This window comes from Cupriavidus sp. GW822-FHT02D05, assembly GCF_058802485.1.
In genome coordinates, this window is the sequence record NZ_JBXAOE010000019.1 from 1 (window position 1) to 184,331 (window position 184,331).

189 protein-coding genes and 5 tRNA genes are annotated in these 184,331 nt (G+C 64.7%); 139 read left to right on the top strand and 55 right to left on the bottom strand.

Annotation, left to right across the window (positions count from 1 at the left end):
• Positions 1-366 precede the first annotated feature (366 nt).
• The 19 genes from AC1RQK_RS24085 (at position 367) to rpsJ (ending at position 22,262) form a co-directional block, all read left to right on the top strand.
• Positions 367-452: transfer RNA gene (locus AC1RQK_RS24085), tRNA-Tyr, on the top strand.
• 63 nt (positions 453-515) lie between these two features.
• A tRNA-Gly gene (locus AC1RQK_RS24090) sits at positions 516-589 on the top strand.
• A gap of 45 nt (positions 590-634) precedes the next feature.
• Positions 635-709: transfer RNA gene (locus tag AC1RQK_RS24095), tRNA-Thr, on the top strand.
• A 43-nt stretch (positions 710-752) separates the two neighbouring features.
• Positions 753-1,943, top strand: coding sequence for an elongation factor Tu (gene tuf, locus AC1RQK_RS24100; protein ID WP_006164373.1), 1,191 nt, complete (start codon positions 753-755; stop codon positions 1,941-1,943).
• Between the two features lie 84 nt (positions 1,944-2,027).
• Positions 2,028-2,103, top strand: a tRNA-Trp gene (locus AC1RQK_RS24105).
• Positions 2,104-2,164: 61 nt separating this feature from the next.
• Entirely contained in the window at positions 2,165-2,545 is a 381-nt protein-coding gene (secE, locus tag AC1RQK_RS24110; RefSeq protein WP_006162342.1) for a preprotein translocase subunit SecE, read from the top strand.
• 10 nt (positions 2,546-2,555) lie between these two features.
• A complete protein-coding gene (gene nusG, locus AC1RQK_RS24115) occupies positions 2,556-3,137 on the top strand; it encodes a transcription termination/antitermination protein NusG (RefSeq protein ID WP_006162340.1) in 582 nt (193 codons plus the stop codon).
• A gap of 198 nt (positions 3,138-3,335) precedes the next feature.
• Positions 3,336-3,767 (top strand): 50S ribosomal protein L11, encoded by a 432-nt coding sequence (gene rplK, locus AC1RQK_RS24120; protein WP_006162338.1) that lies wholly within the window; start codon positions 3,336-3,338, stop codon positions 3,765-3,767.
• Positions 3,768-4,463: a 50S ribosomal protein L1 gene (gene rplA, locus AC1RQK_RS24125; protein WP_006162337.1), complete on the top strand. Its 696-nt coding sequence runs from the start codon at positions 3,768-3,770 to the stop codon at positions 4,461-4,463.
• A gap of 431 nt (positions 4,464-4,894) precedes the next feature.
• A complete protein-coding gene (gene rplJ / locus AC1RQK_RS24130) occupies positions 4,895-5,443 on the top strand; it encodes a 50S ribosomal protein L10 (protein WP_017224513.1) in 549 nt (182 codons plus the stop codon).
• Between the two features lie 77 nt (positions 5,444-5,520).
• On the top strand, positions 5,521-5,892 hold the full coding sequence (rplL, locus tag AC1RQK_RS24135; RefSeq protein ID WP_006162333.1) for a 50S ribosomal protein L7/L12: 372 nt from the start codon (positions 5,521-5,523) through the stop codon (positions 5,890-5,892).
• Positions 5,893-6,303: 411 nt separating this feature from the next.
• Positions 6,304-10,410 carry a DNA-directed RNA polymerase subunit beta gene (gene rpoB / locus AC1RQK_RS24140; RefSeq protein ID WP_043350384.1) on the top strand — a complete coding sequence of 1,369 codons (4,107 nt, stop codon included), beginning with the start codon at positions 6,304-6,306 and terminating at the stop codon, positions 10,408-10,410.
• Between the two features lie 133 nt (positions 10,411-10,543).
• Complete coding sequence (gene rpoC, locus AC1RQK_RS24145; RefSeq protein WP_043350381.1) at positions 10,544-14,788, top strand: DNA-directed RNA polymerase subunit beta'; 4,245 nt, start codon at positions 10,544-10,546, stop codon at positions 14,786-14,788.
• 284 nt (positions 14,789-15,072) lie between these two features.
• Positions 15,073-16,938: a DNA helicase RecQ gene (gene recQ, locus AC1RQK_RS24150; protein WP_492376384.1), complete on the top strand. Its 1,866-nt coding sequence runs from the start codon at positions 15,073-15,075 to the stop codon at positions 16,936-16,938.
• Between the two features lie 355 nt (positions 16,939-17,293).
• Positions 17,294-17,671, top strand: a complete 378-nt coding sequence (gene rpsL / locus AC1RQK_RS24155; protein WP_006162330.1) for a 30S ribosomal protein S12 — start codon at positions 17,294-17,296, stop codon at positions 17,669-17,671.
• 226 nt (positions 17,672-17,897) lie between these two features.
• Positions 17,898-18,368, top strand: a complete 471-nt coding sequence (gene rpsG, locus AC1RQK_RS24160) for a 30S ribosomal protein S7 (RefSeq protein WP_035876146.1) — start codon at positions 17,898-17,900, stop codon at positions 18,366-18,368.
• 119 nt (positions 18,369-18,487) lie between these two features.
• Positions 18,488-20,590, top strand: coding sequence for an elongation factor G (fusA, locus tag AC1RQK_RS24165; protein ID WP_492376383.1), 2,103 nt, complete (start codon positions 18,488-18,490; stop codon positions 20,588-20,590).
• A gap of 78 nt (positions 20,591-20,668) precedes the next feature.
• Entirely contained in the window at positions 20,669-21,859 is a 1,191-nt protein-coding gene (gene tuf, locus AC1RQK_RS24170) for an elongation factor Tu (RefSeq protein WP_006164373.1), read from the top strand.
• Positions 21,860-21,953: 94 nt separating this feature from the next.
• On the top strand, positions 21,954-22,262 hold the full coding sequence (gene rpsJ, locus AC1RQK_RS24175; protein WP_006160488.1) for a 30S ribosomal protein S10: 309 nt from the start codon (positions 21,954-21,956) through the stop codon (positions 22,260-22,262).
• A 102-nt stretch (positions 22,263-22,364) separates the two neighbouring features.
• Here rpsJ and AC1RQK_RS24180 read toward each other — a convergent pair whose 3' ends face one another.
• Positions 22,365-23,378: an AraC family transcriptional regulator gene (locus tag AC1RQK_RS24180; RefSeq protein ID WP_492376024.1), complete on the bottom strand. Its 1,014-nt coding sequence runs from the start codon at positions 23,376-23,378 to the stop codon at positions 22,365-22,367.
• Between the two features lie 239 nt (positions 23,379-23,617).
• On the opposite strand from AC1RQK_RS24180, the gene AC1RQK_RS24185 reads away from it, so the two are divergent.
• From AC1RQK_RS24185 to dsbD, 34 genes are all read left to right on the top strand, one after another.
• Positions 23,618-24,847 carry a dienelactone hydrolase family protein gene (locus AC1RQK_RS24185; protein WP_492376023.1) on the top strand — a complete coding sequence of 410 codons (1,230 nt, stop codon included), beginning with the start codon at positions 23,618-23,620 and terminating at the stop codon, positions 24,845-24,847.
• Positions 24,848-24,959: 112 nt separating this feature from the next.
• Positions 24,960-25,748: an SDR family oxidoreductase gene (locus AC1RQK_RS24190; RefSeq protein WP_458762293.1), complete on the top strand. Its 789-nt coding sequence runs from the start codon at positions 24,960-24,962 to the stop codon at positions 25,746-25,748.
• A gap of 69 nt (positions 25,749-25,817) precedes the next feature.
• Positions 25,818-27,059: a styrene monooxygenase/indole monooxygenase family protein gene (locus AC1RQK_RS24195; RefSeq protein ID WP_492376022.1), complete on the top strand. Its 1,242-nt coding sequence runs from the start codon at positions 25,818-25,820 to the stop codon at positions 27,057-27,059.
• 1 nt (position 27,060) lies between these two features.
• The gene (locus tag AC1RQK_RS24200) at positions 27,061-27,552 is read left to right on the top strand and encodes a flavin reductase family protein (RefSeq protein ID WP_492376021.1); all 492 of its coding nucleotides are present in this window, start codon (positions 27,061-27,063) and stop codon (positions 27,550-27,552) included.
• Between the two features lie 236 nt (positions 27,553-27,788).
• The gene (gene rplC / locus AC1RQK_RS24205; protein ID WP_035870770.1) at positions 27,789-28,439 is read left to right on the top strand and encodes a 50S ribosomal protein L3; all 651 of its coding nucleotides are present in this window, start codon (positions 27,789-27,791) and stop codon (positions 28,437-28,439) included.
• Positions 28,440-28,450: 11 nt separating this feature from the next.
• The gene (gene rplD / locus AC1RQK_RS24210; protein ID WP_006160474.1) at positions 28,451-29,071 is read left to right on the top strand and encodes a 50S ribosomal protein L4; all 621 of its coding nucleotides are present in this window, start codon (positions 28,451-28,453) and stop codon (positions 29,069-29,071) included.
• Positions 29,068-29,382 (top strand): 50S ribosomal protein L23, encoded by a 315-nt coding sequence (gene rplW / locus AC1RQK_RS24215; protein ID WP_006160473.1) that lies wholly within the window; start codon positions 29,068-29,070, stop codon positions 29,380-29,382. Before rplD ends, rplW begins: the two co-directional genes overlap by 4 nt.
• Positions 29,383-29,384: 2 nt before the next feature.
• Positions 29,385-30,215 carry a 50S ribosomal protein L2 gene (rplB, locus tag AC1RQK_RS24220; protein ID WP_043350353.1) on the top strand — a complete coding sequence of 277 codons (831 nt, stop codon included), beginning with the start codon at positions 29,385-29,387 and terminating at the stop codon, positions 30,213-30,215.
• Positions 30,216-30,236: 21 nt separating this feature from the next.
• Positions 30,237-30,512 (top strand): 30S ribosomal protein S19, encoded by a 276-nt coding sequence (rpsS, locus tag AC1RQK_RS24225; RefSeq protein ID WP_006160471.1) that lies wholly within the window; start codon positions 30,237-30,239, stop codon positions 30,510-30,512.
• Positions 30,513-30,521: 9 nt separating this feature from the next.
• On the top strand, positions 30,522-30,851 hold the full coding sequence (rplV, locus tag AC1RQK_RS24230) for a 50S ribosomal protein L22 (protein ID WP_006160469.1): 330 nt from the start codon (positions 30,522-30,524) through the stop codon (positions 30,849-30,851).
• Positions 30,852-30,860: 9 nt separating this feature from the next.
• The gene (gene rpsC, locus AC1RQK_RS24235) at positions 30,861-31,667 is read left to right on the top strand and encodes a 30S ribosomal protein S3 (RefSeq protein WP_006160467.1); all 807 of its coding nucleotides are present in this window, start codon (positions 30,861-30,863) and stop codon (positions 31,665-31,667) included.
• A 2-nt stretch (positions 31,668-31,669) separates the two neighbouring features.
• Positions 31,670-32,086: a 50S ribosomal protein L16 gene (rplP, locus tag AC1RQK_RS24240; RefSeq protein ID WP_006160465.1), complete on the top strand. Its 417-nt coding sequence runs from the start codon at positions 31,670-31,672 to the stop codon at positions 32,084-32,086.
• A gap of 11 nt (positions 32,087-32,097) precedes the next feature.
• Positions 32,098-32,292, top strand: coding sequence for a 50S ribosomal protein L29 (gene rpmC / locus AC1RQK_RS24245; RefSeq protein ID WP_006160464.1), 195 nt, complete (start codon positions 32,098-32,100; stop codon positions 32,290-32,292).
• Complete coding sequence (rpsQ, locus tag AC1RQK_RS24250) at positions 32,289-32,567, top strand: 30S ribosomal protein S17 (RefSeq protein WP_006160462.1); 279 nt, start codon at positions 32,289-32,291, stop codon at positions 32,565-32,567. The genes rpmC and rpsQ overlap by 4 nt, the downstream gene beginning before the upstream one ends.
• A gap of 276 nt (positions 32,568-32,843) precedes the next feature.
• Entirely contained in the window at positions 32,844-33,212 is a 369-nt protein-coding gene (rplN, locus tag AC1RQK_RS24255) for a 50S ribosomal protein L14 (RefSeq protein WP_017225233.1), read from the top strand.
• 9 nt (positions 33,213-33,221) lie between these two features.
• Entirely contained in the window at positions 33,222-33,530 is a 309-nt protein-coding gene (gene rplX, locus AC1RQK_RS24260) for a 50S ribosomal protein L24 (RefSeq protein ID WP_043350346.1), read from the top strand.
• Positions 33,531-33,555: 25 nt separating this feature from the next.
• Positions 33,556-34,098: a 50S ribosomal protein L5 gene (gene rplE / locus AC1RQK_RS24265; RefSeq protein WP_006160458.1), complete on the top strand. Its 543-nt coding sequence runs from the start codon at positions 33,556-33,558 to the stop codon at positions 34,096-34,098.
• 9 nt (positions 34,099-34,107) lie between these two features.
• Complete coding sequence (gene rpsN, locus AC1RQK_RS24270; protein ID WP_006160456.1) at positions 34,108-34,413, top strand: 30S ribosomal protein S14; 306 nt, start codon at positions 34,108-34,110, stop codon at positions 34,411-34,413.
• A gap of 27 nt (positions 34,414-34,440) precedes the next feature.
• The gene (gene rpsH / locus AC1RQK_RS24275; RefSeq protein ID WP_006160454.1) at positions 34,441-34,836 is read left to right on the top strand and encodes a 30S ribosomal protein S8; all 396 of its coding nucleotides are present in this window, start codon (positions 34,441-34,443) and stop codon (positions 34,834-34,836) included.
• Between the two features lie 10 nt (positions 34,837-34,846).
• Positions 34,847-35,380, top strand: coding sequence for a 50S ribosomal protein L6 (gene rplF, locus AC1RQK_RS24280; protein ID WP_043350342.1), 534 nt, complete (start codon positions 34,847-34,849; stop codon positions 35,378-35,380).
• 11 nt (positions 35,381-35,391) lie between these two features.
• Positions 35,392-35,748, top strand: a complete 357-nt coding sequence (gene rplR / locus AC1RQK_RS24285; RefSeq protein WP_043350338.1) for a 50S ribosomal protein L18 — start codon at positions 35,392-35,394, stop codon at positions 35,746-35,748.
• 21 nt (positions 35,749-35,769) lie between these two features.
• The gene (rpsE, locus tag AC1RQK_RS24290; RefSeq protein ID WP_006160449.1) at positions 35,770-36,288 is read left to right on the top strand and encodes a 30S ribosomal protein S5; all 519 of its coding nucleotides are present in this window, start codon (positions 35,770-35,772) and stop codon (positions 36,286-36,288) included.
• A 13-nt stretch (positions 36,289-36,301) separates the two neighbouring features.
• On the top strand, positions 36,302-36,484 hold the full coding sequence (gene rpmD / locus AC1RQK_RS24295; RefSeq protein ID WP_006160440.1) for a 50S ribosomal protein L30: 183 nt from the start codon (positions 36,302-36,304) through the stop codon (positions 36,482-36,484).
• A gap of 22 nt (positions 36,485-36,506) precedes the next feature.
• Positions 36,507-36,941 carry a 50S ribosomal protein L15 gene (gene rplO, locus AC1RQK_RS24300; protein WP_006160439.1) on the top strand — a complete coding sequence of 145 codons (435 nt, stop codon included), beginning with the start codon at positions 36,507-36,509 and terminating at the stop codon, positions 36,939-36,941.
• A 48-nt stretch (positions 36,942-36,989) separates the two neighbouring features.
• On the top strand, positions 36,990-38,333 hold the full coding sequence (gene secY / locus AC1RQK_RS24305; protein ID WP_006160437.1) for a preprotein translocase subunit SecY: 1,344 nt from the start codon (positions 36,990-36,992) through the stop codon (positions 38,331-38,333).
• Between the two features lie 23 nt (positions 38,334-38,356).
• Positions 38,357-38,575: a translation initiation factor IF-1 gene (gene infA, locus AC1RQK_RS24310; RefSeq protein ID WP_006160436.1), complete on the top strand. Its 219-nt coding sequence runs from the start codon at positions 38,357-38,359 to the stop codon at positions 38,573-38,575.
• Between the two features lie 31 nt (positions 38,576-38,606).
• Positions 38,607-38,723, top strand: a complete 117-nt coding sequence (rpmJ, locus tag AC1RQK_RS24315; RefSeq protein WP_006160433.1) for a 50S ribosomal protein L36 — start codon at positions 38,607-38,609, stop codon at positions 38,721-38,723.
• Between the two features lie 19 nt (positions 38,724-38,742).
• A complete protein-coding gene (gene rpsM, locus AC1RQK_RS24320; protein WP_006160431.1) occupies positions 38,743-39,108 on the top strand; it encodes a 30S ribosomal protein S13 in 366 nt (121 codons plus the stop codon).
• A gap of 24 nt (positions 39,109-39,132) precedes the next feature.
• A complete protein-coding gene (gene rpsK, locus AC1RQK_RS24325; protein ID WP_006160430.1) occupies positions 39,133-39,534 on the top strand; it encodes a 30S ribosomal protein S11 in 402 nt (133 codons plus the stop codon).
• 308 nt (positions 39,535-39,842) lie between these two features.
• Complete coding sequence (gene rpsD / locus AC1RQK_RS24330; RefSeq protein WP_492376020.1) at positions 39,843-40,466, top strand: 30S ribosomal protein S4; 624 nt, start codon at positions 39,843-39,845, stop codon at positions 40,464-40,466.
• A 182-nt stretch (positions 40,467-40,648) separates the two neighbouring features.
• Positions 40,649-41,629, top strand: coding sequence for a DNA-directed RNA polymerase subunit alpha (locus AC1RQK_RS24335; RefSeq protein WP_006160428.1), 981 nt, complete (start codon positions 40,649-40,651; stop codon positions 41,627-41,629).
• A 161-nt stretch (positions 41,630-41,790) separates the two neighbouring features.
• Positions 41,791-42,186 (top strand): 50S ribosomal protein L17, encoded by a 396-nt coding sequence (gene rplQ, locus AC1RQK_RS24340; RefSeq protein WP_006160427.1) that lies wholly within the window; start codon positions 41,791-41,793, stop codon positions 42,184-42,186.
• A gap of 160 nt (positions 42,187-42,346) precedes the next feature.
• A complete protein-coding gene (gene cutA / locus AC1RQK_RS24345) occupies positions 42,347-42,691 on the top strand; it encodes a divalent-cation tolerance protein CutA (RefSeq protein WP_441637904.1) in 345 nt (114 codons plus the stop codon).
• A 118-nt stretch (positions 42,692-42,809) separates the two neighbouring features.
• Positions 42,810-44,753 carry a protein-disulfide reductase DsbD gene (gene dsbD / locus AC1RQK_RS24350; RefSeq protein ID WP_492811683.1) on the top strand — a complete coding sequence of 648 codons (1,944 nt, stop codon included), beginning with the start codon at positions 42,810-42,812 and terminating at the stop codon, positions 44,751-44,753.
• A 44-nt stretch (positions 44,754-44,797) separates the two neighbouring features.
• On the opposite strand, the gene AC1RQK_RS24355 is transcribed toward dsbD, so the two are convergent.
• From AC1RQK_RS24355 to yihA, 3 genes are all read right to left on the bottom strand, one after another.
• The gene (locus tag AC1RQK_RS24355; RefSeq protein WP_492811578.1) at positions 44,798-46,153 is read right to left on the bottom strand and encodes a magnesium transporter CorA family protein; all 1,356 of its coding nucleotides are present in this window, start codon (positions 46,151-46,153) and stop codon (positions 44,798-44,800) included.
• A gap of 10 nt (positions 46,154-46,163) precedes the next feature.
• Entirely contained in the window at positions 46,164-47,156 is a 993-nt protein-coding gene (gene hemB / locus AC1RQK_RS24360) for a porphobilinogen synthase (protein WP_492376018.1), read from the bottom strand.
• Positions 47,157-47,482: 326 nt separating this feature from the next.
• Positions 47,483-48,211, bottom strand: a complete 729-nt coding sequence (yihA, locus tag AC1RQK_RS24365; protein ID WP_492811580.1) for a ribosome biogenesis GTP-binding protein YihA/YsxC — start codon at positions 48,209-48,211, stop codon at positions 47,483-47,485.
• Positions 48,212-48,781: 570 nt separating this feature from the next.
• Between yihA and AC1RQK_RS24370 the strand changes: the two genes are divergently transcribed.
• The 8 genes from AC1RQK_RS24370 (at position 48,782) to msrQ (ending at position 56,938) form a co-directional block, all read left to right on the top strand.
• Positions 48,782-49,441, top strand: a complete 660-nt coding sequence (locus AC1RQK_RS24370; protein ID WP_492373440.1) for a c-type cytochrome — start codon at positions 48,782-48,784, stop codon at positions 49,439-49,441.
• Positions 49,442-49,599: 158 nt separating this feature from the next.
• Positions 49,600-51,795 (top strand): cytochrome c biogenesis protein ResB, encoded by a 2,196-nt coding sequence (locus AC1RQK_RS24375; protein ID WP_492373441.1) that lies wholly within the window; start codon positions 49,600-49,602, stop codon positions 51,793-51,795.
• A 45-nt stretch (positions 51,796-51,840) separates the two neighbouring features.
• On the top strand, positions 51,841-53,013 hold the full coding sequence (gene ccsB / locus AC1RQK_RS24380; protein ID WP_416050398.1) for a c-type cytochrome biogenesis protein CcsB: 1,173 nt from the start codon (positions 51,841-51,843) through the stop codon (positions 53,011-53,013).
• A 149-nt stretch (positions 53,014-53,162) separates the two neighbouring features.
• On the top strand, positions 53,163-53,615 hold the full coding sequence (locus AC1RQK_RS24385) for a COG4315 family predicted lipoprotein (protein ID WP_492811582.1): 453 nt from the start codon (positions 53,163-53,165) through the stop codon (positions 53,613-53,615).
• 24 nt (positions 53,616-53,639) lie between these two features.
• Positions 53,640-54,197: an RNA polymerase sigma factor gene (locus tag AC1RQK_RS24390; protein WP_253931130.1), complete on the top strand. Its 558-nt coding sequence runs from the start codon at positions 53,640-53,642 to the stop codon at positions 54,195-54,197.
• Positions 54,194-55,018, top strand: a complete 825-nt coding sequence (locus AC1RQK_RS24395; protein ID WP_492387274.1) for an anti-sigma factor family protein — start codon at positions 54,194-54,196, stop codon at positions 55,016-55,018. Before AC1RQK_RS24390 ends, AC1RQK_RS24395 begins: the two co-directional genes overlap by 4 nt.
• Positions 55,019-55,238: 220 nt before the next feature.
• A complete protein-coding gene (msrP, locus tag AC1RQK_RS24400; protein ID WP_492373443.1) occupies positions 55,239-56,240 on the top strand; it encodes a protein-methionine-sulfoxide reductase catalytic subunit MsrP in 1,002 nt (333 codons plus the stop codon).
• 14 nt (positions 56,241-56,254) lie between these two features.
• Entirely contained in the window at positions 56,255-56,938 is a 684-nt protein-coding gene (gene msrQ, locus AC1RQK_RS24405; RefSeq protein WP_492811584.1) for a protein-methionine-sulfoxide reductase heme-binding subunit MsrQ, read from the top strand.
• Between the two features lie 3 nt (positions 56,939-56,941).
• Here msrQ and AC1RQK_RS24410 read toward each other — a convergent pair whose 3' ends face one another.
• The 5 genes from AC1RQK_RS24410 to lptM are packed head-to-tail and all read right to left on the bottom strand — an operon-like array spanning position 56,942 to position 61,855.
• Complete coding sequence (locus AC1RQK_RS24410; RefSeq protein WP_492811586.1) at positions 56,942-57,997, bottom strand: Rieske 2Fe-2S domain-containing protein; 1,056 nt, start codon at positions 57,995-57,997, stop codon at positions 56,942-56,944.
• Positions 57,994-59,136, bottom strand: coding sequence for a GNAT family protein (locus AC1RQK_RS24415; protein WP_492373446.1), 1,143 nt, complete (start codon positions 59,134-59,136; stop codon positions 57,994-57,996). The genes AC1RQK_RS24410 and AC1RQK_RS24415 overlap by 4 nt, the downstream gene beginning before the upstream one ends.
• Positions 59,133-60,296 (bottom strand): ATP-grasp domain-containing protein, encoded by a 1,164-nt coding sequence (locus tag AC1RQK_RS24420; protein ID WP_492811589.1) that lies wholly within the window; start codon positions 60,294-60,296, stop codon positions 59,133-59,135. The genes AC1RQK_RS24415 and AC1RQK_RS24420 overlap by 4 nt, the downstream gene beginning before the upstream one ends.
• Before the next feature lie 36 nt (positions 60,297-60,332).
• A complete protein-coding gene (lysA, locus tag AC1RQK_RS24425) occupies positions 60,333-61,601 on the bottom strand; it encodes a diaminopimelate decarboxylase (protein WP_492373448.1) in 1,269 nt (422 codons plus the stop codon).
• Between the two features lie 2 nt (positions 61,602-61,603).
• On the bottom strand, positions 61,604-61,855 hold the full coding sequence (gene lptM / locus AC1RQK_RS24430) for an LPS translocon maturation chaperone LptM (RefSeq protein ID WP_492373449.1): 252 nt from the start codon (positions 61,853-61,855) through the stop codon (positions 61,604-61,606).
• Positions 61,856-62,020: 165 nt separating this feature from the next.
• Here lptM and cyaY point away from each other — a divergent pair, with 165 nt between their 5' ends.
• The gene (gene cyaY, locus AC1RQK_RS24435) at positions 62,021-62,356 is read left to right on the top strand and encodes an iron donor protein CyaY (RefSeq protein ID WP_043350301.1); all 336 of its coding nucleotides are present in this window, start codon (positions 62,021-62,023) and stop codon (positions 62,354-62,356) included.
• Between the two features lie 77 nt (positions 62,357-62,433).
• On the opposite strand, the gene AC1RQK_RS24440 is transcribed toward cyaY, so the two are convergent.
• Positions 62,434-64,806 carry a penicillin-binding protein 1A gene (locus AC1RQK_RS24440; RefSeq protein WP_492373450.1) on the bottom strand — a complete coding sequence of 791 codons (2,373 nt, stop codon included), beginning with the start codon at positions 64,804-64,806 and terminating at the stop codon, positions 62,434-62,436.
• 371 nt (positions 64,807-65,177) lie between these two features.
• Between AC1RQK_RS24440 and pilM the strand changes: the two genes are divergently transcribed.
• The 11 genes from pilM to AC1RQK_RS24495 all read left to right on the top strand — a co-directional run bounded on the left by pilM (position 65,178) and on the right by AC1RQK_RS24495 (position 81,058).
• Complete coding sequence (gene pilM, locus AC1RQK_RS24445) at positions 65,178-66,248, top strand: type IV pilus assembly protein PilM (RefSeq protein ID WP_492373451.1); 1,071 nt, start codon at positions 65,178-65,180, stop codon at positions 66,246-66,248.
• 18 nt (positions 66,249-66,266) lie between these two features.
• Entirely contained in the window at positions 66,267-66,911 is a 645-nt protein-coding gene (locus AC1RQK_RS24450; RefSeq protein ID WP_492373452.1) for a PilN domain-containing protein, read from the top strand.
• A gap of 2 nt (positions 66,912-66,913) precedes the next feature.
• Complete coding sequence (locus tag AC1RQK_RS24455; RefSeq protein ID WP_492373453.1) at positions 66,914-67,594, top strand: type IV pilus inner membrane component PilO; 681 nt, start codon at positions 66,914-66,916, stop codon at positions 67,592-67,594.
• A complete protein-coding gene (locus AC1RQK_RS24460) occupies positions 67,594-68,124 on the top strand; it encodes a pilus assembly protein PilP (protein WP_236702062.1) in 531 nt (176 codons plus the stop codon). Before AC1RQK_RS24455 ends, AC1RQK_RS24460 begins: the two co-directional genes overlap by 1 nt.
• Positions 68,121-70,289: a type IV pilus secretin PilQ gene (locus tag AC1RQK_RS24465; RefSeq protein ID WP_492811593.1), complete on the top strand. Its 2,169-nt coding sequence runs from the start codon at positions 68,121-68,123 to the stop codon at positions 70,287-70,289. Before AC1RQK_RS24460 ends, AC1RQK_RS24465 begins: the two co-directional genes overlap by 4 nt.
• Positions 70,290-70,536: 247 nt before the next feature.
• The gene (locus AC1RQK_RS24470) at positions 70,537-71,151 is read left to right on the top strand and encodes a shikimate kinase (protein ID WP_043350282.1); all 615 of its coding nucleotides are present in this window, start codon (positions 70,537-70,539) and stop codon (positions 71,149-71,151) included.
• Positions 71,138-72,244, top strand: a complete 1,107-nt coding sequence (gene aroB, locus AC1RQK_RS24475; RefSeq protein ID WP_150985724.1) for a 3-dehydroquinate synthase — start codon at positions 71,138-71,140, stop codon at positions 72,242-72,244. Before AC1RQK_RS24470 ends, aroB begins: the two co-directional genes overlap by 14 nt.
• 75 nt (positions 72,245-72,319) lie before the next feature.
• On the top strand, positions 72,320-73,456 hold the full coding sequence (locus tag AC1RQK_RS24480) for a deoxyguanosinetriphosphate triphosphohydrolase (protein WP_492373455.1): 1,137 nt from the start codon (positions 72,320-72,322) through the stop codon (positions 73,454-73,456).
• 121 nt (positions 73,457-73,577) lie between these two features.
• Positions 73,578-74,300 (top strand): transposase, encoded by a 723-nt coding sequence (locus AC1RQK_RS24485; RefSeq protein ID WP_492373456.1) that lies wholly within the window; start codon positions 73,578-73,580, stop codon positions 74,298-74,300.
• Positions 74,301-74,679: 379 nt separating this feature from the next.
• Entirely contained in the window at positions 74,680-79,461 is a 4,782-nt protein-coding gene (locus AC1RQK_RS24490; protein ID WP_492811596.1) for a glutamate synthase-related protein, read from the top strand.
• 133 nt (positions 79,462-79,594) lie between these two features.
• The gene (locus AC1RQK_RS24495; protein WP_441637855.1) at positions 79,595-81,058 is read left to right on the top strand and encodes a glutamate synthase subunit beta; all 1,464 of its coding nucleotides are present in this window, start codon (positions 79,595-79,597) and stop codon (positions 81,056-81,058) included.
• A 91-nt stretch (positions 81,059-81,149) separates the two neighbouring features.
• Here the strand turns inward: AC1RQK_RS24495 and AC1RQK_RS24500 are convergent, their stop codons facing one another.
• On the bottom strand, positions 81,150-81,686 hold the full coding sequence (locus AC1RQK_RS24500; protein WP_492373458.1) for a GNAT family N-acetyltransferase: 537 nt from the start codon (positions 81,684-81,686) through the stop codon (positions 81,150-81,152).
• 295 nt (positions 81,687-81,981) lie between these two features.
• On the opposite strand from AC1RQK_RS24500, the gene AC1RQK_RS24505 reads away from it, so the two are divergent.
• The 27 genes from AC1RQK_RS24505 (at position 81,982) to AC1RQK_RS24635 (ending at position 103,180) form a co-directional block, all read left to right on the top strand.
• Entirely contained in the window at positions 81,982-83,022 is a 1,041-nt protein-coding gene (locus tag AC1RQK_RS24505; RefSeq protein WP_492373485.1) for a tripartite tricarboxylate transporter substrate binding protein, read from the top strand.
• Positions 83,023-83,173: 151 nt separating this feature from the next.
• On the top strand, positions 83,174-83,995 hold the full coding sequence (locus tag AC1RQK_RS24510) for an ABC transporter ATP-binding protein (protein WP_492373459.1): 822 nt from the start codon (positions 83,174-83,176) through the stop codon (positions 83,993-83,995).
• Entirely contained in the window at positions 83,992-84,768 is a 777-nt protein-coding gene (mlaE, locus tag AC1RQK_RS24515) for a lipid asymmetry maintenance ABC transporter permease subunit MlaE (protein ID WP_492373460.1), read from the top strand. Before AC1RQK_RS24510 ends, mlaE begins: the two co-directional genes overlap by 4 nt.
• Positions 84,769-84,817: 49 nt before the next feature.
• The gene (gene mlaD / locus AC1RQK_RS24520; protein ID WP_043352390.1) at positions 84,818-85,345 is read left to right on the top strand and encodes an outer membrane lipid asymmetry maintenance protein MlaD; all 528 of its coding nucleotides are present in this window, start codon (positions 84,818-84,820) and stop codon (positions 85,343-85,345) included.
• Positions 85,342-86,172: an MlaA family lipoprotein gene (locus AC1RQK_RS24525; RefSeq protein WP_492373461.1), complete on the top strand. Its 831-nt coding sequence runs from the start codon at positions 85,342-85,344 to the stop codon at positions 86,170-86,172. Before mlaD ends, AC1RQK_RS24525 begins: the two co-directional genes overlap by 4 nt.
• Positions 86,173-86,375: 203 nt before the next feature.
• Entirely contained in the window at positions 86,376-86,999 is a 624-nt protein-coding gene (locus AC1RQK_RS24530) for an MlaC/ttg2D family ABC transporter substrate-binding protein (RefSeq protein ID WP_150985713.1), read from the top strand.
• 55 nt (positions 87,000-87,054) lie between these two features.
• Positions 87,055-87,435, top strand: coding sequence for an STAS domain-containing protein (locus tag AC1RQK_RS24535; RefSeq protein WP_492811601.1), 381 nt, complete (start codon positions 87,055-87,057; stop codon positions 87,433-87,435).
• 247 nt (positions 87,436-87,682) lie between these two features.
• Positions 87,683-88,636, top strand: coding sequence for an ABC transporter ATP-binding protein (locus tag AC1RQK_RS24540; protein WP_150985711.1), 954 nt, complete (start codon positions 87,683-87,685; stop codon positions 88,634-88,636).
• Positions 88,637-88,692: 56 nt separating this feature from the next.
• On the top strand, positions 88,693-89,463 hold the full coding sequence (locus tag AC1RQK_RS24545) for an ABC transporter permease (protein WP_416050396.1): 771 nt from the start codon (positions 88,693-88,695) through the stop codon (positions 89,461-89,463).
• An 81-nt stretch (positions 89,464-89,544) separates the two neighbouring features.
• Positions 89,545-89,802, top strand: coding sequence for a BolA family protein (locus AC1RQK_RS24550; protein WP_043352389.1), 258 nt, complete (start codon positions 89,545-89,547; stop codon positions 89,800-89,802).
• Between the two features lie 210 nt (positions 89,803-90,012).
• Positions 90,013-91,263, top strand: a complete 1,251-nt coding sequence (gene murA, locus AC1RQK_RS24555) for a UDP-N-acetylglucosamine 1-carboxyvinyltransferase (protein ID WP_492373463.1) — start codon at positions 90,013-90,015, stop codon at positions 91,261-91,263.
• A gap of 26 nt (positions 91,264-91,289) precedes the next feature.
• Complete coding sequence (gene hisG, locus AC1RQK_RS24560; RefSeq protein ID WP_150985708.1) at positions 91,290-91,952, top strand: ATP phosphoribosyltransferase; 663 nt, start codon at positions 91,290-91,292, stop codon at positions 91,950-91,952.
• 33 nt (positions 91,953-91,985) lie between these two features.
• Positions 91,986-93,323 carry a histidinol dehydrogenase gene (gene hisD, locus AC1RQK_RS24565; protein ID WP_174424915.1) on the top strand — a complete coding sequence of 446 codons (1,338 nt, stop codon included), beginning with the start codon at positions 91,986-91,988 and terminating at the stop codon, positions 93,321-93,323.
• An 87-nt stretch (positions 93,324-93,410) separates the two neighbouring features.
• Complete coding sequence (gene hisC / locus AC1RQK_RS24570; protein WP_492373464.1) at positions 93,411-94,511, top strand: histidinol-phosphate transaminase; 1,101 nt, start codon at positions 93,411-93,413, stop codon at positions 94,509-94,511.
• A 4-nt stretch (positions 94,512-94,515) separates the two neighbouring features.
• Positions 94,516-95,109 carry an imidazoleglycerol-phosphate dehydratase HisB gene (gene hisB / locus AC1RQK_RS24575; RefSeq protein WP_006159655.1) on the top strand — a complete coding sequence of 198 codons (594 nt, stop codon included), beginning with the start codon at positions 94,516-94,518 and terminating at the stop codon, positions 95,107-95,109.
• A 122-nt stretch (positions 95,110-95,231) separates the two neighbouring features.
• A complete protein-coding gene (locus tag AC1RQK_RS24580; RefSeq protein ID WP_043350221.1) occupies positions 95,232-95,855 on the top strand; it encodes a YchE family NAAT transporter in 624 nt (207 codons plus the stop codon).
• A complete protein-coding gene (gene hisH / locus AC1RQK_RS24585; RefSeq protein ID WP_492373465.1) occupies positions 95,852-96,505 on the top strand; it encodes an imidazole glycerol phosphate synthase subunit HisH in 654 nt (217 codons plus the stop codon). Before AC1RQK_RS24580 ends, hisH begins: the two co-directional genes overlap by 4 nt.
• An 89-nt stretch (positions 96,506-96,594) precedes the next feature.
• Positions 96,595-97,341: a 1-(5-phosphoribosyl)-5-[(5-phosphoribosylamino)methylideneamino]imidazole-4-carboxamide isomerase gene (gene hisA, locus AC1RQK_RS24590; RefSeq protein WP_006159658.1), complete on the top strand. Its 747-nt coding sequence runs from the start codon at positions 96,595-96,597 to the stop codon at positions 97,339-97,341.
• Between the two features lie 78 nt (positions 97,342-97,419).
• Positions 97,420-98,190 (top strand): imidazole glycerol phosphate synthase subunit HisF, encoded by a 771-nt coding sequence (gene hisF, locus AC1RQK_RS24595; RefSeq protein WP_174424913.1) that lies wholly within the window; start codon positions 97,420-97,422, stop codon positions 98,188-98,190.
• 15 nt (positions 98,191-98,205) lie between these two features.
• On the top strand, positions 98,206-98,613 hold the full coding sequence (hisI, locus tag AC1RQK_RS24600; RefSeq protein WP_043350207.1) for a phosphoribosyl-AMP cyclohydrolase: 408 nt from the start codon (positions 98,206-98,208) through the stop codon (positions 98,611-98,613).
• Positions 98,610-98,990 (top strand): phosphoribosyl-ATP diphosphatase, encoded by a 381-nt coding sequence (locus AC1RQK_RS24605; RefSeq protein WP_492373466.1) that lies wholly within the window; start codon positions 98,610-98,612, stop codon positions 98,988-98,990. The genes hisI and AC1RQK_RS24605 overlap by 4 nt, the downstream gene beginning before the upstream one ends.
• A gap of 59 nt (positions 98,991-99,049) precedes the next feature.
• Positions 99,050-99,424, top strand: a complete 375-nt coding sequence (locus tag AC1RQK_RS24610) for a DUF4870 family protein (protein ID WP_174424912.1) — start codon at positions 99,050-99,052, stop codon at positions 99,422-99,424.
• 71 nt (positions 99,425-99,495) lie between these two features.
• On the top strand, positions 99,496-99,852 hold the full coding sequence (locus AC1RQK_RS24615) for a histidine triad nucleotide-binding protein (protein WP_174424911.1): 357 nt from the start codon (positions 99,496-99,498) through the stop codon (positions 99,850-99,852).
• Between the two features lie 164 nt (positions 99,853-100,016).
• The gene (gene tatA, locus AC1RQK_RS24620) at positions 100,017-100,253 is read left to right on the top strand and encodes a Sec-independent protein translocase subunit TatA (protein WP_043350196.1); all 237 of its coding nucleotides are present in this window, start codon (positions 100,017-100,019) and stop codon (positions 100,251-100,253) included.
• Between the two features lie 151 nt (positions 100,254-100,404).
• Positions 100,405-100,914, top strand: coding sequence for a Sec-independent protein translocase protein TatB (gene tatB, locus AC1RQK_RS24625; RefSeq protein ID WP_253931150.1), 510 nt, complete (start codon positions 100,405-100,407; stop codon positions 100,912-100,914).
• 130 nt (positions 100,915-101,044) lie between these two features.
• Positions 101,045-101,842 (top strand): twin-arginine translocase subunit TatC, encoded by a 798-nt coding sequence (tatC, locus tag AC1RQK_RS24630; protein WP_492373468.1) that lies wholly within the window; start codon positions 101,045-101,047, stop codon positions 101,840-101,842.
• A gap of 246 nt (positions 101,843-102,088) precedes the next feature.
• Positions 102,089-103,180 carry a porin gene (locus AC1RQK_RS24635; protein WP_492373469.1) on the top strand — a complete coding sequence of 364 codons (1,092 nt, stop codon included), beginning with the start codon at positions 102,089-102,091 and terminating at the stop codon, positions 103,178-103,180.
• Between the two features lie 495 nt (positions 103,181-103,675).
• Here AC1RQK_RS24635 and AC1RQK_RS24640 read toward each other — a convergent pair whose 3' ends face one another.
• Entirely contained in the window at positions 103,676-104,869 is a 1,194-nt protein-coding gene (locus AC1RQK_RS24640; RefSeq protein WP_492373470.1) for a Do family serine endopeptidase, read from the bottom strand.
• Between the two features lie 19 nt (positions 104,870-104,888).
• On the opposite strand from AC1RQK_RS24640, the gene AC1RQK_RS24645 reads away from it, so the two are divergent.
• The gene (locus AC1RQK_RS24645) at positions 104,889-105,635 is read left to right on the top strand and encodes a Nif3-like dinuclear metal center hexameric protein (protein ID WP_492373471.1); all 747 of its coding nucleotides are present in this window, start codon (positions 104,889-104,891) and stop codon (positions 105,633-105,635) included.
• 53 nt (positions 105,636-105,688) lie between these two features.
• On the opposite strand, the gene mscL is transcribed toward AC1RQK_RS24645, so the two are convergent.
• On the bottom strand, positions 105,689-106,120 hold the full coding sequence (gene mscL / locus AC1RQK_RS24650; protein WP_441637936.1) for a large conductance mechanosensitive channel protein MscL: 432 nt from the start codon (positions 106,118-106,120) through the stop codon (positions 105,689-105,691).
• Positions 106,121-106,332: 212 nt separating this feature from the next.
• Between mscL and petA the strand changes: the two genes are divergently transcribed.
• The 8 genes from petA to AC1RQK_RS24690 all read left to right on the top strand — a co-directional run bounded on the left by petA (position 106,333) and on the right by AC1RQK_RS24690 (position 113,415).
• Positions 106,333-106,950, top strand: coding sequence for a ubiquinol-cytochrome c reductase iron-sulfur subunit (gene petA, locus AC1RQK_RS24655; RefSeq protein ID WP_267604528.1), 618 nt, complete (start codon positions 106,333-106,335; stop codon positions 106,948-106,950).
• A gap of 2 nt (positions 106,951-106,952) precedes the next feature.
• Entirely contained in the window at positions 106,953-108,356 is a 1,404-nt protein-coding gene (locus AC1RQK_RS24660) for a cytochrome b (RefSeq protein WP_441637817.1), read from the top strand.
• A gap of 37 nt (positions 108,357-108,393) precedes the next feature.
• Positions 108,394-109,137: a cytochrome c1 gene (locus AC1RQK_RS24665; protein WP_492373472.1), complete on the top strand. Its 744-nt coding sequence runs from the start codon at positions 108,394-108,396 to the stop codon at positions 109,135-109,137.
• A 257-nt stretch (positions 109,138-109,394) separates the two neighbouring features.
• The gene (locus AC1RQK_RS24670) at positions 109,395-110,006 is read left to right on the top strand and encodes a glutathione S-transferase N-terminal domain-containing protein (RefSeq protein WP_006159674.1); all 612 of its coding nucleotides are present in this window, start codon (positions 109,395-109,397) and stop codon (positions 110,004-110,006) included.
• A 63-nt stretch (positions 110,007-110,069) separates the two neighbouring features.
• On the top strand, positions 110,070-110,567 hold the full coding sequence (locus tag AC1RQK_RS24675; protein ID WP_150985693.1) for a ClpXP protease specificity-enhancing factor: 498 nt from the start codon (positions 110,070-110,072) through the stop codon (positions 110,565-110,567).
• A 61-nt stretch (positions 110,568-110,628) separates the two neighbouring features.
• Positions 110,629-110,704, top strand: a tRNA-Thr gene (locus tag AC1RQK_RS24680).
• A 283-nt stretch (positions 110,705-110,987) separates the two neighbouring features.
• Entirely contained in the window at positions 110,988-111,845 is an 858-nt protein-coding gene (locus tag AC1RQK_RS24685) for an endo alpha-1,4 polygalactosaminidase (protein ID WP_492811687.1), read from the top strand.
• Positions 111,846-112,092: 247 nt separating this feature from the next.
• On the top strand, positions 112,093-113,415 hold the full coding sequence (locus tag AC1RQK_RS24690) for a PQQ-dependent sugar dehydrogenase (protein WP_492373474.1): 1,323 nt from the start codon (positions 112,093-112,095) through the stop codon (positions 113,413-113,415).
• Between the two features lie 35 nt (positions 113,416-113,450).
• On the opposite strand, the gene AC1RQK_RS24695 is transcribed toward AC1RQK_RS24690, so the two are convergent.
• The 3 genes from AC1RQK_RS24695 to AC1RQK_RS24705 all read right to left on the bottom strand — a co-directional run bounded on the left by AC1RQK_RS24695 (position 113,451) and on the right by AC1RQK_RS24705 (position 116,158).
• Positions 113,451-113,999, bottom strand: coding sequence for an ester cyclase (locus AC1RQK_RS24695; protein WP_492811612.1), 549 nt, complete (start codon positions 113,997-113,999; stop codon positions 113,451-113,453).
• 44 nt (positions 114,000-114,043) lie between these two features.
• Positions 114,044-115,048, bottom strand: coding sequence for a polysaccharide deacetylase family protein (locus tag AC1RQK_RS24700; RefSeq protein WP_492373476.1), 1,005 nt, complete (start codon positions 115,046-115,048; stop codon positions 114,044-114,046).
• A gap of 150 nt (positions 115,049-115,198) precedes the next feature.
• Complete coding sequence (locus AC1RQK_RS24705; RefSeq protein WP_492811614.1) at positions 115,199-116,158, bottom strand: LysR substrate-binding domain-containing protein; 960 nt, start codon at positions 116,156-116,158, stop codon at positions 115,199-115,201.
• 98 nt (positions 116,159-116,256) lie between these two features.
• On the opposite strand from AC1RQK_RS24705, the gene AC1RQK_RS24710 reads away from it, so the two are divergent.
• Both AC1RQK_RS24710 and AC1RQK_RS24715 read left to right on the top strand, forming a co-directional pair.
• Complete coding sequence (locus tag AC1RQK_RS24710; protein ID WP_492373478.1) at positions 116,257-117,270, top strand: tripartite tricarboxylate transporter substrate binding protein; 1,014 nt, start codon at positions 116,257-116,259, stop codon at positions 117,268-117,270.
• Between the two features lie 2 nt (positions 117,271-117,272).
• A complete protein-coding gene (locus AC1RQK_RS24715; RefSeq protein ID WP_492373479.1) occupies positions 117,273-117,650 on the top strand; it encodes a hypothetical protein in 378 nt (125 codons plus the stop codon).
• Positions 117,651-117,669: 19 nt separating this feature from the next.
• On the opposite strand, the gene AC1RQK_RS24720 is transcribed toward AC1RQK_RS24715, so the two are convergent.
• The 7 genes from AC1RQK_RS24720 to AC1RQK_RS24750 all read right to left on the bottom strand — a co-directional run bounded on the left by AC1RQK_RS24720 (position 117,670) and on the right by AC1RQK_RS24750 (position 124,754).
• A complete protein-coding gene (locus AC1RQK_RS24720) occupies positions 117,670-118,164 on the bottom strand; it encodes a M48 metallopeptidase family protein (protein WP_150985760.1) in 495 nt (164 codons plus the stop codon).
• 59 nt (positions 118,165-118,223) lie between these two features.
• A complete protein-coding gene (locus AC1RQK_RS24725; RefSeq protein WP_043350086.1) occupies positions 118,224-118,448 on the bottom strand; it encodes a hypothetical protein in 225 nt (74 codons plus the stop codon).
• Positions 118,449-118,569: 121 nt separating this feature from the next.
• Positions 118,570-119,457: a carbohydrate ABC transporter permease gene (locus tag AC1RQK_RS24730; RefSeq protein ID WP_492373480.1), complete on the bottom strand. Its 888-nt coding sequence runs from the start codon at positions 119,455-119,457 to the stop codon at positions 118,570-118,572.
• Positions 119,454-120,353 carry a carbohydrate ABC transporter permease gene (locus AC1RQK_RS24735; protein ID WP_043350082.1) on the bottom strand — a complete coding sequence of 300 codons (900 nt, stop codon included), beginning with the start codon at positions 120,351-120,353 and terminating at the stop codon, positions 119,454-119,456. Before AC1RQK_RS24735 ends, AC1RQK_RS24730 begins: the two co-directional genes overlap by 4 nt.
• Before the next feature lie 77 nt (positions 120,354-120,430).
• Entirely contained in the window at positions 120,431-121,753 is a 1,323-nt protein-coding gene (locus AC1RQK_RS24740) for an ABC transporter substrate-binding protein (RefSeq protein ID WP_492811618.1), read from the bottom strand.
• Positions 121,750-122,922, bottom strand: coding sequence for an ABC transporter ATP-binding protein (locus tag AC1RQK_RS24745; protein ID WP_492811620.1), 1,173 nt, complete (start codon positions 122,920-122,922; stop codon positions 121,750-121,752). Before AC1RQK_RS24745 ends, AC1RQK_RS24740 begins: the two co-directional genes overlap by 4 nt.
• 98 nt (positions 122,923-123,020) lie before the next feature.
• The gene (locus AC1RQK_RS24750) at positions 123,021-124,754 is read right to left on the bottom strand and encodes an IlvD/Edd family dehydratase (RefSeq protein ID WP_492811622.1); all 1,734 of its coding nucleotides are present in this window, start codon (positions 124,752-124,754) and stop codon (positions 123,021-123,023) included.
• Positions 124,755-125,078: 324 nt separating this feature from the next.
• Between AC1RQK_RS24750 and AC1RQK_RS24755 the strand changes: the two genes are divergently transcribed.
• Positions 125,079-125,846, top strand: a complete 768-nt coding sequence (locus AC1RQK_RS24755) for a FadR/GntR family transcriptional regulator (RefSeq protein WP_492373484.1) — start codon at positions 125,079-125,081, stop codon at positions 125,844-125,846.
• A gap of 64 nt (positions 125,847-125,910) precedes the next feature.
• Complete coding sequence (gene ettA, locus AC1RQK_RS24760; RefSeq protein WP_006159698.1) at positions 125,911-127,578, top strand: energy-dependent translational throttle protein EttA; 1,668 nt, start codon at positions 125,911-125,913, stop codon at positions 127,576-127,578.
• 737 nt (positions 127,579-128,315) lie between these two features.
• On the opposite strand, the gene AC1RQK_RS24765 is transcribed toward ettA, so the two are convergent.
• A complete protein-coding gene (locus AC1RQK_RS24765; RefSeq protein ID WP_492811625.1) occupies positions 128,316-129,449 on the bottom strand; it encodes a metallophosphoesterase in 1,134 nt (377 codons plus the stop codon).
• Between the two features lie 514 nt (positions 129,450-129,963).
• On the opposite strand from AC1RQK_RS24765, the gene AC1RQK_RS24770 reads away from it, so the two are divergent.
• The gene (locus AC1RQK_RS24770; protein ID WP_492811627.1) at positions 129,964-130,185 is read left to right on the top strand and encodes a hypothetical protein; all 222 of its coding nucleotides are present in this window, start codon (positions 129,964-129,966) and stop codon (positions 130,183-130,185) included.
• A 28-nt stretch (positions 130,186-130,213) separates the two neighbouring features.
• Here AC1RQK_RS24770 and AC1RQK_RS24775 read toward each other — a convergent pair whose 3' ends face one another.
• The 3 genes from AC1RQK_RS24775 to AC1RQK_RS24785 all read right to left on the bottom strand — a co-directional run bounded on the left by AC1RQK_RS24775 (position 130,214) and on the right by AC1RQK_RS24785 (position 133,194).
• Positions 130,214-131,518, bottom strand: a complete 1,305-nt coding sequence (locus AC1RQK_RS24775; protein WP_492811689.1) for an MATE family efflux transporter — start codon at positions 131,516-131,518, stop codon at positions 130,214-130,216.
• A gap of 79 nt (positions 131,519-131,597) precedes the next feature.
• Entirely contained in the window at positions 131,598-132,134 is a 537-nt protein-coding gene (locus AC1RQK_RS24780) for a winged helix-turn-helix transcriptional regulator (protein ID WP_492811629.1), read from the bottom strand.
• A gap of 127 nt (positions 132,135-132,261) precedes the next feature.
• Positions 132,262-133,194 (bottom strand): LysR family transcriptional regulator, encoded by a 933-nt coding sequence (locus AC1RQK_RS24785; RefSeq protein ID WP_492375861.1) that lies wholly within the window; start codon positions 133,192-133,194, stop codon positions 132,262-132,264.
• Positions 133,195-133,355: 161 nt separating this feature from the next.
• Here AC1RQK_RS24785 and AC1RQK_RS24790 point away from each other — a divergent pair, with 161 nt between their 5' ends.
• The 6 genes from AC1RQK_RS24790 to AC1RQK_RS24815 all read left to right on the top strand — a co-directional run bounded on the left by AC1RQK_RS24790 (position 133,356) and on the right by AC1RQK_RS24815 (position 139,644).
• Positions 133,356-134,288 (top strand): SDR family oxidoreductase, encoded by a 933-nt coding sequence (locus AC1RQK_RS24790; protein WP_492375862.1) that lies wholly within the window; start codon positions 133,356-133,358, stop codon positions 134,286-134,288.
• Positions 134,288-135,793, top strand: a complete 1,506-nt coding sequence (locus AC1RQK_RS24795) for an acyl-CoA synthetase (protein WP_492375863.1) — start codon at positions 134,288-134,290, stop codon at positions 135,791-135,793. The genes AC1RQK_RS24790 and AC1RQK_RS24795 overlap by 1 nt, the downstream gene beginning before the upstream one ends.
• 81 nt (positions 135,794-135,874) lie before the next feature.
• Complete coding sequence (locus AC1RQK_RS24800) at positions 135,875-136,852, top strand: Bug family tripartite tricarboxylate transporter substrate binding protein (RefSeq protein WP_492375864.1); 978 nt, start codon at positions 135,875-135,877, stop codon at positions 136,850-136,852.
• 129 nt (positions 136,853-136,981) lie between these two features.
• Positions 136,982-138,454, top strand: coding sequence for a chloride channel protein (locus tag AC1RQK_RS24805; RefSeq protein WP_492375865.1), 1,473 nt, complete (start codon positions 136,982-136,984; stop codon positions 138,452-138,454).
• Positions 138,455-138,583: 129 nt separating this feature from the next.
• Positions 138,584-138,880: a hypothetical protein gene (locus AC1RQK_RS24810; protein WP_492375866.1), complete on the top strand. Its 297-nt coding sequence runs from the start codon at positions 138,584-138,586 to the stop codon at positions 138,878-138,880.
• A gap of 95 nt (positions 138,881-138,975) precedes the next feature.
• Positions 138,976-139,644, top strand: a complete 669-nt coding sequence (locus AC1RQK_RS24815; protein WP_492375867.1) for a hypothetical protein — start codon at positions 138,976-138,978, stop codon at positions 139,642-139,644.
• Positions 139,645-139,684: 40 nt separating this feature from the next.
• On the opposite strand, the gene dapB is transcribed toward AC1RQK_RS24815, so the two are convergent.
• Together dapB and AC1RQK_RS24825 are read right to left on the bottom strand one after the other, a co-directional pair.
• Positions 139,685-140,494, bottom strand: a complete 810-nt coding sequence (gene dapB, locus AC1RQK_RS24820; protein ID WP_492375868.1) for a 4-hydroxy-tetrahydrodipicolinate reductase — start codon at positions 140,492-140,494, stop codon at positions 139,685-139,687.
• A 100-nt stretch (positions 140,495-140,594) separates the two neighbouring features.
• Entirely contained in the window at positions 140,595-141,044 is a 450-nt protein-coding gene (locus AC1RQK_RS24825; RefSeq protein ID WP_174427647.1) for an Lrp/AsnC family transcriptional regulator, read from the bottom strand.
• A gap of 248 nt (positions 141,045-141,292) precedes the next feature.
• Between AC1RQK_RS24825 and AC1RQK_RS24830 the strand changes: the two genes are divergently transcribed.
• From AC1RQK_RS24830 to AC1RQK_RS24840, 3 genes are all read left to right on the top strand, one after another.
• Complete coding sequence (locus AC1RQK_RS24830) at positions 141,293-142,417, top strand: saccharopine dehydrogenase family protein (RefSeq protein WP_492375882.1); 1,125 nt, start codon at positions 141,293-141,295, stop codon at positions 142,415-142,417.
• A complete protein-coding gene (gene amaB / locus AC1RQK_RS24835) occupies positions 142,414-143,934 on the top strand; it encodes an L-piperidine-6-carboxylate dehydrogenase (RefSeq protein ID WP_492375869.1) in 1,521 nt (506 codons plus the stop codon). Before AC1RQK_RS24830 ends, amaB begins: the two co-directional genes overlap by 4 nt.
• A 144-nt stretch (positions 143,935-144,078) precedes the next feature.
• Complete coding sequence (locus tag AC1RQK_RS24840; protein WP_492375870.1) at positions 144,079-144,306, top strand: hypothetical protein; 228 nt, start codon at positions 144,079-144,081, stop codon at positions 144,304-144,306.
• 71 nt (positions 144,307-144,377) lie between these two features.
• Here the strand turns inward: AC1RQK_RS24840 and AC1RQK_RS24845 are convergent, their stop codons facing one another.
• From AC1RQK_RS24845 to hemA, 6 genes are all read right to left on the bottom strand, one after another.
• Complete coding sequence (locus AC1RQK_RS24845) at positions 144,378-144,998, bottom strand: UbiX family flavin prenyltransferase (protein WP_492375871.1); 621 nt, start codon at positions 144,996-144,998, stop codon at positions 144,378-144,380.
• 7 nt (positions 144,999-145,005) lie between these two features.
• Positions 145,006-145,317 (bottom strand): Grx4 family monothiol glutaredoxin, encoded by a 312-nt coding sequence (gene grxD / locus AC1RQK_RS24850; protein ID WP_150985669.1) that lies wholly within the window; start codon positions 145,315-145,317, stop codon positions 145,006-145,008.
• Positions 145,318-145,447: 130 nt separating this feature from the next.
• Positions 145,448-146,365, bottom strand: a complete 918-nt coding sequence (gene prmC / locus AC1RQK_RS24855; RefSeq protein WP_492375872.1) for a peptide chain release factor N(5)-glutamine methyltransferase — start codon at positions 146,363-146,365, stop codon at positions 145,448-145,450.
• A 123-nt stretch (positions 146,366-146,488) separates the two neighbouring features.
• A complete protein-coding gene (locus tag AC1RQK_RS24860; RefSeq protein WP_150985667.1) occupies positions 146,489-146,815 on the bottom strand; it encodes a hypothetical protein in 327 nt (108 codons plus the stop codon).
• A gap of 224 nt (positions 146,816-147,039) precedes the next feature.
• Positions 147,040-148,122 carry a peptide chain release factor 1 gene (prfA, locus tag AC1RQK_RS24865; protein WP_492375873.1) on the bottom strand — a complete coding sequence of 361 codons (1,083 nt, stop codon included), beginning with the start codon at positions 148,120-148,122 and terminating at the stop codon, positions 147,040-147,042.
• 134 nt (positions 148,123-148,256) lie between these two features.
• The gene (hemA, locus tag AC1RQK_RS24870) at positions 148,257-149,561 is read right to left on the bottom strand and encodes a glutamyl-tRNA reductase (RefSeq protein WP_174427671.1); all 1,305 of its coding nucleotides are present in this window, start codon (positions 149,559-149,561) and stop codon (positions 148,257-148,259) included.
• A 253-nt stretch (positions 149,562-149,814) separates the two neighbouring features.
• Here hemA and AC1RQK_RS24875 point away from each other — a divergent pair, with 253 nt between their 5' ends.
• Positions 149,815-150,051 carry a hypothetical protein gene (locus tag AC1RQK_RS24875; RefSeq protein WP_492375874.1) on the top strand — a complete coding sequence of 79 codons (237 nt, stop codon included), beginning with the start codon at positions 149,815-149,817 and terminating at the stop codon, positions 150,049-150,051.
• A 55-nt stretch (positions 150,052-150,106) separates the two neighbouring features.
• Here the strand turns inward: AC1RQK_RS24875 and AC1RQK_RS24880 are convergent, their stop codons facing one another.
• Entirely contained in the window at positions 150,107-150,874 is a 768-nt protein-coding gene (locus tag AC1RQK_RS24880; RefSeq protein ID WP_492811637.1) for a 5'-methylthioadenosine/adenosylhomocysteine nucleosidase, read from the bottom strand.
• Between the two features lie 157 nt (positions 150,875-151,031).
• Between AC1RQK_RS24880 and AC1RQK_RS24885 the strand changes: the two genes are divergently transcribed.
• Genes AC1RQK_RS24885 through AC1RQK_RS24895 form a run of 3 tightly spaced genes read left to right on the top strand, consistent with a single transcriptional unit; the run spans position 151,032 to position 153,702 of the window.
• Positions 151,032-152,087, top strand: a complete 1,056-nt coding sequence (locus AC1RQK_RS24885; protein WP_492811639.1) for a DUF2157 domain-containing protein — start codon at positions 151,032-151,034, stop codon at positions 152,085-152,087.
• Positions 152,084-153,205, top strand: coding sequence for a DUF4401 domain-containing protein (locus tag AC1RQK_RS24890; protein WP_492811641.1), 1,122 nt, complete (start codon positions 152,084-152,086; stop codon positions 153,203-153,205). The genes AC1RQK_RS24885 and AC1RQK_RS24890 overlap by 4 nt, the downstream gene beginning before the upstream one ends.
• Entirely contained in the window at positions 153,202-153,702 is a 501-nt protein-coding gene (locus AC1RQK_RS24895) for a GDYXXLXY domain-containing protein (RefSeq protein WP_492811643.1), read from the top strand. The genes AC1RQK_RS24890 and AC1RQK_RS24895 overlap by 4 nt, the downstream gene beginning before the upstream one ends.
• Before the next feature lie 233 nt (positions 153,703-153,935).
• On the opposite strand, the gene AC1RQK_RS24900 is transcribed toward AC1RQK_RS24895, so the two are convergent.
• On the bottom strand, positions 153,936-154,340 hold the full coding sequence (locus AC1RQK_RS24900; RefSeq protein ID WP_492811645.1) for a PIN-like domain-containing protein: 405 nt from the start codon (positions 154,338-154,340) through the stop codon (positions 153,936-153,938).
• Positions 154,337-155,026, bottom strand: coding sequence for a DUF433 domain-containing protein (locus AC1RQK_RS24905; protein WP_492811647.1), 690 nt, complete (start codon positions 155,024-155,026; stop codon positions 154,337-154,339). The genes AC1RQK_RS24900 and AC1RQK_RS24905 overlap by 4 nt, the downstream gene beginning before the upstream one ends.
• Before the next feature lie 435 nt (positions 155,027-155,461).
• Here AC1RQK_RS24905 and AC1RQK_RS24910 point away from each other — a divergent pair, with 435 nt between their 5' ends.
• On the top strand, positions 155,462-155,752 hold the full coding sequence (locus AC1RQK_RS24910; RefSeq protein WP_416049786.1) for a hypothetical protein: 291 nt from the start codon (positions 155,462-155,464) through the stop codon (positions 155,750-155,752).
• Positions 155,753-156,013: 261 nt separating this feature from the next.
• On the opposite strand, the gene AC1RQK_RS24915 is transcribed toward AC1RQK_RS24910, so the two are convergent.
• Together AC1RQK_RS24915 and AC1RQK_RS24920 are read right to left on the bottom strand one after the other, a co-directional pair.
• Positions 156,014-156,748: a hypothetical protein gene (locus AC1RQK_RS24915; RefSeq protein WP_492811649.1), complete on the bottom strand. Its 735-nt coding sequence runs from the start codon at positions 156,746-156,748 to the stop codon at positions 156,014-156,016.
• Positions 156,748-157,215 carry a hypothetical protein gene (locus AC1RQK_RS24920; protein ID WP_492811651.1) on the bottom strand — a complete coding sequence of 156 codons (468 nt, stop codon included), beginning with the start codon at positions 157,213-157,215 and terminating at the stop codon, positions 156,748-156,750. Before AC1RQK_RS24920 ends, AC1RQK_RS24915 begins: the two co-directional genes overlap by 1 nt.
• 44 nt (positions 157,216-157,259) lie before the next feature.
• Here AC1RQK_RS24920 and AC1RQK_RS24925 point away from each other — a divergent pair, with 44 nt between their 5' ends.
• Complete coding sequence (locus tag AC1RQK_RS24925; RefSeq protein ID WP_492811653.1) at positions 157,260-157,565, top strand: type II toxin-antitoxin system RelE/ParE family toxin; 306 nt, start codon at positions 157,260-157,262, stop codon at positions 157,563-157,565.
• Entirely contained in the window at positions 157,562-157,858 is a 297-nt protein-coding gene (locus tag AC1RQK_RS24930) for an addiction module antidote protein (RefSeq protein WP_045238852.1), read from the top strand. Before AC1RQK_RS24925 ends, AC1RQK_RS24930 begins: the two co-directional genes overlap by 4 nt.
• Positions 157,859-157,958: 100 nt before the next feature.
• Here the strand turns inward: AC1RQK_RS24930 and ychF are convergent, their stop codons facing one another.
• A complete protein-coding gene (gene ychF, locus AC1RQK_RS24935) occupies positions 157,959-159,050 on the bottom strand; it encodes a redox-regulated ATPase YchF (RefSeq protein WP_492375947.1) in 1,092 nt (363 codons plus the stop codon).
• A 333-nt stretch (positions 159,051-159,383) separates the two neighbouring features.
• On the opposite strand from ychF, the gene AC1RQK_RS24940 reads away from it, so the two are divergent.
• From AC1RQK_RS24940 to AC1RQK_RS24960, 5 genes are all read left to right on the top strand, one after another.
• The gene (locus tag AC1RQK_RS24940) at positions 159,384-160,655 is read left to right on the top strand and encodes a UbiH/UbiF family hydroxylase (protein WP_492811656.1); all 1,272 of its coding nucleotides are present in this window, start codon (positions 159,384-159,386) and stop codon (positions 160,653-160,655) included.
• Between the two features lie 71 nt (positions 160,656-160,726).
• Positions 160,727-161,476 carry a DsbC family protein gene (locus AC1RQK_RS24945; protein WP_492811658.1) on the top strand — a complete coding sequence of 250 codons (750 nt, stop codon included), beginning with the start codon at positions 160,727-160,729 and terminating at the stop codon, positions 161,474-161,476.
• Positions 161,477-161,565: 89 nt separating this feature from the next.
• On the top strand, positions 161,566-162,555 hold the full coding sequence (gene acuI / locus AC1RQK_RS24950; protein WP_492811659.1) for an acrylyl-CoA reductase (NADPH): 990 nt from the start codon (positions 161,566-161,568) through the stop codon (positions 162,553-162,555).
• 44 nt (positions 162,556-162,599) lie between these two features.
• Positions 162,600-164,405 (top strand): M61 family metallopeptidase, encoded by a 1,806-nt coding sequence (locus AC1RQK_RS24955; RefSeq protein ID WP_492811661.1) that lies wholly within the window; start codon positions 162,600-162,602, stop codon positions 164,403-164,405.
• 35 nt (positions 164,406-164,440) lie between these two features.
• The gene (locus AC1RQK_RS24960) at positions 164,441-166,951 is read left to right on the top strand and encodes an FUSC family protein (RefSeq protein ID WP_492811663.1); all 2,511 of its coding nucleotides are present in this window, start codon (positions 164,441-164,443) and stop codon (positions 166,949-166,951) included.
• Positions 166,952-167,056: 105 nt separating this feature from the next.
• Here AC1RQK_RS24960 and AC1RQK_RS24965 read toward each other — a convergent pair whose 3' ends face one another.
• Positions 167,057-168,403, bottom strand: a complete 1,347-nt coding sequence (locus tag AC1RQK_RS24965) for an ABC transporter ATP-binding protein (protein WP_492811665.1) — start codon at positions 168,401-168,403, stop codon at positions 167,057-167,059.
• 81 nt (positions 168,404-168,484) lie between these two features.
• Positions 168,485-170,239, bottom strand: coding sequence for an ABC transporter permease (locus AC1RQK_RS24970; RefSeq protein ID WP_492811667.1), 1,755 nt, complete (start codon positions 170,237-170,239; stop codon positions 168,485-168,487).
• A gap of 312 nt (positions 170,240-170,551) precedes the next feature.
• On the opposite strand from AC1RQK_RS24970, the gene AC1RQK_RS24975 reads away from it, so the two are divergent.
• The gene (locus AC1RQK_RS24975; RefSeq protein ID WP_174428369.1) at positions 170,552-170,824 is read left to right on the top strand and encodes an acylphosphatase; all 273 of its coding nucleotides are present in this window, start codon (positions 170,552-170,554) and stop codon (positions 170,822-170,824) included.
• 34 nt (positions 170,825-170,858) lie between these two features.
• Here the strand turns inward: AC1RQK_RS24975 and AC1RQK_RS24980 are convergent, their stop codons facing one another.
• From AC1RQK_RS24980 to rpe, 8 genes are all read right to left on the bottom strand, one after another.
• The gene (locus tag AC1RQK_RS24980; protein ID WP_492811670.1) at positions 170,859-171,662 is read right to left on the bottom strand and encodes a uracil-DNA glycosylase; all 804 of its coding nucleotides are present in this window, start codon (positions 171,660-171,662) and stop codon (positions 170,859-170,861) included.
• Between the two features lie 54 nt (positions 171,663-171,716).
• Positions 171,717-172,355, bottom strand: a complete 639-nt coding sequence (locus AC1RQK_RS24985; protein WP_492811672.1) for a CYTH domain-containing protein — start codon at positions 172,353-172,355, stop codon at positions 171,717-171,719.
• Positions 172,356-172,374: 19 nt separating this feature from the next.
• Positions 172,375-173,178: an indole-3-glycerol phosphate synthase TrpC gene (trpC, locus tag AC1RQK_RS24990; protein ID WP_492375957.1), complete on the bottom strand. Its 804-nt coding sequence runs from the start codon at positions 173,176-173,178 to the stop codon at positions 172,375-172,377.
• A gap of 35 nt (positions 173,179-173,213) precedes the next feature.
• Positions 173,214-174,242 carry an anthranilate phosphoribosyltransferase gene (gene trpD / locus AC1RQK_RS24995; RefSeq protein ID WP_006162588.1) on the bottom strand — a complete coding sequence of 343 codons (1,029 nt, stop codon included), beginning with the start codon at positions 174,240-174,242 and terminating at the stop codon, positions 173,214-173,216.
• Positions 174,243-174,310: 68 nt separating this feature from the next.
• On the bottom strand, positions 174,311-174,880 hold the full coding sequence (locus tag AC1RQK_RS25000; RefSeq protein WP_006162587.1) for an aminodeoxychorismate/anthranilate synthase component II: 570 nt from the start codon (positions 174,878-174,880) through the stop codon (positions 174,311-174,313).
• A 24-nt stretch (positions 174,881-174,904) separates the two neighbouring features.
• Entirely contained in the window at positions 174,905-176,422 is a 1,518-nt protein-coding gene (trpE, locus tag AC1RQK_RS25005) for an anthranilate synthase component I (RefSeq protein ID WP_492811674.1), read from the bottom strand.
• A 460-nt stretch (positions 176,423-176,882) separates the two neighbouring features.
• On the bottom strand, positions 176,883-177,614 hold the full coding sequence (gene gph, locus AC1RQK_RS25010) for a phosphoglycolate phosphatase (protein WP_492811676.1): 732 nt from the start codon (positions 177,612-177,614) through the stop codon (positions 176,883-176,885).
• Complete coding sequence (gene rpe / locus AC1RQK_RS25015; protein WP_492375959.1) at positions 177,611-178,321, bottom strand: ribulose-phosphate 3-epimerase; 711 nt, start codon at positions 178,319-178,321, stop codon at positions 177,611-177,613. Before rpe ends, gph begins: the two co-directional genes overlap by 4 nt.
• 166 nt (positions 178,322-178,487) lie before the next feature.
• Between rpe and apaG the strand changes: the two genes are divergently transcribed.
• Positions 178,488-178,862 carry a Co2+/Mg2+ efflux protein ApaG gene (apaG, locus tag AC1RQK_RS25020; RefSeq protein ID WP_006162582.1) on the top strand — a complete coding sequence of 125 codons (375 nt, stop codon included), beginning with the start codon at positions 178,488-178,490 and terminating at the stop codon, positions 178,860-178,862.
• Between the two features lie 25 nt (positions 178,863-178,887).
• Here apaG and AC1RQK_RS25025 read toward each other — a convergent pair whose 3' ends face one another.
• A complete protein-coding gene (locus tag AC1RQK_RS25025; RefSeq protein ID WP_043349921.1) occupies positions 178,888-179,115 on the bottom strand; it encodes a hypothetical protein in 228 nt (75 codons plus the stop codon).
• An 88-nt stretch (positions 179,116-179,203) separates the two neighbouring features.
• On the opposite strand from AC1RQK_RS25025, the gene mltA reads away from it, so the two are divergent.
• Entirely contained in the window at positions 179,204-180,373 is a 1,170-nt protein-coding gene (gene mltA, locus AC1RQK_RS25030; protein ID WP_492811679.1) for a murein transglycosylase A, read from the top strand.
• A 65-nt stretch (positions 180,374-180,438) separates the two neighbouring features.
• On the opposite strand, the gene paaK is transcribed toward mltA, so the two are convergent.
• Genes paaK through paaG form a run of 3 tightly spaced genes read right to left on the bottom strand, consistent with a single transcriptional unit; the run spans position 180,439 to position 183,109 of the window.
• Positions 180,439-181,740 (bottom strand): phenylacetate--CoA ligase PaaK, encoded by a 1,302-nt coding sequence (paaK, locus tag AC1RQK_RS25035; protein ID WP_492375961.1) that lies wholly within the window; start codon positions 181,738-181,740, stop codon positions 180,439-180,441.
• 57 nt (positions 181,741-181,797) lie between these two features.
• On the bottom strand, positions 181,798-182,244 hold the full coding sequence (paaI, locus tag AC1RQK_RS25040; RefSeq protein WP_416049769.1) for a hydroxyphenylacetyl-CoA thioesterase PaaI: 447 nt from the start codon (positions 182,242-182,244) through the stop codon (positions 181,798-181,800).
• Positions 182,245-182,296: 52 nt separating this feature from the next.
• Positions 182,297-183,109 (bottom strand): 2-(1,2-epoxy-1,2-dihydrophenyl)acetyl-CoA isomerase PaaG, encoded by an 813-nt coding sequence (gene paaG, locus AC1RQK_RS25045; RefSeq protein WP_477134854.1) that lies wholly within the window; start codon positions 183,107-183,109, stop codon positions 182,297-182,299.
• A 206-nt stretch (positions 183,110-183,315) separates the two neighbouring features.
• Between paaG and AC1RQK_RS25050 the strand changes: the two genes are divergently transcribed.
• Positions 183,316-184,092: an enoyl-CoA hydratase gene (locus tag AC1RQK_RS25050; RefSeq protein ID WP_492811681.1), complete on the top strand. Its 777-nt coding sequence runs from the start codon at positions 183,316-183,318 to the stop codon at positions 184,090-184,092.
• The last annotated feature ends 239 nt before the right edge of the window (positions 184,093-184,331 follow it).

Sequence of the window (184,331 nt, forward strand, 5' to 3'; positions counted from 1 at the left end):
AAAGTAGGTAATCGCCAGGCTCTCCCTTGAAACCCCCCAGTACGAAAGTACTGGGGGGTTTTGCTTTTGCGGCTGCGGTTTTGCGCGATCAGGCTCTAGCAGCGTCCAAGCCGCCAGCCTGGCGAGCCAGTTGGCCGAAATCGACATCAAAGCAAGGCCCGAGAGGCCGCCAGACGCCGTTTTAGAGCCTCTGGCGAGCCCCTATAGGGTGAAGGTGTTCTTTATTGAACGCCGACGATGATGGTGCGATCGGGCAGCTTAGCTGGTGCCAGGTCAACGCTCCGAAGTCTGTCCTTCCCTACTTTGCATAGTACGGAAAGTGCTTGACAGCCAAGGAAAGTTACACCATAATCAGAAGTTCACTGCGGAGAGGTGCCCGAGTGGCTAAAGGGGGCAGACTGTAAATCTGTTGGCTTACGCCTACGTTGGTTCGAATCCAACCCTCTCCACCAAGAATTGCAAAGCAGTAGTGAGTACCCGGCAGGTGTCGGTGAAGCAGAAAGCGTGGTAACCCGGCGGGTGTAGCTCAATGGTAGAGCAGAAGCCTTCCAAGCTTACGACGAGGGTTCGATTCCCTTCACCCGCTCCAGATTGCCCGGGTTCTTGCAGTTCTAAAAAGCAGCATTCAAGTTTCGCCCATGTGGCTCAGTGGTAGAGCACTCCCTTGGTAAGGGAGAGGTCGGCAGTTCGATCCTGCCCATGGGCACCAAATACCGCACTAGCAATATCGCTACCGACACAGGAGTCGCGAAATGGCAAAGGAAAAGTTCTCGCGGACTAAACCGCACGTGAACGTTGGTACGATCGGTCACGTTGACCATGGTAAGACCACCCTGACGGCAGCAATTGCTACGGTGCTGGCAGCCAAGTTTGGCGGTTCGGCCAAGAAGTACGACGAAATCGACGCAGCGCCGGAAGAAAAGGCACGCGGTATTACCATCAACACCGCCCACGTCGAGTACGAAACGGCTAACCGCCACTACGCACACGTTGACTGCCCGGGCCACGCTGACTATGTGAAGAACATGATCACGGGCGCCGCACAGATGGACGGCGCGATCCTGGTGTGCTCGGCCGCTGACGGCCCCATGCCCCAGACCCGCGAACACATCCTGCTGGCCCGCCAGGTTGGCGTGCCTTACATCATCGTGTTCCTGAACAAGTGCGACATGGTCGACGACGCCGAGCTGCTCGAGCTGGTCGAAATGGAAGTGCGCGAGCTCTTGTCCAAGTACGAATTCCCCGGCGACGACACCCCGATCATCAAGGGTTCGGCCAAGCTGGCACTGGAAGGCGACAAGGGCGAACTGGGCGAGCAAGCCATTCTGGCCCTGGCCGAACAGCTGGACAGCTACATCCCGACGCCGGAACGTGCCATCGACGGTACCTTCCTGATGCCGGTGGAAGACGTGTTCTCGATCTCGGGCCGTGGCACGGTTGTGACCGGTCGTATCGAGCGCGGCATCATCAAGGTTGGTGAAGAAATCGAAATCGTTGGTATCAAGCCGACGGTCAAGACCATCTGCACCGGCGTGGAAATGTTCCGCAAGCTGCTGGACCAAGGTCAAGCAGGCGACAACGTGGGTCTGCTGCTGCGCGGCACGAAGCGCGAAGACGTCGAGCGCGGCCAAGTGCTGTGCAAGCCGGGTTCGATCAAGCCGCACACGCACTTCACCGGCGAGGTCTACATCTTGTCGAAGGACGAAGGCGGCCGCCACACCCCGTTCTTCAACAACTACCGCCCGCAGTTCTACTTCCGTACGACCGACGTGACTGGCTCGATCGAGCTGCCGAAGGACAAGGAAATGGTCATGCCGGGTGACAACGTGTCGATCACGGTCAAGCTGATTGCCCCGATCGCCATGGAAGAAGGCCTGCGTTTCGCCATCCGTGAAGGCGGTCGTACCGTCGGCGCCGGCGTCGTGGCAAAGATCCTCGACTGATAAGGTCGAACAGCGAATACGGCACCAACCGGCCGTATTCGTTGCCAGAGGGGTTGGCCTAATCGCCGACCCCACAGTTGTTTTAGGGGTATAGCTCAACTGGCAGAGCGTCGGTCTCCAAAACCGAAGGTTGGGGGTTCGATTCCCTCTGCCCCTGCCAATTCAATCAGCCGCGTCGCGATAGAGAGTATCGTGACGCGGCTTAGTCTCGTTTGCGAAACATGGCCAATCCCAACGTCGAAACCGTCAACGCCGCCAGTGGTAAGTGGTTGCTTGGCGCCGCGGTGCTACTGGTGGTTGCCGGCGTCATCGGTTTCTATGCCCTGGCACAGCAACCGTCCTACGTGCGTGGCGCTGCGCTGTTCGGCGGCATTGCGCTGGGCGTGGTGGTCGCGCTGGTATCGGCGCCAGGCAAGGACTTCATCGGTTTCTCCAAGGAATCGTATCGCGAAGTCCGTAAGGTCGTTTGGCCCACCCGCAAGGAAGCCGGGCAGATGACGGGCCTGGTGTTTGTCTTTGTCGTGATCATGGCCGTGTTCCTGTGGTCTGCGGACAAGCTCATCGAGTGGGTCATCTTTTCGCTCGTGCTGGGCTGGAAATGAAGGATAGAACATGACGGATAACGCACAACAGGAAGTCCCCGCAGCTGAATCGCCTTCGTCGAAGAAGCGCTGGTATGTGGTGCACGCCTATTCCGGCATGGAAAAGAGTGTGCAGCGCGCGCTGCAGGAGCGCATTGAGCGCGCCGAAATGCAGGATAAGTTTGGCCGCATCCTGGTCCCGTCCGAAGAAGTCGTTGAAATCAAGGGTGGGCAGAAGTCTGTCACCGAACGTCGCTTCTTCCCGGGGTACGTGCTGGTCGAGATGGAAATGACCGACGAGACCTGGCACCTGGTGAAGAACACCAGCAAGGTCACTGGCTTCGTCGGCGGTGCGCGCAATCGCCCGAGCCCGATTTCCCAGAAGGAAGTCGACAAGATCATGACCCAGATGCAGGAAGGGGTCGAGAAGCCGCGTCCCAAGACGCTCTTCGAAGTGGGCGAAATGGTTCGCGTCAAGGACGGTCCTTTCACCGACTTCAACGGCAACGTCGAGGAAGTGAACTACGAGAAATCGCGCTTGCGAGTCTCGGTCACCATCTTCGGGCGCGCCACTCCGGTCGAGCTCGAGTTCGGCCAGGTCGAGAAGGTCTAAGTGGTTTAAGCGGTTCAGGTTTTCGCGTTTTATGCTGGTCGCAAGGCCAGCGAAAAATGCAGCGGCCAGTCTCGAAAGGGGCTGGCCACAAGAGGAGCGTGAGGCTGGCTGGGGTGGATGAACCATCCCTGCAGCGATAGCGCGCTACGACTCAACAGGATCGCATTCCGTCAGGAAGCGGTCCGGATTGGAGTAAATATGGCCAAGAAGATCATTGGCTTTATCAAGCTGCAAATTCCGGCTGGTAAGGCAAATCCCTCCCCGCCCGTGGGCCCCGCACTGGGTCAACGCGGTCTGAACATCATGGAGTTCTGCAAGGCGTTCAACGCGCAGACCCAAGGCATGGAACCCGGCCTGCCGGTGCCGGTGGTGATTACCGCCTTCGCCGACAAGAGCTTCACCTTCGTGATGAAGTCGCCCCCGGCGACCGTTCTGATCAAGAAGGCAGCTGGCCTGACCAAGGGTTCGGCCAAGCCGCACACCGACAAGGTTGGCAAGATCACGCGTGCCCAGGCTGAAGAAATCGCCAAGGCAAAGAACGCTGACCTGACCGCTGCCGATCTGGACGCTGCTGTCCGTACGATCGCCGGTTCGGCTCGCTCGATGGGCATCACCGTGGAGGGTCTGTAAATGGCTAAGGTTTCCAAGCGCACCGCCGCGAACAAGGCGAAGATCGAGCGCACCAAGTTCTACCCGATCGACGAGGCCCTGGGCCTGGTGAAGGGTTGCGCATCGGCCAAGTTCGACGAATCCATCGACGTTGCCGTGCAACTCGGCATCGATGCGAAGAAGTCGGACCAGGTGGTTCGTGGCTCCGTCGTGCTGCCTGCCGGTACCGGCAAGTCGGTTCGCGTGGCTGTGTTCGCCCAAGGCGAAAAGGCTGAAGCCGCGAAGGCAGCTGGCGCCGAAATCGTCGGTATGGAAGACCTGGCTGAACAAGTCAAGGCCGGCAACCTGAACTTCGACGTCGTGATCGCTTCGCCGGACACGATGCGTATCGTTGGTACGCTGGGCCAGATCCTGGGCCCGCGCGGCCTGATGCCGAACCCGAAGGTCGGTACGGTTACCCCCGACGTCGCCCAGGCTGTGAAGAACGCCAAGGCCGGTCAGGTGCAATACCGTGTCGACAAGGCCGGTATCATCCACGCCACCATTGGCCGCCGTTCGTTCCAGGACGCCGATCTGAAGCGCAACCTGAGCGCGCTGATCGAAGCCCTGGTGAAGTCGAAGCCGGCTACCAGCAAGGGCGTGTACCTGCGCAAGATCGCTGTTTCGTCCACCATGGGCGTTGGCGTTCGCGTGGAACAGGCTTCGCTGTCGGCCTAAGGCTGGCGGCAACCGCAGGGCGGACCCGATAACGTCGCCCAGCGTAAAGAATTGAGGATCCTGGCCCAGGCCGGGATCGTCTCCCGAGTCAGGCGGTGCCCGATAGGACACCGCAGGATGGAGGAGCAAGGCTTTGGGCAGTGGTGCCCGCCGGCGCGCAAGCGCGGAGCAGGCACCGCTGGTTATCAAAGACCGCTGGTGGCGGGTGCGGCCGTAGGTTGGCTGCCTCGCCTTAATCGGACGGAACGTACGCAGCGTGGCTTCGGCCTGCCGCGACGCCTCCCGGCCCACCAGCGCAGATGGCGCACCCGAGGGATTGAAGAATCCGGGCAATGACCCGGGTGATTCGGGCCAAATCGGACGCCGTTCGTTTGGACTGATGTGCGTGCCTCGGACGATCCGGGGGACAAGCATCGTTTTGGAGCTTAACCGTGCCACTTAATATTGAAGATAAGAAGGCCGTCGTTGCTGAGGTTTCGGCGCAAGTCGCTAAAGCCCAGACCATCGTCGTAGCCGAATATCGCGGCATTGCGGTTGGCGATCTGACCAAGCTGCGCGCCAAGGCCCGCGAGCAAGGCGTGTACCTGCGCGTTCTGAAGAACACGCTGGCGCGCCGCGCCGTGGAAGGCACGCCGTTTGCCGGCCTCGCAGAGCAAATGACCGGTCCGCTGATCTACGGTATTTCCGAAGATGCAGTGTCGTCGGCCAAGGTTCTGAACGACTTTGCCAAGACCAACGACAAGTTGGTTCTGCGCGCAGCGTCGTATGACGGCAATGTGCTCGATGCTGCTGCCGTCAAGGCACTGGCCTCGATCCCGAGCCGTGACGAACTGATTGCTCAGCTGCTTGGCGTGATGCAGGCACCGGTGTCGGGCTTCGCCCGTCTGCTGGCTGCACTGGCCGCCAAGAAGAGCGAAGGCGCCCCTGCCGAAGGCGAAGGCGCTGCTGCCGCCGCCGAGAGCGAAGGCGCAGCTGCTTAAGGCGTAAGCCTTTTCGCAGCCTGGCTCATCAAGATCGCATTACCGATACCGAATCACATTTAGCAGGAGTATTCCAAATGGCAATCAGCAAAGACGACATCCTCGAAGCCGTAGGCTCGATGTCCGTGATGGAACTGAACGACCTGGTCAAGGCGTTCGAAGAAAAGTTTGGCGTGTCCGCCGCTTCGATGGCCGTGGCTGCTGCCCCGGGCGCAGGCGCTGCTGCCGCTGAAGAGCAAACCGAGTTCAACGTTATCCTGTCGGAAATCGGCGCAAACAAGGTTGGCGTGATTAAGGCTGTTCGCGAAATCACCGGCCTGGGCCTGAAGGAAGCCAAGGATCTGGTTGACGGCGCACCGAAGGCTGTCAAGGAAGGCGTGGACAAGGCTGCTGCAGCCGACGCCAAGAAGAAGCTGGAAGACGCCGGCGCAAAGGTCGAAGTCAAGTAAGCTGTACTCGCGTGCCTTTTGGCACGCGAATGGGGCTGGCAAAGGGAGATTCCCGGCGCCAGCCTTTTTGCGCTTCTGCGATGTGTGTTTTACTGTGCACTCGGAAGCGTGAACAAATGGCGCAAGCGATGCTTGAGAGCTGGGCGTATGCCTAAGCTTGAGCAGAGGCCAAACATCAGTGGCACACTAGGTGGTTGCTGATGTTTGTCTTCTGAACCGACTGCAGAAGACAAGTTTGGTCGGGTGTCCCCCGGGCCGGTATGACGCATTGCGTCGTTTCTGCCGGCTCGCAGCGTGCGGACACCGTCAGCCAGAGGTTGGTAGCGGCCAACCGCCAAATCCCCTCCCAGTCGCTGAACACCTCAGGTGCTGCGCCAGGTCCAGCCAGCCCTGCGATGATTCGGAGATCCCATGGCGTACAGCTTCACCGAAAAGAAGCGCATTCGCAAAAGTTTTGCGAAGCGCGCGACGGTTCATCAGGTTCCTTTCCTGCTTGCCACCCAGATTGAATCCTACGCTCAGTTTCTGCAAGAGGGTGCGCCACCCTCACGTCGCAAAACCGAGGGCCTGCAAGCGGCTTTCAGTGCAATCTTCCCGATTGTGTCGCACAACGGGCTCGCCCGTATGGAGTTCGTCTCCTACCACCTCTCCAACCCGCCGTTCGACGTCAAGGAATGTCAACAGCGTGGCCTGACCTTCCACTCGGCTCTGCGTGCCAAGGTACGCCTGATCATCAACGATCGGGAAAATCCGGGCAAGGTCAAGGAAGTCAAGGAACAGGAAGTCTACATGGGCGAAATTCCGCTCATGACGTCGACCGGCTCCTTCGTCATCAACGGTACCGAGCGTGTGATTGTTTCGCAGCTCCACCGTTCGCCTGGCGTGTTCTTCGAACACGACAAGGGCAAGACCCACAGCTCGGGCAAGCTGCTGTTCTCGGCACGGATTATTCCTTACCGCGGCTCGTGGCTCGACTTCGAGTTCGACCCGAAGGACATCCTGTACTTCCGCGTTGACCGTCGCCGCAAGATGCCGGTCACGATCCTGCTGAAGTCGATCGGCCTGACGCCTGAGCAAATCCTCGCGCACTTCTTCGTGTTTGACAATTTCACCCTGCAGTCGGAAGGCGCGCAGATGGAATTCGTGCCCGAACGTCTGCGTGGTGAAGTCGCGCGCTTCGACATCGCCGACAAGGACGGCCGTGTCGTCGTGGAGAAGGACAAGCGGATCAACGCAAAGCATATCCGCGACCTGGATTCCGCCGGTACCAAGCTGATCAGCGTGCCGGAAGACTACCTGCTCGGCCGCGTGCTGGCGAAGAACATCATCGACCCGGATACCGGTGAGGTGATTGCCAACGCTAACGACGAGCTGACTGAAACCGTGCTGGAAAATCTGCGCGAAGCCGGTGTCAAGCAGATCCAGACCCTGTACACCAACGATCTGGACCAAGGTCCGTACATGTCGCAGACGCTGCGCGTGGACGACACCGCCGACCAGACCGCTGCGCGTATCGCGATCTACCGCATGATGCGTCCCGGCGAGCCGCCGACTGAAGACGCGGTGGAGGCACTGTTCCAGCGCCTGTTCTACAGCGAAGAGTCGTACGACCTGTCGCGCGTTGGCCGCATGAAGGTCAACAGCCGCCTGGGCCGCCCGAGCGGTGAAGGCAGCATGGTGCTGCAGGACGAGGACATCCTCGAGACCATCAAGATCCTGGTCAACCTGCGCAACGGCAAGGGTGAGGTCGATGACATCGATCACCTGGGCAATCGTCGCGTTCGCTGCGTTGGCGAACTGGCCGAAAACCAGTTCCGTGCCGGCTTGTCGCGCGTCGAGCGCGCCGTGAAGGAACGTCTGGGCCAGGCCGAGACCGAAAACCTGATGCCGCATGACCTGATCAACTCGAAGCCGATTTCGTCGGCCATCCGCGAGTTCTTCGGTTCGTCGCAGCTGTCGCAGTTCATGGACCAGACCAACCCGCTGTCCGAGATCACGCACAAGCGTCGTGTCTCCGCACTGGGCCCGGGCGGTTTGACCCGTGAGCGCGCAGGCTTTGAAGTGCGCGACGTGCACCCGACCCACTACGGCCGCGTGTGCCCGATCGAAACGCCGGAAGGCCCGAACATTGGCCTGATCAACTCGCTGGCACTGTATGCACGCCTGAACGAGTACGGCTTCCTGGAAACGCCGTACCGCAAGGTGGTCGACAGCAAGCTGACCGACCAGGTCGACTACCTGTCCGCCATTGAAGAAGGCAAGTACGTGGTGGCGCAGGCCAACGCGACGGTTGACGCCGACGGTACCCTGATCGACGAACTGGTGTCGTCGCGTGAAGGTAGCGAGCGGGAAACCCGTATGGTCACGCCGGACCGCGTCCAGTACATCGACGTGGCGCCTTCGCAGATCGTCTCGGCCGCGGCATCGCTGGTGCCGTTCCTCGAGCACGATGATGCGAACCGTGCACTGATGGGCGCCAACATGCAGCGTCAGGCCGTGCCTTGCCTGCGTCCGGACAAGCCGCTGGTGGGTACCGGCATCGAGCGTACCGTTGCGGTCGACTCGGGTACTGCCGTCCAGGCAACCCGTGGCGGCGTGGTGGACTACGTCGACGCCATGCGTATCGTGATTCGCGTGAACGATGAGGAAGCTGTCGCCGGTGAAGTCGGCGTCGACATCTACAACCTGATCAAGTACACCCGCTCGAACCAGAACACCAACATCAACCAGCGTCCGATGGTCAAGGTTGGGGATTTCGTCGCCCGTGGCGACGTGATCGCCGACGGCGCATCGACCGACCTGGGCGAGCTCGCGCTTGGCCAGAACATGCTGGTGGCGTTCATGCCGTGGAACGGCTACAACTTCGAAGATTCGATCCTGATCTCCGAACGTGTGGTTGCCGAAGACCGCTACACCTCGATCCACATCGAGGAACTGTCGGTCGTCGCGCGTGACACCAAGCTGGGACCGGAAGAAATCACCCGCGACATTTCCAACCTCGCCGAAGCGCAGCTCGCGCGTCTGGACGAGTCCGGCATCACCTACATCGGTGCCGAAGTGGAAGCCGGTGACGTGCTGGTCGGCAAGGTCACGCCCAAGGGCGAGACCCAGCTGACCCCGGAAGAAAAGCTGCTGCGCGCGATCTTCGGTGAGAAGGCTTCGGACGTGAAGGACACCTCGCTGCGCGTCCCCTCGGGGATGAGCGGTATCGTGATCGACGTTCAGGTCTTTACCCGCGAAGGCGTGACCCGCGACAAGCGTGCCCAGTCCATCATCGACGATGAACTCAAGCGCTACCGCCTGGACCTGAACGACCAGCTGCGTATCGTGGAAGGCGATGCCTTCCAGCGTCTGGAACGCCTGCTGCTCGACAAGACCGTCAATGGCGGTCCGAAGAAGCTGTCCAAGGGCGCCAAGCTGACCCGCGAGTACCTGGCCGATCTGGACAAGTACCACTGGTTCGACATCCGCCCGGCCGACGAAGAAGTGGCTGCCCAGCTGGAAGCCGTCAAGGAAGCCATCGAGCAGAAGCGTCACGAGTTCGACCTGGCCTTTGAAGAAAAGCGCAAGAAGCTCACGCAAGGCGACGAACTGCCGCCGGGCGTGATCAAGATGGTCAAGGTGTACCTGGCGGTCAAGCGCCGCCTGCAGCCTGGCGACAAGATGGCAGGCCGTCACGGCAACAAGGGTGTTGTGTCCAAGATCGTCCCGATCGAAGACATGCCCTACATGGCCGACGGCACGCCCGCCGACATCGTGCTGAACCCGCTCGGCGTGCCGTCGCGGATGAACGTGGGCCAGATTCTGGAAACCCACCTGGGCTGGGCCGCGCGCGGCCTGGGCCAGCGTATCGGCTCCATGCTCAAGGCACAGGCGAAGGCGCAGGAACTGCGTCCGCTGCTTGCCCAGATCTACAACGAGAGCGGCAAGCCGGAAGACCTCGACAGCCTGTCGGACGCTGAAGTGCTGGAACTGGCGACCAACCTGAAGAAGGGTGTCCCGTTCGCCACGCCGGTGTTCGACGGTGCGCATGAAGACGAGATCCGCCGCATGCTGGACCTGGCGTACCCGGAAGAGATCGCCCGCGACATGGGCCTGACCGCCTCCAAGCAACAGGTCACGCTGCACGACGGCCGCACCGGCGAAGCGTTCGAGCGTCCGGTTACGCTGGGCGTGATGCACATGCTGAAGCTGCACCACTTGGTCGACGACAAGATGCACGCGCGTTCGACCGGCCCGTACTCGCTGGTGACCCAGCAGCCGCTGGGTGGTAAGGCGCAGTTCGGTGGCCAGCGTTTCGGTGAAATGGAAGTGTGGGCGCTGGAAGCATATGGCGCCTCCTACGTGCTGCAGGAAATGCTGACGGTCAAGTCCGATGACGTGAACGGCCGGACCAAGGTCTACGAGAACATCGTCAAGGGCGAGCACTCGATCGATGCCGGCATGCCGGAATCGTTCAACGTGCTGGTGAAGGAAATCCGTTCGCTGGGTATCGACATCGACCTCGATCGCTATTGATTTGGATCGAGAGTGCGCGGTAGGCCGGCCGTGAATGGCCCGCCTACCGCCGAATGCCCGCTACGGTTTTCCCACAGGATGAATGCCGCGGGCCCGACATGCTGTCGGGCTGGCGGCGAAACAAGGAGTTGCAATGAAAGCATTGCTCGATCTCTTTAAGCAGGTTCAGCAGGAAGAGCAGTTCGACGCGATCAAGATCGGCCTGGCATCGCCAGAGAAGATCCGTTCGTGGTCGTACGGTGAAGTGAAGAAGCCGGAAACCATCAACTATCGGACGTTCAAGCCCGAGCGCGATGGTCTGTTCTGCGCCAAGATCTTTGGCCCGATCAAGGACTACGAGTGCCTGTGCGGCAAGTACAAGCGCCTGAAGCATCGTGGCGTGATCTGCGAGAAGTGCGGCGTTGAAGTGACGCTGGCCAAGGTGCGCCGCGAGCGCATGGGCCACATCGAACTGGCTGCGCCGACCGCGCACATCTGGTTCCTGAAGTCGCTGCCGTCGCGTCTGGGCATGGTGCTCGACATGACGCTGCGCGATATCGAACGCGTCCTGTACTTCGAAGCATTCGTGGTGCTCGAACCCGGCATGACCCCGCTCAAGAAGAGCCAGATCATGTCCGAGGACGACTACATCGCCAAGTGCGAAGAGTATGGCGAAGGCGAATTCGTGGCCATGATGGGTGCCGAAGGCATCCGTGAATTGCTGCGCGGCATCGACATCGAAAAGCAGATCGAAACGATCCGCGCCGAGCTGCAGACCACCGGCTCCGAAGCCAAGATCAAGAAGTTCGCCAAGCGCCTGAAGGTGCTCGAGGCGTTCCAGCGTTCGGGCATCAAGCCGGAATGGATGATCCTGGAAGTGCTGCCGGTGCTGCCGCCCGAACTGCGTCCGCTGGTTCCGCTGGATGGTGGCCGTTTCGCCACTTCGGACCTGAACGACCTGTATCGCCGCGTCATCAACCGTAACAACCGCCTGAAGCGCCTGCTCGAACTGAAGGCGCCTGAAATCATCGTGCGCAACGAAAAGCGCATGCTGCAGGAAGCGGTTGACTCGCTGCTGGACAACGGTCGTCGCGGCAAGGCCATGACGGGCGCCAACAAGCGTCCGCTGAAGTCGCTGGCCGAAATGATCAAGGGCAAGGGCGGCCGTTTCCGTCAGAACTTGCTGGGCAAGCGCGTCGACTACTCCGGCCGTTCGGTCATTGTGGTGGGCCCGACCCTGAAGCTGCATCAGTGCGGCCTGCCCAAGCTGATGGCGCTCGAGCTGTTCAAGCCTTTCATTTTCCACAAGCTGGAAACGATGGGCATCGCCACCACCATCAAGGCGGCGAAGAAGGAAGTGGAAAGCCAGACCGCGGTGGTGTGGGACATCCTCGAAGAGGTGATCCGCGAGCATCCGGTCATGCTGAACCGCGCGCCGACGCTGCACCGCCTGGGTATCCAGGCGTTCGAGCCGGTGCTGATCGAAGGCAAGGCCATCCAGCTGCACCCGCTGGTCTGCGCGGCGTTCAACGCCGACTTCGACGGTGACCAGATGGCTGTTCACGTCCCGCTGTCGCTGGAAGCGCAGATGGAAGCCCGCACGCTGATGCTGGCCTCCAACAACGTGCTGTTCCCGGCCAACGGCGATCCGTCGATCGTCCCGTCGCAAGACGTGGTGCTGGGTCTGTACTACACGACCCGCGACAAGATCAACGGCAAGGGCGAAGGCCTGACGTTCGCTGACATCAGCGAAGTGATCCGCGCCTACGAGAACAAGGAAGTCGAACTGGCTTCGCGCGTGAACGTGCGTATCACCGAGTATGAACTGGTCGACAAGGATGCAGTGGGCGACGCCCGCTTCGCGCCCAAGATCACGCTGCAGGCCACCACGGTCGGCCGCGCGATCATGTCCGAGATCCTGCCGAAGGGCCTGCCTTTCTCGGTGCTGAACAAGCCGCTGAAGAAGAAGGAAATCTCGCGCCTGATCAACACCGCGTTCCGTAAGTGCGGCCTGCGCGAGACCGTGATCTTCGCTGACAAGCTGCTGCAGTCGGGCTTCCGCCTGGCAACGCGCGCTGGTATCTCGATCGCCATCGACGACATGCTGGTGCCGCCGCAAAAGGAAAAGATCATTTCCGACGCGGCTGCCAAGGTGAAGGAATACGACAAGCAGTACATGTCGGGCCTGGTGACCGACCAGGAACGCTACAACAACGTCGTGGACATCTGGGGTGCTGCCGGCGACCAGGTGGGCAAGGCGATGATGGAGCAGCTCCAGCACGAAGACGTGGTCGACCGTCACGGCAACACCGTGAAGCAAGACTCCTTCAACTCGATTTACATGATGGCCGACTCGGGCGCGCGCGGTTCCGCTGCGCAGATCCGTCAGCTGGCTGGCATGCGTGGCCTGATGGCCAAGCCGGATGGCTCGATCATTGAAACGCCGATTACGGCGAACTTCCGTGAAGGCCTGAACGTTCTGCAGTACTTCATCTCCACCCACGGCGCGCGTAAGGGCCTGGCGGATACGGCACTGAAGACCGCGAACTCGGGTTACCTGACCCGTCGTCTGGTCGACGTGACGCAGGATCTGGTGGTGGTGGAAGACGATTGCGGCACGACCAACGGCGTGGCCATGAAGGCCCTGGTCGAAGGCGGTGAAGTGATCGAAGCCCTGCGCGACCGGATTCTCGGCCGTGTGACGGTGTCCGACGTGGTGAACCCTGAGACCCAGGAAACCGCGATCGAGGCCGGCACCCTGCTGGACGAAGACCTGGTCGACATGATCGACGCCATCGGCGTGGACGAAGTGAAGGTGCGCACGCCGCTGTCGTGCGACACGCGCTACGGCCTGTGCGGCATGTGCTATGGCCGCGACCTCGGCCGCGGCGTGCTGGTGAACTCCGGCGAAGCGGTTGGCGTGATCGCCGCTCAGTCGATTGGCGAGCCGGGCACCCAGCTGACCATGCGTACGTTCCACATCGGCGGCGCGGCATCGCGTTCGGCCGTGGCATCGAGCGTGGAAGCGAAGGCAACCGGTACCGTGCGTTTCACGGCGACCATGCGTTACGTCACCAATGCGAAGGGCGAGCTGATCGTCATCTCGCGTTCGGGCGAAGCGCTGATCACCGACGACCACGGCCGCGAGCGCGAGCGCCACAAGATCCCGTACGGCGCCACGCTGCTGGTGCAGGACGGCCAGGCCATCAAGGCTGGCACGCAGCTGGCCACGTGGGACGCGCTGACGCGCCCGATCGTGTCGGAGTACACCGGCACGACCAAGTTCGAGAACGTCGAAGAGGGCGTGACCGTCGCCAAGCAGATGGACGAGGTCACCGGCCTGTCGACCCTCGTGGTGATTGATGCCAAGCGCCGTACGGCTGCCACCAAGGGCCTGCGCCCGCAGGTGAAGCTGCTCGACGCCAACGGCCAGGAAGTGAAGATCCCGGGCACGGACCACTCCGTGACCATCGGCTTCCAGGTCGGCGCGCTGATCACCGTGAAGGACGGCCAGCAGGTGCATGTGGGCGAAGTGCTTGCACGTATCCCGACCGAATCGCAAAAGACCCGCGACATTACCGGGGGTCTGCCGCGTGTGGCCGAGCTGTTCGAAGCGCGTTCGCCGAAGGATGCCGCCGTGCTGGCGGAAGTCACCGGCACCACGTCGTTCGGCAAGGACACCAAGGGCAAGCAACGCCTGGTGATTACGGACCTGGACGGCAACGCCCATGAGTTCCTGATCACCAAGGAAAAGCAAGTCCTGGTGCACGATGGCCAGGTGGTGAACAAGGGCGAAATGATCGTGGAAGGTCCGGCGGACCCGCACGACATCCTGCGCCTGAAGGGCATCGAGGAGCTGGCGCACTACATCGTCGACGAAGTGCAGGATGTGTACCGTCTGCAGGGCGTGAAGATCAACGACAAGCACATCGAAGTGATCGTGCGCCAGATGCTGCGCCGCGTGCAGATCGCGGATGTGGGCGACACCAAGTTCATCCCGGGTGAACAGGTGGAGCGTTCGGAACTGCTCGACGAGAACGATCGCGTGATCGCCGAAGGCAAGCGTCCGGCCACGTACGAAAACCTGCTGCTCGGTATCACCAAGGCGTCGCTGTCCACCGACAGCTTCATCTCGGCGGCATCGTTCCAGGAAACCACCCGCGTGCTGACGGAAGCCGCGATCATGGGCAAGACCGACGACCTGCGTGGTCTGAAGGAAAACGTGATCGTTGGCCGACTGATCCCCGCTGGTACGGGTCTGGCCTACCACCGTGCCCGCAAGGCGCGCGAGGCGGCCGAGCGCGAACGTGCCCAGGCGATCTCCGACGAAGAGCAGTCGCTCTTCATCGAGCCGCCTGTGGTGCCGGCGACGACCGAAGGCGAGGGCGACGCGGTCTAAGACTGCCAGCCTGAACCTGCAAGCAAGCTGCATGAAGAAGCCCGGCCCTGGTGGCCGGGTTTTTTTTGGCCTGTAGGTATATAGCCAGTTTTATTTCTTTAGGCCTCTTCGGTTATTTTTATTCGTCGTGCTTATGCTTTGCCGCAGGGGCACGGACCCGTGCTCCATGCGCCGCCAGACGAAAGAAATCCGGGAACATTCGTTACAGGCCGAAGTAGTTAGCCGCGCCCTTGGTGGTATGGTTACGCCTTTCGCGGTCCCACCCCTTTTTTTAAGCTGTTGCTATGTCGCGCGCCCTGGCGATTCTCAAGGATGTTTTTGGCTACCACGCCTTCCGCGGCCGGCAGGGGGAGATCATCGACCATGTGGCCGATGGTGGCGATTGCCTGGTCCTGATGCCAACCGGCGGCGGCAAGTCGCTGTGCTACCAGATCCCCGCGCTGCTGCGGCAGCGGGCCGGGCAGGGCACCGGCATCGTGGTGTCACCGCTGATCGCGCTGATGCAGGACCAGGTCGCGGCGCTGTCCGAGGCGGGCGTGCGCGCGGCAGTGCTGAACTCGACGCTCAGCGGGGCCGAGGCCTCCGCGGTGGAGCGCGATCTGCTCGCCGGCCGGCTGGAAATCCTTTATGTGGCACCCGAGCGGCTGATGACGCCGCGCTTCCAGGACCTGCTCCAGCGTACCCGTATCGGCGTGTTTGCCATCGACGAGGCGCACTGTGTATCGCAGTGGGGCCATGACTTCCGACCGGAATACATCCAGCTCTCGGTGCTGCACGAGCGCTTCCCGGACGTGCCGCGCATTGCCCTGACGGCCACCGCGGATTCCGTTACGCGCGAGGAAATCGTCGAGCGTCTCGCGCTGCACGACGCTCGCGTTTTCGTCTCCAGCTTCGACCGCCCCAATATCCGCTATCGCATCGTCGAGAAGGACAATGCGCGCCAGCAGTTGCTGGCCTTTATCAAGGCCGAGCATCTGGCCGCCGACGGCACGCACGACAGCGGTATCGTCTATTGCTTGTCGCGCAAGAAGGTGGAGGACACCGCCAGCTACCTCAGCGCCCAGGGCCTCAACGCGCTGGCGTACCACGCCGGTATGGATGCGGGCGTGCGCCAGCACCATCAGGCGCGTTTCCGCGAGGAAGAGGGCGTGATCATGGTGGCCACCATCGCTTTTGGCATGGGCATTGACAAGCCGGACGTGCGCTTTGTGGCGCACCTGGACTTGCCCAAGAGCATGGAGGGCTATTATCAGGAAACGGGCCGTGCCGGCCGCGACGGGCTGCCGGCCAACGCCTGGATGGCCTACGGCCTCGGCGACGTGGTTCAGCAAAAGCGCATGATCGACGAGTCCGAGGCAGACGATGCGCACAAGCGCGTCTCGTCCGCCAAGCTCGATGCCCTGCTCGGGCTGTGCGAGACAGCCGGCTGCCGCCGCGTGCGCATCCTTGGCTATTTCGATGAAGCCAGCGAGCCCTGCGGCAACTGCGACACCTGCCTGGAACCGCCCGCTACCTGGGACGGCACGCGTGAAGCGCAGATGGCGCTGTCCTGCGTCTACCGCACGGCACAGGCCAGCCGCGTTCATTTCGGCGCAACCCATATGGTCGATGTGCTGCGCGGCAACGCGTCGGAAAAAATCCGTCAATGGGGCCACGACAAGGTCTCCACGTTTGGCATCGGCGCGGACCGTTCGGTCTCCGAGTGGCACGCCATTTTCCGCCAGTTGATCGCTCACGGCCTGCTGGTGATCGACCATGGCGGTCACGGCGCCCTGCTGCTGGGCGACGCTGCCCGCGCGGTGCTCAAGGGCGAGACGTCGATCACCCTGCGCCGCCAGGTCAGCAAGCCAGCCAAGAGCGGCGAGCGTGGCGCGCGCGGCTCCGCCGGCACGCGCACCGACCATACCGCCGGCATGGACACCGAGGCATTGGCCAACTGGGAAGCGCTGCGCAAGTGGCGCACTGAGACGGCACGCGAGCACGGTGTGCCCGCCTATGTGATCTTCCATGACGCCACGCTGGCCGAACTGGCGCGCAGCGCGCCGGATTCGTTGACGGCAATGGCTGAAGTCCCCGGCATCGGCGCCGCCAAGCTGGAGCGCTACGGTGATGCCATCCTGGAAGCGCTGGGCGCCGTGGAGGACTTTTGAGGCCCTGCCCGGGCCTAAGCCGAGCAGCACGCTTCTGTCAGAAGCTGCTTGACGGTTTACGTAGTCGCTGCTAGCATGTCAGATTCGAGTTTTTGGCTTTGGATTTCGCTCGCCTGTCGTAATTGTGGCCCTCGGTTCGCAATCGGCAAGCCTGCCAGGGGATCGTGTGATGCTCTGGTGGTGTGGTCGCAGCGGGATCCCAGGCGAGCTCGCGCTCTTTGGCCAGTCTGTTCCTCCACAGGTCCGTCTCAAGAGCGCTCGCTCACTTTTCCCGCCCAAAACCCGTCGTTGCCTCTTCGGCCCATTGCTTGTGGCCCCAGGGGTGTTTTTCCGTAAAACCAAGCTGGATTGAACAATGCCAACTATCAACCAACTGGTTCGCAAGCCGCGTGTCTCTGAAGTCGTCAAGAGCAAGAGCCCGGCGCTTGAGAACTGCCCCCAGCGTCGCGGCGTGTGCACCCGTGTGTACACCACGACGCCGAAGAAGCCGAACTCGGCACTGCGTAAGGTCGCCAAGGTGCGCCTGACCAACGGTTTCGAGGTCATCTCGTACATCGGCGGTGAAGGCCACAACCTGCAAGAACACTCGGTCGTGCTGATCCGCGGCGGCCGTGTGAAGGACTTGCCGGGTGTGCGTTACCACATCGTCCGTGGCTCGCTGGACTTGCAAGGCGTGAAGGATCGTCGCCAGGCACGTTCGAAGTACGGCGCGAAGCGTCCGAAGGCTGCTTAAGGCTAACGCCAGGCAAGCTGGGCACAAAGCCCGAAGCAACAAACGATGGCCTGTGGCGGTTGCGTCATGGTGCTGTCACCAGGCGGCGGTACAACGGAGCGTTTATGCGCCGTGCCGTCGAGTAAGTGGTCACCCGGCGAATTTGCCTCGATGGAAGGCAAGCTAGTTGGTGGCCGGAGAGCGGGAAATCATTGCCGCGCTCTCAACTGAATCTAAAGGAAAGAAGATGCCACGTCGTCGTGAAGTCCCCAAGCGGGATATCCTGCCCGATCCGAAGTTCGGTAACGTTGAAGTTGCCAAGTTCATGAACGTCCTGATGCTGGACGGCAAGAAGTCGGTTGCCGAACGTATCGTTTATGGCGCGTTCGACCAGATCGAAAAGAAGGCAGGCAAGGCCCCCGTTGAAGTGTTTTCCGTTGCGATCAACAACGTGAAGCCGGTGGTCGAAGTGAAGAGCCGTCGCGTGGGCGGCGCCAACTATCAGGTTCCGGTCGAAGTCCGTCCGTCGCGTCGTTTGGCATTGGCGATGCGTTGGTTGCGCGAGGCCGCGAAAAAACGCAGCGAGAAGTCGATGGCGCTGCGCCTGGCAGGTGAGTTGCTGGAAGCTGCGGAAGGCCGCGGCGGCGCGATGAAGAAGCGCGACGAAGTGCACCGCATGGCCGAAGCCAACAAGGCGTTCTCGCACTTCCGCTTCTAAAGCGCGCGAGTTATACGCCGTTGGTTGCCGGGCGGGCTGTGTTTTCACACGCTCGCCCGTTTGTGTTACGGGCGTTGGCAATGAGATGCCGGCGTCTCACGGACGAATAGAGGATTAAAGTGGCTCGTAAGACTCCCATTGAGCGCTACCGCAATATCGGTATCTCGGCTCACATTGACGCGGGTAAAACCACCACGACCGAGCGTATCCTGTTCTACACCGGTGTGAACCACAAGATCGGTGAAGTGCATGATGGCGCCGCCACGATGGACTGGATGGAGCAGGAACAGGAGCGTGGCATCACGATCACCTCCGCTGCGACCACCGCCTTCTGGAAGGGCATGGCCGGCAATTACCCGGAACACCGCATCAACATCATCGACACCCCGGGCCACGTGGACTTCACCATCGAGGTGGAGCGCTCCATGCGCGTGCTGGACGGCGCATGCATGGTCTACTGCGCAGTGGGTGGCGTGCAGCCCCAGTCGGAAACCGTTTGGCGCCAGGCTAACAAGTACGGCGTGCCGCGCTTGGCCTTCGTCAACAAGATGGACCGTACCGGCGCGAATTTCTTCAAGGTCTACGACCAGCTGAAGACCCGCCTGAAGGCTAGCCCGGTTCCCGTCGTTGTGCCCATCGGCGCCGAAGACACCTTCAAGGGTGTGGTCGACCTCATCAAGATGAAAGCGATCATCTGGGACGAGGCCAGCCAAGGCACCAAGTTCGACTACGTGGACATCCCGGCTGAACTGGCCGACTCGTGCAACGAATGGCGCGAGAAGATGGTCGAGGCAGCTGCCGAGTCGAACGAAGAGCTGATGAACAAGTATCTGGAAGAGGGCGAACTGTCCGAAGCCGAGATCATCAAGGGCCTGCGCGACCGTACCATCGCCTGCGAAATCCAGCCGATGCTGTGCGGCACCGCGTTCAAGAACAAGGGCGTGCAGCGTATGCTGGACGCCGTGATCGACTTCCTGCCGTCGCCGGTCGACATCCCGCCGGTCACCGGCGTGGACGATGACGACAAGGAAGTGTCGCGCCGTGCTGCGGACGACGAAAAGTTCTCCGCTCTGGCGTTCAAGATCATGACCGACCCGTTCGTCGGCCAGCTGATCTTCTTCCGCGTCTATTCGGGCAAGGTCAATTCGGGCGACACCATCTACAACCCGGTCAAGAGCAAGAAGGAACGCCTGGGCCGGATTCTGCAGATGCACGCCAACCAGCGCGAAGAAATCAAGGAAGTGCTGGCAGGCGACATCGCCGCCGCGGTTGGCCTGAAAGAAGCCACCACGGGCGACACGCTGTGCGATCCGGACCACATCATCATCCTGGAACGCATGGTGTTCCCGGAGCCGGTGATTTCGCAGGCTGTCGAGCCGAAGACCAAGGCTGACCAGGAAAAGATGGGCATCGCCCTGAACCGCCTGGCACAGGAAGATCCGTCGTTCCGCGTGAAGACCGACGAAGAATCCGGCCAGACCATCATTTCGGGCATGGGCGAGCTCCACCTCGAAATTCTGGTTGACCGCATGAAGCGCGAGTTCGGCGTGGAAGCCACCGTGGGCAAGCCCCAGGTTGCGTACCGCGAAACCATCCGCAAGACCTGCGACGAAGTGGAAGGCAAGTTCGTCAAGCAGTCGGGCGGCCGTGGCCAGTACGGTCACGTGGTGCTGAAGCTCGAGCCGCAAGAACCGGGCAAGGGCTACGAATTCGTCGACGCCATCAAGGGCGGCGTGGTTCCGCGCGAGTACATCCCCGCAGTGGACAAGGGCATTCAGGACACCCTGAACTCCGGCGTCCTGGCAGGCTTCCCGGTGGTCGACGTCAAGGTCACGCTGTTCTTCGGTTCGTACCACGATGTGGACTCGAACGAAAACGCGTTCAAGATGGCCGGCTCCATGGGCTTCAAGGAAGGCATGCGTCGCGCAAGCCCCGTGCTGCTCGAGCCGATGATGGCCGTGGAAGTGGAAACGCCCGAAGACTTCATGGGTAACGTGATGGGCGATCTGTCGTCGCGTCGCGGCATTATCCAGGGCATGGACGACATGGTCGGCGGTGGCAAGATCCTGCGCGCGGAAGTTCCGCTGGCAGAGATGTTCGGCTACTCGACCTCGCTGCGTTCGGCCACGCAAGGCCGTGCTACGTACACGATGGAGTTCAAGCACTACGCTGAAGCTCCGAAGAACGTAGCCGACGCCGTGATCACGGCACGTGGCAAGTAAGTAAAAAAATCCGCCGCCGCGCGTTGTGCGCGGCGGCACTATGAACACGACATACTGGTTTCGATTAGGAGCTGAAAAATGGCAAAGGAAAAGTTCTCGCGGACTAAGCCGCACGTGAACGTTGGCACGATCGGTCACGTTGACCACGGCAAGACCACCCTGACGGCAGCAATTGCCACGGTGCTGGCAGCCAAGTTTGGCGGTTCGGCCAAGAAGTACGACGAAATCGACGCAGCGCCGGAAGAAAAGGCACGCGGTATTACCATCAACACCGCCCACGTCGAGTACGAAACGGCTAACCGCCACTACGCACACGTTGACTGCCCGGGCCACGCTGACTATGTGAAGAACATGATCACGGGCGCCGCACAGATGGACGGCGCGATCCTGGTGTGCTCGGCCGCTGACGGCCCCATGCCCCAGACCCGCGAACACATCCTGCTGGCCCGCCAGGTTGGCGTGCCTTACATCATCGTGTTCCTGAACAAGTGCGACATGGTCGACGACGCCGAGCTGCTCGAGCTGGTCGAAATGGAAGTGCGCGAGCTCTTGTCCAAGTACGAATTCCCCGGCGACGACACCCCGATCATCAAGGGTTCGGCCAAGCTGGCACTGGAAGGCGACAAGGGCGAACTGGGCGAGCAAGCCATTCTGGCCCTGGCCGAACAGCTGGACAGCTACATCCCGACGCCGGAACGTGCCATCGACGGTACCTTCCTGATGCCGGTGGAAGACGTGTTCTCGATCTCGGGCCGTGGCACGGTTGTGACCGGTCGTATCGAGCGCGGCATCATCAAGGTTGGTGAAGAAATCGAAATCGTTGGTATCAAGCCGACGGTCAAGACCATCTGCACCGGCGTGGAAATGTTCCGCAAGCTGCTGGACCAAGGTCAAGCAGGCGACAACGTGGGTCTGCTGCTGCGCGGCACGAAGCGCGAAGACGTCGAGCGCGGCCAAGTGCTGTGCAAGCCGGGTTCGATCAAGCCGCACACGCACTTCACCGGCGAGGTCTACATCTTGTCGAAGGACGAAGGCGGCCGCCACACCCCGTTCTTCAACAACTACCGCCCGCAGTTCTACTTCCGTACGACCGACGTGACTGGCTCGATCGAGCTGCCGAAGGACAAGGAAATGGTCATGCCGGGTGACAACGTGTCGATCACGGTCAAGCTGATTGCCCCGATCGCCATGGAAGAAGGCCTGCGTTTCGCCATCCGTGAAGGCGGTCGTACCGTCGGCGCCGGCGTCGTGGCAAAGATCCTCGACTAAGCAAACTTCCTGGAGCAGGCTGGCGGTACAATACCGTCGGCTTGTTCCCATGTTCCAGGGCGCACGCCGCCCATCGCTCTTTTAAGGAAATATCATGCAGAACCAGAAGATCCGTATCCGCCTGAAGGCTTTCGACTATCGCCTGATCGACCAGTCGGCAGCCGAAATCGTGGATACCGCCAAGCGCACCGGCGCGATCGTCAAGGGCCCGGTGCCCCTGCCGACCCGTATCCAGCGCTTCGACATCCTGCGTTCGCCGCACGTCAACAAGACGAGCCGTGATCAGTTCGAGATCCGTACTCACCAGCGCCTGATGGACATCGTCGATCCTACCGACAAGACCGTTGACGCACTGATGAAGCTCGACCTGCCGGCCGGCGTCGACGTCGAAATCAAGGTGTAAGGTATTCGGCACAAGACCGCCCCAAGCGGTTTTGCGCAAACAAAAACGGCGAACTTCGGTTCGCCGTTTTTGTTTTTGTGTTCCCACCTGAATGAATGCGGCCTAAGCGGGTCCGCGTCGGCGCAGTGTTTGCCCCGGCGGTTCGCCAAAACTTTTGCGGTATTCCACGCTGAAGCGCCCCAGATGGCTGAAGCCCCAGCGCAGGGCCGCAGCCGTGACCGAGTCGATCGCCGGGTCGTTCAGCAGGTCATGGCGAACACGCTCCAGTCGCACCGCGCGCAGGTAGGCCATCGGGCTGATGCCGCGGTGCTCCCGAAAGCCAGCATAGAGCCCGCGCAGGCTCACACCGGCGATTTCCGCCAGCAGGGCGGGGGTCAGCGGCGCCTGCGCGTGGGCATGGATGTACTCCTCAACCTGCTTCACGTGGCGCGGCGCCAGCGGTTTGCCCCGTGCCCGCATTGCCTCCGCCAGGCTGTGGGGCTGCACTGTCAACAACGTGCCGATCACCAACTGCTCCAGCTGGCAGGCGGTCAGCGGATGCCGCGCCGCGTCCGGCGCCAGCGCCAGCAGGTCGGCCACGTAGTGCATCAGCTGGTACCAGGCCGCCAGGCGGCGCCAACCCATCCCAAGCTCAAAGCGCAGCGGTGCCTGTGGCCGATGGCCGAGGTGCGCCGCACATACCCGCTCCAGCGCACCGCGCTCCACGCGCACGATCAACTGGTCGCTGTCGTGGCTCCAGCGCATCCGCACGGGGTCGCTCGGCGTGAGCACCGAGGCCATGTCGCGGTCGGAGAGGATCTGCTGCGGGCCGCAATGGATCTGGGCATGGCCCGCCAGCGGCATCTGCACCAGCAGGAAATCATCGAGCGGTCCCGGCTCGATCTGGGCCTCCGCGCCATAGGCCAGCCGGTTGAAGGACACGGCGCCAAGCGGCGCATGATGCATGCGGGCAGCCAGCGTCGTGCCACCGATGGTGAGCTTGTGCGGCTTGAAAACCGTACCCACCGCTGCGCGCGTCTGGGCCTGGTCGGTCGAGGCGAAGACCAGCCGGGTGGGGTCGGATAGCAGGGTGCGTGCCAGCGGCTCGGTGGCCGTGGCCGCGGGGGGCTGAGGCATTGTCTCGCTCCTCGGCGTCATTGGCGCGCCGCTTAGTACATTGGGCCCGGCCAGCCTGCGGGCGGATTCCTTCACACCACTATAGTGGATCGCTTCCCGGCGCCCCTTGCCCATGCCGGCATTTTCCTGCACTAATCGGATAGCCGCTGCAGCCCGCGGCTAGTTTGCTGCGGTGCGGATCGCCCATGATGGAATCCAGCACGGCAGCCCCAACCCCCAAAGACAAAGGAGCGCAGCCCATGGGCCAGACTATCCAGATCCACGCCGCCGACGGCGCATTCAACGCCTACCTTGCCACGCCCCCATCGGGCAAGGGACCCGGCATCGTGTTGTGCCAGGAAATCTTCGGCGTCAATGCCACCATGCGCGCGGTGGCGGACTACTACGCCGAGGAAGGCTACACGGTGCTGGTGCCGGACTTGTTCTGGCGTATCGCCCCCGGCATCGAACTGGGCGATCGCGGTGAGGACTTTCAGCGCGCCCTGGGCTTGTATCAGCGCTTCGATGAGGCACTCGGCGTCAAGGATGTCGGTGCGGCGCTGGATGCGCTGCGGGCCCGTCCTGAATGCGTGGGCCAGACCGGGGTGCTCGGTTTTTGCCTGGGCGGGAAGCTCGCCTATCTGGCTGCTTGCCGCCTGGATGGCGTGGCCTGCGCCGTGGCGTACTACGGCGTCGGCATCGAGCGCGCGCTGGACGAGGCGGTCAATATCCAGGGGCGGCTGGTGCTGCATGTGGCCGAGCATGACGGCTTCTGCCCACCGGAGGCGCAGGCGAAGATCCGCGCAGGCTTGGGCGGCAAGGACGGCATCGAGTTGTACGTTTATCCAGGTGTGGACCACGCGTTCGCGCGCACCGGCGGCGAGCATTTCGACCACCCATCGGCGCTGATGGCGCATCAGCGCTCGATAGCCGCGCTGCGCGCAGAGATGGGTCCGCACTACGATTTCTCAGCCCTGTGGGACAAGCACTGCGAATACGAGTTCGCCACCCGCGATGTCGACGCCACGATGGCGACGATGGTGTCGGAACCCTACGTGAACCATATCCCGACCATGACAGGCGGCGTCGGCCACCGGCAGCTCAAACGCTTCTACCAGAACCATTTCGTCAACAGCAATCCGCCCGATACCAGCCTGATTCCGCTGTCGCGCACCGTGGGTGCCAGCCAGATCGTCGACGAGATGCTGTTCTGCTTTACGCATACCTGCGAGGTCGACTGGATGCTGCCTGGCGTGGCGCCCACTGGCAAGCGGGTGGAGATTCCCCTCATCGCCATCGTCAAGTTCCGCGGCGATAAGCTCTACCACGAGCATATCTACTGGGACCAGGCGAGCGTGCTGGTGCAGATCGGCATGCTCGATCCGGCCGGCCTGCCCGTGGCAGGTGTGGAGACCGCGCGCAAGCTGCTCGACGAAACGCTGCCCTCCAACACGCTGATGGCGCGCTGGCAGGAGAGCGAAGGCAAGTAAGAGCCCATAAGGGCAAGTACCACGCATCACAGAAAAGCAAAAGGCCGCACCCGGCACGTGCTGTCGCAAGGCGGCAGCCGGGCAGCGTCCAAGACAACCAGGAGACAGCGTCATGAAAGGACTGCGGGACAAAGTGGCCATCATCAGCGGTGGTGCTACGTTGATCGGCGCGGGCGTGGCCAGCGCCTTCGTCGAGGCCGGCACGCGAGTGGCCATTCTCGACATCGATGCCAGCGGCGGCGAGCGGGCAGCTGCCGCGTTGGGCGAGCGGGCGTTGTTCGTCCACACGGACATCACCGACGATGCCCAGGTGGCCGCGGCGGTTGCCCGGGTGAGCCAGCACTTCGGTGGCGTTGACTACCTGGTCAACCTGGCGTGCACCTATCTGGACGACGGCTTCAAATCAGGACGGCGCGACTGGCTTGCGGCGCTGGACGTCAACGTGGTTTCCGGGGTGATGCTGGCGCAGGCCGTGCACCCGGCCATGCGGGCACGCGGCGGTGGCGCCATCGTCAACTTCACCAGTATTTCCGCCAATGTGGGGCAGACGGGCCGCTGGCTCTATCCGGCCTCCAAGGCTGCCATCCGGCAACTTACCCGCAGCATGGCGATGGATCTCGCGCCCGATGGCATCCGGGTCAACGCCGTATCTCCCGGCTGGACCTGGTGCCGGCTGATGGACGAGGTCAGCGGTGGCAACCGCGAGCGCACCGATCGCGTGGCGGCGGACTTCCACCTCCTTGGCCGCGTTGGCGAGCCCGACGAAGTGGCGCAGGTCGTGTTGTTCCTCTGTTCCGACCACGCCAGCTTTGTGACCGGCGCGGACTATGCGGTGGACGGCGGCTACTCGGCGATGGGGCCCGAGCAGAACGTGCCCGCCATTCCCAGGCTGGCCGATTGACGCCGGCATCGAGCATCCCCCAAATCCGGGGCTTCGATTTTCATCCTGAACATCCAGTAGGAGATTGCCATGAGCCAACGCATTGCCATCATCGGGGCAGGCCAGTCAGGCCTGCAGATGGCCCTCGGGCTGCAAGCCAAAGGCTATCAGGTCACACTGCTGACCAATCGAACGCCGGACCAGGTCAGGGCGGGCAAGGTCATGTCCAGCCAATGCATGTTCGATCGCGCGTTGCAGGCCGAGCGCGAGCTTGGGCTGAACTGGTGGGACGATAGCTGCCCCCCCGTAGAAGGCATTGGCCTGGCGATTCCGCATCCGGAGCAGGTTGGTGCCAGGCTGATCGACTGGGCCGCCCGGCTCGAGCGGCCGGCGCAGGCCGTGGACCAACGCGTCAAGATGCCAGCCTGGATGGAGGCCTTCGCAGAGCGTGGCGGCGACCTGCGCATCGCCGATGCCGGCATCGATGAGCTCGAGGCGCTGACACTTGAGCACGATCTGGTCCTGCTCGCCGCCGGCAAGGGCGAAATCGTCAGCCGCTTCGAGCGCGACGCCGCGCGCAGTCCCTTTAGCGCGCCGCAACGCGCGCTGGCCTTGACCTATGTGAACGGCATGACGCCGCGCACGCCGTATTCGCGGGTTTGCTTCAACCTGATTCCCGGCATCGGCGAGTACTTTGTGTTCCCCGCGCTGACCTTGAGCGGACCTTGCGAGATCATGGTGTTCGAGGGCATACCGGGCGGACCCATGGACCAATGGGCTGAGGCGCGTACGCCCGAGCAGCACCTTGCCGAAAGCCTGCGCATCCTTCGCACCTGGTTGCCATGGGAAGCGCAACGCTGTGAAAATGTCACGCTGACCGATGAGCAGGGCATCCTCGCCGGCCGGTTCACGCCAACCGTGCGCCACCCGGTCATGACGCTGCCGTCCGGCCGGCTGGTGTTCGGCATGGCGGACGCAGTGGTAGTCAACGACCCCATCACCGGACAGGGCTCGAACAACGCCGCCAAATGCTGCAAGGTGTATCTGGAGGCGATCGTCGCGCGCGGCGATCGTGCCTTCGACGCCGCCTGGATGACGCAGACCTTCGCCAGCTACTGGCATTACGCCGGTGACGTCGTGAACTGGACCAACTCGCTGCTCACGCCGCCGCCGCCGCACATCCTGGCATTGCTGGGCGCGGCCGGGCAGGCGCCGGCGCTGGCCGCACGCATCGCCAACGGCTTCGACAACCCGCCGGACTTCTTCCCCTGGTGGGCTGACCCTACCGCCTGCCAGCAACTGATCGACCGGCATTTGCCGCAGGCAGCCTGAGATGGACGCCGCCTGTGCTGTGCTCGACCCCAAGGCACTGCGTCAAGCTTGTGGCCGGTACGCCACCGGCGTGGCGGTCATCGGGGCCTGCGGTGCTGATGACCGCCCGATCGGCCTGACCATTAACTCTTTTGCCTCGCTGTCGCTGGCGCCGCCGCTGATCCTGTGGAGCCTCGCCTTGCATTCGCCGAACGCGGCGCGTTTCACGCCGGGGAACCCCTTCGGCGTCAGCATCCTGCGGGCGGGGCACGGCGAGCTCGCCCGGCGCTTTGCCAAGCCCGCAGACGACAAGTTTGCCGGAGTCGCCCATCGGCGATGCCAGCGTGGCGTGCCTTATCTCAATGATGCCCTGGCCACCCTGGCGTGCCGGGTGGAGCGCGCCGATGCCGTCGGGGATCACTTGCTGATCGTGGGCCAGGTGGAGGGGTTTGAGATAGGGGAGGGCGAGCCGCTGGTGTTCTTCGGCGGGGAATTTGTGCAGCTGGGGCGATAGGAGCACGCGAAAACGCTACAAAACAACACCGCCCCGTACGCTCCCGCATACTTGTCAATCCACGCTTGCTCTTTCCAAATCTACGCGATATAGTGTAAGGCTACCCGTTTGTCTATGGGTAGTGGGCTGGCCAGTTTGGCCGCGCGCAGTCTTCTTCAGCGCAAGCCCCGCACTGCAAACACTGTTTTCGTGTATTAATCAGCCCCGGCCAATCGCAGCTGGGAATGGAGCAAACCATGAGCCTTGGCCTTGTAGGTCGCAAGGTTGGCATGACCCGTATTTTCACGGACGACGGCGATTCAATTCCCGTTACCGTGGTCGAGGTCGGCGACAACCGCGTGACACAAATCAAGACGGACGAGACCGACGGTTATACCTCGGTTCAAGTCACTTTCGGCGCACGCCGCGCTAGCCGCGTCACCAAGCCCCTGGCAGGTCACCTTGCCAAAGCTGGTGTTGAAGCTGGTGAAATCATCCGCGAATTCCGCATCGATGCCGCTAAGGCTGGCGAACTGCAACCCGGCGGCACGCTGTCGGTTGACCTGTTCGAAGTCGGTCAAAAGATCGACGTCCAGGGCGTGACCATCGGTAAGGGCTACGCCGGTACCATCAAGCGTCACCATTTCGCATCGGGTCGTGCCACCCACGGTAACTCGCGTTCGCACAACGTGCCGGGTTCCATCGGTATGGCGCAGGATCCGGGCCGTGTGTTCCCCGGCAAGCGCATGACTGGCCATCTGGGTGACGTCACCCGCACCGTCCAGAACCTGGAAATCGCCAAGATCGACGCAGAGCGCAAGCTGCTGCTGGTCAAGGGCGCCATTCCCGGCTCCAAGGGCGGCAAGGTTATCGTTACCCCGGCCGTCAAGGCCAAAGCCAAAGCTTAAGGAGCGAATCAATGGAACTCAAGCTCCTCCAGGACAATGGCCAGATCGGCGCAGGCGTTGACGCCTCGCCCGAAGTCTTCGGCCGTGACTACAACGAAGCCCTCGTTCACCAGGTCGTCGTCGCTTACCAGGCTAACGCTCGCAGCGGTAACCGTAAGCAGAAGGACCGTGAAGAGGTCAAGCACACGACCAAGAAGCCTTGGCGCCAGAAGGGTACGGGTCGCGCCCGTGCCGGTATGTCTTCCTCGCCGCTGTGGCGCGGGGGCGGCCGTATCTTCCCGAATTCGCCGGAAGAGAACTTCACGCAGAAGGTCAACAAGAAGATGTTCCGTGCCGGCATGCGCTCGATTTACTCGCAGCTCGCACGTGAAGGTCGTATCAACGTGGTGGACGGTTTCACCGTCGATGCGCCCAAGACCAAGCTCTTGGCCGACAAGTTCAAGGCCATGGGCCTGGACTCGGTGCTGATCATCACCGACAGCCTCGACGAAAACCTCTACCTGGCTTCGCGCAATCTGCCGCACGTGGCGGTTGTCGAGCCGCGCCAGGCTGACCCGCTGTCGCTCGTGCACTACAAGAAGGTGCTGGTGACCAAGGCAGCCGTCGCGCAGATCGAGGAGTTGCTGAAATGACGCAAGTAGCCAAGAACGATCATCGTTTGATGCAGGTGCTGCTCGCGCCGGTGGTTTCCGAAAAGGCAACCCTGGTCGCCGACAAGAACGAACAAGTCGTGTTCGAAGTCGCTCGCGATGCCAACAAGGCAGACGTGAAGGCGGCAGTCGAACTGCTGTTCAAGGTCGAGGTGCAGTCCGTTCAGATCCTGAACCAAAAGGGCAAGCAAAAGCGTTTTGGCCGTTTCATGGGGCGTCGCAACCACGTGAAGAAGGCTTACGTTTCGCTCAAGCCGGGTCAGGAAATCAATTTTGAAGCGGAGGCCAAGTAATCATGGCACTCGTCAAGACCAAGCCGACGTCCCCGGGCCGTCGCTCCATGGTAAAGGTTGTTAACCACAACCTGCACAAGGGCGCGCCCCACGCTCCGCTGCTGGAAAAGCAATTCCAGAAGTCGGGCCGTAACAACAACGGTCACATCACCACCCGCCACAAGGGCGGTGGTCATAAGCACCATTACCGCGTGGTCGACTTCAAGCGCAACGACAAGGACGGCATCGCCGCCAAGGTCGAGCGCCTGGAATACGATCCGAACCGCAGCGCCAATATCGCGCTGGTGCTGTTCGCCGACGGCGAGCGCCGCTACATCATTGCCACCAAGGGCATGGTAGTTGGCCAAGCGTTGATGAACGGCTCGGAAGCTGCGATCAAGTCGGGTAACAACCTGCCGATCCGCAACATTCCGGTTGGTACCACCATCCACTGCGTGGAAATGCTGCCGGGCAAGGGCGCTCAGATCGCTCGCGCCGCTGGCGGCTCCGCTGTGCTGCTGGCTCGTGAAGGCATCTACGCTCAGGTTCGCCTGCGCTCCGGTGAAGTGCGTCGCGTTCACATCGAATGCCGCGCCACCATCGGTGAAGTCGGTAACGAAGAGCATAGCCTGCGCGTCATCGGCAAGGCCGGTGCAAATCGTTGGCGCGGTATCCGCCCGACGGTTCGCGGCGTTGTGATGAACCCGGTGGACCACCCGCACGGTGGTGGTGAAGGCAAGACCGCTGCTGGTCGTGACCCCGTTTCGCCGTGGGGTACCCCGGCTAAGGGTTACCGTACCCGCAGCAACAAGCGCACTGCCAGCATGATCGTGCAGCGCCGCCACAAGCGTTAATCGGTAGGTAGGAGCCTAGACATGACACGTTCCGCAAAAAAGGGTCCGTTCTGTGACGCCCACCTGCTGAAAAAGGTGGAAGCGGCCTCAGCCGGCAAGGACAAGAAGCCCATCAAGACTTGGTCGCGTCGCTCGACCATTCTGCCGGACTTCATCGGCCTGACGATCGCCGTACATAACGGCCGTCAACACGTGCCGGTGTATGTTTCGGAAAACATGGTTGGCCACAAGCTCGGTGAATTTGCGCTCACGCGTACGTTCAAGGGCCACGCGGCTGACAAGAAAGCGAAGAGGTAAGGTGCCATCATGGAAGTGAAAGCGATTCATCGCGGTGCCCGCATCTCCGCCCAGAAAACGCGCCTGGTCGCTGACCAGATCCGCGGTCTGCCGATTGAACGCGCGCTCAACGTCCTGACGTTCAGCCCGAAAAAGGCGGCCGTCATCGTGAAGAAGGTGGTCGAATCGGCCATCGCCAACGCCGAGCACAACGAAGGCGCCGACATCGACGAACTGAAGGTCAAGACCATCTTCGTCGACAAGGCAACCTCGCTCAAGCGTTTCACGGCACGAGCAAAGGGCCGCGGCAACCGCATCGAGAAACAAACTTGTCACATCACTGTGACGCTCGGCAACTAAGGAGTCACGATGGGACAGAAGATTCATCCGACTGGCTTCCGTCTGGCCGTCAGCCGTAACTGGGCTTCGCGTTGGTACGCCAACAACACGAAGTTCGCCGGCATGCTGAAGGAAGACATCGAAGTTCGCGAGTTTCTGAAGAAGAAGCTCAAGAACGCTTCGGTTGGCCGCGTCGTGATCGAGCGCCCCGCCCGTAATGCACGTCTCACCATTTATAGCTCGCGTCCGGGCGTGGTGATCGGCAAGAAGGGTGAGGACATCGAACTGCTCAAGGCCGAGCTGCAACGCCGCATGGGTGTGCCCGTGCACGTGAACATCGAGGAAATCCGCAAGCCGGAAACCGATGCGCAGCTGATCGCCGACTCGATCACCCAGCAGCTCGAGCGCCGTATCATGTTCCGCCGCGCAATGAAGCGCGCGATGCAGAACGCGATGCGCCTCGGTGCCCAGGGCATCAAGATCATGAGCGCCGGTCGTCTGAACGGCATCGAAATCGCTCGTACCGAGTGGTATCGCGAAGGTCGTGTGCCCCTGCACACCCTGCGCGCCGACATCGACTACGGCTTCTCCGAAGCAGAAACCACCTACGGCATCATCGGTGTCAAGGTGTGGGTCTACAAGGGTGATCACCTCGGCCGCAACGATGCGCCGGTGGTGGAAGAGCCGCAAGACGATCGTCGTCGTCGCCCGGGTGGTCGTCCTGATGGTCGTCGCCGTGAAGGCGAAGGCGGCCGTCCGGGTGGCAACCGCCGCGGTGGCGCGGGTGCCGGTGCAGGTCGCCGCGCTCCTGGCGCAGATGCGAAGAGTGGAGAATAACGATGCTGCAACCTAAGCGCAGAAAATACCGCAAGGAGCAGAAAGGCCGCAACACGGGTAAGGCTACCCGTGGCAACGCCGTGTCTTTCGGCGAATTCGGCCTGAAGGCGATGGGCCGTGGTCGTCTGACGGCTCGTCAGATCGAGTCGGCACGTCGTGCGATGACCCGTCACATCAAGCGTGGCGGCCGCATCTGGATCCGGATTTTCCCGGACAAGCCGATCTCGAAGAAGCCCGCCGAAGTCCGTATGGGTAACGGTAAGGGTAATCCGGAATACTACGTGGCAGAAATCCAGCCGGGCAAGATGCTGTACGAAATGGATGGCGTGACGGAAGAGCTGGCTCGTGAGGCGTTCCGCCTCGCCGCCGCCAAGCTGCCGATCGCTACCAATTTCGTGGTGCGCCAGGTCGGGACGTAAGGAGAGCAGGGATGAAAGCATCCGAACTTCGCGGCAAAGATGCCGCAGGGCTGAACCAGGAGCTCTCCGAGCTGCTGAAGGCCCAATTTAGCCTGCGCATGCAAAAGGCCACCCAACAGCTGCAGAACACCAGCCAGCTGAAGAAGGTGCGCAAGGACATCGCGCGGGTGCAAACCGTGCTGAACGAAAAGGCGACCTCGAAATGACTGAAACTGCACAAACGGAATCGTCGCTTCGCCGCACGCTGGTCGGTCGGGTAGTTAGCGACAAGATGGACAAGACCGTCACGGTCTTGATCGAAAACCGCGTCAAGCATCCTCTGTACGGCAAGTACGTGCTGCGTTCCAAGAAGTACCACGCACACGACGAAGCCAACCAGTACAAGGAAGGCGACAAGGTCGAGATCCAGGAAACGCGTCCGCTGTCGCGGACCAAGTCCTGGGTGGTTTCCCGTCTGGTCGAAGCTGCGCGCGTCATCTAAAAAACCACACGGTTTTCGGTTGACTTGCGAGTCCAGGGTTATGTGCTATAATCCTGGACTTCCGCTTTGTTGCATTCGCCTTAGTTGTATCACCCCGGCGAATCGGTGAAGCGAACCTAGCCGAGCGGCTCCTGATTAACCATGTTCAGGCCGCCTGGTAACTACCGACTTCAAAGTTGATCAACCCAAACGGTTGCTGGCGCAAAGCCAGGGGCTGACGGGACCAAGACTGACCGGCGGGCGTTGCCCGGTGGATTAAGTTGGGAAGATAACACCATGATTCAGACAGAAAGCCGGCTCGAAGTAGCCGATAACACTGGTGCGCGCGAAGTTCTGTGCATCAAAGTGCTGGGTGGGTCCAAGCGCCGCTATGCGAGCGTGGGCGACATCATCAAGGTGACCGTTAAGGACGCAGCGCCGCGCGGTCGCGTGAAGAAGGGCGATATTTACAACGCTGTCGTCGTGCGCACCGCCAAGGGCGTGCGTCGCGCTGATGGTTCGCTCGTCAAGTTCGACAGCAATGCCGCTGTCTTGCTGAACACCAAGCTCGAGCCGATCGGCACCCGTATTTTCGGGCCGGTGACTCGTGAACTCCGTACCGAGCGCTTCATGAAGATTGTGTCGCTCGCGCCGGAAGTGCTGTAAGGAGCCGCCATGAACAAGATTCGTAAAGGCGACGAAGTCATCGTCCTGACCGGAAAAGACAAGGGCAAGCGCGGCACCGTGCAAGCCATGCTCGGCGAGAAGGTTGTGGTGGAAGGCGTCAACGTTGCTAAGAAGCACGCACGTCCGAACCCCATGCTGGGCACCACCGGTGGCGTGGTCGACAAGGTCATGCCGCTGCATATTTCTAACGTTGCGCTCGTGGATGCCAATGGCAAGCCGTCGCGCGTCGGTATCAAGGTGGAAGACGGCAAGCGTGTACGCGTGCTGAAGACCACCGGTGCCGTCGTGGCAGCTTGATTCTGGGCACAGATAGGAGTTGAGCATGACTGCACGTCTGCAAGAGTTTTACAAAGAACAAGTAGTACCGAAGCTGATCGAGCAATTCGGCTTCAAGTCGGTCATGGAAGTGCCGCGCATCACCAAGATCACCCTGAACATGGGCCTTGGCGAAGCCATCAATGACAAGAAGGTCATTGAGCTGGCCGTGGGCGACCTGACCAAGATCGCCGGCCAAAAGCCGGTGGTGACCAAGGCCAAGAAGGCAATCGCCGGCTTCAAGATCCGCCAGGGTTATCCCATCGGCGCGATGGTGACGCTGCGCGGCGAACGCATGTTCGAATTCCTGGATCGTCTCGTGACCGTGGCCCTGCCGCGCGTGCGTGACTTCCGTGGTGTTTCGGGCCGCTCGTTCGATGGTCGTGGCAACTACAACATCGGTGTGAAAGAGCAGATCATTTTCCCCGAAATTGAGTACGACAAGATCGACGCACTGCGTGGTCTGAACATCAGCATCACGACGACGGCGAAGAATGACGAGGAAGCCAAGGCACTCCTCGCAGCATTCAAGTTCCCGTTCCGTAATTAAGGGGTAACCGTGGCTAAATTGGCTCTGATTGAACGTGAGAAGAAGCGCGCTAGGCTCGTGGCAAAGTATGCCGACAAGCGTGCGACCCTCAAGGCCATTATCGACGACCAAGAGAAGTCGGAAGAAGAGCGTTATAGCGCGCGTCTCGAGCTGCAGCAGCTCCCGCGCAACGCGAACCCGACTCGCCAGCGTAACCGCTGCGCGATCACCGGTCGTCCCCGCGGTACCTTCCGCAAGTTTGGCCTGGCGCGTAATAAGATCCGTGAAATCGCCTTCCGTGGCGAAATCCCGGGTCTGACGAAAGCCAGCTGGTAATTACGCACAGGCTACAGGAGAAACAGTATGAGCATGAGCGATCCTATCGCCGATATGCTGACGCGCATCCGCAACGCCCAAGGCGTGCAGAAAGTGTCGGTTGTCATGCCGTCGTCGAAGCTGAAAGTGGCAATCGCCAAGGTCCTTAAGGACGAAGGCTACATCGACGACTACGCCGTGAAAGAAGAAGGCGGCAAGGCACAACTGAGCATCGGTCTGAAGTACTACGCTGGCCGCCCGGTCATCGAGCGCATTGAACGCGTCTCGAAGCCTGGTCTGCGTGTGTACAAGGGCCGCAGCGACATCCCCCAAGTGATGAACGGCCTCGGCGTCGCAATCATCTCGACCCCCCAGGGTCTGATGACCGATCGCAAGGCACGTGCCACTGGCGTGGGCGGCGAAGTTCTTTGCTACGTCGCGTAAGGAGTAGACCATGTCCCGTGTAGGTAAGGCTCCCATCGCGCTGCCCAAAGGCGCAGAAGTCAATGTGGCGGCTGGCGTGCTCTCCGTTAAGGGCCCGCTCGGCACGCTGACGCAGCCGATTCACAGCCTGGTCAAGGTCAATGTCGAAAACGACACGCTGACCTTCGCTCCGGTTGATGAATCGCGCGAAGCAAACGCACTGCAGGGCACCATGCGCGCCCTGGTGGCCAATATGGTCAAGGGTGTAACCGCCGGTTTCGAGCGCAAGCTTAACCTGGTCGGCGTGGGCTATCGTGCCCAGCTGCAAGGTACTGCGCTGAAGCTCCAGCTTGGTTTCTCGCACGACGTGATCCATGCGATGCCGGAAGGCGTGACGGCGGCAACGCCCACGCAGACCGAGATCATCATCAAGGGTGCGGACAAGCAGAAAGTCGGTCAGGTGGCTGCGGAAGTCCGCGCGTACCGTCCGCCTGAGCCCTATAAGGGCAAGGGCGTTCGCTACTCGGACGAGCGCGTCATCCTGAAGGAAACCAAGAAGAAGTAAGGGGTGCAATCATGAACAAGAAAGACGCTCGTTTGCGCCGTGCACGTCAGACCCGCGCCAAAATCGCGGAGTTGAAGATCAACCGTCTGACCGTGTTCCGTACGAATTCGCATATTTACGCCCAGGTCTACTCGCCGTGCGGCACGCAAGTGCTGGCATCGGCTTCGACCGCCGAGGCAGAAGTGCGCAAGGAACTGACCGGCAGCGGTGCTACCGCAGCCGCCGCGACCCTGATTGGCAAGCGCATCGCCGAAAAGGCGAAGGCAGCTGGCGTGGAAACCGTTGCGTTCGATCGCGGCGGCTTCCGCTTCCATGGTCGCGTGAAGGCACTGGCTGACGCAGCACGCGAAGCCGGCCTTAAGTTCTAAGCGCACATAGAGAGATACGTCATGGCAAAAATGCAAGCAAAAGTCCAGCAGGACGAACGCGACGACGGCCTCCGCGAGAAGATGATCTCGGTCAACCGTGTCACCAAGGTGGTGAAGGGTGGCCGGATTCTCGGTTTCGCTGCGCTGACCGTGGTTGGTGACGGCGATGGCCGCATCGGCATGGGCAAGGGCAAGGCTAAGGAAGTGCCGGTTGCAGTTCAGAAGGCAATGGACGAAGCCCGTCGCAAGATGGTCAAGGTCTCGCTGAAGAACGGCACGCTGCAACACGAAGTCGTTGGCAAGCACGGCGCCGCCAAGGTGCTGATGATGCCGGCCAAGGAAGGTACCGGCGTGATCGCTGGTGGCCCGATGCGCGCGATTTTCGAGGTGATGGGCGTGACCAACGTCGTGACCAAGTCGCACGGCTCGACCAATCCGTACAACATGGTTCGCGCCACGCTGGACGGTCTTCAAAAGATGAGCACGCCGGGCGAGATCGCCGCAAAGCGTGGCAAGTCTGTTGAAGACATCCTCGGTTAAGGAGTCGGACGAAATGTCGCAACAAACCGTAAAAGTGCAACTCGTGCGCAGCCTGATCGGCACGCGTGAGGATCATCGCGCCACCGTCCGTGGCCTGGGCCTGCGCCGTATCAATTCGGTGTCGGAGCTGCAGGACACGCCCGCCGTGCGCGGCATGATCAACAAGGTCTCGTACCTGGTCAAGGTTCTGGCCTGAGTCCCGGGACACGGAGAGCAAGATGCAACTCAACAACCTGAAACCGGCTGACGGTTCGAAGCACGCCAAGCGTCGCGTCGGCCGCGGTATCGGCTCCGGCCTGGGCAAGACTGCCGGCCGTGGTCACAAGGGTCAGAAGTCGCGTTCGGGCGGCTTCCACAAGGTCGGCTTCGAAGGCGGTCAAATGCCGCTGTATCGTCGCCTGCCGAAGCGTGGCTTCACGTCGCTGACGAAGGCCTTCAACGCCGAAGTGACCCTGCGTGATATCGAGCGCCTGGAAGCCACCGAGGTGGACCTGCTGGTTCTGAAGCAAGCTGGCCTGGTGGCTGAGCTGGCCAAGAGCGCCAAGGTCATCAAGGCTGGTGAGCTGACCCGCAAGGTTACGATCAAGGGTCTGGGCGCCACCGCTGGTGCCAAGGCTGCGATCGAAGCCGCCGGCGGTCAGATCGCGGCGTAATTTAGCAGCAGATTTCGCAGCATAGGCGAGTCACAGTCGGAGCATCGTTTGGCCACGGCGAAACCCAATGCAAGCACGCAAGCCAAGAACACGGCGAAGTACGGCGACCTAAAGCGCCGGCTGATGTTCCTGGTGCTGGCCTTGATCGTGTACCGCATCGGAGCGCATATTCCGGTGCCGGGAATCGATCCGGAACAGCTTGCGAAGCTTTTCCAGAGTCAGTCAGGTGGCATCCTCGGGATGTTCAACCTGTTCTCGGGCGGTGCGCTGTCGCGCTTTACCGTCTTCGCGCTCGGCATCATGCCGTACATCTCGGCGTCGATCATCATGCAATTGCTGACGATCGTGCTGCCGCAGCTGGAGTCGTTGAAGAAGGAAGGGCAGGCGGGTCAACGCAAGATCACGCAGTACACGCGCTACGGCACGGTGGTTCTGGCCACTTTCCAGGCGCTGTCGATTGCGGTCGCGCTGGAATCTCAGCCTGGTCTGGTGATCGATCCGGGCCTGATGTTCCGGGCTACGGCAGTGATCACGCTGGTGACCGGTACGATGTTCCTGATGTGGCTGGGTGAGCAGATCACCGAGCGGGGTCTGGGCAACGGTATCTCGATCATCATCTTCGGCGGTATCGCAGCGGGCTTGCCCAACGCGATCGGCGGGCTCTTCGAACTGGTTCGCACTGGTTCCATGAGCATCATTGCTTCGATCCTGATCGTGGCAATCATCGCCGGTGTTACCTTCGCCGTGGTGTTTGTCGAGCGTGGCCAGCGCAAGATCCTGGTGAACTATGCCAAGCGTCAGGTCGGCAACAAGGTGTATGGCGGTCAATCGTCGCACCTGCCGCTGAAGCTGAACATGGCAGGGGTGATTCCGCCGATCTTCGCATCGTCGATCATCTTGTTCCCGGCGACCATCGCGGGCTGGTTCACGTCTGACTCGACGAGCGCTGCCGGCCGGTTCATCAAGGACCTGGCTGCGACGCTTTCGCCGGGACAGCCGGTCTACATCCTGCTGTACGCTGCTGCAATTATATTTTTCTGCTTCTTCTATACGGCTCTTGTGTACAACAGCCGGGAAGTCGCGGACAACCTGAAGAAAAGCGGTGCCTTCATTCCGGGCATTCGTCCGGGCGAGCAGACGACGCGCTACATCGACAAGATTCTTGTCCGTCTGACGCTGGCTGGTGCGATCTACATCACACTGGTCTGCCTGTTGCCGGAATTCCTGGTACTGCGCTGGAACGTTCCGTTCTATTTTGGCGGAACCTCGTTGCTGATCATCGTGGTCGTCACGATGGACTTCATGGCCCAGGTCCAGTCCTATGTCATGTCGCAGCAATATGAGTCCCTGCTGAAGAAAGCGAATTTCAAGGGTAATCTGACCTTGCGCTGAAGCCGGGTCGGTACAGGCTAGGTATGGCAAAAGACGACGTCATCCAGATGCAGGGGGAGGTCCTGGAAAACCTCCCCAACGCGACGTTCCGCGTCAAACTGGAAAACGGCCATGTGGTGCTGGGCCATATCTCCGGCAAGATGCGAATGAACTACATCCGGATTCTTCCGGGTGATCGGGTGACGGTTGAACTGACCCCATATGATCTGTCACGCGCGCGCATCGTCTTTCGGACGAAGTGAAGCGAACAGGAATTGAAGGAAGAGGAAAATCATGAAAGTGCTGGCTTCTGTTAAGCGCATTTGCCGCAACTGCAAAGTTATCAAGCGCAACGGTGTCGTGCGCGTGATCTGCTCGTCGGATCCCCGCCACAAGCAACGCCAAGGCTAATCGGAAAGAGGATTGACGAATGGCACGTATCGCAGGGGTTAACATCCCGAACCATAAGCATACCGAGATTGGCCTGACGGCTATTTACGGTATCGGCCGCTCGCGCGCCCGCAAGATTTGCGTGGCCACCGGCGTTCCCTTTGACAAGAAGGTCAAGGACCTGACCGACGGCGACCTGGAAAAGCTTCGTGACGAAGTAGCCAAGGCCACGGTTGAGGGTGACCTGCGTCGTGAAACCACGATGAACATCAAGCGTCTCATGGACCTTGGTTGCTATCGTGGCGTCCGTCACCGCAGGGGTCTCCCGATGCGCGGTCAGCGCACCCGCACCAACGCCCGTACCCGCAAGGGTCCGCGTAAGGCCGGCGTGGCTCTGAAGAAGTAAAGCCGAAGGCAGAGGAAGAAACTAATGGCAAAAGGTCCGAATAACGCCGCCCAGCGCGCGCGTAAGAAGGTCAAGAAGAACGTTGCCGACGGCATTGCGCACGTCCACGCTTCGTTCAACAACACCATCATCACGATCACCGACCGTCAGGGCAATGCCCTGGCATGGGCAACCTCGGGTGGCCAGGGCTTCAAGGGTTCGCGTAAGTCGACGCCCTTCGCAGCTCAGGTTGCTGCAGAGAACGCCGGCCGCGTGGCGCAAGACCAGGGTATCAAGAACCTGGACGTGCGCATCAAGGGCCCCGGCCCTGGCCGTGAATCGGCTGTGCGCGCGTTGAACGCGCTCGGCATCAAGATCTCGATTATCGAAGATGTGACGCCAGTGCCGCACAACGGCTGCCGTCCGCCCAAGCGTCGTCGGATCTAAGCGCCGGTGTGATACCCGGGCTGCGGGTGAGGTCTTCCTCGCCCTCTGCCCGGTGTGGTAGCATCGCACGTTGACCTGCTGCATATGCTTTGCGGCAGGTTTTCGTTTTGCGTTTTTGTGTCTGGTGATTGGCCTGCTGGTCTGTCGCCTGGTGCAAATAGCCAGTCATATGCTTTTGCGCGTGTCCTTTAGGGGAATGCGCTGGATAAGCCCACCGTCTGCCACTCACGCGTCCCTCAAACGGGCGGAGAAGGCGGACTCGCGGCGCGTCAAACAAGGCGCCGCGATCGATCAGGAAGGAAGATAAAGTGGCACGTTATATCGGCCCGAAGGCCAAACTCTCCCGCCGTGAAGGTACCGACCTGTTCCTGAAGAGCGCACGCCGCTCGCTTGCAGACAAGTGCAAGCTGGACAGCAAGCCGGGCCAGCATGGCCGCACCTCGGGTGCACGTACCTCCGACTACGGCAACCAACTGCGCGAAAAGCAGAAGGTCAAGCGTATCTATGGCGTGCTCGAGCGCCAGTTCCGCCGCTACTTCGCTGAAGCCGACCGCCGCAAGGGCAACACCGGCGAGAAGCTGCTGCAACTGCTGGAATCGCGCCTGGACAACGTCGTGTACCGCATGGGCTTTGGCTCGACCCGCGCTGAAGCGCGCCAGCTGGTGTCGCACAAGGCGATCCTGCTGAACGGTCAAGCCCTGAACGTGCCGTCGGCACAAGTCAAGGCTGGTGACATCATCACCATCCGCGAGCAGTCGAAGAAGCAAGTCCGTATCGCCGAAGCGCTGTCGCTGGCTGAGCAATCGGGTTTCCCGGCATGGGTTGCCGTGGACGCGAAGAAGTTCGAAGGCACATTCAAGCAAGTGCCGGATCGCGCCGATATCTCGGGTGACATCAACGAAAGCCTGATCGTCGAGTTGTATTCGCGTTAATCACTCGAATTCTGACCGACACCATCGAACGGCCAGGGGCTTGCGTTTCCCGCCAAGCTTCACATTCAGCCCGACGCGCTGCCGCGCGTCGGGCTTATTGCCCATCGTGCGATGGGATTTTCAGGTTCCAAACGTCAGCCTTATCGGTGTAACGAGCCGAGGGTATTGAAAAGGACAACCTAATGCAAACAGCACTACTCAAGCCTAAAATTATTGCCGTGGAGCCGCTCGGCGACCATCACGCGAAGGTCGTGATGGAGCCGTTCGAGCGTGGCTATGGCCATACGCTCGGTAACGCCCTGCGTCGCGTGCTGCTGTCGTCGATGGTCGGTTATGCCCCGACCGAAGTCACGATCGCTGGGGTGGTCCATGAGTACTCCACCATCGATGGCGTGCAGGAAGACGTAGTCAACCTGCTGCTGAATCTGAAGGGTGTGGTCTTCAAGCTGCACAACCGCGACGAAGTCACGGTCTCGCTGCGCAAGGAAGGCGAAGGCGTTGTGACGGCTGCCGATATCGAGCTGCCCCACGATGTCGAGATCATCAACCCCGGCCACGTGATCGCTCACCTGTCGGCCGGCGGCAAGCTCGATATGCAGATCAAGGTCGAACAAGGCCGTGGTTATGTGCCGGGCAACGTGCGCAAGTTCGGCGACGAAGCGGGCAAGGTCATTGGCCGCATCGTGCTGGACGCTTCGTTCTCGCCGGTGCGCCGCGTTTCGTACGCAGTCGAATCGGCTCGTGTGGAACAGCGTACCGACCTCGACAAGCTGGTGATGAACATCGAAACCGACGGCGTGATTTCGCCCGAAGAAGCGATTCGTCAATCGGCGCGCATCCTGGTCGACCAGTTGTCGGTGTTCGCCGCGCTGGAAGGCACCGAGTCGTCGGCGGAAGCCGCTTCGAGCCGCACGCCGCAGATCGATCCGATCCTGCTGCGCCCGGTCGATGACCTGGAGCTGACCGTGCGTTCGGCCAACTGCCTGAAGGCCGAAAACATCTACTACATCGGCGACCTGATCCAGCGCACCGAGAATGAGCTGCTCAAGACCCCGAACCTGGGTCGCAAGTCGCTCAACGAAATCAAGGAAGTGCTGGCTTCGCGCGGTCTGACCCTCGGCATGAAGCTCGAGAACTGGCCGCCCGCAGGGCTGGAGAAGTAATAGCCAGGCGCGGTGGCGGGCTTGCCCAGCCGCCGCGCCAGGTCATCGCGGCGACCGGCATGTGCCGGCTGCCTTAATAGACTACCGGCCCGCGCCGAACCGGAGATTGCTCCGGCCAAGCGATAGAAGAGCTGGTCAAACATTGCAATAAAGGAATCATCATGCGTCACCGTCATGGTTTGCGGAAACTGAACCGCACCTCGTCGCACCGCCTCGCGATGCTGCGCAACATGTCCAACTCGCTGTTCCAGCACGAGCTGATCAAGACCACCCTGCCCAAGGCCAAGGAACTGCGCAAGGTTGTCGAGCCCCTGATCACGCTGGCCAAGAAGGACACCGTTGCCAACCGCCGCCTGGCTTTCGCCCGTCTGCGCGACCGCGACATGGTCACCAAGCTGTTCAACGAACTCGGCCCGCGTTACAACGCGCGTCCGGGTGGCTACACCCGTATCCTGAAGTTCGGTTTCCGCCAGGGCGACAATGCGCCGATGGCGCTGGTCGAGCTGGTTGACCGCCCGGAAATCACCGAAGCGCCGGCTGAAGAAGCAGGCGAATAAGGTTGATTCCGTCCCGGCCCGCTTGCGACCGTTGGTCGCGGCGAGCCGCGCGGACACCGCTTACAATCGAGCCAGGCTACATGCCTGGCTCTTTTGTTTTCCGGGGCTGGCGCGCCAGGGTCTGGCCGCCGGGCCGGCTGTGGCCTGGGAGGACGATCTGATGAGCGAAGCAATCTTGGTGATGACATCGCTGCCGGACGCCGAGTCCGCGGGGCGTGTTGCAAGGGCCGTGCTGGAGTCGAGGTTGGCGGCATGCGTGAACCGGCTGGCGCCGTGCGAGTCCGAGTACTGGTGGCAAGGTGAGATCGAAAGCGCACGCGAGTGGCCGCTGATGATCAAAACCACCCAGGAGCGTTATGCCGCGCTGGAGGCAGCGATTCGGCTCGCGCACCCCTACGAGGTGCCTGAGATCGTGGCAATGCCGCTGGTCGCGGGATTCGCGCCTTATCTGGCCTGGGTGGCGCACGAGACCAGAACGGCCACAGACGAAGGCGACAGTGCGTAAGGATGGCGGTCGCTGCGCCGACTCACACTGATGCTGGCAATAAAGCACTGCGGCCGGTGACCGGCGCTATGATGCGAGCGCAATGCGGATACGACGAATGACATTTCAAAGGCAGGGCATGAGTTTCGGTGTGAGCGCGAACGCCTCGGGTGGTTCGGGGGCTGGGCAAGCCGTGCGGCATAGTGCCGCAGTGCGGCTGCTGATCATGCTGCTGGCCTCACTCTGGCTGTGCCTCGCCGGCGTGGCGCATGGCGCCGATGACGACTTCTTGCCGCCGGAACAGGCCTTCCGGTTTGCTGCCCATCAGGTCGATGCGAAGACGATCGAGGTTCGCTTCGACGTGGCGGATGGCTATTACCTCTACCGCGATCGCTTTGCCTTTGCGGCGCAGCCTGCATCCGTCAAGCTCGGTGCGCCGGTGTTCCCGCCCGGCAAGGTCAAGTTCGACGAGACATTTGGCAAAGAGATGGAAACCTATCACGGCGGGCTGACCATCCGCGTGCCGGTGGAGTCTGCACCGGCCGACGGCAAATGGTCGCTGGTGGTGACTTCCCAGGGCTGTGCCGACAAAGGCCTGTGCTATCCGCCGCAGGAAAGTGTGTTCAAGGTCGGCGGTGGTGTGCTTGACGGATTGTTCGGCAAACGGGCACCGGCGGATTCCAGCAGCATCGGCAACAACCCGGCCGCCGCAAGCGGCGACGCGGCCGGCCCCTCCCCCGCCCTGCTGGCCCCGACGGCCGACGAGAACGACCGCATCGCCGGCGCCCTGGCCAGCCGCAACCTCGGCGTGATCGCAGCGCTGTTCTTCGGCCTGGGCCTGCTGCTGACCTTCACGCCGTGCGTGTTGCCGATGGTGCCCATCCTGTCGTCGATCGTGGTGGGCGAGCACGTTACGCGCAAGCGTGCCTTGCTGGTATCGCTGTCCTATGTGCTCGGCATGGCAGTGGTCTACACGGGGATCGGCGTGGCGGCGGGCCTGCTGGGTGAGGGCCTCTCCGCGGCGCTGCAGGCGCCGTGGGTGCTGGCTGCCTTTGCGCTGCTGATGGTGGCGCTGTCGCTGTCCATGTTCGGTCTCTATGAGCTGCAGCTGCCGCAGCACTGGCAGACCCGGCTGACGGCATCGTCCAACCGCCGCCAGGGCGGGCAGCTTGCCGGTGCCGCAGCCATGGGCGCGATCTCCGCGCTGATCGTCGGGCCGTGCGTGACGGCGCCACTGGCCGGCGCGCTGGCCTATATCGCGCGCACTGGCGATGCTGTGGTCGGCGGCGGTGCGTTGTTTGCCATGGCGCTCGGCATGGGCGTGCCGCTGGTGCTGGTGGGCGTGGGAGCGGGCAACCTGCTGCCGCGCGCCGGACGCTGGATGGAGACGACCAAGCGCTTCTTCGGCTTCCTGCTGCTGGGTGTGGCGCTCTGGATGGTGAGCCCGGTGCTGCCCGCGTGGGCGCTGATGGCGGGCTGGGCTGCGCTGCTGCTGGTTGGTGCGGTCTTCCTGAGCGCCTTCGATTCACTCGGCCCAGATGCGCATGGCCTGGCCAGGGTAGGCAAGGGCCTGGGCCTGCTGGCGGCGCTGGCAGGCGCCATCCTCCTGGTCGGGCTGGCCTCCGGCGGCCGGGACCCCCTGCAGCCGCTGGCGCACCTGAGCGCCGCGCGCTCGGCGCCGGAAGCGGCGGCCGGCGGCGCGTCCGACGTACGGTTCGAGCGCGTCCGCTCAGTTGCGGAGCTCGATGCACGCGTGGCGCAGGCCGCTGCCGCCGGCAAGCCGGTGCTGCTCGATTTCTATGCGGACTGGTGCGTGAGCTGCAAGGAGATGGAACGCTTCACATTTACCGATGAGCGCGTGCGGGCGCGGCTGTCCGAGGTTGTGATGCTGCAGGCGGATGTCACCCGGAACAACGCCGATGACCGCGCGCTGCTCAAGCGCTTCGGCCTGTTCGGCCCCCCGGGCATCATCCTGTACGGCGCCGACGGGCGCGAGCGGCCGGTCCGCGCGATCGGCTACCAGCCGGCCACACGGTTTCTCGACACGTTGTCGCGCGCGCTCGATACCAAGGCTAGTACCTGAGACATACCTGAAATACCCGAGGCGCCAGCTTCGGCTGGCGTCGGCTAGCTTTGCTCCAGCCGGCGCCCTAGCGCCCATACCGCGGCCAGCACCACCACCACCGCCCCCATCAGCCCCAGCGACCACCAGAAGCCCTGGGGCTCGCGCAGCCACGGCATGCGGTCGAAGTTCATGCCGAAGATGCCGGTGATCAGCGTGAGCGGCATGAACAGCGCGGTGATCAGCGTCAGCGTGCGCATGGTGCGATTGGTGCGGTGCGCCACCGAAGAGAAGTGAATCTGCACCGCGGACTCGATCGAGTCCTCCAGCCGCCGCGCATGGGCGAGCACGCGCGAGACGTGCTCCATCACGTCGTTGATCCGCACCAGCAGCGCATCGTCGCGGCCCGCCGTGCTTGGCGTACCTGGAGTGCCTGTGGCGGGCCCTTCACTCGCGATGCTATAGCTGTTGTCGAGCAGGCTGTCGCGGAACTCTTGCAGCGCGTCGTGCTGCTCCTCGCACAGGTGCTCCAGCCGCCGCAGCTCGATGCGGGCATCGAGCAAGCCTTCCCAGCTGGAAAAGCTGCGCCGCGCGTTAAGCAGCGCGCGCTGCCACCGGTCGAGCTGGCGCGTCAGCGGCGCACGCAGGTCCAGGTAGCGGTCGACCATGGCGTTGAGCAGCCGCAGCATCAGGTCTTCCGGGCGCGTTGGCGGGCGGATGCCATGCACCAGCGCGGCGTGGCCGTTGGCCCGTGTCTTTGACGCCGCTTGCGGCCGCGGCGCCTGGCACAGTTCAAGCAGGCGCTGGCGCACCTGGTCCAGCGTGCGCGATTGCGCGGGCCGTACCGTCAGCAGCACGTTGTCAAAGACGAAGAACGTGACCGGCTGGGTATCGATCTTGGCTAGCGCGGGCAGGAAGCCCGGCGGGTAGCGGCGCGGCTTGGCTGAGGTACTGGGTTTTGCCGCGGATTGCGGGCCGGCTGTCGCGCAGGCCGTGGCCGAAGCCACGGGCTGGCCCGGCATCGTCGGCATGTCCATCGCGGCGGTGGCCGAGGCCGCCGCCGTTGCCGTCGTGCTCGTACTCGTTCCGGATGCCGCCGCCCCCTCTGCGCCAGCCTCGGCGATCAGCCGGCTGGTCTCGAAGGTAAGCTTGCGGAAGATCACCATGTCGTAGGCATGCGTCGTATCGAAATACGACGGATGCGACGGGTTGGTGGCATCGATGAGATGCAGGTCCAGCACCGGGGCGCCCGTCAGCGCCTGGACGCTGTCGCGCCAGGCCGTCGGCGCGGCGCTGATTTCCTCGATCGGCGTGTCGACCCAGACGAAACGGGCCGCTGCATTGCCGGCGAGGAAGTCGCGCGCCGCGTCGAGCGAGGCGAGCGGATGGACCTGGCTGGCGGAAAAGCCTAGCAGCTGCATCCGGGCCGGTTCAGCGCGTGAGCAGGCGAGCGGCGTCGCGTGCGAAATAGGTCAGGATGCCATCGGCGCCGGCGCGCCGGAAGGCCAGCAGCGATTCCATCATGACCTTGTCGTGATCCAGCCAGCCATTCTGGGCTGCGGCCTTGAGCATCGCGTACTCGCCGCTGACCTGGTAGACGTAGGTGGGGAAACGGAACTCGTCCTTCACGCGCCGCAGGATGTCGAGGTAAGGCATGCCGGGCTTGACCATCACCATGTCAGCGCCTTCCATGATGTCCTGCGCCACTTCGCGCAGGGCTTCGTCGGAGTTGGCCGGGTCCATCTGGTAGGTCATCTTGTTGCCCTTGCCCAGGTTGGCCGCCGAGCCCACCGCATCGCGGAACGGGCCGTAGAAGGCCGAGGCGAACTTGGCCGAGTACGCCATGATCCGGGTATGGATATACCCGCCGTCTTCCAGCGCCGCGCGCACGGCGCCGATGCGCCCATCCATCATGTCCGAGGGCGCCACGATATCCACGCCGGCCGCAGCCTGCGTCAGCGCCTGCTTGACCAGGATCTCCACGGTGACGTCGTTGATCACGTAGCCGTCGTCATCCAGCACGCCGTCCTGGCCGTGGCTGGTGTACGGATCCAGCGCCACGTCGGTCAGCACGCCCAGTTCCGGGAATCGGTCCTTGAGCGCGCGCACGGCGCGCGGGATCAGGCCTTCGGCGTTGGTCGCCTCGATGCCGTCGGGCGTTTTCAAGACCGGATCGATCACCGGGAACAGCGCGATGACCGGGATGCCGAGTTTCACGCAGTCTTCCGCCACCGGCAGCAACAGGTCAATCGACAGACGCTCCACGCCGGGCATGGACGCCACGCTCTCACGCTGGTTTTGGCCGTCGACGATGAATACCGGATAGATCAGGTTATCTGGCGACAAGCGGTTCTCGCGCATCAGCCTGCGTGAGAAATCATCACGGCGCATGCGGCGCGGACGGTACTCGGGAAAAGTGGACATGGCTTGAGAGGAGTCGGAAAAGAAGTGCGGGAGTCTGCCGGGCGGCTGGCGCGATGTGGCTGGCGAGTGCCTGACCAGGCCGCTTGCGAAAGAAAAACTAAACTTTTGATCTCGCCCGCTATCATACTCGCGGACACTCTGCGTTGCGCTTGCGTGATGCAGCGTCCCCCGCTACTCCTCCCTGAGCGGGTACCCGCCCTTAACCGGTGGGAAAGTTCGCCCCCGTTGCTTGCAACGGGGTTTTTTTTGCCCGCTCGTGTACCGGTGCAATTGCCGGTTCGGCAGGGGGCAGCGCAGGAGTGGGTACGCGCTGGGGGGGCGGAGGATCAGTTCGCGGGCGCTTCGGGGGGGATATCGCCAGCATCCGGTTCGGCTTGCGGCGTTGCCGCGGCCTTGCTGTCCGTGGCCACCGGGGGCAGGGCCTCGGGCAGGGACAGCCAGCCCGCCACCACGCGCTGGGCTTCCTCGATGCCGCGGCGCTTCAGGCTGGAGAACAGCTGCGCGGTCAGGGGGACGGGCGTGTCGAGCTGTTCCGCGTAGCCGGCCAGCACCTTGCGGGTTTCGCGCAGGGCCAGGGCGTTCTCGCTGTTGGTCAGCTTGTCAGCCTTGGTCAGCAACACGTGAATGGGCCGGCCCGTGGGCAGGAACCACTCGACCATCTGGCAATCCAGGTCGGTAAAGGGGCGGCGCGCGTCCATCATCAGCACCAGGCCGGACAGTTGCGAGCGGGTCTGCACGTAGTCGCTTAGCAACGCTTGCCAATGGAACTTGGCCGACCCCGAGACCTGCGCATAGCCGTAGCCCGGCAAGTCGACGAGGAAGGCGAGCGGGTCCGGCGCCTTGACCGGGGCCACGCCGAAGAAGTTGATGTGCTGGGTGCGGCCTGGCGTGCGCGACGAAAAAGCCAGCCGCTTCTGGTTGCACAAGATGTTGATGGCGGTGGATTTGCCGGCGTTGGAGCGGCCGGCGAACGCCACTTCCGGCACAGCCGTGGCAGGCAGGTCGCGCAGATGATTGACGGTAACGAAAAAGCGGGCCTGATGTAGGAGGGACATGCGCTTGGGCGATGGGGCGGGTGGGGGCGGGCTGCCGCCTGGATTCAGGCGGGTTCGCCGGCGTCACCGCGCCGATGTGAGTGAGGTGGGCGGCACATGCGGCCGCCTGGATGGCCGGGGCTGGCGTCTGGCCGCGTCGCGGCGCGCACATCCTCTATCCGGCACACGATTTATTGTACAATAACGCGGTTAACGGCCTCTCGATTAGGTGACGCGCGGCATCCTTGGTCGCGCATTTATCTGGCAGGGAAGTCTTGCGTGTCCGTTCCATCGTGGTAGCAAGCCTGTTGGTCTAGTCCCTGTTATGGCGCCGAAGCCTGGCGCCAGCGCAAGAGGGCCAACCGGGGGTCTGGGCCTGCTACCGGGATATTCGCACGGTCTGCCGCTCTCGTTCGCATGGGGGCGGTGCCATCCGGCTTTCGCCTGGGCGTTTTCTGGCTTCAGGCGAGCCGGCGGTCCGTCGTGATGAATTTCCGATGTCAAAGTGCCTGTCCATCGCGTCCTCACCGCGGGCAGTGTGCTGAACGGCGTGCCCCATGGAATTCAAAACAATTCAGACAAGGTGTGCGAATGAACCGCATTGCGAAACTTCTGGCTGTTGTGGCGCTGGCTCTGCCGGCAACTGCCATGACCGGTCTGGCATCTGCCGCAGAGCAGGCCGCCGCAAAGGCTGATCCGGCCAAGGGCGAAACCCTCTACACGCAAGGTGCTCCTGATCGCAATGTCCCGGCTTGCCTGAGCTGCCATGGCGCCAACGGCAACAGCGGCGGCGCCGCCAACCCGAAGCTGGCCGCCCAGCATCCGGAATACGTGCACAAGCAGCTCGACGACTTCAAAGCCAAGGCTCGCAACAACGCCATCATGTCGCCGTACGCGGCCGCCTTGTCCGAGCAGGAAATGAAGGACGTCGGCGCCTACCTGGCCAAGCAGACCCAGAAGCCTGCCACCGCCAAGAACAAGGACACCATCGAAGCCGGCCAGAAGATCTACCGCGGTGGCATCGCGGCCAAGGGCGTGCCGGCCTGCGCGGCTTGCCACGGCCCCACCGGCGCCGGCATTCCGGCCCAGTACCCGCGCATCGGCGGCCAATGGTCCGAGTACACTGAAGCGCAACTGGTTGCGTTCCGCCAGGGCACCCGCAAGAACAATCCCGTGATGACCACCATCGCCGCCAAGATGTCGGACGCCGAGATCAAGGCTGTGGCCGATTACGTCGCAGGGATTCGCTAAGTCGTTCCGCGCCGGGTAGCCGGAGCACTGCAGCGGGCCTCGTCACTCGCGAGGCACCACGCCCAGGTGCAACCAAGCAGCCCGGCAACAATCGAAGAGGGTGGCCTGCGCGAGCAAGTCCACCCTTTTTCATTTCAAGGCCGAGGGCCCCACTGCACATGTCCACCGCTTCCACGTCAGGACTGCACCTGAAGACTTCTCACCGCCTGCTACGCGACGCGGTTGAGCTGCTGTCCTCGATGCGTTTCGCTATCGCGCTGCTGACGGTGATTGCGATTGCCAGTGTGGTCGGCACCGTCCTCAAGCAGAACGAGCCCTATCCCAACTACGTGAACCAGTTCGGTCCTTTCTGGGCTGACCTGTTCCACGCGCTGTCGTTGCAAAAGGTTTACAGCTCCTGGTGGTTCCTGCTGATCCTGACCTTCCTGGTGATTTCCACCTCGCTGTGCCTGACCCGCAACGCGCCCAAGATGATCAAGGATATGCGCTCGTGGAAGGACCACGTGCGTGAGCGCAGCCTGCGGTCCTTCCACCATCATGCCGAGTTCGATTCGGGCCGCCCCCGCGCCGATGCGGTGACGCGCCTCACCGCGCTGCTGGCCAATCGCGGCTACCGCATCAAGAGCGTTGCGCATGAAGGCGCCACCTTGCTGGCCGCCAAGGCGGGCGCGGCCAACAAGCTCGGCTACATCCTCGCGCACACCGCTATCGTGGTGATCTGCGTCGGCGGCCTGCTCGATGGCGACATGCTGATCCGCGCGCAGATGTGGTTTGGCGGCAAGAGCCCGATCAGCGGCAACGCAGTGATCAACGACATCCCGCCTGAGCACCGTTTGTCGGTCAACAATCCGGGCTTTCGCGGCAACGCCTTCGTGCCGGAAGGCTCGACGGTGTCCACCGCTATCCTGAATATCTCGGACGGCGCGCTGGTGCAGGACCTGCCGTTCAATATCACGCTGAAGAAGTTCACCGTCGAACATTACTCGACCGGCATGCCCAAGCTGTTCGCCTCCGACGTGGTCATCACGGACCGCGCCACCGGCCGCAAGACCGAGGCCACCATCAAGGTCAACGAGCCGCTGGTGGTGGATGGCGTGGCCATCTACCAGTCCAGCTTCGAGGATGGTGGCTCCAAGCTGAAGTTCGTTGGCTACCCGATGCAGGGTATTGGCGACAAGACCTTTGCCTTTGCCGGCACCGTGGGCGCCAACGCGCCACTGACCGGCACGGGCAACGCGGCCGACGCCGAGGGGTTGACGGTCGAGTTTAGCGATTTCCGCCTGATGAATATCGAGAACGTCACCGATGCATCGGGCAAGCCGGACGCGCGTGGCGTTGCGCGCAAGTCGCTCAACGAGAAGCTCGAGTCTCACCTGGGCTCGGCGGTCAATCCTGACCGTGCGAAGGAGTTGCGCAACGTTGGCCCTTCGGTGCAGTACAAGTTGCGCGACCGCAACGGCCAGGCCCGCGAATTCAACAACTACATGGTGCCGGTGCAACTCGACGGCCAGTCGGTCTTCCTTGCCGGCATGCGGGATACGCCTAGCGAGCCGTTCCGCTACCTGCGCATCCCGGCTGACGAGCAAAACAGCGTGGCGGACTGGATGCGCCTGCGTGCCGCGCTCCAGGACCGCGCGATGCGCAGCGAAGCCGCGCGCCGCTTCGCACTTGCCTCGATGCCGGGCGATGGCCGCGAAGTTTTGCGCGGCCAGCTGGCCGAGAGCGCCCTGCGTGCGCTCGACCTGTTTGCAGGTGCCTCGCGCAGCAACCCGCAAGCCCCGCCGGGCGGCTTCACCGCGATTGCCGCCTTTCTGGAAAAGTCCGTGCCGCCGGCCGAGCAGCAGAAAGCCGCGGATGTGCTGCTGAAGATCCTCAATGGCTCGATGTGGGAACTCTGGCAGTTGGCGCGCGCGCAAGACAAGCTGCCGGTGGTGCCAAATAGTGCCCAGAGCGGCGCTTTCATGCAGCAAGCCATCAATGCGCTGTCCGACAGTTTCTTCTACACCGCGCCGGTTTTCCTGCAGCTCGACGACTTCACGGAAGTGAAGGCCAGCGTGTTCCAGATGACCCGTGCACCAGGGAAGAACATCGTGTATCTTGGCTGTCTGCTGTTGGTGCTGGGCGTGTTCTCGATGTTCTACATCCGCGAGCGCCGCGTCTGGCTCTGGGTGAAGGATCCCGCGGATCCCGCGGACCCCGCGGGAACCGCCGGCGGGCAGGGCGCCGCCAGCCATGTGCTGATGGCCATGTCCACGCAGCGCCGTACACTGGATTTCGAGAAAGAGTTTGTCGCGCTGCGCGACGATGTAGGCCGTGCCGCCGGCAGCATCGACACGGCCGGCGCCCGCAATTAAGCAGGAACCACTATGTCTTCGAATGTGAATCGGGCCCGGCCGGGCATGCACGAGAGTCCGGCGGGCGTTGCCGCGAGTGACGCCGAGCAGGCCTACCTGGAGCCGTCGTTCCTGCGCCGGCTGGGCTGGGTCGACTGGCTCTTTGCCTTGATGCTGGCAGTGGGCGCGGGCTTCGCGCTGGCGCGCTACGGCGAGTGGATGAATGTCTACGACAAGGGCGTGCTGATCGCCGCGGTGCCTACCTTCGCGCTGCTGGGATGGCACTGGAAGCCGGTGCGGCTGCTGATGGTGACGCTGACCGTGTTGTCGCTGTTCGCGATCCAGCTCTACCAGGGCCAGTTGCCGCGCGCCGAGCAGGCCTTCTTCCTCAAGTACTTCCTGTCGAGCCAGTCCGCCATCTTGTGGATGAGCGCCCTGGTGTTCCTGTCCACCCTGTTCTATTGGGGCGGCTTGCTGGCGCGCTCGGAGACCGGGCTGCAGATCGGCAGCAAGATGGTCTGGGCAGCGGTGGTGCTGGGCTTTACCGGCATGCTGGTGCGCTGGTACGAGTCCTACCTGATCGGCGCCGACATCGGCCACATCCCCATCTCCAATCTGTACGAAGTGTTCGTGCTGTTCACGCTGATCACCTCGTTGTTCCACCTGTATTACGAAGGCCGTTACAAGACCCGTGCGCTGGGGCCGTTCGTGATGCTGGTGGTATCGGCGGCGGTGGGTTTCCTGCTGTGGTATACGGTCAGCCGCGACGCGAGCGAAATCCAGCCGCTGGTGCCAGCGCTGCAGAGCTGGTGGATGAAGATCCACGTGCCGGCCAATTTCATCGGCTACGGCACCTTCGCCCTGGCCGCCATGGTGTCGGTGGCCTACCTGCTCAAGCAGCACGGCATTCTCGCCGAGCGTCTGCCCTCGCTCGAAGTGCTCGACGATGTGATGTACAAGTCGATCGCGGTGGGCTTTGCCTTCTTCACCATCGCCACCATCCTGGGCGCGCTGTGGGCGGCGGAGGCCTGGGGCGGCTACTGGAGCTGGGACCCCAAGGAAACCTGGGCGTTGATCGTCTGGTTGAACTACGCGGCCTGGCTGCATATGCGGCTGATGAAGGGCCTGCGCGGCACCATGGCGGCCTGGTGGGCGCTGGTGGGTTTGCTGGTCACGACCTTCGCCTTCCTGGGCGTCAACATGTTCCTTTCCGGCTTGCATAGCTACGGCGAACTCTGATCTGGGTATTGCGCCGCAACGAGAAAACCTGCCCATCGCCCCGATGCGGCAGGTTTTTTTTCGCCCGAATGGAATAAAGCCGTCACATCCGGTGTTTACTGAAGGGACGGCGCCGGCTGGCGGTGCCGCATCGCATGGAGATCGACATCATGGCCCTTTCCCGTCCCAACGCAGTAGTCGCTTCCCTCGCATCGTTGTCCCGTCCCGCCGTGCTCGCGCTCGCTTCCGCCGCGGTCCTGCTGTCCGCCTGTTCGGGCATGGGCAGCATGGGTGGCATGGGTGGCAGCGCCGGCAATATGCCGCCCACGGTGAAAGTTGCCGGTGGCACGTTGACCGATCCCCAGGGCCTGACGCTCTACACGTTCGATCGTGACACGGCCGGCAAGAGCGCTTGCAATGGCGGCTGCGCCACCAACTGGCCACCCCTGATGGCCGCGCCCGGCACCAGCGCCACGGGCGACTACAGCGTGATCACGCGCGACGATGGCGGCAAGCAATGGGCCTATCGCGGTAAGCCGCTCTACCGTTTCTCCAAGGATGCCAAGCCGGGCGACCGCGCGGGCGACAACTTCAACAACGCCTGGCACGCGGCAACGCCTTGATACGGGTGAGGGCGGCCTGACGGCATGGACGGCTTCGACCGCCAACTGGTGGCGCTGGCGCCGCGCTTGCGGCGCCACGCCCGGGGCCTGACCGGTGACGCGGCGTCCGCCGACGACCTGGTGCAGGACACGCTCGAGCGCGCGCTGCGCTACCGCTGGCGCTTTCGCCTGCGCGCGGGCGCCTGGTGGGGCGATGGCGCGGATGGACTGCTGTCTTGGCTGCTGACCATGATGCACCGGCTGCGTGTGAACGCGTACCGTCGCGCCGACCTGGTGACTTATACCGATACGCTGCCCGACGTACCCAGTGCTGCGCCTGAGCCCGGCCTGCGGCTGGACTTGGCGCGGGCGCTGGCCCGCTTGCCCGAGGCGCAGCGCGCGGTGATGCTGCTGGTCGGCCTGGAGCAGCTTAGCTACGCCGAGGCGGCGCAGGTGCTGGCGGTGCCGGTGGGCACCGTGATGTCGCGGCTGTCGCGGGCTCGGGAGCAGATGCGCATGCTGATGGACGGCGCGCCAGCCAAGGCGGCCGAGGCGAACCCGCAGGCCGCCGGCCGCGCGGCCGGACTGCAGCGAGTCAAATGATGTCCCCAGTCAACGAAGCCGATCTCCACGCCTATGCCGATGGCCAGCTCGATCCCGCCCGACGCGCCGAGGTGGAGGCGTACCTGGCCGCCCATCCCGAGGCCGGGGAGCGCGTGGGAGGCTGGCGGCGGCAGACGGAAGAATTGCACGCGGCATTCGACGGCGTGCTCAATGAATCCGTGCCGCTGGCGGCACTTCCATCAAGGCTGCGCGGCAGTCGCCGCGATGCGGCGCGGCGACCCAGTGGCTGGAGCATGGCGCTGGCCGGCAGCCTTGCCTCGCTGGCGGTAGGCGGCGCAATCGGGTGGATTGCGCACGATCGCGCGGACACGCTGGCGGCCGGGGCGCCGTCGGTGGAGCGCTTCGCGCGCGAAGCGCTGGCCAGCCATGTCGTCTATGCGCCGGAGGTGCGCCATCCGGTCGAGGTGGCGGCCACCGATGAAGCCCATCTTGTTGCCTGGCTGTCCAAGCGCCTGGGGGCACCGCTGCGGGTGCCGGACCTGCGCGCCCAGGGATTCCACCTGATCGGGGGCCGTCTCGGGGTGGCCGAGGGCGGCCCGTCGGCCATCCTGATGTACGAGGCCGACGACGGCACCCGGCTGTCGCTGCAACTGCGGCACATGGCGCGCGACACGCCCGATACGGGCTTCCGGCTGGAGCGCATGGGCCCGGGGCCAAGCGAGCGTCCCGCCGCTGCGGCGCGTACCATGGCCTTTTACTGGGTAGACCGGGATCTTGGCTTCGCGCTGGCCGGGCCGCTGGAACGTGCACCCTTGCTGGCACTGGCGGAGGCTGTTTACCGGCAGTATCAGGGCGGTTGAGCCTCACACATGCATTGCGCGGGGCACCCTGCATCCGTTTGCCGGCCACAATGCATACGAAGGCCGGGCGAGGCGACGACGACGGGCCTTAAAGAAAGATGTCAGGATTCCCTCGCTCCAACCGACTCAAGCGCAAGTCCAATCGTGCAGGCGGGCCCCGCCCGGGCCAGGCACGAACGGTGAACCGCATTTTGCATATGGCACGCAACGAGGAACAACGATGCTGATCCCCTCTCCGAAATGGCTACGCGGCGACGACATTGCCGCCAGCGAGATCACGCCCCGCGGTGTTTTCGACGCGCGGCGCCGCCTGCTGGCGCTGGCTGCCGCGGGCGCAACGGGGAGCACGCTGGCGCCATGGTTCGCACGTGATGCGCATGCCCAGGCGCCGCGCGGGCAGAGGCTGCCGGCCACGCCCAACAATGCCTACGTGGTGCCCGAGAAGCGCACGCCTTACGAGGATGTCACCACGTACAACAACTACTACGAATTCGGTACCGACAAAGCGGACCCGGCGCACAATGCCGGCACGCTGCGGACCCGGCCGTGGCAGGTCGCGGTCGAAGGCCTGGTGAAGAAGCCCAAGGTCTACGACATCGACGAACTCGTGCGCCTGATGCCGATGGAAGAGCGGGTCTACCGGCTGCGCTGCGTCGAGGGCTGGTCGATGGTGATTCCGTGGAGCGGCTACGCGCTGGCCGAGCTGGTCCGCCGCGTCGAGCCGCAGCCGGGCGCGAAGTACGTGGAGTTCGTCACGCTCAACGACAAGAAGCAGATGCCGGGCGTCAGCGCTCGCGTGCTGGACTGGCCCTACACCGAAGGCCTGCGCATGGATGAGGCGATGCACCCGCTGACCTTGCTGGCCTTTGGCCTGTACGGAGAGGTGCTGCCCAACCAGAACGGCGCGCCCGTGCGTGTGGTGGTGCCTTGGAAGTACGGCTTCAAGAGTGCCAAGTCCATCGTCAAGATCCGCTTCGTCGACAAGCAGCCCGCCACTAGCTGGAACCTGGCCGCGGCGCAGGAGTACGGTTTTTACTCCAACGTGAACCCGGACGTGGATCACCCGCGCTGGAGTCAGGCCACGGAGCGCCGCATCGGCGAGGACAAAGGCAGCGGCTTTGGCGCGCTGTTCGCGCCCAAGCGCAAGACGCTGCCATTCAACGGCTACGCGCAGCAGGTGGCATCGCTGTACCAGGGCATGGACCTGCGGAAGTTCTTCTGATGGCGCCACCGGATATGTCCCCATCGCGCCTGGCAGTGCGCCCGTCGCGGGCGGCCGGGCAGCGCGGGCTCGCGATGCTTGCGCCGGAACGCGTGCGCACGGTGAAGGTGGCGGTGTGGCTGCTTGCCGTGCTGCCTTTCTTGCGGCTGCTTTATCTCGGCTTTGCCGATCAGTTCGGCGCCAATCCGCTGGAGTTCGTCACGCGCTCGACCGGCACCTGGACGCTGGTCATGCTGTGCGTCACGCTGGCGGTGACGCCGCTGCGCCGGCTCACGGGTTGGAACTGGCTGATCCGGCTGCGCCGCATGCTCGGGCTCTTTGCCTTCTTCTACGCGCTGCAGCATTTCCTGTTGTGGCTTGCCGTGGACCGGGGCTTCGATGTGGCCTACATGATCAAGGACATCGCCAAGCGCCCCTTCATCACGGTGGGGTTTGCCGCCTTCGTGCTGATGGTGCCGCTGGCGGCCACCTCGGCCAATGCCATGGTCAAGTGGCTGGGTGGCAAGCGCTGGCAAGGGCTGCACCGGGCGGTGTACGCCATCGCCGTGCTGGCGATCCTGCACTACTGGTGGCATAAGGCAGGCAAGCACGACTTTGGCACGGTATCGATCTATGCCGCCGTGGTGTTCGGCTTGTTGGCGATGCGGGTCTGGTGGTGGTGGCGCAAGCCCGCAACGGGCCTCAACGCACAGCGGTAGAGCTCAAAGGTAGAGCGTGATTTCGCGCTCGGCAGGGCGGGGCGGCTGCCCAGCTTGGGGGAGCCATAGGGATTCAAGATGGCCCCGGACCAGGTCCAGCTCCGTCGAGCAGTGGCGCCGCCCCGGAAAGCGCCGCAGGTTGTCGGATTGCAGCGCCAGCATTGCTTGGTCCTGACACGCCACGCGCCTCAAGAGGGGCCATGCCAGCAACCGCACCGCCCATGCCGGCGCCCATCGCCCGGCCACGTGCAGGGTGGCAAATACGTGGGTTTGCGTCGTGCTTTCCGGTGTGAAATTCAGCGTGATCCAGAGCCGGCTGCCGTTGGCGTAGCGATAGTCGATCTGGGCCGTGCCCGCGCCGCTGAAATGCGCGCTCTCGCCGGTCCGTGGCGACTCGAACAAGCGATACAGCAGCCCGGACTGCATCGGCTGGTCGAGGTAGTCGACCGTGAACCCCCGTGGCGTATTCGACAAGCGGGCCCGCACCGGCGCGCGTTCGCCATCCTTGCGCACCAGCCCAGGATGCACCGTGTGCGTGTGCAACGGATCCAGGAAGTTCTCGATCGCGTCCAGCACATGGGCTTGCCAGCGGCTTTGCCACAGGAAGCGCCGGGAGCCGGCGGGCAGGGTGGCGACCGGCGCCGGCAGTGAGCGCGAGTCCTGCGCGGCTTGGCTGTCGGCCGCGGGCATCTCCGGGCCCGGCCGCAGCCAGACCAGCCCGTCATGCTCCAGGACCGGCAGGCGACGCACGCCAACCTGCGGCAGGCAGGCTTCGGGCGCCAATCCGGGCACCGCGCTGCAGCGCCCGTCCGCGCCGAAGGTCCAGCCGTGGTACGGGCAGCTCACGCCAAGCGGGCCGATGCGCCCATGCGACAGCGGCGCTTGCCGGTGCGGGCAGCGGTCCTCGCAGGCCAGGATCTCGCCGGAGGGCAGGCGTGCCAGCATCAGTGGGCGATCCAGCACCGTGACCGCCAGCGGGCGGGTATGCAGCGCACTGCTGCGCGCCACGGCGAACCATTGCGAGAAGACGGATTCTGGCCAGGGTGTGGATAACGTCATAGCTGGAACCGTTGCATGACAGGCACCCCGACGTGCGTGGCCAGCGAGCGCAGCAGCCCGATGCCGGCGCGCAGCGGCAGCGCCAGGTGCGCCGCATACACCGCGCTGTATTCGATTGCCGCCTGGCCGCCGCGCAGGCGCTTGAAGTGGCCCGCGCCAGCGCTCAGGTTGATGCCACAGCCGGTCTCGATGGCGCGCGCGAACACCGTTGCCATCAGCAGCCGGTACAGCCCCAGCGGGGCCGGCAGGGCCGTGTTGTAGCCGACCACCGGCGCGGTGATGATGCCGCCCTGCACGAACAGGCCCACCACGGCCTGCAGTTGCCCTTGCCTGTCGCGCCAGCCATGCAACTCCAGCAGCCCCGCCTCATGCCAGTGGCGCATGAAGGCGGCGGTGTAGTGCGGGTTGAGGCGGGAGTATTTGTCGAGGTACAGCAGCCCGTAGAGGGCGGCGATCCGCTCGTAGTCATCCTCCCGGCCGGCGGCTGCCCCGATGCTTTCGTTGCCGGCTCGTGCCAGCTCGGAGCGCTGCATCTCGCGCAGGTCGCGCTTGAGGTTGGCATGGCGTCCCTTGGCCAGGTCCGCGGCCTCGAAGCACCACACCTGGCGGCTCGGTACCAGGCTGAAACCCTCGGCCGCCAGTGCCGCCAGCCAGTCGGGGTGCTGGCGCGTATTGAGCGAGCGAAACCACAGCGCGTGGCGCGGCCAGCGGGCGCGGGCCTGGGCGATGGTGTGTTGCAGCGCGCTGGTGTCCAGCGCGGGATACAGGTTGGTCGACAGCAGCCAATTGTTGATGGCCACCGCGCGGTCGACGCCGGCAGCGCCCAGCCAGCGACCGTAGCCGCGGCACAGCAGGCGCAGCGGCAACGCCAGCGCGCCGTGCAGATGGCGGTCGATTTCCTCGCCCGCGTAGCGGCAATATGTGGTCAGCGGAGAGCAGACCCAGGCCGCGGTGGCATCGGCTTTGCCACTGTCAACCGTGACCGGCATGGCCCAATCGCCGGCACGGAGCAGGCCGACCTGGCTTTGCAGGTTGCGTACGAGTTGCGGGGTGGGCACCCGGGCATGCAGCGCCGACAGGCTTTGCGCGCAGCGATTGAATCGCGATGCTGCGCCGTTGTCGCCCGAGAGCATTGTCAAGGCGAGAGCTCCTCGCCATCCCATTCGATATCCCGCGTGGTGGCGGCCCGCAGGCTGCAGCGCCGGCTGAGGGCAAGCCGCCCGTAGGCGGCAAGATCGCGCATGGCGCCCAGCAGCGGCGCGCGGTCGCCGGGCCGGGTGATCACGTCGTCGGCGCCGGCAAAGGCCCGGCGCCATTCTCCCAGCCTGCCGCGCCTTGCCATGTCGTAGAGCCCGGCACTCGCCATGACCGCGGTGATCATGCGCGGGCGCTGCGCCGATGGCGTGATGCAGTCACGCACGGCCGCGTCCCCGGCCAGCGCCGCCGGCACGGCGTCGTCCAGGCCGAACAAATGCAGGCCGCTGGTAGCGCGCGGGTTGCATTCGAGCACGGTGGGGTGGGCCGGATCGGCCTCGATCCAGTCGAAGGCGATCTGCCCGGTGAAGCCGATCCTGGCCACCAGCGTTTCGACGCAACGCTGGATAGCGGCGGATTCATGGTGCGCAAAGTAGAAGCTGGCGCTTTGGCTGAGCCGGTGGGCGGGGCGGTAGGCAGCGTGCGCGAGCAGCCGGCCTTGATGCGCGATGCTGTAGGAGCAGATTTCCGGCCCAGCCACAAAGTGCTGGGCCACCCAGCGGCCGTGTGCGGGCAGCGGCGGCGCAGCGGTGGGTACGCCTTGCGGGTACAGCCGCAGGTGTGCGCCGAAGCGGGAATACTCGGGTTTGAGCACCAGCGGCGTGGCGCCGGCCCAGGCGCGTGCCTGGCCGAGGCAGTCCACCAGCGCGCTGTCGGCGACGCGAAATCCGCACTCACGCGCCAGCGCCAGGAACTGCCACTTGCTGTGCAGGCCGCGCAGCTTGTCGAAGTCGTCGACGGCCACGGTGAGTGTTGCCGGCAGCTTGGCGCGGTGGCGGGAGAGAAAGAAGACTTCTTCGCAGGTTGGCACCACCAGGTCGATGCGATGCTGGTGCACGGCCTGGCGCAGGTCCTCGAAAAAACGGGCCGGCTCGGTCCGCGGCGGCGCGAGCCGCACGGTGGCGCAGACGGCGCGCGATGCGCCGGCCGTATGGCAGGGGATGCTGTCCGCCACCACCGAGCGCCACCCCTGGCAGGCAAAGCGGCGCGCGTGATCGAGCGCCACGGGCGCGCGCCCGCCCAGGATCAGGACGCTGGGGGCCATTGGGGGGGGGCGAGTGGTGGCGCAGAGGGCGGGAGCTTAGCCTTGCAGCAGGCGTTCGTCGCGGAACAGGTCGGCCACGTGCTCGCGGCCGCGCACCAGGTGCACGTCGTCGCCGTCGACCATGACTTCGGCCGCGCGCGGGCGGGTATTGTAGTTGGAGCTCATGACAAAGCCATAGGCACCGGCCGACATCACGGCCAGCAGGTCGCCCGGCTGCACCGCCAGGGCGCGGTCGCGGCCGAGCCAGTCGCCGGATTCGCACACCGGGCCGACCACGTCGTAGGTCAGGGCGGTGGCCTGCGCAGCCTCGCGCAGCTGCACGGGCTCGATGCGGTGGTAGGCCTCGTACATGGCAGGGCGGGCCAGGTCGTTCATGGCCGCGTCGACGATGCAGAAGTTCTTGGCTGCGCCCGGCTTGAGGAACTCGACCTGGGTCAGCAGCACGCCGGCGTTGCCCACCAGCGAGCGGCCCGGCTCGAACAGCACCTCGCGATGGCCATGGCCGCGCTCGGCCACGCGGTCCAGCAGCGTGCGGGCAAAGCCGGTGATGTCCGGCGGGGTTTCGTCGTCGTAAGTGATGCCGAGCCCACCACCTACGTCGATGTGTTCAAGGTTGATGCCTTCGCGTTCCAGCGCTTCCACCACGTCCAGCACCTTGTCCAGTGCTTCCAGGTAAGGGGCGACCTCGGTGATCTGCGAGCCGATATGGCAGTCGATGCCCGCGATATCCAGGTGCGGCAGCGCGGCGGCGGCGCGGTAGGTCGGCAGCACGTCCTCGAAGGCGACGCCGAACTTGTTGCCCTTCAGGCCAGTGGAGATATACGGGTGGGTCTTGGCGTCCACATCCGGGTTGATGCGCAGCGACACGCGCGCGCGCTTGCCCAGGCGGCCGGCCACGGCATTGAGGCGGTCCAGCTCGGGGATTGACTCCACGTTGAACGACAGCACATCGTGCTGGAGCGCCAGTTCCATCTCGGCGGTGGTCTTGCCCACGCCCGAGAACACTACCTTGCGCGGATCTGCGCCCACCGCCAGCACGCGCTGCAGCTCGCCGCCCGACACGATGTCGAAGCCCGCGCCGAGCCTGGCAAAGACCTGCAGGATCGCCAGGTTCGAATTGGCCTTCATGGCGTACTGCACGCGCGCGCGGCGCCCCTGGCACGCAGCGGCGTAGGCCTGGTAGGCGGCGGTCAGCGCGGCGCGCGAGTAGACGTAGGTAGGGGTGCCGTATTCGGCGGCAATACGCGCGAGCGGCACGTGCTCGACGCTCAGGGCGCCGTCGTGGCGATGGAAGAAGGCGGTCATGGTTATTTGGCGGTGGGAGTGGCGGCCGGCACTGCGTCCGGAGCCGTGGCGGGTGCCGCTGTGGCGGCGGAGCCCTTGGGGGCCGCCGGATTCGGCACGGCCGGGTTGCCCAGGCCTGGATCCGGTACGCCCGGCTGCGCCGGTGCGGGAGGCTGCTTGGGCATCGTCAGCGGGCCGCGGATGCCACATCCCGACAGCAGGGGCATCGCAAGGCTGGCGGCAAACGCCGATACAATCGCAACACGACGCAACATCGGGTCGTCCTTAAAATGTCGTTCAGGGTCGTCCCCGATCGTCCCGGAGTGTCCCTCAAGCGGAGCGCGGCGGGACCACCGGAAATACGAAGTACTTTTCAATACGCTGCCGGCTACGGCGCTACATCGCTATAGCGGCGCTGGCCGGCGGTCTTGGAGTTTAGCATGCCCCCCATGAGTGAAAGTGAGTTCCTGGCGCTGGCCCAGCAAGAGCTGGACCGGCTGGAAAGCGCGGTGGAAACCGCCGCCGACGCGGCCGACGCCGACATCGAAATCAACCGTGCCGGCAATCTCATGGAGCTCGAATTCGAAGACGGCTCCAAGATCATCGTCAACAGCCAGGCGCCCATGCAGGAACTGTGGGTGGCCGCGCGCTCGGGCGGTTTCCATTTTCGCCATGATGGCCAGCGCTGGGTCGATACGCGCGGCGGCGGTGAGCTGTATGCGGCGCTATCGGGCTACGTGAGCCAGCAGGCGGGGGTGACGCTGAAACTGGCCTGAGCGCTCTCGCCCAGGCACGAAAAAGCCGGCGCGAAGCCGGCTTTTTCATTGGCGGGAAGCTGTCCCGGCGGGGCCCCTCAGCCGCCGCCGAACATTTCCAGGATGCGCTTCTTCTCTGCCTCGACGTCGGCGGGCGATTGCGTGCTTTCGTCCGGCTTGCCAGGCCACGGATCGCCCAGGCCAACCGAAGCCACGCCGGCGCCGCCCGCGTTTTCCTCGAAGGTCCAGTCGCCGCCCACCATGACCACGCCTTCCGGAGCCTGGCGTTCGGGGAGCTCTGGTACGCCCTTGAGCATCTTGCCCATGTAGCCCACCCAGATCGGCAGCGCGAGGCCACCGCCGGTCTCACGCACACCCAGGCTCTTGGGCTGGTCGTAGCCCATCCAGGCGATGGCCACCAGCTTGGGCGTGTAGCCGGCGAACCAGGCGTCGACGGCGTCGTTGGTGGTGCCGGTCTTGCCGGCCAGGTCGTTGCGGCCCAGGCGTTGCTTGGCGCTGTTGGCCGTGCCGCTGCGCACTACCTCACGCAGCATGGTGTCGGCGATAAAGGCGGTGCGGGCATCCAGCACGCGTACCGCATCCGCGCCGGCGCGCTGGGGCTTGGTTTCGGAGATCACGTTGCCGCGCGCATCGACCACCTTCTGAATCAGGTAGGGATTGACGCGGTAGCCGCCGTTGGCAAAGACCGAGTAGGCGCCAGCCATCTGCAGCGGCGTGACGCTGCCAGCGCCCAGCGCCATCGGCAGGTAAGCCGGGTGCTTGTCGGCGTCAAAGCCAAAGCGCGTGATGTAGTCCTGGGCGTACTGGGTGCCGATGGCGCGCAGGATGCGCACCGACACCAGGTTCTTGGACTTGGCCAGCGCGCGGCGCATGGTCATCGGGCCTTCGAACTTGCCGTCGTAGTTCTTCGGCTCCCAGACCTGGCCACCGTTATCGCTGATCGACAGCGGCGCGTCATTGATCACCGTGGCAGGGGAGAATCCCTTTTCCAGTGCCGCGGAGTAGATGAACGGCTTGAAGCTGGAGCCGGGCTGGCGCCAGGCCTGCGTCACGTGGTTGAACTTGTTGCGGTTGAAATCGAAACCGCCAACCATCGAGCGGATCTCGCCGTCTTCCGGATTGAGCGAGATAAATGCGGCGGATACTTCCGGCAACTGCGTGACCGTCCACGCGCCTTTCTCGTCCTGTGTCACGCGAATGATCGCGCCCGGCCGGATCTTGGCCTTGGGTTGCGCATTGGCCGCCAGCGACGGCGCGATGAAGCGCAGCGCCTGGCCTTCGATGGTGGCGACTTCGCCGGACAGCAGCGTGGCGGTGACCTGCTTGGCCGTCACGCTGGTGACCACGGCCGAGCGCAGGTCGTCGCTGCCCGGGTGCTCCAGCAGTGCGTCGTCGATGGCCTGCTCGCGCTCGTCCGCGCCGGCGGGCAGGTCGATAAAGGCCTCGGGGCCGCGGTAGCCGTGGCGGCGCTCGTAATTCATGATGCCAGAGCGCACCGCCTCATAGGCGGCGTCCTGGTCGGGCTTGTTCAGCGTGGTGTAGACGGTCAGGCCGCGGGTGTAGGTTTCCTCGCGGTATTGCGCGTACATCAACTGGCGCACGATCTCGGCCACGTACTCGGCGTGGGTGGAGAACTCATTGCCCTCGCCGCGCACCTTCAGTTCCTCGTGGATGGCCTGGTCGTATTGCTCGGGCGTGAGGTAGCGCAGGTCGCGCATGCGCTGCAGGATGTACTCTTGGCGCACCTTGGCGCGCTTGGGGTTGACCACCGGGTTGTAGGCCGACGGCGCTTTGGGCAGGCCGGCCAGCATGGCGGCCTCGGCCGGCGTCACGTCCTTGATCGACTTGCCGAAATACACCCGGGCCGCGCTGGCAAAGCCATAGGCGCGCTGCCCCAGGTAGATCTGGTTCATGTACAGCTCGAGGATCTGGTCCTTGGACAGGTTGGCCTCGATCTTGTACGCCAGCAGCATTTCATACAGCTTGCGGGTGTACGTCTTTTCGCTGGAGAGGAAGAAGTTGCGCGCCACCTGCATGGTGATGGTGGAGGCGCCCTGCGACAGGCCGCCGCGCAGGTTGGCCAGCCCAGCGCGCAGCACGCCGACGAAGTCGACGCCGCCGTGTTCGTAGAAGCGATCGTCCTCGATGGCCAGCACGGCCTTCTTCATCACGTCCGGTATTTCCGTAATCGGCACGAAATTGCGCCGTTCCTCGCCGAATTCACCAATGAGCACGTTGTCGGCCGTGTAGATCCGCAATGGGATCTTCGGGCGGTAATCCGTGATGGTGTCGAGCGATGGCAGGTTGGGCGCGGCCACCAGCAGCGCGTATCCCACCAGCAGTGCCACCGCCACGATCCCGGCCACCAGCAGGCCCAGGGCCCAAAAGGTTAGCCGCATCCAGATCGGACGTCGGGCAGGTAGGGACGGCTTCTGTTGTGCTGTGGCCATAAGGGAAATACCTAGTTAGAGGTGCCGGGATTATATCTCCCGGGATACTCCGCTCCCGGCGCGTTGTGGCGCGCAAGCCGCTATCGCGCTGTTACAAGATGTAATGAGATTGAGATCTGCATGAAACGAAAAGATGGGCGAAGTGGGTAGGGCGAGGGGCACCGTGGGATTTTGGCAACGCTTTGTGAGGGGTGTTGATGAAAAGCAATCGTGGTCAAACCGGCACATTGCCAGCGCCCCGTTTTTTGGTGAGAATCCACCAACTAAAAGAGCAAAACGTTTCATCCAAGAAACAATACAGACTCGCCAAATTAGAGCAACCAAGCCAAGGCGAGTTCAACGGTCAGGGGGTCACCTTGCGGCGAGGTATCTTGTCGGGGTTGTTGCGCCGTACGACGGTCGGCGTTGACATCGGGTCGTCCAGCGTTAAGGTAGTCGAGCTGTCCGTGGGCAGTGGCAAGAACGACTATCGGCTGGAAAAATGTGCCAGCGAACTGCTGGACCGTAATGCCGTTGCCGATGGCAACGTGGTCAATATCGAAGCCGTTGGCATCGCTCTCAAGCGCGCCCTCGGCAAAGCCGGCATCCGCACCAAGGAGGTGGTGCTCGGCGTGCCTTCGATGCTGACCGAATCGCAGACCGTCAGCCTGCCGGACAACCTGTCCGAGGACGAGCTTTACGTCCAGGTGGAATCCGAGGCGCATCGCCTCTATCCGCCATCGCAGGCCGTCAATTTCGACTTTGCCGTGATCGGCCCCAGCGAAACCGAGGGCGGCATCGGCGTGCGCGTTACCGCGGCAAACAGCGACCGTGTGCAGGAGCGCGTGACCGCTGCCGAAATGGCCGGACTCAAGCCGCTTGTGATGGACGTTGAGGAATACGCGGTGCAGCGCTCCGTGGTGCAGATGCTGGGCGTGTCCGCCGACATCAGCGCCACCGACGCCAAGGAACTGCCCGTGGTGGCCGTGATCCACCTTGGCGGCAGCCGCTCCAAGGCGATCTTCTACCAAGGCTGGAAAGAGCTCTACGAGCAGCCGCTCAACAGCTACGGCGACCAGCTCACCCAGAGCGCGGCGCGCATGTTTACGCTGGACGCGCTCAAGGCCGAGATCAAGAAGCGCAAGAATACGCTGCCCGAAGCCTGGCGCACCCAGTTGCTCAAGCCCTCCCTGGAGGCGCTGGCGGTGGAGGTGCAAGGCGCCGTGCGCAACTTCCTGTCAGCTTCGAGCATCGGCCGGGTCGACGAGATCCTGCTCTCCGGCGGCCATGCTTCGCTGGTCGGCGTGCAAGCCGCGATCGAGCAGCAAACCGAGATCACCACCACGCTGGCCAACCCCTTTGCCAACATGATGACAGCCGTCAAGGTCAACGAGCGCTATCTGCAGCGCGACCTGCCGGCCTACATCGTGAGCGCCGGGCTTGCGCTGCGCGGCCTGCAGTAAGCCAGCGAGGGAAGCCGCATGTCTATCAATTCGATCCCGACAGTCAATCTGCTGCCTTACCACGAGGCCCGCAGGGCCTCGCGGCGCAAGAAGGTCTACGCCCTGCTGGGCGGCGCGGCCGGCGCCGGCGCGCTGGTGGTGCTGCTGGGCGGCATGTACATCGATCACCGGGTCGATGCCGTGTCCAGCCTGAACCAGGTGCTCCTCGCAGAGAACAACCGCATGGACGGGCAGATCCGCGAGGTCAATACGCTGCGCAAGGATATCGAAGGGCTGCTGCAGCGGCAGAAAGCCATCGAGGGCCTGCAGAACGAGCGCAACCGTCCCGTGCAGCTGCTGGAGGAACTGGTGCGCCAGGTGCCCGAAGGCGTGTACCTGACCACCCTCAAGCAGACCGGCGACGCTTTTACCGTGACCGGCATCGCGCAGTCGAACGAGCGTGTGTCGGAGTTGCTGCGCAACCTTAGCCAGGTGCAGTGGCTGGACAAGGCCGAGCTGGGCGAATCCAAGGCCGTGATGATGACCAACAACCTGCGCGAGCAGCGGCGCCTGTTCGATTTCTCCATGCGCTTCGCCTACCGTGCGCCGGAAGCGCCGGAGGACGGCAAGAAGGGCAAGGCCGGCCTCGCCGGCGCGAGTGCGCCAGCAGGCGGAGGGGGCTGACCATGGCACTCAATAGCGAAATCTCGCTCGCCACGCTGAACGATCTCACCGCGCAGTTCCGTGGCCTGAACCTCAATGAGCCGGAAACCTGGCCGGGGGCCCCGCGCGTGCTGTTCGCGGTGCTGGCTGCGGTGCTGGTGCTGCTGCTGGGCTGGCAGTTCTACTGGAGCGGCAAGCTCGAGGATCTCGATCGCCGGCATGCCCAGCAGGACACCCTGAAGCAGTCCTACCTGAGCAAGGTGGCGCAGGTGGCCAACCTGGATGCGCTGCGTAAGCAAAAGGCGGAAGTGGAGCAGCGCGTGGCGCTTGTCGAGCGCCAGTTGCCCAACAAGACCGAGATGGACGCGCTGCTGGCCGATGTCAATCACGCTGGCGTGGCGCGCGGCCTGCAGTTCGAGTTGTTCAAGCCGCAAGCCGCCGTGATCAAGCCTTACTTTGCCGAGATCCCGGTCAACCTGAAGGTTACCGGCCGCTACCACGACGTGGCCCAGTTCAACGCCGATGTTGCTGCGCTCTCGCGCATCGTCTCGATGCAGGGGCTGCAGTTCACCACCGGCAAGGATGGCGGGCTGACGATGGAAGCCACGGCCATGGCCTACCGCGCGCTGGACCCTGACGAACAGGCGGCGCAGCGCAAGGCGGAAGCCGCGGCGGCCAAGACGGCCGCGGGAGCAAAGAAATGATGCCAGCGATCCAGGCTTCGCGCCTGCGTGCCTGCGCTTGCGCGCTGATCGGCGCCGCGCTGTTGGCAGCCTGCGGGGGCAGCGAGGAAGACGGCCTGCGCCAGTGGATGGCGCAAGCCCAGGCTGCCAAGGCGCCGCCGCCGGCGCCGCTGCCCGAGCCCAAGCCCTACGTGCCGCGCGACTACGCGGGCCGCAGCGCGCCCGAGCCCTTTGCCCAGAACAAGATCGGCGACCTGAACCGGGTCCTGTCCGAGTCGCCGGAATCCGGCCGCCGGCGCGAGCCGCTGGAGGATTTCCCACTGGAGAACTTCAAGATGCTGGGCGCCATGAAGAAGAGCGGCGAGACCTACGGCGTCGTGCAGGTAGATAACAAGATCCACCACGTCAAGGTGGGGCAGTATCTCGGCCAGAACTACGGCCGGGTGGTCCGCATCAACGATCAGGAGATCGTGTTGCGCGAATTGGTCCGGGAAGGGGTAGCCGAGTGGAAAGAGAAAATGACCAGCCTGAAGCTGGAGGGGTCGGCATGATCATGGGTCGCTGGTACCGGGCGCTTGCGGGCGCCGCAATGATGACGCTGGTATTGGCCGCGCCGGCGGCACTGGCGCAACCGACGCCGGGCAACGCCATCAAGCGCGTCGATGCCACCACGGTGGGCGAGCAGACCGTATTCACGGTCGAGATGCAGGGGCCGCCGGCGCAAAAGCCGGCCGACTTCACCACGCAGAATCCGCCCAAGCTCGCCATCGACTTTCTCGATACCGGCTTCGCGGCCGGGCGGGCGCAATATGACTTCGGCGGCAAGCTGCTCAAGAGCGCCAATGTGGTCCAGATCGGCGATCGCACCCGTGTGATCCTCGACCTGACCCGCGTGGCCAGCTACCGCACCGAGGTGCGCGGCAACCTGTTCGTGGTGCTGCTCGACAATGTCGCCCCGACTGCCCGTGCGGCTGTGCCGACGTTCGCCCCCAGCTCGGCGCAGGCGCCGGCAGTGCCCGCGATGCGGCCGACCGTGCGCAATATCGATTTCCGCCGTGGCCAGGATGGCGCTGGCCGCATCGTGGTGGATCTTTCCTCGCGCGACTCCGGCATCAATATTGCGCAGCAGGGCCAGAACGTGGTGGTCGATTTCCTCAATACATCGCTGCCCGACGGCATGCGCAGGCGCTTTGACGTGACGGATTTCGGCACGCCGGTGCAGGGCATGCGCGCGAGCGACAACAACGGCAGCACCCGCCTGACCATCGAGCCGCGCGGCAACTGGGAGTACAGCTCCTACCAGACCGATACGCAGTTCGTGGTGGAGGTGCGCCCGGTCAAGGAAGATCCGGCCAAGCTGATCAGCGGGGCAGGCTTCCGTGGCGAGCGGCTCTCGCTGAACTTCCAGAACATCGACATCCGCTCGCTGCTGCAGGTGTTTGCCGATTTCACCAACCTCAACATCATCACCAGCGAAAGCGTGCAGGGCAACCTGACGCTGCGCCTGAAGGATGTGCCCTGGGACCAGGCGCTGCAGATCGTGCTCGATGCCAAGGGACTGGCCTCGCGCCGCAACGGCAATGTGCTGTGGGTGGCGCCCAAGGCCGAGCTGGCCACCAAGGAAAAGCTCGAGCTCGAATCACAGCAGCAGATCAATGACCTTGAGCCGATCCGCAGCCAGGTGTTCCAGCTCAACTACCAGCGTGCCGAAGACGTGCGGCGCATGCTGCTCGGGCTGGCCGCGGCGGGTACCACCGGCGGCGCGGGCGCGCTGGGCAGTGTCGCTCCGATTGGCGCGGTGGGCGGCCTGGCCGGCACGACGGGCAGCACCCGCATGCTGTCCAAGCGCGGTTCGCTGACGGCCGATCCCCGTACCAACCAGCTGTTCGTGTCCGATATCGCGACCAAGCTGGAAGAGGTGCAGGGCTTCCTCGGCAAGATCGACATCCCGGTGCGCCAGGTCATCATCGAGGCGCGCATCGTCGAGGCCAACGATACCTTCAGCCGCAACCTCGGCGTGAAGCTGGGCTTTGCCTCCAAGACGGCCGGCGCCGGCTACGGCAACACCTACACCAATGTTGTAAGCCCGGTGACTCAGAACGCCACCTGGGACAACGGCCCGGCGCTTAGCCTGCCGGCGGCGGCGATCAACGGGGTCAACCCGGGCTCGGTCGCGGTCAGCCTGTTCAACAACGCGGCCGGCCGTTTCCTGGCGCTCGAACTGTCCGCGCTGGAAGCGGACGGGCGGGGCAAGATCATCTCCAGCCCGCGCGTGGTCACCGCCAACAATATCAAGGCGCTGATCGAGCAAGGCACGGAGTTGCCCTACCAGGCCGCCACCTCCAGTGGCGCCACCTCGGTGCAGTTCCGCAAGGCCAACCTGAAGCTGGAAGTCACGCCGCAGATCACGCCGGAAGGCAATGTGCTGCTGGATGTCGACGTCAACAAGGACAGCGTGGGCATCCAGACTACCTCGGGTTTCGCCATCGACACCAAGCACGTGCAGACGCAGGTGCTGGTGGAGAACGGTGGCACGGTGGTGATTGGCGGCATCTATAGCCAGACCGAGTCCACCAATGTGAACAAGGTGCCACTGCTGGGGGATATCCCGATCCTCGGCAACCTGTTCAAGGACAACGCCAAGGTCAACAACCGGACCGAGCTGCTGGTGTTCCTGACACCGCGCGTGCTCAACGACAGCGTGTCACTGAAATAGCGCCCGCTCGAGCCGGATGCAGTAGACTGACAGGCCGCATCGTTCCGATGCGGCTTTTTTTATTGTCCAGGCGGGCTAGAGAGATTGGGCGAGGGTGCATGTGGCAGGCGCGCAAGGCGTGTCGCGAGGCGGGTTGCCTTGTGCCGATTGCGCCTCGCCACTTGCCCGGATCGTCCCAACATAAGAAGATGATGCAGTTTTCCACCGCGAGGGCCGGCCAGAGACCCGGCTCCCGCCCGACACGCCAGTGACAGTCACCCGCCCGAACCTTTTCTTTGTCGGCCTGATGGGTGCCGGCAAGACCACCGTCGGCCGCACCGTGGCCCGGCGCCTGAATTACCCGTTCTTCGATTCGGATCATGAACTCGAGGCGCGTTGCGGCGTGCGTATCCCGATCATCTTCGAGCACGAGGGCGAAGCGGGCTTTCGCGACCGCGAGGCGCAGGCGATCGACGAGCTGACCCAGCGCCGCGGCATCGTGCTGGCCACCGGCGGCGGCGCCGTGCTGCGCCCGGAGAATCGCGCGCACCTGAAGGCGCGCGGCACCGTGGTCTACCTGCGCGCCAGCCCGCACGACCTGTGGCTGCGCACCCGCCACGACCGCAATCGCCCGCTGCTGCAGACCGAAGACCCCAAGGGACGGCTGGAAACGCTCTATGGCGAGCGTGACCCGCTTTACCGCGAGGTGGCGGATTTCATCATCGAAACCGGCAAGCCTTCGGTAGCGCAGCTTGCTAATATGGTGTTGATGCAACTTGAAATGGCCGGTTTCACCGTTGCCGCCGAAGAGCCCGAAGGGGCCGACGGCGAGTGCGCGGACAACCTCCCGGCGCAGGACCAGAATCACAATGATCACCCTTGAAGTCAGCCTTGGGGAGCGCAGCTACCCCATCCATATCGGCACCGGCCTGCTCGACCAGACTGAGTTGTTCCGCCCCCATGTGCGTGGCCAGCATGCCGTCATCGTCACCAATGAGACCGTAGGGCCGCTGTACGCCGCCCGCGTCCAGGCTAGCCTGGCGGCGCTCGGCAAGACCGTGCGCACCGTGACCTTGCCCGACGGCGAAGCCTTCAAGCAGTGGGAAACACTCAACCTGATCTTCGACGCGCTGCTCAGCGCGGGCGCCGACCGCAAGACCACGCTGATCGCCCTGGGCGGCGGCGTGGTGGGCGACATGACCGGGTTCGCCGCTGCCTGCTACATGCGCGGCGTGCCGTTCGTGCAGGTGCCCACGACCCTGCTCTCGCAGGTGGATTCGTCGGTGGGCGGCAAGACCGGCATCAATCACCCGCTCGGCAAGAACATGATCGGCGCCTTCCACCAGCCCAATGCGGTGATTGCCGACATCGACACCCTGCGCACGCTGCCGGAGCGCGAACTCGCGGCGGGCCTGGCCGAGGTGATCAAGCACGGCGCCATGGCCGACGCCGGGTATTTCGGCTGGATCGAGCGCAATATCCGCGCGCTCAACGCCTGCGACCCGGACATCATGGCGCTGGCGGTCAAGCGCTCCTGCGAGATCAAGGCCGCGGTGGTGGCCCAGGACGAGCGCGAGGGCGGCCTGCGCGCCATGCTTAATTTTGGCCACACCTTCGGCCACGCGATCGAGGCTGGCATGGGCTACGGCGAGTGGCTGCACGGCGAGGCCGTAGGTTGCGGGATGGTGATGGCGGCGGACCTGTCGCACCGGCTCGGCTTCATCGACACCGAAACGCGCGCGCGCGTGGTGCACCTTATCCGCGCCGCCATGCTGCCGGTGGTCGCGCCGGAACTGGGCACCGACCGCTACATTGAACTGATGAAAGTGGACAAGAAGGCAGAAGCTGGCAGCATCAAGTTCATCCTGCTCAGGAAGCTGGGCGAAGCCTTCATCACCACTGTGCCAGACCCTGACCTGCGCGCTACCTTGCAGCACGCGGTGCTCAGGCCGCCTACCGAGGCGCCGGTCGCCTGACGTGATCGGTTGTGCCTTGCAACGCCAGCCGGGCGGCGCACCGCCACCCGGCCGCACGCCTGACCGGATTGCCGCATGACCGACCTCGAAAGCCATCTCGCTCCCTATGCCGCCCGCTCCGCGCAGACACTTGGGCGGGTGCATGCCGAACCGCCCTCGTCCTCGCGCACGGAATTCCAGCGCGACCGCGACCGCGTCATCCACAGCACGGCCTTCCGGCGGCTCGAGTACAAGACCCAGGTCTTCGTCAATCATGAAGGTGACCTGTTCCGCACCCGGCTCACCCATAGCCTGGAAGTGGCGCAGATCGCCCGCTCCATCGCCCGCAACCTGCGCCTGAACGAGGACCTGGTCGAAGCCATTTCGCTGGCGCACGATCTTGGCCACACGCCCTTCGGCCATGCCGGCCAGGATGCGCTGAACAACTGCATGAAGAACCACGGCGGCTTCGAGCACAACCTGCAGAGCCTGCTGGTGGTGGATGAGCTGGAGGAGCGCTATGGCGGCTTCAACGGGCTCAACCTGACGTTCGAGACCCGTGAGGGCGTGCTCAAGCATTGCTCGCGCGTCAATGCCTCTGCGCTTGGCGAACTGGGCCGGCGTTTTCTGGAGGGAACGCAGCCCTCGCTGGAGGCCCAGCTGGCCAACCTGGCCGACGAGATCGCCTACAACAACCACGATATCGACGACGGCCTGCGCTCGGGGCTGCTCACGCTTGAGCAGATGGACGAAGTGCCGATGTGGGGGCGCCACCGCGCCGAGGCGATGGCGGCATTTCCCGGTATCAACGGGCGGCGCGTGATCAACGAAACCGTGCGCCGGATGATCAACACGCTGATCGTCGACCTGATCGAAACCACCAGCCAGAACATTGCCGCCGCCAATCCGCGCAACATCGAGGCCGTGCGGGCTGCAGGCCCGCTGGTGGCCTTCAGCGCGCCGGTGCGCGAGGAAGCGGCGGCGCTCAAGCGTTTCCTGTTCCGCCATCTCTATCGCCATTACCTGGTGATGCGTATGTCCTCCAAGGCCCAGCGCATCATCACCGACCTGTTCGATGTCTTCATGGCGGATCCGCGCCTGCTGCCGCCGCAGTATCAGGCGGGGCAAGGCCGTGACCCGTCCCGGCTGATCTCGCACTACATCGCCGGCATGACCGACCGCTATGCGATCCGGGAGCACCGCCGCATTTTTGCTGTCGACGAAGGCAGTTAGGCCAGCGCGGCCAGCGGGAAAATTGGGGACGGATCAGGCTGCGGCTACGCTATCATCGGGCATCGCTTCCGTTTAAGCCATCCGAGCGGCAAGCACCTATCGCCGATTCCCTTCGCCCATCATGGCCCGACTTCCTCGTTTCTCTCCGGCTTCGCTGCCGGCACTGGTGTTGCAACGCGGCAACAATCGTCAGCCCGTCTTCCTTGGCACCGACGACTACCTCCACTACCTGGACTGCCTGCGCATGGCCGCGCGGGAGCACGACCTGGCGATCCACGCCTACGCCTTGCGGCCGAATCATGTCCACCTCGTGGCAACCCCCAGGCATGCCGATTCGCTCAGCCTCACCATGCAAGCGGTAGGGCGCCGCTACGCGCGCTATTTCAACCGGGTGGCGGACCGTACCGGCACGCTTTGGGATGGCCGCTTTCGCTCGGCGGTGTTCGATCCCGCTGCCTGGATGCTGCCAGCCATGCAGTACGTGGAGGGCAACGCCGTGCGTGCCGGCGAGGTGATTTCGGCTGAAGGGGATCGCTGGAGCAGCTATCGCCATCACGCCGGCATTGAGGCCAGCCCCTTTGTGAGCGATCACTCTGCGTACTGGGCGCTGGGCAATACGCCGTTCGAGCGCCAATCCAATTACCGTGCCGTCACCGCCGAGGGGCTGTCGTCGATGACCCTGGCCACGCTTCGCAGCCACGCGCATAGCGGCTGGCCTCTGGGTGACGCGGCCTTCCTTGCACAGCTGGAGCGACAGGGCGGGCGGCGCGTGCAGCCGTTGCCCAAGGGCCGCCCGGCGGGCCGGTCCGCAATGGACAGGGAGTCCGAGCCGGACGCGGTCTAGCCTCGGGGCGGGCCTGTGAAGCGCTGCGCGCTCGATCGCGGCGAGATCAATAATGCACATCCCGCGATGCACCATTCTTTATCTGTCCCCAAATAAAGACCATCCCCGTTGTGGTGCGAGGCTTATTATGATCTGACCCCATTTAAAAATTTTGCGGGACGCGTACGATTCTTTTATAGTTCCTCCACCCACATTCATTGTGCGGCGCGTCACGCCTGTGTACGCCGCTGCGGCCCCGCTGTCTCTCTGGTTCCCCGTCCCCGGTTTTCAACCGGCCCCGGTGGAAGAGTGCGGTCCCCGTTCCGGTCTGCCTTGCTGGCTCGCAGCCCTCACCGGAATCAAGCCCGTGGACCAATCGCAATCCCAATCAAAGCAAACGATGGCCCAAGCGCAGGCCGCAGAGTCTGCCGCCGCCGCGCACGCGCCTGCCTCGCGTCCGCAAGCCCAGGGCATGTACGACCCCGCCAATGAAAAAGACGCCTGCGGCGTCGGCATGGTTGCTCATATCAAGGGCAAGAAGAGCCACGAGATCGTCCAGCAAGGCCTGAAGATCCTGGAAAACCTGGATCACCGCGGCGCGGTCGGCGCCGATGCGCTGATGGGCGACGGTGCCGGTATCCTGATCCAGATCCCGGACCAGTTCTATCGCGAAGACATGGCCAAGCAGGGCGTGACCCTGCCGCCGTCCGGCGAGTACGGCGTGGGCATGATCTTCCTGCCGAAGGAGCACGCCTCCCGCCTGGCCTGCGAGCAAGAGCTCGAGCGCACCGTGCGCCTGGAAGGCCAGGTCGTGCTGGGCTGGCGCGATGTGCCGGTGGACGCCGCCATGCCGATGTCGCCGACGGTGCGCACCACCGAGCCGGTGATCCGCCAGATCTTCATTGGTCGCGGCCGCGACATCATGACCACGGACGCGCTGGAACGTAAGCTCTACGTGATCCGCAAGACCGCCAGCCACGCCATCCAGGCGCTCAAGCTCAAGCACGGCAAGGAATACTTCGTGCCGTCGATGTCGGCGCGCACGGTCGTGTACAAGGGCCTGCTGCTGGCAACGCAAGTCGGCGAGTACTACCTGGACCTGCAGGACCCGCGCGCCGTCTCGGCCCTGGCCCTGGTGCACCAGCGCTTCTCCACCAACACCTTTCCGGCCTGGGAACTGGCCCACCCGTACCGCATGGTCGCCCACAACGGCGAAATCAACACGGTCAAGGGCAACGTGAACTGGGTCAACGCACGGACCGGCGCGATCTCGTCGCCGGTGCTGGGCGACGACCTGCCCAAGCTGTGGCCGCTGATCTACCCCGGCCAGTCGGATACCGCATCGTTCGACAACTGCCTCGAACTGTTGACGATGGCGGGCTACCCGCTCGTCCACGCGATGATGATGATGATCCCGGAAGCCTGGGAACAGCACACCATGATGGACGACAACCGCCGTGCCTTCTACGAATACCACGCCGCCATGATGGAGCCGTGGGACGGCCCCGCCGCGATCTGCTTCACCGATGGCCGCCAGATCGGCGCCACGCTGGACCGTAACGGCCTGCGCCCGGCACGTTTCTACGTGACCGAGGACGACATCGTGGTGCTGGCTTCGGAAGCCGGCGTGCTGCCGTTCCCCGAGTCGCGCATCGTGCAGAAATGGCGCCTCCAGCCGGGCAAGATGTTCCTGATCGACATGGAGCAAGGCCGCATCATCGACGACAAGGAACTCAAGGACAACCTGGCCAACGCCAAGCCCTACAAGAGCTGGATCGACGCCGTGCGCATCAAGCTCGACGAGCTGGATGCCAAGCCCGAGGACGTGGCTGCCGAGAAGAAGCCGGACGCACGCCTGCTGGATCGCCAGCAAGCCTTCGGCTATACGCAGGAAGACGTCAAGTTCCTGATGGCACCGATGGCGCTGGCCGGCGAGGAAGCCACCGGCTCGATGGGCAATGACAGCCCGCTGGCCGTGCTGTCGTCCAAGAACAAGACGCTGTACCACTACTTCAAGCAGCTGTTCGCCCAGGTCACCAACCCGCCGATCGACCCGATCCGCGAGAACATGGTGATGTCGCTGGTGTCCTTCATCGGACCCAAGCCCAACCTGCTCGAGCTGAACAACATCAACCCGCCGATGCGCCTCGAAGTGTCCCAGCCCGTGCTGGACTTCAAGGACATCGCCAAGATCCGCAATATCGAGCACTACACAGGCGGTAAGTTCCGTTCGTATGAACTGAACATCTGCTACCCGCAGGCATGGGGCAAGGAAGGCATCGAAGCCCGCCTGGCCTCGCTGTGCGCGGAAGCCGTGGATGCCGTGCGCTCGGGCTACAACATCCTGATCGTGTCGGACCGCCGCGTCGATGCGGAGCACGTGGCCATCCCCGCGCTGCTGGCAACGTCCGCCATCCACCACCACCTGGTGGACAAGGGCCTGCGTACCTCGGCCGGCCTGGTGGTGGAAACCGGCACGGCGCGCGAGGTGCATCACTTCGCGCTGCTGGCCGGCTACGGCGCCGAAGCCGTGCACCCGTACCTGGCGATGGAAACGCTGGCCGACATGGCACAAGGCCTGTCCGGCGACCTGTCGCCCGAGAAGGCGGTCAAGAACTTCGTCAAGGCGATCGGCAAGGGCCTGCAGAAGGTGATGTCCAAGATGGGCATCTCCACCTACATGTCGTACACCGGTGCGCAGATCTTCGAAGCCATTGGCTTGTCGCGCGAGCTGGTGCAGAAGTACTTCCATGGCACCGCAACGAATGTCGAAGGCATCGGCATCTTCGAGGTGGCCGAGGAAGCGCTGCGCCTGCACCAGGACGCCTTCGGCGACAACCCGGTGCTGGACAACATGCTGGATACTGGCGGCGAGTACGCCTACCGCGTTCGCGGCGAAGCGCATATGTGGACCCCGGACTCGGTGGCCAAGCTGCAGCACGCCGTGCGCGCCGACGACGGCAAGGGCGCGTACCAGACGTACAAGGAATACGCCAACATCATCAACGACCAGAGCCGCCGTCACATGACGCTGCGCGGCCTGTTCGAGTTCAAGGTCGATCCGACCCGCGCCATTGCGCTGGAAGAAGTGGAACCGGCCAAGGAGATCGTCAAGCGCTTTGCCACCGGCGCCATGTCGCTGGGCTCGATTTCCACCGAAGCCCACGCCACGCTGGCCGTCGCGATGAACCGCATCGGCGGCAAGTCCAACACCGGTGAAGGCGGCGAGGACGCGAACCGCTACCGCAACGAGCTGCGCGGCATCCCCATCAAGCAAGGCGACACGCTGCAGGGCCTGCTGGGCACCGAAGCCGTGGTGCGCGACCAGGAACTGCAGGCTGGCGACTCGCTGCGCTCGAAGATCAAGCAGGTGGCCTCGGGCCGTTTCGGCGTGACCGCCGAATACCTGGCGTCCGCCGACCAGATCCAGATCAAGATGGCACAGGGCGCCAAGCCCGGCGAAGGTGGCCAGCTGCCCGGCCACAAGGTCTCGGACTACATCGGCAAGCTGCGTTACTCGGTGCCGGGTGTGGGCCTGATCTCGCCGCCTCCACACCATGACATCTACTCGATCGAAGATCTGGCGCAGCTGATCCACGACCTGAAGAACGTCAATCCGGCCTCCGATATCTCGGTCAAGCTCGTGTCCGAAGTGGGCGTGGGCACTGTGGCCGCGGGCGTGGCCAAGGCCAAGGCCGATCACGTGGTGATCGCCGGCCATGACGGCGGCACCGGCGCATCGCCGCTGTCGTCGATCAAGCACGCCGGCACGCCGTGGGAGCTGGGCCTGGCCGAGACGCAGCAGACGCTGATGCTCAACGGCTTGCGCAACCGTATCCGCGTGCAGGCCGACGGCCAGATGAAGACCGGCCGCGACGTCGTCATCGGCGCGCTGCTGGGCGCCGACGAGTTCGGCTTCGCTACCGCACCACTGGTGGCCGAAGGCTGCATCATGATGCGCAAGTGCCACCTGAACACCTGCCCGGTGGGCGTGGCGACGCAGGATCCGGCGCTGCGCGCGAAATTCCAGGGCAAGCCAGAGCACGTGGTGAACTTCTTCTTCTTCATCGCCGAAGAAGCCCGCGAGATCATGGCGCAACTGGGCATCCGCACGTTCGACGAGCTGATCGGCCGCGCCGATCTGCTCGACACCAAGCCCGGCATCGAGCACTGGAAGGCGCGCGGCCTTGATTTCACCCGCGTGTTCTACCAGGCACCGTTCCCCGCCGAGGTGCCGCGCTTCCATACCGACGTGCAGGACCACGGCCTGTCGCTGGAAGCCGGCAAGGCGCTGGACCACGTGCTGATCGCCAAGGCTCGCCTGGCCATCGACAAGGGTGAGCGCGTGTCGTTCATCCAGCCGGTGAAGAACGTCAACCGTACCGTCGGTGCGATGCTCTCGGGCGTGGTGGCCAAGCAGTACGGCCATGAAGGCCTGCCTGACGACACCATCCACATCCAGTTGCAAGGCACCGCCGGCCAGTCCTTCGGCGCGTTCCTGGCGCACGGCGTCACGCTGGACCTGGTGGGCGACGGCAACGACTACGTGGGTAAGGGCCTGTCCGGCGGACGCGTGATCGTGCGCGCTCCGCATGAGTTCCGCGGCGACCCGACACGCAACATCATCGTGGGCAACACCGTGCTGTACGGCGCGATTGCCGGTGAAGCCTTCTTCAACGGCGTGGCAGGCGAGCGCTTCGCGGTGCGCAACTCCGGCGCGGCCGCGGTGGTGGAAGGCACGGGCGACCATGGCTGCGAGTACATGACCGGCGGCACCGTGGTGGTGCTGGGCGGCACCGGGCGCAATTTCGCGGCCGGCATGTCGGGCGGCATGGCCTATGTCTATGACGAGGACGGCCTGTTCGACAAGCGCTGCAACACCTCGATGGTGGCACTGGAAACGGTGCTGGCCGCGGCAGACCAGGAGAAGGGCCAGTCGCCCGCTTCCTGGCACAAGATGGGCGGCCAGCGCCAGCTTGACGAAGTCATCCTCAAGGGCTTGATCGAGCAGCATTTCCGCTTCACGGGCTCAGAGCGCGCCAAAGCATTGCTGGCCGACTGGACCACGGCACGCCGCAAGTTCGTCAAGGTCTTCCCGACCGAGTACAAGCGCGCACTGGGCGAGATGTACGCCAAGGAGCAGGAAGCGAAAGACAGCGACCGGGAAGCCATCGCCGCCTGAGCCCCAAGGGCAGGGCAGCGAGCCCGACCAAGCATGAGCGCTGTCGCGGATTCGCGCCGGCCTCACAAGATACTGACCTCACAGCGGGGCCGGCGCATGCGCCGGTGCCGCTCAGCATGACCAAGGACGCAACATGGGTAAGGCGACTGGCTTTCTCGAATTTCCGCGCCAGAACGAAGGTTACGAGCCCGTAACCAAGCGCGTGAAGCACTATAAGGAATTCGTATTCGCGCTGTCCGACAGCGAAGCGAAGATCCAGGGCGCGCGCTGCATGGACTGCGGCATCCCGTTCTGCAACAACGGCTGCCCGGTCAACAACATCATCCCCGACTTCAACGACCTGGTGTATCGCCAGGACTGGAAGTCGGCGATCGAGGTGCTGCACCAGACCAACAACTTTCCCGAGTTCACGGGCCGCATCTGCCCGGCACCGTGCGAAGCTGCCTGCACGCTGGGCATCAACGAAGCACCGGTCGGCATCAAGTCGATCGAGCACGCCATCATCGACAAGGCCTGGGAAGAAGGCTGGGTTGCCCCGCAGCCGCCCAAGCACAAGACCGGCAAGACCGTTGCCGTGGTTGGCTCCGGCCCTGCCGGCATGGCCGTCGCCCAGCAACTGGCGCGCGCCGGCCATGATGTGACCGTGTTCGAGAAGAACGACCGCATCGGTGGCCTGCTGCGCTATGGCATCCCCGACTTCAAGCTTGAAAAGTGGCTGATCGACCGCCGCATGGAACAGATGCAGGCCGAAGGCGTGACCTTCCGTGCCGGCGTGATGGTGACCGACGGCGAACTGCCGGCCGGCATCAAGAACTATGCGCGTGAGACCATCTCGGCGCAGGCCCTGCAGGACCAGTTCGACGCTGTGGTGCTGGCGGGTGGCTCGGAAGTGCCGCGCGACCTGCCGGTCCCGGGGCGCGATCTCGACGGTATCCATTACGCGCTGGAATTCCTGATCCCGCAGAACAAGGAAGTGGCCGGCGACGAGCCCAACGCGCTGCGCGCCGATGGCAAGCACGTGATCGTGATCGGTGGCGGCGATACCGGCTCCGACTGCGTGGGTACGTCGAACCGCCACGGCGCGGAATCGATCATTCAGTTCGAGCTGCTGCCGCAGCCGCCGGAAGAAGAGAACAAGGCGCTGGTGTGGCCGTACTGGCCGATCAAGCTGCGCACCTCGTCCTCGCACGACGAAGGTTGCAACCGCGACTGGTCGGTCGCCACCAAGGAGTTCATTGGCGAGAACGGCAAAATCACCGCGCTCAAGGCCTGCCGCGTCGAATGGAAGGACGGCAAGATGCAGGAAGTGCCGGACAGCGAGTTCATCCTCAAGGCGGATCTCGTGCTGCTGGCCATGGGCTTCACCAACCCGGTGGGCTCGCTGCTCTCCGCTTTTGGCGTGGATACCGATGCGCGCAAGAACGCCCGTGCCAGCACCGAAGGCGATCGTGCGTATCACACCAACGTGCCCAAGGTGTTCGCCGCTGGCGACGTGCGCCGCGGCCAGTCGCTGGTGGTGTGGGCGATCCGCGAAGGCCGCCAGGCCGCGCGTTCGGTCGATGCCTTCCTGATGGGGCATTCCGAGCTGCCGCGCTGATCTGCGCCATGGCTTTGCTGATGCCGTGACGCGTTGCTCGCGCCACAAGACCCGCCCCGCGCAAGCCGGGCGGGTTTTTTCATGGGTGCGCTCAGCCTGGCTGCAGCGTACGGCCCATCAGCACGGCATCGTCGCCGTAAGCCGACAGTTTGGCGGACACGGCAGCGCTGGGAGGCGTCAGATTCTCGTACCCGAGTCTGCGCCACCATGCCGCAGCCGATTGCACGGCGACCAGCCGCGACGAGCGCAATCCGGCAGCGAGCGCGGCCGCGCGGGCCGCGGCGTAGAGCGTTGGCGCCAGGCCGCGGCCCTGGCCCGCGGGTGCTACCGCCATATCGTGCACGAACCAGGTCAGGGTGCTGGCCGGCTTACCATCGCGTTCCCAATGCCGCTCCAGTACCTCGTCGAGTGCCGGCAGGCTGTCCTGGGGCCACATGTGGGTAAACAGATAGGCTGCCAGCTCGCCGTCCCGGCCGGCGGCCACCCAGCAAGTGGCGGGCGACAGCGCCAGGCGGCTGCCGAGGGCTGCGGCGGACTCGAGCAGCATGCCGCGATAGCACTGGGCCTGGATTTCCAGCACGGCGGGCAGGTCGGTGGCCAGCATGGGCCGAGGAGTGTATTCACGCATGACGGGCGATTATAGGCGGCGTCGAAGCACAGGCGCCGTGGATGCCCGGAGATCCGCGCCCAGCCATGCTCACAGGGTTGTCCCGGCTATGGTTAACGTGGTCTGTGCGGTTTTGGGCATTCTTCGTAGAATGACCTGACAATTAAAACAAAGAAAATAAAGACTGCCTCGCTAATCCCTTTTCAGCCGATCAAGACGCCACGGCGATGCCAGTGGCCCGGAGGAATTGATGTCCGAAGTGCGCATTGTTTCGCGGCTTTGGCGAGGTAAGGCGAAGTTGCTTCACCCCGCTGCCATGCCGGCTTGTCTGCAGTTGTTTCTGCACGCCTGGCATCCGCTGTTCCTTGCTGCCCTGCTGCTTGCCGCGAGCGGGCCCGGCCTGGCCCGGCCGGCCTCCGTACCGGCTACCCCGGCGCCGGCAGCGTTTGCGCGCCCGATATCGTTTCCCGTCCGCCCCATTCGCCTGATCGTGCCTTTTCCGGCCGGCAGCGTGCCGGATGCCGTGGCGCGCCTGCTGGCCGAGCGCCTGACGGTACGCCTCGGCGTGCCGGTCGACGTCGACAACCGGCCCGGTGCGGGCGGCACCACGGCGGGAGACGTGGTGGCCAAGGCCAGTTCCGACGGGCATACCCTGCTGTTCCACCAGGCCACCATGCTGATCCAGCCGGGCCTGGAGCCGGTGCCTTATGACGTAGTGCGCGACTTCACGCCTGTAGCGCGGGTCGCGACCATGCCGCTGTTCCTGGTGATCGATGCGCGCCTGCCGATGCGCACGCCGCAGCAATGGCTCGCTGCGGTCAATGCCAGTCCGGGATCCTACAGCTACGGTTCCGGCCAGGCCGGCAGCCCCTCGCACCTTTATGCCCAATACGCTGTGCATGGTGTGCCGAACGGGGTGCCGCTGGTTACGGCCAAGGGCGAGGCGGCGGTGGTGCAGGAGATGCTGGCCGGGCGCGTCAGCGCTTGCTTCTGCGCGTTTGCTTCCGTGCAGGCCCAGGTCAAGAGCGGCAATTTGCGCCTGCTCGGCGTGACTGGTGTGGCGCGTTCGCAACTGGCGCCCACGGTGCCCACGCTGCAGGAGTCGGGGGTGGATGGCTATGGCGCGGGAGCCTGGTACGGCGTCATTGCCCCGGCCAAGACCCCGCATGCCATCGTGGCGCGGATCGCCAGCGAGCTGGATGGCGTCATGGGTGAGCGCGAGGTGCGGGATCGCCTGCTGGCGGCGGGCCTGACGCCGTTGCGCGATTCGCCGGAAGCCTTTGCGACGGCGATCCGGTCGGAGTCGATCCAGTGGCAGGTCATCTTGCGGCAAACTGGCGGGCCCACTGAACCCTAAGCTTCGCCTTTTGGCAGAGATGACCGAAGTCCGCAACTCAAATGTGATGAAACAATTATTTGCGTTGAGTGGATGTGGATTGCGCCACACTGCCTCGGGCAGCGCTAGGTAGTAGCCCTTATAATGGCGGACTGCCTAACACGGTGCCAACGTGACCGATTCCGCCTCAAACCTCGTCGAGCTCAAATCTGTCGATTTCGCCTATGCGGCGGGCGGCAAGCCAATCCTGTCGGGCCTTAGCATGCGCTTCCCGCGTGGCAAGGTGGTGGCCGTCATGGGCGGCTCCGGCTGCGGAAAGACCACCGTGATGCGCCTGATCGGCGGCCAGGTCAGGCCGCAGAGCGGCCAGGTGCTCTTCAACGGCGCCAATATCCCGACCCTGGACCGCAATGACCTGTACGCAGTGCGGCGGCAGATGGGCATGCTGTTCCAGTTTGGTGCGTTGTTCACCGATCTCTCCGTGTTCGACAACGTTGCCTTCCCGTTGCGCGAACATACCGACTTGCCCGAGTCGATGATCCGCGACCTGGTGCTGATGAAGCTCAACGCCGTCGGCCTGCGTGGCGCGCGCGAGCTGATGCCGTCGGAGATCTCCGGCGGCATGGCGCGCCGGGTGGCACTGGCCCGTGCGATCGCGCTCGATCCAGCCCTGCTGATGTACGACGAGCCTTTTGCCGGCCTCGACCCGATCTCGCTGGGCCTGACCGCGCGACTGATCCGCAGCCTGAACGACGCGCTGGGGGCCACTACCATCATCGTGTCGCATGACGTCAACGAGACCTTTCTCATCGCCGACTACGTCTATTTCATTGCCAATGGCCGCATTGCCGCCGAAGGCGAGCCCGAGGCCCTGCGTGCCTCGACGGATCCCTTCGTGCACCAGTTCGTCCATGCCGAGCCTGACGGCCCGGTCCCGTTCCATTATCCGGGGCCGTCGCTGGCCGAGGACTTCGTGAGCGGGGCGGGACGATGATGGGATTTTTCACGAGCATCGGCTCCGCGGTGCGGCAGTCGGTCAGCGGCCTGGGTCATGCCACGCGCATGTTTTTCACGGTACTGGCGATGTCTCCGGCGTTGCTGCGCCGCTTCCGGCTGGTGAGCGACCAGATTTTCTTTGTCGGCAACCTGTCGCTGGTGATCATTGCGGTCTCAGGCCTGTTTGTCGGCTTCGTGCTGGGTTTGCAGGGTTATTACACGCTAAATCGCTACGGCTCCGAGCAGGCGCTAGGGCTGCTGGTGGCGCTGTCGCTGGTGCGCGAGCTGGGCCCGGTGGTGACGGCGCTGCTGTTCGCCGGCCGCGCCGGCACGTCACTGACCGCCGAGATCGGCCTGATGAAGGCGGGTGAGCAACTCACCGCCATGGAAATGATGGCGGTCAATCCGCTACAGCGCGTGATCGCGCCGCGCTTCTGGGCTGGCGTGGTTGCCATGCCGGTGCTGGCGGCAATTTTCAGCGCCGTTGGCATCCTTGGTGGCTATGTGGTCGGGGTGCAGATGATCGGCGTGGACGCGGGCGCGTTCTGGTCGCAGATGCAAAACGGGGTGGATGTTCGCAATGACGTGCTCAATGGCGTCATAAAGAGCTTCATTTTTGGCGTCGCGGTGACGTTTATAGCGTTGTACCAGGGCTATCAGGCCAAGCCGACGCCGGAAGGCGTATCGCATGCCACCACGCGCACCGTGGTGATTGCCTCGCTGGCGGTGCTGGCGCTGGATTTCCTGCTGACTGCGCTGATGTTCAGCTGACTTGGCCGGTGCGGTCGGCGGAGCCGGAGTACTTGAAGAAGAGACGCAGATGAAAAGAAATACACTCGATTTCTGGGTTGGGCTGTTTGTTGTGGCGGGTTTCGTGGCGCTGCTGTTCCTGGCGCTCAAGGCCGGCAACATGAGTGCCCTGTCGTTCCAGGACACCTACTCGGTGCAGGCGCGCTTCGATAATATCGGCGGCCTGAAGCCGCGCGCCCCGGTCAAGAGCGCCGGCGTGGTGGTGGGCCGCGTGGCGGATATCCGCTTCGACGACAAGACCTACCAGGCGACCGTGACGCTCAACCTGGAAAAGCGCTACCAGTTTCCCAAGGACACCTCGGCCAAGATCCTGACCTCGGGCTTGCTCGGGGAGCAGTACCTGGGCCTTGAGGCGGGCGGCGACACCGCCATGCTGGCTGAAGGCTCGCGCATCACCATGACGCAGTCGGCCGTGGTGCTGGAAAACCTGATCGGGCAGTTCCTGTATAACAAGGCCGCCGATGCCGGGGCGGGTGGCAACAATGCCGGCGGCGCTGCCGCTGGAGCCGCCAGCGGCGCGGCGGGGGTGGTGAAATGACCGGCAGGCGTGCTGCCGCGCGCTGGCGCGTGGGACGAAACTGCTTGCTGGCAGCATCGGTTGCATGGCTGGCGGCAGGTTGCGCCACTGGCCCGACCGCCAACCCGAAGGATCCTATCGAGCCCTTCAACCGGGAAGTCTTCAAGGTCAACGACGCCGTCGACAGGACCGTGCTGCGCCCGGTTGCCCAGGTGTACGCAGATTACGTTCCATCGCCGATCCGCACCGCGATCGACAACGCTTTCTCCAACGTCAGCGATGTCTACTCGGCCGTCAACAACCTGCTCCAGGGCAAGCCCACCCGCGCCGCGGAAGACACCATGCGCGTGGCCATCAACAGCGTGCTGGGCATCGGCGGGCTGATCGACATCGCCACGCCGGCGGGCTTGCCGAAGTACAAGGAAGACTTCGGCCAGACCTTGGGCGTATGGGGCGTGCCGGCCGGCCCGTACCTGGTGCTGCCGCTGTTCGGGCCGAGCACGGTGCGCGATACCGCTGGCATGCTGGTCGACCGCCAGATTGATCCGTCGGCGTATATCGATCCCGTGTGGCTGCGCAACTCGCTGTTCGGGGTGCGTGTCGTCAACACCCGGGCTTCGCTGCTTGGCGCCACGGGCCTGATCGAGATGGCGGCGCTCGACAAGTACGCCTTCATGCGCGATGCGTACCTGCAGCGCCGCGAGTACCAGATCTATGACGGCAACCCGCCGGAGAGCGACGATACCGTGCCGACCACCCCGCCGCCGGATGCCACGCAGGAAAACCAGGCGCTACCCACGCCGCCAGTGCAGATGCCCGGCAATATCGGCAATTTCCGTCTGCGCTGAGTGGGTTTTGCCGCGGCTCGTGTCGCCGCTGTGAGTGGTGCAACAAAGTATGAAAAAGTGGTGTCGGAAGCTCCGGCACCGCGAACTCCCAGGCCTTGCCCGAACTCCAACTCGGCGCATGACCATTGCCGGCCTTGGTGCCGGGACGCGCTAGGATGCCGTACCTCGGTGTCCCTGCGTTATCGAATTGATAAGGACGAAATATGCTGAAGCGACTGTTGCTGCCTTTTCTTACCGTGGTTGCCTTTTCCGGCGCCGCCCACGCCCAATCGCAGGATGCCAGCACGCCCGACGGGCTGGTCAAGGCCGTGGTCAGCGACGTGATGACTTCGGTCAAGGCGGACAAGGACATGCAGGCCGGGAACATCGGCAAGATCTCGGCGCTGGTGGAGCAGAAGATCCTGCCCAACGCGAATTTCCAGAAGACTACGCAGATCGCCATGGGCCGCAACTGGTCCAAGGCCACGCCCGAGCAGCAAAAGCAGATCACCGACGAGTTCAAGACCCTGCTGATCCGCACCTATTCGGGCGCCATCGCGCAGATTCGCGACCAGAGCGTGCAGTTCCGTCCGTACCGCGGCAGCCCGGACGATACCGATGCCACCATTCGCACCCAGGTCATCAACAAGGGCGAGCCGATCCAGCTCGATTACCGCCTCGAGAAGACCCCGCAAGGCTGGAAGGTCTACGACATCAACGTGTTGGGCGCCTGGCTGACCGAGGCCTACAAGGGTAGCTTCAACACCATCGTGGGCCAGCAGGGCGTGGACGGTGTGATCAAGACGCTGCAGGACCGCAACCGCCAGCTCGCCAACGCCAAGAACTGAGCCTGCGAGCCTGCCTGAGCGGCAGGCTCAGCATGGCTGGCCGAAGTGTTCTACAATGAGCACTCCCGCACCCGCGGGAGTGCTTTTTTCCAGACCCGCATCCCCGGACCGCTGCCAGATGCTTTCGCTCGACACCTCGCTGACCAACCGCAACGCCGCCGCCGTGCTGCGTGACGGGCTGGCACGCCTGGCCCAGGGCGAAGCCCAGGTGGACTGCGGCAAGCTGACCCAGGTCGACTCCGCTGCCGTCGCGGTGCTGCTGGCCTGGCAGCGCGATGCCGCCAGCCGCGGCCAGTCGCTCGTGTTCGTCGGCGTATCGGCCCAGCTGGCTGAGCTGGCCACGCTGTACGGCGTCGATTCCCTGCTGCAACTCGGCGCCCAGGCGGGCGCCACGGGCGCGCGGCGCGCGCAAGACACCGTTTCCCACCGACATTGAACCGGCATCCGTGGCAAGCTGCTGATCTGCGCTTGCTACCGCGATGCCCGGGCGATGGCTCGCGCCACGCCTCGCGCTCAAAGCGGGACTGCTCCCGCATCCCCTATAATTCCGGGTTGTTCGACCGTTCCGGCATATAAGGCACGGACAAGACACGGTCGAAGCACCCAGGCGGTCCCCGCCATTTCAAGGAGGCCGGCGTGCGAGCCCACAAGAGCCCTACGCGCCTGCCAAACAGTATCCGGCCATGAAAGCCATCGAACTCAAAGACGTTCGCAAGCGCTACCGCAACCTGCAAGCGCTCAAGGGCGTCAGCTTCACCGTCGAGCGGGGCGAATTCTTCGGCCTGCTCGGCCCCAACGGTGCAGGCAAGACCACGCTGATCTCCATCCTGGCGGGCCTGAACCGTGCCGATTCCGGCAGCGTCAGCGTGCTCGGCCACGACGTGGTGTCCGATTACCGGCTGGCGCGGCGCATGTTGGGTGTGGTGCCGCAGGAACTGGTCTTCGATCCCTTCTTCACGGTGCGCGAGACGCTGCGCCTGCAGTCCGGCTACTTCGGCCTGACCCGCAATGACGACTGGATCGACGAGATCATGGCCAACCTCGATCTCACCAACAAGGCCGACGCCAACATGCGCCAGCTCTCCGGCGGCATGAAGCGCCGCGTGCTGGTGGCCCAGGCGCTGGTGCACCGGCCGCCGGTCATCGTGCTCGACGAGCCCACCGCCGGGGTTGACGTGGAGTTGCGCCAAACGCTGTGGAAGTTCATTTCACGCCTGAATCGCGAGGGCCACACCATCATCCTGACCACGCACTACCTGGAAGAGGCGGAGGCGCTGTGTGATCGCATCGCCATGCTCAAGTTCGGCGAGGTGGTGGCGCTGGACCGCACCAGCAACCTGCTGAGCCAGTTCGCCGGGCTGCAGCTGGCGCTGACATTTTCCCGTGGTACCTTGCCGGCCACGCTTGAGCCGCTGCGCATGCCTTCCTCCAATCCGGGCGAACGCGCGGTGCGGCTGCGGCTGTCGGGCTACCCGGCGGTGGAGCCGATCCTGGCCGCCTGCCGCGAGGCCGGCTGCGAAATCGAAGACATGGAAATCAACAAGGCAGACCTGGAGGACGTGTTCGTGCAGATCATGCGGCGCGAAGGTCACATGCCGGGCGCGTTGCCGGATACGGCGGTGGAGGCTGCAGCATGAAGATGCCAACCGAATTCGACGGCACGCAGGACGCCATCAACACCCACCTTGCGCCGATGGCGGTGGGAGGGCTGGTAGGCTTTCGCACGCTGCTCTACAAGGAAGTGCTGCGTTTCTGGAAGGTCAGCTTCCAGACCGTGGCGGCGCCGGTGCTCACCGCGATCCTGTACCTGTTGATCTTCGGCCACGTGCTTGAGAACCGCGTGAAGGTGTACGACCAGATCAGCTATACCGCTTTCCTGGTGCCGGGGCTGGTGATGATGAGCGTGCTGCAGAACGCCTTTGCCAATAGTTCGTCGTCGCTGATCCAGTCCAAAATCACCGGCAACCTGGTGTTCATCATGCTGCCGCCGCTGTCGCACTGGGAAATGTTCGGCGCCTATGTGGTGGCGTCCATCGTGCGCGGCTTGGCCGTGGGCCTGGGCGTGTTGCTGGTGACGGCCTGGTTCGCCAACCTGCATTTCGCCAACATCGCGTGGATCCTGGTGTTTGCCGTGCTGGGCGCGGCGATCCTTGGCACGCTGGGGCTGATCGCCGGGATCTGGGCCGAGAAATTCGACCAGCTTGCGGCCTTCCAGAACTTCCTGATCATGCCGGCCACCTTCTTGTCCGGCGTGTTTTATTCGATCCACTCGCTGCCTCCCTTCTGGCAAGCGGTGTCGCACGCCAATCCGTTCTTCTACATGATCGACGGCTTCCGCTATGGCTTCTTTGGCGTCTCCGACGTGGCGCCGGCCTTCAGCCTCGCAGTCGTGGGTACGGCTTTCGTGGTGCTTGCCACGGTCGCGCTGCAGCTGCTCAAGAGCGGCTACAAGCTGCGCCACTGAACGCTACCCACAAGAGCAGAACGCCAAGAGCCCATCTATCCAGATCCGGAACCGTAAGCGAATCAACGCGAAAAGACCATCATGCTGCCTACACCCCAACAAGTCAGTGACTACATCGCCCAAGGGCTGTCCTGCGAACACCTGGAAGTGGAGGGCGACGGCCAGCACTTCTTTGCCACCATCGTCAGCGCCCAGTTTGACGGCAAGCGCCTGATCCAGCGGCACCAGCAGGTCTATGCCGCGCTGGGCGACCGCATGCGCGCCGAGATCCACGCACTGTCGATGAAGACGCTGACGCCGGCCGAATGGCAGGCGCAGGCGGGCGAGGGAAAGCAGTAAGCTAAGCGCCGGAACAAGGCGGACTCGCACGAATAAATACGGACCAACAAGCTGGCCGCCCGACAGGCCGGACATGACAATCAGGGTCCGCGCCACTCGCGCGGCGGCCCACGGGTATCAGATGCTGCGGCGGCGCGCCTTGACGCACCGCCACGGACCGTAATGAAACATGCCGGACGCCAGCGGGCGGCCGGCCGGAATTGAAAGAACATGGACAAACTCGAGATCCAGGGCAATGGCCCGCTGCGAGGCGAGATCCGCGTATCCGGCGCCAAGAACGCCGCGCTGCCGATCCTGTGCGCGGGACTGCTTAGCGCCGACACCCTCTCGCTCGACAACGTTCCCAGGCTGCAGGACGTGGGTACCACGCTCAAGCTGCTGCGCCAGATGGGCATGAAGGCCGAGCAGGACGGCACGCGCGTGACGCTCAACGGCGCCGACGTCAACTCGCCCGAGGCCCCCTACGAGCTGGTCAAGACCATGCGCGCATCGATCCTGGTGCTGGGCCCGCTGGTGGCGCGCTTTGGCGAAGCGCGCGTGTCGTTGCCCGGCGGCTGCGCCATTGGCGCGCGCCCGGTCGACCAGCACATCAAGGGCCTGCAGGCCATGGGGGCCGAGATCAGCATCGAGCACGGCTTTATCCATGCCCGCGCCAAGCGCCTGAAGGGCGCGCGCGTGGTGACCGACATGATCACCGTGACCGGCACCGAAAACCTGCTGATGGCCGCCACGCTGGCCGACGGCGAGACCGTGCTCGAGAATGCCGCGCGTGAGCCCGAAGTGACCGACCTGGCCAACCTGCTGGTCAAGATGGGGGCCCGTATCGAGGGCATCGGCACTGACCGCCTGGTGATCCAGGGCGTGGATCGCCTGCATGGCGCCAGCCACGCCGTGATCGCCGACCGCATCGAGGCCGGCACTTTCCTGTGCGCGGCCGCCGCGACGCTGGGCGATGTGGTGCTGCGCGGCGTGTCGCCGCACATCCTGGACACGGTGCTCGACAAGCTGCGCGAAGCCGGCGCCGCCATCGAGGCCGGTGAAGACTGGATCCGCCTGACGATGGCCCAGCGCCCGCAGTCGGTGAGCTTCCGTACCTCCGAATACCCGGCCTTCCCGACCGACATGCAGGCGCAGTTCATGGCGCTGAACAGCGTGGCCGGCGGCGTGGCTCGCATTACCGAAACCATCTTCGAGAACCGCTTCATGCACGTGCAGGAGCTGAGCCGGCTGGGTGCCGACATCGCGGTCGAAGGCAATACCGCGGTGGTCACCGGCGTGCCCCGGCTGTCGGGCGCCAAGGTGATGGCGACCGACCTGCGCGCCTCCGCCAGCCTGGTGATCGCCGGCCTGGTGGCCGAGGGCGAGACCGTGATCGACCGCATCTATCACCTTGACCGTGGCTATGACCGCATGGAAGACAAGCTGTCGGCCGTGGGCGCCAAGATCCGCCGCATCGCCTGAGCGCACGAAAAGATAAAAGGACGCAGATGAGCCCCTCCCCGACCCAGTTGACGCTGGCCCTCTCCAAGGGCCGGATCTTCACCGAAACCATGCCGCTGCTCGAGGCGGCCGGCATCCATGTCACCGAGGATCCGGAAACCTCGCGCAAGCTGATCCTGCCCACCTCCGATCCGGACGTGCGCGTCATCATCGTGCGCGCCTCCGATGTGCCGACCTACGTGCAATACGGCGCGGCCGACTTCGGCGTGGCTGGCAAGGACGTGCTGATGGAACACGGCATGGCCGGGCTCTACGCACCGATCGACCTGAATATCGCCAAGTGCCGCATGTCGGTTGCAACCTCGGCCGGCTTCGACTACGCCAGCGCGGTGCGCCAGGGCGCGCGGCTGGCCGTGGCCACCAAATATGTGCAGACCGCGCGCGAGCACTTCGCCAAGAAGGGCGTGCACGTGGACCTGATCAAGCTGTATGGCTCGATGGAACTCGGGCCGCTGGTGGGACTGGCCGACGCCATTGTCGACCTGGTCAGCACCGGCGGGACCTTGCGCGCCAACAACCTGGTCGAAGTGGAAGAGATCGTGCAGATATCGTCGCGCCTGGTGGTCAACCAGGCTGCCCTCAAACTCAAGCGTGAGCGGCTTGCCCCGATTCTCGACGCGTTTGAACGGGCCTCCGCCGCGCTGGCCTGACGCCGCGCGAGAGAGAGCCTGGGGAATGGAGTCATGAACGAAAATTCTATGGAAAACCTCGCAATCCGCCGGCTGGATTCAACCGAGCAGGGCTTTGCCGCCGAGTTGCGCAAGGTACTGGCGTTCGAAGCCGGAGAAGACGACGCCATCGATCGCGCCGTGGCGCAGATCCTTGCCGATGTGAAGGCGCGCGGCGACGCCGCGGTACTGGAGTACACGCAGCGCTTCGATCGTGTGGAAGCCAGCTCCATGGCCGCGCTGGAGATCTCGCCGGCCAAGCTCGAAGCCGCGCTCGACGAGCTCGAGCCCAAGCGCCGCGCCGCGCTGGAAACCGCGGCGGCGCGCGTGCGCGCCTACCACGAGAAGCAGAAGATCGAGTGCGGCAGCCACAGCTGGGAATACACCGAGTCCGACGGCACCGTGCTGGGACAAAAGGTGACCCCGCTGGACCGCGTCGGCATCTATGTGCCGGGCGGCAAGGCGGCGTATCCGTCGTCCGTGCTGATGAACGCCATCCCAGCACGCGTGGCCGGCGTCAAGGAAGTCATCATGGTCGTGCCCACGCCGGGCGGTGTGCGCAACGAGCTGGTGCTGGCCGCGGCGCAGATCGCCGGCGTGGACCGCGTGTTTACCATCGGCGGCGCGCAGGCGGTTGGCGCGCTGGCTTACGGCACGGGCTCGCTGCCCCAGGTCGACAAGATCGTCGGCCCGGGCAACGCCTACGTGGCGGCGGCCAAGCGCCGCGTGTTCGGCACCGTCGGCATCGACATGATCGCCGGCCCGTCCGAGATCCTGGTGATCTGCGACGGCACCACCGATCCGGACTGGGTGGCGATGGACCTGTTCTCGCAGGCCGAGCACGATGAGCTCGCGCAATCCATCCTGCTGTGCCCCGACTCGAACTACCTGGCCCAGGTGGAAGAAAGCATCCACCGCCAGCTTGACTCCATGCCGCGCCGCGACGTCATCCGTGCCTCGCTGTCCGGGCGCGGCGCGCTGATCCGGGTACGCGACATGGACGAGGCCTGCGAGATCGCCAACGCGATCGCGCCGGAGCACCTGGAGATTTCCGCCGAGAACCCGCGCCACTGGGCCGAGAAGATCCGCCACGCCGGCGCCATCTTCCTGGGCCGCTATACCAGCGAGTCGCTGGGCGACTATTGTGCGGGGCCCAACCACGTGCTGCCGACCTCGCGCACCGCGCGTTTCTCGTCGCCGCTGGGCGTGTACGACTTCCAGAAACGCTCCAGCCTGATCGAAGTGAGCGAGCAGGGCGCCCAGATGCTGGGCCAGATCGCCGCCGAGCTGGCCTATGGCGAGGGATTGCAGGCCCACGCCCGCAGCGCCGAGTATCGCCTCAGGCGTAACTGAGGCACAGCGGCCGGGTTCCGGTTTTTTCGGCGCCCGGCCGGATTGCAGCAATCAGCACCGACAACCACCGACCAAAGAGGTAATCCAATGTCCGTAGTGCAGCCTTCCCTGATCGAACGCATCATCCGTGACGACGTACGCGCCATGGGCGCCTACCATGTGCCGGATTCGCACGGTCTGGTGAAGCTGGACGCGATGGAGAATCCCTACCAGCTGCCCGACGCGCTGCGCGCAGAGCTGGCCGCGCGGCTGGCCGAGGTGGCGCTGAACCGTTATCCGGTGCCAAGCAGCGAAGTGCTGCGCGCGCGCCTGAAAACGGTCATGGACGTGCCCGCGGGCATGGACGTGCTGCTGGGCAACGGCTCGGACGAGATCATCAGCATGTTGTCGCTGGCCGCCGCCAGGCCGGGCGCCAAGGTGCTGGCACCGGTACCGGGCTTCGTCATGTACGCCATGTCCGCCCAGTTTGCCGGGCTGGAATTCGTCGGCGTGCCGCTCAAGGCGGATTTCACGCTCGACCGGGCGGCCATGCTCGCGGCCATGGCCGAGCACCAGCCTGCCATCATTTACCTGGCCTACCCCAACAATCCCACCGGCAACCTGTTCGATGCGGATGACATGGAAGCCATCGTGCGCGCCGCCCAGGGCGAGACCTGCCAGAGCCTGGTGGTGGTCGACGAGGCCTACCAGCCATTCGCCCAGGACACCTGGATGCCGCGCCTGGCCGAGTTCGGCAACCTGCTGGTGATGCGCACCGTGTCCAAGCTGGGCCTGGCCGGCATCCGGCTGGGTTACCTGGCCGGTGCGCCGGCCTGGCTCGCGCAGATCGACAAGGTGCGCCCGCCGTACAACGTCAATGTGCTGACCGAGGCCACCGCGCTGTTCGTGCTGGAGCATGTCGACGTGCTGGACCAGCAGGCTGCGCAACTGCGCGCCGAGCGCGCCACCGTGGCCAGCGCCCTGGCCGCCTTGCCGGGCGTGACGGTCTACCCGAGCGCCGCCAATTTCCTGCTGGTGCGCGTCGACGATTCCGCCCGTGTGTTCGACGGGGTGCTCGCGCGCAAGGTTTTGATCAAGAACGTGGGTAAAATGCACCCATTGCTGGCCAACTGTCTGCGCGTCACGGTCAGCACTCCCGAAGAGAACGCGCAATTTCTCGCTGCCTTCCAGGCGGCGTTGCAGGATTAACACCATGCGTGTTGCAGAGGTCACCCGCAATACTTCGGAAACGCAAATTCGCGTTTCGCTGAATCTCGATGGCACCGGCCGCCAGAAACTGGCGTCGGGCGTGCCGTTCCTCGACCACATGCTGGACCAGATCGCGCGCCATGGCATGTTCGACCTGGAGGTCGAAGCCAGCGGCGACACCCATATCGATGACCACCACACGGTGGAAGACGTCGGCATCGCGCTCGGCCAGGCCGTTGCCAAGGCCATTGGCGACAAGAAGGGCATCACCCGCTACGGCCACAGCTATGTGCCGCTGGACGAATGCCTGTCGCGCGTCGTGATCGACTTCTCCGGCCGCCCGGGCCTGGAGTTCCATGTGCCGTTTACCCGCGCGCGGGTGGGCAGCTTCGATGTGGACCTGACCATTGAGTTCTTCCGCGGGTTCGTCAATCATGCCGCGGTGACGCTGCATATCGACAACCTGCGCGGCATCAATGCCCATCATCAATGCGAAACCGTGTTCAAGGCCTTCGGCCGCGCGCTGCGCATGGCGGTGGAAATGGATCCGCGCGCTGGCAACACGATTCCGTCGACCAAAGGCACCCTCGTCGGCTGAGCCTTAGCGGCGTCCACCAGCCTCGCATGGCGGCGCATTCTGCGCCGCCGGCGGCAAATTTCCGATCAATGTGGTGCCGATGCGGCACCAACGCGGCATTAGCGCGACATTAGCCCAACCCGATGGATACGCTTAAGTCGTTCATCTCGCTGCTGGCGCTGATCAACCCGATCGGGGCCATTCCGTTCTTCATCAGCCTGACCACCCAGCAGACCGAGGAAGAAAAGCGGCATACCATCAAGATTGCGTCGATCTCGGTGGCGACGGTAGTGGGTATTTCCGCCTTGCTGGGCCAGCAGATCATTGAGTTCTTCAATATCTCGGTGGCTTCGCTCCAGGTGGGCGGTGGCCTCATCATGATCATGATGGCGATGAACATGCTGAACGCCCAGACCAGCCGCACCAAGGCGACGCCCGAGGAAGAGGACGAGGCGGAAGCCAAGGCCAGCATCGCGGTGGTGCCGCTGGCGCTGCCCTTGCTGACCGGGCCCGGCTCGATCAGCACGGTGATCGTCTATGCCGGCAAGACCCAGCACTGGTACCAGTTGCTGATTCTGGTCGGAATCGGGATCGCGCTGGGCGCAGTGGTATATATAGTATTCCGCGCCGCGGACCCGATCGCGCGCGTGATCGGCCGCACTGGCATCAATATCGGTACGCGCCTGATGGGACTGATCCTATCGGCGCTGGCCGTGGAATTCATTGTGGACGGGCTTAAGACATTGTTGCCTGTTTTGAAATCATGACTACCATAGCAATTGTGGATTACGGCATGGGCAACCTGCGCTCGGTGGCGCAGGCCCTGCGTGCGGCGGCGCCCGAGGCGGACGTACAGGTGGTGGACCAGCCCGAGGCGATCCGCGCGGCGGACCGCGTGGTGCTGCCCGGCCAGGGGGCGATGCCAGACTGCATGGGCGCGCTGGGCGCGTCCGGCTTGCAGCAGGCGGTGATCGAGGCCGCCGCCAGCAAGCCGATGCTGGGCGTGTGCGTTGGCGAACAGATGCTGTTCGACTTCAGCAAGGAAAGTAGGACGCAGGACGGCAGCACGCCTTGCCTGGGGCTGTTGCCCGGCGAGGTGATCCGCTTCGAGCTGGAAGGCATGACCCAGCCGGACGGCTCACGCTACAAGGTGCCGCAGATGGGCTGGAACCGGGTGCGGCAGGCACGCTCCCATCCGCTGTGGGCTGGCATCCCCGATGAAAGCTGGTTCTATTTCGTGCATAGTTACTACGTGCATGCGCAGGATCCGGCGCATATTGCCGGCGAAACCGACTACGGTGTCTTATTTACGAGCGCGGTAGCGCGCGATAATATTTTTGCCACGCAGTTCCACCCGGAAAAGAGCGCCGCCATGGGCTTGCAGCTGTACCGGAACTTCGTGCATTGGAATCCCTGAACCTCGATAGCGGCTTTTTCGGGACCGAGTTGGCCGGCCACGGTGGCTAGCTCAATTTTCTCTTTCACTCAATCACGCTCGTCACACTTATGTTGCTCATTCCGGCCATCGACCTGAAGGACGGTCAATGTGTACGCCTTAAACAAGGCGACATGGACCAGGCCACCGTCTTTTCCGAAGATCCCGCCGCCATGGCACGTCACTGGGTGGAGCAGGGCGCACGGCGCCTGCACCTGGTCGACCTCAATGGTGCGTTCGTGGGCAAGCCCCGCAATGAAGCTGCCATCAAGGCCATCATCGCCGAGGTGGGCGATGAGATCCCGATCCAGCTCGGCGGCGGCATCCGCGACCTGAACACCATCGAGCGCTGGCTCGACGGCGGCCTGTCGTACGTGATCATCGGCACGGCCGCGGTCAAGAATCCCGGGTTCCTCAAGGATGCCTGCACGGCGTTCGGCGGCCATATCATCGTCGGCCTGGACGCCCGCGAAGGCAAGGTTGCCACCGACGGCTGGAGCAAGCTGACCGGCCACGAAGTCGCCGACCTCGCGCGCAAGTACGAGGACTACGGCGTGGAAGCCATCATCTACACCGACATCGGCCGCGACGGCATGTTGCAGGGCATCAATATCGATGCCACCGTCAAGCTGGCGCAGTCGGCGACGATTCCGGTGATCGCCAGCGGCGGGCTGTCCAACCTGGCCGATATCGAACGCCTGTGCAGCGTGCAAAAGGATGGTGTCGAAGGCGTCATCTGCGGCCGCGCGATCTATTCGGGTGACCTCAATTTCGCCGAAGCCCAGGCGCTTGCCGACAAGCTCGGCGCCGAGCAGTAAGACAACGCGCCTCGCGCGCGACAATTGCAGCCACCGGCGCCACGCATGCGCGCAGCGCCGTGGCGGGCAAGGAATCTCATGCTAGCCAAACGTATCATCCCCTGCCTCGACGTGACCAACGGGCGGGTGGTCAAGGGTGTCAACTTCGTCGAATTGCGCGACGCGGGCGACCCGGTCGAGATCGCCCGCCGTTACGACGAGCAGGGTGCCGATGAAATCACTTTTCTTGATATCACCGCGACCAGCGACGGCCGCGACCTGATCCTGCACATCATCGAGGCGGTGGCCTCCCAGGTCTTCATCCCGCTGACGGTAGGTGGCGGCGTGCGGGCCGTGGAAGACGTGCGGCGCCTGCTCAATGCCGGCGCTGACAAGATCAGCGTCAACTCCTCGGCCATCGCCAACCCGCAGCTGGTGTCGGACGCCACCGCGCGCTACGGGTCGCAGTGCATCGTGGTCGCGATCGACGCCAAGCGCAGCTCCGCGCCCGGCGAGCCGGCGCGCTGGGAAGTCTTCACCCACGGCGGGCGCAAGGCCACCGGCCTGGACGCCGTGGCCTGGGCGCGCGAGATGGCCGCGCGCGGCGCCGGCGAGCTGCTGCTCACCAGCATGGACCGCGACGGCACCAAGAGCGGGTTCGACCTTGAACTCACGCGGGCTGTCAGCGACGCGGTGTCCGTGCCGGTCATCGCCTCGGGTGGCGTGGGCGGCCTGAAGGACCTGGCCGACGGCATCAAGCTGGGGCACGCCGACGCGGTGCTGGCCGCCAGCATCTTCCACTACGGCGAGCACACCGTTGGCGAAGCAAAGGCATTCATGGCCCGCGAGGGCATTCCGGTGCGAATCTGAACACGGCGAACCGACATGGCAAAGAAGTGGCTCAACAAGGTTAAGTGGGACGACAACGGCCTGGTGCCGGTGATTGTCCAGGAAGTCGGCTCGAACGACGTGCTGATGTTCGCGTTCATGAACCGCGAAGCGCTGCAGCGCACCGCGGAGATCGGCGAGGCCGTGTTCTGGTCGCGCTCGCGCAAGCGCCTGTGGCACAAGGGCGAGGAATCCGGCCACGTACAGAAGGTGCACGAGATGCGCCTGGATTGCGATGAAGACGTGGTCCTGCTCAAGGTCACCCAGAACGACGGCATCGCTTGCCACACCGGGCGCCACTCCTGCTTTTTCCAGAAGTTCGAGGGCGACGCCGAGAGCGGTGACTGGCAGACCGTCGAGCCTGTGCTCAAGGATCCGTCCACTATCTACGCGGCCAAGCCATGAGCGAACAACATTTGAGCAGCGCGGACGTGCTGGCCCGCCTGGCCACCGTGCTGGAGTCGCGCAAGCCGGAGAACGGCGGAGACCCTGACAAGTCTTACGTGGCACGCCTGTTCCACAAGGGTGACGACGCCATCCTGAAGAAGATCGGCGAGGAAGCCACCGAGACCGTGATGGCCGCCAAGGATGCGCGCGCTGCCGGCCTGGGTCCGGAGGCGGTCGGCAAGGTGGTGTACGAGGTGGCCGATCTCTGGTTCCACAGCATGGTGCTGCTCGCCCGTTTCGGCCTGAAGCCGGCCGACGTGGTCAACGAGCTGGCTCGCCGCGAAGGCCTGTCCGGCCTTGAGGAAAAAGCCCAGCGCAAGGCCGACGGCAGTTGAATAGCCACGCCGGCCCGCCGGCAACCCGCAACTACGAGCCGCTTTGAGGAGCAACGACGATGGGGGATGTGATCACCGCTGACAACGACCGGCTCGCTAGCCTGCGCAAGCTGACGCACATTCTTTATGCCCTGTACGCCATTTTCTGGCTGACCGGCGGCATCACCGCGCTGATCGCCATCGTGGTCGGGTACGTCAAGCGCGACGACACCCGGGGCACCCTCTACGCCTCCCACTTTGCCTGGCAGATCCGCTCCTTCTGGTGGTCGGTGGCGTGGGCCATTCTGGGCGGCGTGCTGTTTGCCACGGTGTTCCTGATACCGCTGGCCTTTGCGGCATGGGGCGTGCTGTCCCTGTGGATGTTGTATCGTATCGTCAAGGGCTGGCTCTACCTGAATGACAGCAAGCCGATGTACCCGGATCAGCGTTTCTGATGCTTCTGACGGGATCCCGGCGGGTTCCCGGCGAAATCGCAGCCTGATTTGCTGCGCGCAATGAAATTTTCATGAATTCACCGCACAATTGCCTCTTCTGCAGGATCGTGGCCGGCCAGCTACCGTCGCGCAAGGTGTATGAAGATGACGAAATGCTGGCTTTCCATGATATCCACCCGAAAGCCCCGGTACACTTCCTGCTCATTCCCAAGGTGCATGTCGATTCGCTGGCCGATTGCGGACCCGGCGAAGGCGCGGTGCTTGCTAAAATGATGTTGAAAGTGCCGGAGTTGGCGCGCGCGGCAGGCTGTGGCAATGGTTTCCGGACGGTGATCAATACCGGCCCGGATGGCGGACAGGAGGTGTACCACCTCCATCTGCACGTGCTTGGCGGCCCGCGCAACCAGTGGAAGGTGCCGCTGCCTTAAAAGCTGGCCTCAAGCCAGCCTGGCAGCCAGCCCATGCAGGACCGCGGGCCGCGTGGCCTTCGGTCAGATGCCGTGCCGGCAACCGTCGCCCGGCATGGCCTTCAGTGACGGAACAACAAGCCGGGGTGGCAAGGCGCCGCCCCAGGCTTCATCAGGAGCAGAAAATGGGTTCGTTTAGCATTTGGCACTGGCTCATCGTGCTGGTGATCGTCATGCTGGTCTTTGGCACCAAGAAGCTGCGCAATATCGGCCAGGATCTCGGTGGCGCCGTGAAGGGCTTCAAGGACGGCATGAAGGATGCCAACGGGAACCCCGCTGACGCGCCGGACGCGCCGGCCAAGGAACTGCGTGACACCACCACCATCGACGTCGAAGCCAAGGAAAAGTCGCGCCAGCAGTAAGCGCGATCCCACCCTTGTCAGCACGCCCGATGTCTCTCCTCCTGGCAGCAATGCCTTGCCGGCCACGTTCGCTTCGCCACGCTTGCCTGCGTGACGATCTGCGCGCTGGCCGGGGCGGCCATTGTTACGGCCTCATCCTCCCGAACCTCGCATGATCGATCTCGGCATTTCCAAGCTTGCACTGATCGGCGCCGTGGCGCTGGTGGTGATCGGTCCCGAGCGGCTGCCGAAGGTGGCGCGCACGGTCGGCGCACTGGTCGGCCGCGCGCAGCGCTATATCAATGATGTGAAGGCAGAAGTCAGCCGCGAGGTCGAGCTCGACGAACTGCGCAAGATGCGCACGGAGTTCGAGGATGCCGCGCGCGATGTCGAGCGCACCATCCACAAGGAAGTGCACGAGCACGGCCAGGCCCTGAACGATGCACTGACCGGCACTGACTCAAGCACGCAGGCAGGGGCAAGCCCGGCCAGTGGCTATGTGCCTTCCTGGGACACGGCGCACAAGCCCCACAACGGCCGCAAGAGCTGGCGCGTCAAGCAAGGCGCGCAGCCCCTGTGGTACAAGCGCCAGCACAATGTACGCGTGTGGGCGCAGTCCGGCGCCGCGCGCGTCAAGCGCCACCGTCCCGCCACCGGTCCCGCTCGCTCTTTCTTCGAGTGAGCATGAAGGGGCTTGTCCACACGCCGGTAACCGGCCGGCCACCGCTGTCGTGCGTTCCGACTTGCGCGCCGTGCCGTTGTATCGCCACCGATTCCTCGATGCCAGCCATCCCGGCTGAGCGGTCCACGCCATGAGCGACTCTCGTTCCCAAGATCCCCAAGACCCGCAAGACGATGGTCCGCAGGAAACCTTCATCTCTCACCTGGTGGAGTTGCGCTCGCGTATCGTCAAGGCCGCGTCAGGCGTGATCCTGGTGTTCGTCAGCCTGGTCTACTGGGCGCCGAACATTTACAACCTGTTTGCCAGGCCGTTGATGGAGTCGCTGCCCAAGGGCGGCAGGATGATCGTCACCGACGTCACCGGCTCCTTTTTTGTGCCGATGAAGGTGACGCTGCTGGTCGCCTTCCTGATAGCGCTGCCCTGGGTGCTCTACCAGATATGGCAGTTCGTCGCGCCCGGCTTGTACCAGCATGAGAAGCGATTGATCGTGCCGCTGGTGAGCAGCAGCTACATCCTGTTTATCTGCGGCGTGGCGTTTGCCTATTTCCTCGTGTTTCCCACGGTGTTCCATTTCATGGCGCACTACAACGCGCCGCTGGGGGCCGAGATGTCGACCGACATCGACAAATACCTCAGCTTCGCCATGACCATGTTCCTGGCCTTTGGCATTACCTTCGAGGTGCCGGTGGTCGTGATCGTGCTAGTGCGTTTCGGTGTGGTCGAACTGGAGAAGCTCAAGCAGATTCGCCCCTATGTGATCGTCGGCGCCTTCGTGATTGCCGCCGTGGTGACGCCGCCCGATGTACTGTCCCAGCTGTTGCTGGCGGTGCCTTTGATTGCGCTCTATGAACTGGGGCTGATCATGGCGCGATTCACCACAAAGCCCGTTGCGACCGACGCTGCAGCCAGCGAAGCCCAGCCAGATTGACGGCCGGGCAGAATGGCGAGAACAAGGCTTGGTGCCGTAACTTTTGCACCAAAATGGTGAAAAACATCGTCCATGCTGTTGCGACATCACAACAAAATGTGTCCGTAACCATGGTTAACGATGAAAAAGCCTTCTAGCGGCCGGGGGCGCTGACCCATAATACGCAACAGACGTGAAGGTAAATGCGTCGCCCAAGCACTTGGGCAAGCCAAGATTTCCCAATCAGTTGACAAGGAAAGTGTCGATATGAAGATGAAACTGTTTGCAGCCGCTGTAGCTGCCCTGGCCGCTGGTGGTGCGTATGCCCAATCGAGCGTGACCCTGTACGGCGTGGTTGACGCTGGTCTGTCGTTCAACAACAAGGCAAATGATGCCGGCGACAAGCTGTACCGCATGACCTCGGGCAACCAATCGGGTTCGCGTTGGGGCCTGCGTGGCGTTGAAGATCTGGGCGGTGGCCTGAAGGGCATTTTCGTCCTGGAAAGCGGCTTCAACACCGACACCGGCGGTCAATCTGACAGCAACCGTCTGTTCAATCGCGGTGCCTATGTTGGCCTGCAGAACCAGTACGGCACCCTGACCCTGGGCCGTCAACAGACCCTGATGTATGACTTCGGTCTGATCTATGATCCGATGGCGATTTCGACCCGCTACTCGATCACCTCGACCGCTGCTGAATTCGCTACGCGCGCCGACAACGCGGCCAAGTACGTTGGCACGTTCGGTGGCCTGACCGTCGCTGGTCTGTACAGCTTCACCAACAACGGCCAAGAAGTTGCTGGTCAGTTCCGCAGCGGCCGCGAATACAGCGTGAGCGCAAGCTACGCAGCAGGCCCGTTCTCGGTCGGCGCTTTCTATGACCAGACGAACAGCACTGGCGTTGGCGCTGCAAACGCGGCTCTGATCCGCCGCGCCAGCGTTGCTGGTACCTACGCCTTCGGCCCGGCCAAGGTGTACGCTGGTTACCGTTATGCTAAGGCTGCCAACGGTGCTGGCCTGACGGGCGCAACCATCAACAACGGTGCGACCCCTCTGCTCAACACGGGCTCGAACGTGTACTGGGCTGGTCTGGGCTATCAGCTGACCCCGGCGTTCTCGCTGACCGGCGCTGTGTACTATCAAGACTTCCGTCAAACCAGCGCAGATCCGTGGCAATTCGTCGCTACGGCTGACTACGCTCTGTCGAAGCGTACCGACCTGTACACCTCGCTGTCGTACGTGAAGAACAAGAACGGCTCGTCGCTGGGCGTGGACGGTTTCAACACCTCCACCACGACCAACGTGCAGCAAGGCGCGAACCAGTTCGGCGCTACCGTTGGTATCCGCCACAAGTTCTAATTTAACGCGGGCGTAAGCTCGCTTTAGATTGGTTTGAATGCAAAATGCCGGCATCCGCAAGGATGCCGGCATTTTGTTTTGTGCCGCAGTATCGAGGCGGCGTGCAATGCGGGATCTCGGATCACACCCGGCGCTGGGTAGTCACCGCGCACTGCCTCGATGTCACCTGAGCGGTGCGCATCGAACCTCCCGTAAATTCCCCCGCATCCCCGCGCACGGCGAGGCCTGGAGTGTTCAGATTCGCCAATGTCACAGCCTTCCCGGCTCGTGGTGTCGCGCCCTCTGGGCGTTCTCCCACATGCCCGGCGACTTCGCAGTCGCAGTGGCAGGACGTCCTTTCCGGGCGTTCGTAGCGCAACGCCAGGTTCGTTCACCCGGCTCGATACGCGTCACCGTCCGGCCCTAAAACAAAAACCCCGCCACAATGGGCGGGGTTGGATGGAGCGGCTTGCGGCGATGGCAGGGTATGATCTGAAAGCTGGACCCGCTGCCGGCTTACTCTTCCTCATCCAGTGGCAGCGCCCGGCGCGGCGGCGGTGGCCGCTTGCCGATCATCACCGTCAGTTCGGTTGGCTTGCCACGACGCACGACCTTCATCTTGGCCTCGGCGCCTGGCTTGAGCTGGGCGATGGCGTTGAGCAGGGCGGTGGTGTCGGTAATGCTCAGTCCATCCACCGAGACCAGCACGTCGCCCGGCTTCACGCCGGCCTTGTCAGCCGGCCCGCCCTGGACCACGGCCGCGATCAGTGCGCCCTCCTTGGCTTCGAGCCCAAAGGACTCCGCGATCTCCGGCGTCATGTCCTGCGGCTCCACGCCGATCCATCCGCGTGTCACTGAGCCGGTGGAGATGATCGACTCCATCACTTGCTTGGCCGTGGACACCGGAATGGCGAAGCCGATACCCAGCGAGCCGCCGGAGCGCGAATAGATAGCCGTGTTGACGCCCAGCAGGTTGCCCTGCGCGTCGACCAGCGCGCCGCCGGAGTTGCCCGGGTTGATCGCTGCGTCGGTCTGGATGAAGTTCTCGAAGGTATTGATGCCCAGGTGGCTGCGGCCCAGCGCCGAGACAATGCCCATGGTGACGGTCTGGCCGACGCCGAAGGGGTTGCCGATGGCCAGCACCACGTCGCCTACCTTGACGTTCTCGATACGCCCCAGCGTGATCGCCGGCAGGTCCTTGAGCGTGATCTTGAGCACGGCCAGGTCGGTTTCTGGGTCCGAGCCCACGACCTTGGCGTTGGCCTTGCGGCCATCGGTCAGGGCGACCTCGATTTCGTCGGCGCCGTCCACCACGTGGTGGTTGGTTAGAATGTAGCCTTCCGCGCTGACGATGACGCCCGAGCCAAGGCTGGAGACCGGCTCCTGGCGCTCCGGCAGGCGATCGCCAAAGAAGAAGCGGAACCAGGGGTCTTCTGCCTGCGGATTGGGCGTTTGCTTATTACCGTTCTTGCTGGTGAAGATGTTGACCACCGCCGGCATCGCCTGTTGGGCCGCCTCGCTGTAGGAGCCCGGCGCGGAGGAGCCGGCCACATTGGGGACGACTTCCTTCAGCGCAACGATGGGCGAACCGGATTGCACGGCCACCCGGCCGCGCTGCAGCCATTCGGGTTTGAGTGTGGCCACAACGAACCACACTGCCAGCACAACGGTGACAGCCTGAGCAAAGAACAGCCAAAAGCGGCGCAACATATTGGATTTTGGGCAGGATATGAAAACAAAAGATCTTGAATTGTACTTGAACGACCTGCTTCAAGTACCTCGATACAAAGACTATTGCCCGAACGGATGGCAAGTGCAAGGCCGCCCCGAGGTAGAGCACATCGCCACCGGCGTAACCGCGAGCCTGGCCCTGGTCGAAGCCGCCATCGAGGCTGGCGCCGATGCCATCCTGGTCCATCACGGCTACTTCTGGAAAAACGAAGATGCCCGCGTGATCGGGCAAAAGCACGCGCGTTTGAAGCGGTTGCTAGGCGCCGACGTGAACCTGCTCGCCTATCACCTGCCGCTCGACGACCATCCCGAGTTCGGCAACAACGCCCAGCTGGGCTTGCAGCTCGGCTTCACCCCAACCGGGCGCTTTGGAGACGGCCAGCTTGGCTGGACCGGCACCTTGCCACAATCCATGCCGCTCGCCGCGCTGGCCGCCCATGTGGGTGGCGTGCTCAACCGCGAGCCGCTTGCCATCGGCGACCCTGGGCAGATGATCCGCACCGTGGGCTGGTGCACCGGCGGCGCCCAGGGCTACTTCGACGCGGCGGTGGCAGCCGGCGTGGATGCCTACCTGAGCGGCGAGGTCTCGGAGCAGACCACCCATCTGGCGCGCGAGAGCGGCGTGGCCTACCTGGCGGCGGGGCATCACGCCACCGAGCGCTATGGCATCCAGTCGCTAGGCGAACACCTGGCGCAGCAATTCGGCCTGCGCCATACCTTTATCGATATTCCCAACCCGGTTTGATTCCGGGCCGTGCCGCGAGGTGGGTGTGGCGGCTGGCCGCGCCCGGCATTGCCTCAGGGCTGGCGTGCCTTCAGGCTGTCGCGGATCTCGCGCAGCAGCACCACGTCCTCGGGCGTGGCGGCCGGTGCTGGCGCCGGTTCGGCGGCACGCATCTTCATGATGGCGCGCACCATCATGAAGATGATGAAAGCCAGAATGATGAAATTGACCAGAATAGTCAGGAAATTCCCATAGGCAAATACGGGAACGCCGGCTTTCTTTAGGGCGTCTAGCGTGTGCGGCACGCCCGCCGGCGGCTCGGATAGCACCACGAAAAGGTTAGAGAAGTCGAGTTTGCCAATAATGCGGCCCACCACCGGCATGATCAGGTCATTCACCACGGAATCGACAATCTTGCCAAACGCGGCGCCGATAATCACACCGACTGCCAGGTCGACCACATTGCCCCGCATTGCGAAGGCCTTGAACTCCGACATCATCCCCATGCTTTTCTCCCAGTGTTGCTTTCGTTGAACGGTCGTCAGGATAAAAGCCTGCCCCATCACCGCCTGTAACGCAAGCGTACAGGCCACATCGCCCTTTTTGTGGCCGATTATCGTACGTCGCGCAATCACCGTGCGCCTTTCAATGCCACATGTGCCTAAGGTACAATTTACGGTTGACGCAAAATCTAATTTGACATCCCCTGGGGTTTGGAATGAGTGACCAGCAAAACGTGAAGAACGTGGATAAGGGTCGCCGCAATTGGTTGATTGCGACGTCAGTCGCTGGCGGCATCGGAGGCGTGGCGGTAGCGGTTCCGTTCGTCAGTACGTTTGCGCCGTCAGAGAAGGCAAAGGCCGCCGGAGCTCCGGTAGAAGCCGACATCAGCGCTCTGAAATCAGGCGAGATGATGACCGTTGAATGGCGTGGCAAACCAGTCTGGATCCTGAAGCGCACCGAGGAAATGCTCGCGTCGCTGAAGAAAACCGATGCCGAAGTCGCCGACCCCAACTCGGACGTTCCCTTCACCATGAAGACGCCCGAGTACTGCAAGAACGAAACCCGTTCCCGCGCAGAACACAAAGATCTGCTGGTCGTGGTGGGCATCTGCTCCCACCTGGGCTGCTCGCCCTCCGGCCCCTTTGGCTCCGGCTCCAATCCCCAGCTCGGCTCCGATCCCGGTTTCCTCTGCCCCTGCCACGGCTCGACGTTCGACCTCGCTGGCCGCGTGTTCAAGAACAAGCCGGCTCCGCAAAACCTTGACGTACCCCCGTACCAGTTCCTGTCCGACACCAAGATCGTGATCGGCAAGGATGAAAAAGGAGACGCTTGACCATGGCGGCCGAAAAACAAGTAAAGACGACCGGCCTGCTTGGCTGGATCGACGCACGCTTCCCCGCAACCCAACTCTGGGAAGATCATCTTTCCAAGTACTACGCACCGAAGAACTTCAACTTCTGGTACTTCTTCGGCTCGCTCGCCCTGCTGGTCCTGGTCATCCAGATCGTCACCGGCATCTTCCTGGTGATGAACTACAAGCCGGACGGCACGCTCAACGCCGCCGGCATTCCCGTGGCTTACGCCAGCGTGGAGTACATCATGCGCGAGGTACCCTGGGGCTGGCTGGTGCGCTACATGCACTCCACCGGCGCCTCGGCCTTCTTCGTGGTGGTGTACCTGCATATGTTCCGTGGCCTGCTGTACGGTTCGTACCGCAAGCCGCGTGAGCTGGTCTGGGTCTTCGGCTGCCTGATCTTCCTGTGCCTGATGGCAGAGGCCTTCATGGGCTACCTGTTGCCCTGGGGCCAGATGTCGTACTGGGGCGCCCAGGTGATCGTGAACCTGTTCTCGGCCATCCCCGTGATTGGCGGCGACCTGTCGCTGTTCATCCGCGGCGACTACGTCGTGAGCGACGCGACCCTGAACCGCTTCTTCTCCTTCCACGTCATCGCCGTGCCGCTGGTGCTGCTGGGCCTGGTGGTCGCGCACATCATCGCGCTGCACGAAGTGGGCTCGAACAACCCGGACGGCGTCGAGATCAAGGCCAAGAAGGACGAGAACGGCGTGCCGCTGGACGGCATCCCCTTCCATCCGTACTACTCGGTGCACGACCTGATGGGCGTGGGCGGCTTCCTGATGATCTTCTCCGCGGTGATCTTCTTCTTCCCGGAGATGGGCGGTTATTTCCTGGAGTCGAACAACTTCGTCCCGGCCGATCCGCTCAAGACCCCGCCGCACATCGCGCCGGTCTGGTACTTCACGCCGTTCTACTCGATGCTGCGTGCCACCACCTCGAACTTCCTGCCGATCCTGTGGGTGTTCTTCGCGGTGCTGCTTGGCCTGGTGTTCCTGCGTAGCAAGGACGCGCGCATCAAGGTTGGCGCGCTTGCCATCGCCGTGATCCTGGCCGTGGGCTTCTACTTCATCGACGCCAAGTTCTGGGGCGTGCTGGTGATGGGCGGCTCGGTCGTGATCCTGTTCTTCCTGCCGTGGCTGGACCACTCGCCGGTGAAATCGATCCGCTATCGCCCGTCCTTCCACAAGAGCATTCTCGTCGTGTTCGTGGTGGTGTTTATCGTGCTGGGCTACCTTGGCGTACAGCCTCCGTCGCCGGTGGGTGAAAAGGTGTCGCAGTTGGGAACCCTGCTGTACTTCGCCTTCTTCCTGACCATGCCGCTGTGGAGCCGAGTCGGCCAGTTCAAGCAAGTGCCGGAACGTGTCACGTTCCACCCGCACTGAGCCCGGACTTACCCCGACAAGAGCACAAGGACAAAAGATGAAAAAGCTGCTTTCGATTCTCGCGCTGGCCGGCGCCTGCTTTGCCGCCGCGCCCGCCATGGCCAACGAAGGGGGCTACCCCCTCGAGCCGGCGCCCGTGCAAACGAGCGATCTTTCCTCGCTGCAGCGCGGCGCCAAGCTGTTCGTCAACTACTGCCTGAACTGCCACGGCGCATCCATGATGCGGTACAACCGCCTCAAGGATATCGGCCTGACCGACGACCAAATCCGCCAGAACCTGCTGTTCTCCGGCGAGAAGGTGGGCGACATGATGACCATCGCCATGCCGCCGAAGGATGCCAAGGCTTTCTTTGGCGCCACGCCGCCGGACCTGTCGGTGATCGCCCGCGCCCGCGGCGACGACTGGCTGTACACCTATCTGCGTACCTTCTACCGTGACGACAACCGCGCCACGGGCTGGAACAACCTGGTGTTCCCGAGCGTCGGCATGCCGCACGTGCTGTGGGAGCTGCAAGGCCAGCGCGCCGCCAAGTTCGTCGAGGTGGAAGAGCACGGCGAGAAGGTGCACAAGTTCGCCGGCTTCGAGCAGATCACCCCGGGCAAGATGAGCACGCTCGAGTACGACCAGGCCACGAGCGACCTGGTTGGCTTCCTGGACTGGATGGCGGAACCCGCGCAGAACCAGCGCAAGCGCCTGGGCGTCTGGGTGCTGATGTTCCTCGGCGTGTTCACCGTCTTCGCCTGGCGCCTGAACGCTTCGTACTGGAAAGACATCAAGTAAAGCGCGATAAAACCCCGGAAGGCCCGCGGGTCTGATGGGGAGAGGGCTGGGGCGGGTGTTGTGCAGAGCAACCCCGCCCCAGCCCTTTTGCTTTATAGGCTGAAGGCGCAATGTCGGATAGATGTGCGTCAAAGCCATCTTTAATGCGTATCGAACGCGCTTAAATGTGCGTCAAGAATCTCTAATTTGCTTTCTCTATATCGGTTCTGCCAGAATACCGATCCAGTCAATCGACCCCGCATCAAAGGAATCCAACCATGATGGTGTTGTATTCGGGCACCACCTGCCCGTTCTCCCAACGTTGCCGCCTCGTCCTGTTCGAAAAGGGCATGGATTTCGAGATCCGTGACGTCGACCTGTTCAACAAGCCGGAAGACATTTCGGTGATGAACCCCTACGGCCAGGTGCCCATCCTGGTCGAGCGCGACCTGATCCTGTACGAGTCGAACATCATCAACGAGTACATCGACGAGCGCTTCCCGCACCCGCAGTTGATGCCGGCTGACCCGGTGCAGCGCGCCCGCGCTCGCCTGTTCCTGTTCAACTTCGAAAAGGAACTCTTCACGCACGTCTACGCCCTCGAAAATGAAAAGGGCAAGGCCGCCGAGAAGAACCACGAGCGCGCCCGCTCCGCCATCCGCGACCGCTTGACCCAGCTCGCGCCGATTTTCGTCAAGAACAAGTACATGCTTGGCGAAGAGTTCTCGATGCTCGACGTTGCCATCGCCCCGCTGCTGTGGCGCCTGGACCACTACGGCATCGAACTGTCGAAGAACGCTGCGCCGCTGCTCAAGTACGCCGAACGCATCTTCAGCCGCCCGGCCTACATCGAAGCGCTCACCCCGTCTGAAAAGGTGATGCGCCGCTAAACCGGCTTTGGTCCGACGCGGCAAGCTCGCGTCGGACCGCCGGACTGCGCCACTGGAAGCACAATGCCTGAAACCTCCACCAAGCCCTACCTGATCCGCGCCATCTACGAGTGGTGCACGGATAACGGCTTCACGCCGTACATCGCCGTCTTCGTCGACGCCAACACCAGCGTGCCGCGCGAGTTCGTCAAGAACAACGAAATCGTGCTCAACGTCAGCTTCGACGCCACCAGCGGCCTGGACATGGGCAACGAGTGGATCGGCTTCAGCGCCCGCTTTGGCGGCATCTCGCGCAAGATCGATGTGCCCATCGAGAATGTGCTCGCCATCTACGCGCGCGAAAACGGCCAGGGCATGGCCTTTCCGGTGGAACGCAGCGTGCCCGAGACCCAGGCAGCAACCGAGCGCGAGAACAACCCGCCACCCAAGCTGTCCTCGGTCGAAAGCGAGCCGCTGGTCACCGCGGAAGCCAACGAAGACCACAACGGCGACGACGAACCCACGCCGCCGCCCGTGTCCCGCATTGGCGCCAAGAAACCTTCGCTGAAGGTCGTGAAGTAAGCACAGGAAGGCATCGTCAATTTGCGCCGCATGCAGTAGAATCGCGGTCTGCACCAAACATGCCGGCTTAGCTCATCAGGTAGAGCAGTTGATTTGTAATCATCAGGTGGCGGGTTCGAGTCCTGCAGCCGGCACCAGAATTTAAGAACGGGCTACGCGAATTGCGTAGCCCGTTTTGTTTTTTGGGCTGGACACCTTTCGCGCTGCCTCGAATGCAACGGTTCCTGCGCTCGTCTTGCGCCCGTCATCCAACCCGAATACCTTACCCCTGTCGCGAAACCCTTCAAGGTCTACCCACGCCAGCCGACAACCTTACAGAGTTCTGGCTTTCCCAGTCTCATCACCCCAAGCTCATCACCCCGACCGCAGCAAACCAAAAGGAACACATCCGTGAATCGGAAACTTGCACGTATGGCATGGGTGGCCTCGTTCGCCTGTCTGTCGGCCTGCGGAGGCGATGGCTCGTCGGCGGAGTCGGATGCTTCCGTCAAGTCCGTGTCGGCGGTGAATGCGTCGGCCGCGACCCTGGCGCCGTCGGCGCAAACGCTGGCGGTCTCGCACTGGATGCCGACGGCAGCCGATACATGGCAATTGCAGCTGACGGGTACGCTCAACACGAGCTACCCGGCGCAGGTTTTCGACATCGACCTGGTGGATACGCCGCAGGCGACCATCAATGCTCTGAAGGCGCAGGGCAAGCGTGTGGTCTGCTATTTCTCGGCGGGTAGCTCGGAGAACTGGCGGCCGGATTTCAAACAGTTTGCCGCGGCGGATATGGGCAAGGCGTTGTCGGGATGGGCGGGCGAGCGTTGGCTCGATACGCGCTCGGCCAACGTGCGCCAGATCATGCAGGCGCGCATGGATCTGGCGAAGTCCAAGGGCTGCGATGGCGTGGACCCGGACAACGTGGATGGCTATACCAATAAGCCGGGCTTTGCGCTGACGGCGGCCACGCAGCTGGACTACAACCGTTTCCTGGCGGCGCAGGCACATGCGCGCGGCCTGGCCGTGGGCTTGAAGAATGATGTGGACCAGGTCTCGCAGCTGGCGACTGACTTCGATTTCGCGGTGAACGAGCAGTGCTTCCAATACAACGAGTGCGCGAGCTACAAGCCGTTCACGGCGCAGGGCAAGGCGGTATTCAACGTGGAGTACGCATCGAAGTACAAGACAGCATCGACGCGCGCCGCGCTGTGCGCTTCGGCCCAGGCAGCGCACCTTCGCACACTGGTGCTCCCGTTGAACCTGGATGACGCGTTCCGCTACGCTTGCGATTGAGCTGAGTGGCCACGACGAATAGACGGCGCTGGCCACAGGCCGGCGCCGGTCCCTCCCGGGCGGGGTTCCGCGCCTTAAGCCTTTCCTCCCCCCTTCCTGGCTTGTCCCTGCTGCGCATCGCCTCTGTCCTACAGCGCGATTCCAGTATGCTGACAGCGGTTGCCGGGCGCGCGTCCTATAGTGGACGCAGTGGGGCGCGGCGACGCCATTATCAAGCGATCAAGCGTGTTACCGCGGAGAGCCGATCATGCCTGTGCAGCGTCTAACTGTCCTGTCACTTTGCCTGCTGATGGCGGCCGGCCTCACGGCATGCGGCGACACCGCAACCTTGCCAGTGTCCGCCGGTACGGGTTTCAACCCGGCCTTGCCGGCGCCAATCAAGACCTTGCTGCCGACGGTGCGCGTTGCGCCTGCCATTGGCTGGGCCGACGGCGCGAAGCCAATGGCAGCGGATGGCCTCGTCGCCGTGGCTTTCGCGGACAAGCTGGACCATCCGCGCTGGCTCTACGTACTGCCCAATGGCGACGTGCTCGTGGCTGAAACCAATGCGCCGGCCAAGGCGGATGACGGCAAGGGCATCCGGGGCTGGGTCATGACGCAGATGATGAAACGCGCGGGCGCCGGCGTGCCAAGCGCCAATCGCGTCACGCTGCTGCGCGACACCAATGGCGATGGCGTCGCGGATGCGCGCTCCGTATTTCTCAAGGACTTGCATTCGCCCTTCGGCATGGTGCTGGTGGGAAATGATCTCTACGTGGCGGATACGGATGCCGTGCTGCGCTTCCCATATCAACCGGGGCAGGCCGAGATCACCGCGCCCGGCGTGAAGGTGGTGGACCTGCCGGCCGGCGCCATCAATCACCACTGGACCAAGAACATCATCGCCAGCAAGGACGGCAGCAAGCTCTATGTCACCGTCGGCTCCAACAGCAACGTTGGCGAGAATGGCCTCGACAAGGAAGAAGGGCGGGCCGCCATCTGGGAGGTCGATCCCAAGACCGGCGCGCACCGTGTGTTTGCCAGCGGCCTGCGCAATCCCAACGGCATGGCCTGGGAGCCCGACAGTGGCGCGCTATGGACTGCGGTGAACGAGCGCGACGAGATCGGCAGCGACCTCGTGCCGGATTACATCACCTCGGTCAAAGACGGCGCCTTCTACGGCTGGCCCTTCAGCTACTACGGCCAGCATGTGGACGCACGCGTGAAGCCGCAACAGCCGGAGATGGTGGCCAAGGCCATTGCGCCCGATTACGCCGTCGGCCCGCATACCGCGTCGCTCGGCCTGGCATCGGCGCAAGGCAACGCGCTGCCTTCCCGCTTCCGCAACGGCATGTTCGTCGGCCAGCACGGCTCGTGGAACCGCAATCCGCGCAGCGGCTACAAGGTGATCTTCGTGCCGTTCGCCAACGGCAAGCCGGCTGGCGAGCCGCTCGACGTGCTGACCGGTTTCCTGACGCAGGACGGCGACGCGCAAGGCCGCCCGGTGGGCGTTGCCATCGACAAGCGCGGGGCGCTGCTGGTTGCCGACGATGTCGGCAATGTGGTTTGGCGGGTGACGGCGGCGAAGTAGTGCCGCCACGCACCGCGCATGTTGCGGCCCAATACCTACTTGCTCACCCCCATCTGCCTGAGCAGGCCCAGGTTGTCCTCCAGATGCCAGTTCTCCACGATCTTGCCGTTTGCCACCCGGTACAGGTCGAAGGCCTGGAAGTCGATCTGCTGGCCCTGGCCCTTGCTGTCGCCGAACTGCCCGGTGAAGTGGCCGCGAAAGCGCAGGTGGACCGCGACCCGGTCGCCGGCGATGACTACGTCTTCCATTTCCGCGCTGAGATCCGGTACCGCGGCGCGGAATCCCCTGGAGGCCTGCAACGGGCCGCGCAGGCCTTGCTCGCGGTCGGGCGGCAGCGTTCGGTCGGTGAAGTCCGGGGCGAGTGCGAGCGTGGCGTAGCGTTCGTCGCCGGTGTGCCAGAAGGTGGCGTAGCGGCGGGCGGCGAGAAGCGCGGCTGCGGCGGATGGCGGGTCCGCGCCCTGGGCCAGGTGCTGCGGGTGGACCAGTTCGTCGCCGGCAGCGGCGGCGCTTTGCGATAGCGGCAACAGGGCGATGCCGAGGGCGGCGACGAATGCGCGTACTGGCGTGAGGCTTGCGTTGTTCATGTCGGCTTGTAACTCGTTCTGTATGTTCGTGGTTTTGCCCTGGCTTATGCCGCCGGCACGCCGCTCGCGCCGAGCGCGAAGCGGGCGATGTCGTCCTTGCGCATGAAGGTCACGCCGGCATGGCCCTGGGCGTAGCGGATAAATGCGTCGAGCGCCCGCACGCGTGCCGGGGAACCTGAGATGCGGTCGTGCGTGCTGATGGACATCATGCGGCGGCGGTGGGCGCCTTCCGCGTAGAGCACATCGAACTCCGCTTTCAGCTCGCCGAGCAGGTCTTCGGCCGTGGTCGATGGCGAGTCGAAGCGCACGATGTCGTTGTTGCGCACGGTGTAGGGCACCACGGCGAACGGCTTGCCGCCTACCTGCAGCACGGATGGCTCGTCGCGGCTGAGGTCGTCGATGTGATAGAGGAAACCGAGCGACTGCAGGATCGGCAGCGTATTGGGCGAGCCGCGCATCCAGAAGGCGTTGAAGCCGAGGGGGCGCGTGCCGGTGGCGCGCTGGATGGTGTCGATGCTCTGCACGTAACTGGCGCGTTCCGCTTCGGCACTCATGCTGTATTGCGGCTCCCAGGTCTGGCCATGGCCCGAGGCTTCGTGCCCGCGCGCGACGATTTCACGCGCCAGTTCCGGATGGCGCTCGACCGCCTGCCCCACCATATGCGAGGTCACCTTGATACCGGTGCGGTCCCACAGGTCCAGCAGACGTGGAATGCCTTCGCGCACGCCGTAGGTGTACCAGGACTGCAGCGGGTAGTCGGGATACTTGGGGTCGAGCGCAGGGAAGGGGCCGCTGGCGCCGCGCTCGGGCTGGGCGCCGGCTTCGAACTGCATCGAGATGGAGATGACGAGTTGCGCGCCATCCGGCCAGAACCGGGTGCGGCCGGTGCGGGCTTGCGGGTGCGCCTGGCTGGGTGGCGTGGTGGCGGCGCCGGCTGTAGCCGCGGCCAGGGGCAGCGCGGCGGTGAGTACAGCTGCGCTGCCCAGGAAGTCGCGGCGCGGATTCCGCGGCGCGCGCGCCGTCGGTCTGATGGGGTGGTTTGTACTCATGTTCGGTTTCCTTGCCTTGCGGCGGTTGCATGAGTACAGACTTTATGATTCAAACAAAGATTGATAAATATCTATTCGGATCTATCAATTTCAAATGCTGTTTGTTAATTGGCGTGCGACGCGAAACGGTGGGCGATGGCATCAGGCGTGTCAGCCAGGTATGAGATACCCGCTGCCGGCGGCGTCCCGGATCACCTTTCCCAGCGTATCCATGAAGGCTGTGGCGGCGGGGCTATCCGGCCGGCCGCGGCGCCGGTGCAGTGCGGCCGTGCGGCGGAAGCCAGGATGCGCGACCGGTGCGTAGGCTAGCCCGGCGAAGCTGCCGCTGCGCCGCGCGCCGGCGATATGCAGTGCCAGCGGGCTGGCGATGGTGTACAGGCGCCCGCCGAGCACGGCGCGCAGCAAGGCTTCCACGCTGGGGCCTTCCAGCCGGGGCCGCAGCACGATGCCGGCGGCCTGCGTGGCCGCGTCGATCTGCCGGCGCATGTCGAAGCGCTCGGGCAGCAGTGCCAGGGGCAGCGTTCCCAGTTGCGCCAGGGTCACGGTTTCCTGCTCGCGCGGCAGCTTGTGTCCGGGTGCGATCAAGGCAAGCGTTTCCGAGAACAGCGGCACCTGTTCGATGCGTTTTGGCGCATCCTTCGCGAACGCCAGGCCAAGGTCGATCTGTCCGTCGAGCAGGGAACGGTCGACCTCGGTGGCGGCAAACTCAAACACCTGGATATCCAGCCCCGGATGCGCATCGACCAGCGCTTGCACGGCCGGCATCACCAGCGCGGAAAGATAGGTATGGGTGGCGCCGATGCGCAGCGTGCCTTCCACCGCGCCGTGCTGGGAGGCCGCAGATACGATGACCCGTTCGAGTTGATCGAGCACGGGTTCGAGCGCGAGCACCAGTTGCCTGCCCGCATCGGTCAGTTCCAGCTTGCGGCCCACGCGCCCGAACAGCGGCACCCCCAGGCTCTGCGCGAAGATGCGCAGGTGCTGTGACAACGCCGGCTGCGTCAGGCCCAGCGAACCGGCCGCGGCGGTCACGCTGCCATGGCGGGCGACGGCCATGAAGCTGCGAACCAGGCGAAGGTCCATGGCTTCGGGCGTGGCCGTTGATCTCATAATTTGCTGTGATGAATTGAAAATCGATTCATCATTTTACAGAGCATGTCGTAACTGCTGGAATGCACGCACAACATGGAAAACACCAGGAGACCCCCATGTCATGCCATTCCAGTGCCAATTGGCGCAACCGCCGGCTGCCCGCCTTTTTATCGCCCGTGCTCGCAGCCGCAGCGCTCTGCCTGGCATTCGCGCCAGCCGCCAGCGCTGCCTATCCGGATCGCCCGATCCGCCTGGTGGTGCCGTATGCGCCCGGCGCCACCACCGACTCGCTCGCCCGCCTGATCGGGAAAGAACTGCAGGTCCGCCTGAAGCAATCCGTGGTGGTGGAGAACCGGCCCGGCGCGGGCGGCACCATCGGCAGCGACTATGTCAGCAAGGCGCCGGCCGATGGCTATACCTTGTTGCTCGGCGCGGTCGGGCCGGTCTCGGTCGGCAAGGCGCTATATCCGGCGCTGCCCTACGACCCGGCGAAGGACCTGGCCGGCGTAGGCCTGATCGGCGCGGTGCCATTCATCCTGGTGGCCGGCACCCGCGGGCAGCGCTTCGATACCGTGCCCGCGCTGGTGCGCGCGTCCGTCGCGGCGCCCGACACCATCGCCTACGGCTCGGCGGGCAACGGCACGCCCCAGCACATCATCGGGGCGATGTTCTCGCAGGCGACCGGTGCGCGCCTGCTGCACTCTCCCTACAAGGGGTCGGGCCCGGCCATCAACGATTTGCTGGGCGGGCAGATTGCACTGATGTTCGACAGCCCCGTGCTGCTGATGCCGCATATCAAGGCCGGCACGGTGGTGCCATTGGCACAGACCGGCGCGCGGCGCTCCGCCTTGCTGCCCGGCGTGCCCACCATGCGCGAGCAGGGCGTACGCGATTTCGATGCGGCGCCGTGGTACGGAATCATGGCGCCGGGCAAGCTGCCGGGCGATATCCTCAACCGGCTCAATCGCGAGCTGAATGCGGTGCTTGCCGACAAGCAGATGCAGGAACGCCTGCTGGCGCTTGGCGTGGAAGCCCGGCCGCTCGATCCTGCCGGCTTCCGCCAGTTCCTGTCGCAGGCGCAAACGAGCTGGACCCGCGCCGTATCCTCCGCCTCGGTGAAACCGGACTGATCATGCCGCACCTGATTACGGAAACCACACGGCAACTCGCCGACAGGATCGATTTCGCGCAGGTGTTCGCCGGCGTGCACCGCGAGCTCGCCGGCCACGGTTACGCGCAACTGGCCGATCTCAAGAGCCGCTTGCTGGTGGCGGAAGTGGCGCTGACAGGTGACGACCCCGAAGCCGGCTTCGTCGTGACGCACCTCGTGATGACCAACGCGCGTCCGGAGCCAGAGCAGGCTGCCATGGCCGCAGTTGTGCTGGCGCATACGGCGGCAGCCGTCAGGCAGGCCGCTTTCGCTGGCAACGTGCAGGTGTGCGTGCTGCATCGCCTGGCGGCACCGGGGACGTATGGGAAGACAGTGGTGGTGAGCCCCGGTGCTGATTGAGGATTGAGAGGAGAGGGGCTTAGCCCTGCGCAGCCTCCAGCTCGCGCCACGCCAAAAACAGGCGCGTATCGAACTCCAGCTGGTGGTACGCCGGCTCCATGTATTCGCACAGGCGGTAGAACGCCTTGTTGTGATCGCTCTCCTTCAGGTGTGCAAGCTCGTGCACCACGATCATGCGCAGGAACTCGGGCGGTGCTTCCTTGAACAGCGACGCCACGCGGATTTCCTTCTTGGCCTTGAGCTTGCCGCCTTGCACGCGCGAGATGGCGGTGTGCAGCCCGAGCGCGCGATGGACCACGTCGATCTTGGCGTCGAACGCGACCTTATGGATTGGCGGCGCGGTGCGCAGGAATTCCTGCTTCAGCTCGGCGGTGAAGTCGTACAGCGCGCGGTCGGTCTGCACGGTGTGCCGCGCGGGATATTTCTTCGCCAGGTGTTCGCCCAGGCGATTGGCGGCCACCATCTGGCGCACCTGGTCGAGCACGCCGTCGGGATACGCGGCGAGGAAGCGCAGCGGATCCTTGACGCCGGGGCGCCAGGTCTCGCTGGTGGGGGCGGGGGTGCTACGGGTGCTCAATGGTGATGGTGGTGATGGTGGGCCCAGCTGCCGTCGACCGAGCTGACGAAGGACTCCACGGCGTCCTTGTCGCCGGTGGCGTGGCGCACCATTTCACCGCACTTGCAAAAGCCCTGGTACGGCGTGATGTGCGAGCAGGCGGACACCTTCTGCAGGAATAGCGTGACGGGCTTGGTGCACTTCTTGCACTTGAAGGTGAGGGTGCGGGCGGGTTTGCTCATGGGATCGGGCTTGGAGGCGGAGTGATTCGAATGCGACATTGCCGGGCGCGCTGGCTCGCGGCAGGAGAACCTTGCATTTTAGCCTGCCAAGGCCCCACGCGTCCTGGCTGCCGCCATGCGCTTATTCCTTGACCGCGCCCGTCATGCCCGACACGTAGTACTCCACAAAGAACGAGTACACCAGCGCCACCGGCAGCGAGCCCAGCAAGGCGCCCGCCATCAGCGCGCCCCAGTGGTAGACGTCGCCTTCGATCAGCTCGGTGACGATCCCTACCGGCACCGTCTTCACCTCCGACGAGGAGATGAAGGTCAGCGCGTAGATGAACTCGTTCCACGACAGCGTGAAGGCAAAGATGCCAGCCGAGATCAGCCCCGGCACGGCCAGCGGCAGGATGATCTTGACCAGGATTTCCCAGCGCGTGGCGCCGTCGATCAGCGCGCACTCTTCCAGCTCGTAAGGGATGGAGCGGAAGTAGCCCATCAGCAGCCAGGTGCAGAACGGGATCAGGAAGGTGGGGTAGGTGAGGATCAGCGCCCAGCGTGTATCGAACAGGCCGAGCTGGAACACGATCGATGCCAGCGGGATGAACAGGATCGAGGGCGGGATCAGGTAGGCCAGGAAGATGGCCAGGCCTACCTGCTTCGCGCCCTGGAAGCGCAGCCGCTCGATGGCGTACGCGGCCAGCACGCTGGCGGCCAGCGAGGCAAAGGTGGAGATCGTGGAGACGATCACGGTATTGAGCAGCCACTCCGGGTAGGGGGTGTCGAACAGCAGCTTCTTGAAGTGGGCGAACGTGGGTGCCATCACCCAGAACGGGTTGGCGCTGCGCATCAGGAGTTCGCCGTCCGGCTTGAAGGCAGTGATCGCCATCCAGTAGAAGGGGAACAGCAGCACGAAGACGAAGATGCCTAGCGGGATGTAGATGGTTACCCAGCGCCGTGGCATCGATTGCAGGTAATCCATTCCCTGCGCGGTGTCCTGCTGCTGCGCTGCGGCCGTCGCTTTCATTTGTCGCCTCCCTGTTGCCAGCCGCGCCGCTGCAGGCCGAAGTATGAAAACAGGATGGCGGCCAGCAGGAAGGGCACCATCATCGTGGCGATCGCCGCGCCTTCGCCCAGCGAGCCGCCGGGAATCGCGCGCTGGAACGACAGCGTGGCCATCAGGTGCGTGGCGTTGAGCGGGCCGCCGCGCGTGAGCACATAGATCAGCTGGAAGTCGGTGAACGTGAACAGCACCGAGAAGGTCATCACTACTGCGATGATCGGCGTCAGCAGCGGCAGCGTGACATAGCGGAACTGCTGCCATGGCGTGACGCCGTCGATGGACGCGGCCTCGTACAACGTGGGCGAGATCGTCTGCAAGCCAGCCAGCAGCGAGATGGCGACAAAGGGAATGCCGCGCCAGACGTTGGCCGCGATGGTAGAGAAGCGCGCCAGCCATGGGTCGCCCAGGAAGTCGATATAGCGATCGATCAGCCCTAGCTTGACCAGCGTCCAGCTGATGATGGAGAACTGCGCGTCGTAGATCCACCAGAATGCCAGTGCCGACAGCGCGGTCGGCACGATCCATGGCAGCAGCACGATGGCGCGGAAGAAGGACTTGAACGGCAGGTTCTTGTTGAGCAGCAGCGCCAGCCACAGGCCTAGCGCGAATTTCACCACGCTGGCCACCACCGTGTAGAAGATCGTATTGAACAGTGCCAGTTGCGTCAGCGAGTCGCCTGCCAGGTAGCTGTAGTTGGACAGACCGATCCATTCTCCGGTGCCGCCGATCTTGGTGTTGGTGAAGCCGAGCCATACGCCAAGGCCGAGCGGGTACGTCAGGAAAACCAGCAGCAACAGCGCGGTGGGCAGCATGAACAGCAGCCCAAGCGCATGGCGGTTGTTCAACAGGCGGGAAATCATGGTTCACCTCGCATGGCTCACCTCGCAGGGTTCGGCTCGGCGGGCGCGGCGGTGCTGCCGCGCCCTTGTCTTTCTAGCTACGCCTTGTAGTACCGCTGCGCCCGCTCCGCCGCGCGCGCCGCCGCTTCCTTGGGTGTCTTGGAGCCGCTGGCCGCTTCCGCCACCATGTCGACCACGATGTAGTCGGCCATGGCCGCGGCCGAGGCCGTGCCCAGCGGCCCGGCGTGGCCGTTGTCGAGCATCAGCGCGGCGGCGTCGCGATACACGGTGTGCTTGGGGTCGGCCGTCCAGATCGGGTTGGCCTCATAGGCCTTGAGCGGCTGGCTGACGTAACCGATGGCGGCTTCCATCCACGGGTTGTACTGTTCGGGCTCCATCATGAACTGCAGGTAGGCCTTGGCCGCGTTCGGGAACTTGGAATACCTGAACAGCATCATCTGCGTGATCTGCATCAGCTCGGTGGGCCTGCCGGGCGTGCCGATGGGGAAGTGCGCGTGCTGGATGTCGCGCGCCATTTCCTGCAGCTTGGGTTCCTTCGAATTCTTGGCCGCGTAGTAGATCGAGATGCCGTTGGCGGTCAGGCTGATCTGTCCGTCGAGGAAGGCCTTGTTGTTGGACGGGTCCTGCCACGACAGCGTGCCGGGCACGAAGGTGGCGTAGAGCTGCTTGGCATACTCCAGCGCGGCCCACGTCTCGGGCGAGTTGACCACCACCTTGCCCTTGGTATCGACCAGCATGCCACCGTGCGACCACAGCAGCCAGTGTGCCCAGTTGTTGCCGTCGCCCACGGCCTTGCCGAGCGCGAAGCCGCACGGCGTGTTCTTGGCCTTGAGGCCCTGGCACAGCTTGAGGAAGCCGGCAAGGTCCTTCGGGATGGCGTCGAAGCCAGCGGCTTTGACGTGGCTTTCGCGATAGACCAGCGCATTGCCGACCACGCCCAGCGGCAGGCCGATCCACTTGCCGTTGTGCGTGCCGTACTTGCGGCACACGTCGTACCAGCCGCCGTACTTGCCGCCCAGGTAGGTGGCCAGGTCGGTCAGGTCGACCAGCTTGTCCGGGTACTGCTGCGGGTCATCGAACCAGCCCACGATGACGTCCGGCCCGCTGCCGACGCTGGCCGCGACGGCGGCCTTGGGGCGCACGTCTTCCCAGCCTTCGTTGTCGACGCGTACCTCGACGCCGGTCAGCTCGGTGAACTTCTTCGTGTTGGCGTTCCACAGGTCTTCGTCGCCCTGCACGAAACGCTTCCAGCGCAGCACACGCAGCTTGGCGCCGGCCTCCGGCTTGTATTGCAGTGCAGCCGGCGCGGCGAAGGCATGGCCGCCGATCGCCGTGGTGGCGGCAACGGCCGCCGTGGACACCAGGAAATCGCGCCTCGTGAAGTTGCTCGGTGTGCTCATCGCTTTGTCTCCTCCGTGGTCAGGGGCTCCGCCCCGTGCTGGTCATGCCTGCTTCCCGGATTGTCCGCCGGTGTCGCCGGGCCGCGCTGCAATAGCGTCTGGCCCGAGTCGGCATCGAACAGATGCGTGTGCTGGTGGTCGGGTACCAGGTTCAGGATGTCGCCCGCGGCGAAGTCATGGCGCTCGCGGAAGATCGAGATGAACTCCGCCTCGCAGAAGCGGGAGTAGATCTCGGTGTTGGCGCCGGTGGGCTCGACCACCGACACGCGCGTTTGCAGGCCCTGGCCCGGCATGCCCAGGATCAGGTGCTCGGGCCGCACGCCGTAGATCACGCGCTGGCCGTCGGTGCCGGCGGCGGCATCGAAGCGCGCAGGTGCCGGCAGGCGCGTGCCATCGGGAAACTCGACTGCGGCATCGCCGCCACTGCGGCGCAGCACGCCAGGCACGAAGTTCATCGCCGGGGAGCCGATAAAGCCGGCCACGAAGAGGTTGTCGGGATGATCGTAAAGCTCCAGCGGCTTGCCGCGCTGCTCCACGCGGCCGTCGCGCATCACCACGATCAGGTCGCCCATGGTCATGGCCTCGATCTGGTCGTGCGTGACATAGACCGAGGTGGTGCGCAGGCGCTGGTGCAGCTCCTTGATCTCCGCGCGCATCTGCACGCGCAGCTTGGCGTCCAGGTTGGAGAGCGGCTCGTCGAACAGGAACACCTGCGGATCGCGCACGATGGCGCGGCCCATGGCCACGCGCTGGCGCTGGCCGCCTGAGAGCTGGCGCGGGTAGCGTTCCAGCAAACTGTCCAGGCCGAGGATGGCGGATGCCTTGGCCACTTTCTGCCGGATCTCGTCCTTGTCGCCCTTGGCGAGCTTGAGCGAGAAGGCCATGTTGTCGTAGACCGTCATATGCGGGTAGAGCGCATAGTTCTGGAACACCATGGCGATATCGCGCTCCTTTGGCGGCAGGCGGTTGACCACGCGGTTACCGATGGCGATCTCGCCGGTGGTGATCTCCTCCAGCCCGGCGATCATGCGCAGCAGCGTGGATTTGCCGCAGCCCGATGGCCCCACCAGCACGGTGAACTGGCCATCGGCAATATCGATGTCCACGCCGCGGATCACCTGCGTGCTGCCGAAGTATTTCTGGATGCCGCGAATCTGGACCGATGCCATGCGTGGTGTCTCCGTGAGCCGCTGATGCTCGTTCGTGCCGGGGGCGGCAGTTCGCCGCGATTGGATTGCCGTGGTGATTCGTGGCGCGACAGCGTGCCTCAGTGGTTGTCCTTGGGCACCGCGGCGCCGCTCTTGCCCACCAGGAAATCCATGTCGGCGCCCAGGTTGGCCTGCTGCACATGCTCGACATACAGGCGCGTCCAGCCGCGCTCCATCGGCAGCGCGGGCGCCTGCCACGCGGCGCGGCGGCGCTGCAGCTCCGCCTCATCGACATGCAGGTGCAGCTTGCGCATGGGCACATCGAGCTCCACCACGTCGCCGTCCTTCACCAGCGCCAGCGGGCCGCCGGCCGCGGCCTCGGGCGCCACGTGCAGCACCACCGTGCCGTAAGCCGTGCCGCTCATGCGCGCATCCGATACGCGGACCATGTCGGTGATGCCCTTGCGCAGCACCTTGGGCGGCAGTGGCATGTTGCCGGCTTCGGCCATGCCTGGGTAGCCGCGCGGGCCGCAGTTCTTCAGCACCAGCACGCAGGTCTCGTCGACGTCGAGCGATTCATCGTCGAGCCGCTGGTGCATGTGCTCGCTGTTCTCGAATACCACCGCGCGGCCGGTGTGCTTGAGCAGCGCCGGCGTGGCGGCCGACGGCTTGATCACCGCGCCATCGGGGCACAGGTTGCCGCGCAGCACAGCAATGCCGGCGTTGGCCTTGAAGGGCGCGCCGAAGGCGTGGATGACTTCGCGGTTCCAGTTGGGCGCGTCCTTGCAGTTGTCCCACAACGTCTTGCCGTTGACGGTGAGCGCGTCGCGCGCAAGCAGCGATTCCAGTTCGCGGATCACCGCGGGCAGGCCGCCTGCGTAGTAGAAATCCTCCATCAGGTGGCGCCCGGATGGTTGCAGGTCGAGCAGGCACGGCAGCTCGTGGCCCAACGCATCCCAGTCTTCCAGTTTCAGCTCGACACCGATGCGCCCGGCGATGGCTAGCAGGTGGATCACGGCGTTGGTCGAGCCGCCAATGGCCGCGTTGACGCGGATCGCATTCTCGAACGCGTCCCGGGTCAGGATCTTCGACATCACCAGGTTGTCCTTCACCATCTCCACGATGCGGCGCCCCGACGCGCGCGCCAGCACATTGCGGCGGCCATCCACGGCGGGAATCGCCGCGTTGCCGGGCAGGCTCATGCCCAGCGCTTCCACCATGCTGGCCATGGTCGACGCGGTGCCCATCGTCATGCAGTGGCCGTGCGAGCGGTGCATGCAGCTCTCGGCCTCGAAGAAGTCCTCCTGCGACATCTGGCCGGCCCGCACTTCCTCCGACATCTTCCACACATCGGTGCCGGAGCCCAGCTCGCCGCCGCGGAACTTGCCGCTCAGCATGGGGCCGCCGGAGACACCGATGGTGGGCAGGTCGCACGAGGCCGCGCCCATCATCAGCGCGGGCGTGGTCTTGTCGCAGCCCATCAGCAGCACCACGCCATCGATCGGGTTGCCGCGAATCGATTCTTCCACGTCCATGCTGGCCAGGTTGCGGAACAGCATGGCGGTGGGGCGCAGCATGGTCTCGCCCAGCGACATCACCGGGAATTCAAGCGGAAAGCCGCCGGCTTCCCACACGCCGATCTTGACCTGTTCGGCCAGTGTGCGGAAATGCGAGTTGCAGGGCGTGAGCTCGGAGTAGGTGTTGCAGATGCCGATGACCGGACGGCCATCGAACTGGTCGTGAGGAATGCCGCGGTTCTTGAGCCACGAGCGATAGATGAAGCCATCGCGGTCGAGGCGGCCAAACCAGGCCTGGCTGCGGCGCTTGGGGGGCGTCGGCTTGTCGTCGTTCACTCGGGTCTCCTGCGTTCTTGCGGGGCCGCGTAGCGACGGCTGGCGCGTAGGCGCCACGTGTGCTGATGCCCGCTTTCTTGTGCGCTGCAGATACGGATGCCCACGACCGATTGCACTGCCTTGCCGCATGCATGCCGAGTGAGCGGAGTCTAGTTCACGAGTCTGGACAGGTAAACTGGTATTACCAATTAGTGGTCTTTACCGATGCCGCTGCGCATGCTGCGGCGCGCGATGAATCCGCCTGGACATTCGCTGGCGTGCTGCCTAGACTCCAGCCGGCTGGACAAATGGTCAAACCAATTTCGCCAGACGCTCGGGCTGCACATGCCTATCCATTCGATCGAACCGCAACGCCTGTACCGCCAGATCAGCGCCCAGCTGCGCACGCTGATCCGGGCCGGCGAGTTTCCGGTGGGCTCGCGCCTGCCGGCGGAGCGGGATTTGTCGGTGCAGCTCGGCGTGAGCCGCCCATCGCTGCGCGAGGCGTTGATCGCGCTCGAGGTTGAGGGCTATATCGAAGTGCGGATGGGCTCCGGCATCTATGTGTGCGAGCCGCCGTCATCCGTCGACGCCGGCTTCGACCTGTCCGGCGAGGAAGGCCCGCTCGAGCTGATCCGCGCACGTGCCCTGGTGGAAGGCGAGGTCGCCGCGCTGGCGGCCCGGAGCGGGCGCAAGGCCCAGTTCGATGCGATCGAGGAGGCCATCGCGCAGATGGCCGCCGAAGCCGCCGCCGGCATCAAGCCGCTCGATGCGGATCGCTTGTTCCATGTGCGGGTGGCGCAAGCCACCGGCAACAGCGTGCTGGTGGGCGTGGTGCGCCGGCTCTTCGACTTGCGCCTCGGGCCGCTGTTCGATCAACTGAACAGCCACTTCGAGACGCCCGAGGTCTGGGCCCAGGCCATCGCCGAGCATCGCGAAGTGCTGGCGGCGCTGCGCCGCAAGGATCCGGAGCTGGCGCGCGCGGTCATGCAGCGGCATATGGACATCGCTTACCGCCGCCTGACCTCCAGCCTGACCCGTGCGCGCAAGCGCGCAGCCGGCACGCCGGGTGCCGCGCCACGTGCCAGGAAGGCGTCCTCAGGGGCGTCATGAAGGGCCTTGTGCGGACCGGCTTTGCTACACTTGGCCGATTCCCCCCAATTTCACCCGGATCCGCATGGCACAGTACGTTTTCACCATGAACCGCGTGGGCAAGATCGTCCCGCCCAAGCGTCACATTCTCAAGGACATTTCCCTGTCCTTCTTCCCGGGCGCCAAGATCGGCGTGCTGGGCCTGAACGGCTCGGGCAAGTCGACCGTCCTGAAGATCATGGCGGGCCTCGACAAGGAAATCGAGGGTGAAGCCACGCCCATGCCCAACCTGAACATTGGCTACCTGCCGCAGGAGCCGCAGCTCGATCCCGAGCAAACCGTGCGCGAGTCGGTGGAGGCCGCGCTGGGCGGTGTGTTTGAAGCCCGCAAGAAGCTCGACGAGATCTATGCGGCCTATGCCGAGCCGGACGCGGATTTCGACGCGCTGGCAGCGGACCAGGCCAAGTACGAAGCCATCCTGGCGGCAAGCGACGGCAACAACGCCGAGCTGCAGCTGGAGATCGCGGCGGATGCGCTGCGCCTGCCGCCGTGGGAAGCCAAGGTCGGCAACTTGTCCGGCGGCGAGAAGCGCCGCGTGGCGCTGTGCCGCCTGCTGCTGTCGCGCCCCGACATGCTGCTGCTCGACGAACCTACCAACCACCTGGATGCGGAATCGGTGGAATGGCTGGAGCAGTTCCTGACGCGCTTCCCCGGCACCGTGGTGGCGGTGACCCACGATCGCTACTTCCTCGACAACGCCGCCGAGTGGATTCTGGAACTGGACCGTGGCCACGGCATTCCCTGGAAGGGCAACTACAGTTCCTGGCTGGACCAGAAGGAAGCCCGCCTGAAGCAGGAAGAATCGAGCGAGTCGGCCCGCCAGAAGGCGCTGCACAAGGAACTGGAATGGGTGCGGCAGAACCCCAAGGGCCGCCAGGCCAAGTCCAAGGCACGTCTCGCGCGCTTTGACGAACTGAACAGCCAGGAATACCAGAAGCGCAACGAAACCCAGGAAATCTTCATCCCCGCGGGTGAGCGCCTGGGCAACGAGGTGATCGAGTTCAACGGCGTGAGCAAGGCCTACGGCGACCGCCTGCTGATCGACGACCTCAGCTTCAAGGTGCCGCCCGGCGCCATCGTCGGCATCATCGGCCCCAACGGCGCCGGCAAGTCGACCTTCTTTCGCATGCTCACCGGCAAGGAAACCCCGGACAGCGGCGAGATCAAGGTCGGCCCGACCGTGAAGATGGCCTACGTGGACCAGAGCCGCGATGCGCTCGACGGCAGCAAGACCGTGTTCGAAGAGATCTCCGGCGGTGCCGACGTGCTGACGGTTGGCCGCTACGAAACGCCGTCGCGCGCGTACATCGGCCGCTTCAACTTCAAGGGCTCGGACCAGCAGAAGCACGTGGGCACGCTCTCGGGCGGCGAGCGCGGACGCCTGCACCTGGCCAAGACGCTGATCTCCGGCGGCAATGTGCTGCTGCTCGATGAACCGTCCAACGACCTCGACGTGGAAACGCTGCGCGCGCTGGAAGACGCGCTGCTGGAGTTCGCCGGTTGCGTGATGGTGATCTCCCACGATCGCTGGTTCCTGGACCGGATCGCCACCCACATCCTGGCCTTCGAGGGCGAGTCGCATGTGGAATTCTTCCCGGGCAACTACCAGGAGTACGAGGCGGACAAGAAGCGACGTCTGGGTGAGGAGGGGGCTAAGCCTAAGCGGATTCGGTATAAGCCTATTGTTCGTTAAGGGGATTTGGGGGGCTCTGAACTGCAACTTCAGCTGCAACTGCTTAACGTCAACTTCAACTGCAGTTTCACCTCCCCTGCGGGGAGGCGACCTACTTTCTTGTCTCGCCAAGAAAGTAGGCAAAGAAGCGACCCGGATGGGGCGAAAGCCTCCTCGTCGTCGGGCGAAAAGAGCGGCCGGAGGCCAAACTCGCATCGCCTTAAGGCGATACTCAAACATGGCCTCCTCGTTTCCGCTCTTTTCGCCCGACGACGAGGCGCCCCATAACGGGAGATGAAAACCCTGACGGCTCGCTGCGCATCGCGGGCAGGTGATTTCCGCCTGGGGGCGCAAATCACGGCTACACCGAATGGTGTTTGATCCCCACGACCACTGGTTCTGCCGTGTTTCCCGCCTGGGGGCGGAAAACACCCGTGCGCGACGCGAAGCGAGCCGTGAAGGTGTGCCAAGGCCGTATGGGGCGCCTCGGGATTTCACCAAAAGAGCGGAAAAGAGGGACCCATGTCTGAGTATCGCCTTAAGGCGATGCGAGTTTGGGTCCCGGCCGCTCTTTTGGTGAAATCCCGAGGGGGTGTCGCCCCATCCGGCGCGCCTTTTTTGCCTACTTTTTTGGCAAGACAAAAAAGTAGGCGCCGCCCCGCAGGGGTGGTGAAACTGCAGTTGTAGTTGCGGTTGCAGTTGAAGTTGACGTTAAGCCGTAGCCCTCAACGTCAAGCCGCTGCAACCGCAGCCCCCCTTCACTTCCTCACCAACCTCAACTTAGTAATCTCCGACGGCGCCCCAAACCGCTTAGGAGGCCCCCAATACCCGGTCCCCCTGCTCACATACACCCACATCGCCTCATGCCGGTTCAACCCGGCGGTATAAGGCTGCTGCATCGGCACGAACAGGTTCCAGGGCCAGAACTGGCCGCCATGCGTATGTCCGGAGAGCTGCAGGTCGAAGCCCGCGGTGGATGCAGCCGGCGCCGTGCGCGGCTGGTGCGCTAGCAGCACGCGCGCGGCTACCACCGCCGGGGCGCCGTGCAGCGCGCGCGCCGGGTCGCTGCGGTGGCTCTCGTCGAAACGGTGGGCGGAAAAATCGGTCACGCCTGCCAGCACCAGCGCTTCCTCCTCTTCCCCGATCACCACATGCTCGTTCATCAGCACGCGCAGGCCCAGTCCGCGCAGCTCCGCGATCCACGGCTCGGCGCCAGCGTAATACTCATGGTTGCCGGTGACAAAGTAGGTGCCATGGCGGGCCTTCAGGTTGCCTAGCGGGGCCGTGTGCCGGGACAGCTCGCGCACGGTGCCGTCGACCAGGTCGCCGGTGATGGCGATGGCGTCCGGGGCCAGCCCGTTGACGCGGGCGACGATGCGCTCCAGGTAGGCGCGCTTGATGGTGGGGCCAACGTGGATGTCGCTGATCTGCACGATGGTGAAGTCGTGCAGCGAGTCAGGCAGGCCGGCGATGGGGACTTCCACCTCGACCACCTGCGCCAGCCGCCGCGCATTGAAAAATCCCATCACGGTGACCAGCAGCGCCAGCACCGGCACCGTGGCGGCGGAGCGGGGCAGCAGCCATGCCGGGTGCCAGCCGGCCATCGCGCTCAACAGCAGCACGACGTCGCGTGCCAGCGTCAGTATCAGCAAGGAAGAGAAGAAACCCATGGCCAGCATGCCCACCCAGGTCAGCGCGTCGGACCACGGCTGGTCCAGGCGCCGCGCCAGCAGGCCTGCGGGAATCAGCGGCCAGGACAGCGCCAGCCACGCTACGGCCAGCGCCTTGATGGCAAAGGATACCGGCATGTCGGGTAACAGGCGCAAGCCGATATAGCCGTGGAGCAGGCCAACCACGAGGGCGGCGACGAAAACGGTGGTGCGAGGGGGCATGCCACCTCCAGGGTGTGGGAGTCGGGGCCGGATGCTTCCAGCATTGATATTGTTTTAGAGCATTTCGGCGACGCCGCGACGCTGTGACAGTGTGGCGGGCGTCCTGGAATTGTCGGCGCTGAGCCGCTTTTCCGTTTTGCGCATCGATGGTGTACGTGAGGCCCCCGGCCCGCAGATTCAAGGGGCGTGAGCTGCGCCCGAAAGCACTTAAGTCGCTTGCAAGACAGATTGAATTACTTGCACCACCTCAGTGGTTCCACTTGCATGAACAGTTGCGCATGCTTGCGGCAGCCGCCGCAGGTGCAAATGAACCCGTCGGGTTGGCTGTGGGGCGGCGCGCTGTCGCTCACGTTGCTGTGGCTGCTGGCCACCTGCGGCTAGGACGAGGTGCCGCCGGCGGCGCTGCGGGCGGTGCCAGAGCAGATCATCAAGACCGCGACACAGGAATCGCCGGTCACTTTCGAGTTTGTCGAACAGACGGAGAGCAGTCAGGCGGTGGATATCCGCGGCCGACGTGTTGCGGGCGCACTACAAGGGCGGCAACTCCAGCTACCTCGAAGTCACCACCGCGCAGGAGAAGGTGTTCGATGCGCAGCTCGCCGCCATTCAGGGACAGGTCGATGTGTTGAATGGCACGGCAGCCTTGTACAAGTCGCTGGGCGGTGGATGGCCGGCGGTGCCGACCGAGGTCAGGGATGCCGGGTTGAGCGGCAACGCGCACGCCGTGATGCGCTGAGTGGGTCGCTTGCGCCGCCCACTCAGGCTCAGCGCGTCGACCAGTTGGCGCCGCGCACGCCAAACGCCGTCACCACGCCATAAGCGGTGATGCCCAGCGCCACGCCCAGGAAGTGCCCGTCCAGGCCCATGCCCGCGACGTTCGCCAGCAGCCAGCCGCCGCCGGCGGCCAGCGCGATGCGCGAGATGCCGGCCGCGATCGGCCAGCCCATGCGGCCAGCGCCCATCGACGCGAAATACAGCGCCATGCCCAGCCCGAAGCCGCCGAAGGCCGGCGCGACCCAGGACAGCGCGCGCGCCGCGATGCTCGCCACTTCGGCATCCTTGGTGAAGAACCCGGCAAAGGCATCCGGCGCCAGTCCCACCACCGCACCCACCGCGCCGGCCACCGCCAGCGCCATCAGCGCGCCGGCCCAGGCCGTGCGGCGTGCGGTGGCCCAGTCGCCGGCACCGACTGCTCGCCCCACCAGCGCGGTTAGCGCGGAGCCCACGCCGAACGCCAGCGGGATCATCAGGAACTCCAGCCGCGCCGAGATGCCGTATGCGGCCACCGCGGCGGTGCCATAGTGGCGCAGCTGGGTGGTCACAAGGATCGTGGACAGGTTGGCCACCGAGGCCAGCGCGCAGGCCACCAGCCCCACTGACAGGATGCGTGTGAACAGCGCGCGTGACGGACGGATGCGCAGCATCGGCACGAACCCCGCGCCGCCCCGCAGCACCACCCAGGCCATGGCCAGCGCCGCCGCCCACGACACCGCCGCCAGTGACGCGCCGATACCGGCCAGGCCCATGCCCACCGGCTCGGCCAGCGTCCAGGCCAGCGCCGGGAAGACGATCCACATCAGCGAGAGCACCCGCGCCGCCAGCGCATGGCGGCCACCGCCGCGCAGCACCGATGCCAGCGTGTTGGCCAGCCAGGCCGGCACCGCGCCGGCGCCGAACAGCCAGATGGCATACGTGGCGGCCGCGTCCGCCGCGGTCTGCCCCGCCACCGCGCCCAGGACGGCGCGCGGGAAGCCGGCCATCGCCACGGCAAACGCCAGCCCCGCCGTGACCGCGATGATGAGTGCGTGCAGCACCAGCGACGAGGCCTCCTCGCGCTTGTTCGCGCCCAGCGCGCGGGCGATGGCCGCCACCACGCCACCGCCCATGGCGCCGGTGGACATCTGCTGCAGCAGCAAGGCAAACGGCAGCACTACCGCCCAGCCCGCCAGCGCCGCCGTGCCCTGGCGCGCCGCCAGCCAGGTCTCGATCAGTTGCGCGCCTGCCTGCAGGAAGGCGATCAGGCTGGTGGGCGCGGCCAGCAGCAGGATGCGGCGCATCAGTTCGCGCATCAGCGGGTGTGCGTGGGTGGCAATGGATGCGGCTGCGGCTGGCGCCATCGCGGCTCCGGCCATGGGATTGGCTTGCGGCTCATTCATGGCTGGACTCCGTTTCGTCTGTCGGTTGCTCGTCCGCGGTTTGCAGGCCGGCAGCGGCGCCAAAGCGCCGCCGCAGATAGCTGCCCGCGCCAGGGCCTGGCGCGACGCGCAGGTCGTCCAGCGTCAGCGGACTGCCGTCCGGGCGGGCCAGCGCCGGCGTGGCGATCTCCGCGCCGGTGTGCTTGTCCTGCAGCAAGGTGAGCGGGCCGCGCTCGTCGGTCATCCAGCGGTCGGCCCAGGCCTTCAGCGCCACGAAGGCGGGGAAGAAGTCGCGGCCTTTTTCTGTGAGGTGGTAGGCATGCCGTGCACTGTCGGGCGCCGGCACGCGCTCCAGCATGCCGTGTTCCACCAGCGTCTTCAGGCGTGCGCTGAGGATGTTGGGCGCGATGCCCAGGTGGTGCTGGAATTCATCAAAGCGGGTGCTGCCGTAGAACGCCTCGCGCAGCAAAAGAATGGCCCAGCGCTCGCCCAGCACCGCCATCGAGCGGGCAATCGGGCAAGGCATGCTGGCAAAGTCGGTATGTCCCATGGTCTCCTCTCGCGCGGCTTGCAGGGTTGGCTCGGGTTTTTACTTTCGTTTTGCAAGCCAAGGGTTTCGGCGCATCTTAACTTGCAATTTGAAAGTTTGCTGGCGCGCTGCAAGCGGCGTGCGGGGACTACGGTGTGCACAAAGCGGTACCACCCGGGGCGCTGAAGACATCCAGCGCCGGAATCCGCGCGCGCAGGAAGTCGATCAAGGTGCGCGTGGCCATCGACGGATGCAGGTTGGGCGTGGTGATGATGTAGAGCCGGCTGCCCAATCCTTCCGGTTTCCATTCGGTCAGCACCGGCACCAGCCGGCCTTCGCGCACATCGTCCCAACCGGCGTATACCGGCAGCAGGCCCACGCCGTGGCCGTCGCGTACCGCGCGCATCAGGAAGGGGAAATGCTCGGACTGCAGGTGCGGGCTCAGTTCCACCTCTTCGCGCTGCTCGCCGCGGTTGAGCGTGAGCACGAAGCGCCGGGCGGGATAGGGCGGGCACAGGAATTGGCAGCGCGCCAGGTCGGCCGGGGTTTGCAGCGGGCCGTGGCGGGCGAGGTAGCCGGGCGAGGCGCAGAGCTGCCAGTCGATGGCGCAGATGTCTCGCGCTACGTGGTCCAGCGGCGGCTGCGAAGTCACCTTGAGCGCCACGTCGATCTCCGCGGCGATCAGGTCCACCACGCGGTTGGCAAAAAACACGCGCAGCGAGATGCCGGGATGCTGCCCGGTGAATTCCAGCAGCAGCGGCGCGAGGAAGGTGTCGCCCAGCCCGGTCGGCACGCTCACGCGCACGTGGCCGCGCAGGGTGGTGCCAAGGCTGTCGATCTCCGCCTGGGCGGACGCCACTTCCTGCAGGATGCGCAGCCCGTGCTGGTAAAGCGCGCGGCCCGCCTCGGTCAGCTCCAGCCGGCGCGTGGTACGGCGCAGCAACTGCGCGCCGGCCTGGTGCTCCAGTTCGCGCAGCTGGCGGCTGACCTGCGAGCGCGTGACGCCGCGCCGCCGCCCCGCCTCGGACAAGTTGCCGGCTTCGACGATATCGACAAAGGCCTGGATCAGGTTGAGGTCCATCCGGGATTCCATGGAGAATTGTCGCGCATGGCGCAACATTGTGAGTCGCTGCGAGGGAATTGTCGATACGGGGAGCCGAGGCTACAGTGACCATGCCCTGCCGGATCGCCAAGGCAGGGCCAGGCGGGCGCGACACCGCCCTGAAACAAGCAGGAGACACCATGTTCAAGAACGATCTTTTCGCCGGCCAGCGCGTGCTGATCACCGGTGGCGGCACCGGGCTGGGCCTGATCATGGCCGAGCGCCTGGCGGGGCTGGGGGCGGAGCTGCACCTGTGCGGGCGCCGGCTGGCGGTGCTGGACGAGGCCGCTGAGGTGCTGCGCCACCAGCACGGCACCAAGGTCGTGACGCACGCGGTGGACATCCGCGACGCGGCTGCCGTCGACGCCATGATCGAGACCATCTGGAGCGGGCACGGCCCGCTCGATTGCCTGGTCAACAACGCCGCAGGCAACTTCATCAGCCGCACCGAGGATCTGTCTCCCAACGGCTTTCACGCCATCTCGGACATCGTCTTCCGCGGTACCTTCTACACCACGCAGGCCGTGGGCAAGCGCTGGATCCGCGACGGCCATCCCGGCTCGGTCCTGTCCATCGTCGTGACCTGGGTCTGGACCGGCTCGCCTTTCGTGGTGCCGTCCGCCATGTCCAAGGCGGGCGTGGACGCCATGACCAAGTCGCTGGCCGTGGAGTGGGGCCGCCACGGCATCCGCTGCAACGCCATCGCGCCGGGCGTGATCCCCACCGAAGGCGCGGGCTCGCGCCTGCGTCCGCAGGATGCGCAGCAAGACGCGATGAGCGGCCAGAACCCCACGGGCCGCATCGGCCAGCCGCAGGATATCGGCAACCTGGCCGCTTTCCTGCTGGCTCGCGACAACGCGTGGATCAACGGGCAGACCATTGCGCTGGATGGCGGCGACTACCTTGCCAACGGCGCTTATTTCAAGCAGTACCTGGATTGGGGCGATGCCGAATGGCAAGCCGCGCGCGAGCGCATCGCGGCCACGAACGCCGCCGATCGTGCCGGGCGCACCGTCAACGCACCGACCCCGACCCGCTCTACCACCAAGCCTAGCCAGGCTGGAGACAACTGATGGCCGCTGACCTCCTGTTTGAAGACATCCACCGTACCGGCGCCGAACTGAGTGAGCGCGGCGCGCGCCTGGCCGGCGGCCTGCGCGCGCTTGGCCTGGGCGAAGGCGACGTGGTCGCGGTGCTGCTGCGCAACGACCCGGTCTTTGCCGATATCGTGCATGCCTGCCGCACGGCCGGCACTTACTATTGCCCGATCAACTGGCACTTCACGGCGGAAGAAATCCGCTTCCTGCTGACCGACAGCGGCGCCCGGGCCTTGATCGTCAGCGCCGACCTGCTGGACGGCGTGCGCGCCGTGGTGCCCGCAGGCGTGCAGGTGCTGGCCGTGGCGGCGCCGGGCCAGGACAGCCCCGCTGGCACCACCGGCTACGAAAGCTGGCTTGCAGAGCAGCAGCCCTACGATGGCCCGCGCGTGGCGCCGCGCGGCCACATGGCCTACACCTCTGGCACCACCGGCCGCCCCAAGGGCGTGCTGCGCGCCGCGCCGCCGCTGGCCACGCTGGACGAGCAGCTTGCGCGCATGCGCTCGGTGGTGGCGCAGACCATGGGCATCGTGCAGGGCACGCGCGCGTTGATGGCCGCGCCGCTGTACCACAGCGCACCGGGCGTGTTCATCCAGAATGCGTTGCAGCTTGGGGAGCGCCTGGTGCTGTGCGCGCGCTTCGATCCGGAGCAGGTGCTGGCGCTGGTGGAGAAGCACCGCATCGACGTGCTCTACCTGGTGCCGATCATGTATGTGCGCATGCTCAAGGTGCCGGCCGACGTGCGCGCCCGTTATGACTTGTCCTCGCTGCGCTTTGTCGCCTCGACCGGGGCGCCGTGCGCGCCCGAGGTCAAGCGCGCCATGCTGGACTGGTTCGGCCCGGTGATCCATGAAACCTATGCTTCAAGCGAGGCCGGCATGATTACCGTGGCCACGCCGGCCGACGCCGTGGCCAAGCCCGGCACGGCGGGGCGCCCGGTTGACCAGGGCGAAGTGCGCATCCTGGATGAGCAGGGCGTTGCCTGCGCCCCCGGCAAGATCGGCCTGGTCTATGTGCGCCAGCCCGCCTACCCGGACTTCACCTATCGCAACAACGAGGCAGCGCGCCGCGCCATCGACCGCGACGGCCTGGTGAGCCTGGGCGACATGGGCTACCTGGACGCCGACGGCTACCTCTTTATCTGCGACCGCGCCTCCGACATGGTGATCTCCGGCGGCGTGAACATCTACCCGGCCGAGATCGAGCACGAGCTGGTGCGCTATCCCGGCGTGGCCGACTGCGTGGTGTTCGGCGTACCCGACGACGAATACGGCGAGCGCCTGCTGGCCATGGTGCAACCGGTTGCGGGCGCCACGCTGGAAGAGGGCGCCATCATCGAATGGCTGCGCCAGCGCCTGTCCGGCTTCAAGGTGCCGCGCACCATCGTGGTGGAGGCGTTGCTGCCGCGCGACGATAGCGGCAAGCTGGCCAAGCGCCGCCTGCGCGACAAGTACTGGGAAGGGCGCACGCGGCGGGTTTGAGCCGCACCGGGCACCGAATGCCAAGTACCGAGTACCGAGTACCGAACACCAGACGTCAAAAAACGCCAAGGAGACTACACAATGCATAGCTGGAAAACCGGATGGCGCGCCTGGGCCGGCGCCGCCGTCTTCGCCTGTTCGCAACTGGCCGCTGCCGCCTATCCCGACCGCCCCATCAAGCTGGTGGTGCCCTACACGCCGGGCGGCTCCACCGACCAGTTCGGGCGCGGGCTGGCCGATGGCATGAGCCGCGTGCTCAAGCAGACGGTGGTGGTGGAGAACCGCCCCGGCGCCGCCACCATGATCGGCACGCAAAGCGTGGCGCGCGCACCCGCCGATGGCTACACCATGGTGCTTGCCACCAATGGCAGCATGGTGCTCAATCCCATGCTCTACAAGAAGATCGCCTACGATCCGCCGCGCGATTTCCGGATCTTCACCGTTGGCGCCGAGGCGCCGCTGGTGGTGGTGACCAACAGTCAGGTGCCGGCCACCAATATCCGCGAGTTCGCCGCCTACGCCAAGGCCAGCGGCGGCAAGCTCAACTACGCCTCGGTCGGCCTGGGCAACGCGCTGCAGCTAGCTACCGAAATGCTCAAGACCGAACTCGGGATCTCGGTCACCCATGTGCCGTACAACGGCAGCGCGCCGGCGCTCTCGGCGCTGCTCGCCAACGATGTGCAACTGATGGTGGATGTGGTCAGCACCTCGCTGCCCCACATCAAGGGCGGCAAGCTGCGCGCGCTGGCGGTGACCGGCCGCACCCGGCTGGAAGTGCTGCCCAACGTGCCGACCGTGGCCGAGAGCGGCTATCCCAACTTCCAGGCCGCAACCTGGTTTGGGCTCGCCGTGCCGGGGCAGACACCGCCGGACGTGGTGGAAAAGCTGCAGGCCGCGGCCGCGCAGGTCCTCAAGGATCCGCATTTCCGGGCGACCTTCAGCGCACTGGGGCTGGTGATCCAGCCGCCGCGCACCCAGGCCGAGATCGACCGCTATGTAGAGGCGGATCGCGAGCATTGGGGCAAGGTCATTCGCGCCAACAACATCAGCCTGGACTGAGCCAGGGGCCTCTGGCGCGCACTTTGTGCGCGGCATGCCCGGCGGCGATCGGCGTATAGTTCCATCACGCCGTGATGAATCCGGCCCTCGGGCTCGTCACGGCGTTTCTTCGCCCACGCCTGCCGCTCCATGAACGACGTCACACCCAATCGCAGCCAAGATCCCGAGCCGTCCGGTCCTGAAGACGTTTCCGGGCGGGCCTCCGACCACAACCGGCTGCGCGCGCTGCGCCGCCGCGCCCGCATGGCAGCGGGCCGCAAGTCGCGCCAGATGTGGCGTATCTCCCGCACCACGCTACGCTACGCCGTCTTCATGTGCGGCGCCGGCTGCGTGGCGCTGTTCTCCCTGATCTTCGCCTGGATTGCCGAGGTGGCACTGCGCTGGAACGCGCACCTGACAGCGGCCACGCCCTGGCTGGCCTTTGTGCTGCTGCCGTTCGGGCTGGCCGCGCTGCGCTGGCTCACCATCGGCCTGGCGCCGCAGGCGCGCGGCAGCGGCATCCCGCAGGTGATCGCCGCATTCGGCCTGCCCCCGGCGGGGCCGGCGCAGACCCTGCTGGTGTCGTTCCGCCAGTCCATGTGGAAAGTGCTGCTGACCACCGGCGGGCTGCTGGCGGGCGCCTCCATCGGCCGCGAAGGGCCATCGGTGCAGGTTGGCGCCGCGGCCATGCTCGCCTGGGGGCGCTGGTGCCACGAGAAGCTGCGCTTTCGCATCGGCTTTCACCCCAACGCGCTGATCGCCGCCGGCGCTGCCGGGGGCCTTGCCGCCGCCTTCAATACACCACTGGCGGGCGTGGTGTTCGCCATTGAGGAGCTTGGCCGCGGTACCGCCGTGCGCTGGGACCGGCTGGTGCTGTCAGGCGTGCTGACAGCCGGCTTTCTCTCGCTGGCGGTGCTTGGCAACAATCCCTATTTCAGCGTCAAGACGCCGATCCTCGCGCTGCACGATGCCTGGGGGCCGGTACTGCTGTGCGCCCTGGTCAACGGCGCGCTGGGCGGCCTGTTTGCCAAGCTGCTGACCGGCGGCGTGCCCGCGCTGATGCCGGCACGGCTGCGCGCCTGGCCATTGCAGCATCCCGTGCAGGTGGCTTTCCTGTGCGGCCTGGCGGCCGCGGCGATCGGCTGGTCCACAGGGGGCGCCACCTTTGGCACCGGCTACGGGCAGGCGGCCGGCCTGATCAATGGCGAGCCGCACGCCACGCTGTGGTTCGGCCTAGCCAAGCTGGCGGCGACCGTGGTCTCGTATTTTGCCGGCATTCCCGGTGGCATCTTTACGCCGTCGCTGGCCATCGGTGCCGGCATCGGCGCCAATGTGGCGGACTGGGTCGGCCACCTCTTCGGTGGCATGGCCGAGCCACGCGTGCTGGCGCTGGTGTCGATGGCCGCCTTCCTGGCCGCCGCCACCCAGGCTCCCATCACTGCCAGCGTGATCGTGATGGAGATGACGCGCTCGCAGGACCTCACCTTGTTCCTGCTGGCCTCGTCGCTGCTGGCTTCGTTCCTGGCACGCCAGTTCTGCCCGCACCCGTTCTATCACCAAGTGGGCCATGCTTTCCGGCGCGAGGCGCTTGCAGCCACGCGGAAAGTGGCTCCCGCCGCATAAGCGCGGGCCATGGCCATGGTGCTCGTTGCCGCTTTGTCTTACCATGAGCGGCGCCCGGGCCATGTACCCGGCGCTGTGTACCGGCGGCACATGAGGATCCGCGCCGGCACGACGAACCGGGGAGCACAGATGGCCACAAAACGACCGCCGGGCAGTAACGGCGCACCGCGCCCGCAGCCGCAGTCGCAAAGCCCACGCAAGCCGCAGGGCAAGGAAGGCACGGCTTTGCGCGACCTCGGGCCGGACACTGTGTGGCACACGCGTGGCCTGCATGGCCATACCCGCCAGCGCGCGCCGCTACCGTCATCGGCACGCTCGCCGCGGCGGCAGTTGCCGCCCAGCCGGGTGCCGCGCCTGCTGCTGTGGGGCTTGCTGCTGATGGTGCTGGCGGTGATGGCCAGCGCGGTGATGAATATGACGCATTAACCCCCGGCAGTGTGCCTGCATGCCATCTTGTGGCGGGTGGCAGGAACCACGCGCGTAGGGGGCGCTCCAACCCGGAGCTTATCTCAGGAGTCTGGATGAAATACCCCCTCGCCGGGCTGGCTGTTGCCAGCCTGCTGCTGATTTCGCCTTGGGCCGGTGCTGCCTCCAACGATGGTGCCGCCGACAAACTGGCGCCGATGATGGATAGCCTGGAGATCGGCAGCCCGCTGCCCACGCTGCCCGATTGCGCTGACAAGCGCACCCCTGACGGCCGCGACGTGACCGCCCTGTGCGTTGAAGTGCGCGGCGACGGCGTGATGCGCCAGGTTGGCGTGCCGCGCGACAAGCGACCTGCCTTCATGGATGGTCCCCACGTGGTGGCCTTTGTCGACCGCAGCGCCCTGGTCGGCGTCATCGTGCCGACCGACGGCGTGCGCTCCGAGAAAGCCGTGGTGGACAGCCTGACCGCGCGCTACGGCAAGCCCTTTCGTTCCGAGCAGGTGAAGATGAAGGACAAGGCCGGCCAGCCCATCACCAGTGTGCACGCCGGCTGGATGAAAAAGCCGCTGACCGTGGAGCTCTACGCCATTCCGGAGGATCCCAATACCGGCACCATCGAACTGCTGCTGCCCCAGGCCCGCATGCTGATGGCCAACCAGGACAACGCGATGGCGCAACAGCTCAACCCCAAGGCGGCGTCCGCCCCGCAAGCGGCCCCCGGCGGCAAGGGCGCGGAGAAGAAGGGCAAGGAAGGCAGCTGGTAGCGTTTGTGGCTTTGCGGCGCTCCGCGCGCCGCAAAGGCCCTCAAAGTCCTTCCATCACCTTGTCCAGCCCGCGCACCAGCCCGGTCAAGGTATGCACCTTGCGGATCGCCAGCAGGGCGCCCGAGACATAGGGCTTGGAGCCGTCGCCGGACTCATGCTTCAGGTGCAGGCGCTGCCCGTCGGCGCCGAAGATCACCTCCACGCCCAACTGATAGCCCGGCAGGCGCACGGCGTGCACCTGGCTGCCGGACATCGTCGCGCCACGCGCTTCCTTCGGGCCCTTGACCTGGTCGATGGGCACCACCTGCCTGGCCTCACGGACCTGTCCCAGCCGATATGCCAGCTCGCGCACGGTGCCAGAGGGCACGTCGATCTTGCCGGCCTTGGCGTAGTCGATGATTTCCCAGTGCTCCAGGTGGCGCGCGGCCATCTCGGCGAACTTCTGCAGCAGCACCACGGTGATGGCAAAGTTGCCGCAGGCCAGTACGCCGCGCCCGGCCTGGCGCGCGGCGGCATCGATCTCGGCATAGTCCTCGTCGGATAGCCCGGAGGTGCCCACCACCACGTGCGCGCCCTTGGCCAGCGCCTGCAGGATGTTGCGCTTGGCAATGTCCGGCTTGGTGTATTCCACATAAACGTCGAAGGCACCTTGCGCCAGCTCGTCGATGCTGGCCACTGCCACGCCCGGCGTGCCCTTGTGCGCGGTCAGCGCCGCCAGGGCCTGGCCGGCAGCGCCGCGCGACAGCCCGGCCACCAGCGTCATGTCGTGCGCGTGCGCCACGCCGCGCGCCAGTTCGCCGCCGGCCCAGCCGGTCACGCCGCCTACGGCGACTCGAATGCGATTGCTCATCGTCTTGCTCTCCTGATCTGGATGGTTTCCGGGGTGCCAAACCGCGCCGGGCTGGCTGCCAGGTTGTGCAGCATAAGCCTTTCGCGCGCGCGGCGCTGGCTCAGCCCGCGGCGCGGCGCCGGTCGATCTTGCGCGCCAGCACGATCGAGGTGGTGGTGTGATTGACACCATCCAGCGCGCCGATTTCGTCCAGCAGCTTGTCCAGCCGGGCATGGGTGTCGCAGCGGATCACCGCCATGTAGTCCACCGGGCCGCTAACCGAGTTCAGCTCCTCGATTTCGGGAAAGCGCTGCAGCGCCCGCACCACCGCGGGCGCGCTCTTGGGCATCACCGACATGCCGCAGAACGCCAGGATAGCGTTGTCTTCCATTTCCTTGCCCAGCCGCACGCCGTAGCCGGCGATCACGCCATCGCGCTCCAGCCGCGCAATGCGTGCCACCACGGTGGTGCGGGCAATGCCGAGCTTGCGCGCGAGATTGGCGGCATTCTCGCGCGCGTTGGCCTGCAGCAGGGAGAGCAGGTGGCGGTCGGTCTGGTCGAGTTCGGTCATGGGCGGGCTAGGGCTGCGGGCGGGTCAAATGCCGGTGTTTCGTCGATTCGATCGTTGGCCTCGTCTAATCGTTCGATTGTGAGGCCTTTTCGTCAATCTTGTTCCTTCATTCTGCCTGTGCCCGCAACCATACTTCAGCTATGGGCTTGCTCCGCTGAATCACTTCCATGAGGGACATCATGACCTGCATTACGCCAACCGGCCATCTGGACCAAACTGGACAGAACACCCAAACCAGGCAGACGCCGATGCGCGTGGTCGTGCTGGGCGCGGGCAAGATCGGCCGCACCATCGCCATCATGCTGCATGACAGTGGCGACTACCGCGTGACCCTGGTTGACCGCGAACCCACCCATCTCGAGGGCGTGCCGGAGGGCATCGCCGTGCGCATCGGCGACCCGGACCAGACCGAGGATTGCGCCCGGCTGCTCGGAGGCGCGCAGGCCGTGCTCAACGCACTGCCATTCCACGCCGCGGTTGGCGTGGCCACGGTAGCGGCCAGCCTTGGCGTGCATTACTTCGACCTGACCGAAGACGTTGCCGCCACCCACGCCATTCGCCGCCTGGCCGAGGGTGCGCGCTCCGTGCTGATGCCGCAATGCGGGCTGGCGCCCGGCTTTATCGGCGTGGTCGGCAATGACCTCGCCCAGCGCTTCCTGCGCGGCGGTGGCGAACTGCTCGACCTGAAGATGCGCGTTGGCGCGCTGCCGCGCTACCCGAGCAATGCGCTCAAGTACAACCTGACCTGGAGCACCGAAGGCCTGATCAACGAATACTGCAACCCGTGCGAGGCCATCGTCGATGGCCGCCGCGTGGAAGTGCCAGCGCTGGAAGGGCTGGAGAGCTTTGCGCTGGACGGCATCGAGTACGAAGCCTTTAATACTTCAGGAGGGCTTGGGACCTTGCCCGAGACGCTGGCGGGCCGGGCGCGCGGCGTGGACTACAAGTCGATCCGCTATCCGGGCCACTGCGCGGTGATGAAGCTGCTGCTCAACGACCTGCGCCTGCGCGAGCGCCGCGACTGGATGCGCGAGATCTTCGAGAGCGCGATCCCCGCCACGCAGCAGGACGTGGTGATCGTGTTCGCCAACGCCACCGGCTATGCCGCCAGCGGTGGCAAAGGCGGGCGCGGGCCGCTGACACAGGCGTCGTTCTCGGTGCGCATTGGCGGCGCGCAAACGGCTGCCGGCCACGTCAATGCGATCCAGCTCACCACGGCGGCCGGCATCTGCACCGCGCTGGACCTGGTTGCCAATGGCGAGCTGCCACAGGCCGGCTTCGTTGCGCAAGAGGCGATGCCGCTGGACGTTTTCCTGGCCAACCGTTTTGGCCGACACTACACCCGTCATCCGCTTCAAGAGGCAACGGTATGAAAGCAAAGGAATTCGCGGCCTGTTGGCAGGCCATCGGGCTGACGCCGCCGTGGCGCGACGGCGAAGGCCCCACCGGCGCCTTGCCGGTGCACTCGCCGATCGACGGCGAGGCATTCGGGCACCTGCCCGCCTGCAGCCTCGCCGAGGCCGATGCGCGCATCGAACGCGCTCGCGTGGCGCAAGCCAGCTGGGCGCTGGTGCCCGCGCCAGTGCGCGGCGAGGTGGTGCGGCGCTTTGGCGAAGTGCTGCGCGAACACAAGAAGCATCTTGGTGAACTGGTTTCGCTGGAGGCCGGCAAGATCCTGCAGGAAGGGCTCGGCGAGGTGCAGGAGATGATCGACATCTGCGACTTCGCCGTCGGCCTGTCGCGCCAGTTGCATGGCCTTACCATCGCCTCGGAGCGGCCACGGCATGCAATGCGCGAGACCTGGCATCCCTATGGCCTGTGCGGCGTGATCTCGGCCTTTAACTTTCCCGTGGCGGTCTGGGCCTGGAACGCGGCGCTGGCGCTGGTGTGCGGCAATGGCGTGATCTGGAAACCGTCGGAAAAAACGCCCCTCACCGCGCTGGCCATGCAGAGCTTGCTTGACGGCGTGCTGGAGATTGCCGCGCCACAGCATGTTGGCATCGCCACCGTGCTCTCGGGTGGCCCGGCGCTAGGCCAGCATCTGGTGGAACACGCCGCTGTGCGGCTGGTGAGCGCCACCGGCTCCACCCGCATGGGCCGCGCCGTGGGCATCGCTTGCGCCGAGCGGTTCAAGCGCGCCATCCTGGAACTTGGTGGCAACAATGCCGCGATCATCGCGCCCTCGGCCGATCTCGAACTCGCTGTGCGCGCCATGACCTTCTCGGCGGCGGGCACCGCCGGGCAGCGCTGCACGTCGCTGCGCCGCGCCTTCGTGCATGTCGACGTGCTGGAGGCCGTTACCACGCGCCTGATCCAGGTGTTCGGCCGCCTGCCGGTGGGCGATCCGCTGGCCGAGACAACGCTGGTCGGTCCGCTGATCGATGGCGCCGCGGGCGCCGCCATGGCCGCCGCGCTGCTGCGCTGCCGCGAGCATGGCAATACCGTGCACGGCGGCGAGCGCGTACTGGCCGAAAAGTACCCCAATGCCGAGTACGTGCGGCCCGCGCTGGTGCTGACCGATCGCCAGCACGAGATGATGCTGAGCGAAACCTTCGCGCCGATTCTCTACGTGATGCCGTACACCACGCTGGACGAAGCCATCGCGCTGAACAATGCGTCGGAGCATGGTTTGTCGTCTTGCATCTTCACCGAGTCGCTGCGCGAGGCGGAGCGCTTCATGTCGGCAAGCGGCAGCGATTGCGGCATTGCCAATGTGAATATCGGCACCAGCGGGGCGGAGATTGGCGGTGCGTTCGGTGGTGAGAAGGCGACTGGCGGCGGGCGTGAATCCGGCTCGGACGCCTGGAAGGGGTATATGCGGCGCGCTACCAATACCGTGAACTATGGTGATGCGCTGCCGTTGGCGCAGGGGGTGCGGTTTGATGTCTGAGGCCTGAGGTCCGAGTCCTTTACGTTCACCCAAACGTTGCGATTCGTAACAAGGGTTACAGCAGGTTGACCCTGTATTACTAAACCGCCCCGTATAACGTTCTTATGGCTAGACCAAGGCTAAACAAGCCACAAGGACGATGAGATGAAAACGTTGATGATGGGACTCGCGATGGTTGGCGCCGCCATGCTTGGCGGTTGTGCGGTCTACCCGGCTTATCCCGGCTATGGCTATGGGGGTGGCGAGGTCGCAGTGGCGCCGGCGCCGGTCTACGCGGCGCCGCCGGTGGTGGTGGCCCCTGGGTTTTACGGTGGCTACTATGGCTATCGCGGCGGCTACTACGGCGGCCGCCGCTATCGCTACTGGCATTGAAGCGAGAGCGGTAGCACGGGATAGTACGGGCTAGCAGGGGTAGAACGAGGTTAAACGCGTTTGTCGGGCTGTCAGGCCTGCCCGTTGAGCCCGGCCCAGCTCGGCGCCAGCGTCTGCGGCACGTCGATCAGGTCCAGCACGCGGCCAACCGTATGGTCGACCAGTTCCGCCACGCTCTGCGGCTTCTGGTAGAAGCCGGGTACCGGGGGAAAGATGATGCCGCCCATCTCGGTGACGGCGGTCATGTTGCGCAGGTGCGCGAGGTTCAACGGCGTTTCGCGCACCATCAGCACCAGCTTGCGGCGCTCCTTGAGCGTGACATCCGCGGCGCGGGTGATGAGATTGTCGGACAGGCCATGCGCCACGGCCGCGAGCGTGCGCATGGAGCAGGGCGCCACCACCATCGCATGGGCGGCAAACGAGCCGCTGGCAATGGTGGCGCCAATATCGCGCACGTTGTGGACCACCTGGGCAAAGCCCTCCACCTCGGCCTTGCTGATGTCGAGTTCGTGCTGCAGGTTCATCACGCCCGCCGCGGAGATCAGCAGATGGGCCTCCACGCCAGGCGCGGCGCCCAGTATCTGTACCAGACGGACCCCATAGACCGCGCCGGTGGCGCCGGTGATCGCGACGACGATGCGCCGCGGCTTGCCCTCACCCGCTGCACCCGCCGCTGCACCCGCTGCGGTCATGTCGCGCTCAGGCCTTGAGCAGCGATTGCAGTTCGCCGTTCTGGTACATCTCCATCATGATGTCCGAGCCGCCGACGAACTCGCCGTTCACGTAGAGCTGCGGAATGGTCGGCCAGTTGGCGTAAGTCTTGATGCCTTGGCGGATGCCGTCGTCTTCCAGCACATTGACCGTGGTCGGCGCGTCGACGCCGCAGGCCTTCAGGATCTGGATCGCACGGCCGGAGAAGCCGCACATCGGGAACTGGGCGGTGCCCTTCATGAACAGGACCACCGGGCTGCCCTTGACGATCTGGTCGATCTTTTGCTGCACGTCACTCATGATGTCTCTTTTCAGTTGCTCGCGGTGCAGGCACTGGCCAGCACCGCTATCGGGAAATCGGAAAGGCGCGCGTGATGCGTGCGCCTTGATGCAATCAAGTATTTGATTTTACCGGAATCGGCTGCCGGCTTCAGGCGGCCGCCCCGGCCTGCGCCGACAGGCGAGCCGCGCTGCATCGTTCATGGCCTGCCAGGTCGCGCGCGGTAAAGATCTCGGCCATGCCGGCGGCGGCCAGCAGGTCGCGAGCAGCCTGGCCCTGGTCGTAGCCGTGCTCCATCAGCAGCCAGCCGCCCGCATGCAGGCGCGCGGCAGCCCCGGCCACGATTGCCCCCAGGTCCGACAAGCCATCGCCATGATCGGTCAGCGCATCGATTGGCTCGAAGCGCAGGTCGCCCTGGCCCAGGTGCGGGTCCGCGGCGGCGATATAGGGCGGATTGCTCACGATCAGGTCGAAGCGCAGGCCAGCGGGCAGCGCGGCGTACCAGTCGGAGGCCAGGAAGCGCACATTGCCGGCGCCCAGGGCGCGCGCGTTGTCTTGCGCCACCTGCAGCGCGCCGGGCGAGATATCCGTTGCCCAGACCTCGGCGTCGGGCCGTTCGCAGGCCAGCGTGACGGCCAGCGCGCCGGATCCGGTGCCCATGTCGAGCACCCGGGGCGCAACCAGTGGCGCCAGCAGCTTCAAGGCCGCTTCCACGGCGATTTCGGTGTCCGGGCGCGGAATCAGCACATCCGGGGTCACGCGGAAGGCGCGCCCGAAGAATTCCCGCTCCCCCAGCAAGTAGGCCACCGGCTCGCCGCCCAGGCGGCGCCCGAGCAAGGCGGCCACGCTGTCGCGCTGGGCCGGGGCAAGCGTTTCGTCGTCGCGCGTGATCAGCTGGGTGCGGGTGAGCCCGGTGACATGGCTGATCAGCAGTCGCGCCTCCAGCGCTGGCAAGCCGGCCGCCGCAGCCACGGCCAGGGCGTCGCGTACCGTGGCCGTCTCAGGCAGTGAGACCGGCGTGGTGGCATTGGGGCTGGGGGAGGTGGCGGTGGACGTGGTGCTGGGCATGGAGAAGGCAAAAAACAAAACCCCGTCGGGAGGTGCCCTGACGGGGTTTGCAGTGTAACGCGCTTGCCCGGGCGGCGGTGCCTGGGCGCGATGCGCCAGTGTCTTGCCGCCGTGGCGTGCGGATTACTTGTTGACGGCGTCCTTGGCCTTGTCCGCGCTGGCGTTGACAGCATCCTTGGCGGCGTCCTTGGCCTTTTCCATGGCATTGCCGGCATCGACCTTGGCCTTCTCGGCGGCAGCGGAAACGTCGGAGGCAGCGCTGCTGGCAGCGGCCTTGGCAGCATCGGCGGCATTGCTGGCGGCGGATGCGGCGTCGCTGGCGGCGGCCTTGGCGGATTCGGCGGCGCTTTGCATGGCGCTGTCGGCGCTCGGCGTGGCGGGGGCTTCTTCCTTCTTGCTGCAGGCAGCCATGGCGGCGGTGATCATCAACAGCGCGAGCAATTTCTTCATGATTTCGTCCTTTTTTCCGTTGTCGAGTGGCGACACGCCGACCTCTGTATGGCGGCTCAGTCGGAATCGATTATAGACAGCGAAAAATGGTGCGCCAGTGCTGTTGCAAGCATTTACAACAGATACAAAGGTTTTCGTAAAGAAATCGCGATTTATGCAGCGCGATCCAAAAATCTGCCTTAATGACCGGTAATTCGTCGCAATAACCTGCTATTGCCGAGCGATTAATGCGCTTCGCCCAGCGCCGCCAGTTGATCCGCCTGGTGTTCCGCGGACAAGGCGGACAGGAGCTCGTCGAGGTCGCCGTCCATGATCATGTCGATCTTGTAGAGGGTCAGGTTGATACGGTGATCCGTCACGCGCCCCTGCGGGAAATTGTAGGTGCGGATACGATCACTTCTATCGCCGGTGCCGATCAGGTTGCGCCGGGTGCTGGCTTCTTTCGCCTGGGCCGCGCGCAGCTTCGCGTCCATCAGCCGGGCCGCCAGGACCTTCATGGCCTTGTCCTTGTTGCGGTGCTGGCTGCGGTCGTCCTGGCACTCCACCACGATGCCGGTGGGCAGGTGGGTCAGGCGCACGGCCGAGTCGGTCTTGTTCACGTGCTGGCCGCCGGCGCCGGAGGCGCGGAAGGTATCCACACGCAGGTCCGACGGATTGATTTCCACCTCGGTCACCTCGTCGGCCTCGGGCATGACTGCCACCGTACAGGCCGAAGTGTGGATGCGCCCCTGGGCCTCGGTGGCTGGCACACGCTGCACGCGATGGCCGCCGGATTCGAACTTCAGCCGGGAAAAGGCCGCATCCCCGGCGATCCGGATGATCACTTCCTTGTAGCCGCCCAGGTCGGACGCCGATTCGCTCATCACCTCCACCTGCCAGCGCTGGCGCTCCGCGTAGCGTGTGTACATCCGCAGCAAATTGGCGGCGAACAGCGCGCTTTCCTCGCCGCCGGCACCCGCGCGGATTTCCAGCAGCAGGTTGCGGTCGTCGTTGGGGTCCTTGGGCAGCAGCAATGTCTGCAGGCTGCCTTCCAGCGTTTCCAGCCGCTCGCGGGCCGCGGTGATCTCATCGGCCGCGAACTCCTTCATCTCGGGATCGTCCAGCAGCGCTTGCGCGGTGGACAGGTCCTCCTGTGCCTGGCAGTACTGCGCATATTGCTCGGCCACCGGCGTCAGTTCGGCGTGTTCGCGCGTGAGCTTGCGGTACTGGTCGATCTTGGCGGTGGCATCTTCGCGCGCAAGCAGGGCGTTGACTTCGTCGAGTCGCTCGGACAATTGGTCGAGCTTGGCAAGCATGCTGGCTTTCATGGGGGTCCGAAGAGGCGCGGTGAAACGGGTGGAGACGGATGTTGCTGCTGGGATGCGTGCGGGCCAATGGCCAATGGCCGCAGGCAACGCAAAGCTGGCCGCGCGCAGGACACGCACGGCCGAGGCGAGCGCGGCTAGCGCTCGGAGTGGCTGCTGTGGCGGAACAAGCCCGGCACCAGGCGCAGCAAGGTCTCGCGGTCGTCGCCCTGGGTGTGGTTCAGGGCGTGGGTCGGGCCGTGCAGGAATTTGCGGGTGAGCGCGCCGGACAGGGCTTCGAGCACGGCTTGCGGGTCGTCGCCGCGCGCCAGCATGCGGCGCGCGCGCTCCAGTTCGGCCTGGCGCATGGCCTCGCCCTGCACCTGCAGTTCGCGGATGACCGGCACTACGCTGCGGGTTTCCAGCCAGTGCATGAAATTCTGCACGCGGCTTTCGATGATGGCTTCCGCCTGGGCCACGGCAGCCTGGCGCATGGCATTGCCCTCGCGCACGATGGCGCCGAGGTCGTCCACGGTGTACAGGAAGACGTCGTCCAGGCGCGCGACTTCGGGCTCCACGTCGCGCGGCACGGCCAGGTCCACCATCATGATGGGGCGGTGGCGGCGCAGCTTGACGGCGCGTTCCACCGCGCCCAGCCCGATGATGGGCAGGGAGCTGGCGGTGCACGACACCACGATGTCGAACTCATGCAGGCGCGCGCCCAGCTCCGACAGGCGGATGGCCTCGGTGGTCAGGCCCTGGCCGGCGAGTTGCTCGGCCAGCCGCTCGCCACGCTCCACGGTGCGGTTGGCCACCACGATCTGGCGCGGCGTTTGCGCCGCGAAGTGCGTGGCGCACAGCTCGATCATCTCGCCCGCGCCGATGAACAGCACGCGCTGGGTCGAGACGCTTTCAAAAATCCGCTGGGCCAGGCGCACCGCGGCAGCGGCCATGGATACCGAATGCGCGCCGATCTCGGTCTGGCCGCGGACCTCCTTGGCCACCGCGAACGTGCGCTGGAACAACTGGTTCAGGTAGGTGCCCAGCGCGCCGGCTTCACCGGCGGTGCGCACCGCATCCTTCAACTGGCCCAGGATCTGGGTTTCGCCCAGCACCATCGAGTCCAGCCCGCTGGCCACGCGGAAGGCATGGCGCACGGCTTCGGACTGCGGCAACGAGTACAGGTGGGGAGCGAGTTCGCCGGCCGGCACGTTATGGTGCTGCGCCAGCCAGCGCAGAGTGTGCTCGAAGCCTTCCGAACCCGACAGCAGCACATCGGTGGCGCAATAAATCTCGGTGCGGTTGCAAGTGGAAAGGATGGCGGCTTCGGTGCCATTTTTGCCGGCCAGGTGGGTGCGCAAGGCGCCCAGGGCGGGTTTGATCTGCTCAAGCGGAAACGCCACTCGCTCGCGCAGCGAGACGGGCGCCGTGGTGTGATTGATACCGATCGCGAGCAGTTGCATGGTGGGGAGCATGTCTCTCTGGCCGGGCTCCGGGCGGCGGCTTTGCAGGCTGCAGCGCGGGAGTCAGGTGCAATCCGGGCATGAATTCAAGCGCGGATTCCGGCGCAAAGCGCCGCCGAACCGGGCTACATTATAGCGCCCGGCGCGGATCTTGCCGGAGCGCGGTCGGGTTTACCGTATTGTTGCGGCCACGCGCGGTGACTGGCGGGAATCCCCGGGCAGCGCGCCATATGGTGGAATTTGGGAGAAAGTGATGTTGGGTACGCTGGTGGTAGGGGTGCTGGTTGGGCTGGCGGCGCGGTGGCTGCACCCCGTGGGCCGGGTCAGCCTGCTTGCGGCGGTGGTGTTCGGCGTACTGGGCGCGCTGGCCGCGTTTTACGGCGGCCGTGGGCTGCACTGGTTTGTCGACGGGCAGATGGCGGGCTGGTTCGCGGCCATCCTGGGCGCGGCCGTGCTGGTTGGCGTCGGGGGCGTGGCCAGGGGGCGGTGAGATTGAATGAATGCCATCCAATCTCGAATCCCGAATTCACGCCGCTTTAGTCTGGTTACCCGCGCTGCTCCAGAAACCGTCTCAAAACCCCGCTCGAATAATGGCTGGCCACGTTGGTCAGGAACGCCGCAAAATCCACGTGCGCGGTATCGTCGGCCCGATCCGAGAGCGTGCGCATCACCGCATGCCGCACGCCATACTCATGGCAAACCTGCGCCACCGCGGCGCCTTCCATTTCCACCGCCAGCACGCTGGGCAAGCGCTCGCGCAACTCGGCCGCGGCGGCGGGTGAGCCGATGAACTGGTCGCCGCTGGCGATCATCCCCTCATGCAGCCTGGGCGCGCTGACCCCGAAGCGCGCCAGCACGCCGGCCGGGACGGAGGTCGGCAGATCATCCCGCAGGTAGCCTGCCACCGCATCGCGCAGCGCGGCGGTAAGCGCCGGGTCGGTGGGGAATTCAGCGCGATCCAGCAACGGGACCTCATGGCGGGAAAAAAACGGCCGCGCGTCCAGGTCGTGCTGCAGCGTGCGGTCCGCCACCACCACGTCCCCGACCCGCGTCTCGGCCCCGATGCCGCCGGCCAGGCCGGTGAAGACGATCTCATCCACGCCGAACTCGCGCACCAGGGTGACCGTGGTGGCCGCCGCCGCTACCTTGCCCATGCGCGCGAGCACCAGCACGCAGCGCTGGCCGTAGAGATGGCCAACGTGATAGTCGCGCATGCCGATCGTCCGCACGGTGGCGCGGGCATCATCGTGGCGCATGGCGGCGATCAGGCCGTCGACTTCATCGTGGATGGCGGCGAGGATACCAAGGGTCATGGCGAGGCGTGGCTGGGTTGGAGAAACGCACAGCATACCGGGCCGGGGCAAGGCGGCAAAGCAGCGCTGTCGCATGTTCCCGCTCACGCAAGGAAAGCTGCGCAGATGGCGGCGCCTTTGCTACAGTGCGCTGGCGTATCCATCACATGGGGCATCGATGCAGGCAACCACAACGCAGGGCTTTCAAGACCGGCGGGCAGCGCGCCAGGCGCTGGCAGACTGGCGTGAGCAGGGCGTGCTCGGCGCCGACGGCGTGGCCGCCGGCTGGCCAGGGACCGAACCCGACGCGGCGCAGTGGCGGACCTGGCTCGATCGCACGTTGCTGATGCTGGGCGCCGCGCTGCTGTGCGCCGGCGTGATCGTGTTCTTCGCCTTCAACTGGCAAGACCTGCACAAGTTCGCCAAGTTCGGCCTGCTGGCCGGCGCGCTGACGCTGCTGGCGGGATTCGCCTGGCTGCGCCCGCCCGCCGACATGGCGGGGCTGGCGGCGCTCTGCGGCGCCCAGGTGGTGGCCGGCGTGCTGCTGGCCGTGATCGGGCAGGTGTACCAGACCGGCGCTGACGCGTGGCAGCTGTTCGCCCTGTGGGCACCGCTGGCGATCCCGTGGGCGCTGGCCGCGCGCGCGGCGCCGCACTGGTGGGTGGTGATCGTGCTGGCCAATGTGGCGCTGCTGCGGTATCTCAGCGTGCGCCTTGGCGTGGGCGGCATGTTCGACCTGCTGTTTGGGGCGGCTGGCGAACGCGCCACCACGCTCTCGTTGCTGGTGGCCACGCTGGTGCAACTGGTGCTGTGGTTCGCGCTGCGCGCAGTGGCGCCGGCCTACGGCTTTCGCGGGCTGGCCGGCGCGCGCATCCTTGCGACGCTGGCGTGCGCCTACGCTGGCTGGCTCGGCCTCGCCAGCATCCTGCACAACCGCTTCGACCCCGCCATGTTCGGCGTGGCCATGCTCACGCTGGGCGGGCTGCTGGCCTGGTTCCGGCTGCGGGCATTCGATGTGGTGGCGCTCAGCCTGGCCAGCTTCTCGGTCATCGTGCTGCTGGTGACCGGGGTTGCCCGGCTACTGCTGGAGGGCAGCCGGGACGCGTTCGGCGCCTTCCTGATCCTCGGGCTGCTGACCATTGGCCTGTCCGCCGCGGCGGCGGCCTGGCTGCTGCGCGCCTATCGACACCACGGGCAAGCCCAAAGCGGCGCGCCCAACGGAGAGCCGGCATGACCAGCGACCATCACGTAGTACGAAGGTTGTGGCAGGACTTGGCCGCGCGCGGCTTGGTGCAAGGGCAGCCGCAAGCCGCACAAGGGCGCACGCCATGGGCCGTCAGGCTGCTGATGGGACTTGCGGGCTGGCTTGGTGCGGTGTTCTTCCTCGCCTTCCTGCTCGGCTCGGTCTTTGTGGCCGCGCGCGACAACGCCACGGCAATGGCGCTCTGCGGCGCCGCCATGATCGCGCTGGCCGCGGTGCTGTACCGGCGCCGCGCGGGCGCCACCGCGCTCGAGCAATTCGCGCTGGCCGTCAGCCTCAGCGGCCAGGGCCTGCTCGTGTACGGCGCGAGCCAGGCCTACGGCGGCGGCCGCCTGCTCGAATCGGCCGCCTTCTGGGGCGCGCTCGCGCTGCTGGAGGCCGTGCTCTATGTGCTCGTCAGCAACCGGCTCCATCGCTTCCTGGCCGCGCTGGGCGTATGGACCGGCGTGGCCCTGGCGCTCCACCTGGCCATGACGCCCGGCCTGCGCCACGTCTGGCAAGCCATGAGCTTCTCGCTAGGCTGGCTCGCGCCCTTCGCCATGACGCTGCTCACCGGCTTCGTGCTGGCGCAAGGGCGGCTCTGCGCCGCCGGGCTGCACAACTGGATCGAGCCGGCCGCGGATGCCACGCTGCTGTTCGCACTGGGCGCGGCCTTGGTGGTGACCGGGCTCAGCCAGCCTCAGGCATTGCTGTTCGATGCTGATACCGGGCGCCAAGCCGGCAACTACTGGATGGCCGGCGCGCTGTTTGGCGCGGTGCTAGCCGCGTTTGTCCTTGCCGAAGCAGGCCGGCTGCAGCTAAGCCCGGCGGTGCGGGGCACCGCGCTTGTCGGCGCGGTGCTGTTTGGCGCCTTGCTCGCCGGTGCGCCGGCGGTCGTCGCCGCCGCCCTTGCGCTCGGCCTGGCGCTGCGCCGCGGCTCGCTGCCCTGGCTGGGCCTGGCCGTCGCCACGCTCGGCAGCGGTTTCATCTGGTACTACAGCGCGCTGCACTGGACGTTGCTGATCAAGTCCGCCACGCTCGCCGGCGCCGGCATCGCCGTGCTGCTGCTGCGCATGGCGCTGCGTCGCGATGGCGCAAGGAGACAAGCATGAAACGCTGGATACTATTGGCATGGGTGCTCACGCCCGGCCTGGCCGCCTTCGCCATCACCGGCAAGGAACGGCTGCTGGCGCATGGCGACACCGTCTACCTGCGTCTGGCGCCAGTCGATCCGCGCTCGCTCATGCAAGGCGACTACATGGCGCTGAACTTCGCCATCGCCGAGTCCATCCGCCAGGCAGGCAAGCTGCAAGGCATCGAGCCCGCCCGCGAGCAAGTTGCCGTGATCCGCCGCGATGCACGCGGCGAAGCCACCTTCGTGCGCCTGTACACGGGCGAGGCACTGGCCGGCGGCGAGCAACTACTGCGCTTCCAGAACGTGCCGGCCCGCTGGGGCGGCACGCAGGCGCAGGTGTCCACTGATGCGTACTTCTTCCAGGAAGGGCAGGGGGCGCGGTTCGAGAAGGCGCGCTATGGCGAGTTTCGCGTCGGGCCGGATGGACAGGCGCTGCTGGTCGGGCTGCGGGGGGAGGATTTGGGGGCACTGTGAGAGGGGGGGGCGGTTGCCGTCGGCATGCCGCTGTGCGCCAGCCATGATTGGATTGGCTGGAACATCAGCGCCGATTCACATTGCTGTGTTGTGTGATGGCCTGCTTGATGGCGCATCGCAGATGCCGGAGGCCCGACGCAATGCGCGCGCTGGTTGCAAGCCCGCGCCTTTTGTAGCTTCCAGAGATCGGGCGTTGGTGCCAGGGCGTCGTGAGACGCCGCTTTGCGCCTGTCCTAGAGCTTGACTTGCTCGAACTGGCCTTTGCCAGAGAAGTTGAATGGAACCTTGAAGGCGGCTCCGCCTTTGATACCTTCAGATTGCTCGATGATCCGTGGCCACCACCGCACCAGATTGTGCGCAATATCCCAGAACCTATGGCTTGACCAGCTTTTGTCGAGAAAGAAGACAATTAGCCCGGCACGGCGCAGTGCTTCTCGCTCGAGGCCTTTGTTCAGCTTGTCGTGCGTGATGACAGCCCATCCGCCTTCTTGCGAGAGAGCGTCGATCCAGGCCGCATCCCTTGTGTCTTGTGGGAAGCGGTCTCGCAAGGGGGCAACGGAGTGCCCGTATGGTTCGGAAAGCGAGTGGAGCGCCCGTGCCAGCGCTGGAGAGAGATTGTTGTCAGCGAAGAACTTCACGCTACCAGGCGTTCTTCAAAGGCGACTGCGGCCTCCACCGAGGCAACAGGCACTTCATACAACCTGGCAACAAGCTGTTTGTCGCCTTCGGCCTGGAATGCCTCGGCGAGGATTGAAGTTCTGATGGCGCCATCGGTGACAATGGGCTTACCGAAGGCGATTCCAGGATCTAAGACCACGGCCTTGCCGCGCAGCGTCGGGTACCAGCGCGCGGCGGCATCGTCAGCACCAAATTCGATGCCACGATACAAAGAGGGCTCGATGAGCTTCTGAAACGCGTACTGGCTTTGCACCAAGTCCAGCAGTTCGGTCTCACCAGATTCTTGTATGGTCGACGCGAAGATTGTGCGGCCGTCCGTCTGGAAACGGCGGGAGGTAAAGGGATGTGGCAGGGCAAAAAGCTCGCGTGCCTTGCGGCTGGCGAGGTGTATCGTTTGCAGGCTGACGCCGTGCTGGCGAAACGCTCGGACGAATCGGACTTCCAGCAGATCATGAAAACTGATCCCATCCACGTCCGCTTCCGCCAGTTCGGTCTCCCAAAGTGGAGCAACCGGGACCGCATGCCGGGTTGTCTTGTCCCGATATACATAGCCGTCCAGCCAGCGCCGCAGGTCGCGCACGGGGATGCCGGTGAGCCTCGCGGCTTCATGGAAGGTGTATAGGCCAATACCAGTCAACTTCATCATTGCCCCTCCTTCCACGTAGTGCCCTGCCAGCTAAATGCCGGCGGCGAATCTGGATATTTTAGCGGCTTCGCGGGCGTGCAGTTGTCATGTTTTCGTTAACACGCTCCGGTGCCTGACCCGGCGCAAGTCTATTAGGGAGCAGCTCCAATCTGTGTTTGTGCTTCTTCGTGGAGTCAGCAGCCGATGCCTCGGGAATGCGCAAGATCATTGCTGCCAGCGCTATACTAGACGAGTCGCTGCAACCACAGCGACCGGGATTGGCGTCTCGAAAACGTGGGAAGACAACCGCCGCAAAGCGGTTCCTTTGAACTCGTCAAGAGGAGACTCACATGCCCCAGTCCTTGTTTGTCCTAATTGCCTGTACCTGGCATTCCGCTTACCCCAAAGTCCCCGTGCTTCCAAAGCGCATGCGCTCCCAACTCGGGAGGGCATCCGATGTGTAAGCACCCCCACTACAACATCAGCGCCGAGCAGACCGGCCGCGATATCTTCGTGACGGCGCACGCTGCATCCGAAAGCCCGCTTAGCCTCGCCGCCGAAAAGGCTGCCCAACTCAATGCGCTGCTGTCGGTCGCTATCGAGAACGCTGCCGGTGGCACCCTTGCGAACTTGACCGACGAGACACAAGGTCACCTGCTCTCGCTGGCGGCGACACTCGCTAACGAAGCGCTGGTGTTGAGCGAACTCGCGGTCTTGCGGGACTCGGAGGGCGCGCGTGATGGATGAACTTGTGGTGGGCTTGTACGAGCGGGCTGCGTCAGCAGTCTCGTGAAATAAGAAGCCCCGCAGGCGTTTTGTCGCGCGGGGCTTCTGTTTGTTTGCATCAGAGTGGACTTTCACCCCGCTGCCGAGTCGTTTCGCCTATTTGCCGCGCTTCGCACGGAAGTCGCGGTCCCATCCTGCGGCACCTGGCAAAGCCAGGTCCCGATCGAGCCGACCCTCCCGGCCCTCTGCGAAATCGCCGTCCCGCTCGTTCTTAACGGGTGCTCATGCCACGCACAAGCCTGCATCGCGCAAGCGGCGCAACAGGGCGCCGCGCTTGGCGTGGGAAGCCAGGAGTTGCTGCAGCGCACGCTCGAATGCTTCGCGGCTCGATGTGAGCGCATAACCGTCCGCCAGCTCCGCCAGCGCCTTCGTTGCCTCATCATAGGCCGACGCCGTGCCCCTCTGTACCTGCACATCGATGGTTGCCCAGCGCTTGTCTGCATCGTTCATCACCAGCCTTAGTTGCGTTTCGCGCTTTCGGCGGCGTGCAGCCTCCTGTCTGGCATGTGCCTTTGCTTCGCGCTTCAGGCGCGCTATGCTGGCCGCTTCGGCGAGTTCCCGCAGATGTCCGAGGATGCGCCGCGCGGTGGAAGGCGGTGTTGAAACGTGCTGCGCTTTCAGCCAGGCGGCATGTCGCAACCGGACCTGGCGTTCCGCTTGATGTACCAGCCCTTGGGCTAGCAGTTTCAGCACCGCTGCCATTTCCTCGCGTGGCAATTCGCGCAGCCAAGCATCGATGCGATCATCCTGCGCGGCATCGCCAGGCGGAACGTCGGGGCTCGCCGCCGCAGCGGCGGCCAGCAGGTCGGGATCGATCTCCAGGAATTCGACTAGCGCTTCCTGCGGCGGCGACAGTGTCGCCAGGCCGGGGGGCACCTCCGGCTCCAATGCGTCGTCCGAAAGGTCATGGGATCCCGCCAGCCAGCCCAGGTAAAGCGGGCGCAAGTCGCCACGCATCAGCTCGGCGCGCAGGGGGCCAGGCGCCGCATCCAGCCGCCGCCGTCTTGCATGCCGTAGCGGTCATAGTCTTCGCCTTCGTTGAGTGACCACTCAATGATCCAGTGTTCTCCGTGTGTCTCGATGGTCGAGGCATGCCGGATGGCGAAAGGCTTCAGTTCCGCTTTGCCAAACGTGGATAGCGGCACGCGTAGCGCCAGCCTGCTGCTGCACCAGTTGGCGGTGTAGACGAAGACGTCGAAATATCGCCGCATCCAGTCAGCCGGATCTGCCTTCAGATCGCCCCACTCATAGTGATTGACGAAGCCCGCGGGGCTGATCTGGGCGCGCGTGGAGACGGCGCGCAGCTGCGCCATCTCGGCGCGGGTGAGCGGCCGGTCGATGGCCGCGAATTCGTAGTATTGGTATTCGCTCATGCTGGTTGGATGGATACAGGCGCCTGCATCGCTGATTTCGCGCTGCGCCATACGTTGCCCTTGACAGATGTATCCATTCGGATACGATGCGGGTTATGACCACACTTAACCGCACCGCTGAATTCAGCGCCTGGATCTCGACCCTCAGGGATCTGACGGCAAGGGCCAAGATCCTGGTGCGCCTCAAGCGAGCCGAACAAGGCAACTTTGGCGATTCGGAGCCAATTGGGGATGGCCTGTCGGAGATGAGGATCGACTTCGGCCCTGGCTACCGCATCTATTACGGCCGCGAAGGTGCTGTGGCTTACTTGCTTATTTCAGGCGGCGATAAGTCGACTCAGAAAGCCGACATCAAGCGAGCTAAGGAAATGTGGAAAACGATCAAGAAGGAGTCATCATGAACAAGATCGAAGTGGCACGCTTCGATGCCTCGGACTATCTCGACAGCGAAGAAATGATCTCTGAGTACCTCAATGCTGCTTTGGAAGAGGACGACACTGCAGTGCTGCTTGCCGCTATTGCGGACATTGCCAAGGCACGTGGTATGACCAGAGTGGCTGCCGACTCTGGACTTGGCCGTGAGAGCCTTTACAAAGCACTCGCTCCGGGCGCAAAGCCTCGCTTCGACACCATTATGAAACTCCTGCACGCGCTCGGCGTGAAGCTCACAACAGTGCCCGACGCTCACGCATAACTAACCGACGCCACGGCCAAAAATAAAAAACCCCCGCCACCTCAAGGGGCGGCGGGGGTTTTTGTTGTCGGAGGAAGTTCGCCGACGTCCGATACTCGGCTTAGACGTTGAACAAGAAGTTCATCACGTCGCCATCCTTCACCACATATTCCTTACCTTCCGCGCGCATCTTGCCGGCTTCCTTCGCGCCTTGCTCACCCTTGTAGGCAATGAAATCCTCATAAGCGATGGTCTGGGCGCGGATGAAGCCGCGTTCGAAGTCGGTGTGGATCACGCCAGCCGCTTGCGGCGCGGTGTCGCCCACGTGGATGGTCCAGGCGCGGACTTCCTTCACGCCGGCGGTGAAGTAGGTCTGCAGGCCGAGCAGGGTGAAGCCGGCGCGGATCACGCGATCCAGGCCGGGTTCTTCCATGCCGAGGTCGGCCAGGAACACGGCCTTGTCTTCGTCGTCGAGGTCGGCGATTTCAGCTTCGATGGCGGCGCAGACGGCCACGACCGGCGACTTGGTCTTGGCGGCGTGGGCGCGCACGGCGTCCAGGTGCGGGTTGTTCTCGAAGCCGTCTTCACGCACGTTGGCCACGTACATGGTGGGCTTGGCGGTGATCAGGCACAGCGGCTTGATGGCGGCCCATTCCTCGTCGGACAGGTCGAGCGTGCGCACGGCCTTGGCCTCGTTGAGCACGGCCTGGGCTTTTTCCAGCACGGCCACCAGGCGCAGCGCTTCCTTGTCGCCGGCGCGGGCGGGCTTGATGTAGCGGGCGTGGGCTTTTTCGACGGTGGAGAGGTCGGCCAGCGCCAGTTCGGTGTTGATCACCTCGATGTCGGACAGCGGATCGACCCGGCCGGCGACGTGGATCACGTTGTCGTCTTCGAAGCAGCGCACCACGTGGGTGATGGCGTCGGTTTCGCGGATGTTGGCCAGGAACTGGTTGCCCAGGCCTTCACCCTTGGACGCGCCAGCCACCAGGCCGGCGATGTCGACGAATTCGACCACGGCCGGCAGGATGCGCTCGGGCTTGACGATCTCGGCCAGCTTGGCGAGCCTCGTATCCGGCACTTCCACCACGCCCACATTGGGCTCGATGGTGCAGAACGGATAGTTCTCGGCGGCGATGCCGGCCTTGGTCAGGGCGTTGAACAGCGTGGACTTGCCGACGTTGGGCAGGCCGACGATGCCGCATTTGAGGCTCATGGTAAACCTTTAAAAATCAATGGGTTGCGGTTCACCCTGGGTGCGTCCGGCGCAATGGAATGGCGCGGCGATGGGGACGCAGAGGGGAGGGTTCAGCACGAGACAACACAGCCAAAGCGGGGCGTTGCTCACCGGTTTTGTGCTGGGGTGCCATCAGAAAGATGGCTATTGTAACCTCGCCGGACGTTGCGCTGAACCGGCCGGCCGCGCCTGCCGCCTGCTGAATTTGTGCGCCTCGCGGGCGTGCGGCCCTCTGCCGCAGGCGCTTGGGCGCCGCTTCATGCGCGCGAGGGCGCACCAAAGCCATCGTGCCGGGGTGGCTATAATCCACGCATGACTCGTCCATCTCCCTCCCGTTTCCAGGTTGCCGTGGTTGGCGGCGGCATCGTCGGCAAGGCTTGTGCGTTGCTGCTGGCCCAGCAGGGCATGCAGGTGGCGCTGGTTGCGCCGCGCTCTCCCGCTTCCGCCGCTTCTGCCGCTACGGCGGATCCTGGCCAGTGGGACAGCCGCATCTACGCCTTCTCGGCGAGCTCACAAGCCTTGCTGGAGCAGTTGCGCGTGTGGGAGGCGCTGGACCCGGCGCGGATGCAGCCGGTGTGCGACATGCGCGTGTTCGGCGATGCGAGCGCGGCGCAGGCGAATGCCTCGGCTGCCGGTGATCTCCATTTCTCGGCCTACGCGGCCACTGTGGCGCAACTGGCGTGGATCATCGAATCCGGCCATGTGGAACGCGTGCTCGATACCGCGCTGCGCTTCCAGCCCCAGGTGCACTGGCATGACGATACCGCTGCGGCGTTCGCGCGCGACCATGATGGCGTGACGCTGACCCTGGCCGGTGGCGACAAGGTGCGCGCGGCTTGCGTGGTGGGCGCCGATGGCGCGCGCTCGTGGGTACGCGAGCAATGCCACATTCCGGTCACCAAGCGGCACTATCGCCAGCTTGGCGTCGTGGCGAATTTTGAATGCGAGCTGCCGCACCAGGACACGGCCTGGCAGTGGTTCCTGGGCACGCCGCCCAAGCTGATGGCGGACGAGGAGCCGGCTAACGGCGAGATCCTGGCGTTGTTGCCGTTGCCGGGCCGGCGCGTGTCGATGGTGTGGTCGGCCGACGATGCCCATGCAAGTGAGCTGCTGGCGCTGTCGCCCGAGGCGCTGGCCGATACCGTGATGCAGGCCGCCAGCGGCGCCGTGGGACGCCAGTTTGGCGCGCTGCGCTGCGTGACGCCGGCGCAGGGCTTCCCCCTGGTGCTGCAGCGCGCCGATCAGTTTGTGCAGCCGCACGTGGCGCTGGTGGGCGACGCCGCCCACGTGGTGCACCCCTTGGCGGGGCAGGGCATGAACTTGGGTTTGCGCGATGTGGCGGAACTTGGCCGCGTGATGGCCGCCAAAGAGTCTTTCCGCGCAGAAGGCGACTTGCGCTTGCTGCGCCGCTACGAGCGCGCGCGCGCCACCGATTTGTTGTCGCTGACGGCGGCTACCGATGGCCTGCATCGGCTGTTTTCCCTGCCTGGCGGCGTGGCGCGCACGGTGCGCAATGCCGGCATGCGGGTCGTGGGCGGCCAGTCGCTGCTCAAGCGTTTTCTTATCGGCCGCGCGCTGGGCTGAGCGCCCGACCCTTGAACCCTGAATCCCGAGCTCGCTCGCGCGAACCGAATCATCGAATTACTGGAGTCATCATGTTGCATTTCCTGCGCCGCCGTCCCGCCCTGTCCGCCACCATCGTTGGCGGCATTGCGACTGCCGGCTTCGCGCTGCACGCCATGGCGGCGGGCGAGCCCGGCACCGACCGCATCAAGGAATCGGTGCAAAAGATGCTGGGCGGGCGCGCTGAAGTGAAGAGCGTGGCCAAGACTCCCGTGCCCGGCCTGTTCGAGGTCAACATCGGTGGTCAGGTGGTCTACACCGATGCCACCGGCCGCTACATCATCAACGGCGAGATGGTGGACTCCAAGACCGGCACCAACCTGACCGAGGAGCGGCTGGCCGATATCAACCGCATCAAGTGGTCGGACCTGCCGCTGGCACGCGCGATCAAGTGGAGCAAGGGCGATGGCAGCCGCCAGGTAGCGGTGTTCTCCGACCCCAACTGCGGTTACTGCAAGCGCATCGAGCAGACGTTCCAACAGATGGACAACATCACGGTCTACACCTTCCTGTACCCGGTGCTGTCGCCGGATTCGTCGGTGAAGGCCAAGCAGGTGTGGTGCGCGGCCGACCGCACCAAGGCGTGGCGCGACTGGATGATCAGCCACGTGGCGCTGACCGGCAACGGCAGCTGCAAAACCCCTGTGGATGACAACCTGGCGCTCGGCCAGAGCCTGAACATCACCGGCACCCCGGCCGTGTTCTTCATGGACGGCACCCGCATTCCCGGCGCCGCCGACGCCGCCACGCTCGAGCGCAAGCTCGCCAGCCTCAAGAAGTAAGCACGTCGCGCCGGCGGCCTTCCCGGCGCTGCCGCGCCGGAGCCGGCCGGTCGTCTTTGGTTAACAATCAAGAACCGGAAGGAGGCTCCATGACGTTCCAGGCATTGCTGCTGACCCAGGCCGACGGCGCGACCCAGGCCGCCGTCACCGCGCTCGACGAATCCAGCCTGCCCGCCGAGGGCGACGTGCTGGTGGCCATCGACTACTCCACCATCAATTTCAAGGACGGGCTGGCCATTACCGGCCGCTCGCCGGTGGTGCGCAAGTGGCCGATGGTGGCGGGCATCGATGGTGCCGGCACGGTGCTGGAATCCACGCATGCACGCTGGAAGGCCGGCGACAAGGTCGTGCTCAACGGCTATGGCGTGGGCGAGACGCACTGGGGGTGCCTGGCGCAGCGCGCCCGCCTCAAGGGCGACTGGCTGGTGGCGCTGCCGGCTGCCTTCACCACGCAGCAGGCCATGGCCATTGGCACTGCCGGTTATACCGCCATGCTGTCGGTGCTGGCGCTGGAGCGCGCTGGCATCAAGCCGGGCGATGGCGAGGTGCTGGTGACCGGCGCCTCGGGTGGCGTGGGCTCGGTGGCCATCGCCATCCTGTCGAAGCTGGGCTATCGCGTGGTGGCCTCCACCGGCAAGACGGCCGAAGCGGATTTCCTCAAGGCGCTGGGCGCGGTCGAGGTGATCGACCGAACGGAGCTGGGCAAGCCCAATAAGCCGATGCAGAAGGAGCGCTGGGCTGCGGTGGTGGATTCGGTTGGCTCGCACACGCTGGTCAATGCCTGCGCGCAGGTGCGCTACGGCGGCGCGGTCACCGCGTGCGGGCTGGCGCAAGGGCTGGATTTCCCGGCTTCGGTGGCGCCCTTCATCCTGCGTGGCATCACGCTCTATGGCATCGATAGCGTGATGGCCCCGATGGCCTTGCGCGAGCAGGCCTGGCAGCGGCTGTCGCGGGACCTGGAACCGGATCGCCTGCGCGCGATCACCCGCGAGATCGGCTTGTCGGAGGCGATCGAGGCCGGGCGCAAGATCGTCGACGGTGGCATGCGCGGCCGCGTGGTGGTGAACGTCAACGCCTGAGCCGGCGCGTAGTCCGGGGCGGGCATGGCGCTACAATCACGCTCATGAAGCCGATCCATTACGCCATTGCCCCGCTTCAACCGGAAGCGCACCTGTTCGCCGTCACCGTCACGGTAGACGCCCCCAATCCCGCCGGCCAGCAGTTCTACCTGCCGGCGTGGATTCCAGGCAGCTACATGATCCGTGACTTCGCACGCAATATCGTGCGCATCCGTGCTCAGGCCGGCGGCAAGCCGGTGGTGCTGACCAAGATGGACAAGCAGAGCTGGCAGGCGGCCCCGGTGGACGGGCCGCTTACGCTCAGCTATGAGGTCTACGCCTGGGACTTGTCGGTGCGCGCCGCGCACCTGGACGCCACGCACGGCTTCTTCAACGGCAGCTCGGTCTTCCTCTGCGCCGAAGGGCAGGAAGACCAGCCCTGCACGGTCGATATCCATGCACCCGCCGGCGAGGCTTATGCCGGCTGGCGGGTCGCCACGGCCATGCGCGAGGCGCCCGGCCGCGGCGGCGCCAAGCGCTACGGCTTCGGCCGCTACCAGGTGGCCGACTACGACGAACTGGTCGATCACCCGGTTGAGATGGGCAACTTCACCATGGGCAGCTTCCGCGCCTGCGGCGCCCAGCACGACGTGGTGTTCACGGGCCGCGTGCCGCAGCTCGATCTCGAGCGCGTCTTGCGCGACCTGAAGCAGATCTGCGAAGCGCAGATCCGCCTGTTCGAGCCCGGGACAGAGGCCGCGCCGTTCCTCGACAGCAACCGCCGCTACGTGTTCATGACCATGGTCACGACGGACGGCTACGGCGGCCTGGAGCATCGTGCCAGCACCGCGCTGATGTGCGCGCGCGCCGACCTGCCGGCGCGCGGCAAGGCTGACGCCACCGAGGGCTACCGCACCTTCCTCGGCTTGTGCAGCCATGAGTATTTCCATACCTGGAACGTCAAGCGCATCAAGCCCGCGGCGTTCGTGCCCTACCGGCTGCGCGAGGAAACCTACACGCCGCTGCTGTGGCTGTTCGAGGGTTTCACCAGCTATTACGATGACCTGATGCTGGTGCGCAGCGGCCGCATCACCGAGAAGCAGTACGTGGAGCTGCTGGCCAAGACCTGGAACGGCGTGCTGCGCGGCAACGGCCGCACCAAGCAGAGCGTGGCCGATAGCTCGTTCGATGCCTGGACCAAGTACTACCGCCAGGACGAAAACGCGCCCAACGCCATCGTCAGCTATTACACCAAGGGCTCGCTCGTTGCCCTGGCGCTGGATCTCACCATCCGCACCAAGACCCGCAACCGCCGCTCGCTTGACGACATCATGCGCGCGCTGTGGCAGCGCTACGGCAGCGGCTTCTATGCGCCAGGCGCGCAGCAGCGCGGCGTGACCGAGGCCGAGGTGCACGCCTTGTTCGACGAGGTCAGCGGTCTGCGCCTGGGCGCGCTGCTGCGCTCGCTCACCGAAGGCACCGGCGAGCTGCAACTCGCCGCGCTCCTCAAGCCCTTCGGCATCAAGGCGGTGCCGGCCAAGCCAGAGCGCAACGCCGCGCTCGGCATCAAGACCAAGACCGAGGATGGCTGGGTGCGCGTGACCCAGGTGCTCGACGGCGGCGCGGCCCAGGCGGCCGGGATCTCGGCGGGCGACCTGCTGGCCGCGGTGGACGGCCTGCGTGTAGCCCCTGGCCAGCTCGACAAGCTGCTGGCGCGCTATCGCGACGGCGATAGCGCCGAGTGCCATGTGTTCCGCCGCGATGAGCTGCATGTGCTGCCGCTGACCTTCGCGCGCGAGCCGGCGGTGCAGTACACCGTGACGGCCGAAGGCGGCCGCCAGGCCATGCGTGCGCGCTGGCTGGGCCTGTAGGCCGAATAGCCCCCAACGCCGCCGATCGCCACCACATGCAATACGCGCACGACGCCCGCACTTTCGTTTATTCGCATTACGTGTATCGCGGGCTGCGCTCCGCGACCGGGGTGATCGGCGCCACGCTGATCGCCTTGCAGTTCGCGGACCTGCCCACCGCCATGGTGGTGTCGATGGGCGCGCTGTGCACCAGCCTCATGGATCTGCCCAGCCCGTTCAACCACAAGTTCAACGAGATGCTGGCCAGCGTGCTGCTATGCACGGCGGTGACATTGGTGGTGGCCATGGCCACGCCGTTCCCGCGCGTGATGCCGCTGGTGCTGGTGCTGGTGACCTTCATGGCCGGCATGATGACGGTGTATGGCAACAAGACCTTGCCATTGCAGTTCTCGGCCTTGTTCGTCATGACGCTCACCATCAACGAGGACTTCGTGGTGCGGCGCGCGCTCGAGCATTCCTTGCTGTTCGGCATCGGCGCGGTGGCCTATATGGCATACGCGATGGCGGTGAGCTGGGCCACGCAGCGGCGCACCAAGCAGCAGGTGCTGGCCGAGTCGCTGTACGAGATGGCGGGGTACCTCGAGATCAAGGCGGGTTTCTACGACGCAGGCAACGACTACGAGGTGCTGTTCAACCAGCTGGTGCGCCAGCAGATCGTGGTGGCGGAGCGCCAGCAGGCCGCGCGCGACCTGGTGCTGCGCGGCAACCGCACTACGCATGACGGACTGCTGGTGCAGGTCCACATGCGCATGCTGGACCTGTACGAGTACATCCTCTCCACCAATACCGATTACCCGCTGCTGCGCCAGACTTTTGGCAGCACGCCGGTACTCGATCACTTGCGCCGGCTGGTGCAGTTGATGTGCAAGGACGTGGAGGGGATCGCCTACGACATCACGCGCGGCCGGCCTTCCTATGCGTCCGTGGATTACCAGGAAGAGCTGCGCGCCGTCGCGCACGAGATCGCGCAATTGCGCTACCACCACATCAACCCGGCGGCGATGACGGCGGCGGCGGAAACGCTCGACATGATCAAGGGCGCCATCGTGCTGGTGGAGCAGTTGCACGAGGCATCGCGCACGCCGGTGGAGCCTAGCAAGGTGCTGCCCGGGCCGGACATGACACCGTTCCTGACGCGCCAGCGCTACGAGCTCAAGGTGCTGCGCGACAACCTGAACTGGAAGTCGCCGGCGTTCCGCTTTGCGCTGCGTATCACCATGGCGGTGGGCGCGGGGCTGTGGATTGCGGAGCACCTGCCGTATGTGTCGCACAGCTACTGGATCCTGCTGACCATCATCGTCATCCTGAAGCCCAATTTCAGCATGACCAAGCAGCGCTACAACGACCGCCTGATCGGCACGCTGATCGGCTGCGTGATTGCGGTGGGCGTGCTCAAGGTCGTGCACCAGCCGCTGATCCTGCTGGGCGTGCTGTTCCTGGCGCTGGTGGCCAGCACGGCGTTCTCCACGATCAAGTACCGCTACACGGCTGTTGCCGCCTGCGTGCAGGTGCTGATCCAGATCAACCTGCTGGTGCCGGGCAGTTCCACGGTCGCGGGCGAGCGGCTGATCGATACCGTGATCGGCGGCGTGATCGCCACGGTGTTCAGCTTTGTGCTGCCCAGCTGGGAATACCGCGCGCTGCCCGCGCTGGTGGAGAACGTGCTGCAGGCCAACCGCCGCTACATTGCCGCCACGCGCGACCTGCTGCTGCGCGTGGCCAAGGACGATTTTGCCTACCGGGTGCAGCGCAAGCAGTTCATGGACAGCCTGTCCGCGCTGATCGGGTCGTTCCAGCGCATGCTCGACGAGCCTAAAAGCCGGCATCGCGCGGTGGACAACCTGAACCGCTTCATCGTGCAGAACTACCTGGTGGCGGCGCACGTGGCCGCGGCGCGCATCCAGGTGCGCGAGCACTACGGCGAGCTGGACCTGCCGGCCGCCGAAGCCGCCATCCGCCAGGCCACCGATGCCGCAGCCAACAGCCTGCAGCTGGCCAGCGAACGGCTGGCCGAGGACGATCGTGCCGGCGGGCGGGGCGCGGGTTTCATCCGCACGGTGAAGGATCCGGCGAAGGCGAAGGCGCCGGTGAAAACCACGGAGACGGCAGGGCTCGCGAACGATCGCGTTGGGGCCAACGTGGCGGTCGCCGTTGGTGTTGCCGATGGTGCTGTCGATGGTGCTGCCGATGGTGCCGGTGGTGCTGATGTGGCGGCGGTGTCCGATGCCCGGGCTGTGCGCGCCGCCGATGCGGCCATCGCCACGGAAGCGCTCACCGCGCCGCCCGCGGCTGAAGACGCCAGCGAGCGTCGCGCCCGCCTGGCTGATTCGGCCGACCGCCGCCGCGCCGATGTGCTGGTGCAGGCCGCGGCCTCGGGCGAGTTGAGCCGGGCTGCCAGCGAAGCCGGCAACTTCGCCAGCACGGCGAGCTCCACCGGGCGCACCGCCAATGCCATCCTGGAGCGCCGCCTGCGCGCGCTGCGCGAGGACACCGCCAAGATCGCCCTGCGCACCGGCGCGATCGGCAGGGCCATGCGCGAGCGCTAGGAACCGAAGAGGCCGTTTCCGAAAGATGCTGGCGCGCCTGGCCGGAACCGCTTCGCTTCATGCTGAATCGGCCGCCAAGACACCAAGAAATCCGGGCCGCGCCAATCAGGTCTGCGTGCCCGTGCCCGGCGCCGGCTGCTCCTCGCGGGGCAGCGTCAGCATGCCGCTGTTGTAGCTGTATTCGTACACCTCGCCATAGCGGCCCCATTCGATTGCCAGCGTCAGCACGCGTTCGGCCTCGTCCGGCTTGAGGAAGGCTTCGAGCTCGCGCAGCACGTGTTCCTCGCGGATCTCGCCGTCCTCGGACTGCTCCAGCTCGCGGCGGATTTGCGCGGCCAGTGCCACGTGTTGCAATAATTGCTTGCCGAATAGCACCTTGCGCTCGGGCGGTTCCGTCTCGTAGTACGCGCGGCCCAGGCCGGTGGCGCTGATGTCGCCGCGCTCGATGGTGGCCAGTTGCAGCAGGTGCAGCGCTTCGCAGGCCGGGAGCAGGTCATCGTCGGTGAGCCCGGCTTCCTCGGCCAGGTGCGGCAGGTCGGCCCTGCCGAAAAAGGGTGCTTCGCACAGCAGGTCGAGAATGGCCTCCATCTGGCTGATGTCGGCATCCGGCAAGCGGTAGCCGATATCGCGCGCAGCCGCCAGCGCGGTGACGCGCGGGCCCATCGCCGCGGGCGACGTCATCAGTGTGTAGACCTCGTCGATCAGCCCGCGTACCTGGGAAGAGTCGCGATTGCGCGGGCGCGGAAACGGGATCTTCACCTCGGCGCGGATACGGCCCGGGTCGCTCGACAGGATCACGATGCGGTCGGCCATCATCACCGCCTCTTCGATATTGTGCGAGACGATCAGGATGCACTTGATATTGGTGCGGCCGTCTTCCCACAGGTCGAGCATTTCGTCGCGCAGGGTCTCGCCGGTCAGCACGTCGAGCGCGGAGAAGGCCTCGTCCATCAGCAGCAGGTCGGGCTCGGTCACCAGCGCACGGGCAATGCCCACGCGCTGGCGCATGCCGCCGGAGAGCTCGCGCGGCAGCGCGCTGTTGAAGCCCGACAGCCCGATCATGTCGATCGCCGCCTCGGCCCGGCGCGCGCGTTCTTCCTTATGCACGCCCTGGGCTTCCAGCCCGAGCTCCACGTTTTGCTGCACGGTTAGCCAGGGAAACAGCGCGAACGACTGGAACACCATGGCGATGCCTTCGGCGGTGCCGCGCAGCGGCTGGCCGCGAAAGCACACCTCGCCGCGATCGGCGCCGACCAGCCCGGCCATGATGCGCAGCAGGGTGGACTTGCCAGAGCCGGACTTGCCCAGCATGGCGACGATCTCGCCGCGCTTGAGGGTCAGGTCCACGCCTTCGAGCACGGCGCGGTCCGAGCGGTCCGCGGTGCGGAAGATTTTCGAGACGCCGCGCAGCTCTACTACGGATTCGGTTGCGTCTGCGGTGGGGCTTGCCATGATGGAGTTCCGTTCAGATTCAGGGCTTCAAATGGGTGGCGTATTGGGTGCGCATGGCCGCAAGGGACGGCGTATGGCGGCTCAAAGACGCGTGCGTTCCTGCGCCAGCAGGTAGAGGCGGTTCCACAGCAGGCGGTTGAAGCCCACCACGAAGATCGCCATCACGCCGATGCCCAGCGCGATGCGGGGGAAGTCGCCCTTGGAGGTCATCTCCGCGATATAGCTGCCAAGACCCGTGGCGACCAGCGTGCGGTCGCCCCAGGTGACGTACTCGGACACGATACTCGCATTCCACGAGCCGCCGGCCGCGGTCACCAGGCCGGTCAGCAGGCTGGGAAACACCGCCGGGACCAGAAAGCGCTTCCACAGCAGCCAGCCGCGCAGGCCAAAGTTGCGCGCGGCCAGCTTGAGTTCGGTGGGGATGCCGGACGCGCCGGCAATCACATTGAACAGGATGTACCACTGCGTGCCGAAAATCATCAGCGGGCTGAGCCAGATCTCCGGGTTCAGCCCGAAGCGCACGATCAGCATCACCACCAGCGGGAACATCAGGTTGGCCGGGAAGGCAGCCAGGAACTGCGCCACCGGCTGGGCGATACGCGCCACGCTGGGGTTCAGGCCGATGCGGATGCCAATCGGTACCCAGATCACCGCGGCCAGCGCGATCAGCACGATCACCCGCACCATGGTCAGCGTGCCCAGCCACAGCACATGGCCAACCTCCGCCCAACCCACCTCGGTGCGCACGAAGTGCATCACGCGATACAGCGCCAGCATGGCAATCAGGATGATGATGACGTTGCCGGCACGCTCGATCCATATGGCGCGCCGGCCATCGTTGGCCTTCGGTGCCACCGCCTTGCGCCCGGATCCCCAGGCCAGCGTGCGCTCGGCCAACGCCGCCGTGCGGCCCAGCAGCACGCGTACCCATTCCGAGCGGCGCAGCAGGTTGAGCAGCCACGATTGCGGCTCGGTCTCCTGCGCCATGGTCTCGAAGCGGAAGCGGTCGGCCCAGGCAATCAACGGCCGGAACAGCAACTGGTCATAGAGGATGATGCCGATCAGCATGGCCAGGATGGCCCAGCCGATCGCCGCCAGGTTCTGCTGCTGGATCGCCAGCGAGATGTAGGAGCCGATACCCGGCAGCCGGATGTCGTTGCCAGACACCGAGATGGCTTCCGACGCCACCACGAAGAACCAGCCGCCGGACATCGACATCATCATGTTCCACAGCAGGCCCGGCATGGCGAAAGGCACTTCGAGGCGCCAGAACTTCTGCCACGGCGAGAGCCGGAACATGGCTGCCGCTTCCACCAGGTCGCTCGGGATGGTGCGGATTGACTGGTACAGGCTGAACGCCATGTTCCAGGCCTGCGAGGTGAAGATGGCGAAGATGGCAGCGCATTCCACCCCGACCAGGCTCCCGGGGAACAGCGCGATGAAGCCTGTCACGGTGATCGACAGGAAGCCCAGCACCGGGATCGACTGCAGGATGTCCAGCGCCGGTACCATCACTTTTTCGGCGGTGCGGTTCTTGGAGGCGAGCGCCGCGAAGGCAAAGGAGAACAGCAGCGAGGCGCCCAGCGCAATCATCATGCGGATGCTGGTGCGCATGAGGTAGTAGGGCAGGTAGGCGATGTCCAGGTGCACATCCAGCGGCTCGCCGGGCTGGTAGGGCACGTTCATCTGACGGGCGGCAAAGGCCACCAGCACGATTACCGCCAGGATGATGGGCAGCAGCGCCAGGTCGAAGCGGTTCGGCGGCGCGGTCAGCAGCTGGCTGGCGTAGCCACGGGAAGTGACCGAGCTGGCCTGGTCGTGTTCGGCTTGCTGCATTATCTTGGCAGTGGAAACGTTGGCTGCGGTTGCCGTATGGGCCGGATGTGGCCGGGCGCTCCGGGGGCCTGGATGGATCGGATCGGTGGTGCCAGCCAGGGCGTGGACGTCTTGCGCTGCGCTGGCTCAGGTTGTGAACAGGGTCTTCGGGTTGTCGACAGGGCGCGCTTTGCGCGTCGTTGTGCTGCGGACGTTACCTGTGTTGGCCTGCCCTTACTGGTAACGCTTTGCATGGCGGTCTAGTTTACCTGTTATGCGTGTCGTAACCGTTTCAGCGGATGTTTCAGCGCGCGCGCGGCAAGGGGAAGCCAGATGGAAACATGGCACATTGTGGTCAAGGGGAGGGTGCAGGGCGTGGGCTACCGCGTGGCCTGCGCGGGGCAGGCCGGGGCGCTCGGCATCAACGGCTGGGTGCGTAACCGGCACGATGGCTCGGTCGAGGTCATGGCCTATGGGCCGCCGGATCGGCTGGAGGCCCTTTGCAACTGGATGCGGCGCGGGCCGCCGGACGCGCAGGTCAACGCGCTAGTGGCGTTGCCCGGCGCGGGTGAGTTCGAGGATTTCGACTGCCTGCCGACCGCTTGAGACGTGCCCGGCAGGCAGGCGGCTGCCCGGCGGCTCAGGTGGCGCGCCAGTCCACCTGCGCGGCGCCGTGCTGTTGCAGCCAATCGTTGGCCAGCCGGAAGTGCCCGCAGCCCAGGAAACCCCGGTGTGCCGACAGCGGTGACGGATGCGGCGCTTCCAGCACGCAGTGCGTGCCGGCCAGCAAGGGCTTCTTGGCTTGCGCGTGGCTGCCCCACAGCAGGAAGACCAGGTTCGGGCGCGCGGCGGACAGGGCCTGGATCAGGCAGTCGGTCACCGCTTCCCAGCCGCGCTTGGCGTGGCTGGCGGCCTGGCCTTGCTCCACCGTCAGCACGGTGTTGAGCAGCAGCACGCCCTGGCGCGCCCAGCCTTCGAGATTGCCGGAGGCCGGCGCAGCACCGCCCTCATACTCCGCGGCGATTTCCTTGAAGATGTTGCGCAGGCTGGGCGGCACGCGCACGCCGTCCGGCACCGAGAAGGCCAGGCCATGCGCCTGCGGAATCTCGCTACCGTTGACCACGCCAGTGCCGTGATACGGGTCCTGGCCAAGGATGACTACCTTGACGGTCTCGGGCGGTGTCAGGTGCAAGGCGTGGAACACGTCATGCGGAAAGACCGGCTTGCCGCTGGCGCGCTCGCCGTCGACGAAGGCGGCCAGCTCCTGCCAGCCTGCGGTGTTCATGCAGGGGGCCAGCAATGCGCGCCAGGCCGCTGGCAGCGCCGCGGCTTGCTCCGACAGGCTGGCGGCGGCAGGGGCAGGCACGGTGGCGTTTTCGGTTTCGGCTGCGGCCGCGGCCGGGGCTGCGAACAGGTCGGCCTGTGCGCTGTTGTGCTTGGTCATGCGGGAGGAGTACCTGGTTTTTTTGGAGGGGCGAGAGGGCGCAGGCGCGCCAGCTCAGGCGCGGCCGGCACCGGCGGCGAGCCGATAGCCGCGCGCGGCCTTGCTCTGGTCGGACGGCTTGAGGGGCGCAACGTGCTGCAGGCGCAGCGCCAGCGCACGCAGTGCGGCTTCCGCCTGTGTTTGCGTGGGATGGCCGGCGGCGCCAGGCAGCCACTCGAGTTCCAGTTCCTGGATCGCCTCGCGTGCGGAGCTTCCCGGCGCTGAAATCGTCCCGACGTCGAGCGCGGCCTCGATGCGCACCCCGTCTTGTTCTACCAGCCAGGTGCGCCGGGAGAAATCGGTGCGGAACACCGGCGCCAGGATGGCAGCCAGTGGCGCCAGCAGGGCACGGGCCTCGGGCGGGAAGGCGTCAAGCTCGATGGCTTCTGCCGCCACCTTGGTTTCCCATTCGTGGCGGGCGGCCAGCCCGGCTTCGCTCTTGCCGGCGGTTTTCAGCGTCTGCAGCCATTGCTCGCCGCGGCGGCGCAGCCGCAGGGCGGCACGGGCGCTGGCGAGGTCGCGCGCGGGCGTGTCAAGGTAGACGTTGAGCAGCGTATGCTCGCCGCGCGCCTGTCCTTGTGCATCCAGCCAGGCCGCCAGCGCCGGCATGGCACCATCTGGCACCGCCAGCTTGAGTTCGATTTCCTGGGCCATTGTGATTTTATGTTTCCGTTCAGGCGAACAGGCGGGCCAGCTCGACACCCGGGTCGGGCGCGCGCATGAAGGCCTCGCCCACCAGGAAGGCGTGCACATTGGCGTCACGCATGCGGAGCACGTCGTCAGGGCCGATGATGCCGGATTCGGTCACCACCAGGCGGTCGTCGGGAATGCGCGGCAGCAGGTCCAGCGTGTTGTCGAGCGATACCTCGAAGGTCCGCAGGTTGCGGTTGTTCACGCCCAGCAGCGGCGTTTTCAGGCGCAGCGCGGCGTCGAGCTCTTCGCCGCCGTGCACTTCCACCAGCACGTCCATGCCCAGTTCATGCGCGCAGGCTTCCAGTTCGGCCATCAGGCCCGGGTCCAGCGCGGACACGATCAGCAGGATGGCGTCAGCGCCCCAGCAGCGCGCTTCATAGACCTGGTACAGGTCGATCATGAAGTCCTTGCGCAAGGCCGGCAACGGGCAGGCGCCGCGGGCGCGCTTGAGGAATTCGGCGTGGCCCTGGAAGAAGTTCACGTCCGTCAGGACGGAAAGGCAGGCCGCGCCATGCGTGGCGTAGCTCTCGGCAATGGCCTCCGGCACGAAGTTCGCGCGCAGCACGCCCTTGGAGGGCGAGGCCTTCTTCACCTCGGCAATCACCCCGGCGTTGCCGGCGGCGATCTTCTCGCGCAGCGCGCGTTCGAAGCCACGCGGCGCCAGGCCTGGCTCGGCGCGCAGGCTCTCGGCCTCGGCACGCAGGCTGGGCAGGTCGCGCTTCTTGCGCGCCGCGTTCACTTCGTCGGCCTTCACGGCCAGGATTTTCTGCAGGATATCGGACATGCGGTAATTCTCTCGCGGGGCTGGATGGCTCTGGCTTACTTGAACTGCTGCGTGGCGCGCACGAACTGGTCGAGCTTCTCGCGCGCCGCGCCGCTGGCGATGGCCTCGCGCGCGCGCTGGATACCGTCCTCGATCGAGCTGGCCACATTGGCCGCGTACAGCGCCGTGCCGGCGTTGAGCGTGACGATTTCGCGCGGGGTGCCGGGCACATCGGTGAGCGCTTCCAGCAGCATTTCCTTGGACTCGGTGGCATCGGCCACCTTCAAGCCGCGGTTAGAGATCATCTGCAGGCCGAAATCCTCGGGGTGGACTTCGTACTCGCGCACTTCGCCGTCCTTGAGTTCGCCCACCAGCGTGGCGGCGCCCAGCGAGACCTCATCCATGCCGTCCTTGCCGTAGACCACCAGCGCATGGCGCGCGCCCAGGCGCTGCATCACGCGTACCTGGATGCCGACCAGGTCGGGGTGGAACACGCCCATCAGGATATTGGGCGCGTCGGCCGGGTTGGTCAGCGGGCCCAGGATATTGAAGATGGTGCGCACGCCCATTTCCTTGCGGATCGGGGCGACGTTCTTCATGGCCGGGTGATGGGTAGGGGCGAACATGAAGCCGATGCCGGTCTGCTCGATGCAGTGCCCGACCTGCTCCGGTGTCAGCATGATGTTCACGCCCAGCGCCTCCAGCACGTCGGCGCTACCCGACTTGGAGCTCACGCCACGGTTGCCGTGCTTGGCAATACGCGCGCCGGCAGCGGACGCCACGAACATCGACGCGGTGGAAATGTTGAAAGTGTGCGAGCCGTCGCCACCGGTGCCGACGATGTCGACGAAGTTCTCGCGGTCCTTGACGGGCACCTTGTTGGCGAACTCGCGCATCACCTGCGCCGCCGCCGAGATCTCGCCGATGGTCTCCTTCTTGACCCGCAGGCCGGTCAGGATGGCCGCGGCCATCACCGGCGACATCTGGCCCTGCATGATCTGCCGCATCAGGTGCAGCATCTCGTCATGGAAGATCTCGCGGTGTTCGATGCAGCGGGTGAGGGCTTCCTGGGGCGTGATGGACATGGCGGTCTCGGTCTTTGCGTTGGTGTGGGCCGCGCCAGGGACGGGCGCGTCAGGCGTATCGAGCAGTCTCATCGGGGCGCCTTGACGAAGTTGGCCAGCAGGGCATGGCCATGCTCGGACAGGATGGACTCGGGGTGGAACTGTACCCCCTCGATGGCGAGCGTCTTGTGGCGCACGCCCATGATTTCGCCATCTGGTGTCCAGGCCGTCACTTCCAGGCAATCCGGCAAGGTCTCGCGCTCGATCGCCAGGGAATGATAGCGCGTCACGTCGAAGTGCTTGGGCAGGCCGGCGAACACGCCTTCCTGCGTGGTCTCGATGCGGCTGACCTTGCCGTGCATGACCTGTTTGGCGCGGATCACCTTGCCGCCGAAGGCTTCGCCGATGGCCTGGTGGCCCAGGCACACGCCAAGCATCGGGATGCGGCCGGCAAAGTGCTGCAGCACTGCCACGGAAATGCCGGCTTCACGCGGGCTGCACGGGCCGGGCGAGACGCAGATATGGTCGGGCTTGAGCGCCTCGATCTCTTCCAGCGTGATTTCGTCGTTGCGATAGGTGCGCACGTCGGCGCCGAGTTCACCGAAATATTGCACGATGTTGTAGGTAAACGAATCGTAGTTGTCGATCATCAGCAGCATGGCGGTTCCCCTGTTCCCTTTACCTTAGATATCCGAGTCCAGGCCGTCCTGGACCTGCTCGGCGGCGCGGATCACGGCACGCGCCTTGGCTTCGGTTTCCCTCCATTCGGCTTCGGGGTCCGAGTCCGCAACGATGCCGGCGGCGGCCTGCACATAGAGATTGCCGTCCTTGACGATGCCGGTACGGATCGCAATGGCCAGGTCCATCTCGCCGCCGAAGGACAGGTAGCCCACCGCGCCGCCGTAGATGCCGCGCTTGCGCGGCTCCAGCTCGTCGATGATCTCCATCGCGTGCACCTTGGGCGCGCCCGACAGCGTGCCGGCCGGGAAGGTGGCGCGCAGCACGTCGAGGTTGCTCATGCCGGGCTTGAGCGTGCCTTCCACCGAGCTGACGATGTGCTGCACGTGGGAGTATTTCTCGATCACCATCTGGTCGGTGACCTTGACCGAGCCGATCTCGGCGATGCGGCCGATGTCGTTGCGCGCCAGGTCGATCAGCATCACGTGCTCGGCGATTTCCTTGGGGTCGTTGAGCAGCTCGGTGGCCAGTTGCGCGTCCTTCTCCGGCGTGTTGCCGCGCGGACGGGTACCGGCCAGCGGGCGGATGGTGACAATGTGATCCTCGCGCTGGTCGCCGTTGTTGCCCACGCGGCGGGTTTCCTGGCGCACCAGGATCTCGGGCGAGGCGCCCACGATCTGGAAGTCGCCGAAGTTGTAGAAGTACATGTAAGGCGACGGGTTCAGCGAGCGCAGCGCGCGGTACAGCGTCAGCGGGGAGTCGCGGTACGGCTTGACCAGGCGCTGGCCGATCTGCACCTGCATCATGTCGCCAGCCATGATGTATTCCTTGGCCTTGTGCACGGCGGCGAGGTAGTCGGCCTTGTCGAATTCGCGGTAGACGTCGGTTTGCACCGAGGGGCTGGTGATGGGCACGTCCACCGGCTGGCGCAGCTTCATGCGCAGCTCGCGCAGGCGCTGGCGGGCGCGGGCGTAAGCTTCCGGCGTGGTCGGGTCAGCGTAGACGATCAGGTAGAGCTTGCCGGACAGGTTGTCGATCACGGCCAGTTCTTCGCACAGCAGCAGCTGGATGTCGGGCAGGTTCAGGTCGTCCGGCTTTTGCGTGTTGGCGAGCTTCTTCTCGATATAACGCACCGCGTCGTAGCCGAAGTAGCCGGCCAGGCCGCCGCAAAAGCGCGGCAGGCCGGGGCGCAGCGCCACCTTGAAGCGCTTCTCGAAGTCGGCGATGAAGTCGAGCGGGTTGCCTTCGTGGGTTTCCACCACGCGGCCATCCGTGACCACTTCGGTGCGCATGCCCGAGGCGCGCAGCAGCGTACGGGCGTGCAGGCCGATGAACGAGTAGCGTCCAAAGCGCTCGCCGCCCACCACGGATTCCAGCAAGAAGGTGTTGACCCCGCGCGTTTGCGATTGCGCCAGCTTCAGGTACAACGACAGCGGCGTTTCCAGGTCGGCGAAGGCTTCGGCGATCAGGGGGATGCGGTTGTAGCCCTGCTCGGCCAGCGATTTGAATTCCAGTTCGGTCATGTCGATCCTCTTGTGCAGCGGCGCCTGTCATTGCAGTATGGCGCACGTCGCGATGTCGGCAACTTGGGGCTGGAAGGTCGTCAGACCCGCCCCGGAGAGACCATGGCGCGGACGAGTGTCCACGCACGGCCGGGGTGGGCGTGCAGCGCGTTCGGATGACACCGGCACAAGGGCTGGATGTCGGGCGGCTGGAAAATCAGAGAAGGTCCGGCAACCTGCCGGTCTGGCCGGCCCCATCCTGGTGCAAATGCATCGCGGGGATGCGGGAAAGGGGCGGTCAGGAGACTCGCGAACGCACTTTACGCCTGTTGGGAGGCGCGCCAGCGACGCCAGGGCCAGGCCTGCCGATCACTGCCAGAAGAGATGCGTTTGCGGTTCAGAAACATGAAATCGTGTTCAGCGATTTATGGTTTGGATGTTGGGTGGTGCTTTGGCTTCGGCGGCCTTGCGGCCGCCGGGGTCATGCCCGGTGTGCCGCCAACAGCTCGGCAACGCGAACAATGGAATCGACTATACCATCGGCGTCAACGCCTTGTACAGGATTGCCGTGGTTGTAGCCGTAGGGCACAAGCAGCACTCCCATGCCCGCCGCGCGCGCCGCCTGCGCATCGTTTTCCGAGTCGCCGATCGCGGCCATTGCGGCCGGCTCCAGGCGGAATGCCTCGGCGACCTTGAGGAGAGGCAGGGGATCCGGCTTGCGCAGGGCGAAGGCGTCACCGCCGTAGACCAGCTCGAAGAGCCGGCCCAGGCCGGTCTTGGCCAGCAGCGGCTCGGTGAAGTTGTGTGGCTTGTTGGTCACGCAGGCCATCCGAAGGCCAGCTGCCTTCAGGGCCGCCAGGCCTTCGGCGACGCCGGGGTAGACCTGCGAGAACTGACCGTTGATGCGCAGGTATTCCCGGTCGTACAGCGCCAGCGCATCGGCAAACATGCCGTTGGCGTGGGCTGGCGAGAAGCGCGCATCCAGCACGCGCCGGATCAGGTTCTCCGAGCCCTTGCCGACGAAGCTGACGATCTCTTCCTTGCTCATCGGCGCGGCGTTGCCAAGCTGCGGATGCAGGTGGACCAGCGCCTTCAGCATGGCATTGACCGCCGCGTGGAAGTCGCCGGCGGTGTCCACCATGGTGCCGTCCAGGTCCACGATGACGCCGCGGATGCCGCGCCAGTCGGTGCGCTTCATCTGCACCGAGCTCATTGGCCTGCCTTGCCGACCTTGGCCAGCTCGCTGCGCATGGCCGACAGCACGCCCTTGTAGCCGCCGTCGGCGTCCGGCTTGCTGAACACGGCGGAACCGGCGACAAACGTGTCGGCTCCCGCCGCGGCGATCTCGGCGATGTTGTCGATCTTCACGCCGCCGTCCACTTCCAGCAGGATGCGGCGTCCGGTGCGCTCGGCGTACGCGTCGATGCGCTTGCGGGCTGCGCGCAGCTTGTTGAGCGTCTCGGGAATGAAGGACTGGCCGCCGAAGCCGGGGTTGACCGACATCAGCAGGATCACGTCGATGCGGTCCATCACGTGGTCCAGGTGGTGCAGCGGCGTGGCCGGGTTGAACACCAGGCCGGCCTGGCAGCCGTGTTCGCGGATCAGCGCCAGGGAGCGGTCGATATGCTCGCTGGCTTCCGGGTGGAAGGTGATGATATTGGCGCCTGCCTTGGCGAAATCCGGAATGATGCGGTCCACCGGGCGCACCATCAGGTGCACGTCGATCGGGGCGCTCACGTGGGGGCGGATCGCCTCGCACACCAGCGGGCCCACGGTCAGGTTCGGCACGTAATGGTTGTCCATCACGTCGAAATGGATCCAGTCGGCGCCGTCCGCGGTCACGCGCCGCACTTCCTCGCCCAGGCGGGCAAAGTCGGCGGACAGGATGGACGGGGCGATGCGGTAGGTGGGCGTGCTCATGGCGGGGCTCGAAAGGAGGGTGCTTCAAGGGGGAAGCCGGTATTTTACCCTCCCCGCGCGGGGCGCCGCTGCCACCGGACAGGCAGCTTGCGGCGGCTTAGCTTGCCGCCCCCGGAGCCATGCCGCACAATGCGGCTACCCTGATCCCGCCTCTTATGTGTCGACAATGAGCGAATACGCGTTTTCCGTGGCCGTACGTACCCAGTACCTGGCCGACCAGTCCGACCCTGAGCGCGGGCGCCATGCCTTCGCCTACACCATCACGATCCACAATACCGGCGAGGTGGCTGCGCAGCTGATCTCCCGGCACTGGGTCATCACCGATAGCGACAACGGCACCCAGGAAGTGGCTGGCCTTGGCGTGGTCGGGCACCAGCCCCTGCTCAAGCCGGGCGAGCATTTCGAGTACACCAGCTGGGCCACCATCTCGACCCCGGTGGGCTCGATGAAGGGAGAGTATTTCTGCGTGGCCGAGGATGGCCATCGCTTCGAGGTGCCGATCCCCGAGTTTGCGCTGGTCCTGCCGCGCATGTTGCACTGAGACGTTGTACTGAACGCGGCGGAACCTATTGGCCCGAAGCGCTGTCCTGATCCTGTTGGGTACGCGCCGTGCCTTGTCCCGCATTTCCTCCATGGCCCGCACGCGACGGATGATCGTCCGGCGCGCGGCTGGGACGCGGGTTCTTCTTGGCCGTGCCCATGGTCCAGACCACGATGAAGATCAGCAGGAAGAGCGCCAGTCCGGCCTCGAGGGCGAAGAGCAGCATGGGATGGGCTTCAAAGAACTTGCTCATGACAGGGCTACGTGGAGGCGACGGTGGGCATTGTAGGCCATCGGCAGATGCGTCCGGCCGCGATACGCTGAGTTTTCACCCAATCAAGATGGCATACCTGCATTCCCTTTTCCGACTTCCTTTTTCGTGTCCCCGCATCTCGTCGGGACAGGCAGATACCGCTGCCCGCAGCCGCCGGCTCGGCTGGCTCGGGCTTGCGGCCGCCGCCACGCTGCTGGCCGGCTGCATGAGCGGCCCGCCGCCGCGCATCGAAGGCCCGGGCACCCGGCCCGTGGCGCCGCCGACCGGTTCCACCCAGAAGGGCGTGCTGCAAGCCGCCAGCTGGGGCGAGATCGGCGGCTGGAGCCAGGACGACATGCGCGCCGCCTGGCCGGCGCTGCAGGCCAGTTGCCAGGCCCTGAAGAAGCGCGCCGAGTGGAACCGCGTCTGCGCGCTCGGCCTGATGGTCGACGCCGGCGACCTGGGCGCGATGCGCGCCTACTTCGAGTCCAACTTCCAGCCCTTTCGCGTGGTCAACGGCGATGGCACCGATAGCGGGCTGATCACCGGCTACTACGAGCCGATCCTGCACGGCGCACGCACGCGCCAGGGACAGTACCAGGTCCCGCTGTATCGCAAGCCGCCCCAATGGGGCAACCGGGCGCTGCCGGCGCGCGGCGAACTCCTGCAGAACCCGGCCCTGCGCGGCCAGGAACTGGTCTGGGTGGATGATCCCGTGGAAGCCGCGTTCCTGCAGATCCAGGGTTCCGGCCGGATCCGCCTGCAGGACGGCAGCGTCATGCGGGTGGGCTTCGGCGGCACTAACGACCAGCCGTTCCGTTCCTTTGGCAAGTGGCTGCTCGACCGCGGCGAGATCACGCCGGCGCAGGCCACCATGCAAGGCATCAAGGCCTGGGCGCGGGCCAACCCGGGGCGCGTGGATGAAATGCTCAACGTGAACCCGCGCTTCGTGTTCTTCCGCGAGCTGCCGCCTAATAACGATGGCCCGGTCGGCGCGCTGGGCGTGCCGCTGACAGCCGAGCGCTCCATCGCGGTCGATCCCGCCACCATCCCGCTGGGCGTGCCGGTCTTCCTCTCGACCACGCGGCCGCTGTCGTCCGAGCCGATCCAGCGCCTGATGTTCGCGCAGGATACGGGCTCCGCCATCAAGGGCGGGGTGCGGGCTGACTTCTTCTGGGGGGCTGGCGATGCAGCTGGCGAGACCGCCGGGCGGATGAAGCAGGGCGGGCGCATGTGGGTGCTGATGCCGCGTAGCTAGGGCATGAACGCAAGGGCCGGCCATTCCTTGGCCGGCCCTTGCTGCTACCTCTCTACTCCAATGCTTCAGCGCGGGCGCTGGTCGACGATGCGCCGCGCCTTGCCCACCGAGCGCTCCACGCCGCCGCTAGGCAGGATTTCGATGCCAACGGTCACGCCGATAAAGGCCTTGATGTCGTAGGTCAGCTGGGCACTGGCCTGATGCGTGGCCGCCGGGTCTACGCCATGTGCGCATTCCACACGCACGGTCAGCACATCGAGATGGCCATCCTTGGTCAGCACGCACTGGTAATGCGGCGCCAGTTCGGCGTGCTTGAGGATCAACTCCTCGATCTGCGAGGGGAACACGTTGACGCCCCGGATGATCATCATGTCGTCGGTGCGGCCAGTCACCTTCTCCATGCGGCGGAAGGCGCCGCGGGCGCTGCCGGGCAGCAGCCGGGTGAGATCCCGGGTCCGGTAACGGACGATCGGCAGGGCCTCCTTGGACAGCGACGTAAAGACCAGCTCGCCGAATTCGCCGTCGGGCAGCACCTCGCCGGTGACGGGATCGATCACCTCCGGGTAGAAATGATCCTCCCAGATGGTCGGGCCATCCTTGGTCTCCGCGCACTCGCTGGCCACGCCCGGCCCCATGACCTCCGACAGCCCGTAGATATCCACCGCCGAGATGCCCATGCGCTTCTCGATGGCCAGGCGCATCTCGGGCGTCCACGGTTCCGCGCCGAAGATGCCGACCTTGAGGGAACTGGAGGTCGGGTCGATGCCCTGGCGCTCGAACTCGTCGGCGATGGCCAGCATGTAGCTGGGCGTGACCATGATCACTTCCGGCTTGAAGTCCTGGATCAGCTGCACTTGCCGCTCCGTCTGGCCGCCACCGAACGGGATCGCGGTGAGCCCTGCCTTTTCCACGCCATAGTGCGCGCCCAGTCCGCCTGTAAAGAGCCCGTAGCCGTAGCTGATATGCACCTTGTCGCCGCGCCGCGCGCCGGCCGCGCGGATCGAGCGCGCCACCACCGTGGCCCAGGTGTCGATGTCCTTCAAGGTGTAGCCCACCACCGTGGGCTTGCCGGTTGTGCCCGACGAGGCATGGATGCGTGCCACGCGGTCCTGCGGCACGGCGAACATCCCGAATGGGTAGCTATCGCGCAAGTCCTGCTTGGTGGTGAACGGGAAGCGGGCGAGGTCGGCCAGCGTGCGGATCTGGTTCGGGTGAACGCCGGCGGCATCGAACTTGCGACGGTAGACCGGCGAGTTCTGATAGGCGTGGTTGAGCGACCATTGCAGGCGTTCCAGTTGCAACGCCTGCAATGCGTCGCGGCTGGCGGTCTCGATCGGCTCGAGCGGCAGATCTGTCAGGCGCGTCATGGTGTCTCCTGCGCGGGGCTTATGTTTGCTTGTATTTGTATGTGTCCGGGCCAGGCATCACTGCGCCGCGTCCGGCGGGGTGACCACATGCCCTTTGATCTGCGCGGACTTGCCGCGGAACATCGCCACCGGCTCGCCGGCGCGGTTGGTCACCCGGATATCGTAGATGCCATGCCGGCCCGACAGGACCTGCTCCGTGGCTTCTGCCGTCAGCACGTCGCCGCCTTGCACGGGTTTGAGGAACTCGATGCTGCAGCCTGCCGCCACCGTATTGATATTGTGGCTGTTGCAGGCGAAGGCAAAGGCCGAGTCGGCCAGCGTGAACATCAGGCCGCCGTGGCAGATGCCGTGGCCGTTGAGGAACTCCCGGCGCACCGGCATGGACAAGCGCGCGTAGCCGGGCCGCACGGCCTCGACGATGATGCCCAGCCAGCGGCTGCAGGTGTCGGCTTCGTACATGCTGGCGGCGGCGCTTTCCGCGAGGGCCTGGGGATTGTGGGTCAAGCTGGTCTCCTGTTCGGGCTGTTGGCTGCGCCGCGCTGCGGTATTGGCGATCCTATCGCCCGGTGAAGCGCGGTGCGCGTTTTTCCAGGAAGGCGTTCACGCCCTCGGCATAGTCGTGCGACGCGCCCAGCTCACGCTGCAGGTCGCGTTCCAGGTCGAGCTGGGCATCGAGCCCCTGGCTCGCGCCGACGTACATGGCTTGCTTGATGGCGGCCAGGGCGCGCGTCGGCTGGGCCGCCAGGTGCGTGGCCAGCGCCAGCGCCTGCTCGGGCAACAGCGGATCGTCCATTGCCTCCCAGATCAGCCCCCACTTCTCGGCCTCGTCGGCGCTGAGCTTGTCGCCCGTCATGGCCAAGCCCATGGCGCGGGCCATGCCGATGCGCTTGGGCAGCAGCCAAGTGCCGCCAGAATCCGGCACCAGCCCGATCTTGACGAAGGCCTGGATAAAGCTGGCCGAGCGCGCCGCCAGCACCATGTCGCAAGCCAGCGCCAGGTTGGCTCCCGCGCCGGCCGCCGTGCCGTTGACGGCGGCAATCACCGGCAGCGGCAGCTTTTGCAGGCGCCGGACCAGCCGGTTGAACCACACATCGATCAACTCACCCAGGTCGGTCATGGCGCCGGGCGTGAAATCCAGGTCGGCCAGGTCCTGCCCCGCGCAGAAGCCGCGCCCGGCACCGGTCAGCAGCAGGGCGCGGGCGCCGCCGGCCTCCACATGGTCGAGTGCCTGCTGCAGCACGGCGTGCATTTCGCGGGTAAAGCTATTGAGCTTGTCGGGGCGGTTCAGCGTGATGACCGCAACCTGGCCATGCCAGGCGAGCAGTATCGGGCCGGAAGTCAGGCTGGCTTGCGGGGGCGTATCTGGCATCTTTCGTCTCCTGCCATGTCAGTGGAGGCTATGTCCGGTGGCACGCGGTCACTCCTATATATAAGGGGATCCGGATCGCCGCTTAAATTAACCGACCAGTCGGTCGGCAAATGGTAGCACTAATTTCCACACGCGAGTATCGTCTCGCAGGGTAACGAATCGATCCACTTTCCGCTTTCCGACTTCCCATTCCAAGAGGAGAACACATGCCGTACGAGAACATTCTGGTCGAAACGCGCGGGCGCGTTGGCCTGGTGACGCTGAATCGCCCCAAGGCCCTGAACGCGCTCAACGATGCGCTGATGGATGAGCTGGGCGCGGCGCTGCTCGCGTTCGACGCCGATGAAGCCATCGGCAGCATCGTGATCACCGGCAGCGATCGCGCTTTTGCCGCAGGCGCCGATATCGGCATGATGGCTAAGTACTCCTATATGGATGTGTACAAGGGCGACTACATCACGCGCAACTGGGAAACGATTCGCCGCATCCGCAAGCCGGTGATCGCGGCTGTGGCGGGCTACGCGCTCGGCGGCGGCTGCGAACTGGCGATGATGTGCGACATCATCATTGCCGCCGATACCGCACGATTCGGCCAGCCCGAGGTCAAGCTGGGCACGATGCCCGGCGCCGGCGGCACCCAACGCCTGCCGCGCGCGGTCTCCAAGGCCAAAGCCATGGACCTGTGCCTGACTTCGCGCATGATGGATGCGGCGGAAGCCGAACGCGCCGGCCTCGTGTCGCGCGTGGTTGCCGCCGACAAGCTGCTCGACGATGCGCTGGCCGCCGCCGAGACCATTGCCGGCTTCTCGCTGCCGGTGGTGATGATGATCAAGGAGTCGATCAACGCGGCTTACGAGACCAGCCTTTCCGAGGGCGTGCACCTGGAGCGCCGTTTGTTCCATTCCACCTTTGCGACGGAAGACCAGAAGGAAGGGATGGCGGCTTTTGTGGAGAAGAGGGCGCCCAATTTCAAGCATCGCTAAAACTTGATAGGTGAATACCCGAGTAACTTCATCGGGTATTCACCTTCCGGTACGGGTTAAGCGGGCTGTATTTTCTTTATAGATCAATGGGTTATTCCCGCGCCTTCGGCATGCATCGCATACTCATGTGACAAAACGATTGCCAAGGTCCGGGGAGGCGCATATGATTCGCCCCCTCGCAACACGAAACACCGCTGCAAAGCAGACGGGACAAGGGTTGCGGGGTTGGCAGGGGTGGT

Coding starts and splice junctions, on each gene's coding strand:
- acuI (WP_492811659.1), top strand. CDS start 161,566: ATGACGTTCCAGGCATTGCTGCTGACCCAGGCCGACGGCGCGACCCAG.
- AC1RQK_RS24690 (WP_492373474.1), top strand. CDS start 112,093: ATGCCTGTGCAGCGTCTAACTGTCCTGTCACTTTGCCTGCTGATGGCG.
- AC1RQK_RS24670 (WP_006159674.1), top strand. CDS start 109,395: ATGATGGTGTTGTATTCGGGCACCACCTGCCCGTTCTCCCAACGTTGC.
- rplN (WP_017225233.1), top strand. CDS start 32,844: ATGATTCAGACAGAAAGCCGGCTCGAAGTAGCCGATAACACTGGTGCG.
- AC1RQK_RS24460 (WP_236702062.1), top strand. CDS start 67,594: ATGCCAGCGATCCAGGCTTCGCGCCTGCGTGCCTGCGCTTGCGCGCTG.
- AC1RQK_RS24970 (WP_492811667.1), bottom strand. CDS start 170,239: ATGCAGCAAGCCGAACACGACCAGGCCAGCTCGGTCACTTCCCGTGGC.
- AC1RQK_RS24840 (WP_492375870.1), top strand. CDS start 144,079: ATGAAAACGTTGATGATGGGACTCGCGATGGTTGGCGCCGCCATGCTT.
- AC1RQK_RS24540 (WP_150985711.1), top strand. CDS start 87,683: ATGAAAGCCATCGAACTCAAAGACGTTCGCAAGCGCTACCGCAACCTG.
- AC1RQK_RS24915 (WP_492811649.1), bottom strand. CDS start 156,748: ATGCGTGGCGACTTGCGCCCGCTTTACCTGGGCTGGCTGGCGGGATCC.
- AC1RQK_RS24580 (WP_043350221.1), top strand. CDS start 95,232: ATGGATACGCTTAAGTCGTTCATCTCGCTGCTGGCGCTGATCAACCCG.
- AC1RQK_RS24645 (WP_492373471.1), top strand. CDS start 104,889: ATGAAAACAAAAGATCTTGAATTGTACTTGAACGACCTGCTTCAAGTA.
- lysA (WP_492373448.1), bottom strand. CDS start 61,601: ATGACCGCCTTCTTCCATCGCCACGACGGCGCCCTGAGCGTCGAGCAC.
- AC1RQK_RS24810 (WP_492375866.1), top strand. CDS start 138,584: ATGGCCACAAAACGACCGCCGGGCAGTAACGGCGCACCGCGCCCGCAG.
- hisI (WP_043350207.1), top strand. CDS start 98,206: ATGGCAAAGAAGTGGCTCAACAAGGTTAAGTGGGACGACAACGGCCTG.
- AC1RQK_RS24495 (WP_441637855.1), top strand. CDS start 79,595: ATGGGTAAGGCGACTGGCTTTCTCGAATTTCCGCGCCAGAACGAAGGT.
- AC1RQK_RS24700 (WP_492373476.1), bottom strand. CDS start 115,048: ATGAGTACAAACCACCCCATCAGACCGACGGCGCGCGCGCCGCGGAAT.
- AC1RQK_RS24775 (WP_492811689.1), bottom strand. CDS start 131,518: ATGCGCGAACTGATGCGCCGCATCCTGCTGCTGGCCGCGCCCACCAGC.
- AC1RQK_RS24665 (WP_492373472.1), top strand. CDS start 108,394: ATGAAAAAGCTGCTTTCGATTCTCGCGCTGGCCGGCGCCTGCTTTGCC.
- rplK (WP_006162338.1), top strand. CDS start 3,336: ATGGCCAAGAAGATCATTGGCTTTATCAAGCTGCAAATTCCGGCTGGT.
- rplL (WP_006162333.1), top strand. CDS start 5,521: ATGGCAATCAGCAAAGACGACATCCTCGAAGCCGTAGGCTCGATGTCC.
- AC1RQK_RS24505 (WP_492373485.1), top strand. CDS start 81,982: ATGCCGGCTTGTCTGCAGTTGTTTCTGCACGCCTGGCATCCGCTGTTC.
- cyaY (WP_043350301.1), top strand. CDS start 62,021: ATGCCCCCCATGAGTGAAAGTGAGTTCCTGGCGCTGGCCCAGCAAGAG.
- rpsL (WP_006162330.1), top strand. CDS start 17,294: ATGCCAACTATCAACCAACTGGTTCGCAAGCCGCGTGTCTCTGAAGTC.
- AC1RQK_RS24805 (WP_492375865.1), top strand. CDS start 136,982: ATGAACGACGTCACACCCAATCGCAGCCAAGATCCCGAGCCGTCCGGT.
- mlaE (WP_492373460.1), top strand. CDS start 83,992: ATGATGGGATTTTTCACGAGCATCGGCTCCGCGGTGCGGCAGTCGGTC.
- rpsJ (WP_006160488.1), top strand. CDS start 21,954: ATGCAGAACCAGAAGATCCGTATCCGCCTGAAGGCTTTCGACTATCGC.
- hisD (WP_174424915.1), top strand. CDS start 91,986: ATGAACGAAAATTCTATGGAAAACCTCGCAATCCGCCGGCTGGATTCA.
- ychF (WP_492375947.1), bottom strand. CDS start 159,050: ATGAGCCTCAAATGCGGCATCGTCGGCCTGCCCAACGTCGGCAAGTCC.
- AC1RQK_RS24845 (WP_492375871.1), bottom strand. CDS start 144,998: ATGACCGCAGCGGGTGCAGCGGCGGGTGCAGCGGGTGAGGGCAAGCCG.
- AC1RQK_RS24800 (WP_492375864.1), top strand. CDS start 135,875: ATGCATAGCTGGAAAACCGGATGGCGCGCCTGGGCCGGCGCCGCCGTC.
- paaK (WP_492375961.1), bottom strand. CDS start 181,740: ATGACGCGCCTGACAGATCTGCCGCTCGAGCCGATCGAGACCGCCAGC.
- AC1RQK_RS24500 (WP_492373458.1), bottom strand. CDS start 81,686: ATGCGTGAATACACTCCTCGGCCCATGCTGGCCACCGACCTGCCCGCC.
- AC1RQK_RS25000 (WP_006162587.1), bottom strand. CDS start 174,880: ATGCTGCTGATGATCGACAACTACGATTCGTTTACCTACAACATCGTG.
- msrP (WP_492373443.1), top strand. CDS start 55,239: ATGCTGATCCCCTCTCCGAAATGGCTACGCGGCGACGACATTGCCGCC.
- paaG (WP_477134854.1), bottom strand. CDS start 183,109: ATGCCAGATACGCCCCCGCAAGCCAGCCTGACTTCCGGCCCGATACTG.
- AC1RQK_RS24715 (WP_492373479.1), top strand. CDS start 117,273: ATGCCGCACCTGATTACGGAAACCACACGGCAACTCGCCGACAGGATC.
- mlaD (WP_043352390.1), top strand. CDS start 84,818: ATGAAAAGAAATACACTCGATTTCTGGGTTGGGCTGTTTGTTGTGGCG.
- AC1RQK_RS24985 (WP_492811672.1), bottom strand. CDS start 172,355: ATGGCCCAGGAAATCGAACTCAAGCTGGCGGTGCCAGATGGTGCCATG.
- gph (WP_492811676.1), bottom strand. CDS start 177,614: ATGAGCTCGGTGCAGATGAAGCGCACCGACTGGCGCGGCATCCGCGGC.
- AC1RQK_RS24830 (WP_492375882.1), top strand. CDS start 141,293: ATGCGCGTGGTCGTGCTGGGCGCGGGCAAGATCGGCCGCACCATCGCC.
- AC1RQK_RS24925 (WP_492811653.1), top strand. CDS start 157,260: ATGACCACACTTAACCGCACCGCTGAATTCAGCGCCTGGATCTCGACC.
- AC1RQK_RS24675 (WP_150985693.1), top strand. CDS start 110,070: ATGCCTGAAACCTCCACCAAGCCCTACCTGATCCGCGCCATCTACGAG.
- prfA (WP_492375873.1), bottom strand. CDS start 148,122: ATGAAAGCCAGCATGCTTGCCAAGCTCGACCAATTGTCCGAGCGACTC.
- AC1RQK_RS24695 (WP_492811612.1), bottom strand. CDS start 113,999: ATGAACAACGCAAGCCTCACGCCAGTACGCGCATTCGTCGCCGCCCTC.
- rplW (WP_006160473.1), top strand. CDS start 29,068: ATGACGCAAGTAGCCAAGAACGATCATCGTTTGATGCAGGTGCTGCTC.
- rpsE (WP_006160449.1), top strand. CDS start 35,770: ATGGCAAAAATGCAAGCAAAAGTCCAGCAGGACGAACGCGACGACGGC.
- rpsK (WP_006160430.1), top strand. CDS start 39,133: ATGGCAAAAGGTCCGAATAACGCCGCCCAGCGCGCGCGTAAGAAGGTC.
- AC1RQK_RS24335 (WP_006160428.1), top strand. CDS start 40,649: ATGCAAACAGCACTACTCAAGCCTAAAATTATTGCCGTGGAGCCGCTC.
- AC1RQK_RS24465 (WP_492811593.1), top strand. CDS start 68,121: ATGATCATGGGTCGCTGGTACCGGGCGCTTGCGGGCGCCGCAATGATG.
- nusG (WP_006162340.1), top strand. CDS start 2,556: ATGACGGATAACGCACAACAGGAAGTCCCCGCAGCTGAATCGCCTTCG.
- rplP (WP_006160465.1), top strand. CDS start 31,670: ATGCTGCAACCTAAGCGCAGAAAATACCGCAAGGAGCAGAAAGGCCGC.
- AC1RQK_RS24640 (WP_492373470.1), bottom strand. CDS start 104,869: ATGTTGCGCCGCTTTTGGCTGTTCTTTGCTCAGGCTGTCACCGTTGTG.
- rpsC (WP_006160467.1), top strand. CDS start 30,861: ATGGGACAGAAGATTCATCCGACTGGCTTCCGTCTGGCCGTCAGCCGT.
- infA (WP_006160436.1), top strand. CDS start 38,357: ATGGCAAAAGACGACGTCATCCAGATGCAGGGGGAGGTCCTGGAAAAC.
- rplC (WP_035870770.1), top strand. CDS start 27,789: ATGAGCCTTGGCCTTGTAGGTCGCAAGGTTGGCATGACCCGTATTTTC.
- hemA (WP_174427671.1), bottom strand. CDS start 149,561: ATGCAACTGCTCGCGATCGGTATCAATCACACCACGGCGCCCGTCTCG.
- trpE (WP_492811674.1), bottom strand. CDS start 176,422: ATGACCGAACTGGAATTCAAATCGCTGGCCGAGCAGGGCTACAACCGC.
- hisB (WP_006159655.1), top strand. CDS start 94,516: ATGCGTGTTGCAGAGGTCACCCGCAATACTTCGGAAACGCAAATTCGC.
- grxD (WP_150985669.1), bottom strand. CDS start 145,317: ATGAGTGACGTGCAGCAAAAGATCGACCAGATCGTCAAGGGCAGCCCG.
- AC1RQK_RS24940 (WP_492811656.1), top strand. CDS start 159,384: ATGACTCGTCCATCTCCCTCCCGTTTCCAGGTTGCCGTGGTTGGCGGC.
- AC1RQK_RS24890 (WP_492811641.1), top strand. CDS start 152,084: ATGACCAGCGACCATCACGTAGTACGAAGGTTGTGGCAGGACTTGGCC.
- rplB (WP_043350353.1), top strand. CDS start 29,385: ATGGCACTCGTCAAGACCAAGCCGACGTCCCCGGGCCGTCGCTCCATG.
- AC1RQK_RS24860 (WP_150985667.1), bottom strand. CDS start 146,815: ATGAAGAAATTGCTCGCGCTGTTGATGATCACCGCCGCCATGGCTGCC.
- AC1RQK_RS24815 (WP_492375867.1), top strand. CDS start 138,976: ATGAAATACCCCCTCGCCGGGCTGGCTGTTGCCAGCCTGCTGCTGATT.
- rplQ (WP_006160427.1), top strand. CDS start 41,791: ATGCGTCACCGTCATGGTTTGCGGAAACTGAACCGCACCTCGTCGCAC.
- AC1RQK_RS24450 (WP_492373452.1), top strand. CDS start 66,267: ATGTCTATCAATTCGATCCCGACAGTCAATCTGCTGCCTTACCACGAG.
- AC1RQK_RS24370 (WP_492373440.1), top strand. CDS start 48,782: ATGAACCGCATTGCGAAACTTCTGGCTGTTGTGGCGCTGGCTCTGCCG.
- AC1RQK_RS24825 (WP_174427647.1), bottom strand. CDS start 141,044: ATGACCGAACTCGACCAGACCGACCGCCACCTGCTCTCCCTGCTGCAG.
- yihA (WP_492811580.1), bottom strand. CDS start 48,211: ATGTCCCTCCTACATCAGGCCCGCTTTTTCGTTACCGTCAATCATCTG.
- rplA (WP_006162337.1), top strand. CDS start 3,768: ATGGCTAAGGTTTCCAAGCGCACCGCCGCGAACAAGGCGAAGATCGAG.
- hisH (WP_492373465.1), top strand. CDS start 95,852: ATGACTACCATAGCAATTGTGGATTACGGCATGGGCAACCTGCGCTCG.
- rpsS (WP_006160471.1), top strand. CDS start 30,237: ATGACACGTTCCGCAAAAAAGGGTCCGTTCTGTGACGCCCACCTGCTG.
- AC1RQK_RS24920 (WP_492811651.1), bottom strand. CDS start 157,215: ATGGCGCAGCGCGAAATCAGCGATGCAGGCGCCTGTATCCATCCAACC.
- rpmC (WP_006160464.1), top strand. CDS start 32,098: ATGAAAGCATCCGAACTTCGCGGCAAAGATGCCGCAGGGCTGAACCAG.
- amaB (WP_492375869.1), top strand. CDS start 142,414: ATGAAAGCAAAGGAATTCGCGGCCTGTTGGCAGGCCATCGGGCTGACG.
- AC1RQK_RS24965 (WP_492811665.1), bottom strand. CDS start 168,403: ATGGCAAGCCCCACCGCAGACGCAACCGAATCCGTAGTAGAGCTGCGC.
- AC1RQK_RS24945 (WP_492811658.1), top strand. CDS start 160,727: ATGTTGCATTTCCTGCGCCGCCGTCCCGCCCTGTCCGCCACCATCGTT.
- AC1RQK_RS24735 (WP_043350082.1), bottom strand. CDS start 120,353: ATGATTTCCCGCCTGTTGAACAACCGCCATGCGCTTGGGCTGCTGTTC.
- rplV (WP_006160469.1), top strand. CDS start 30,522: ATGGAAGTGAAAGCGATTCATCGCGGTGCCCGCATCTCCGCCCAGAAA.
- tatB (WP_253931150.1), top strand. CDS start 100,405: ATGATCGATCTCGGCATTTCCAAGCTTGCACTGATCGGCGCCGTGGCG.
- hisC (WP_492373464.1), top strand. CDS start 93,411: ATGTCCGTAGTGCAGCCTTCCCTGATCGAACGCATCATCCGTGACGAC.
- AC1RQK_RS24765 (WP_492811625.1), bottom strand. CDS start 129,449: ATGCCCCCTCGCACCACCGTTTTCGTCGCCGCCCTCGTGGTTGGCCTG.
- AC1RQK_RS24355 (WP_492811578.1), bottom strand. CDS start 46,153: ATGCAGCTGCTAGGCTTTTCCGCCAGCCAGGTCCATCCGCTCGCCTCG.
- AC1RQK_RS24795 (WP_492375863.1), top strand. CDS start 134,288: ATGGCCGCTGACCTCCTGTTTGAAGACATCCACCGTACCGGCGCCGAA.
- AC1RQK_RS24390 (WP_253931130.1), top strand. CDS start 53,640: ATGGACGGCTTCGACCGCCAACTGGTGGCGCTGGCGCCGCGCTTGCGG.
- AC1RQK_RS24200 (WP_492376021.1), top strand. CDS start 27,061: ATGGACGCCGCCTGTGCTGTGCTCGACCCCAAGGCACTGCGTCAAGCT.
- AC1RQK_RS24610 (WP_174424912.1), top strand. CDS start 99,050: ATGGGGGATGTGATCACCGCTGACAACGACCGGCTCGCTAGCCTGCGC.
- apaG (WP_006162582.1), top strand. CDS start 178,488: ATGAGCGAATACGCGTTTTCCGTGGCCGTACGTACCCAGTACCTGGCC.
- AC1RQK_RS24480 (WP_492373455.1), top strand. CDS start 72,320: ATGACCGACCTCGAAAGCCATCTCGCTCCCTATGCCGCCCGCTCCGCG.
- rpsQ (WP_006160462.1), top strand. CDS start 32,289: ATGACTGAAACTGCACAAACGGAATCGTCGCTTCGCCGCACGCTGGTC.
- rpoC (WP_043350381.1), top strand. CDS start 10,544: ATGAAAGCATTGCTCGATCTCTTTAAGCAGGTTCAGCAGGAAGAGCAG.
- AC1RQK_RS24725 (WP_043350086.1), bottom strand. CDS start 118,448: ATGAGCAAACCCGCCCGCACCCTCACCTTCAAGTGCAAGAAGTGCACC.
- AC1RQK_RS24905 (WP_492811647.1), bottom strand. CDS start 155,026: ATGATGAAGTTGACTGGTATTGGCCTATACACCTTCCATGAAGCCGCG.
- AC1RQK_RS24550 (WP_043352389.1), top strand. CDS start 89,545: ATGCTGCCTACACCCCAACAAGTCAGTGACTACATCGCCCAAGGGCTG.
- hisA (WP_006159658.1), top strand. CDS start 96,595: ATGTTGCTCATTCCGGCCATCGACCTGAAGGACGGTCAATGTGTACGC.
- AC1RQK_RS25025 (WP_043349921.1), bottom strand. CDS start 179,115: ATGAGCAAGTTCTTTGAAGCCCATCCCATGCTGCTCTTCGCCCTCGAG.
- AC1RQK_RS24955 (WP_492811661.1), top strand. CDS start 162,600: ATGAAGCCGATCCATTACGCCATTGCCCCGCTTCAACCGGAAGCGCAC.
- AC1RQK_RS24785 (WP_492375861.1), bottom strand. CDS start 133,194: ATGGACCTCAACCTGATCCAGGCCTTTGTCGATATCGTCGAAGCCGGC.
- AC1RQK_RS24410 (WP_492811586.1), bottom strand. CDS start 57,997: ATGACGTTATCCACACCCTGGCCAGAATCCGTCTTCTCGCAATGGTTC.
- rplE (WP_006160458.1), top strand. CDS start 33,556: ATGACTGCACGTCTGCAAGAGTTTTACAAAGAACAAGTAGTACCGAAG.
- AC1RQK_RS24185 (WP_492376023.1), top strand. CDS start 23,618: ATGGGCCAGACTATCCAGATCCACGCCGCCGACGGCGCATTCAACGCC.
- AC1RQK_RS24490 (WP_492811596.1), top strand. CDS start 74,680: ATGGCCCAAGCGCAGGCCGCAGAGTCTGCCGCCGCCGCGCACGCGCCT.
- secE (WP_006162342.1), top strand. CDS start 2,165: ATGGCCAATCCCAACGTCGAAACCGTCAACGCCGCCAGTGGTAAGTGG.
- AC1RQK_RS24660 (WP_441637817.1), top strand. CDS start 106,953: ATGGCGGCCGAAAAACAAGTAAAGACGACCGGCCTGCTTGGCTGGATC.
- rpmD (WP_006160440.1), top strand. CDS start 36,302: ATGTCGCAACAAACCGTAAAAGTGCAACTCGTGCGCAGCCTGATCGGC.
- AC1RQK_RS24730 (WP_492373480.1), bottom strand. CDS start 119,457: ATGAAAGCGACGGCCGCAGCGCAGCAGCAGGACACCGCGCAGGGAATG.
- AC1RQK_RS24790 (WP_492375862.1), top strand. CDS start 133,356: ATGTTCAAGAACGATCTTTTCGCCGGCCAGCGCGTGCTGATCACCGGT.
- AC1RQK_RS24780 (WP_492811629.1), bottom strand. CDS start 132,134: ATGGGACATACCGACTTTGCCAGCATGCCTTGCCCGATTGCCCGCTCG.
- dsbD (WP_492811683.1), top strand. CDS start 42,810: ATGAGTTTCGGTGTGAGCGCGAACGCCTCGGGTGGTTCGGGGGCTGGG.
- hisF (WP_174424913.1), top strand. CDS start 97,420: ATGCTAGCCAAACGTATCATCCCCTGCCTCGACGTGACCAACGGGCGG.
- AC1RQK_RS24635 (WP_492373469.1), top strand. CDS start 102,089: ATGAAGATGAAACTGTTTGCAGCCGCTGTAGCTGCCCTGGCCGCTGGT.
- AC1RQK_RS24525 (WP_492373461.1), top strand. CDS start 85,342: ATGACCGGCAGGCGTGCTGCCGCGCGCTGGCGCGTGGGACGAAACTGC.
- AC1RQK_RS24605 (WP_492373466.1), top strand. CDS start 98,610: ATGAGCGAACAACATTTGAGCAGCGCGGACGTGCTGGCCCGCCTGGCC.
- prmC (WP_492375872.1), bottom strand. CDS start 146,365: ATGCCCAGCACCACGTCCACCGCCACCTCCCCCAGCCCCAATGCCACC.
- AC1RQK_RS24880 (WP_492811637.1), bottom strand. CDS start 150,874: ATGACCCTTGGTATCCTCGCCGCCATCCACGATGAAGTCGACGGCCTG.
- petA (WP_267604528.1), top strand. CDS start 106,333: ATGAGTGACCAGCAAAACGTGAAGAACGTGGATAAGGGTCGCCGCAAT.
- AC1RQK_RS24885 (WP_492811639.1), top strand. CDS start 151,032: ATGCAGGCAACCACAACGCAGGGCTTTCAAGACCGGCGGGCAGCGCGC.
- AC1RQK_RS24755 (WP_492373484.1), top strand. CDS start 125,079: ATGCCTATCCATTCGATCGAACCGCAACGCCTGTACCGCCAGATCAGC.
- AC1RQK_RS24530 (WP_150985713.1), top strand. CDS start 86,376: ATGCTGAAGCGACTGTTGCTGCCTTTTCTTACCGTGGTTGCCTTTTCC.
- AC1RQK_RS24910 (WP_416049786.1), top strand. CDS start 155,462: ATGTGTAAGCACCCCCACTACAACATCAGCGCCGAGCAGACCGGCCGC.
- rpsH (WP_006160454.1), top strand. CDS start 34,441: ATGAGCATGAGCGATCCTATCGCCGATATGCTGACGCGCATCCGCAAC.
- AC1RQK_RS25050 (WP_492811681.1), top strand. CDS start 183,316: ATGCCGTACGAGAACATTCTGGTCGAAACGCGCGGGCGCGTTGGCCTG.
- AC1RQK_RS24705 (WP_492811614.1), bottom strand. CDS start 116,158: ATGAGATCAACGGCCACGCCCGAAGCCATGGACCTTCGCCTGGTTCGC.
- rpoB (WP_043350384.1), top strand. CDS start 6,304: ATGGCGTACAGCTTCACCGAAAAGAAGCGCATTCGCAAAAGTTTTGCG.
- trpC (WP_492375957.1), bottom strand. CDS start 173,178: ATGTCCGATATCCTGCAGAAAATCCTGGCCGTGAAGGCCGACGAAGTG.
- AC1RQK_RS24180 (WP_492376024.1), bottom strand. CDS start 23,378: ATGCCTCAGCCCCCCGCGGCCACGGCCACCGAGCCGCTGGCACGCACC.
- rpmJ (WP_006160433.1), top strand. CDS start 38,607: ATGAAAGTGCTGGCTTCTGTTAAGCGCATTTGCCGCAACTGCAAAGTT.
- AC1RQK_RS24930 (WP_045238852.1), top strand. CDS start 157,562: ATGAACAAGATCGAAGTGGCACGCTTCGATGCCTCGGACTATCTCGAC.
- rplD (WP_006160474.1), top strand. CDS start 28,451: ATGGAACTCAAGCTCCTCCAGGACAATGGCCAGATCGGCGCAGGCGTT.
- tatC (WP_492373468.1), top strand. CDS start 101,045: ATGAGCGACTCTCGTTCCCAAGATCCCCAAGACCCGCAAGACGATGGT.
- tuf (WP_006164373.1), top strand. CDS start 753: ATGGCAAAGGAAAAGTTCTCGCGGACTAAACCGCACGTGAACGTTGGT.
- mscL (WP_441637936.1), bottom strand. CDS start 106,120: ATGGGGATGATGTCGGAGTTCAAGGCCTTCGCAATGCGGGGCAATGTG.
- aroB (WP_150985724.1), top strand. CDS start 71,138: ATGATCACCCTTGAAGTCAGCCTTGGGGAGCGCAGCTACCCCATCCAT.
- AC1RQK_RS24545 (WP_416050396.1), top strand. CDS start 88,693: ATGGCGGTGGGAGGGCTGGTAGGCTTTCGCACGCTGCTCTACAAGGAA.
- murA (WP_492373463.1), top strand. CDS start 90,013: ATGGACAAACTCGAGATCCAGGGCAATGGCCCGCTGCGAGGCGAGATC.
- rpe (WP_492375959.1), bottom strand. CDS start 178,321: ATGAGCACGCCCACCTACCGCATCGCCCCGTCCATCCTGTCCGCCGAC.
- cutA (WP_441637904.1), top strand. CDS start 42,347: ATGAGCGAAGCAATCTTGGTGATGACATCGCTGCCGGACGCCGAGTCC.
- AC1RQK_RS24440 (WP_492373450.1), bottom strand. CDS start 64,806: ATGGCCACAGCACAACAGAAGCCGTCCCTACCTGCCCGACGTCCGATC.
- AC1RQK_RS24195 (WP_492376022.1), top strand. CDS start 25,818: ATGAGCCAACGCATTGCCATCATCGGGGCAGGCCAGTCAGGCCTGCAG.
- rpsM (WP_006160431.1), top strand. CDS start 38,743: ATGGCACGTATCGCAGGGGTTAACATCCCGAACCATAAGCATACCGAG.
- AC1RQK_RS24395 (WP_492387274.1), top strand. CDS start 54,194: ATGATGTCCCCAGTCAACGAAGCCGATCTCCACGCCTATGCCGATGGC.
- AC1RQK_RS24190 (WP_458762293.1), top strand. CDS start 24,960: ATGAAAGGACTGCGGGACAAAGTGGCCATCATCAGCGGTGGTGCTACG.
- hisG (WP_150985708.1), top strand. CDS start 91,290: ATGAGCCCCTCCCCGACCCAGTTGACGCTGGCCCTCTCCAAGGGCCGG.
- lptM (WP_492373449.1), bottom strand. CDS start 61,855: ATGTTGCGTCGTGTTGCGATTGTATCGGCGTTTGCCGCCAGCCTTGCG.
- rplO (WP_006160439.1), top strand. CDS start 36,507: ATGCAACTCAACAACCTGAAACCGGCTGACGGTTCGAAGCACGCCAAG.
- AC1RQK_RS24710 (WP_492373478.1), top strand. CDS start 116,257: ATGTCATGCCATTCCAGTGCCAATTGGCGCAACCGCCGGCTGCCCGCC.
- ccsB (WP_416050398.1), top strand. CDS start 51,841: ATGCACGAGAGTCCGGCGGGCGTTGCCGCGAGTGACGCCGAGCAGGCC.
- dapB (WP_492375868.1), bottom strand. CDS start 140,494: ATGAGCAATCGCATTCGAGTCGCCGTAGGCGGCGTGACCGGCTGGGCC.
- AC1RQK_RS24875 (WP_492375874.1), top strand. CDS start 149,815: ATGTTGGGTACGCTGGTGGTAGGGGTGCTGGTTGGGCTGGCGGCGCGG.
- trpD (WP_006162588.1), bottom strand. CDS start 174,242: ATGTCCATCACGCCCCAGGAAGCCCTCACCCGCTGCATCGAACACCGC.
- rpsG (WP_035876146.1), top strand. CDS start 17,898: ATGCCACGTCGTCGTGAAGTCCCCAAGCGGGATATCCTGCCCGATCCG.
- AC1RQK_RS24960 (WP_492811663.1), top strand. CDS start 164,441: ATGCAATACGCGCACGACGCCCGCACTTTCGTTTATTCGCATTACGTG.
- AC1RQK_RS24455 (WP_492373453.1), top strand. CDS start 66,914: ATGGCACTCAATAGCGAAATCTCGCTCGCCACGCTGAACGATCTCACC.
- msrQ (WP_492811584.1), top strand. CDS start 56,255: ATGTCCCCATCGCGCCTGGCAGTGCGCCCGTCGCGGGCGGCCGGGCAG.
- AC1RQK_RS24485 (WP_492373456.1), top strand. CDS start 73,578: ATGGCCCGACTTCCTCGTTTCTCTCCGGCTTCGCTGCCGGCACTGGTG.
- AC1RQK_RS24980 (WP_492811670.1), bottom strand. CDS start 171,662: ATGACCAAGCACAACAGCGCACAGGCCGACCTGTTCGCAGCCCCGGCC.
- AC1RQK_RS24895 (WP_492811643.1), top strand. CDS start 153,202: ATGAAACGCTGGATACTATTGGCATGGGTGCTCACGCCCGGCCTGGCC.
- AC1RQK_RS24975 (WP_174428369.1), top strand. CDS start 170,552: ATGGAAACATGGCACATTGTGGTCAAGGGGAGGGTGCAGGGCGTGGGC.
- tuf (WP_006164373.1), top strand. CDS start 20,669: ATGGCAAAGGAAAAGTTCTCGCGGACTAAGCCGCACGTGAACGTTGGC.
- rplX (WP_043350346.1), top strand. CDS start 33,222: ATGAACAAGATTCGTAAAGGCGACGAAGTCATCGTCCTGACCGGAAAA.
- AC1RQK_RS24615 (WP_174424911.1), top strand. CDS start 99,496: ATGAATTCACCGCACAATTGCCTCTTCTGCAGGATCGTGGCCGGCCAG.
- AC1RQK_RS24740 (WP_492811618.1), bottom strand. CDS start 121,753: ATGAGCACACCGAGCAACTTCACGAGGCGCGATTTCCTGGTGTCCACG.
- AC1RQK_RS24535 (WP_492811601.1), top strand. CDS start 87,055: ATGAGCACTCCCGCACCCGCGGGAGTGCTTTTTTCCAGACCCGCATCC.
- AC1RQK_RS24745 (WP_492811620.1), bottom strand. CDS start 122,922: ATGGCATCGGTCCAGATTCGCGGCATCCAGAAATACTTCGGCAGCACG.
- rplR (WP_043350338.1), top strand. CDS start 35,392: ATGAACAAGAAAGACGCTCGTTTGCGCCGTGCACGTCAGACCCGCGCC.
- AC1RQK_RS24385 (WP_492811582.1), top strand. CDS start 53,163: ATGGCCCTTTCCCGTCCCAACGCAGTAGTCGCTTCCCTCGCATCGTTG.
- rplF (WP_043350342.1), top strand. CDS start 34,847: ATGTCCCGTGTAGGTAAGGCTCCCATCGCGCTGCCCAAAGGCGCAGAA.
- mltA (WP_492811679.1), top strand. CDS start 179,204: ATGGCATACCTGCATTCCCTTTTCCGACTTCCTTTTTCGTGTCCCCGC.
- hemB (WP_492376018.1), bottom strand. CDS start 47,156: ATGTCCACTTTTCCCGAGTACCGTCCGCGCCGCATGCGCCGTGATGAT.
- ettA (WP_006159698.1), top strand. CDS start 125,911: ATGGCACAGTACGTTTTCACCATGAACCGCGTGGGCAAGATCGTCCCG.
- AC1RQK_RS24375 (WP_492373441.1), top strand. CDS start 49,600: ATGTCCACCGCTTCCACGTCAGGACTGCACCTGAAGACTTCTCACCGC.
- tatA (WP_043350196.1), top strand. CDS start 100,017: ATGGGTTCGTTTAGCATTTGGCACTGGCTCATCGTGCTGGTGATCGTC.
- recQ (WP_492376384.1), top strand. CDS start 15,073: ATGTCGCGCGCCCTGGCGATTCTCAAGGATGTTTTTGGCTACCACGCC.
- AC1RQK_RS24420 (WP_492811589.1), bottom strand. CDS start 60,296: ATGGCCCCCAGCGTCCTGATCCTGGGCGGGCGCGCGCCCGTGGCGCTC.